Source organism: Micromonospora sp. NPDC005172 (assembly GCF_040608555.1).
GTDB lineage: Bacteria > Actinomycetota > Actinomycetes > Mycobacteriales > Micromonosporaceae > Micromonospora.
The window spans coordinates 1-227,480 of sequence record NZ_JBEXIL010000002.1; the positions used below are offsets into that span (position 1 = coordinate 1).

Below are 227,480 nucleotides of genomic sequence, written 5' to 3' on the forward strand. Positions count from 1 at the left end.
ATGAAGTTGTTGCCTCGACACGCCGATACGGCTGGCAACAACTTCATGATCGACGCGCCTCGGGCACCCGGCGCGGTCAGGTCATGAGCGCGGCCAGCCAGGTGCCGGCCAGCAGGGCCGGGCCTAGCGGGAGCAGGGTGTTGGGGCGGACCCGTCGCGTGGCGAGCAGGCCGACGACCAGGGCCCCGTGCAGCAGGTGTGCCAGGAGAAGCCCGGTGAGCAGGGCGTCGCGGCCCAGCCAGCCGAGCGGCAGCCCGAGGACGGTGGCAAGCTTGACGTCCCCGAAGCCCAGTCGGGACCTCGGCAACAGGGCGAGCAGCACGTGCGCCGCGCCGGCGAGCACCGCGCCGACCAGCGCGCCGACCAGACGCCCGGGAGTGCCGGCCAGCAGCGCCACCCCGGTCAGCCCGCCGAGGGCCAGCGTGCCGGCGGCGGCGACCAGCGGGTCGGGCAGCCGCAGGCAGGCCAGGTCGACAACGGCCAGCACCAGACCCACCACCGCCACCGCGAGGAGGACCGGCAGCGCCGGGTCATCACGCAGCACGACAGCGAGCCCCACGAACACCACGGCCGCCAGCGGCGGGCAGAGCCAGACCGACCCACCCCGCCGCACCGGCGGGGTGACGAAATGCCGAGCCAGCGGGGGTACGACGAGACCGACCAACCCGCCGAGCAACGCCACCCCGAGCAGCGCGGCGGCCGACATGGGCCGGACGTTACCGCCGGGCTTCCGTCCGCGCCGCCCCCGATCGTGGTCCCGCTGCCTTGCGGCGTGGGCGTTCGGTGCTCACCACCAGCGCGACGCCGGCGACGATGACCGCACCGCCGAGCAGCACCTGCGGCGTGATCGGCTCGGCCACGAGCAGCGCGCCGAGCGCCACCGCGACCGCCGGGTTCACGTACGCGTACGTCGACACCAGCGAGATCGGCGCGTTCTGCAGCAACCAGACGTACGCGGTGAAGGCAACCAGCGATCCGGCCACCATGAGGTAACCCAACGCCAACCAGGACCGGGTGCTCACCGAGGTCGGGTGGAAGTCACGCAGTTCACCCCGGGCGGCGGCGACCACGGCCAGCGCCAGCGCGCCGGCCACCATCTCGTACACGGTCGCGACGAACGGGTCGGCGGGCATCTCGATCCGTCCCGACAGGAACGACCCCACCGACCAGGCGGCGGCTCCCACCACCACTGTCAACGCTCCGACCAGCGGCACCGCGTCCGCCGTACCGGCGGGCAGCACCAGCAGCACGAGTCCGACGAAGCCCACGGTGACCCCGGCGAACGTCCAGAGCGGCGGCCGGTCGCCGGTGGCCGACCGCAGCAGCACCACGAGCAGCGGCACGGTCGCCACCAGCAGGGCGGCGACGCCGGACGGCAGCGCCTCCCCGGGCGGCCCGGACTCGGCGAGCACCACCAGGCCGTTGCCACCGGCGAGCAGGAGCACACCCACCAGGGCGGCGGAGCCGAGCTGCCGACGCCGCACGCGGAGAGCACCCGGCCCGCGGCGCAGGCGCAGCACCACCGCCAGCACCAGGCCCGCCACGGCGAAGCGCAGGGCGGCGGACAGCAGCGACGGCAGCGTCTCCACCGTAATCCGGATGGCCAGATAGGTGGAGCCCCACAGCACGTAGACCACGATCAGCGCGGTCCACACCAGGGTTGGCGCGGCGACGGCGCGGCGGCCGGATGCGGCGGCGGCGCTCGGTGGAGATGAGCTCATCGGTGGACCACGCTACGGTGACCTCGGAGTCGGCGTCGCGCATTGGTGGCCGGCCTCTCACCACTTGTGCAGGAGGGCGGCATGACGAATTACGGACCACCGGGTGAGGGCTACGCAGGCCCGTGGCGTGGGCAGCGACCCGACGAGACGCCCAACCGGCCGCCTCAGCAGCCCTACCCGCCGGCCGCAGAGCCCTATCCGCCGACGGTTCAGCCCTACCCGGCCGCGTCGCAGAGGCCGGGCCCTCACGGCGACAGCCAGTACGGCGGCGCACCGGCGACGCCCTACGGCGGCGGGCAGTACGGCGGCGGGCAGTACGGGGGTGGACAGTACGGCGGCGGGCAGTACGGCGGCGGGCAGTACGGCGGCGGCCAGTACGGGGGTGGGACGGGCACGCCGTACGGCGCGGAGCCCTCCGGGCCCTACGGTGGCGGGTACCCCCCCGCCGACAGGGAGCCGAACTACGGCGTGGGGACCTACCGGCCCGACGGTGACTCGTACGGCGACGACCCTTCGCCCACACCGCCACCGAGGCGCGGGCGGGGGCCGATGATCGCGGTGCTGGCCGTCGTGCTGCTGGTGCTGGCCGGCGGCGGCGCGTACTGGTTCCTCCGGGGTTCGGACGACCCGGGGCCGACGACAGCCGCGCCGACCGGCTCGGCCGCTGCGGCGGAGCCCACCGGCGGTGTGACCGATCCGGCCGAGCCGGTGCCGAGCGCCGCGGCGCCCGAGTCGTCGGCCGACCCGCGCTTCGTGAAGGTCGGGCAGTGTGTGCGCAACGACGGCGTGTCGGGCGGCAAGCCCAAGCTGCTGATCAGCGGCTGCGCCCCGAAGTCGTACGAGGTGCTGCGCCGGGTCGACGGCGCGACAAGCGGTGAACGCGACGCCGAGGCCAAGTGCGCCAAGGTCGAGGGCTACACGAACTGGTACTTCTTCGACAGCGAGCTGGACACCCTCGACTTCGTGCTCTGCCTCAAGCAGCGCTGACCACCCACCCTGGGGATGACATGACGACCTACGGACCAGCGGGTTCCGGGCAGCCGGACGACCCGTACCAGCGTCCGCCGACCGGCCCCGGCGGCCCGCCACCGGTCGATCCGACGCTTCCGCAGTGGGGGCCGCCGCCACAGCCCGCGCAGTGGGGACCACCACCCGAGCAACCGCCGCAGTGGAACGCTCCGCAGCAGCAACCGCCGCAGTGGGGGCCGACGCCGGAGCAACCGCCGCAGTGGGATGCCCCGCCGGGGCCGTTCCCGCCCGCCCCGGGCCAGCCGGCGGCACCGTGGGGTCCGCCGGCACCCGGTGGATACCCGATGCCGCCCCCCGCCCCCGCCAACAGGAACGGCCGGAAGGTCGCCCTGATCGTCGGGCTGGTCGTGCTGCTCCTGCTCTGCCCCTGTCTCGGCCTTGCCGGCTGGGCGGCCTGGCGGATCGCCGACTCCGACAGCGATGTCACGCCCCTGCCGTCGGCGAGCGCGCCGGTCGCCCCTCCCGGTCTGCCCAGTGATGCCCCGAGCCCGGTCGTGCCGTCGCCGGACGAGGAGGAGGAGTTCGCCGAGGGCGACTGCGTGGTCAACGACGGCAGCGAGGACGACGCGGAGTTGCGCAAGGTGCCCTGCGGCCCGAACACCTACCAGGTGCTCCTGCGGATTCCGGCGACCACCGACGGGGACCGGTGCCAGACGCTCGCGCCGCAGGCGACCGCCAACTACGTGCACGACAACTCGATCGACCTGTTCGACTACGTGCTCTGCCTGAAGAAGCGGTAGACGATTCCCAAAACTAGGGCTGTCTAGCATGGACGCTAGACAGCCCTAGTTTTCGGTCGACGGCCTCAACACGCCGGTAGCCTCATCTATCCATATCTAGCTTCGCAGCTAGAGGGCCCGATATTCTGCGATGCGTGGATCCGGTCCGCAACCCGTACGCCCCGGGCGCCGGCCAGCGCCCTCCCGAACTCGCCGGGCGAGGGCGCGAGCTGGACGTCTTCGACATCGTGCTGGAACGCATCGCCCGTGGGCGGCCAGAGCGCAGCCTGATGCTCACCGGGCTGCGCGGCGTCGGCAAGACCGTCCTGCTCAACACGCTGCGGTCACAGGCGATCAACCGCCTCTGGGGCAGCGGCAAGATCGAGGCCCGTCCGGACCAGTCACTGCGCCGCCCGGTCGCCGCCGCCCTGCACATGGCGGTCCGCGAACTCGCTCCACGCCACCGCGCCCCCGACCGGATCGACGCCTTCCTCGGGGTACTCAAGGCGTTCGCCCAGCGGTCCGTTCCGACCGGGCGCGCCGGGTCCGCGCCCAAGCTGCGCGACCGGTGGCAACCCGGCATCGACGTTCCCGCCGCGAGCGGACGCGCCGACTCCGGTGACATCGAGATCGACCTGGTCGAGCTGTTCAGCGACGCCGCCGCCGTGGCCAGTGACGTGGGCACCGGCATCGCCGTCTTCATCGACGAGATGCAGGACCTCGGGCCGGAGGACGTCTCAGCGCTCTGCGCCGCCTGCCACGAACTGTCCCAGATCGGTGCCCCACTGATCGTCGTCGGCGCGGGGCTGCCGCACCTGCCCGCCGTGCTCAGCGCCGCCAAGTCGTACTCGGAACGGCTCTTCCGCTACCAGCGCATCGACCGGCTCGACCGGCTCGCCGCCGACCAGGCGCTCTGTGCGCCGGCCGAGCGCGAGGAGGTGGAGTACGAGCAGAAGGCGCTCGACCTGCTCTACGAGAAGTCGGGCGGCTATCCGTACTTCGTCCAGGCGTACGGCAAGGCGACCTGGGATCACGCGCCGCGGTCGCCGATCATCGCGGCGGACGTCCGGGTCGCCGCGCCCGAGGCCGAGGCCGAACTCGCGGTCGGTTTCTTCGGCTCCCGGTTCGAGCGGGCCACCCCGGCCGAACGCGAGTACATGCGGGCGATGGCCACGCTGTCCCTGGTGGAGAGCGAAGCCGGCGGCGTGGTCCGCGACGACATGGACGCCGCCGTACCCACCGCCGAGATCGCCCGCGCCCTCGGCCGTAAGCCGGCCAGCCTCTCCCCGGCTCGCGACGCGCTGATCAAGAAGGGGCTCATCTACTCGGGCGAACGGGGCACGGTGGCCTTCACCGTCCCGCACTTCGGCCGCTACCTGCGCACCCAGCCCGCCTGACCGGCGCGGTCAGGCCGGCGCGGTCAGGCCGGCGCGGTCAGACTCTCGACCAGGGCGCGGGGAAGACGACCTCGCCGCGCGGCGGAGCACCCTCCTCGCTGGTGGACGGCGGCAGCACCAGCGCCTGCCACGGCTCACCGAGACCGGCCCACGGGCTGCTGAGACCCAACTCGGCGGCCGGCCCGAAGCCGAAGCGACGGTAGAACGCCGGGGCACCGAGCACCACGACCAGCCGCTCGCCCAGCTCGGTGGCGGCGTCCAGGGCGGCCTGCACCACCGCGCTGCCGTGCCCGACCCGCTGGCGGTGCGGCGCGACCGCCACCGGCCCGAGCGCGAGGCCCGGCGCGACGGCACCCCGATCGGGCCGAACCCCCACTCGGGTGAGCAGCGCGTAACCGACGACCTCGCCGCCGTACTCGGCGACCATGGCGAGCTCGGGAAGCCAGGCGTCGGTGCTCCGGAGGTCCTCGACCAGCCCGACCTCCGGCGGCGTCTGCACGTCCGGGCGGGCGAACGCCGAGGCCAGCACCCGACGCACCGGGCCGGTGTCGGCCGGGTCTTCGGGACGGAGCCGCAGCGTCGTCACCCGCGCGACGATACCCGTCACACCCCGTCCATCAGCGATGGTCGCTCGAATCGGCGTGGCGCACGAGCATGCCGACCGATCCCGATCCGGCGGTTGCCCGGGTAGCAAACGCCGCGACGGGGTATGACTGTTCCATGACGCCCGTACGCTCCCTCGCCCGCGCCATGTTGAGCGGCATCTTCGTGGTCCAGGGGTACCGCAACCTCCGCGACCCGCACCGACTGGCGCAGGCCGCCAAGCCGGTGACCGACAAGGTCGCGCCGCTGTTGCAGAAGGCGCACCCGAGCTTCCCCACCGAGACGGAATCGTTGATCCGGCTGAACGCTGCGGTGCAGGTCGGGGCGGGGCTGATGCTGGCCACCGGTCGGTTCAGCCGTCCCGCCGCGCTGGTCCTCGCCGGCACCCTCGTGCCGGTGACCATCGCCGGGCATCCGTTCTGGAAAAACGACGACCCGATCGCCAAGAACAACAACCAGATCCACACCCTGAAGAACCTGGGGCTGTTCGGCGGTCTCCTGCTCGCCGCCGCCGACACCGGTGGCAAGCCCGGCATCCGCTGGCGTACGGGTCACCGCATCGGCCACTCTCGACGTTCCATGCAACGCGCGGTGCGCACCGCCCGCCGCGAGGCGCGGATCGCCGTCCGGTCGGCCGCCACCGCGCGTCGACTACCAGGCTGACCTGCCTCGATGCCTCTCAGTGTCACCCCCACCCCCCGCTAAGGCCGCGAATTACCTGAACCACCCGGTAGGCGTTAACGCGGTGGAAATGTCAAAAACATGTGTGGGATCGGACACGGTCGCATAACGCGGGAGGCACTGACGTGAGGCGCCGTTCTAGGCTCCGTGCAGGACCTGGACGGGTAGGACGACCTTGGTACGGGGGTGGCCACGCCATGCCGACGGCTGTCGGTAGACGGGCGGACCTCCTCGCCCCAGTTCAGCGCATGACGCGCGGGATCGATCGCAGGAACGTCGTGCGGGTCGTCATCGTGGCTGCCGTCGCCTACGCCGCCTGGCTCGCCATCGGCGAGTTCGGGCGACCGTACAACTTCTTCGACATGAAGATCTACCACGGCGCGGTGGCGTGGTGGGCGAGCGGTCACGAGCTCTACGAGTTCATCGCGCCCGGCACCACACTCGGGTTCACCTACCCGCCGTTCGCCGGGCTGGTCATGTTGCCCATGGCACAGCTGCCGATCGGCGCGGCCGGGATGGTCAACGCCCTGGCCAGCATCGCCGCGCTGGCGCTGGTGCTGGCCGGACTGCTGCGTCCCATCGTGGACCGGTTGGGCTGGCCGCTGTGGTTCACCGTGGCCCTGGCGGTCCCGCTCGCCGTCGCCATCGAGCCCAGCCGCGAGACCCTCGGCTACGGCCAGGTCAACCTCCTGCTGTTCGCCCTGATCATGGCGGACCTCATCGGACTGCGGTGGCGCTCGCGCCGGGGTACCCACTACGCCGCCACCGACGGTCCGCTGCTGCGCTTCGTCTACGGTGGCGCCTGGGCGGGCGCCGGCATCGGCCTGGCCACCGCCGTCAAGCTCACCCCGGCGCTGTTCATCGCCTACCTGCTGATCACCCGTCAGTGGCGGGTGGCCGCCACTGCGATCGGCACCACGATCGGCGTCACGATCGGGACGTTCGCGGTCGTCGGCGACGAGTCACGGACGTACTTCGGTAGCGTGCTCTGGCAGACCGAGCGGGTCGGCGCGGCCGACATGACGCCCAACCAGTCGCTCGCCGGCCTGCTGGCCCGGCTGTACGACTCGATCGAGACTCCCGGCCTGCTCTGGCTCGCCTTCTCGGTGCTGATCCTGGCGGTGGGCCTGTCCCGAGCGGCCAGTTCGCGCGCCGACGGTGACGAGCTGACCGCGTTCACGCTTGTCGGTCTGACCGCCAACGTGATCAGCCCGATCTCCTGGACGCACCATCTGGTCTGGGTGATCCCGGCGATCATCGTGCTGGCCGACGCGGCCGTACGTCGACGCGAGGCGAGCAGGGGCCTCACGCAGCGCACCGGCCAGGGTCTGGCGTTCGGTGGCCTGAGCGGCCTCAACGCTCTGCGCCCGCCGATCTGGTATCCCACACTGACGGGGTTCCGGCACGGCGTCGCCGCTGTCGGGCTCTATCTGCTGTTCCTGGTCTCCCCCATCTGGCCGTACGAGCACCAGTTGCCGGAGGTGTCCCACTACCAGGACGGCCTGTTCGGGGCGCTGATGGAGAACTCGCTGGCCCTCGCCCTGATCGTGCTGGTGGCGGCACTGCCCTGGCGACCCGGCGCCGAGCCGGCCTTCTACGGCGAACGACTCGCCCGGGCAGTGGCGGTGAACGGGCGCCGCTGAACGGTCAGGGACAGTTGACCCACTCTTCGGTGCCGTCGGCGAAGACCTGCCGCTTCCAGATCGGCAACCGGGCCTTGGCCTCGTCGACGAGGCGGGCGCACGCAGCGAACGCCGCAGCGCGGTGTGCCGTGCTCACCGCGGCGACCAGCGCCACGTCACCGATGGCCAACGATCCGACCCGGTGCGAGACCGCCACCGCGTACACGTCGGGGTCGGCGGCGACCTCGGCGGCGACCTCACGCAGAATCTGCGCGGCGCTCGGGTGCCCCTCGTAGTCCAGGGTCACCACCGCACGCCCGTGGTCGTGGTCGCGCACGACGCCCTGGAAGGAGACGACCGCGCCGGCCCGGTGGTCGGCGACCGCCGCCTCGTGCGCGGCGAGGTCGAGGGGCCGGTCGGTGACCTCGACGACGGTGATCGGCGGCGCGGTCACGACGCGCGCTCCCCGGACAGCAACGGCAACGGCACGATCGGCACCCGGTCGCCCTGCGCACCGCTGGTGCCCGGCCGGATAACGGCGAACCCGTCGGCGCCCGCGAGACCGCGCAGCATCGCCGAACCGACGTGCCGCACCGGATGCGCCGTGCCGGCGGCCCGGTCCACACGAACCAGCGCCAGGTGGGTGTGGTCGCCGCGCCCGGGCACCGCCTCGGCCAACGTGGCCTGCGGCAACACCGGCATCGAGCGTCCCTGTAGCCCGGCGAGCAGCGGCGCGACAAGTGACACCAGCGCGACGATGGCGGACTGCGGGTTGCCGGGCAGGCCGGCGACGAAGCGGACCCGCCCGTCTGGATCGGCCAGCCGGGCCAGCAACATCGGGAAGCCCGGCCGGACCGCCACCGTGTTGACCACGTAGTCGGCGCCCAACGCCTCCAGGGTCGGGTGCAGGTGGTCGACCGGACCGTGCATCGTGCCGCCGGTGGTGCAGACCAGGTCGGCGTTGGCCAGCGCCGCGCGCAACGCCGCCACGTGCGCGGGCAGCGTGTCGGCCACCGGACCGACCACGTCCGAGGGGCGGACCTGGCAGCCGTACCGCCGGAGCCACGCCGGCACCGCCGGGCCCAGCGCGTCGCGTACACGGCCCGCCGCGGGCGGACCCGCCGTCAGCAGCTCGTCGCCGAAGACCAGCAGCGCGGCGCGCGGCGCCCGCCGGACCCGCAGCGTGTCGTGCCCGCAGGACGCGGCCAGGCCGATCACCGCCGGGTCGACCGGCGTACCGACGGGCAGCAGCTCCTCGTCGGCGTACGCCTCCTCGCCCGGCTGCCGCCACTCCGGCGTCTGCCGGGGCGTGCCGCTGACCAGGCCGCCGGTGACGGTGGACTCCTCGACGCGCAGCACAGCGCTGGCGCCCTCCGGGACCATGGCTCCGGTCGCGATCTCGACGGTCGTGCCGTCCTCGGTGAGTGGCCCGGGAGTGTTGCCGGCCAGCACCCGGCCGACGATCCGCCACGGCCCGTCGCCTCGGACGGCCCAGCCGTCCACGCTGGAGGTGGGGAACGCGGGCAGGTCGGTGCGGGTTGTCAACGGCTCGGCCAGGGTCAGACCGTCGGTGTCGACGAGCGGACGGGCGACGGCGGGCAGGGCGGCGGCCAGGCCGACCGCGTACACCCTGGACCGCGCCTCCTCCCACCCTGCCGGCGGGGGCGCGGCGACCCGGTCCGCCGTTGGTGTGGTTTCCGTTCTCACCGACCGAGCCTATCGGGACGGGCCGACAGCCGGCGCGGTCTGGACCGCTGAGTTAGTGGTCGCCGCCGCGGAGTTGGTCGATGGTGTGGCCGAGGATCGGCCCGAGCACGGCCAGTCCGTCGCGGGCACCACCTGACGAGCCGGGCAGGTTGACCACCAGCATTCGGCCGGCCACCCCGGCCAGCCCACGGGACAACACCGAGGTGGGCACCCGTTCCCGACTGTGTGCTCGGATCGCCTCGGCGATGCCCGGAATCTCGTAGTCGAGGAGAGCCCGGGTCACGTCCGGCGTCCGATCGGACGGGGTGACCCCGGTGCCACCGCTGGTCAGCACCACGTCGACCCCGTCGGCGAGGGCGTCCCGCAGGGCGACACCGACGGGCTCGCCGTCGGGCACCACCACCGGCTCGTCGACCTGACAGCCAAGCTCACGCAGGCCGGCGACGAGCAGCGGCCCACTGGTGTCGGCGTACACGCCGGCCGCCGCCCGGTTGGACGCGACGATCACCCGGGCCCGGATCACGGCCGATCCTCCGGCCGGACCCACTCGCCGGTCTTGCCGCCCTCCTTGCGCAGCACCCGGACCGCCTCCACCGAGGCTGCCGGGTCGACCGCCTTGACCATGTCGATGAGCGCGAGACCGGCGACCGCGACGGCGGTCAGCGCCTCCATCTCGACCCCCGTCCGGTCCGCCGTGCGGGCGGTGGCGGTGATCTCCACGGTGTCGGTCGTCAGACGCAGGTCGACGGTGACGCCGTGCAGGGCGATCGGGTGGCAGAGCGGGATCAGCTCCGGAGTGCGTTTGGCACCCATGATGCCGGCGAGCCGACCCACCGCCAGCGCGTCACCCTTGGGCAGCCCGTCCCGGTGCAGCAGGTCGATGACCTCGGGTGTGGTGCGCAGACGGCCGGCCGCGACCGCCAACCGCCCGGTCACCGCCTTGGCGGAGACATCGACCATCCGGGCCGCGCCGGCGAGGTCGACGTGGCTGAGCTGCGCGGGTTCGGTCACGGCCGTGAGCCTATCGGTGCGGTACGACGTGCGGGCGCTCGGAAGGGGCGACGGCACCGCGTTCCGCCGGGTGCGACGGCGAGTCCACCGGACCATCACCCCTTCCTGGCCGGACGACCCGCCACCGAAGTCTCTGGGGGGAGACCTGGCGGCGAGCGTGTCTCGACGACCCGGTTCTGCCCAGGGGCAGAACCTCCCCCGTTCGTCGATACGCGACAGAAGCTACCGAGCCCGGCGATAAGAAATCGATAAGCCACGTCTGAGCAGGTCAACGGCCTGTCTGGTGGTCGAGCTCGGCGAGACGACGCTCCACGTCGTGGCGTTCCGGCACACCCATCCGGACGAAGATCGCCAGCGCCCGCTCCCAGTGCCGCCGGGCCTCGGCCGGGTCGACGCTGGCGAAGTGCTCGCCCAGTCCGGCCAGTGCCCGCCCCTGCTCGTGCGGGTGCGCGATCCGGGTCGCCAGTCGCAGGGCCGCTCCGTGCATCTCGGCAGCCGCCTGGTCCAGCCCGCGTGCCCGTAGGGTGCGGCCCAGTTCGTTCAACGCCGCGGCTTCGACGTGCCGTTCACCCGAACCGACCGCCAGGCTGCGGGCCATCTCGTGCTCCTGTTGTGCCTGCGCCAAACGACCCAGACCGCGATAGGCGATGCCGAGGTCCAGGCGTACCTCCGCCTCCCCGTAGCGGTGACCGGTGCGATCGCGAAGCGCCAGCGAGGCCTTGAGGATCCTGATCGCCTGGGGGAGGTCTCCCCTGCGCGCGCGTACGCCCCCGATGTGGCTGAGGGCGTTGAGCACGTGGAACTCGTTCGAATTCGTCCGGGCCCACGCCAGATGACGCCGGTGCAACCACAACGCCTCGTCGTAACGACCCAGTGACGTCAGGGCCAGACCGACGTTCGGTAGCGCCATCGGCACTCCGACACTGCCGTAGCCCTTGTAGTCACGCAGACGTTCCATACCGAGTTCCACCGCTTCGGCGAGGTGGCCGCTCCAGTAGTAGACGGGAGCGAGATTGGCCTGGTAGCGCGCGGTGTTCAAGGTGTTCTGCGATTCCTTGGAGAGTTCGACCGCGCGGGTCAGGTGGTCGAGAGCCCTCCGGTTGTCACCGGTCTTGACGTATGCGGAAGCCAGGTAGTTGTGCATCAGCGCGGTCGGATCGATGTCGCCCGTCGCCTCGGCTGCGGCGAGCCCGTGCCGGTGGGTCGTGACGATGTCCTCGAAGTACCCCCGGATGTAGCAGAATCGCCACAGCGCGCGAGCCAGCCGCCAGGTGTGTTGGTGAAAGCCCGACTCGTGGGCTGAGACCACCATCGTCACCAGGTCCGCCCGCTCGGCTTCCAACCACTCGGCGCTCGGCTCCCCGAGAGCGTCGAGCAACTCGGGTCGGTCGAAGGGAAGATGACTCACCTGAGTTCGGATGCCGAGGGGCTCGATGGTCTCCGCGATCCGCAGTGCCGCTTCCAACGTGAGATCGAACAGTTGGGCCAGGGCCGACCGGCGTTCCTGCGGGGAATCGATGTGGGTGCACAGCTCGACGGAGTACTGACGCATGAGGTCGTGGAGGCCGTACTGCCGCGAGTTCAGGTTCTCCACCAGGTGCCGGTCGGTGAGGTCGTCGAGAGCCGCGTGCGCTTCCGCGACGGTGAGTCCGGTCAGTGCCGCGACCGAGATCGGGCCGAACCGACTGCCGGGATACAGGCCCAGGAACCGGAAGGCCCGCTTCGTCGACTCGGACAGCGGCTCGTAGGAGGCGGTGAACGCGCCGGTGATCGTGCTGTTCTCCCCACCCAGTTGCAGGAGAGCCGACGTACCGCCGGCCATCTGTGCCGCAAGATCCGCCAACCGCCACCCGCGCCGGTGTGCCAGCCGGGCGCCCGCGAGCCGAATCGCCAGCGGAAGGTGGCCGCACCGCCGGACCACCTCGACAGCCGCCTCCGGCTCGGCGTCCACCCGCTCCCGCCCGACGCTCAGGGTCAGCAGGTCGACGCCCTCCCGGGACGACATGACGGGCAGGGACTGGGACGCCCCGAGATCCGGGTGGGTGAGTCGGCGTCGCGATGTCACCAGTACGACGGCGGTCGGCTCGATCGGCAGGAGGGGAAGGATCTGGTCGCTACCGGCGGCGTTGTCCAGGATGATCACCGACCGTCGGTGGGCCAGCTCGCGTCGCCAGCGTTCCGTCCTGGCGTCCACGTCGATCGGTATCTGCTCGGCCGGAACCCCGAGCTGACGAAGCAGGACGACCAGGGCCGACGCCGGGGCCATCACATCCTTCTCACCGTGCCCGCGCAGGTCGACGTACAGCCGGGCGTCCGGGTACCGTTCACCGAGTCGACGGGCCAGGTGCACGGCGAGCGTCGTCTTGCCGCTGCCGGCCATGCCGTCGATGACGTGCACGGCCGGGACCCGACTCTCGACACGTCGTGTCTCCGCCAACAGCCGCGCCACCATGCCTTGTCGGCCGACGAAGTCGGTAACCGAACGGGGCAGGTGGTCCACAGGCGTGACCGCGCGGGTCGATCTGGGTGTCGAGTCTCCCGTCGGCGACGGACCGGACGCAGCCCTCGTGTCGCGCCGGCTGTCGTCGAGAGGCACCCGGTTGGGCATCTCGGCGACGATCCTGCGGCGCAACTCCTCGAGATTGGCCCCTGGGCCCACGCCCAACTCGCTGATCAGGTGCTTGCGAATCTCGTCGTACGCGAGGAGCGCCTCCGCGCTGTCACCGCGCTCGTGCAGGGAACGCATGAGCAGGCGGTACGTCGGCTCTCGGAGCGGATGGCGCGCGGCCACCTCCCGCAGTGACGGAATCGCGAGGTCGTCCCGTCCCGAACGGAGGTGCACCTCGGCGAGTAGTTCCACCGCCAGAAGGCGCTCCTCTTCCGCGGCGACGGTTCGAGCCGTCAGGACGGGTCCGAGCGGAATGCCGGCGAGCATGGGACCCTGCCACCGCGCCAAGGCGCGGCCCAGCAGTTCCGACGCTCGCTCCAGGTCGCCAGCACCCAGCGCGTCCCGGCCCGCGTACAGCTCCTCCTGGAAGCGGAAGACATCGACCACCTCCGGCCGCAGGGTGAGCCGATAGCCGTTGCCCTGCCGCACGAGAGTGGCTTCGGCGAGCCCCGACGTCTCGAACTCTCGACGGAGATTGGCCGCATAGGTCCGCACATTCGCCACGGCGGATCGCGGAGGGTGATCGACCCACAGCTCGTCTATGAGATCGACCAACGTCACCAACCGGCCTGGTTGGACCGCGAGCATTGCGAAGATTACCCGTTGTTTCGGCGTACCCAGGTGCAACTTGTGCTCGGCAAGCAGCACCTCCACGTCACCGAGCAGGTTGATCTTCACCGTTCCCCCGAATTCACACCCATCGGTGTTTAGCTGATCACAGTGGGAAAGGCTATCGGTGTCCACAATTCACACCAACCCCTCGACCAGGTCACCCGAACCGACACCGACCAGGCAAGGAAGACCAGATTCTGCCCGACCGGATTGAGCCCGGACCCGAACTGACGGATGGGGCCGACCGAACACCGTCGCCACACTAGGGAGGATGCGGCATCGCCGATAGCCTCGCAGCAGCGCGCAAGCTGCGGATCGCCAGTGCAGTACGACCGCGCTCCGCGCAGGCGGCATGGACAGACCGTCACAAAGCTCGCTAGCTTGGCTAATGTTGCGCATACCGACATTTATTGCTACTAAAACTGTGTAACTGCGCTTAGGCTCCCCGTCACGAGAACGGTTCCGGAATACGGAAACGGCCGGACGAGTGGAGGGAGCATGCAATGCGCGGCAGCGAGTGGTACTGACATCCGGGTGGCACTGAGCGGTAAGCTCCCGTCGTCAACAGGTAACTGTCGGCGACGACGGGAGCTTCATGAGCCAGGGGTCACCGCAGAATCCCAGGACAGATCGACGGCTCCTGCTGCTCGTCGGTCTCATCGTCGTCATGGCAATCGTCCCCACAGTCGTCGCCGGGGCGAACGTGTTGACCCGTCCGCCGGTCTCCGTTGGCGACGGAGCGACGTTCGTGGCGCTGATCTTCATGACTGCGCTGGGCACGATCGTCATGGCCCCGATCCGCATCCGCTCCACCACACACGCCATCGCCTGGGTCGAAACGGCGATCGTGATAGGACTCGCCGTCGCACCACCCTCCTGGGTGGTGCTGGCAACGGGGGTCGGCGTCGGTGTGGGGTCGGCCATCATGAAGCTGCCGACGATCAAGGCGGCCTTCGCAGTCAGCAAGAACATCCTGGTAGCCGGTGGGGCGGGCGTCGCCTCGCTGGCCGTCCACTGGCAATGGCCCTCGGCCGGCGTGGTCGAACTGGCCTCTCTCCTCGGTGTGATCTACCTGGTGGCGGCGCTGCTCGACGATCTGCTGGCGATCCCGGTGATCGCGCTGGCCACCGGCACACCTGTCGCCCGTCAGTTCCTGAACAACCTTGACCTGCGGCTTGCCGGCTTCGGCGTGCGCTTCATCGTGGCCTTCTGCACGCTTCTCATCCTCCGGGAAGATCCCCGACTGCTGCTCGCCGTCCCGCCACTGATGTTGAGCCTGCACCTCGCCTACTCGGCACGCATCCGTGGCCGCACCGAGCAGCAGGCATGGCAGCGACTCGCCCGCACCACCGACGCGCTCAACGTCGTGGACCTGGACAACGTGCTCACCACCGCCGTCACCCAGGCCGCCGAGTTGTTCTCCGCGGACGAGGTCGAGATCGAGCTGCGCGACGGTGGGCGCACCGTCCGCGGCGCCACCGGTGGCATCACCTTCGACGGGCCGACCGACACGGTCACCGAGGTGGACGGCACCATCGTGCCCACCCCGCTCGAGGGCCACGACCGCTCCGTCGACGTCGGCGTCCTGCGCCTGCGCTTCCGTGGGCCGGTCGAGCTGTCCGAGCGGGAGCAGTACACGCTGCGTACCTTCGCCTCGGCTCTCTGCACGGCGGTCCGCAACGCACAGGCGTACGCGGAGCTGGCCCGGGTGGCCAACGATCACGCGTACGCCGCCGCGCACGACGCGCTCACCGACCTCGCGAACCGCCGGCACCTGCTCGACCAGGGCACCGCGCAGCTCAGCGCCCGGCACGCCGACGGGGTGACGGCCCTGGTGCTGATCGACCTCAACCACTTCAAGGAGGTCAACGACACCCTCGGCCACGCTGCCGGCGACCAGGTGCTGGTCCAGGTCGCCGACCGGCTACGTGACGCCGCCCAGTCGAGCGATCTGGTGGCCCGTCTCGGCGGCGACGAGTTCGCCGTACTCCTGCGCGGGCTGCCCGCCCCGGCGGTGGCCGCGCACCGGGCCGAGACGCTGCTCGCCGCCCTGCACGAGCCGTTCGAGCTGGACGGGATGCGGATCAGCGTCGAGGCCAGCGGCGGGATCTCCGTGGCCCCCGCCAGCGGCGGGATGGCCGAGCTGCTGCGCCGCGCGGACGTGGCGATGTACCAGGCGAAGCGAGCCGGCCAGCGGATCTCCACGTACGCCCCGACGCGGGACACCGCCGACCTGAACCGTCTCACCCTCGGCGGTGATCTGCCCCGCGCGGTCGCCGATCACGAGTTCATCGTCAACTTCCAACCGATCGTCGACCTGGGCACCGGCGAGGTGACCAGCGCCGAGGCGTTGGCCCGCTGGCATCACCCCACCCACGGGCTGATCGATCCGCTGCGTTTCCTGGAGGCGGTGGAGCGCTCCGGAATGCTGCCGGCCTTCGCCGAGGCGATCCTCGACCAGGCACTGATCGCCGCGGCCGACTGGCGCGACGCCGGCTTCGACGTACCGGTCGCGGTCAACGTCTCGCCGCGCAGCCTGCTCGACGCGCGCTTCCCCGGCTCGGTCCTGGCCCGACTGCGCGCCCACGACCTCCCGCCGGAGCGGCTGGTGCTGGAGCTGACCGAGACGCTGACGCTCAGCCAGCTCGACGTGGTCGACCGGGTGCTCAGCCGGCTACGCGACGAGGGCGTCCGGCTGGCGCTCGACGACTTCGGCACCGGCTACTCCTCACTCTCGCTGCTCTCGCGGATACCCGTGCACGAGCTGAAGATCGACCGCAGCTTCGTGACGACGATGGAGAGTTCGGCCGAGGCGGCGGCCGTCATCCGTTCCACCCTCGACCTGGGCCGCAGCCTCAACCTGGCGGTGGTGGCCGAGGGCGTGGAGAGCGAACCGCAGCGGCGCGCCCTCTGGGAGTTGGGCTGCGCGGCCGGCCAGGGCCACCTGTTCGCCCGGCCGATGCCAGCCGGCACCCTGCTCGCCGCGTTGCAGCGCGGGTCGGGGGGTCAACCCGGATTCCTGGCACCGCCGCTGCACGACAGCGGCGCCGTGATCCGGCTCAACCAGACCCGCCGCCAGTCCGGCCGCTCCCGCCCCGACCGGCACCTCCCGGCCTGAGCGAGCACGCGCGCCAGCGCTCCCAGGCCCGAGGCCCGGCCATGCGGACAGCGAGGTCAACGACGAGGTCTGCCAGACTGGCGCCCGTGATCGCCGACGCCCCGACCGCCGTCCGCCAGCGCTGGCGGACGATCGACACCGCCGCCGGCGGACTCGCCCTCGACCTGGGCCTCTACTCCGTCTCGGCCCTCTTCGCGGCGATCACCGCGAGCACGTCGACACTTCTGCCGCACCGCGCCTGGGGTGCCGTCGCCGCCGCCGGCTACCTGGTCGCGACGCTCGCGGTGGTCGTCCAACTCGTCGTGCGCCAGCGCAGCCCCCGGCTGGTCGGCCTCGCCTCCCGCTGGGTGGTGACCGGTTTCGCCTGGGTGACCACCGCACTGTCACCCGTGCTCTGGCAGAGCGTCGAACGGGCCAACGGACGTACCGACCGGGCACAGGAGGAGGTACTGGTGGTCGAGCAGGCGGGCATCCGCCTGCTGGAACACGGCACGCCGTACCTCGGGCGGGACGCGATCGCCGCCCTGCCAACCGGTGAACAACTGCTCGGCTACACGCCCTACCAGCCGGGCATGGCCATGTTCGGCCTGCCCAGGGCACTCGCCGACACCTGGTGGACCGATGCCCGCGTGTGGTTCGCGGTGGGCACCGCGGTGGCGCTCGCCCTGGCGGTGGCCACCCTGCGCGCCGCGCCCGCCACCCTCGGCGGGGATCGCCGGCGTGACGCCGCCCTGCTGCGTGCAGTGCAGGCCGCCACCGTCCTGCCCATCTGCGCGCTCACCCTGGCGACCGGCGGCGACGACCTACCCGTACTCGCCCTCTGCCTGCTCGCCCTCGCGCTCGCCGCCGCCGGGCGGCCGGGCCGGGCCGGCCTCGCGGTCGGACTGGCCGGCGCGCTGAAGCTGTTCGCCTGGCCGATCGCCCTGGTCCTGATCGTCTGGGGTCTGACCCGGCAAGCCGGTATCCGGGTCGCAGCCGGCGCGATCGGGCTTCCCGTGGTCGCCCTCGTTCCGGCACTGCTTGTCGACCGCGACGCGCTGACCGAGAACGTGCTGCGCTTCCCGCTCGGCCACGGCCTGGTCACCAGCCCGGCGCAATCCCCGTTCCCCGGTTACCTGATCGCCACCGCGCTGCCCGGAGGCCGGCTGATCGCCGCCGCCCTCCTGGTCGCGGCCGGCGCGGCCATCGCCGTCCGGCTCGCGCGCCGCCCGCCCGGGACCGCCGCGACCAGCGCGCTGATCTGCGGGTACGGGCTACTCGCCGCCATCACCCTCATGCCCTCCACCCGGTTCGGCTATCTGCTGTACCCGCTGGCCCTGCTCGTGTGGGCACCCGCCCTGCACCGCCCGGAGGCCGCACCGACCTCTCCGACGTCCGAGCACCTGCCCGGTCGGACCACATCGGCGTAACCGGCGGGCGCAACCACGCCGCACGGCGTACACCTGAAGACATGACCACGTACCGAGACCGCGCCGATGCGGGACGGGTGCTCGCCGAGCGACTCACCGCCCTGGTCGGCGAGCCGGACGCCGTCGTCCTCGGCCTGGTCCGCGGCGGCGTACCGGTGGCCCGGGTCGTCGCCGAACGGCTCGGCGCCCCCCTCGACGTGCTTGTCGTCCGCAAGCTCGGCATGCCCTGGGCGCGCGAGGTCGCCTTCGGCGCGCTCGGCCCGGGCGGGGTGCAGGTGCTCAACGACGCCATCGCCAGCCGCCTCAGCAGCGACGACATCGCCGAGGTCAGCCACCGCGAACAGACCGAACTGGAGCGCCGCGAGCGGCTCTACCGGGGTGGCCGCCCGCCACTGGACCTCACCGGACGTGTCGCCGTGATCGTCGACGACGGTCTCGCCACCGGCGCGACCGCCCGTGCCGCCGTCGAGGTCGCCCGCCGGCTCGGCGCCCGCCGGGTCGTGGTGGCCGTGCCGGTCGGCGCCCAGGAGGCGTACGAACTGCTGGCCGCCGAGGCCGACCAGGTCGTCTGCGCCCAGCGCCCGCCTGACTTCGGCTCGGTCAGCGTCTACTACGACGATTTCCACGAGGTCTCCGACGACGAAGTCATCGAGGCGCTCACAGCAATCGCCTAGGTCGACCGGGTACCGTCGGGTGATGAGTGACCTCATCTGTCCCAAGTGTCGCGGCGAGATGCGTCAATACGAGCGCAGCGGCGTCGTCATCGACCAGTGCGGCGAGTGCCGGGGGATCTTCCTCGACCGCGGCGAACTCGAGAAGCTGTTCGAGGCAGAGGCCAACTGGAGTCGCCAGCAGGCCGGGCCGACCGCGCCGGCACAGCAGCAGGGTGGTTACCCGCCGCCTCCGCCCCCGCCCGTCCAGCACCAGCCCGGTTACGGCGCCGTCCCGCCGCCCCCGCCCCCACCGCCCGCGCACGGCTACCCGCCGGCGCCCGCCTACGGCCACCAGCAGCAGCACCACGGCTACCACGGCCACTACCGGCACAAGAAGCGCAAGAGCTTCCTCGACGAGATGTTCGGCTGAGTCCGGCCGAAGCTCCCGCCCGGGTCGGTACACGCGGTCGACCCGGGCAACGCCGGCCCCGAGCGATTGGCTGACGCGGCGGTCCGTGCGAGGCTGCATCGCATGACCGTCACCCGGCCGGACGAGGCCCTCGCCGAGGCGTACGACGGCATCACCGCGGTGGTCGACGGCCGCGACGACGCTGACCTGCAACGAGCCACCCGGTGCCGAGGCTGGCTCGTCGCCGATCTGCTCCTGCACGTGCTCGGCGACGCCCAGCGGGCACTGGTGGCCCTGGCCAGCCCGGTCGACGGTCCCGCCGACGTGGACGACGTCTCCTACTGGCGCGACTTCCCCGCCGGCGACGACCAGGCCACCGGACACGCCTGGTGGATCCGGCGGTCGGCGTCCGCCTTCGACCGGCCGAGCGGCATCGTCCGCCTCTGGCAGGAGACCGCACCGGCGGCGGTCCGCGCGGCCGCATGCGCAGACCCCGAGGGGTACGTGACCACGCAGGGGCACGTGCTACGCGTACCCGACTTCCTGGCCACCCTCACCACCGAGGCCGTGGTGCACCACCTGGACCTCATGCCGGAGCTGCCGACCTCGCCCCCACCCGGACCACTGGCGGTGCGCATCGCGGTGTCCACGATGGACGGCCTGTTGAGCGACGAGGCGGTCCGCCCCGCCGGGTGGGATGATCGGGATTTCCTGTTGAAGGCGACCGGCCGCATCGCCCTCACCGATCGGGACCGGCTGGAGTTGGGCGAGGCGGCAGGCTGGTTCCCCCTGTTGGGGTGACGTGATGAACGAGGAAGACGTGAAACCTTCAACCGACACGCTGCCGAAGATCGGTGCGCCGGCCACGCGCGCTCTGCACAATGCGGGCTACACGACTCTGCGCGAGCTGGCCGGGGTGCCCCGTACGAAACTGGCCGCACTACACGGCATGGGCCCCAAGGCGCTCGACATCATCCAGGCCGCTCTCGAGGAGCACGACCTCAGCCTGGGGTGACGCCTACCTCGATCGGTCGGCCCGGACGAATGTGTTCTCGGGCGCCGATCAGCCGATGGCCATGTCGACGAATCGCGACAGATGCAGCTGGGCCGCGACCGTCACCGTGTCGGTCGGACCATTTCGGTGCTTGGCAACGATGAAGTCCGCTTCCCCGGCCCGCGGTGACTCCTTGTCATAATAGTCGTCGCGGTGCAGCAGGATGACAACGTCCGCATCCTGCTCGATCGAGTTGTGGGTGGCGATGCCGTTCGCCACGAAGTTGTGTGTACCGAGAACTGTCGCATCGAACACCTCCTGCTCACCGATCGGCTCGATAGACACGATCGAGTCCCAGAAGATGTCGTTGGTCGCGTGCAGGTCGAGGTCGGCAGAGTCGAGCACCGCAGCAACCGCCGCGAGCCGAGAGCGGCTGGGCGCGTGCTTCCAGAGCGTGCTGCCGCAGAACTGGGTGCCGATGGCCTTCGCGAACTCACGGTGGGACATCCCCTGCTCGACCAGGATTTCCTTGACCTTGGACCAGACCTCGCGGGGGACCGTGTCGACGTTGGTATTGCTCTCCGTCGATTCCAGGGCGGCGAGCAGAGCAGCACAACCCTCCGACCGCTGGCCGTGGACTCCGACCTCACGCAGGAACCTCAACTGGTCGTCCCGGCCGGAGATGTCGAGCGTGTACTGGGGACGGTGGCCAACCACCGGCACGGCCCGGAGACGGGCGGTGATGCCGTACCTCAGAAGCAGCCTGGAGATGTCTTCCAACATTCGCCGACTCGTGGACGAGAAGTAGACCCGTCCGCCGCGGCCTGAACTGTTGACGGTGACCGAGCCGTCAGTGGCCCAGAGATGCCGCAGGAAGACGGTCACCTGCTCCTTGGGAAGTCCGAAGACCGAGGACGGGATGAACTTCTCGTGCGAGCGCAGACCGAAGAGGCCCAAGCCGTCCAGCCACTCCGCTATCGGGTTACGTCGGCCTCGGGCCAGCCGGAAGGGGGCAGGCAGCCGCAGGGTGGTCACCCTCGCGGCCGCATAGTCGTCGCGCAGGGCGGTGATGCCGAAATGTTTCGCTGCCTCTGCCACCGCGTGCAGGTTCAACTCGTCCCGGCTTGCATAGCGAATCGGCTGACGTCGCACGAAGGAGCCGTCGCCCAGCAGGTGCGCCAGCATGACGACCTCTGCCTCAGCCCACGGGCGAATCGTCATCGGGGGCGGCAGGTGTCGTGGCGTGGCGACGCGGTCCCCCGGTGCCAGTTCACCCAGCGGCACCCATCCCGTGAAGGCAAGGAAGGGGTGGTTCGCCGTTGCGTCGATCTGCTTGCCTGAGGCCAGCGTCAACCGGAACACCTCACGGGTGCCGCTCGGAAAGACGTGGGTCATGGTGCGGGGGGTATAGCGAAGACCCTCGTCGAGGGCCCAGACTGGAATGTCTTTCGTCCGGTTCGACAGCAGTTCGCCGAGCGTGATCTCCGCGTTGTTGTCTGCACGAACGACCCGGGTATCCGCAGTGAGACATCCCGATTCGCGCAAGTCAGACAGTTGCGGGCGCTTGTCGGTGCGCTGTTCGGGGCCACGGTTGAGCTGACTCACCGCGATGACCGGGCACTCGACCTCCTTGGCCAGCAGCTTGAGGCCGCGGGAAAGGTCGGCGACCTCCTGCTGCCGGCTCTCGGTGCGCTTGGGCGAGGTCATCAGCTGGAGGTAGTCGACCACGATCATCTTGAGGTCGTGTCGCTGCTTGAGCCGGCGCGCCTTGGCCCGGATCTCCATCAGGTTCATGCTCGGGGTGTCGTCGACGAACAGCGGCGCCTCGCTGATCTCGCCCATGCACCGGGCCAGCTTGGTCCAGTCGTCGTCGGAGAGCTGGCCGCTACGCAGCACGTGCAGCGGCACCCGCGCCTCGGCCGAGAGCAGTCGCATGACGATCTCGACCTTGCTCATTTCCAGCGAGAAGATCGCGGCCGCCTGGTTGGCGCGAATAGCAGCATTTCGGGCAAAGTCCATACTGGCGGTGCTGTTGTGGGTGGGAATCATCGCCCGGCTGGCCAGGTAGAGATGTTCCGGGTTGTCCACTGTGACGCAGCGGACCGGCACGCTGGGCACCTGGCGGACGTCGACGATGAAGCGGGATGTCGTGCGCACGTCCGAGGCGGTACGGCGGCGTTCGGCGTGCGCGTCCCGCTTCCGCTTGAGTCGGAAGACCGCATCGGGCGTGGAGAAGTTCAACGTGTAGGCGATCGACGACTCGGGGGTACGCCCGCGTACCGGCGTGGCGTTGACGGTGCAACGGTAGCCGAGGCTGACGATGAGTTCGCGAACATCATCAGCCAGCCGCTTCGAGGTCGACGTGTACTGCAAGTTCCCGGCTGGGGCGACGGTGCCGTCCGTATCCATCAGGCCCGCGAGGAGCGCCCGGCGCTGGACCTCGGAGGCGCGCAGGTAAGCGGCCGGGATGTGCTTTGTCTGCGCTACCCCGGTCTGACGCAGCAGTCCGAGGAAAGAGCCGTGGAGCATTTCAGCGTCAGCCGTGGTGAGCCGGCTGGCGTGACTGTGCCCGTCGCCGAGCCAGGCCCCGAGGGTGTAGGGCGGAATCGGTAGCTGCCGCTCCGGGAGGCAGAGCGGGGCGGTGTTCCGTACCGCATGGTTGAGCCGTCGCTCGGTAGTGTCGGTACGCAACGTGGCAACGATTTCAGCAGTGGTGACCACGGCGTCGTGCTCGACTTGAGTGCTAGCCGACGCCGTGCGGTCAGCCCGGCGGAGGAGAGCATCCAGCAGCGTCCCGGACGGGTAACCGGGCGCGGTCCAGTTGCGCGGCTTCCCATTACGAACAGTGGGACGGGCTAGCCGACCAATCGAACCGACCTCGGAAGCAACAGTCTGCAGGACGTGGCGGAACTCCGGCCCGATCTGCTCCACAGCTTCGAACAACGGGATGGGCTGGTTCCCCGCCCCGCTGTACCTCTCGTCCGCAGCGCGCACCCTGACCAGCGACTCCTCCGGCCAGTACCGCCTCTGCTGGCTCGGCTTCTGCCGTCGGCTGGCCCGGCTGGTCGTCTTCCAGAGATGCTCTGCGTCCGCCACGATCACGGTGCCGTCCGAGAACTCGACCTCATAGCAGGGACGCCCGTGCATGACGTCGAAGGCGTGCGTCACCGTGGTGGGGCGGCCGTCCGCCGCCAGCAGTTGATCACCCACCCCGACCTCACCCATCGTGGTCCAGCCAGTGGGAGTCGGCAACGGGGTGTCGAGCGCGAGCGCCTTGCCAAGACCGGGCCGGCCGGCCACAATGATCAACTGGCCGGCGTGCAGGCCGTTGAGCAGCCGGTCCAGGTCGCTGAAACCGGTTGGCACACCGGTCATGACGCCGCCCTGCGCGCCAACCGCCTCGATCTCGTCCAGCGTCGGCTGAAGCATGTCGGCCAGGATCGCGAAGTCCTCGCTGACCCGGCGTTCGGTGACGTCGTAGACGGCCTGCTGGGCAAGGTCCACGACGTCGTCGACGTCGCGGCTGCCGCCGCTGGCGGTGCCGTAACCCAGCTGCACGATCTTGGTGCCGGCCTCGACGAGCCGGCGCAGCACCGCGCGCTCGCTGACGATCCGGGCGTAGTACGCCGCGTTCGCGGCGGTGGGCACGCTGGCGATGAGAGTGTGCAGGTACGGCGCGCCACCGATGCGTACCAGATCCCCGGAGTCGGCGAGCGCCGCCGCGACGGTGATCGAGTCGGCCGGCTCACCCCGACCGTAGATGTCGAGGATGATGTCGAAGATGGTGGCGTGCACCGGTCGGTAGAAGTCGTTGGTCTTGAGGATCTCGACGACGTCGGCGATGGCGTCCTTGGAGAGCAACATGCCGCCGAGGACGCACTGCTCGGCGGCGACGTCCTGGGGTGGGGTCTTGTCGAACTGGCCGTCCCGCTGCCCGGGTGGCTGACCGTTGCCGGACCGTGCCTCCGCCCGCATGTCGTCGGTGACCGACACCGGTCCCCCCTCCACTGCGTCGGATCTGGTCCCAGCTCTACCGCCGAGGTACGACAGTTCTCTCGACCGAGCCGGTCGATCGGGGGCCATCGCGCCGGCGGTCGAGGGCCAACCATACGGACCCCGAGGTCAGCGACTCAACAGGCTCGGTGGATGAGCCTCGGGACAACCTGTGGAAACCGGTGGACGAGCATGTGCGCAGGGTGTGCACAGGCTGTGGACAACCGTTGGGGAATTCTCGGCTGCAAGCCTTTGAACAGGCAAAACGCGGTCCCCAGCCTGTGGAGGAGAATATTTCGGTCGGTTCTGTGACACGATCTTCCCGTACTATCTCCAGCGAACGGCTACACCTGGACAGCGGATTACGCTTTGGGTTCAGAAGGGTCACACTCCGGCCGTGAGTTACCGGGACTGGGGACGCGGGGAGGGCAGCCCGCGCGAGCGTCCGCCAACCGCCTCGTGGGGTCAGCCTGCGCTGCCCGCTCCGGTCGACCCCTACGACGAGGACGCGGGCTACCGCACCTCCAGCCGGCAGCGTGCGCGGGATCGTGGGCAGGACGAACCGGTCGACGCCTACCTGCCGCGATGGGCGCTGGAGTCGGGGGTTCGACGGGCTGACGGTGGTGGCCGGCATGCCGCGCCCGATGAGGACGATGTCGAGGCCGAGCCTGAGCGCCCGAGTTCCGGTGCCGGCTGGCGTGGTGCCGAGGCGACCGGCAGGCGACGGGCCGACGCGAGCGGTCGGCGTGAACAGCGGGCGATCGGCGCGGGCCCCGATTCGGACCACACCCGGGAGTGGACGCTCGACCGTCTCCAGGATCAGGGGTACGCGGGCCGTCGGCGCGCCGACTCAGCGGAGGAGCCGGTTTCCGGCGTGGCCTCCGACCGTCGTCCCCGTCGTGCGCCGGCCGGTCGTCCCCAGGTGATCTGGTCCGGTGGAGATCTGGAGGCAGGCTCGGCCGAGACGGCGTCCCGTCCGGAGGTGAGCCGGCCGACGCGGCGCAGCCGACGCGCGGCAGAGGAGTCGTGGACCCGTCCGGCGGTCGATCCCTGGGAACGTCGGTCGGAGCGGCCGGCGGAGCCCGATCCGTCGTACGCGCCCGCCGTGGACCCGTGGGACGCGTCGGGTGTGCACGCGTGGCCGCCACCCGGCCCGGACGCCACGGACCTGAGCGGGCAGTGGTCCCAGGGGGAGAGTGTCGGTGGTTGGGAGCGGTCGGACCGCACCGGCCAGTGGGAGCGGTCCGCGGTCGAGGACGACCAGTGGGACCGGACGCTGCCACCCCGCTCGGATCGTCTGACGGAGGGATGGCCGAGCCGGGACAGCAGTTTCTGGTCCGGTACGCGGCTGTCCGGTGACGATCCGCGCTGGATGGATTCGACCACGTCCGCGCCTCGTTCTCCGGTGGTGGGTTACACCGCTCCGCGGCCGCGCAGTGTTCCCGTACCCCCTGTCGGTGCCGTGCGTCGGGCGGACCGGTCACCTGTCGGTACGGCGTCGGTGCGGCGGCGGGTCGAGTCGGTGGCGACGGGCGGCTGGGCGCGGCGTCTGGAGGACGACCTCCTCGACCCTGATCCCGGTGGGTCCGTCCGGCCGCTGCTGTACACCACCGCCTGCTACGTGGTGCCGGCGGTGCTGATCTTCCTGTGGTTGCTGACGCTGGACGGGCAGGCGCCCGCCGGTTGTGTCACCGACATCAGTGGGGGCGGCTGCGACTCCGCGCGGTCCCGTGCGTTGGAGTCGTTGCTCGCCGGCTCGCCGCGGTTCGGGTTGGCGCTGGCGAGCAGTCTGGTGGTGGCGGCGCTGCTGCGCCGGGTCGGCACGACGTGGCGGTCGGCGACGATCGCGCTCGCCGCGGCGGTGGTCGGCGGTGGTCTCTCCACGGTGCTGATCAGCGCGGTGACCGGTCAACCGATCGGCTGAGGCTGGCGAGCGGGCCTGATGGCGCATGCGCGAGGGCCCGCACCGATCGCTCGGTGCGGGCCCTCGTCGTGGTCCGGCGTTTCGTCAGCCCTGAACGACGTTCAGGTTGAACGATGCGGTGACCTCGGGGTGCAGCTTGATCTTCACCGGGTAGGTGCCGGTCGACTTGATGTGACCGGGCACCTCCAGCCGGCGACGGTCGAGGACCGGACCACCGGCGCCCTTGACGGCGTCGACGATCTCGGCCGAGGTGACCGAGCCGAAGAGCCGACCGCCGTCGCCGGCGCGGGCCTTCAAGTTGACCTTGAGACCCTCAAGCTGGCCCTTGACCTCGTTCGCGTGGTCGAGGTCGCGGATCTCGCGGGCCGAGCGGGCCCGCTGGATGACCGTGACCTGCTTTTCCGCGCCCTTGGTCCAGGCGATCGCGAAGCCCTGCGGCAGCAGGTAGTTACGGCCGAAGCCGTCCTTGACCTCCACGATGTCGCCCGGGGCACCGAGGCCGGACACTTCCTGAGTCAGGATGATCTTCATATCGGTGCCTCCTCTCAGCGGGCCGTTGCGGTGTACGGCAGAAGCGCCATCTCGCGGGCGTTCTTGACCGCGCGGGCAATCTGCCGCTGCTGCTGCGAGGTCACACCGGTGACCCGCCGAGCGCGGATCTTGCCGCGGTCGGAGATGAACTTGCGCAGCAGCGCCGTGTCCTTGTAGTCGATGTAGGCGATCCCGTCCTTGTCGAGCGGGTTCACCTTCTTCTTGGGCTTGCGAAGGGCCGCAGCCTTGGCCGTGGACCTTGCTCCTGGTTTGCGATCGCGGGCGCTCGGCGCCATTAGAACGGAGGCTCCTCGTCGAAGTTGCCGCCCGAACCGGCACGCGCGGGAGAGGGTGCGGCCGAAGCCCAGGGGTCGTCGAAGTTGCCTCCGCCGCCACCCTGGCCACCACCACCGCCACCACCGAAGCCGCCGCCACCGCCACCGCCACCGCCACCGGAGCGGGACATTTTCTGCACCTTCGCCGTGGCGTAGCGCAGCGACGGGCCGATCTCGTCGACCTCAAGCTCGATGACGGTGCGCTTCTCGCCCTCGCGGGTCTCGTAGGACCGCTGACGCAGCCGGCCCGAGACGATCACGCGGGCGCCCCGCTGCAGCGACTCGGCGACGTGCTCCGCCGCCTGACGCCACACGGTGCAAGCCAGGAAGAGCGGCTCGCCGTCCTTCCACTCATTGGTGGTCTTGTCCATGAAACGGGGCGTCGAAGCGACCCGGAACTTGGCGACCGCCGCACCGGACGGGGTGAACCGCAACTCGGGGTCATCGGTCAAGTTACCGATGACCGTGATGGTGGTGTCTCCTGCCATGACCATCTCCTCGCGCACTCAGCGTCTCGTCGTACAGGCTCTCAGAGCCGTACGACAGAGTCGCGGAGGCTGATCCGGGCGAACCGGGTTGAATGACCGGACTGAATGCTTAGCGCATCTCCGGCCGGATGACCTTGGTGCGCAGCACGGACTCGTTCAGCCGGAGCTGACGGTCCAGCTCGGCCACGGCAGCAGGCGTGGCCTGCAGGTCGACGACGGCGTAGATGCCCTCGGCCTTTTTGTTGATCTCGAACGAGAGGCGCCTGCGGCCCCACACGTCCGTCTTCTCAACCGAGCCACCCGCGGTCCGAATCACGTTCAGGTACGTGTCGAGCGACGGGGCGACGGTGCGCTCCTCGAGGCTGGGGTCGAGGATCACCATGATCTCGTAATGACGCAAGACGTGCTCACCTCCTGTGGGCTAAGCGGCCACGGTCCTTCCGTGGCAGGAGGTCGTGCGTCGCTGCCCGCACGTGCCGGGGGAACCCGGCCGGACGCGGACAACCTGACCAGGATACCCGGTCCGGTCGATCATGCCCGGGGCGGTCGGGTCGACATCGCGGGCATGCCGACGGGGGCTCGCCGTCCGACCGTCACTGGTCGGTGGCGAGCCCCCGTCAACGAGGCCGCGGAGCGTCCCGTCCGCATTCCTTGGGTGGGACCTGGGGAGGAACGACCACACCGATGAGGTTGGACCGGAGACGCCCCGCGGAGCTTTATCGTGTTGTTATCTGACGATACAACGGCTGTCGTCCCCTGTCGGGGCAAAAGGCAGAAATTTCCGAGATTATGCAAAGGTGCCGATCGTCCCCGCAGCGCCGGGCCGCGCCACGGGGATGATCTCGCTCTCGGGCTGACGAACACCGGTCACCATGCGCGGCGAACCCGCCGCGATCAGCCCCGGGCCCCGTTCGCCGGGTCCCGTTCCATCAACGATCGTCCGTCAGCCGGGGTGACGACATCGCGCCGGCCGTCACCGCACCCGTCGGGGTTGCGACGTAGGCTCGCTGCCATGCGTATCGGAGCCCACGTCGATTCGACCGACCCGCTGGCGGAGGCAGCCGCCCGGTCCGCCGACACCGTGCAGTTCTTCCTCTCCGACCCGCAGGGATGGAAGGCCCCCAAGCCGCGGGAGGACGCCGAGCGGCTGCGCGCCGCCGAGGTCGACCTCTACGTGCACGCCCCGTACGTCATCAACGTGGCGACCCTCAACAACCGCATCCGCATCCCCAGCCGCAAGCTGCTGCTCGGGCACGCGACCGCCGCGGCCGAGATCGGCGCGAAGGGCCTGATCGTCCACGGTGGGCACGTCAACGCCGGTGACGACCTGGCCGTCGGCTTCGACAACTGGCGCAAGACCTTTGCGTACGCGGCCGACTCGGGCGGATTCGGCGTTCCGGTCCTGATCGAGAACACGGCCGGCGGCGACAACGCGTGCGCCCGCCGGCTGGACGCGCTCGCCCGGCTCTGGGACACGATCGGCGATTACGAGGTCGGCTTCTGCCTGGACACGTGTCACGCGTACGCCGGGGGTGAGGAACTGCTCGGTCTCGTCGACCGGGTGAAGGCGATCACGGGGCGGATCGATCTGGTACACGCCAACAACTCCAAGGGCGCGTTCAACTCCGGGCAGGACCGGCACGACAACCTCGACGGCGGGACGATCGATCCGGAGCTGGTGGTGGCCGTGATCCGGGCCGCCGGAGCGCCGGTGGTCGTCGAGACCCCGGGCGGCGTCGCGGGCCAGGGCGCCGACATCGACTTCCTGCGCCAGCAGCTCCCGACGGAGCGCCCGGCAGCATGAAGACCGGAAAGTCCAAGCCGGGAAAGGCGCGGTCCACGTCCACCGGCAATGACCCGATCCGACCGGCCACGCCGCCCACCGGCGACGTCCCCATCGCCTCGGCCGGGACCACGACGAGTGACACGCCCCGGGACGACCCGGCGCCGGACAGCGGCCCGAAGATCGCCAGGACGACCACGAAGGGCGACGCCGCCGAGAACGGCGGCGCGAAGAGCGCCGGTGACGACGAGACCGCCACGGCCAAGGGCGACGGTACGACGAGCGCCGGCAACGAGAAGGCCGACGCCACGAAGCCCGGTGCCGCCAAGGGTGCGGTGGTGAAGGACGGCGAAAAGCCCGAGGGCGGCAAGGTCGGTGACGACGCCGACAGCGAGGCCGAGCCGGTCGAGCCCGACCGCTGGGAGGCCTTCGCCTCGGCCCCGGAACCTCGGCCCACCGTGCTCACCCGGGCCGCCCGGCCGGTCGGTCGGTTCCTGGTCCACGAGTGGACCCTGGCGGCCCTCGCCTCGGTGGCACTGGCCGTACTGATGACCTGGCCGACGCTGCGCTACCCGCGTTACACCCTGCCGCAGGACACCTGGGACCCGAGCCTCCAGGCGTGGCAGATGGCCTGGTCCGGACACATCCTCCTGGCCGATCCGGCGCGCCTGTGGCAGTCGAACACGTTCTTCCCGGAACTGTGGAGCTTCGCGTTCTCCGACACGCTGCTCGGCTACGCCCCGGCCGGGATGCTCGGCAGCGGCCCCGAGGACGCGGTGCTGCGCTACAACATCATGTTCGTGCTGGCGCACGCGCTCGCCACCTTCGGGGCGTACGCCCTGGCCCGCCAACTGGGTGCCGGTCGGATCGGCGCCGCCGTCGCCGGGGTCGGCTACGCGTACGCGCCGTGGCTGCTCGCCCAGGCCGGGCACCTGCACGTGCTCTCCAACGGTGGCATTCCGCTGGCCCTCGCGATGCTGGCGCGAGGGCACGGCTGGTCGCTGCGGCGCGGCTACCGGCCCGAGCTGCGACACGACGGCTGGGTGTACGCCGGATGGCTGGTGGCGGCCTGGCAGATCAGCCTCGGCTTCGGCATCGGCCTGCCGTTCGCGTACTTCCTGGCCTGCGCGGTGCTGGTCGCCGCCGTGTTGTACGTCGTGAAGCGGCTGCGCTCCGGTCGGGCCGTGCCGTTCGGTCGCCGGCTCCTCGTGGCCGACCTGGTCGGCGGGGTGTTCTTCGCCGGGGTGGGCCTGCTGATGGCTCTCCCGTACTTCCAGGTGACCGAGCTGCACCCGTACGCCGAGCGGACCGTCCGCGACATCAGTGTCTTCTCGCCGCCGGCGTCCGGCTTCGTGACCGCGCCCGCCGAATCACGGATCTGGGGCGGTTTGCACGAGGGTGCCCGCGCGGCGCTGCCGTGGCACGCGGAGATGACCCTGCTGCCGGGGTTCGTGCTCTACGCGCTGGCGTTCGGCGGGTTGTTCTTCTCGGTCTGGCGGCTGCGGCACCGGCTGTTCCTGCTCGCCGGTGTGCTGGTCACGATGGTCTTCGCGATGGGTACCCGCTTCTTCCACGGCACCTTCACCTACGTGCCGCTGTTCGAGCACGCGCCGGGCTGGAACGCGTTGCGTACCCCCGGGCGGTTGATGCTCTGGACCACGTTGCTGCTCGCGCTGCTCGCGGCCGGCGCGGTCACCGCCCTCACCGACCGGGTCCGTGAGCTGGCCGCGCAGCGGATTCCGTCCTGGCCTGGTCCGTGGCTGCGGATCGCCACGCTGCTGCCGCTGCTGCTGGTCACCGTCGAAGGGCTGAACACCACCCCGCATCCGGTGGTGCCGACGCAACCCGCCGCGATGCGCTCGGCCCAGGGTCCACTGCTCGTGCTGCCCAGCGACCAGGGCATCGACCAGCACGTGATGCTCTGGTCGACGAGCGGATTCCCGGACGTGGCGAACGGCGGCAGTGGCTTCACGCCCCGGCAGCTCGACGACGTCCGCCGGGTCAGCCAGTCGTTCCCCGACCGGACGAGCGTCGACTACCTGCGGACGCTCGGTGTGCGGACGGTGGTGCTGCTGCGCGACGACGTACCCGGCACACCGTGGGAGATCACCATCGACGCACCTGTCGAGTCGCTCGGCATCACGCGTCAGGAGGTCGGCGACGCGGTGGTGTACCGGCTCTGACGCCCCCTCACGCAGGGACGCTCGCGGGTTCGGGTTCGTCGGTCGTCGGCTGGCGACGCCACCGGTCCAGCCAGGGTGCGTCCGGTGCGCCGTCGAGGACACCCCCGTCCGGGTCGTCGGGGTAGTTGGCGCGTACCGCGTCCTGCTCGGGGTGCAGGATCTCCCGGACGACCAGCACGCACAGGGTCACCACGGTCGCCAGCCGGAGCGTCGACGCCAGCACGAACACGCCTTCCGGGAAGACGGGACGGCTGGTCGCCGCGCCGAGCAGTTCGCCGTAGAAGGCCACGAAGTAGCAGACCTCGGCGAGCTGCCAGGCCAGGAAGGCCCCCCATTTCGGCCGGGCCAGCACCACCAGCGGCAGCATCCAGAGCACGAACTGCTGGGACCAGACCTTGCTGAAGATGAGGAAGGCGGCCACCACCAGGAAGGCGAGCTGGGCGAGCCGCGGCCGGCGCGGCGCGCGCAGCGCCAGCACGGCCACACCGAGGCAGGCAAGCGCGAACAGGGCGTACGAGATGGTGTTCAGGGTCGGGGTGTTGGTGTTCAACCATTCGAACGGGCCCTGCTGGCCGGGGTCGTTGCCGACCTTGCCGTCGAGGTAGCGCCCGATGTACCAGAGCGTGCCCCAGTCGATGGGCCGCGTGGTGTTCAGCTCGAAGAACCGGCCCCAGTTATCCGGGTTGGCCCGGTACGCGGGCAGGTTCACCAGCACCACGGCCACCACCGCTGCGCCGAGGGCGGTCAGCGCGGCGCGGAGTCGGTTGGCCCGTAGGGCCAGGACGAGGATCGGACCCAGCAGGAACAGTGGCCAGAGTTTCGCCGCGCCGGCCAACCCGAGCAGCACGCCGGCCGCCACCGGTTGTCGCCGGGCCCAGGCCAACAGACCGAACGCCGCCAACCCGATGGCGAGCAGATCCCAGTTGACGGTGGCGGTGAGCACCAGCGCCGGGGCGAGCGCGAACAACGCCGCGTCCCAGGGTCGTCGGCGGCGCAACGCGAGGATCACCGCGACGGTGGCCACGGCGAGTGCACCCAGCACGAGGGCGTTGAGGTTGTAGAACCACTGGCCCTGGTTGATGCTCGGGTCACCCTTGCCGATCGCGTGCACCGGCAGACCGAGGGCACCCATGAAGTAGCCGGTCAGCACCGGATATTCCACCGGGTGGTCCCGGTAGGGCACCTTGCCCTCGTTGAGGCCCTCGGCGTAGTAGAGGGCGAGCACGTCGGTGTAGCAGAACCGGTTGTACTGCACGTTGTTCTGCCAGGCGCCGTCCTGGCACGGCGATTTCTGCACCCAGTGCAGCGCCAGTGTGAGGCAGGCCAGCGCCAGGACGATCCGGACGGCGGTCCAGAACCGGCGTTCCGGGCCAGCCGGCCGGTCCAGCGCCGTCGCGTGGTCGCCGAGCGGCCCGCCGATGGCACCGGAGAGGCCCCGGACGAACCCGTCGGAGCGGGACGGGTGGTCGGTGGTTCCGGCGTCGTCGATGCCGGGCGTCGACTGGGTGCTCATAAAGAGGCATCCTGCCGTACTCGCAGCGATGAGTCATGTACTCGTCGGCCCGCCCAGGTCAGAACCCGTACGGCCGCCGTCGACGAGTGACCGGTGCCGCTACGCCGACCGCCGGCCGGACAGGTCGTCCGGCCGGCGGCGGTGTGTGCGCTGCGGCTCTCAATCCATGGTGGTCAGTGGCAGGTCGGGCGGCGGCTAGCCGCCGTTCGGACCACCGGGCCCACCAGGACCGCCCGGGTTGTTCCCCCCGGGGTTGCCGTTGTTGCGGGGGCAGAACGGATTGGTCAGCGGGTCACAGGTCTGGCCCGGTTGGCCCGGCTGACCCGGCTGGCCTGGCTGACCCGGCTGCCCGGGCGGTGGTGCCGCCGGCGCCTTGCCGTTGCCCTTGGTGACGTCGCCCTCGCCGGTGACGGTGGGCAGGGGGATCTCCTCCTGCCCCTTGAGGGCGGTGTTCATGTACTTCTCCCAGATCGGACCGGGAAGGGTCGAACCGCCGATCGGCTTACCACCCGCGAGGCGGATCTGCGGCTTCTTCGGGTCCCGGCTGCCCACCCAGACGGCCGTGGCGACCTGCGGGGTGTAGCCGACCGTCCAGGCCTGCGAGTTGTCCTTGCTGTCGTACTCCCAGGTGCCCGTCTTGGCGGCGGCCTGGCGGCCGTCCTCCAGCGAAAGGCTGTTGGGGGCGGGGATCTGCTTCAGGACCGCGGTGACCTCGTCGGTGATCTTCTTGTCGATCCGCTGCTCCGGCTTGATGCGCTCGCTGCCGACGACCTTCCACTTGCCGGTGTTCTTGTCCTGCTGCTCGACCTTGATGACGAAGTGCGCCTTGATGTACTTGCCGTCGTTGGCGAACGTCGCCATCGCGTTCGCGTGGTCGAACACGGTGAGCGGGTACTTGCCGAAACCGGTGTAGTTGTCGAACGGGTTCGGCCCCTTCTTCGCCAGGTCGAACGCCTGCGGCGGGTCGACGCCCCACATGGTGGTCACGCCCGCCTTGCGGGCCATGTCGACCACCTTCTCGGCGCCGATCGTCTTGGTGACCCAGTAGAACGGCACGTTGTACGACTGGATCGTCGACTCTTCGAGGGTGCAGTTCTTGCCGCACTTGAGGTTGGTGCGGCCGGCGTTACCGATCGCGACCGCGGAGCCCTCGGGCTTGTACGGCGTCGGGTCCCAGTGCGACTTCACCGAGATGCCCGCCTCGATAGCGGCGGCCAGGGTGTAGACCTTCATCGACGAGCCCGGCGAGTGACCACCGGTCAGGTCACCGTTCTTGTCGGTGTTCTTGCCGGCGTAGTCGAAGTCGGCGCCGCTGTCACCGCCGTAGTAGGCGAGCACGCGGCCCTTCTTCGGGTCGATCGAGACCACCGCCGCCATCAGGTTCTTGGGCTGGTCGTTGAGCTCCGAGCCCTTCTTCGACTGCATCGCGACGTTCTCGGCGGCCGTCTGGAGCTTCGGGTCGATGGTCGTGGTGATCCGGTAGCCGCCGTCCCGCAGCGCGTCGACACAGCTCGTCTTGCCCTCCGCGCCGCTGTCGGAGCAGAGACCCATCGCGTCCATCTCCTGACGGACGTAGTTGATGACGTTGCCCCGGGGGCTGTCGACGCCGAAGCCGTTGCCGCCCTTCTTCGGTGGCAGCACCTTCGGGTACGCGGTGGGCGCCGGCGGGTGGTTGGGGGAGTCCAACCAGCCCTCCTTCTTCATCCCGTCGATCACGTAGTCCCACCGGGTCTTGGCGTCGGTCGGGTTGACCGCCGGGTCGTAGCCCTTGTGGGTGTCGGTCGCCACCGGCTGCTTGATCAGCGCGGCCAGGACGGCGCCCTCGGCGGGGGTGAGCTTGATCGCCGACTTGCCGAAGTACGTCTGCGCCGCAGCCTCGATGCCGTACGCGCCGCGACCGAAGTAGATCACGTTGAGGTAGTGCTGCATGATCTCCGGCTTGCTGTACGCGTCGTTCAGCTTGGAGGCGAGGATCGCCTCCTTGACCTTGCGCCCGTACGTGTCGTCCTGGAGATTCTCGAACGCGTTGCGGGCGTACTGCTGGGTGATCGTCGACGCGCCCTGCTTGTCACCGTTGGAGACGTTGTTCCACGCTGCCCGGACGATGCCCTTGTAGTCGACGCCCGAGTGCCGGTAGAAGTTCCGGTCCTCGGCGGCGGCGACGGCGTCCTGCACGTGCTGCGGGATCTGGCTGATGGTGACGAAGGTGCGGTTCTCGCTGCCGAGCTTGGCGAGCGTGGTCTTGCCGTCCTTGGCGTACACCGTGGTGGACAGCGGCAGCGGCAGCTCGTTGGGCATGACGACGTTTGTCGAGTAGTAGGTGAAGCCGACCACGCCGACACCGGCCAGCATGATGAAGACGGCGAACCCGGCGATCAGCAGGTTCATCCGCTTGCGCTTCTTGGCACGGGCCGCCGCTGCCGGATCACCCGCGCCGCGACCGCCGCGACCTGGCCCGTTCGGACCACCCGGGCCGCCGGGACCACCTGGGCCGCCGGGACCACCCGGACCGCCCGAGACCGGCGAGACACTCGCCCGGGCGACCGCGGCACGGCCACCCACCGACGCGGAGCCGACACTGGCCCGGCCCGCCGAGGCGGCGCCGACGGCGGCGGTGCCCACCCGGGCCCGACCGGCGGGCGCTCCCGGCGCAGGTGACACCGGAACGGAGGCCCGTCCGGTGCCGGCGCGACCCGCGGCCGCACCGGGTGCAGGGGACACGGGCACCGAGGCGCGACCGGGCCGGCCGGGCGTGGCCGAGCCCACCGACGCGGACCCGGCGGCACCGCCGGGCGGTGGCACGGAGGCCGAGCCACCGACCGACGCGCGACCGCCGGCCGCTCTCGGTGTCACCGGGGCCCGACCGGGGGGCGCCGCAGGCTCCGCGGAGGACCAACCACCCGCGCGGGAGTCACCGCCGGGTCTGCGGTACGCGTCGTCCGCGCCCGGTCCGGGGTCACCGTCGGGACCCGGGTACTCGGCCCGACCGCGCGCGGAACTGGGATCGCCGTACGAGTTCATTCTTCACACCCTGCCGGTCGCGGTGGGGCGCGACAGCGCCGCCACCGGGTTGCCGTGAGTTGCTTCACCCGTAACGCCGGCACGAGGGTGCCGGTTCGCCAGGGTCATTGCTGAATCAATGGGGCTAATCGGACCAACGAGTGGTCGACCGTCCCGGGTCATGTCCACGGCCCCGGAGCCGGTCGAACCAACTGAGATCACCGTTGCGCCTCTCGCCTCCGCCGACCCACGCCCTCGGCGGCCGTCGCGTCCTGCGCGCCGGTGCCGGCACTGTCGCCGTCACCGGTGAGACCATCCCGGCCGAGCAGGTACTGCTCGACGAGATGGTTCCAGTCACAGCCGAGGCACACCTCCACCACGAAGACCTGGAACTCACGTAGCGTCATCGCCAGCGCGGGCAACTCGGCCAGCGTGCGGGCCTGGCCGGCGGACTGCTTGAGTTCGTCGCCGTAAATGTAGTGGACCAGGGTCAGATTCTCGCTGCGACAGATCGGGCAACGCTGGTCGGTCGGTTCGCCGTGGAACCGCGCAGCGTTCTTCAGGTACGGCGAGGCGTCGCACACGTCGTACGTGCCGACCCGGCCAGCCAGGAGCTCACGCAGGACCGCTCGCTTCTGAAGCGAGTAGTCGACCACCTGGCGAGACGTGCGCATGCCGAGAAGGGTACGCGGTCCGGCCCGACGAGGCGACCACGCTCACGATGCGTGACGACAGCACCCCGGAACGGGGGTTTGTGCTGGCCGGCGCCAGCCGCTAACGTGCGATGTATCGGTCCGATACATCGCGGCGGTTACCGCTCCGCGCCGGAGGGTAAAGGGAGGATGGCCCGTGCTCGAATTCGCCATCCTCGGCCTCCTGCAGGAGTCTCCGATGCACGGCTACGAGCTGCGCAAGGAGCTGACCGCCAAACTCGGCGCGATCCGGGCGGCGATCAGCTACGGCTCGCTCTACCCGACCCTGCGCAGGTTGCAGGCGGCGGGTTGGATCACCGAAGCCGCCGAGACACCCGCCACCGCCGAGGAGGTTCCCGCGCTGACCAGCCGACGAGGTCGGGTGGTCTACAAAATCACCGCGGAGGGCAAGGAACGCTTCGCCCAGCTCATCGCACAGGCCGGGCCCGAGACGTACGACGACACGGGCTTCGGGGTGCACTTCGCGTTCTTCGCCCGGACCGACCAGGCGACCCGCCTGCGCATTCTGGAGGGTCGCCGCCGCAAGATCGAGGAGCGTCGCGAAGGCCTTCGCGACGTGCTGGGCCGGGCGGCCGAGCGCCTCGACGCTTACACGCTGGAACTGCAGCGCCACGGCCTTGATGCCTGTGAGCGCGAGGTCCGCTGGCTGGAGGAGCTCATCGCCAACGAGCGCTCCGGCCGAGCCCCGACGGTCCCGAACATCGGGACAGCCGGTGGCCGACGAGAAGACAACAGCCCGCCTCCGCCTGGAGAGACCAGGAATGAGCGGCCGTGACAGAAAAGAAGGAGGCAGACGCTATGGGCTCCGTCCGCGTCGCCATCGTCGGTGTGGGTAACTGCGCCTCGTCCCTGGTTCAGGGCGTCGAGTACTACCGGAACGCCAACCCGAACGACCGCGTCCCGGGTCTCATGCACGTCGCCTTCGGCGACTACCACGTCAACTCCGTGGAGTTCGTCGCGGCATTCGACGTGGACGCCAAGAAGGTGGGCATGGACCTCTCGGAGGCGATCGTCGCCAGCGAGAACAACACCATCAAGCTCTGCGACGTGCCGCCGACCGGCGTCACCGTGCAGCGCGGCCCGACCTTCGACGGTCTGGGCGAGTACTACCGCGAGATCGTCGAGGAGTCCGACGCCACCCCCGTCGACGTGGCGCAGACGCTGCGCGACGCGCAGGTGGACGTCGTCGTCTGCTACCTGCCGGTCGGCTCCGAGCAGGCCGCCAAGTTCTACGCCCAGGCCGCGATCGACGCCGGCTGCGCGTTCGTCAACGCCCTGCCGGTCTTCATCGCCTCCAACCCGGAGTGGGCCCAGAAGTTCACCGACGCGGGCCTGCCGATCGTCGGTGACGACATCAAGAGCCAGGTCGGCGCCACCATCGTGCACCGCGCCCTCGCGAAGCTCTTCGAGGACCGGGGCGTCGAGCTGCTGCGCACGTACCAGCTCAACTTCGGCGGCAACATGGACTTCATGAACATGCTGGAGCGCAAGCGGCTGGTCTCGAAGAAGATCTCGAAGACCCAGTCGGTCACCTCGCAGATCCCGCACGAGATGAGCAAGAGCGACGTGCACATCGGCCCGTCGGACCACGTGCCGTGGTTGGACGACCGCAAGTGGGCGTACATCCGCCTCGAGGGTCGCTCCTTCGGCGACACCCCGCTCAACGCCGAGCTCAAGCTCGAGGTGTGGGACTCGCCGAACTCGGCCGGTGTCATCATCGACGCCGTCCGGGCCGCGAAGATCGCGCTGGACCGCAAGATCGGCGGCCCGATCCTGTCGGCCTCGTCGTACTTCATGAAGTCCCCGCCGGTGCAGTACGCCGACCACGACGCCCACCAGGCCGTCGAGGAGTTCATCGCCGGCGAGGTCGAGCGCTGACCCGCTGAACCACCAGCAGCATCGGCGAGGGCCGGGTCCTGTCGGACCCGGCCCTCGCCGCGTCCGGGCACCGCCAGTGCGGCGATCGGTGGCAGTTCGGCAGCACGCTGCTCGGCGTGTCGAATCGCTCGGCAACCAACGATCAACGGGTCAGGACCAGGCGTGTCGCAGCGCGACGCCGGCCTCCAGCTCCAACAGCGTGACCTTGCGCGGCAGACCCCCGCCGAAGCCGACCAGCTTGCCGCCCGCGCCGACGATCCGGTGGCACGGCACGATCACCGGCACCGGATTGCGGTTGCAGGCCACCCCCACCGCCCGTGCCGCGCCCGGGTCGCCAACCAGCCGCGCCACCTCGCCGTACGTCAGCGTCCCGCCGTACGGGATGCGGGTCATCTCACGCCACACCGCCCGCTCGAACTCGGAGCCGCGCGGGGCGGCGACGGGCACGGTGAACGCCGTCAGCTCACCACCGAAGTACGCCCGCAGCTCCGCCACGGCCTGCCGGGACAGCGGGTCGCCGGGCTCGTCGACCGCCCCCTCGATCCGGCCGAAGTGCGCTCCGCAGACACTCGTGCCGTCGGTAGCCACGGAGAACTCGCCGATCGGCGAGTCGAGCACGGTCCAGCGCATGTCGCCATTGTCCCGCGCGGCGAGGCAAACTTCCGCCGCCGCCCGGCGTCTGAACTTCGGAGGTGGGCGGTGGCGGATGTCGACGGGGAGTTCACCACGTTCGTTCAGGAGCGGGGTGCCGCTCTGCTGCGCGTCGCGTACGCGCTGGCCGGCAATCAACACGCGGCGGAGGACCTGCTCCAGAACGCGCTGGCCAAGGCGTACGCACGGTGGCCGCGGATCAGGGGTGACGCCGAGCCGTACGTGAAACGCATCCTGTACCACGACCAGGTATCCGGCTGGCGACGACGAGGGCGGCGCACGGAGGTGCCCGTGGCGGAGTTACCGGAACGGGCGGCGACCGGCGACGGCGGCCACGAGACGGATCTGCGGTTGCTTCTGCTGGAGGCTCTGCGGGCGCTGCCGCCACGCCAACGGGCCGTGCTGACCCTGCGCTACCTGGAGGACCTCAGCGTCGAGCAGACCGCGACGCTGCTCGGCTGCCGAGCCGGCACGGTCGCCAGCCAGAGCGCCAAGGCACTGGCACGGCTCCGGCGTCTCGTACCGCGGCTGGACGAGCTGACCAGCCGCCCGGAGGTGACGCGATGACCACTTATCTGGACGAGGTGCTCCGCGGGGCCGTACGCGATCTCGCCGACGGCGCCGCGCCCGCTCCGGGGCTCGCCGCCCGGGCGCTCGGCCGGGGTCGTCGGCTGCGCCGTCGGCGACGGCTGACCGTGAGCGCGGCGGCGGTCGTCGCGGTCGTGGTGGCGGCTGTGCCGTTCGTGCTGCTCCGACCCCGGCCGGCCCCGACCCCGGCGACGCCGCCCCCGACCGTGACTCCGTCACCCTCGATCACCTCGTTACCGTCGGTCCGGCCCGTCCCGGCAGCGAACTGGACCGCCACACCGCTCGTGCTGCCGGGGAACTGGGAGGTGACACGGGCACAGTTCACCGGCGGTTCGGGCAACGGATTCCTGCTGGACCGGAGCCGTGGCCGCTACGTCCCCACCGATCGGTACGACGGCATCTTCCCCGCACCGACCGGGTCGCTGGTGGCGGTCGTCGAGGAGGACCGTCCACGTGAGGTCGGCCTCGTGGACATGGCGACCGGTAAGACCCGCTGGCACGAGGTCGGCCCTGCGCTGAATCGCCCGACCTGGTCACCGGACGGTCGCCACCTTCTGTTCACCACCGATCAGCTGGACCACTTCGGCTTCGTCGTGGTCGATCGGGACGGCAGGAGGCGCACGCATCAGGTGTCCCGGCAGCGCTACTTCTGCACCGACCAGTGCTCCTTCGTCTGGACTCGCGACGGTCGGGAGGTGGCACTGCCACAGACCGCCAAGGGCAAGCCACGGTCCGAGTCGATCCGGCACCCGCGAAGTGGCGTGCAGATGTTCTCCGCCGACGACGGACAACCGACCCGGTCGGAGCCGCTACCTGGCGATCCCGCCGGTCCGTGGGCCTGGTCGCCGGACGGTCGCCTGGTCGTCGTGCAGGGCCAGCAGGAGCCGTTGCTGGTGGAGACCGCCACCGGGCGGGTCGTCAACGCGCTGCCGGTCGCCGACGCCGTCTGGGCCGGCGACGACCGACTGCTCTACCGGCAGCCGTACGAAGGTGACTTCGTGCTCGCCGACACGGCGGGGCGCGAACTCGTCCGCCAGCCGCTACCCGAACAGCTCTCGGAGTTGGAGGTGAGCGTGGCACCACACTGAGCCGTCGGACAGGACGACGCCGTTGCGCGGGATCGATATCGTGCAGGTCGTGGCCACGGGGACGCTCATCTTTCTGATCATCGGCGGAGCCGGTGTCGCGGTGCTGGCGCTCGCCCTGCTCGGCAGCGAGTTGCTCCACTTCGGGCATCCCGGCGTGGACGGGCCGATCTCCACCGAGACGATCGCGGGTTTCGCCGGAGCATTCGGGTTCGGCGGGGCGATCGTCAACGAACTGCTCGGTGCGCGTACCCCTGGAATGATCGCGGGCGCGGCGGCCGGCGGCCTGCTCGCGGCCGTGCCCACGGCGTGGCTGGCGTCGCGGTTCAGCCGGGCGGCGCGCAACATGCGCACCGACCCCACCCCCACCCGGGACGACCTGGTCGGTGCGCTCGGCCTGGTCGTCACGCCGGTGCCTGTCGACGGGTACGGCGAGGTGCGGGTACGCGTCGCCGGCCACCCGGTCAAGCTCAACGCCCGCGCCGACCAGCCAATTCCGATGGGCGCGCAGATCTTCGTCGTGCAGGCGCTCAGCGAGACCAGCGTGCACGTCGAAACCTACTGATTCCTCCTCGCAGACAGGACCCCCCTCCATGCCCCTGTTGATAACTGTCGGCGGCGCGGTCGTCCTCGCGCTCGTCCTGGTGTTGTTCGTGCTCTCCCGGATCAAGGTGGCCGGCCCGAACGAGGCGTTCATCGTCACGGGCCGCAAGGGGCGCACCACGCACACCGCCGACGGCGGCCGGTCGACCGACACCTCCGGGCAGAAGGTGGTGCTCGGGGCCTCGGTCTTCGTGCTCCCGGTGGTACAGAAGCTCCAGTCGCTCGACCTGTCCAGCCGGCGGATCGACGTCGGCATCCGGGGCGCGGTCAGCAAGCAGGGCATCCGTGCCGACCTGCACGGTGTGGCGATCGTCAAGGTCGGAGGCACCGAGGACGCGATCCGGGCGGCGGCGCAGCGGTTCCTGCACCAGCAGGACGAGATCGACAACTTCACCCGGGAGGTGCTGGCCGGCGCGCTGCGCTCGATCGTCGGCCGGCTCACCGTCGAGGAGGTCATCCGGGACCGCGCGGCGTTCGCCAGCGCCGTGGCCGAGGAGGCCGAGCACTCGATGACCAACCAGGGGCTGGTGCTCGACACGTTCCAACTCCAGGACATCCTCGCCGAGGGCTCCTACCTCCAGGACCTGGGCCGGCCCGAGGCCGCCCGGGTGCTCAAGGACGCGGCCATCGCCGAGGCGCGGGCCCGGCAGCAGGCCGAGCAGGAGCGGCTGCTCGCCGAGGAGGCCATCGCCGAGGCGAACCGCAACCTGGCCCTCAAGCAGGCCGGCATCCAGGCGGAGATCGACGCGGCGAAGGCCAGGTCGGCCGCTGCCGGACCGCTGGCCCAGGCGGAACGGGACCAGGCGATCCTCTCCGAGCAGCAGAAGGTGGCCGAGCGCAACGCCGAGCTGAAGCAGCGCCAACTGGACACCGAGGTACGCAAGCCGGCCGACGCCGCCCGGTACAAGGTGGAGCAGGAGGCCGAGGCGTCCCGCAACGCGGCGGTGCTCAGTGCGGACGCGCAGCGCCAGGCGGTCATCGCCGCCGCGCAGGCCTCCGCCGAACAGGCGCGACTCACCGGTGAGGGCGAGCGCGCACGGCGTGCGGCCCTCGCCGAGGCCAACGCGATCGAGGGTGCCAAGGAGGGTGAGGCCGAGCAGCGGCGGCGTTCCGCGATCGCCGAGGCGGTCGAGCGCGAGGGTCAGGCCGAGGCGGCGGCCATCCTGGCCAAGGGCCAGGCCGAGGCCGAGGCGATGGCCCGCAAGGCCGAGTCGTTCGCCGCGTACGGCGAGGCTGCGGTACTGGACCTGCTGGTCAAGGTCCTGCCGCAGGTCGTCGAGGCGGCCAGCGCTCCGATCGGGGCGATCGACAAGATGACGGTGATCTCCACCGACGGGGCGTCGTCGCTGACGAAGTCGGTGGCCGGCAACGTGGCACAGGGGTTGCAGCTCGGCAGCGACCTCACCGGCATCGACCTGGCCGGCCTGCTCGCACGCCTCGGCTCGGCATCCACCCCGAACGACGCAGCGGTCGACGGCAAGGTCGTCGAGACGCGCTGACCCCTGCCTCCGCCGACCGCCTCGCCGATCTTGCACTTACTGTCGCGACATAAGAGGGCATAACCCTCACATCGACAAGCCAAAGTGCAAGATCGGCGAGGTGTGGGGGCGGGGGTCGGGGTGGGGATGGGGGTGGGGGTGGGGTGGGGTTAGGGGATTAGGCCTTCGGCGCGGGCCCAGCGGAGCAGCTCGGCCTCGGCGGCGTCGCGGTCCAGGGGTCCGTGCTCCAGGCGCTGTTCCTTGAGGTGCTTCCAGGCCCGTCCGACGATCGGACCGGGGGGTACGCCGAGCAACTCCATGATCGCGTTGCCGTCCAGGTCGGGGCGTACCCGGGCCAGGTCCTCCTCGGCGGCTATGCGGGCGATCCGCCCCTCCAGCGCGTCGTAGTCGGCGGCGAGCTGGGCCGCCTTGCGACGGTTGCGGGTGGTGCAGTCCGAGCGGGTCAGTTTGTGCAGCCGGGGCAGCAGGTCACCGGCGTCGGCGACGTAGCGACGCACCGCCGAGTCGGTCCACTCGCCCCGGCCGTACCCGTAGAAGCGCAGGTGCAGCGCGACCAGCGCGGTCACCTTCGCGGTGACCTCCTTCGGGTACCGCATCGCCTTCATCCGGGCCTTGGTCAACCGGGCGCCGACCACCTCGTGGTGGTGAAAGCTGACCCGGCCGTCGGACCCGACGGCCTTCGTCGCCGGCTTGCCCGCGTCGTGCAGGAGAGCGGCCATCCGTAGAACGAAGTCGCAGCCCTCCTCCTCGTACGAGACCGCGTTCTCGACCACCGTCAGCGTGTGCTCGTAGACGTCCTTGTGCTGGGCGTGCTCGTCGATCTCCAGCTTCAGCCCGGTCAGCTCGGGAAGGAACCGCTCCGCCAGGCCGGTGTCGACAAGCAGGCGCAGCCCGGTGATCGGGTCGGTGCCGCAGAGCAGCTTGGTGAACTCGTCCCTGATCCGTTCGGCGGTGATCCGGTCCAGGTCCGCGGCCATCTCGGTCATCGCGAGGTGCACGTCCGGGTGGACGGCGAAGCGCAGTTGGGCGGCGAACCGGGCGGCCCGGAGCATGCGCAGCGGGTCGTCACCGAAGGACTCGCGCGGGGTGCTGGGCGTACGGATGACCTGCGCGGAGAGGTCGGCCACCCCACCGTGTGGATCGGTGAAGCGGTGGTCCGGCAGGCTGACGGCCATCGCGTTGATGGTGAAGTCGCGCCGCTTCAGGTCCTCGTCGAGGCTGGTGCCGTACACCACCACCGGGTTACGGCTGACCTGGTCGTACGACTCGGCGCGGAAGGTGGTGATCTCCAGCCGGAGCCCGTCGCGCTGCGCGCCGATGGTGCCGAACTCACGGCCGGTCTCCCAGATCGACTCGGCCCAGCCCTTGATGATCCGCAACGTCTCGTCGGGGTGGGCGTCGGTGCAGAAGTCCAGGTCGTCGCCGAGTCGGCCGAGCAACGCGTCCCGCACCGAACCGCCCACCAGGTGCAGCTCGTGACCGGCGCGGACGAAACGGCGGCCCAACTCGTCGGCGACCGGGGAGACCCGGAGCAGTTCGGCGACGGCGTTGCGCTGCGCGGCGGTGAGTTCGCGGCGGTCGGCGGCGTGGGGAGCGGAGGCTTCGGACATGGGATCGCCAGCCTATCGGGCCGGGGTGTGATCCGATCCGCCGGGCGCGGGTAACGGGTGTGGGTTGACTAAGGTCTGTGACGTGCGGGTCGGTGCCCGGCTCGACGTACCCCTGGGAGGCTGGAGATGAGCGGCGGGCTCTACCGCAGCGCGAACGCCGCGCAGGACGGCGGTGCGGGAGCCAACCTCCGCCCCTCCGACGGCGCCACCTTCATCTCCGCCGAGCCGCTGAACCAGCCGGCCATGGAGTCCACCGCTCCGCCCCAGGAGCAGGTGGGCGAGACCAGCGCCGCCGCCAACAGCGCGGTGATGGCGATCGGCAGCCTGGTCAGCCGGGGTACGGGCTTCCTGCGCACCTTGGCGTTGACCGCCGCGCTCGGTGGCGCACTGGTCGGTGACGCGTACACGACCGCGCAGATCCTGCCCGGAATGGTGTACGAGTTCCTCCTCGGCGGCATCCTGACCAGTGTCCTGATCCCGGTGCTGGTCCGCCGCCGAAAGGTCGACACCGACGGCGGTCAGGCGTACGCCCAGCGGTTGTTGACCCTCGCGGTGCTGGCCCTGGCCGTGGCGGCGCTGGTGGCGGTGGCCTTCGCCTCGGTACTGACCTCGCTCTACGCCAGCAAGAAGACCGGAGCTGACTTCCGGGACCTGGTCACGGCACTGTCCTACCTGATGTTGCCGATGATCTTCTTCACCGGCCTCAGCGCGCTGATCAGCGCGGTGCTCAACACCCGGGGGCACTTCGCGGCCCCGATGTGGGCGCCGATCCTGAACAACATCGTGGTTATCGCCACGGCGGGCCTGTACATCGCGATCTTCGGCGCGAGGATCGTCAAGCCGGACGAGATGACCACCGGCCGGATCCTGCTGATCGGCGGCGGCACCCTGCTCGGTGTCGCCATCCAGGCCGCCGGGTTGCTGCCGGCGTTGCGCAAGGTCGGTTTCCGCTGGAAGCTCCGATTCGACTTCCGCACCCTCGGGCTGCGGGAGCTGGGCCGCCTCGGCGGCTGGATGTTCTGCTACGTCGCGGTCAGCCAGGTCGGCCTGATCGTGCTGTTCAACCTGCTGAACCGGGCCGGCAAGGAGAACGCCGCCGGCCCGCTGATCTACAACAACGTGTTCCTGCTGCTGATGATGGCGCACGGCATCATCGCCGTCTCGATCATCACGGCGCTGATGCCCCGGATGAGCGCGGCGGCCGCCGACGGTCGGTACGCCGACGTCGCCGCCGACCTGTCCCGGGGCACCCGCACCGTCTCGGCGGTGCTCGCCCCGATCGCGGTCTGTTACGCGGTGCTGGCCACCCCGCTGGCCGTGACGCTGTTCCGCTACGGCGCGTTCACCGACGAGAACGCCGCCGACACCTCACTGGTGCTCCTGCTCGCGGCGCTGGCACTGGTGCCGTTCGCGATCAGCCAGCTCTTCACCTTCGCCTTCTACGCCCTGCCGGACACCCGCACCCCGGCGCTGATCAACATTCCGGTGGTGGCACTGCGGATCGGTGTGCAGGTGGTGCTGTACGTCGCCTTCGCCGCGCACTTCGCGGCGGCCGGGATGATGATCGGTAACGCCGTCTCCTACATGGCAGCGGCGTTCGCCTCCGCCTGGCTGCTGCGGCCCCGGGTCGGCCGGATCGGGATGGGGGCCATCCTGCGCACCCTTGGTCGGGTCGCGGTCGCCGCGCTGGGCTCGGCCCTGGTCGGCCTGCTCGTGGTGAGCGTGCTTCCGGGGGGCGACACGCCGAGCTGGATGCAGGCCGTCCTTCAGCTCGTGATCGGCGGCGCGGTGATCGGTGGGTCCTATCTCGGGCTGGCCAAGGTGCTGCGGATCGGGGAAATCACCGAGGTCGTCGGCATGGTTCGCCGTCGCCTCGGTCGCTGACGGCGAGACTTCGAGAACCTTCCGTAATCGCCACACGGAACGTGACCATGGATCACCAGGCTGGGGATGCACCTGTGGATAACTCCGCGATTCACCGGTCAGCCACCGGATCAGCCTGTGGATAACCAACCGTACGGCTGAGCGTGGCCGCCTGATCGGCGGGAACTGGCTGTGGAGCGAGGGTGCCACGCCCGACCCGGCCCCGACGTCGGTCACTTGCGGTGAAGCCGTAGATTAGCTAGTACATGTGCCAGCAACGTGTGTGACAACGGTCGTAACCGGACGACTTCTCCGATCCCCGGCACCCCGCCGGGTACGGCCAGAAGATGACATGTCGGGGAGACGGGCAACCCGGGTAAGGTCGCTCTCGACGGGTACGGCAGGCGCCGGCGCTGGGCGTCGACACCGGTTGGCCGGTTCCTTCGACGGCAGAGCGGGAAGCCACATGCCCAGCAGTTCGGGTCCATCGATCGACACGATCACCGAGGGAGGACGGGTGACCCAGGTCGGCGAGGGTCAGGAGGCGGACGAGAGCGCTCCGCCGGTCATGACCTTCGGTGCTCCCACGGCCGGTGAAATCCTCGCCGAGCGTTACGAGCTGGTCGAGCACATCAACAACGACAGCGCGGGTCGGCTGGTGTGGCGCGGGGTCGACGTCATCCTGCGCCGCCCTGTCGCGGTGGTGCTGCGCTATCCGGGTGGCGACTCCGCCACCGAGATGCTTCAGGCAGCCGTCGCGGCCAGCCGGGTCATCCACCCCAACCTGGTCGGCGTCTACGACGCCATCGACGAGGCCGAGCGGGCGTACGTCGTCCGTGAGTGGGTGGACGGGCAGTCGCTGCGCGACCTTGCCGCCGAGGGTCCACTGGACCCGGCCCGGGCCACCGCGATCGGCAACGCCGTCGCGAGCGCTCTGGCCGCGGTGCACGCCACCGGCATGGTGCACGGCAACGTCCACCCCGGCACCGTCATGATCAGCGATGACGGTCGCGTGGTCCTGGCCGACGCCCGCACCGACGGCGACGACAGCCAGGAGAACGACATCCGGGCGGTCGGCGGCGTCCTCTACTTCGCGCTGACCGGTCACTGGCCGCACACCGAGGCACCGCTACGCGGCGCCACCGCAGGCCACGGGCGGGCCGCCATCCCGGACGCGGTCCGGGACGCCAGCGGCGTCCTCGCGGCACCCCGTCAGGTCCGGGCCGGTGTGCCCGCGTACCTGGACGACCTGACCATGGACCTGCTCGACGCCGACATCGCGCCGCCGTCGTCCGACGTGCTGGCAGCCGAGTTGGCCCGGTTGGACGTGCCGGCCGAGGACGAGCACTACCTCGACAACGGTGGGCCGCTGCGGTTCACCGCCGACACCGAGGAAGAGCCGTCGCCGCTGGCCGCAGCCGGCGGTCGCAAGGTCGCCATCGGCATCGCGGGTCTGCTGGCGGTGGCCCTGGTCGGCCTGCTCATCGGGATCAGCGCCCTCGGCGACGACGACAAGAAGCCGCAGGACACCGCCGGGGCCACGCCCAGCGCCAGCGCTCCGGCCGGGGAGGCCACTCCGGCCGCCGCCACGGTTCGCAATCTCAAGGTGCAGGACATCAAGGTCGTCGACCCGGACAGCGTCCCGCGGGACGAGCTCGACGGTGCCAAGAAGATGATCGACGGTGACAACGACAAGGGTTGGGAGACCGACCGCTACCCGAACGCCACGTACGGGAACCTCAAGTCCGGCATGGGTGTCTGGCTCGACCTGGGTGCCCCGCACACGGTGAAGTCGGTGCAGGCTGTGCTCTCCGGTCGAGGCGCCACGGCGAAGCTGCTCGCGGGCACGAACACCTACCCGTCGACCTCCAACGGCGACAAGTCGATGGTGTCGAACTACAAGACGGAGATCGGTGTCCTCAAGGAGCACGACGGCACCACGATGACCTTCAACGGGTTCGACGCCGACCAGAAGTACCGCTACCTGCTGCTCTGGTTCACCGAGTTGCCGCCCAACGGCGACGACGACGGCTTCAAGCTCGGAGTGCAGGAGATCACGGTCCAGGGTTCGTGAGTCGGGCAGCACGCCCCGGGCACCGCATCAGCCGGACGTGGTGATGGACGGGCGCGACGCGGCAACTGACCTTGAGCTGCTGCGCGCCCACGTCGCCGGCGATCGGGACGCCTTCGCCGCGCTGTTCCACCGGCACCGCGACCGACTCTGGGCGGTGGCCCTGCGGACGCTCGGCGACCGCGAGGAGGCCGCCGACGCGCTCCAGGACGCCCTGCTGTCGGCACACCGGGCGGCGGCCCGCTTCCGTGGTGACTCCGCCGTCACCACGTGGATGCACCGCATCGTGGTGAACGCCTGCCTGGACCGCATCCGACGTCGGCAGGCGCACCCCACCGTGCCACTGCCGGACGGCAACCGGTCCGGCGACGGGTCGGGCACCGGCGGTGTCGAGCCGGCCGCGCCCGCGCAGGACCACGACACGGCGCTCGTCGTCCGCGCGGCACTCGCCGCGCTGCCGGTCGAGCAGCGGGCCGCCCTGGTACTTGTGGACGTGCAGGGCTATCCGGTGGCCGAGGTGGCCCGCATCCTCGGTGTCGCCGAAGGAACCGTGAAGAGTCGGTGTGCCCGGGGCCGGGCCCGGCTGGCGGTGCTGCTCGGGCATCTCCGTCCGGCGGTGTCGGCGGGTCCCGGAGGGGTCGGCGCCGGACCGGACGTGCCAGGCGTCACGCCGGGGAACCCACGCCCGGCCGAGGGCGTCGGATCGGGGTCGGTTCGCTTCCGGCAGGACGCCAATCAGGAGGACACGTGACGGCCGAGGAGTTCAGGGAGGTCGACGTCGACCTGCTCGCTGACTACCTCGGCGGCGCGTTGGACGGCACGCCCCAGCAGGCCCAGGTCGCCCGGCTGGTGGCTGCCGACCCAGCCTGGGCCGAGGCGTACGCGCTGCTGGCGCCCGCGGTGACGCAGGTCCGCAGCGACCTGGCCCGCTGGGCCGAGCCTCCACCGGAGCTGCCGTCCGACGTCGCCGAACGAATCGCCGCCGCGCTGGCCGCGGACAGCCCGACGGACGACGCCACCGTGTCGTCCGAGGCGCCTGCCGCCGCGACGCCGGTGACCGTGCCGGCACAGGGCGGGCGTCGACCCACCAGCCCGTCCCCTGCCGAGTCGGGGCGCGGCGTCGCCACCGGCCCGGGTCGCCGGCAGCGCCGCTGGGTCCGCGGCGCCGCCCCGGTGGCCGTCGCGGCCGCGGCCGTCGTCGTACTCGGCTTGGGACTCAACCACCTGTCCACCGACACCGCCGATTCCGGTGCCCTGGACCGTCCGGCCAACGCGCCGGCAGGTATCGCTGCCGGCGGGACGGTCCGCACGTCCGGCCCAGCGCTGCACAGCGGTACCGACTACACCCCGCAGGACCTCGGCGGTACGTCGAGCCCGCAGTCTCCGATGCGGGAGGAGAACAGCAGCGGTCCCGGTGGGCAGCCCGGGGTGGACGCCGAAGGGGACCGGCGGCCCGCCCCCGACGGGTCGGACCAGCTCGCCCGACTCACCGACGAGGCCGCGTTGACCGCCTGCCTGACGTCCGTGGCGGCGGAGCACGGCTCGGGCCCACTGGTCGTCGAAGTCATCGACTACGCGCGGTTCCAGGGCGAGCAGGCGCTCGTCATCCGGTTCACCGACACGACCGGGGCGCGCTGGGCCTGGGTGAGCGGCGCCGAGTGTGGCGTACCCGGGTCCGGCTCGGACAGCCGGTATTCGGCGCGGGTAGGGTGATTCCGCAGCACGATGAGCGTCCACGTGACCTGACCCACGCCGATGCCCGGCTCGGGAATCTCCGCTTCGTACGATGACGTTCTGGAAGTCAGCTGCCGGCGTCCCCCAGGCGTCGGCACTCGGATCAGCATCGGTGCGCGCGCCGACGCCGAACACACAACTCGGGAGACGGCAGTGGACGAGGTCCGCAACCTGATCATCATCGGCTCCGGCCCGGCCGGTTACACGGCGGCGGTCTACGCGGCCCGCGCCAACCTGAAGCCGCTGATCATCGAGGGCGCGCAGTCCGGCGGTGCGCTGATGACCACGACCGAGGTGGAGAACTTCCCCGGCTTCGCCGACGGCATCCTCGGCCCCGAGCTGATGGACAACATGCGCAAGCAGGCCGAGCGGTTCGGCGCCGAGTTCCTGACCGACGACGTGACGCGGGTCGAGCTGGTCGACACCGGCGATTCCGGCTCCGGCGCGGTGAGCACCGTGTGGGTCGGCGAGACCGCCTACCGGGCCCGTGCCGTGATCCTCTCCACCGGTTCGGCCTGGCGTCCGCTGGGTGTGCCGGGCGAGCAGGAGTACCTGGGCCACGGTGTCTCCTCGTGCGCCACCTGTGACGGCTTCTTCTTCCGCAACCAGCACATCGTCGTCGTCGGCGGTGGTGACTCGGCGATGGAGGAGGCCAGCTTCCTCACCCGCTTCGCCGACTCGGTGACCATCATCCACCGGCGCGACTCGTTCCGGGCCAGCAAGATCATGGCCGACCGGGCGCTGAGCAACGAGAAGATCAAGGTCGAGTGGAACAGCACCGTCGAAGAGGTCCTCGGCGCTGACGGCAAGGTCACCGGTGTACGGGTCCGCAACGTGCACACCGGCGATTCCAAGGTGCTGGACGTGACCGGTGTGTTCGTGGCGATTGGTCACGACCCCCGCAGTGAGCTGTTCCAGGGCCAGGTCGAACTGGACGACGAGGGCTACGTGAAGGTCCAGGCGCCCAGCACCCGGACGAGCGTGCCCGGCGTCTTCGCCGCCGGTGACGTGGTCGACCACACCTACCGCCAGGCGATCACCGCGGCCGGCACCGGCTGTGCCGCCGCGCTCGACGCCGAGCGGTTCATCGCGACGCTCAGCTGAAACAGGAAACACATCCCGGAGGAGGGCAATAGTGGGAAATACCAAGGCGGTCACCGACGCAAGCTTCGTCGCTGACGTGCTGCAGGCCGACAAGCCGGTACTGGTGGACTTCTGGGCCGAGTGGTGCGGGCCGTGCCGCAAGGTGTCGCCGCTGCTCGAGGAGATCGCGGGCGAGATGGGCGACCAGGTCACCATCGTCAAGCTCAACATCGACGAGAACCCGGAGACCGCCCGGGCCTACCGGGTCATGTCGGTGCCGACCCTCACCGTCTTCAAGAACGGCCAGCCCGTGCGGTCGATCGCTGGCGCCAAGCCGAAGGGCGAGCTGGTCCGGCTCATCGAGTCGGCCCTCTGATCAGCGCGGACACCCCCGAACCCCGTACCCGCTCGTCGGGTGCGGGGTTCGCTGTTTTTTCCGGGGCCCGAGCCCGTCACCGCCCTGGAACGCATAGCCTCAACCCAGGGCCGCCGCCCGGCCAGCCAGACTCGTGCAGAGGGGGTCGTGCGTGCGTCCGATCCGACCGGGAGACCGGGGACCAGCGGTCACGGAGATCCGTACCATCCTCACCGGCCTCGACCTGCTCACCGCCGACGGCTCGCACGGCGACGAGTTCGACCGGGACACCGAACGCGCGGTCCGCGCGTTCCAGCAGTCCCGCGGGCTCAGCGTGGACGGCCGGGTCGGCTCGGAGACCTGGGGCGCGCTGGACGCCGCACGCTGGCGGCTCGGCGCCCGCACGCTCTACCACGCGATCCCCGAGCCGCTCACCGGCGAGGATGTCCGGTCGCTCCAGGAACGGCTGTTGGAGATGGGGTACGACGTCGGCCGCGCCGACGCCATCTACGGCATCCGGACCTCCCGTGCCGTGGCGCAGTTCCAGCGCGAGGTCGGGCTCACCCCCGACGGCTCCTGCGGCCCGCACACCATGGACGCGCTGCGCCGGATCGGTCGCAAGGTCGTCGGCGGCCGCCCCCAGTGGCTGCGCGAGTCCGACGCGATCCGCCAGTCCGGGCCCGCCCTGGTCGGTAAGACGGTGGTCATCGACCCCGGCCACGGTGGCACCGATCCGGGCATGGTGGTGCCGGACGGACCACTGCGCTGGACGGAGGCGGACCTCGTCCACGACCTGGCGAGCCGGTTGGAGGGGCGGCTCGCCGCGTCCGGGGTGCGGGTCCAGCTCACCCGCGGTCCCGCGCCCGACAAGTGCCTGCCGGACACCGACCGGGCGCTGCTGGCGAACTCGCTCGGTGCCGACGTCTTCATCTCGCTGCACCTGGACGGGCACGCCAACCCGGCCGCGGAAGGGGTGGCGACCTACCACTACGGCACCGACAACGGGGTGACCTCGGCGACCGGTGAGCGGCTGGCCGGGTTGGTGCAGCGGGAGATCGTGTCGCGGACCGGGCTGCGGGACTGCCGTACGCACGCGAAGGCGTGGGACCTGCTGCGGCTGACGAGGATGCCGGCGGTCCGGGTCGAGGTCGGCTACCTCACCTCGCCCGTGGACCGCGCCCGGCTCGTCGACCCCCGGTTCCGTGATCGGGTGGTGGAGGCGATCGTGGCGGCTGTGCAGCGAATGTACTACCCGATCGAGCGGGACGTGCCGACCGGCTCGCTCGACGTCAGCGAGCTGCGTGCGGTCGTGGCCGCCGGCACCGTCGTCGACTGACCCCGCTCAGCCGCCCGTCGAGCGGGTGGCCGGCGCGGGCCGCACCGGCCGGAGCAGCGTCTCCGGGCTCATCGAGCCGAGCAGCTTCTCCAGCGCGTACTCGACGTCGGACTTCCAACTCAGCGCCGTACGCAGTTCGAGGCGCAGACGGGGGAAACGGGGATGCGGACGTACGGTCTTGAAGCCGACGGAGAGGAAGAAGTCGGCCGGTGCCACGCACCCTCCGGCCGGGTCGTCCGCGTCACCGAACTTGGCGTCGCCGAACGCCTCGATCGCCTTGATCCCTCGCTTCGTCAGGTCCCGGGCGACACCCTGCACCAACATCCGGCCCAACCCGCCGCCAGCGAACGCGGCGACCACGTTGGCGGTCATCAACAGCGCGGCATCGGCAGAGACCGGCGATGTCGGGAAGGCCATCGAGCGGGGCACGTAGGCGGGCGGCGCGTACATCACGAAGCCCGCCGGCATGCCGTCGACGTACGCGAGCTTGCCGCAGGAACCCCACTCCAGCAGGGTCTGGGAGACCCACGCCTCCTTTTCCAGGCCCGGGTCACCGGCGGCGCAGGCCCGATCGGCGGAGACCGGATCCAGCTCCCAGTAGACGCACTGACGGCAGGGGCGCGGAAGATCCTCCAGCGTGTCGAGGGTCAGGCTGACCAGACGTCGCGACATATGGCGCATCCCCACAGTTAGGCTCGGTGGTGAGACCGGCACGGCACGACAGCGCGGCCTTCCTGCCCCCGACGAGCGATCGTACGCCGCCGATCGACCGTACGGGAGGGGACGTGCAAATCCCCGCCCCCGCAGGACGGTCCGCCATGTGGTCGATCCGTTCCGGCAGGGCGGCAACCAGGCTTTCGCCGACTAGGATCGACAATCGGTGTCCCGCCGCCATGGTCACGAGCGGGCGGGGTACCCGGAGCGGGAGCCACCCGAGCAGCGATCGAGGTGAGGTCATGACCGGCACGACACTCGACGACTACACCGACCGGTACGCCCGGCGCGTGCGCGGGATGACCGCCTCCGAGATCCGAGCACTCTTCGCGGTGGCCAGTCGCCCCGAGGTCGTGTCCCTCGCAGGTGGCGCCCCGTACATCGCGGCGCTGCCACTCGACGCGGTCGGCGAGATGCTCGGTCGCCTCGGCTCCGAGCACGGGGTCACCACCCTGCAGTACGGCATCGGCCAGGGCACCCTGGAGCTGCGCGAGCGGATCTGCGAAGTCATGGCGCTCTCCGGCATCGACGCCGCGTGCGGCGCCTCACCCGAGGACGTCGTGGTCACCGTCGGCGGGCAGCAGGCGCTCGACCTGGTCGCCCGGCTCTTCCTCGACCCCGGTGACGTGGTGCTCGCCGAGGGCCCGACGTACGTGGGCGCGCTCGGGGTGTTCCAGGCCGCCCAGGCGCAGGTGGTGCATGTGCCAATGGACGACGACGGGCTGATCCCGGAGGCGTTGGAGACGGCCATCGCCGACCTCGCCCGGGCCGGCCGCCGGGTCAAGTTCCTCTACACCATCCCCACCTACCAGAATCCGGCCGGCGTGACGCTCAGCGAGGAGCGCCGGGAGCGCGTCCTCGACATCTGCGAGCGCGCCGGCCTGCTCGTGATCGAGGACGACCCGTACGGCCAGCTGGGTTTCGAGGGCGAGGCCCCGGCGCCGCTGCGGGCCCGGCGGCGCGACGGCGTCTTCTACCTGAGCACCTTCTCCAAGACCTTCGCTCCCGGCCTGCGGGTCGGTTGGATCCTGGCGCCGCACGCCGTCCGCGACAAGCTGGTGATCGCGAGCGAGGCGCAGATCCTCTGCCCCAGCGGCTACGCGCAGGCCGCCGTGGCCACCTACCTCGGCACGATGCCGTGGCGGCAGCAGCTCAAGGTCTACCGCGAGGTCTACCGCGAACGCCGCGACGCCCTGCTCGACGCGCTGGCCGACCTGATGCCCGAGGGCACCAGCTGGACCACCCCGGCCGGCGGGCTCTTCGTCTGGGCCACCCTGCCGGACGGACTGGACTCCAAGGCCATGATGCCGCGCGCCATCGCCGCCCGGGTCGCCTACGTGCCCGGCACCGGCTTCTACGCCGACGGGACGGGCACCGGCGCGATGCGGCTGAACTTCAGCTTCCCGCCCCCCGAGCGCATCCGTGAGGGCGTACGCCGGCTCGCGGGTGTCATGGAGCAGGAGATCGCGACGCGCCGCGTCTTCGGTGCCGTGGGCGGTGCCGCGGGCCGTCGTGGCCGGCCCGGCTCCGACGTGCCGGGCCCCGACTTGGCATGATGCCGGCATGGGTACGACCGCTGCCGAGCGCTTCTCCGTGACCGATTCCCCCGTCGCGGCCGACCTGCGGGTGCTGGTCCTCGCCGGCGGGCTCTCCTACGAACGGGACGTGTCGCTGCGCTCCGGCCGACGGGTGCTCGACGCGCTGCGTGCCGTCGGCGTCGAGGCCGAGCTGCGGGATGCCGACGTGGCTCTCCTGCCGTCCCTCACGGTCGACCCGCCGGACGCCGTCGTGATCGCCCTGCACGGCGCGACCGGCGAGGACGGCTCGCTGCGGGGGGTGCTCGACCTGTGCGGCGTGCCGTACGTCGGCTGCGACGCCCGCTCCTCCCGGCTCGCCTGGGACAAGCCGTCCGCCAAGGCGGTCCTCCGCGAGGCCGGCATCCCCACCCCCGACTGGGTGGCCCTGCCGCACGACCGCTTCTCCGAACTCGGCGCGGTGGCCGTGCTGGACCGGATCGCCGACCGGCTCGGCCTCCCGCTGATGGTCAAGCCGGCGCAGGGCGGGTCGGGTCTGGGCGCCGCGGTGGTCCGGGACGCCGCATCGCTGCCCGCCGCGATGGTCGGGTGCTTCGCGTACGACTCGACGGCTCTCGTGGAGCGGTACGTGCCCGGCATGGACGTGGCGGTCTCCGTGATCGACCTGGGGGACGGGCCGCAGGCACTGCCGCCGGTGGAGATCGTGCCGCGCAACGGCGTGTACGACTACGCCGCCCGCTACACGGCGGGCCGGACCACGTGGCACGCTCCGGCCCGGTTGGAGCCGGAGGTGGCGGCCTCGGTGGCCGACGTGGCGCTCGCCGCGCACACCGCCCTCGGACTGCGGGACCTGTCGCGGGTCGACGTGATCGTGGACGCCGACGGCCGGCCGCACGTGCTGGAGGTCAACGTCTCGCCCGGCATGACGGAGACGTCCCTGCTGCCGTTGGCCGTCCAGGCGGCCGGCCTGGACTTCGGCCGCCTGGTCGGCTCGCTCGTCACCCGGGCCGCCGCCCGACAGGCGTCCTGACCTGGCGGTGAGCTTCTATCCCGGGCGGAGGGGGACGGGTTCGGCCGGCATGCCGAGACGCCGCCAGCCCGGGAGACGTTGCGCACCACGCCGCAACCGGTGAGGCGTCAGAGATTGTCGGGTTCGTGTCGGCTGAGCCGCGTCGCCTGATCCTCCTGCACGTGGCGGGCAGTCTGCAGGAAGTGCAGGATCGTGGCGAGCTGGTCGAGGCTGTAGTCGGCGAGGGCTTGGGCTCCGGCGACACCAACCGGTGCGTATATGTCTCGCTCAGCGGCGCGAGCCGCGTCGGTCGCGGCAACGAGGACACGCCTCCTGTTGTGCGGGTCGGAGATCCGGCCCGCGAATCCGGTGCGCTCAAGTCGGTCGATGACGGTGGTTGTGGCGGCCGGGCTGAGTTTCAAGGCATGGCTGAGTTCGCCAGCCGACAGGCAGCCCTCACCGGCCAGGAGCAGGTCCAACGCCCGCAGGTCCGTTCGGTTGAGCTTGAGGGTGGCGGCGGCGGCCTCGTCGAAGGCATCGAAGCTCTGCTGCAGCAGCCGGAGTTCGGCGGCCACCGAGCCGATCAGATCATGTTTCGACACTCGAAGACTCCTGCTATAGTAATGTTCGACCATCGAATAGTACTAGGGGAGTGTAGGCATGGCTACCGACGACCACGAGATCACAGCTCTCTTCCACCGCCTCAAGCAGGCCTGGACGGACAACGATGCCGTCGCCTACGCAGCCTGCTTCACCGAGGACTCCGACTACGTCTCGTACGACGGCACCCGCGCCATCGGGCGAAAGCCGATGCAGCGCGCCCACGACCAGCTCTTCCGGGGCGTGCTCGCCGGCTCGGCGCTGGTCGGTGACATCGAATCCATCCGCTACCTCAGCCCCGACATCGCCCTCGTCCATGGCACCGCCTCGGTCCAGATGCCGTGGCGCTCCCAACTACCGAAGAGGCGTCTGTCCCGCCAGACTCTCGTTGCGGTCCGCACGCCCGAGGGATGGCGGTTCACCGCGCTGCACAACGGCCGCGTACGACCGATCGCCATCCCAGCCCCGGACTCCATGCCTTCCCGCATCGCCCGAGCCATGGTGCGGCTCTCCCGTGCACTCGGCATCGGCAGCAAGGCTGTAGTCCACGCAGATTAGGCAGGCAGCCACCGCGACGGAGTCCCGACATGGGGGTCGCGAGTCACGTCCGGTGCCCCTGAGGCCCCTCGGATCCCCGCGACCCGCGCGTCTGACGCTGCGGTCGAGCGTCGCCGTCCGGCCACGACGGTCAGCGGGGCGCGGTGTCGAGCACGATGCCGTCAAGGGTGCGGCCTTGTCGGGGTCGATCCAGGCGCAGCCGGCGGCCTTGAGTGCGTTGATCAGGCGCGCGGGCCTCACCCGGCACCCTCCGCCGTTAGCGGCGTGGGGATGGCGTGACATCCGGACGGCCATCCGCCAACCCCACGCGCAACCGGCAATCAGCGAGGGGCGCTCACGTCGGGCGGGGTGACTTCGCCGTCACTGGCGTCGTCGGTGGGGGCCCTCCGCTGAGCGGGGACGACCGGAGTCGCTGGTCCCGAATCCTCGGCGTCGCGTTCCGGCTCCGAGGACGTCGTGCCGTCGGCGACCGATTCGACCACCGGGGCGTCGAGTACGGGGCTGACGGGCGACTTCGGCTCGGACGCTATCGCGGCTGTCGACCCGTGGGCGTCGCCAGCGAAGGCCGTTACCGGGTCGTCGCTGTCCACAGACTGGTTCTCCGCCGCAGCCTGCGACTCTGAACCGAGGTCGCCATCGACGTTGCCGTCGGCGTCCTCGACCGGCTCGGGGATCTCCTCGGCGGCCTCGATGACCGACACGGCTTCCTCCTGAGCGGCTGCGGCGTGTGCCGCCGCGGCGGACTGAGCCAACAGGCTCGACGGGGCCTGCCACTGGATGCGGGGCGGCTCGGCCAACGGGCGGCCACCGAACTCGGCCAGCCAGGCGGCGACGAGGGCCAGATTCTCCCGCCACTGCTCCTCGGAGATCGGCGGCAGGATGGAGTCCCACAGGGACAGGAAGGTCCCCCGAAGCTGGAGCCGACCGTACGGCCGGGCGAGGAACCACATGTGCAGGTGGGCGGAGCCGTCGCCCCACCGGTTCACATGCACCCGCGCCACGCCGTCCAACGACCGGATGGCTCGCTCCAGACGTACCGTCATCACCCCCAGTTCGGCGGCGAGCAGGTTCGGCAGGTCACCCAGATCGAGGTGGGTCCTCGATTCGAGGATGAGGACCATCGGCAGGCCGGTCGGCCGGTCCATGGCGCGGACCCGCCACCGCTCTCCCACCCAGATGTAGGCGTCGTCGGGTGCGTTGCAGGCGGTGCATTCCCGGAGACCCTCACCCTTGCGGGGCGGTTCGACCGGGACCGGGTCGTCGAGCTGCTTCACCCGCAGGTCGCCCTCGAAGGGAAACGAGGGCCACTGGGTGAAGTCCGGGACTGAGGGAGGGGTGTCGTGCACGACGCTGACCCTAACCGAGTCCGGCACCGCTGTCCCTACCTGTTCGACCCGTTCCGACCGCCCCGATCAGTGCTGGTCGTCGATCACTGCGACCGCCACCGCCGGCCGGCCGAGCGATATCCACAGGCTGCCGAGGACGCGAATACACCCCGTCATCCACAGGCCAGCACCCGCTTTCACGCGGCGTTTCACGTGAAACGAGGGGTGCCTGTGGACAACCGGTGTGGATAACTTTTCGGCCCGTCAGTCGTTGCGCGAACCCTCCGCCGTCTCGGCGATCGGCCGGCCTCCCCACCGGCACAACCGCACCCGGATGTGGCGTCCGGCCGGGGTGTGTTTCACGTGAAACGGGCCGACTCCCAGAACCGTCCTGCCGCAGTGGCTGTGCGGGCCCGATGAGCAGTGGCCTCGCCCGCCGGCTGAGGGCGTCGCTGCCGCCTTCGCGGCGGTCGAGGGTGCCTCGGGTCGATCAAACCGTCTACGGCGACGTCAGAGGCTGTGAAGGTCGAACGACGGCACCTAGGTCGTCGAAGGCGCGGCGTGACGCCCACGTCCCCCTCGAAGCTCGCGAACAACACGGCCTCGGGCCGCCGGTACCGCCATCTGTCCCCGGCAAGCGACTCCCAGCGATGAGCACGAGTCAGATGCGCCCCGGGGACACCTGGCCGGCAGCCGCCTCCGGCGTCCCGTTTCACGTGAAACGGGATGTACACAGAGAGGCCGCGTCCCCCGAGGGGAGACGCGGCCTTTGGCGGAGCCAGGACCGTCAGTCCTGCGCCCCCTCCTCCTGCACACCGATGATGCCGACGATGCGTTCCAGATCATCCACGGTGGCGAACTCGATCGTGATCTTGCCCTTGCTCCGGCCGATGTCGACCTTCACCCGAGTGTCGAAGCGATCCGACAGGCGGTCGGCGAGATCGGTCAGGGCGGGTGCGTGCGGCTTCGGCCGTCGCTTGGCGGCCTGGCTCTTCGCCGAGCCGTCGTTGAGCGCCAGGGCCACGATCTCCTCGGTCGCCCGCACCGACAGCCCTTCGGCGACGATCCGCAGCGCCAGCTGCTCCTGCGCCTCCGACTCGTCGAGGCTCAGCAACGCGCGGGCGTGCCCGGCGGACAGGATGCCCGCGGCGACCCGGCGCTGCACCTGGGCCGGCAGATTGAGCAGCCTGATCGTGTTGGAGATCTGGGGCCGGCTGCGGCCGATGCGGCGGGCCAACTCCTCGTGAGTGGCGCCGAACTCCTCCAGCAACTGCTGGTACGCGGCGGCCTCCTCCAGCGGGTTCAGATTGGCCCGGTGGATGTTCTCGAGCAGCGCATCGCGGAGCATGGCGTCGTCGCGGGTGTCCCGGACGATCGCCGGGATGTTGTCCCGTCCCACCGCCTGGGCGGCACGCCAACGGCGCTCGCCCATCACCAGCTCGTACTTCTCGTCGTCGAGCTGCCGCACGACGATCGGCTGCAGGAAGCCGACCTCCCGGATCGAGGTCTTCAGCTCCTCCAGCGCCTCCTCGTCGAAGACCTGGCGGGGTTGCTTGGGGTTCGGCACGATCGCGTCGACCGGGATCTCCGCGAACCGGGCACCCGGCACGGGACTGAGCACGGGCTCCGGCTGGTGGACGCTGGCGCTCACCGGTGCCGTCAGGACGGCGGCGTCCGGCATGCCCTCGTCGACATCACCGTGCCCGTTCTCCGGCTCGACCGTCGCGGTGCCGGCGGCACCCGGCACCGGCCCGGTCGGGATGAGAGCGCCCAGGCCCCGTCCCAGACCGCCCCGAGGACGGTTCTTCATGCAACGCCTCCCAGCGACTTGTTCCCACTACGCATTCCGGCCCACCGGCTCCTTGACGCCCCGCTCGGCGATCTCCTGGGCGGCCTCGAAGTAACTCGTGGCCCCCCGCGAACCGGGATCGTAGGTCATCACCGACTGGCCGTAGCTGGGTGCCTCGGACACCCGCACGTTGCGGGGGATGACCGCCTGAAGGACCTTGTCGCCGAAGTGGTTCCGAACGTCCTGCTCGACCGCGTCCGCGAGGCGGGTACGGCGGTCGTACATCGTGAGCAGGATGGTGGAGACGTCGAGCTTCGGGTTGAGGTGTTGCCGCACCAGGTTGATGTTGTTGATGAGCTGATTGAGCCCCTCCAGCGCGTAGTACTCGCACTGGATCGGGATCAGCACCTCCTGCGCGGCGACCAGGGCGTTGACCGTGAGCAGGCCGAGCGAGGGCGGGCAGTCGATGAAGACGTAGTCGAACTGGCCCGGGTACGCGGCGATCGCACGGTCGAGGCGCGACTCACGGGCGACCACCGACACCAGCTCGATCTCCGCGCCGGCGAGGTCGATCGTGGCCGGTACGCACCACAGGTTGGGGATGCCCTCGACCGCCTGCGCCACCTCGGACAGCGGGACGCTGTTGATCAGGCAGTCGTAGACGTCGGGGATACCGGTGTGGTGCGGCACGTTGAGGCCGGTCGACGCGTTGCCCTGCGGGTCCAGATCGACCACGAGCACCCGGTTGCCGTGCAGGGCGAGTGCCACCGCGAGGTTGACCGTGGTCGTGGTCTTACCCACGCCGCCCTTCTGGTTGGCGACGCACATGACCCGGGTCCGGTCCGGTCGAGGCATGGTCACCTCGCCACTGGGATTCAGGATCTGCACGGCGCGCATCGCCTCCATAGCCAACGGTGGGTCATCCTCTTCGCGCGTCGGGGTTTCACGTGAAACGTACGTGGGGTCGGTCGCGACCGCCGCCAGCGACTCGGCCGACGCGACCGGTACGTCTGGAACCACCGGCGTGGCGTCGCGTGTCGCCGCGGCGGTGGGCTGGTGCGGTACCGCGGGCTCGAAGCGAACCGCTGCGGCGGTGTTCCGTCGACCGGGCGTCTGCCGTACGTCGGCGGCGTTGACCGGTCGACTCGGCCCGTCGGCCGACCGGCGACCGGCAGTCGGCTCCGGCCCGGCGATCGGAACCGCAGCCTCGTCCCGCGAGACGAGCGGATCGTCGGCCGCCGGCATGGGCGCTCCGGCGGCACCGGGCGACCAGTTCGGGTAGTCGGTTTCACGTGAAACAGGGTCGCCGGTTGACCCGGTCACGCGTGGATCGTCGTACCTGCCGTCGTCATGCACCTGTCATCCCTGCCCGCTTCGGATGGTCGGTCCGCGCCCCGGTCAACTTGGCCACACCGCGCTCGCACCCCGGAGCGTACGGCCCCTCGGGAGCGGTCGGAGTCCGCGACGTCCGTCGGCCGCTCCACATTATCGACGCGCGGTCAGCCTACGGCGGACGGGCGCGGCTGGTCCACGTCGGGTTCTCATTCCCTCGTCCATCCGTACCGATACAACGAGGCAACCCGTCGGCCGGGACGCCCGATGGCGCGGCCGTCAGCGGCGGCGGGCGTGCCCACCGCGGGAGCGCTTGGCCGCCGCCGACCGAGCCGTGCCGACCATCCGCTCCCGGACGATCTCCACCACGGTCGTGGGCGGGTCGATCACACCGACACCGCAGAGGTGCACGGCGGCATCCCCGCCGCCGAGCCGCGCCACGGTGTCGGCGTGCTCCTCGATCTCGGCGGCGGCGGACGATCCCTTGAGAGCCAGCAGGCGCCCACCGCGTACCGCGAGGGGCAGGCACCAGGTCGCCAGCCGGTCCAGCGGTGCGACCGCGCGGGCGGTCACCACGTCACCGCTGATCGGTTCCCAGCCACTCGATCCGCTGGCGGCCTCGTCGGCCCGACCCCGGAACACCCGGACCGATCGGGTCAGGCCGAGCCGCTCCACGACCTCGACGAGGAACGACGTCCGTCGCGCGAGCGGCTCGATCAGCGTGACCGTCAGGTCGGGGCGCGCAATGGCCAGCACGAGACCGGGTAGGCCGGCGCCGGAGCCCACGTCGAGCACGCTCGCGCCGCTCGGAATCCGCTCGACCACCGCAGCGCAGTTCAGGAGGTGACGGTCCCAGATCCGGGGTGCCTCGCGCGGGCCGATCAGACCCCGGAGCACCCCGTCGGTAGCCAGCAGTTCGGCGTACGCGGCGGCCAGGTCGAGCCGATCAGCGAAGAGGGTCAGTGCGGCCGGGGCCAGCTCGGGCGGCAGTGCGACATCGACTGCCCCCTCGTGCCCCGTCGGATCGTCACGCCGGACAGGGGACGGCCCGGACGGCGTACCGCCCGGGCCGGTCACGGCGTCAGCCGTGGTGTCGTCGTGGGTCAACGGAGTCAGTCCGCCGGCCGTACGACGATGCGACGGTTCGGCTCGACGCCCTCCGACTCGCTCGCCACGCCTGCCATGGCGTTGACCACGTCGTGGACGCACTTGCGCTCGAACGCGTTCATCGCGTCCAGGCGCACGGGCTCGCCGTACTCCTTGACCTTCTCGACGGCGTTCTTGGCGACGGCGGCGAGTTCCTTGCGGCGGTTCGTCCGGTAGCCACCGACGTCGAGCAGCAGCCGACTCGGCGTACCGGTCTGCCGGAAGACGGCGAGCCGGGTCAGCTCCTGGAGCGCATCCAGGGTGGCACCGCGCTGACCCACGAGGTTCTGGAGGCCGGCGCCGACCACCTCGACGACGGGACGGCCACCGGCGACGAGCTCGTCGATGTCCCCGTCGTAGTCGAGGATGTCGAGCAGTCCTTCGACGTAGTCGGCCGCGATCTCGCTCTGCCGGAACAGGTCGCTCTCGCCCGCGCTCTTCTTCTCACGACCGCCGGCCGGGGCCTCGGTGTCGTCGTCGTCGGTGTCGGTGTCGTCGTCGTCCACCGCGAGCGTCGCGGTCTCCTCCTCGTCCAGGGACTGCTCGGCGCGGGGGATGCTGGTCTCGGTCACGGTCTCATCTCCGTACTCGCTCGGCTGGACCGTCGGGTCCGCTGGTTTCCCGGAGGCCGGCGGGAGGTCGCCGGTGCCCACGGGCACGTCTGTACGGGCAGTGTCGCCCGTGACCGCGCCGCACGCGGTCGGTTCCGCCCGGCGCCGGCCGTACGGCGGCTGCTCGGTGCGGGGTTGCGCCGTCGCCGGTTGCCCGACGACGGCCACACGGGGGTCAGCCCTGCCGCTTGGCCGGGGGGCTCTTCTTCGGGTTGGCGGGCTTGGCACCCGGCTTCGGGCCGGCCACCTTCGGCGCGGCCGCCTTGACCGGGGCCGCCGGGGCAGCCTTGCCGCGACCGAACAGGCCGCCGGACTTGGCGGGCTGCACCGGGCTGCGAGTGGCAGCGGGGGCGGTGGCCTTCTTGGCGGTCACCGGCGGCGGGAACTTCCGCAGCACCCACTGCTGCTGTCCGAGGGTGAAGAGGTTGTTCGTGACCCAGTAGATGATCACACCGATCGGGAAGATCGCGCCGGAGATCAGCAGCGACGCGGGGATGCCGTAGAGCATCAGTCGCTGGATCATCCGCTGCTGCGGGTCCTCCGCCCAGCCGGTCTTGAGGATCATCTGACGGCTGGTCAGATACGTGGTGGCGATCATCACCAGGACCAGGACACCAGCAATGATCTTCGTGGTGTTGCCGTTGGCGTTGAGCCGCGCCAGCTCGTCGGCGGTGGAGCCGAACTTGCCGGCGAGCGGGGCCGTGAAGAGCTTCGCGTGAGAGGCGCTGTTGAACTGGTCGACGGTCCAGCCGTAGATCGTCTTCTTGTCCTCGGGCTTGAACGGGTCGAGCCGGCGCAGCACGTGGAAGAGGCCCAGGAAGACGGGGATCTGGAGGAACATCGGAAGGCAGCCCATGAGCGGGTTGGCCTTTTCCTTCCGGTAGAGCTCCATCATTTCCTTCTGGAGCGTCTCCCGGTCACCCTTGTGCTTCTCCTGCAGCTCCTTGACCTTGGGCTGGAGCGCCTGCATGGCCCGCTGCGACTTGATCTGCTTGACGAAGACCGGGAACAGGATCACCCGGACGGTGACCACCAGGAAGATGATGGACAGGATCCAGGCGAAGTTCGTGCCGACCACCGCGCCGACCGGCACCCCGATGGCGTCCCACGCCGAGTGCCAGGTCAGCAGGATCCACGAAATCGCGTAGTAGATCCAGTCGAGACTCAGACTCAATTCGGGGCTCCAGTCACATCAGCACGACGGCGGCTGCCCGGCTCCGGCACCGGGTCATGTCCACCAGGGTGAAAGGGGTGGCAGCGCAGCAACCGGCGGACCGCCAGCGCGGCTCCCCGGAGCGCGCCGTGCCGCACGAGGGCTTCCTGGGCGTACGCACTGCACGACGGGTAGAACCGACAGCGGGCCGGCAGTGCCGGACTTATCCACCGACGGTACGCGATGATGGGCGCGATCAGCACCCTGGCACCGGTTGACGTCGGGCGTGTGGCGGTCGGGTCGGTGCTCACCGGGCCCGCCTCTCCCGCGGCGACCGGGCCACCGCGATGGCGGCCTCCAGGTCGGTGGTGAGCCGGGTGTAGGAAGCCTCGGCCGCGGCGGGCAGCGCCCGGACGACGAGGGTGCTGCCGTCGGGCAGCGCGCCCAGCCGCTCCCGGACCAGCGCCCGCAGTCGACGGCGGACCTTGTTGCGAACCACCGCGTTGCCGACGGCCTTGGACACGACGAAGCCGGCGCGGGCCGGGGCGGAGGGTTGCTCCGCCCCGGACTCCCACGCCGGCTTCGGCGAGATCGTCGTGCTGGGGTCGGTGGTCGCCGGCACGGTCAGATGGACCACGACGGCACCTCGGCCGACGCGGCGGCCACCGCGAACCGCTGCGGCGAAGTCAGTGCTGCGCCGCAGTCGCTGTGCGGCGGCCAGCACGACTGCCCACGTCCCCCGGACCGACCCGGTCGGCTCAGGCCGACAGGGTGGCGCGCCCCTTGGCGCGGCGGCTCGAGAGGATGGCACGGCCGGCACGGGTGCGCATGCGCAGCCGGAAGCCGTGGGTCTTCGCGCGCCGGCGGTTGTTCGGCTGGTAGGTGCGCTTGCTCACGTCAGGCTCTCCGTTTTCGTACGCGCCCCGGGCGACGGGATCGCCGGGGTCGTGGGGTGGTCCAGGCCACCTCGACGATGGCCACCGTTCGGTGCTGCCCTGCGGATCGGGACCGGCGGTGCGGGGAAACGACCACGGGCAGCAAGCACCCATCACCCTAGCAGAGGGCGAGAGAGCAGCCGCTCCAGCCTACGCAGGGGTGCAATGACCGTCAAACACCCACAGCGGGGGGAGATCGGGACGCGCCCGAGACCGAAGGGGCGGTTTTCGCTGATGCCGACAAGGTCGCTGCCGCGTCGCCGGTTGATGGGGCAGGGACAACGCTGTTACCGTGCCCGATTGCGGTGAGCGTCGGATGCTCCGGTCGTCGCGCGCAGGCAAGACCGGACACGCTGGTGAATCGTTCGGCACGGTGAACCCGCTTCAGCGGCCGTCCAGGCAGGGGCTGGTCCCGCGCCCGGCGGGCGGCCACAATCGGTCGGTGCACAGGCTGTGGATAACCTGTGGACGAGCGCTGGTCAGTTGTCCGGGTGGGTGATGTTCCACCCGTGTACGCGGCGGGCCCGGAACGGCCGGCTGGCAGACAGCGGCGGCCGGGAGCAGAGGCGAGGGGGTGGCACGACGGTGGCCGGTACGACCGACCTTGCCGCGGTGTGGTTGGCGGCGACCGACGAGCTCGCCGACGAGATCATCTCCGCCCAGCAACGCGCCTACCTCCGGTTGACCCGGCTACGGGCGATCGTCGAGGACACCGCCCTGCTATCGGTACCGGACGCCTTCACCCGAGACGTGATCGAGTCGCGGCTCCGCCCGGCGATCACCGAGGCGCTGACCCGCCGGCTCGGCCGGCCGATCCAGGTCGCCGTGACCGTGCGGGTGGCCGAGGACGCCGCCGGACGCCCGGCCGGCACCGTCTACCGCAGCACGCCCGAGCCCGGGCCGCTGGACGTCGCGGACCCATCGTCGGGTCCGCTCGGGGACGAGTACCCCGGACGGGGCGTGGCCGACGACGCCATCCCCGAGCAACACCTCACGTCGCGCATGCCCGATACCGCCGTACCGCCGGCGCCGGCGGGTCCACCGCCCGCGTCGGCCGTCGACACGCACCGGTCCGGCTTGATTCCGGCCAGCCGGGACGGGCAGGAGGCACTGTTCAGCACTGCCTTCGTCGAGCCGACGCGGGCGCCTCGACCGGCGCACGAGCGGCGCGGGTACGACGAGCAGGCGGCCCGACTCGATGCGCCCGGCCCCGACACCCGGCCCTACGAGCCCCGCTACCGCGAGGACGCCACGTCGCCCCGGGACCAGCACGTGATCCGTTCACTGCCCCGGGACGGGGGGACGGACAGCGGCCCGGGTCGCAGCGGGATGGATCACCGCCCCGGCGGGCGTGACGAGCGCCGACTGCCCGGCGCCGACACCGGCGGCAACCGGTTGAACCCGAAGTACATGTTCGAGACGTTCGTCATCGGCTCGTCCAACCGGTTCGCCCACGCGGCGAGCGTGGCGGTGGCCGAGTCGCCGGCGAAGGCGTACAACCCGCTGTTCATCTACGGGCACTCCGGGTTGGGCAAGACGCACCTGCTGCACGCCATCGGGCACTACGCCACGACGCTCGGCAACGCCCGCTCGGTCCGGTACGTCTCGACCGAGGAGTTCACCAACGACTTCATCAACTCGCTCCGGGACGACAAGACCAGCGCGTTCCAGCGGCGCTACCGCGACGTCGACATCCTGTTGATCGACGACATCCAGTTCCTGGAGAACCGCGAGCGTACGCAGGAGGAGTTCTTCCACACCTTCAACACCCTGCACAACGCCAACAAGCAGATCGTCATCACCTCCGACCGGTCGCCGCGTCAGCTCGCCACCCTCGAGGACCGGATGCGAACCCGGTTCGAGTGGGGACTGCTGGCCGACATCCAGCCACCGGATTTGGAGACCCGGATCGCGATCCTGCAGAAGAAGGCGGCGCAGGAGCGGATGTACGCCCCGCCGGACGTGCTGGAGTTCATCGCCTCCCGGGTGTCGAACTCGATCCGGGAACTGGAGGGCGCGCTGATCCGGGTGACGGCGTTCGCCAGCCTGACCCGGTCGACTGTCGAGCTGTCCCTGGCCGAGGAGGTGCTCCGGGACTTCATGCCCGACGGCGCCGGGCCGGAGATCAACGCCGACCAGATCATGGCCTCGACCGCCGACTACTTCGGGGTGAGCCTGGAGGACCTGCGCGGCCAGTCCCGCTCGCGCGTGCTGGTCAACGCCCGCCAGGTGGCCATGTACCTGTGCCGGGAGCTGACCGAGCTGTCGTTGCCGAGGATCGGGCAGGCCTTCGGCGGCCGGGACCACACCACCGTGATGCACGCGGACCGCAAGATCCGCCAGCAGATGGCCGAACGGCGTTCGCTCTACAACCAGATCGCCGAGCTGACGAACCGGATCAAGCAGAACACCTGAGGGGTACGCCGCGACGCGACCCCGGGACACGCCCGGCCGGATCTCCGGCCGGGCGTCTTTTTCTGCTCTCCGGCGGGCTGACTCCACTCTGCGGGCACCCGAATTCGTCGCCGGGTGAGGGCTTCGGCTTGACCCTCGACATGGTGTAGGCCACAGGATCGGTGCCGTGTCCACCTCGATGCTCACTCGTTGTCCACAACTCGTTATCCACCGTCGGTGGATAACTACGGTCCGTCGGCCGCCGGTTACCCACAGGCTGTGGAGAAACCCTGTGTACGACGCTGTGGACGGCTGGGGACAACGAGAGAGTTATCCACCGATGATCGTCGGCCTGTGTACGAGCTGTTGAAGGTTCTGGGGACAACAGCAATGGTGATCTTCTCGGCCGTCCACAGGCTTGGGGAGAAAGTCGGTGGATTACCGGTGGACAACCGGTGGACAACGGTGGACAACCGGCGCACGTCGGCGGGCTGTGGATACACAAGGCGGTTTCACACCCGGTTCTCCACAGGCAACCCACCGGGGGATAACCGCTCTGAGCTGCGGGGATTCGAGTTCTCCACAGTTTGCACAGGTGCGATGAAGACTATGGGTTATCTCTTCTAAGAGAACAAAAACCAATCATCACCGTTGGGCTTTCTGTGGATCGTGCCGAACGCTGCCGGACAGGCCGGTCAGCATCGACACGATCCATGGGGTCGGGCGCACAGCCGATGTCCCCGCGCCCTAAGGTGCGATGGACACCCGCACGGTTGGGCGGGACGGTAGGCAGCGGTCGGCATGAGAGAGTTGTCGCTGACGTCGACGCGGAGGCATTGATGAAGTTCCGAGTGGAGCGCGACGCGCTCGCCGAGGCCGTGGCGTGGACCGCGAAGAGCCTGCCGAACCGGCCGTCCGTACCGGTGCTCGCCGGGGTGATGCTCCGCGTCACCGACGGCAACCTGCGGGTTTCCGGTTTCGACTACGAGGTCTCCAGCCAGGTGACCGTCGAGGTGCAGGGTGACGCCGACGGCGCCGCGCTGGTCTCCGGCCGCCTGCTCGCCGAGATCACCAAGGCGTTGCCGGCCAAGCCGGTCGACATCGCCGCGGTCGGCGCCCACCTCGAGCTGGTCTGCGGCAGTGCCCGGTTCACCCTGCCCACCATGCCGGTGGAGGACTACCCCGCCCTGCCCGAGATGCCGCAGAGCGCCGGCACCGTCGACGCCGCGGCCTTCGCCACCGCCGTCGCCCAGGTGGCCATCGCCGCCGGCCGGGACGAGACGCTGCCGATGATGACCGGCGTCCGGGTCGAGCTCTCCGGCAACACGCTGTCGATGCTCGCCACCGACCGGTACCGGTTGGCGCTGCGCGAGATCCAGTGGCGGCCCGACGACCCCGACGTGAGCATCAACGCCCTGGTTCCGGCCCGCACCCTGAACGACACCGCCAAGGCCCTCGGCCCGCTGGGCGGCGAGGTCACCCTCGCCCTCGCCCAGGGCGCGGCGGGCGAGGGCATGGTCGGCCTCGCGGGCGGCACCCGTCGTACCACCAGCCGGCTGCTCGACGGCGCCAACTACCCGCCGGTGCGTTCGCTCTTCCCGGCCACCCACAACGCCGAGGCCCGGGTTCCGGTCAGCACGCTGATCGAGGTGGTCAAGCGGGTCGCCCTGGTGGCCGAGCGCACCACCCCGGTGCTGCTCAGCTTCAGCGCTGACGGGCTGGTGGTCGAGGCTGGCGGCTCCGAGGAGGCGCGGGCGAGCGAGGCGATGGAGGCCACCTTCACCGGTGACCCACTCACCATCGGCTTCAACCCGCAGTACCTCATCGACGGCCTGGCAAACCTGGGTTCGCAGACCGCCGTACTCTCGTTCGTCGACGCTTTCAAGCCGGCGGTGATCTCACCCGCCGGCGAGGATGGTGAGGTCATTCCGGGGTATCGGTACCTCATCATGCCGATCCGCGTTTCTCGCTGATCGGCCCAGCAACACCAGATCCACGGAGGTAGGAACAAATGCAGCTCGGCCTGGTAGGACTCGGCCGGATGGGCGGCAACATGCGCGAGCGGTTGCGGGCTGCCGGCCACGAAGTGGTCGGATTCGATCACAACCCGCAGCTGAGCGACGCGGCGGACCTCGCCGAGCTGGCGCAAAAGCTCGAATCACCGCGCGCAGTGTGGATCATGGTGCCGGCCGGCGTCACCGACGCCACGATCGACGAACTCGCCGACGTGCTCGGCGAGGGCGACATCATCATCGACGGCGGGAACTCCCGCTTCAGCGACGACGCTCCCCGCGCCGAGCGGCTCAATGCGCGCGGCATCGGCTACGTGGACGTCGGCGTCTCCGGGGGCGTCTGGGGCCGGCAGAACGGCTACGGGCTGATGGTCGGCGGCGCCCAGGAGCACGTCGACCGGCTCATGCCGCTCTTCCAGGCTCTCAAGCCGGAGGGCGAGTTCGGGTTCGTCCACGCGGGCCCCGTCGGCGCCGGGCACTACTCGAAGATGGTGCACAACGGCATCGAGTACGGCCTCATGCACGCCTACGCCGAGGGCTACGAGCTGATGTCGGCCTCCGAGTTGGTGACCAACGTGCCGGGCGTCATCAAGTCCTGGCGCGAGGGCACAGTCGTCCGCTCCTGGCTGCTCGACCTGCTGGACCGGGCTCTCGACGAGGACCCGGAGCTGGCCGACCTGAGCGGCTACACCGAGGACACCGGCGAGGGGCGCTGGACGGTCGACGAAGCGGTCCGGCTCGCCGTACCGCTGAACGTCATCACCGCCTCGCTGTTCGCCCGGTTCGCCTCCCGACAGGACGACTCACCCGCCATGAAGGCCGTCTCCGCGCTGCGTCAGCAGTTCGGCGGCCACGCTGTCCACAAGCGCTGAGCGGCATCCACACCCTGTGTACGTTCACCGGCTGGAACTGGTCGACTTCCGCTCGTACGAGCGGGTCGCCGTCGACCTCCAGCCGGGGGCGAACGTTCTGATCGGCGCCAACGGCGTCGGCAAGACCAACCTCGTCGAGGCGCTGGGTTACGTGGCGACCCTGGACTCGCACCGGGTCGCCACGGACGCGCCGCTGGTTCGGATGGGCGCCTCGTCGGCGGTGATCCGTTGCGCGGTCGTGCACGACGGGCGGGAACTCCTCGTCGAGTTGGAGATCGTGCCGGGTCGGGCCAACCGCGCCCGCCTGGGCCGGTCACCCGCCCGGCGGGCCCGCGACGTGCTCGGCGCGCTGCGGTTGGTGCTGTTCGCTCCGGAGGACCTGGAACTGGTACGCGGTGACCCGGCCGAACGTCGCCGCTACCTCGACGACCTCCTGGTCAACCGCCAACCCCGCTACGCGGGCGTACGCGCCGACTACGAACGGGTGGTCAAGCAGCGCAACGCCCTGCTGCGCACCGCGTACCTCGCCCGCAAGACCGGCGGCTCCCGTGGTGGTGATCTCGGCACCCTCGCCGTCTGGGACACCCACCTGGCCCAGCACGGCGCGGAACTGCTCGCCGGACGGCTGGAGCTGGTCGCCGCGCTCACCCCGCACGTCGCGAAGGCGTACGACGCGGTGGCCGCGGGCCGGGGCGCGGCCGGCATCGCCTACCGGCCGTCGGTCGAACTGGCCGAGCCGACCACCGACCGGGCCACGCTTGTCGAGGCACTGACGACCGCGCTCGCCGCTTCCCGTTCCGCCGAGATCGAGCGGGGCACGACCCTCGTCGGCCCGCACCGCGACGAGCTGGCCCTGTCGCTCGGGCCGCTGCCCGCCAAGGGGTACGCGAGCCACGGCGAATCCTGGTCCTTCGCGCTCGCGCTGCGCCTCGCCGGGTACGACCTGCTGCGCGCTGACGGCATCGAGCCCGTTCTGGTGCTCGACGACGTCTTCGCCGAGCTGGACACCGGGCGTCGGGAACGGCTGGCGGAACTCGTCGGCGGAGCGAGTCAACTGCTCGTCACGTGTGCCGTGGACGACGACGTCCCGGCCGCCCTGCGGGGCACCCGCTACCAGGTCGGCGAGGGGACGGTACGCCGTGTCGGATGAGCCAGGCGGGCGGCGCTCAGGTGCCAACACGACCGGTAGCGGCCGGCAGGCCGGTGACGCCGCGGGCGCGCGTACTCCACAGGCCGGGGCGACCGGCGACCAGCCGGAGGCTCCCAGCGGCCCGGAGCTGGCCCGGGCCGTGCTCGATGCCGCGCTGTCCCGCCGGCAGGCGGCGGCGCGCACCCGGCGTGCCCCCGGCGCGGGCACGGACGGCGCCGGCGGCTCCGGACGGCGGCTGCGTGGCTACTCCGGCCCCGGCCCCGACCCGCGCGACCCGCAGCCCCTGGGCGCGGTACTGAACCGGCTGGTGAAGGCGCGGGGCTGGCAGCAGCCCGCGGCGGAGGCGACCGTGTTCGGCGCGTGGGAGCGGGTGGTCGGCGCGGAGGTCGCCCAGCACAGCCGGCCGGTCAAGCTGGAGGATGGCGAGCTGACCGTGGAGGCGCGCTCGACGGCCTGGGCGACCCAGCTACGGCTGCTCGCCGGCTCGCTGCTCAAGCAGATCGCCCAGGAGGTCGGCCACAACGTGGTGCGCAAGCTGCACATCCACGGCCCGGCCGCGCCGTCGTGGCAGAAGGGCCCACGCCGGGTACGCGGCCGCGGGCCGCGCGACACGTACGGCTGAGCCGGCCCCTCAGCGCCGCCGGTCGGCCTCCCGGGCCGCCCGCCTGCGCTCGCGCTGCTCCTGCGAGTAGCGCTTGCGCTCGGCCAGGTCGCGTTTCCAGGCCTCACGGGCGGCGGTCGAACCGCCCTGCACCGCGCCCTGGACGCCGTCGGCCGGCCCGGCGAGATGCCGGAAGGCCCAGCGCAGGAGTCGGCCGCCCTCGCCCGGTGCTCTCGTGGTCGCGCCGTCCTCGCTCATCTGCCGTCCCTCCGCGTGCCGTGACGCCTACCGTTGCCGCACCAACTATTGGTGTACCAACGATCGGTACGATAGTTGCCGTGCACGAGGAGAGCAACCGATGAGCGGCCAACCGGAGGGCGCCGACCCGCTGGCGCTGGAGCAGCAGGTCTGCTTCGCCCTGTCGGTCGCGGCGCGCAGCGTGGTGGCCGTCTACCGACCGCTGCTGGAACCGATGGGGCTGACCCACCCGCAGTACCTGGTGATGTTGGCGCTCTGGCAGCACGCCCCGCTGTCCGGCCGCGACCTTAGCCGCCTGTTGCAGCTCGACCCGGGCACCCTGTCACCCCTGCTGAAGCGACTCGAAGCGGCCGGCTACCTGCGCCGGGAACGCGACGCGGCCGACGAGCGCAGCCTCGCCGTCACACTCACCGCCAGCGGCGCCGCTCTGCGCGCCCGGGCCGAGCAGATCCCGGCCGCGATCGTGCAACGCCTCGGACTGCCCGTCGAGGACCTGCAACACCTGCACGCCGTGCTCACACAGGTGATCGCGGCCGCCAACCGCCCCGCCCCGAGCGGCCCGCAGGCTCAGGCGGACGACCCGGGGGCTCAGGCGGACGGCCCGAGGGCTCAGGCGTCGGCGTAGACGGCGAACCCGCGCTCGGCACAGCGTCGATAGAACGCCGCCAGCACGCCCAGCTCGGCACAGGTGAAATTCCACTGCGGCGGATCACCACTCTCGTCGCGCAAGGCGTCGAGGCGGGTGTCCAGCCAGCGCAACTGCTGCTCCGCCAGCCGGCCGTCGCCCAGCAGCGTCCGCAGCACCGTGCTCACCGAGTCGAACGTGACCGTCTCGCCGTACTCCCGGTGGCCGGCCACGAACCGCTCGACGCCGCCGGCGATCCAGGCGCAGCCGTCCGGGTCGATCACCGGGTCCTCGTCCTCGGCCGCGGCGTCTGTGGCATACAACACACCTTCGAGGCCGAGCAGGAGATCCACCAGCTCGGTGTACGCGGTCGCGCGGACGGTGCCGGTCTTCGCGATCAGCTCGGCCAGCGCCGCCGTCGGCGCCGAGATCCGCGGCAGATCGACGATCTCGCCGAAGTCGACGAACTCGGCCGGCGCCACCGGATCGTAGAAGCGGCCGGTCCGCGGCCAGTGCACCGCGACGTTGTCCAGCCCCATCTGTCACCTCTTAGAGAGCACGTGTCGGGTCGATCGGGTCGATCGTCCCGGTTCCGACCGGTAAAGATCAAGGCCGCTTCCGGGGCGCCGCAAACGTACGGCACGGACGATCCGACCGCGACCCCCGACCCGCCCGAGCGCGGGTCAACCCGTCCGGGGGCGGCGCGTCCGAACAGGGCCTGGCGTGTGGGGGGAGTCGCGGGTAACGGGGTTCTGCCGGCTACGGACATCTCAGCCGCCTCGTTGAGGGTGCCGAGTGGTGGTTCTGTCCCCCGCGCACAGTAGGATTGACAGCGAGACGAAGACCCGGTGCGGGGCGAGGGACGGGGCCGGTGGCCCCAGGTCATTCTCCACTCCGGGTCGAGCCGATCGCGATCCGCGGGCGACCGCGGCGACCGGCGCGTTCGACCCGCTGTCCGGAGGTCTCCGGCGCCGGTCCGCGCGCCGACGTCGCGTCCTGTCCCGCCGAACCCGCGCCCGACGCGCCCCACCGGCGCCGACGACGCGAGAAAGTGGCCGAGGGTGGCAGCGCAGGACAAGCAGGAGTACGGCGCAGAGTCGATCACCGTTCTCGAGGGGCTGGAGGCGGTTCGCAAGCGGCCCGGTATGTACATCGGGTCCACCGGCGAGCGCGGTCTGCACCACCTCGTCTGGGAGGTCGTCGACAACGCGGTCGACGAGGCGATGGCCGGCTACTGCGACACCATCGACGTGGTGCTGCTCGCCGACGGTGGGGTCCAGGTCACCGACAACGGCCGTGGTTTCCCGGTCGACCTCCACCCGAAGCTCAAGAAGCCGGGCGTCGAGGTCGCACTGACCGTGCTGCACGCGGGTGGCAAGTTCGACGGCAAGGCGTACGCGGTCTCCGGTGGCCTGCACGGCGTCGGCGTCTCCGTGGTGAACGCGCTGTCGACCAAGATGGCAGTGGTGATCCACAAGTCCGGCTTCGTCTGGCGGCAGCAGTACACCCACTCCAAGCCATCCACGCTGGAGAAGGGCGAGACCACCGACCGCACCGGCTCTGCGGTCTCCTTCTGGCCCGACCCGGACGTCTTCGAGACGATCGACTTCGACTTCCAGACCATCTACCGACGCCTGCAGGAGATGGCCTTCCTCAACCGGGGCATCACCATCCACCTGCTCGACGAGCGGGTCCCGGAGGACGAGGACGGCAAGACCCGCGAGGTCACCTTCCGCTACGACGGCGGTATCGCCGACTTCGTCCGACACCTCAACGCCTCCAAGAACCCGATGCACAAGACGGTGGTCGAGTTCGAGGCCGAGGAAGAGGGCATGTCCCTCGAGATCGCCATGCAGTGGAACGAGTCGTACGGCGAGTCGGTCTACACCTTCGCCAACAACATCAACACGCACGAGGGCGGCACCCACGAGGAGGGCTTCCGGTCCGCGCTGACCAGCGTGGTCAACCGGTACGGCACCGACAAGAAGCTGCTCAAGGGCGACGAGAAGCTCTCCGGCGAGGACATCCGAGAGGGCTTGGCCGCGATCATCTCGGTCAAGCTGACCAACCCGCAGTTCGAGGGCCAGACCAAGACCAAGCTGGGCAACACCCCGGTGAAGAGCTTCGTGCAGCGGGTCTGCAACGACCGGCTCGTCGACTGGTTCGACCGCAACCCGGCCGAGGCCAAGACGATCATCCAGAAGGCGTCCCAGGCGGCCCGCGCCCGCATCGCCGCGCAGCAGGCACGCAAGCTGGCCCGACGCAAGTCGCTGCTGGAGTCCGGCTCGATGCCCGGCAAGCTGGCCGACTGCCAGTCCACCGACCCGCGCGAGTCCGAGGTCTTCATCGTCGAGGGTGACTCGGCCGGTGGCTCGGCCAAGCAGGGTCGCGACCCGCGCACGCAGGCGATCCTGCCGATCCGCGGCAAGATCCTCAACGTGGAGAAGGCCCGGATCGACCGGGTCCTCAAGAACAACGAGGTCCAGGCGCTGATCACCGCGCTGGGCACCGGCATCCACGACGACTTCGACATGGAGAAGCTGCGGTACCACAAGGTGGTGCTGATGGCCGACGCCGACGTCGACGGCCAGCACATCCAGACCCTGCTGCTCACCCTGCTGTTCCGCTTCATGCGTCCGCTGGTCGAGTTGGGGCACGTCTACCTGGCCGCCCCGCCGCTCTACAAGATCAAGTGGAACAAGAAGGGCGACGACGCGCAGTACGCCTACTCCGACCGTGAGCGGGACGGGCTGATCGCGCTGCGCCAGCAGAAGAAGCCGAACGCCAAGCCGGACGACATCCAGCGGTTCAAGGGCCTCGGCGAGATGAACTATCCCGAGCTGTGGGAGACCACGATGAACCCGGCGACCCGCACCCTGCGTCAGGTCACGCTCGACGACGCTGCAACCGCAGACGAGTTGTTCAGCGTCCTGATGGGTGAGGACGTCGAAGCCCGCCGGTCGTTCATCCAGCGCAACGCCAAGGATGTGCGGTTCCTGGACATCTGACGGACGTCGGCGGGCCAGCCGGGCAGGACCCGGTCGGCCCGCCGGTCCACAGAGTTATCCACAGCTTGGCCGCTATCCACAGACGTTATCCACAGCACGAAAACGACTCTGAGTCTGATAAGGGTATACAGTGACCGATTCTCCCGAGTCCACACCGAACGAGCCCGAGGTCCCCGCCGAGGCCACCGCCGCGGTGGTCGCGCACGATCGGATCGAGCCGGTCGGGCTCGAGGTGGAGATGCAGCGCTCCTACCTCGACTACGCGATGAGCGTCATCGTCGGGCGCGCGCTGCCGGACGTCCGGGACGGCCTCAAGCCGGTCCACCGCAAGATCCTCTACGCCATGTTCGACTCCGGCTACCGGCCGGACCGCGGCTACGTGAAGTGCTCCCGCGTCGTCGGCGACGTGATGGGCCAGTTCCACCCGCACGGCGACTCGGCGATCTACGACGCGCTGGTCCGGATGGCGCAGCCCTGGTCGCTGCGCTACCCGCTGGTCGACGGCAACGGCAACTTCGGCTCGCCGGGTAACGATCCGGCTGCGGCGATGCGATACTGCGTATCCGGAAATGTCAGGATTCGTACCGCCGAGGGCAGCGTGCGGATCGCAGACGTGGTCGCGGACGCCGCGCCGTCCAGCGAGACCGACATCGACCTCAAGGTCCGCGACCGCAACGGCGACCTGGTCCGCGCCTCGAAGTTCTTCCACTCCGGCGAGCACCCGACGCTGCGGCTGCGCACCCGCGAGGGGTACGAGCTGACCGGCACCCACAACCACCCGGTGCTCTGCCTGGTGGACGTGGCCGGCGTGCCGACCCTGCTGTGGAAGCTGCTCGCCGAGATCTCCCCCGGCGACCGGGTGGTCCTCCAGCGTTCGGTGCCGGACGAGATCGGCTACTCGATGCTGGAGCACGTCGAGGCCGCCGTCCTCGCCGGCGCTTTCGTCAGCGAGGGCTGGGTCTCCCCGAACCGGGCCGGGTTCAACAACGTCGACCGGGAGTTCTTCGTCCGCGTCCTCGCGGCCTACGACCTCGCCGTTGGCGGCCCTCGCTACGTCAGCGAGCGGGTCATCGCCTCCGGAAGCACCCTCCACGAACTCGACGTGCAGGACCTCGCCGCGTTGCGGACGAGCCTCCTCGGCGACATGGTGGGCGCGCGCAGCGCCGCGAAGTTCGTTCCCGAGTTCGTCTGGCAGGGCCCCGCCGCGATCAAGCGGGCGTTCCTCCAGGCGCTGTTCGAGGGCGACGGTTCGTCGTCGCTGCTGCCGCGCAACACCATGCAGATCTCGTACTCGACCCGCAGCGAGCGCCTGGCGGCCGAGGTCCAGCAGTTGCTGCTGGAGTTCGGCGTGATCAGCCGGCAGACCCGCTACGACGACGGCGAGATCAAGGTCGTGGTGACCAACCGCCGCGACGCACGGATCTTCGCCGCGCACGTCGGCTTCCTCGGCCGCAAGCAGGCCAAGCTGGAGGCCGAGCTGGCCCAGGTGCCGGCGAGCAGCACGGCGCTCTCCAGCGACCACGTGCCGCTGGTCGCCGACTTCATCCGCTCGCACGGCGCGACGCGCTGGACCGAGCAGGACTGGCTGCGTCGGCACAACGTGGACCGGGTCGAGCGGTGGGAGCGGGACCGCGACGAGATCGCGGCCCGGATCACCAACTCCGAGGTGCTCGACGTGGTCGAGCCGTTGGTCGACGGACGGTTCTACTACGCCGAGGTGGCGCAGATCACGGACGCCGGCGTGCAGCCGGTCTACAGCGTCCGGGTCGACACCGACGACCACTCGTTCGTCTCCGACGGGTTCGTCAGCCACAACACCGAGTGCAAGCTCGACCCGCTGGCCATGGAGATGCTGCGGGACATCGACGAGGACACCGTCGACCTGCAGGACAACTACGACGGCCGGGCCAAGGAGCCCACGATCCTGCCGTCGCGGATTCCCAACCTGCTGGTGAACGGCTCCGAGGGCATCGCGGTCGGCATGGCCACCAAGATCCCGCCGCACAACCTGCGGGAGATCGGCGCGGCGGTGCAGTGGTGCCTGGAGCACCCGGAGGAGGACGAGGAGACCACCCTCGAAGCCCTGATCGGCATCGTCAAGGGCCCGGACTTCCCCACCTACGGCCTGATCGTCGGCACCACCGCGATCCAGGACGCGTACCGCACCGGTCGCGGCTCGATCCGGATGCGGGCCGTGGTGGAGGTCGAGGAGGACAAGCGGGGCCGTCCCTGCCTGGTCGTCAGCGAGCTGCCCTACCAGGTCAACCCGGACAACCTCGCCGAGCGGATCGCCGAGCTGATCAAGGAGGGCAAGCTCGCCGGTATCGCCGACATCCGCGACGAGTCCTCCGGGCGTACCGGTATGCGGATCGTGTTGGTGCTCAAGCGCGACGCGGTCGCCAAGGTCGTGCTGAACAACCTCTACAAGCACACCCAGCTCCAGGAGACCTTCGGCGCCAACATGCTGGCCCTGGTCGACGGGGTGCCGCGCACGCTCAACCTGGCCCAGTTCATCCGCTACTACGTCGAGCACCAGATCGACGTGATCCGTCGGCGGACCGCGTACCGGCTGCGCAAGGCCGAGGAGCGGGCACACATCCTGCGCGGCCTGGGCAAGGCGCTGGACGCGCTGGACGAGGTGATCGCCCTGATCCGGCGCTCTCCGACGGTGGACGACGCCCGGCAGGGCCTGATCCGGTTGCTGGAGATCGACGAGATCCAGGCGACCGCGATCCTGGACATGCAGCTGCGCCGGCTCGCGGCCCTGGAGCGGCAGCGGATCATCGACGACCTGGCGAAGCTCGAGATCGAGATTGCCGACCTCAAGGACATCCTCGCCAAGCCCGAGCGGCAGCGGAAGATCGTCTCAGAGGAGCTGGGCGAGATCGTCGCCAAGTGGGGCGACGACCGCCGGACGCAGATCATCCCGTTCGACGGCGAGGTCTCGATGGAGGACCTCATCGCCCGCGAGGACGTGGTCGTCACGATCACCCGCACCGGGTACGCCAAGCGGACCAAGGTCGACCTGTACCGGTCGCAGCGGCGCGGCGGTAAGGGCGTCAGCGGCGCCACGCTGCGGCAGGACGACATTGTCAGCCACTTCTTCGTATGCTCGACCCACGACTGGATCTTGTTCTTCACGAACAAGGGCCGGGTGTACCGGGCCAAGGCGTACGAGTTGCCGGAAGCCAGTAGGGTAGCCAAGGGCCAACACGTGGCCAATCTGCTCGCCTTCCAACCGGACGAGCAGATCGCGCAGATCATCGAAATCCCGGACTACCAGGTAGCCCCCTATCTGGTACTGGCCACGAAGAACGGCCTGGTGAAGAAGACGCGGCTCGAGGAGTTCGACTCCAACCGTTCCGGCGGCATCATCGCGATCAACCTGCGCGATGAGGACGAGCTGGTCGGTGCTGCTCTGGTGGCACCGGAGAACGACCTGCTGCTGGTCTCGAAGAAGGCGCAGGCGATCCGGTTCAACGCCTCGGACGAGGCGCTGCGCCCGATGGGCCGTGCCACCTCGGGCGTGATCGGCATGCGCTTCACGGACGACGATGTCCTGCTCGCCATGGAGGTCGTTCGGGAGGGTCTGGACGTCCTGGTGGCCACGAACGGCGGATACGCGAAACGTACCCCGATCGAGGAATACCCGGTGCAGGGCCGGGGAGGTAAGGGCGTGCTGACTGCGAAGATCACCGAACGGCGCGGTGGTCTGGTCGGTGCGGTGGTGATCGACCCGGACGACGAGTTGTTCGCGATCACCAGCAACGGTGGTGTCATCCGGACTCCGGTGAAGCCTGTACGCCGTACGCGTGACCGGAACACAATGGGGGTCAAGCTGATGGACCTCCCGGACGGCGTAACTATCGTGGCGATTGCTCGCAATGCCGACGAGCCTGACGAACAGGACTAGTTGAATGACGGAGACACAGGCGAAGTCGGGGAACACGGGGACCTCGGCCAACCCGGTCGACGAGGAGGCCGCCAAGGGCGGCACACCAGCGACCGGCCGCGCAGCCGTGGGCCGGGCCACGGTTCCCGCCGACGCGCCTGCCCCGAAATTCACCCGGGCTCCCGGCATGACACCCCCGCCGGAGCAGCCCGGCGAGGACTCGGGATCGGGTGAGGCCAAGACCGAGAAGTCCGCCGGCGAGGCACCGACGTCGACCGGGGCGGTCCCCACGGCGGCCGCCCCGAACCCGGCGCGTCCGACGACAACGCAGCCGATCAGTACCCGACCCGGTCAGGCGACATCGACCGGGGCCACGGGCACGCAGCCCCGGATCACGCCCGGCATGACCCCGCCCCCGCCGGATCCCGGGCGTACGGGTGCCGGTGGTCGCCCCGCGAGCGGCGGGGGTCTGCCGCCGGGGATCGGCAACTCGTCCGCCGTCGGGGCCGCGCGCGTCGGCGAGGCGGTACGCGCCGCGCGTACCTCGGTCAGCTCGGCGGCGTCCCGTGGGCCGCGCCGGGCCCGGCTGAACCTCAAGCGGATCGACCCCTGGTCCGTGATGAAGTTCGCGTTCGCGGTCTCGGTGGTGCTGTTCATCGTCGTGGTGGTCGCCACGTCGGTGCTCTACCTGGCGCTGGACGCGATGGGCGTGTTCCAGAGCGTGAACGACAGCCTCAGCGACCTGGTCAACGCGGGCGGTGGGCAGAGCACCAGCGGGTTCCAGATCACCGCCAAGGGCGTGATTCTCAGCTCGGCGCTGATCGGCCTGGTCAACGTGGTGTTGTTCACCGCGCTGGCCACGCTGGGAGCGTTCGTCTACAACGTCTGCGCCGACCTGGTCGGCGGGATCGAGTTGACGCTCGCCGAGCGGGACTGAGTGTGACCGGGGCGCCGGAGCACCGCGTAATGCGGTCGCTCCGGCGCCCCGTACTCGGGTAGTTTTTGCAGGCGGCGACGGCCTGGCTCGCGCGATCGGACCCCGATTTGGGGCCGGCGCAGCGGATGGGTTAATCTTGCTCGTCGCTACGCGGGGCTATAGCTCAGTCGGTTAGAGCGCAGAGCTGATAACTCTGAGGTCGATGGTTCGATTCCATCTAGCCCCACCGCACATCGTCCGACGGTAGTCGAGCGCAAGGGGTTGCCCCATGTTCAAGAAGCTGCTGATCCTGGCCGGCGTCGTCGGCGTGGCTGCCGTCGTCTTCAACAAGGTCAAGGCTGCCAACGACGAGCGTGCCCTGTGGCACGAGGCGACCACGGCGCCCGACCTGCGCTGACGTCGGGCCGGCGGTGAGCCGGTCGCCGTCGCCTTTCACGGGGCCCTAGCTCAACTGGCAGAGCACTGCCTTTGCAAGGCAGGGGTTAGGGGTTCGAGTCCCCTGGGCTCCACCACCACCTTCCCGGTTCGATCTCGGTCCGAGTGCTGCCATCCGTACAAGGTGAGCTGATCGCGGCTTCTATGCGCAGCCCGATCCCGGTGGCGACGAGGAAGCCCGCCAGGACGTGCGGCTCGGCCGACCCGATGACGCTCGACAGCGTCATGACGAAGACCAGCAGTCCGGCGAGCGAAGCCGGGTTGCCGATGACGCGAACGGTAGAGGCGTGCCTCGCAGCGGGGTTCACCGGCGGACCGTACCGGTAGCTCGCCGCCAGCGCTGTCCTGATCTGTACTCGCCAGCGCGGGGGAACGATCGCGGGGTGGTCGGGGCGATCGACTGCCGCGCCGCTTCGCGGCTTGCCACCTGTAGTACGGGTTCGGCGAGTCGATGACCGCCGGGACCAGGAGCGGTCGATCGGTCGCGCTGGGCGCGGCCGTGGTGCTACGAGACGTCGAAGAGGCGTAGGCCGTCGTACTCGGCGAAGTCGGCGTAGTCCTTGCCGTTGAAGGTCGCTAGTGGCAGTCGGTCGACCAGGCAGCAGGCCGCGATCCAGGAGTCATTCGTCGGCCGAGGCCGCCCCCGGTGCTGTGCCCGCGCCTGGAGCTGGCCCCAGGTCGTCGCCACCGCCTCGTCGAAGGGCAGCACCACCACGCCGGATCGCCACTGCGCGAGGTCAGCCAGCTTGCGCGGCCCCCAACTCCGCAGCACGGTCCATTTGGTCAACTCACCAAGCGTGACGAACGTGACGCACAACGTCTTACCGGCCAGCCGGGCACGAAGTCGATCGTGCAGACGACCACGCAGGATCGCCGACGCGACGTCGGTGTCCAGAACGACCAGGCTCACGCGGCGCTGGCCCGCCGAGAGGCGTACAGGTCGGCGAGAAAGTCGTCCAATTCTTCGTCGGACTCGAACAGGCCCGGCCGGGCCAGGTCGTCGACAGAGGCGACCGGCTGCACACCCTGCCGGCGGGCCAACTCCTGCACCGGCACATGCTCAGCGGTCGGCCACTCGGGCATCCGCTCGGCGCTGCTCGACATCACGACCCACCTCCTGCACCACATACCGCCGTCCATTGTCGCACGGTCAGCACCGGCACCACCGTCAATCAGCCGCACGGAGAGCCGACGACACGGCAAGCCGCCCCCGGCCAGAGTGGCCGGGGGCGGTAAGCCGTACGCCGCCGGACAACCGCGCGGCCGTGTCAGCCGCGTGTCGGTAACCCGTGACCGAAGAGGTCGACGGCGGTCATGATCGGGCAACCCGACACCGCCGCCGACCAGGCGATCCGGGCAGATCACGCCAGCCGGAAACGATCTTCCAAACTGGTGGTGCCGTGGGGTAAGCGCAACTAGAGAGCCTGCAGGTCATCGATGGTCAGCTTGGTTGCGCCAGCCTCTACCCAGACCGTTACCTGCAAGGTCATGTCGCTTCTGCCCTCCTCGCGAGACCAGAGGTCGACGTCGACCTTCCAGGCATCGTGGTCAGCAAGGGAGTAGGCGTCGACGTGGTGCCATGCCTCGGGCGGCAGTGGAATGAACGTTGCCGGATACTCGCGCGCCCAGACGCCCAGGTCGTGGTCCGATCGCGAGTAGTCCCGCGCTAGGCCGTCGAAATCACCGGCGGCAATCCGTTCGACCACCTGCTCGATGATCGGTCGGAACCGGGCTGGAAGATCCGCAGCAGTCACCGGTCGAGTATGAGAAGCGGGAACGACGGCTGTACAGCCATCCGTACAGCCAAGCCGGCGGACGGACACAGGTGGCCGGCGGCGCTAGCCGGCACGACGAGCAGGTCAGCGGCAGTAGCCGACGCCAGCCGACAAGAGTTTTGATCCTTGCAAGGCAGGGGTTAGGGGTTCGAGTCCCCTGGGCTCCACCAGCACCCTTCCACGGCTCGATCTCGCGCCCCGAGTACGGCGCAACAGCCACGGCGTCCGTCGTCCGGGTCGTAAGTCCACCGGAGGGTGGGACCCCGGCCTGCCGCGTCGCTCAGCCGGCGAGACTGTGGGCGAGGAAGCAATTCCTCCGTCCGATCAGCCGCCGAAGGTATGGACGCAGAATCACCACCCCGATCAGGGACCCGGCCAGGCCGGCAGGGGCGGTGAAGTCGACGACATCACGCATCACCGTCGTAGCCGGATCGTCCGGATCAGAGGTGAGGACGTGTTCGTGACGCCAGCGACGAAACGGTCCGCTGACCTGCTCGTCGACGAATCGGTGCGGTGACTCGTACTCGGTGATCTGCACGGTCATCCGCCACCGGACGCCGAAGTGTCGCGCCTGCCAGGTGACCGTCTGCCCGGGGCCGAGGCGTCCATTGGTGATTCCGGCAACGGCCCGCTCGCCGCTGGCACCCATGGAGCGGGTGTGCGCGTCGACGTCGAGGCATGCCGCGAACACGGAGGCCGGACTGGCGGGGACCACCGTGACCAGATCGAAGCGGGGCACGGCAGGAGCCTAATCCGCGCCAGGTGACCCGGTGGGCCGGCGGCAAGGTGAACGAGCCGGTCCCGTCGGTCAAACGCCGACGCGCCCGGCCCGACGAATGTCGAGCCGGGCGCGTCAGTTCGGGTTACGCCACGAAGCGGGCGCGGCGTCGCCGCGCGATCACGAAGCTCGCGCCACCGACGAGCAGGAGCGCACCGCCGATGCCGGCCACGGTCGCGGTGTCGGCACCGGTCACGGGCAGTCCGCCGCCATCACCGCCGGCGGCGACCGGGCTCGTGGAGGTGGCCGCGGTCGGCGCGACGGTCGACGTGGCGCTGGGCGTCGGGGTGGGCGACGTCGTCGGCGTCGGGGTGGGCTGCGACTTGCAGTCCAGCGCCCGCGCGTCGTACAGGCCCTCGTTCAGGTAGGCCAGGTAAGGCTCGACGCCTTCGGAGTCGAGCGTCTTCTGTGCGGCCTCCTTCACGTTCGGGCCAGCGCCGGTCATCGTCTGCCCCACCTTGATCCGCAGATCGATCGCCCAGACGGTCTGCGCGTCCTTCTTGAGCCAGGCGCGCAGGTCATCCGAGGTGCCGCCCAGCCGCTCCTGAATGACGTCGGGCAGGGTGGGCAGGGCTTCCGTGTCTGCGGCAGACAGGATCCGGTTGGTCAGCAGCCGTAGCTGGCTGACACTGGCGGTGTCCAGGTCGAAGGTGAACAGCTCGCGGATGTCCTTGAACGTCTTGCGCTCGACCGTCTGGCAGTTCTGGTCCAGCCCGGGCGCCGCCGCGGTCTGTGCCATCGCCGGTGCCGCCGGAACCATGAAGGCCAGCGCTATCGCGATGCCGGCCGGAATCTTCCACTGCATGTAGATGTACCTCCCCGTTGTAGATCAAAGCTTGGGCATGTTATCGAAGACGGGCGTGTCGCAATGCCCCGCGTTTACCGTGATCGGAGGCGGGGAACCGCGATCGTGCGTATCGACGTGAACGAACCAGATTCGGCCGAGAAGTTCTGGGATGGGATGCGGCAGGTAGCCGCCGCCGCCACCCGGCACCAGGATCACGAACTGTTCGAGGCCATCGTCCAAATAGGCACGTCAGCCCTTGCCCAAGGTGTCGAACTCGTGCCGTCGAGCGGGTTCTTCCTCCACTGTCCGGTGTGTAGCGCCCGGTCCGGGCAACGCTGTATCAATGCGCCGGGTCACCCATTGGGCGACGATCGACTCCATCCGGAGCGCGTCGAGTTGGCCGAAAAGGCGATACGAGGAGAGCTGCCGCTCCCCGAGCTGCTTCGATGATGTGCCGGGCGGTGCAGCGGACTCCCCTCGGGGCGAACGGCGGTGACGGACGCCGTCAGGAGCGGGAGTGCCGTCGACGGGCGAGCCGCTGGAAGTGCGGACCTGCCCACAGCCACAGAAGTGACACTGCCAATCCGACTGCTCCCATCGCGACGATCACGCCCCGGGGCAGCTCGGTGTTGACCGGCTCCGGCATGCACCTGGCCGGTGTGTAGTCGACGGTCAGTCGCTGGTGCAGCGCCGGCAGCCGCCGATCGGGGAACGACTTGTCGTAGATGCCGCAGATGGTCGGCCCGTCGACGGTGTCGACGCGTACCAGCACGTAGGGATCGTGGGCGGTCTGGGCCGGTTCCACCGCGATCACCGTCGCCGGCAGCAGCACGCCGACCGGCGGGGGCGGTTCACGGTCGTCGGTGATGCCCATCAGTATCAGCAGGCCGCACGGCAGCAGCAGCGCCAGCGGAAGACTTGGCCAGGCCTTCGGACGAGTTCCATTGGCCAAGAACGACGGCATGGTGTCAGGTTAGCCAGCACGATCAATCGTGAGCGGTGCCGTCTCGCCGCGCTCGACGGTGCGTACCTGCTTGACCCAGCCGCGCCGGCGGGCCTCGTCGACGAAGTGCGCCAGCGGGGAGCGGAACACCGGGTAGTCGTCGTAGTGGATCGGCACCGTCAGCTTGGGGCGTATCAGCTCCACCAGGTCCGCGCCCTGCTGGGCGTCCATGGTGAGCAGGATTCCGGCGACCTTCGTGCCGCCGAGGTGGATCAGCATCGCGTCGATGTCCGGATAACGCTCTGCGATGGGGGTGAGCAGCGGTCGGTTGAGCGTGTCGCCGGTGACGTACAGGCGGAACTCGCGCCGTCCGTCGCGTTCAACGTCGATCATCGTGCCCATCACGTCGGGCAGCAGCCGGTCCACGACGCCCGGACCGTGCTTGCCGGGCATCGAGGTCAGCCGCACCGTCGTACCGTCGCGGTGCAGCTCCCGTGACGACCAGGTCGGCAGGCCGTCGGCGGCCCGGAAGCCCCAGCGGCGCAGCCGGCGTTCGGCGGCGGGCGTGGTCACGATGGGCAGCTCGCGGTCGAGTTCCCGGCGGGCCACCCGGTCGAAGTGGTCGCCGTGCAGGTGGGACAGGACCACGGCGTCCAGGTGGGGAAGCTGGGCGATCCGCAGCGCCGGGTCCGTGCGTCGGCGCGACCACAGCCCCTTGCCGAGGTACGCCCGCTGGCCGCGGTGCAGGAAGTTCGGGTCGGTCAGCAGGGTGAACCCACCGATCCGTAGCAGCGTCGTCGCGGTGCCGATGAACGTGACCTGCGGATGTTCGACCATCATGCCCACCTCCTCGAACTCCGGTACCCCGGCCGGTGGTGTCCAAGCGGGCGAGCTGGTGGTCAGTCGCCGTTGACGGGCTGGGCGAGGTCGGGTCGGGCCGACGGGAAATGCGCGACGAGCCTGGTGAGCGCGCCGTTGGCGACGGTGGCGCCGAGCGCCGATCCGGCACCGATGGTCCAGCCGACCGGGCCGAGCGGTGTGCAGCCGAAGAACTGGCTCACCCCCGGAGTCTGCACCACCACGACAAGCACTCCGAGCGATGCCGCCGTGGACGCCAGCACCGCCGGGCTGGTGCCTCCGGCCAGGATGGTCTGTCCGAGCTGGGTGCCGACCAGCGAGACGAGGGCGACGGTCCCGGCCCGCCGCTGCCGGCCGGTGTACCGGGCCAACGTCCAGCCGACGGTCGCGCCCAGCGTGGTGGACGCCGCGCGCAGCGCGATCTCCCTGCTGAGGGTCTCGCCGAGCGATGTGTCGGGCCCCTCCCGGAGCAGGCCGTCGGTACGGTCCGACGCGGGTGGCCGGACCGCGATGGCGAGCGCCGGCGCCAGGTCGGTGAGCAGGTTGACCAGCAGTAGTTGCCGGCCGGTGAGGGCGGAGCGGCCGGTGGCCGCCGCGCTGAGCACGCTGAACGCGATCTCGCCCAGGTTGCCGCCGACGAGGATGCTCAGCGCGTGCCGCACCGAGGACCACATGGCGCGGCCCTCGACCAGGGTGGCGATGATGGTCTCCAACCGGTCGTCGGTGACGACGAGGTCGGCGGCTGCCCGGGCGGCCGGTGTGCCCCGTTGGCCGAGGGCGATGCCGACGTCGGCCAGCCGGATCGCCGGGGCGTCGTTGGCACCGTCGCCGGTCATCGCCACGGTCCGCCCGCACTTCTGCAACGCCTGGATGATCCGCACCTTGTGTGTCGGGGTGCAGCGGGCCACCACGTCGGTGGTGGACAGCCGATCGGCGAGCGCCTCGTCGTCCAGTTGGTCGAGTTCGCTGGCGGTGACCACCCGCTGCTCGTCGTGTTCGCTGATGGTGGCCGCGATCGCCTCGGCGGTGGCCGGATGGTCACCGGTGATCATGATGGTGTGCACGCCCGCCTGCCGGATGCGCCGGACCGCCGGTGCGGCGCTCTCCCGGACCCCGTCCGCGAGTGCCAGGAACCCCACGAAGGTCAGCCCCCGGACGTCGGAGTCGGTGATCTGCGCGGAGTCCACGTGGCACTCGGCGACCGCGAGGATGCGGTGCCCCGCTCCCGCCCGATCGGCCAGCAGGCGGTGCAGCTCCGCGCGGCCGGCATCGTCCAGCGGCTCCTGCCGGCCGTCGGTACGCCGGTTCGCGCACCGCGGCAGCACTGTCTCCGGGGCGCCCTTGACGCTCAACAGCAGGTGGCCGTCCGTCTCGCCGATGCTGGCGTGGTAGCCGCGGGACGGCTCGAAGGGCAGTCCGCCGGCCGCACGCCAGCCCGCCGCTCCGGTCTGCTCCACCACCTGGGCCGTGGCGGCGCCCCGCCGGACCGCCCGGTCGGTCTGCAACGCCAACTCCTCCGGATCGTCCGCCGCCGGGGTGGCCCGCAGCGCCGTGGCGAGAGTGAGTCGGAGCCGGTCGTCGAGCCGGTCCACCGGCGCGTACCGGTCGCCGACACCGTCGCCGACCCCGGCGAGCAGCAGCTTGCCCTCGGTGAGGGTGCCGGTCTTGTCGAAGCAGAGCACGTCCACCCGGCCCAACGCCTCGATCGTGCGCGGGTTGCGGACCAGAGCGCCGTGCTCGGCGAGGCGCCGGGCGGCGGCCAGCTGCGCCGCGCTGACCAGGAACGGCAGCCCCTCCGGCACCGACGCGACGGCCAGGTTCGCGGCGGTCGCCGCCGTTTCGGCCAGGGGTACGCCCCGGAGCAGGCCCGCCCCGGCCACGGCGATCGCCGAACCGGCGGCCAACGGGATGGCTGCGCTGGTCAACGAGCCGAGTCGCGCCTCCACCCCACTTGTCGGGGGTGCCTGACGGACCAGCGCCAGGCTGCGGCCGGACTCGGTGTCGGCGCCGGTCGCCACCACCACCGCGGTGCCGTGGCCGGCGGCGACGGTGGTGCCCTCGTACAGCATCGAGTGCCGGTCGGCGATGGCCGCGGCGACGACCGCCTGACTGCTCTTGGCGACCGGCAGCGACTCGCCGGTCAGCGACGACTCGTCCGCCTCCAAGCCCACCGATTCGAGCACCCGGCAGTCCGCCGGCACCGAGTCACCCGGTTCGAGGGCGATGACGTCTCCGAGGACGAGGTCCTCGGCCGCGACGACCTGCTCGGCCCCGTCCCGGCGCACCCGGGCGGTGACCGCCGAACGCGACAGCAGCTCGGCCAGCGAACGTTCGGTGTTGCGCTCGTGCACCGCCCCGATCAGGGCCGACCCGCCGACGACGCTGCCGACCAGCGCCGCGTCGACGAGTGAGCCGAACGACGCGGACAGCACCGCCCCGGCCGCCAGGACGGGAGTGAGCGGGTTCGACAGCTCGTCCAGGAACGCCCGCAGCAGGCCACCGCCGGCGGGATGTCCGCCACCGCCGGTGTCGTGGCCGTCGTGTCGGCGCTGCGCTTCCGCGTTGGTCAACCCGTCCGGCGTGGTGTCCAGGCGGTCGAGCACGGTCCGGACCGGCATCAGGTGCCACGCCGTCGCCACCGGTGCCGGCGTGTCCGACCGGTCGGGTAGCCGGCTGGCCCGCCAGACTCCGTTGGCGAACGCCAGTCCCGCCGCGCCGTTGACCGCCACGAGCGACCGGTGTGGCAGCTGGGTCGGCGGGGCGGTGAACGCGCCGAGCGCCCCCAGCCCGGTCCCCGCCATGGCGAGCCGGATGTTCTGCTGGGTCATCCGCCGGGCCGCCCCGGTGGCCTCGATCACCAGGGCCACCACCCGCAGGTCGGTGCCGACGAGCAGGTGCGCCCCCCACGGGGGCAGTTCCTCGGGAGCGGACATTCCCAGACCGCAGTCGGACGCGCCGAGCGCCACCCGGTCACCGGAGACCAGCATGACCACCGCGCCGTCGCGCTGGAGCCCGCGTACGGAGTCGGCCAGCCGGTCGCCGCCCGGCAGCAGCGCGTCGGCGAAGTCGTACCGCTGCTCGTCACCACCGGCCACGACCAGTCTCAGTCCGGCCTGCCGCGCGACGGCGGGTAGACCGTCGACCCCGGGCGCAGGCTCCGGTTCGACCCGCAGCAGCGCCGCCAGTCGTCCCCCGTTCGTCAGCCCCAGCAGCTGTCCACCGGCCGTACGCAGCCGCTCGCCGTCGGGCACGTCGCCGTGATCGCCACCGGGCAGCCGGGAAAGGGGTGCGAGCCGCCAGCCGTCGGACTCCCGCGAACCGGTCGGGTCGGCGGGGTCGAAGAGCGTGAACGCCCGCTCCGCGACCTCGTCGACGTCCACCCCGGCCGCCGGAGCCAGATCGGCGAGTACGCCCCGCTCCGATCCGAGCACCGCGGCGTCCAGCACCAGCGTGTCGATCCGGTCCAGGTCCCGCAGCACGCTGCGGTCCATCGCGATGACCCCGCGCCGGGCGAGCACCCGACCGAGTTGTGCCGCGTACCCCTCTCGTCCGCTGCCCGGGGCCTTCGGTAACGCGGACAGGCCCAGCGCGGCGGCCCGCTTGGGCCCGGCGAACGGCGTCGCCGCCGCTGCCGCCGCCGCACCGGCGGCCAGCATCCGGTTGATGTAGCGCTCGACCGGGCCGTCCGGCTTCGGGCAGGGCCGGTCGACCGACGGCCACCGGGCGGTGGCGCGTTCCGGATCGCCGGTCAGCCGCGGCTCGGCCTTCTCCCACGCGGCGAGTTGGGCCCGCGCCTCACCCCACTGCACCATCCGCTGGGCGCCGTCGAGCACTATTCCCGTCCACCTGCCGGTCAGGCCCTGCACGACCGCCTCGGCCAGCGGAAAGATGACGTCGGCGCGGGGGTCCGAGCGCAGCCTCCTGCCCACGAAGGCGTGCAGCTTCGGTTGCAGGTCCGCGGCGGCGAGCAGGCCGGCGACCTCACCGGGCAACGGTGTGAACGGCAGAATGCGGGTGGCCGCCGAGATGGTCAGGCCCAGCGCGTCCGAGGCGAGCGCGCCGAGGGTGCGCGGCGTACGCGGCCCCTCCTCCGGCGGGTGCGGGGGCGGGATCTCCGGGTCCGGTTCGTGGTCACAGGTCCGTTCGATCCGACTGATCGCGGCGACGAGGTCCCGCAGCCTCGGCTCGGGAGCCTGCACGGCCACCACGACCCGGCCGGACGGCGCGTTTACCCGGGCCCAGGCCACGCCGGGCAGCCGTTCGAGCGCGGCCTCCACCTGCCGGGCCAACCGGTCGCCGCCGTCCTGGCAGACGCCGTGCACCTCGATGTGGTGGCGGCCGGGACGCGACCACACCCGACGTCGGGACAGGCCGGCCGTCCGCGCCAGCCGGGTCGCGGCCGACCCGACGGTCCGGGACGCCTCACCGACCAGGTTCGGCACGCCGATGGACGGCAGGAGACGGCCGGCGGCGCGACCCGCCGCCGTCATCGAGGCGTACGGCCGAACGGACGCCGACCCGACCCCCCGTTGCCGCGTGCTGTGCCGTCGGTCATCTCGTCCTCCCACCGCCCTCGCGTCCGGCGGCCTGGCTTCCCGACCTGCCGTCCGTTATGCCCCTGAGACGGCCGGAACTTTGCGCCGCCGACGGTGCATGGACGGGGTGGGCGGTGGAATCCGACGACCAGCACCGGACACGGGGAGGCCGGAATGAGCACCTTGACGCGACACCTCAATGGTTCACGCGAGAACGTTCGGATGTACAGCCGGCGGGTCGCGCTGCCGATGCTGGGCGAGGTGGCCGTACCGCCGCCGGACAAGGTCGCCTACTACGCCGGGCTCGGGGTCCTGGCCGCGTTGCAGGTGATCGAGTGGCCGCTCGCCCTGGTGATCACCGCCGGGCATGTCCTGGCGGACCAGCACTTCTCGGGACTGGTACGCGGCGTCGGGGAGGCGCTCCAGGAGACCTGACGAGAGCCGGATCACCCCTGGTTGACATGAATCCGGGTTGAGGTCGCAGGCTCGGTGCATGTCGAGCCCAACCACCACCCTCGCCCCAGCGCCCGTAGGGCTGTTCGCACCTCGGCTCCGGGCGATGACGGTGGGCAGTGTCGCGCTGGTGTCGCTGCTCGCGTTCGAGGCGTTGGCGGTGGGCACGGCCATGCCGACCGTGGCGCGCAGTCTCGACGGCCTGGCGCAGTACGGCATCGCGTTCGGTGGTGCGTTCGCCGCCGGTGTGCTGGCCATGGTCGTCTCCGGCATCTGGTGCGATGCGCGGGGACCGCGGGGGCCGATGTGGCACGGCGTCGCCTGGTTCGTGGTCGGGCTGCTGATCGCCGGGACGGCACAGGTGATGACCATGTTGGTGATCGGACGGGTGGTGCAGGGGTTCGGCTCCGGACTGCTCTCGGTGGCGCTCTACGTCATCGTCGGACAGGCGTACCCGGAGGAGCTGCACCGGCGGATCTTCGCCGCGTTCGCGGCGGCGTGGGTCGTACCGTCGCTGGTCGGGCCGGCCCTGGCCGGGCTGCTCGTCGAGTACCTGGGCTGGCGATGGGTCTTCCTCGTGGTGCCGGCGGTGGCCGTCCCGGCGGTGTTGCTGATCCAACCCGGGCTCCGGTCGCTCGACACGACCGTGCCGACCCGGCCGCCGGGCGGCGCGGTCGCCCGCATCGGTTGGGCCTGCGGGGCGGGCGCGAGCGCCGCGCTGCTGCACATCGGGGGACAGCAGCGCGGCGCGGCGGCCCTGGCGGTGGTCGTGCTCGCGCTGGTCGGTCTGGTGATCTGCGCTCCGCGCCTGCTGCCGCCCGGGTTCCTGCGGGCGGCCCGTGGGCTGCCCACCGTCGTCGGTCTGCGGGGTTTGGCGTCGGCGGTGTTCGTCGGCGCCGAGGTGGTCATCCCGTTGATGCTCTCCCGGGAGCGGGGACTGTCACCGACCGCCGCCGGGCTGGTCCTCACGGTGGGTGCGTTGGCCTGGTCGGTGGGCTCCTGGATACAGGGCCGGATTCCGGTGCCGGCCTCCCGGGCCAGCCTGCCGCGCGCCGGCCTGTGCGCCATCACCGTCGGTACGGCGACGGTGGCGCTGGCCGTCCGACCCGAGGTGCCGGTTGCCGTCGCCGTGCTCGGCTGGGCGGTCGCCGGGCTCGGCATGGGACTGCTCTACCCGTCGTTGTCGGTGCTCACGCTGGAGCTGTCGGCTCCCGGCGAGCAGGGCCGCAACAGCTCGTCGTTGCAACTGGGGGACTCCCTCTTCGCGGCGACAGTGCTGGCGCTCACCGGTGCCGTACTGGCCGCCGGGAGCGCGCCCGGCCCGTCGAGTTACCTGGTGACGCTTGTGGTGGCGGCCGGTCTGGCGCTGCTCGGCGCGTTGCTGGCCGGCCGGGTCGTGGTGCCGGAAGGTACGCGGACGGGCGGGTGATCGGCCGACGATTCGGCGCATCGGTTCCGGTCAGGCGTCAGGCTGGCAGGCGATGAGCTTCCTGACCGTCCTGCCGCTGGCCGTGGTGATGGTCGCCGGGACCCAACTGGTCGTGGCGGTCTTCCTCGCCTCGTCCGACCGGCCCCGGGCAGCGTCGTCGGGCTTCGTCGCCGGTGCAGGGCTGGTGGTCGCCGCCGGTGTGACGGCGAGCTGGCTGCTGACCCGGGTGCTGGGTGGGCTGGCGACCGATGCCAGCACCGCCGCCCGGAAGGTCGACAGCGGTCCGGCCATCGACCTGGTGGTGCTCGCGCTGCTGGTGGTCCTGGCCGTGGTGATCTGGCTGCGCCGCGACCGGTCCGGGCCGCCGCGCTGGCTGGGCAGTGTCAGCCACGCCGATCCGCGTTGGGCGGCGCGGACGGGCGCGCTGCTCTTCGTGGTGACGCCCACCGACGACCTCACCATGGCGACGGTGGGCGCGACCGTGGCCCGACACGATCTCCCGTGGTGGCACCTGGTGCCGTTCGTGCTGCTCACCGTGCTCCTGCTCGCCGTGCCACTGCTGGCGTTGGTGCTGCTCGGGCAGAAGGCCGCGCGGACGCTCGCGCGGATGCGGGAGTGGGCGGAAGGGCACGCCTGGATCGTCAACGAGATCGTGATCGCGTTCTTCGCTCTGCTGACCGTGCTGGACCTGATCCGCTCGGGTTGACGCAGCCGTCACGTGTGCCGCCGGCACGCCGTCATCAGCACGACGGGCCGCGCAGGAGGAGGGGGACGATGAGGGTTCTGGTCACCGGGGCGGGTGGTCGCCTGGGAAGCGCCGTGCTGTCGCGACTGCGCGACGACGGGCTGGCTGTCCGGGCCACGAGTCGCCGGCCCCGTACCGGCTCGGGCGTCGACTGGGTGGTGGTCGACCTGGCCTCCGGGGACGGGCTGGTCGAGGCGGTGACCGGCGTGGACGCGGTGCTGCACCTGGCGTCCTCGCCCCGGGGGCGTACGCACCAGGTGGATGTACTGGGCACACGGCGGCTGGTGGTGGCCGCCGGCGCGGCAGGTGTGCGGCACCTGGTCTACGTCTCCATCGTCGGGGTGGACCGGGTGCCGTTCGCGTACTACCGGCACAAGCTCGCCGCCGAGCAGGTGGTCGCCGCCGGTCCGGTGCCGTGGTCGGTGCTGCGCGCCACCCAGTTCCCCGAGTTCCTCGACGACCTGCTGGCTTCCAGCGCGCGGCTGGGCCCGGTGCTCGGTGACCGCGCGGTGCTCGCCCAACCGGTCGATCCGGACGAGGTGGCGGCCCGGCTCGCGGCGCGGCTGGCCGCCGGTCCGCTCGGGGGCATCGAGGAGTTCGGCGGGCCGCAGGTGCTCCGCTTCGACGAGGCGGTCCGCACGTGGCGAGAGGCGCGGGGGTCGCGTCGGCCACTGCTGCCGATCCGGATTCCCGGTCGGCTCGGCCGAGAGTTGCGCGCCGGTGGACTGCTCACCGAGGCGCTGCCTCGCGGCGTTCGCACCTGGGGAGACTACCTTCGGGACACGTACGGGGGAACCGCGCGGAGATGAGAGGGACGCCGGTTCACGTTCGTCTTACGGTGACGTCATGTTCGTTGTCGTCACCACGGTGATCCTCTACGTCTTCGGTTTCGTCTTCCTCTACGGCGTGATCCGGCTGGGCGTCCGGCACGCGCTGGAGGACCTGGAGCTTCAGCGAGCCCGGGCCCGCCGCGAGGAGGAGCTGGCGGCCGCCCGCGACCGTTCGTTCATGCACGACAACGCGTTCCTCGCGGGCAGTTGAACCGCGACGCGGAGGTGGTGTCGCGGGACGCCACGGGAGTCGGCGGGCGGGCCGGCGGCACGGATGCGAGGATCGCAACCGTGATGGGAACGCTGAAGACCGAACCGGCCCGTGCCCGCCTCGATCTGCTCGCCGCGCCGGTGGCGGAGGCCATCGCCCAGTGGCCGGCCGACGCGCCGGTGGACGTCGACGACGTGCTGGTCGCACCGATCGACGCCGACCTCGCCGACACGGCGGCCTTCTGTGAGGCGTACGAGGTGGGGCTGGACGTGTCGGCCAACTGTGTCGTGGTGGCCGGCAAGCGCGACGGTGTGGTCCGTTACGCGGCCTGCATCGTGCTGGCGACCACCCGGGCCGACGTGAACGGGGTGGCCCGCAGGGCGCTGGACGTCCGCAAGGCGAGCTTCGCCCCGATGGCCGACGCCGTCGAGTTGACCGGCATGGAGTACGGCGGGATCACCCCGATCGGACTGCCGGCCCAGTGGCCGATCCTGGTGGACTCCCGGGTGATCGCCACCCCGCACGTGATCATCGGGTCCGGCGTACGACACAGCAAGATCGCCCTGCCGGGGCCGGCGTTGGGCGCACTGCCCGGCGCTCAGGTCGTGGAGGGCCTGGCCAGGCCGGCCTGACCAGGCACCGGCATCGATACCGTTGCACGTGAAACATCACGCACGTCGATATGGCTAGCGAGCGGTAGCCTCCCGCTGCTCGACCTCGGCCAGCGCGGCGAGGAGCGTGGATGTCTCCTGGGCGCCACTGACCGCATACTTGCCGGCCAGCACGAACATCGGCACGCTCGTGATGCCCAGGTCGTGGGCGGCGGCCAACTCGGCGGCGAGTTCGGCGGTCCGCTCGTCGGAGTCGAGGAACCGGCGGGCGTCGGTGGCGTCGAGGCCGATCGAGCCGGCGATCGTGGCCAGCGCCTCTCGGGAGCCGACGTCGAGGCCCTTCGTGAAGTGCGCCTGGTACAGGGCCTCCACCATCTCGGCCGCCCGGTCGCGCTCGGCGGCGTAGGCGATCAGCCGGTGCGCGTCGAAGGTGTTTGCGGCCACCGCGTGGTCGTAGTCCAGCCGGAGCCCGTCACCCGCCGCCACCTGGACCACCCGTGCGACCATCTGTCGCGCCCGCTCGGGACCACCGAACTTGTCGGCCAGCGCGTCGACGACCGGAAGCGGCTCGGGCACCGGCGACGGGTCGAGCTGGAACGGCCGGTAGCGGACGGTCACCTCGCCGTCGTAACGGGCGATTGCCTCGTCCAGGCGACGCTTGCCCAGGTAGCACCACGGGCAGACGACGTCCGCGTAGATGTCGATCTCCATGATCGGTGGCAACTGCCCGGTCAGGCGAGTTGTTCCCGGATCTGCCGCTTGAGCCGTCCCAGGATGGCGGTGCCGCCCCGCACCCGCAGTGGGCTGATCGCCTGCGCCAGGCCCATCCGCTGGTAGAGATCGTCCGGGACGGCCAGCACCTCCTCGGCGCTCGCGCCGGCCAGCCCCTCGGCGAGGATCCCGGCGAACGCCCGGGTGGTGGGCGCCTCCGGCGGGCAGTCGAAGAGCGTCTCGACCACCCCGTCCGGCGTCACCGTGGCGCGCAGGAAGAACGCCGTCTGGCACTCGGGCACCTGCTCCATGCCCTCGTGCCCGGCGGCGTCGGCGGGCAGCGGCGGGATCACGTCCGCGTACTCCAGCAGCATCTCCAGCACCAGGTCGCGCGGCGCGGCGGCGAACTCGTCGACGATCTCGGCCAGTCGGGCCGGCATGTCAGCCATGGGTTCGAGGTTACCGCCGGCGCCGACGGCTCACGTGGTCGGCGACTGTTCGCTGATCTCGCTCAACGCGCTTGTCGGGTCGAGCTGCATGGCCAGGTCACCGAGGGAGACGATCCCCACCAGCTTGCGGTCGGTGTCGCAGACCAGCACCCGTCGGATGCCGCGCTCCCGCATCAGCGCCGCGGCCTCGCCGGCCGTGCAGTGCTGCTCGATCATGACCACCTCGCGGGTGACGATCGAGCCGATGGTGGTGGCCGCCGGTGAGGCGTTCTCGGCGACGGCCCGCACCACGATGTCCCGGTCGGTGAGCATGCCGGCGAGGGTGGCGCCATCGGTGACCACCACGTCGCCGATGTCCGCCTCCTTCATCACCCTGGCCGCCTCGTCCAGGGTGGTCTCCGCCGACAGGTACACGACCTGCTTGGTCATCACGTCGCTGACCCGGTAACCGGTCATGAGATCCTCCGAAGACGTATCACCCGATCCGACTGCACTACCCCGTGACGCGGTGGCTACACCAGGTTCGCACGCTCTCGGCCGACCTCGTCGACGATCCGTTCCACCACACCGTCCACCGGAAGTTCCACCCGCCCGTCGCCGGCCCGCTCGCGCAGCTCGACGTACCCGTCGGCAAGTCGGCGGCCGACCACGACGGCGCGCGGGATGCCGATCAGCTCGGCGTCGGTGAACTTCACACCGGCCGAGACGTGCGTCCGGTCGTCGACCAGCACGCGCAGGCCGGCGGCGGCCAGCCGCCCGCCGAGGTCCAGCGCCGCGTCTAGCTGCGGGCCCTTGCCCGCCACCACCAGGTGTACGTCACACGGCGCGACCGCCGCCGGCCAGCGGAGTCCCCGCTCGTCGTGGTGCTGTTCGGCGATGGCCGCGACGGCCCGGGAGATCCCGATGCCGTAGCAACCCATGGTGGGTCGGACCGGCTTGCCGGCCGGCCCGAGCACGTCGACGGCGAACGCGTCGGTGTACCGGCGGCCGAGCTGGAAGATGTGCCCGATCTCGATGCCCCGCCGGATGGTCAGCTCGCCGTCGGCGCAGTCGGGACAGGGGTCACCGGCGCGCACCTCGGCGGCCTCGATCGTGCCGTCGGGCGTGAAGTCCCGCCCGCAGACCACGTCGGTGGCGTGCCGACCCGGCTCGTTCGCCCCGGTCAGCCATGCGGAGCCGGTCACCACCCGGGGATCGACCAGGTAGCGGATGCCCAGCTTGGCGAGTACCTGCGGGCCGATGTAGCCGCGTACCAGCTCCGGATGCTCGGCCCACTCGTCGAAGACCGCCACCTGGGCGGGCTCCAGCGCGGCCGCGAGCCGCTTCAGGTCGACCTCCCGGTCGCCGGGCAGCCCGACCACCAGAGGTTCGGCGCGGTCCGCCCCGGGCTGACGGACGGTCAGGACGACGTTCTTCAGGGTGTCGGCGGCGGTCCAGCCGTCGCGGTTACCGAGTCGGCGGCTGTTCGCCAGCTCGACCAGGCTGGCGATCGTCGGGGTCTCGGGGGTGTCGTACACCTGCGCCGCGGGCTGGGCGGCGGGGTCGCCTGCGGCGGGCGCTCGGGTGAGGACGGCCTCGGTGTTCGCCGCGTAGGCACAGGCGGTGCAGCCGACGAACGTGTCCTCGCCGACCGGCGTCGTGGCCAGGAACTCCTCCGACGCCGAGCCGCCCATCGCGCCGGACATCGCGTGCACCACCGTGTGCTCCAGGCCCAGCCGGTCGAAGATCCGCTGGTACGCCGCCCGGTGCCGGGCGTACGCGTCCCGCAGGCCCGCCTCGTCCAGGTCGAAGGAGTACGCGTCCTTCATCAGGAACTCCCGGCCCCGCAGCACACCGGCCCGGGGCCGCGCCTCGTCGCGGAACTTCGTCTGCACCTGGTAGAGCGTCACCGGGAAATCCCGGTACGAGGTGAACACGTCCTTGACCAGCAGCGCCGCCATCTCCTCGTGGGTGGGCGCCAACAGGTGCTCGGCGCCGCGCCGGTCGGCGAGGGTGAAGAGGAGGTCGCCGTACTCCGTCCACCGGCCGCTGGTGCGGTAAGGCTCGGCGGGCAGCAGCGCCGGGAAGTGCACCTCCTGGTCGCCGATCCCGTTCAGTTCGGCGCGCACCACCTCGGTGATCCGGTCCAGCACCAGCTTGCCCAGCGGCAGCCACGTGTAGCCGCCCGGCGCGGCGCGACGGATGTAACCGGCGCGCAGCAGCAGCCGATGGCTCGGCACCTCCGCGTCGGCCGGATCCTCGCGCAGGGTCCGCAGCAACAGGGTCGACATGCGTAGCAGCATCCGCGCAGCCTAGGACCGCGATCCGGGTTGTGGCGATCCAATTCGGGCGGGCGTCACGGAGTGCCGGGGAGCCGGCCCTCGCAGCGGACGTCCGGGTCGGCGACTGGCCGGCGGGGCATCATCCAGTCCAGGGCGGTCTCCTCCACCGGCCAGCCGCGCACCGACACCAGGCTGTACGGCACCGCCGCCGGCTGTGGGCAGAGGACCTGCGACTCGACCCAGTCGTTGGGCAGGAACCGCACGGTGGCGGTCCGGTCCAGCACGATCGTCGACGTGTCGGTGACCGTGATGAGCGCGCCGAGCACCACCTGCCGGCCGTCGGCGGCGGACGGGGGGCCGTCCGGGGTTGCCGTGCCGCCGTTCCCGGGGGCGCCCGGGGCCGCTGAGGTCGTGCTTTTCGATGGCCGCGAGGCCGAGCCGCCCGGGGCTGTCGACGCCGGGACTTCCGGGGCCGTCGCGGCCGATTTCTTCGGGAGCACCTCGACCGCGGCGAGGGGTAGCAGGGGCACCCGGAGGAAGACCGCGCCCATCACCACCGGGAGTACGACGGCGACCGTGAACGCCAGGCCGTGGGTCAGCGTCGGAGCGATCCAGTCGGGGACCGGGCCGGTGAGCAGCAGGGTGGCGGCGGGCGGCACCGCCAGCAGGGCTGCGGTGGCCAGCTCGCCGTCCCGGTACGCCGTCCAGATCGCGGGTCCGAGCACGCTGTACGCCAGGACCGCCGCCGCCAGCGGCAGGGCCACGCTGACCAGCAGGACGCGGGTCGGCTGATCCGGGTGCAGGTAGCGGGTGCGCAGCGCCAGCAGCCAGAGGCCGAGCATCAGCAGCGACGGCAGGAAGCGGAGCTGCCAGGTGAGCGCCCCCAGCGCGACCGCCGCGGTGATCACCCACCCGGGGGTACGCGCCGTCCCGGAGGCGAGCAGTGAGCGTTCCGGGTCGAAGCGGTCAGGAGCGCTGAGCCGGAGCAGCCGACCGAGGACGCCGAAGGTGAGCACGACGACGGGGAACGCCCACACCAGTGCGATCAACAGGGCACTGAGCAGGCCGAGCGGGCTGACGTACTGGACGAGCAGCAGCATCGTGGACATGTCCTGCCGGCTGAGCTGCCACAGCCGCAGCACCAGCAGGAGGACGGGGAAGGCGGGTAGGAGGGTCAGCAGCCACTGTTGCGCCTGCCGCGCCCCCGCCATCCGGCGCGGGCGAACGGCCCCGAACGCACCGGTGACGATCCGGGGTGCGCCGGCGGTGGTAGCGCGATCCTCTCCCACGGCCACTGTCGCACCTCTACCTTTCTCGGCTCGGGCTGCTGCTGCTCCGCGACCGGCTGCGGGAGGTTGTAGCCCTGCTGCCAACGGAGGTTGGCGTTGAACGCGTTCTCCCAGGCCGAGTTCTCCTCGTCCTTGGCCGACTCGTAGAGCGCGAGGTCGACCAGGTCGAGCAGGGCCTGGTTGGGACCGGTGTTGACACCCCACCGCTCCTGCGGAGACGAGCCGATGTCCCAGTGCTGCAACGGTTTGACGTTCTTGAGGAACACCGGGAAGTGCTGACCGTCGGCGCCCGGCTGGTCACCGGTGACGAACCCGGCGAGGATCGCCGCGTCCGTGGTGACGGCCTGCACCTTGCCGTCGTACAGCTCCTGGACGCACTCGCTGATCCTGTTCCGGCCGACCGGCGTGGCGCCGGCCTCGGCGAGGCGCTGGATGGACGTCGAGGTGGTCAGCGAGCAGACCGTCAGTCCCCGCAGATCCTCCAGGCTGCTCACCTGCCCCTTGAAGTCCTTCAACGTCAGCACCGACTGCTCGGTGTTCAGGTACGCGGCCGAGAAGACAGCGCCCTCCTCCCGGCGCTTGTCGTTGATGCTGTACGAGGCGATGACCAGGTCGACGATGACGAACCCGTCGTTGTCCTGGGCCTGTCGACGGGCCCGGTCCTCGCTCTCGATCGGCACGAAACGCACCTGGGAGTGGTCGAACCCGAGATCGCTCGCGATCATGTACGCGATGTCGACGTCGAAGCCCTTCCAGACGTTGTTCGGAAGGCGCTGCGAGATGCCCGGCTGGTCGTCCTTCACCCCGATGACGAGCTGCTGCTTGCCCTTGAGGCCGGCGTCCTCCAGCAACTCGTCCCGCGTCGGCGGACCCGCGGCGAGGATGATCGGGACCAGTGCCGCCGCCAGGACGGCCAGTGCGACGACGAGCCCCACGAGCCGGATCTGACGGGTCCGTGTGCTGCGCGACGGTGTGCCCAACTCCGGGGCCGGCCCGGCGGGGCTCGGCTCGCTTGCCTGACTCAACTAGGCCCTCCCCGCTGCACGGCCCGGTGACCGGCTCTCCATTGTGGGGCCTGGTGGCGAACCATGGCACTCCGCCATCAGCCGGATTCGCGACTGGTCCGTGAGGGCTAAGTCGGTCGTCCGATTGCCGGTGTGGCGGTACGCCGTCATGCGCTCCCGGGCCCATGTCAGCGCTCCGCACGTTCCAACCCGGCCCTGACACCGCTCGCAGGACCCCAGGATCCAGTGCCGCCGGATGATCTGCTTGGCCAGCATCGGCACGACGTTGCGGGTGATCGACACGAGTTCACCGAAGTTGCGGTGTCAACCCGACTCGGACACCGCGATATCGGCGAACTCGTGTTGATCAAGGCCCTCGATCAAGGCCCTCGATCGAGGCGCGCGCATGACCTCCGCCACGTCGACCGATCGGGGCACCGGCCGATGCGCCTCCGGTGAAAGACTGGTCGCCGCAGGCAACGGTGGCGTGAGGGGGGCGCGGGTGCGCTGGCGCAGTTTTGTCGCGGTCGGGGACAGCTTCACCGAGGGTATGGACGATGCGTACCCGGATGGCACCTTCCGAGGTTGGGCTGACCTGGTGGCGACCCGACTCGCCGTCGAGGCGGGCCCTGACTTCCGGTACGCGAACCTGGCCATCCGGGGCCGGCTCTTCCCCAGTGTGGTCGCCGAGCAGGTGCCCTCAGCGGTGGCGATGAAGCCGGACCTGATCAGCTTCGCGGCCGGTGGTAACGACGTCCTTCGTCGGAGCTTCGACCCGCAGGCGCTGGTCTCCCGCTTCGACGATGTCGTCCGGCAGCTCCGTTCGGGTGGCGCGGACGTGCTGCTCTTCCGATTCGCGGACGTGATGGCGCGGCTGCCCGGTCAGCGTCTCGTCGCGCCCCGGGTGGAACTGCTCAACCACGCGGTCGGGGAGACCGCCGCGCGGCACGGCGCGATCCTGGTCGACCTGTACGCCGACGACACGTTCCTCCACCCGATGCTGTGGAGCACCGACCGGCTGCACCTCTCCCCGGCCGGGCACCGGCGCGTCGCCGCGCAGGTGCTGAACGCGCTCGGCGTGGGCTGCGACGAGGAGTGGCTGATGGTCCCGCCGCACCCGGCGCCGTCGCCGTGGCTCGCCGCCCGCGCGGCCGATTTGCGCTGGGCCGGGCAGTACCTGGCTCCGTGGATCAAGCGGCGGCTCACCGGCCGATCGTCCGGCGACACGGTGACCGCGAAGCGCCCGCTGCTCGGGCCGATCGTCGACTGAACCGTGCGCACCCTGCACACCGCGCCTCTGCTGCGCCGCGAACAGGACGGCGAGCCGGTTCCGGACCACGGCGTGCTGGTGGACGGCGACCGCGTCGAGGAGGTCGGTCCGTTCGCCGAGCTGACCGAGGCGTACGCGGAGGTGCGGGTCCGTCGTTGGCCCGGCACGCTCGGGCCCGGCCTGCTGCACGACGGCCCGCTGCCGGCGGCGCCCACCCCGCGTGAGCGGGTGCACGCGCTGCTGCGACGCGGGGTCACGGCGGTGCTCGTCGAGCATCTGGCCGAGCCGGCGCTGCGGGCCGCCGTCGGGCGGAGCGACCTTCAGGTGCTGGCCCAAGCTGTGACGCCGACCCTTCTTGCCGGTGGCCGGGCGGATCTGTCGGTGCACGACGCCGACGGCACCTGCCTCGCGACAGTGGTCGCCGGCAGGATCGCGCACCGACGCGCCTGAGCGCGTCCCTCACCGGATCGTGCCGACTGCCATCCACCCCCGGCCCTCTGGCGGGTCACCCGACAGCGCTCCGGCTGGATACGATCCGCTACCCCCATCAATCACGCATGGGGACCATCGGGGAAGGGTGGATGAGGGATGACCCTCATGCCTGTCAGGACGTCGTCCAGATCAACCAGGCGACCCGTGCTCGCCGCCGCACTGTCCACACTGGCCGCCGTCGGAATGGTCGTCGTCTCGACCGCCACGCCGGCTGCCGCCTACGACGTGCGCTACGAGAAGAACAACTCCTGGGCCTGGACGGACTCCGTACAGCCGAAGACGATCAACATCGATCAGGCAGGCGACGTGCCGATCGGCACCTGGGTCGACAAGAAGGGGCGTGCGCACACCTCGCGGGCGTACTTCACCTTCGACATCACCCGCTATCGGGGTGCGGACATCCAACTCGCCACGTTCGATGCCAAGGAGACCAGAGCGGGCGACTGCACCAAGCGTCCTGAGGTGGAGTTGTGGCGCACCGCGCCGTACACCGCCCAGTCCAGTTGGACGAAGCCACCGGTCGACCTCGCGCGGATCGACACCACCACGTTGCCTGCCGAGCTGGGCTGCCCGTGGTCCTACGTCGGTTTCGACGCGACGGACGGTCTTCGCCAGGCGCTTGCCGAGGGCAAGAGCACGCTGACCCTGTCGCTCCGGCTCCCGGCGGCGGTTGAGAAGGACCCGACGCTGGCCCGGAAGTACGCCAGCCAGGTCGGTCTCTCCATCGACCACAACTTCCCGCCCGGGGTGCCGACCGATCTACAGACCCTGAGTGGCACGAGTTGCACCGTCGCCGAGCCGTACCAGGTGGTACCACGGCGCGACCTGATTCTTTCGGCGGTCGTGCACGACAAGGATCTCAACGTCACCGGTGGCACGGACCAGCTCACCGCGACGTTCGCACTCTGGCCGGTCGACGAGCCGGAGGCGCGGATCGTACGGGCCGACTACGTCCGCGACGGTCAGCGGGCGCTGGGCCGGTTCTGGGCTCACGACACCCCGCTCGAGCACGACCGCGTCTACGCCTGGCAGGTGCAGGCGGCGGACGACCGGGCCACCAGTGACTGGAGTCCGGTCTGCTACTTCCGCACCGACCACGAGGGCCCGGCCACGGCTCCGACGGTCGCCTCCACCGACTTCCCGGTCGACGGGCCGCAGCCACCGGCGCTGCCAGGCGAATTCACCTTCGACGCCGCAGGCGCGGTGGACGTCGTCGGGTTCCGCTACCAGCTCAACAGTGGTGCTTCAGGCGTGGTTACCGCCAACCATCCCGGGGGTTCGGCCACGGTGACCCTCACCCCCCGTAGAGGCCCGAACTCCCTCGACGTGTGGAGCGTCGACGCCGTCGGTAACGAGTCGCCGGTCACCAACTACAGCTTCTTCGCCACCGGCACCGCGCCGAGGATCTCCGCGACCGTCTACGAGGAGTGGGGCGAAGGCGGTGGGCCGGGTGTGCCCGGCGTGTTCACCTTCACGCCGGTCATACCCGGCACCGTCAGCTACCGCTACTCGTTCTTCAACGAGGAGCCCCGCACGGTGCAGGCTGACGCCGACGGGAGCGCATCGGTGACCTGGACGCCGACGGAGGCCGGCTTCTCGATGCTCGAGGTCGTCGGCATCAGAGCGGACGGCACCGAGTTGGACCCGGCCACCTGGTACTTCACGGTGGCCGAGGGGCCCGCAAGCAGCTAGACCGACGTCTGCCGGCCCGTCATCCGTCCCCGGGTGACGGGCCGGCAGCGTTCCGCGCCACATCCGTGACCCCCCGATCCCCGATGGCGGGCCGTCCGGCGGTGCCGCGGCGTACCTTGGGGATCATGTCTGTGCCGAACGATCCTGATCCCCGCCTCCAGGCGTACGCCGACCCGCAGCGACTGGTCACCACCGACTGGTTGGCCGAGCACCTGGGCGACGAGGGCCTCGTCGTGGTCGAGTCCGACGAGGACGTCCTGCTCTACGAATCCGGTCACATCCCCGGCGCCGTGAAGGTCGACTGGCACCTCGACCTGAACGACCAGGTGACCCGGGACTACCTCGACGCGACGGCCTTCGCCGAGATGTGCGCCGCGAAGGGCATCGGCCGGGGCGACACGGTGGTCTTCTACGGCGACAACTTCAACTGGTGGGCCGCGTACGCCCTCTGGGTCTTCTCGCTCTTCGGCCACGCCGACGTGCGGCTGCTCGACGGCGGCCGGCAGAAGTGGATCGCCGAGGGGCGCGAGCTGACCCGCGACAAGCCCGCCCGACCACGCGCGGACTACCCGGTGCCGCTGCGGGACGACGCGCCGCTGCGGGCGTTCCGCGAGCAGGTGATGGCGCACATCGCCGTGGGCCGGCCGCTGGTCGACGTGCGGTCCCCGGGCGAGTACACCGGCGAGATGCTGCACATGCCGGACTACCCGCAGGAGGGCGCGCTGCGCGGCGGGCACATCCCGGGCGCGGTCAGCAAGCCGTGGAAGTCCGCCGCGAACGAGGACGGGACGTTCAAGTCCGCCGACGAGCTGAAGGCGATCTACGCCGACCAGCTCGGGCTCAGCCCGGACGACGACGTGATCGCGTACTGCCGGATCGGTGAGCGGTCCAGCCACACCTGGTTCGTGCTGCGGCACCTGCTGGGCTACCCGCAGGTGCGCAACTACGACGGCTCGTGGACGGAGTGGGGCAACCTGGTCCGGGCACCCGTCGTCAAGGGCGACCAGCCCGGCGGTATCGCCGCCTGAGGGGTGCGCCCGGCCGGCTGAGCACTCGACGAGTCTCAGCCGGCCAGCGCCAGCACGCCGCCCCTCAGCCGGCCAGCGCCAGCACGCCGCGCAGGTCGGCGATGATTCCGGTGATCGCGCCGGTCTCTGGGTCCCAGCGGGCCAGGGCGGCCGGTTCCAGGCGGAGCAGCACCGCGCCCTTGTTGTCCCAGCCCAGCACCGGACAGCAGCCCTTGGCGCGGTCCCGCCCGAGATCGAGCAGGTGGGTTACCGCGCCGGTGCGGGAGTCCAGCACGGCCACCCCCTCCGCGCCGCTGATCTGGTCGTTGACGATCCATCCGGCGCTGGCCAACCTGCCCCCGTGCAGCCAACCTCGGCCGTAGAACTCGTTCACCTGGAACGGCCGGGGCAGTGCGTCCCCGGTGATCCGCTGTTCGGAGCGGACCGGGCCGTCGAAGCCGGTCCGGCTCTGCAGTTTCAGGCCACCGCGCTCGCCGACCATCTCGAGCAGAGCCGCCCCACGACCGGCCTCCGGATCGGGTGTGACCAGATTCCAGGCCGACACGTCGGTGGTGCTGGCCGCCTCGGTGTCCCGCTCCACGACGTACGCCCGGTTGTCGCCGCCGACCAGCACCCGGTCGTGCGCCCACACCACCAGCTCCAGGTAACCGTCGAGCGGGACGCGACGTACGCCCGCCGTGGTGAGGTCGACCATGATCAGCTCGTTGGTCTGCGCGAACGCCGCCCACCGGCCGTCCGGCGACAGGACTCCCGGCTTGACCGCTGTCGCCTCGTTGCCGCTCTCGTCCCAGGTGGGTGCCGGCGTCACCACGTCGAGACTGCGGACCACACCGTCGTCGCCGAGGATTCGGATCGGACCGTCCGGTTGACCCTCCTCGTTCAGCGGCTGGAACAGCGCCAGCGCCCGCTGGACCGGTCGCGCGGACAGCGCCACGGTCGGCGGGCCGCTGATCCGACTCAGCGGGTCGGGGGGGAACGTCAGCTCGGCGGGTGGGCGCTGCACGGAAGTCGCGTGGGTGGGCACGACGGTGGGTGCCACGGGATGGGTCAGGCGTGGATCGGGGGACGGTCGTAGGGCGACCGCCGCACCGCCGGCCAACGCCACGGCCACGACGACCGCGCCGACGACCCGTCGGGTACGCCGGGTACGCCGCGCCCGGTCCCAGCCGGCCGTCGCCGGTGCGCTGGGCAGCACGTCCTGCACGGTGACGGCGAACAGGTCGCGCAGATCCTGCTCGTTCACTGGTTCACCTCCACACCGTTGGCGCCCCGACCCGGTCGGTCGTCGCCGGTGAGATCGGGAGCCACCTCCCGGAGGCGACGCAGCGCCAGGTGGCACTGGCTCTTCACGGTGCCGACGGTCACCCCGAGCGCCTCGGCCGTGGCGACCTCGGTGAGGTCCTCGTAGTACCGCAGCACCAGCACGGCCCGTTGCCGCGGCGGCAGCGTCCCCAACGCGTCGTGCAGGGTCAGCCGCAGCGCGCCGTCCCGGTCCGGCGCGGCCCGCTCCGGCGGCGCGGCACTGAGCCACTCCCGGCGACGACGCCGCCACCAGGACACCGCGTCCCGGTAGAGGATGGCCCGCACGTACGCGGCGGGATCGCCGTCACGGACCGAAGCCCAGCGCAGCGCCAGCTTCAGCAGGGCGTCCTGGAGAAGGTCCTCGGCCTGGTGCCGGTTGCCGCAGATCAGGAACGCCGCGCGCAGGAGCCGGTGCTGGTTGCTCTCCACGAAGGCGAGGTAGCCGTCGCGGCCGTCGTCCGCCGTCGATCCCATCCGCACCCCTTCCGGCCGCCCGCGGTGCGCGTCACCCGACAGACGCACGAGAGGGCGGAAAAGGTTGGGCTGATTTCCCGGCCGGTCGCAGTATCTGCCACGCCACCACCGTCACCAGCGCGAACACGCCGGCTGCGGCGCCCACCACCGGCACCGTCCCGTAGGTGGCGGCGACCAGCCCGGCGAGCGCCGCGCCGATCGGGGCGGTGAGCAGACCGACCATCCGCTGGGCCGCGCCGACCCGGCCGAGCAGCCCCGCCGGCACCTGCCGCTGACCGTACGACGCCCACAGGCTGTTCCACACCACGGTCCCGGCGGCGAAGACGGCCAGGGCGATTCCGCCCGGCACCGGGTGTCGAGCCAGCGCGAACCCGGTCAGCGCCACGGTCTGCGCGGCGAGAACCGCGCCCAGCGCGGGCACCGTGCCGAGCCGGGCAGCGAGCCGGCCCGCGCCGAGCGCCCCGGCGACCCCGCCGAGTATCACCACCGCGGCGAACAGCCCGTACCCGGCCTGCGGCACCCGCAGCACGTCCAGCGCGTACAGCACCAGCACCGCCATGATTCCGGAGATCGCCAGGTTGCTCGCTGCGGCGAGCAGCGTGACCCGCCACATGGTCTGGTGCGCGCGCAGCCAGCGAACTCCCTCCACGATGTCGCCCCACACCGATGCGGGCACGGTGGCCGGCGCTTTGTGGACGGCGGACGGCGGGGTGAGGGCCAGTACGAGCAGTGCCGCCACCGCGAAGGTGACGGCGTCGAGGGCGAACGGCAGAGCCGGGGCGGTGGCGAACAGGATGCCGGCTGCGGGAGCGCCGAGGAAACCGCCTGCCACCGCCGAACCTGCCTGGAGGCGGCCGTTCGCCCGGGGCAGCGCGGCCGCCGGCACCAGCGCCGGGAGCAGCGCGAACGAGGCGGAGTCGAAGAAGGTGCCCAGCGTAGCGAGGAGGAATGCCGCCACCAGCAGCAGCGCGACGCCGGCCCGGTCGACGGCCACCGCCACGGCCAGCGCCGCCACCACCGCGGCGCGTAGCCCGTCGATGCGGGCCATCGTCCGACGGCGGTCCCAGCGGTCCGCGTACACGCCGCCGAGCAGGCCGAAGAGCAGCGGCGGCACCTGCGCGACAACGGTGACCCCGGCGATGACCCGGGGGTCACGGGTCATCGTCGCCGCCAGCAGCGCCAGCGCCGGCGTCCGCAGCGTATCCCCGAAGCGGGACGCGACGACGGCGGACCAGAGCAGTCGGAAGTTCCGGCCCAGAGCGGAGGAGGTCATGCCGCCGACCGTGCCGGTTCGACCGGGTCGAGGGTCAAGCCGCCGGGCGAAAGGGGGACGCGGACCGTCAGTGATCTTGGGTACGGTGAGCGCCGGCATCGGGACCGGGGAGAGCACAGGCGTGGACCACACTTTCCAGGTCGACCTGCGTGGCGTGGTCGACCTGCTCAGCCATCACCTATACGGCAGCCCTCGGGTCTACGTCCGGGAGCTGCTCCAGAACGCCGTGGACGCGATCACCGCCCGACGTACGAGCGAGCCGGACGCGCCGGCGCTGGTCCGTATCGAGACCCCGGAGGTCACCGGGGACGGCACCCTGCGGGTGCACGACACGGGCGTGGGCCTGACCGAGGCGCAGGTGCACGAGCTGCTGGCGACCATCGGCCGCAGCTCCAAGCGCGACGAGCTCGGCTTCTCCCGGCACGAGTTCCTCGGCCAGTTCGGCATCGGCCTGCTCTCCTGCTTCCTGGTGGCCGACGAGATCCAGGTGCTGACCCGCCACGGCGACAACCCCACGGTCCGGTGGACCGGGTACGCCGACGGCCGGTACGCGGTGACCGTGGCGCCGCCGGAGGCCGCCCGCGCCGAGGTGGGCACGACGGTGACGCTGGTGCCCCGACGCGACGCCGACCAGTGGTTCAGCACCCCGACCGTCGTCGACCTGGCGCGGCTCTTCGGCTCGCTGCTGCCGGTCACCGTCCGGGTCGGCGACGTGGTCACCACCGTCGGCGAGCCACCCTGGCCGACGACGCCCGGAGCGCCCGTCGACCGGGCGGCGTTGATCGCGTACGCCCGCGAGACGCTCGGTGTGGAGCCGTTCGACGTGCTGCCGCTGAGCGTTCCCGAGGCCGGGCTGACCGGTGTCGCCGTCATCCTGCCCACCCCGGTGAACCCGGCGGCGCGCGCCGGGCACCGCGTCTACCTCAAGCGGATGCTGCTCACCGAGAACGCCGACGGCCTGCTGCCGGACTGGGCGTTCTTCGCGCACTGCGTGGTCGACGCGACCGAGTTGCGCCCGACGGCCAGCCGCGAGGCCCTCTACGAGGACACCCTGCTGACCGCGACCCGGGACGCGCTCGGCGACCAGGTACGCGGCTGGCTGGTCCGGCTGGCGCGGCACGACCCGCACCGGCTGGCCGAGTTCCTCCAGGTGCACCACCTCGGCGTGAAGGCGCTGGCGCTGCACGACGACGACATGCTCCGGCTGGTCGACAGGTGGTGGCCGATGGACACCAACGTCGGCACGCTCACCCTCGCCGAGTTCCGGGAGCGCTACGGGGTGCTCCGCTACGCGGCCAGCCTCGACGAGTTCCGCCAGCTCGCCGCGGTGGCCGCCGCGCAGGATCTGGCGGTGGTCAACGCCGGTTACACGTACGACACCGAGCTGATCGAGCGGCTGCCGGCGGTGGACCGCTCGGTGCTGATCGAACGACTCGAGCCGAGTGACCTCACCACCCGTTTCGAGGCCCTCGATCCGTCCGTGGAACTGGCCCTGCGTCCGTTCCTCAGCGCCGCGCAGCGGGCCGTCGAGCGTTCCGGCTGCGAGGTGGTCATCCGGGCGTACGACCCGGTCTCGCTGCCCGCGCTCTACCTGGTGAGCCGGTCGGCGGCGTTCAACGACCAGCTCGCCGCGAGCCGCGACCGGGCCGACGAGCTGTGGGGCGGGGTGCTCGACGCGCTCGCCGCCACCGCTCCGCCGGACCGCCCGCAACTGGTGCTCAACCACCGCAACCCGCTGGTACGGCGGGTCACGATGCTGGGCGACCCGGAGCTGGTCGGGCTCGCCGTCGAGGCGCTGTACGGGCAGGCGCTGCTGCTCGGGCACCATCCGATCCGCGCGGCCGACGCGGCGCTACTGAACAATTCCTTCCTCGGCCTGCTCGGCCGGGCCGTGCCGGGACGGGAGCAGGCATGAGCGACGAGGACCTGTGGCGGGTGCTGCGTGGCATCGCCGACATGCCTTACGGGGCGGGGCAGATCGCCGCGCTGGAGCAGCTGCTGCGCCGGGTGGACGCCGCCGACGACCGGCACCTCGCATTCGTCACCCGCATGCAGGCGACGACGGGGTACGTCTACGGGGGCGAGCCGGCGAAGTCGTTCGTGACGTTCTCCTGGTGCCTGTCCGAGTTCGACCGCGATCCGCAGCCCTACCACCAGCGTCACCTGCACCAGTTGCTGTGGCACTTCAAGTACATGATCTCGGGTCTGCTGAAGTTCCCCGAGGTGCCGCTGGACCGCACGTACGCCGTGCTCGACGACATGGAGCGGCGCTACCGGGCCGGTGGGCACAGCCTGCAGACCGTCCACAAGCACCGGTTCCGGGTCGCCGACCACGTGGGCGACGCCGAGGCCGCCGCGCACTGGTACCGGCTGTGGCAGACGACGCCCCGCGACGACCTGTCCGACTGCGCCGGGTGCGACCCGACGAGCCAGGTGGGCTACCTCGCCGACACCGGGCGGGACGCCGAGGCGGTGGCCCTGGCCGAGCCGGTGCTCGCCGGCCGGTTGACCTGCACCGAGCAACCGCAGGCGATCCTCACGGCGCTCCTCCTGCCCTACCTGCGTACCGGCCGGGGTTCCTCGGCGCGCGACGCGCACCGGGAGGCGTACCGCAAGCTGCGCGGCAGCCTTGCCGACCTGTGGGACATCGGCGACCACATCGAGTTCTGCACGCTCACCGGTAACGAGGCGCGGGCGGTCGAGCTGGTCGAGCGGCACCTGGATTGGCTGGACCGACCGCCGTCGCCGGCCGCGGCCATGCATTTCGCGGCCACGGCCGCCGCCGCGCTGCGCCAAGCCGGCGCGGCGACGGTCTACCGCCGGGCCGCCGAGGGCCGGCCGGCTGCCGAGGTGCCCGCGCCGACGCTGGCCGACGAGTTGGCGGGTACGGCGACCGAGCTGGCCGCCCGCTTCGACGTCCGCAACGGGACCACCCACCAGTCGGAGTGGATCGCGCGCCGGCTCGCCGTACGGCCCGGCGAGCACCTGCCGCTCTCCGCGAGCGTCCGTCGTCGTCCGGTACGTCCGAGCGGGGACGCACCGACCGGCGCGGCGGTGCCCGTGTCCGAGCGAGCTGGCCGAGCGCCGGTCGAGGCGTCCACGGTGCCCCTGCCCGCCGACGCCGACGAGCTGCTGATCGTCGCCGAGGAGAGCTGGGGCCGACACGACCGGGCGACGTTCCAGGCGGCGCTGGCGGCGTACGACGAGGGGTTCGGTACCGCCGACCTGCCGTCGCGTACGGTCGCGCACCGGCTTGCGCTGCGAGCCGCCGAGCGGGGCGACGAGGACGACATCGAGGGCGCGGTCGAGCTGAACCGGGCGGCGTTGGACCGGTACCGCTCGGCGGGTGAGGAGCTGCATGCCCAGGTTGTCGCGGGGCGACTCGGTGTGCTGCTGACCCGCGTCGACGAGTACGCCGAGGAGGGGCTCGCGCTGGTCCGGGAGGCGGCCGAGGCGCTGGATCGGCTCGGCGATCCCCGGCAGCGTGCCGCCGGGCACGACCGGCTGGCGCTGGCGCTGCTGCACCGGCAACGGTGGGCGGACGCCCTGACGGCCCTGGATCGGATACCTGCCGACGCGGGCGGCGATGAGCACCTGAGGGCTCGCGTCGCGCTGCACCGGGCGCATCTGCTGGAGCAGTCCGACCGCGTCGACGAGGCCCGCGCCGCCGCCGAGGAGGCACGCCGGATCGGCCGCGAGCTGGGCGTCGGCGAGCTGGTCGTGGCAGCCTGCCTGACCTGCGCGAGGACGGTCGACGATCCGGCCGAGGCGGTGGCCGCCTGCGACGAGGCGCTGCGGATGGCGCCGGCGGACGCGGAGCTGCCCGTACGGGTCGCCCGCGCGCGGGCGCTGCTCTCCGCCGGCCGGGCCGCCGACGCGGTGGACGACTTCGTCGAGGCGGTGACGATCTGCGTGGAGCATGGCGCCGAGGGGGATGCGTTCCTGCGCTGGGAGCTGGCCAACGCGTACCGGGTGGTGGGTCGGCTCGCGGAGGCGGCCGAGGTCGCCGAGGAGGCCGTGCTCGGCCTGGACCGACTGGGCGCCCAGGCGGAGGCCGACCGCTGCCGGCACCTGCTGGCCGGGGTCTACGCGGGGCTCGGCGAAATCGACCCCGCGCTGGCCCTGCTGGAGCAGTTGTCCGTCAACCTCGACGGCCCGGACAACCTGCCCAACCGCGCCCAGGTGCTGGAGGAGGCCGGCGGCATCCTGTACGACGCCGACCGGGACGCCGTGGCCGCCGAGCGGTTCGCCGCCGCCGCCACCGCGTACCGGCTCGCCGAGCTTCCGCTGGACGAGCTGCGCGCCCGCCGTCGGGAGGCGTACGCCTGGTTCTGGTCCGACAACCTGCCGGAGGCGGTGCACGCCGTCGAACTGGCGGACGGGCTGGCGGCGGCGTTGGCCGGGCAGCCGGAGCCGCCGGTGACGTACGAGTTGGCGATGACGGCCGAGACCGGCGCGCGGGTGCTGACCGGTGAGGGGCGGCTCGACGAGGCGCTGGAACGGCTCTCCGGGGTGCCCGACCGGTTGCGGTCGATCGAGGCGTTCGGTGAGGCGGCCCAGGTGGAGACACTCGTCGGTGAGCTGTTGCTCCGACTGGACCGGCCGGCCGAGGCGGAGCCGCTGCTGCGTCGCGTACTCGGTGGTCTGCCGGCCGGCTCGCGTCCGGTCCGCCAGACGGCGTGGTTGCTGGCCCGTGCCCTGGACCTGCTCGACCGGCCCGCCGAGGCGGCTGCTCTACGACAGGAGCACGACCTCGACCCGGACGACTGACCGCTGCACCGACTGGACCGTCCGGTAACCATCGCCCCACCGTTCCCAGCTCGCGGTCTACGCTTGCCCGGTGACGGTGGAGCAGCAGGCGCGGGGTGCGACGGGTACGGGCCGACGTCGGTCCCGCAAGGACGAGATCCTGGAGATCGCGGTCGGTCTGTTCGCCGCCCGTGGTTACCACGGCGTGTCGATGGACGACATCGGCGCGGCAGCAGGGGTGACCGGTCCGGCGCTCTATCACCACTTCGCCGGCAAGGAGGCGATGCTGGCCGCCGCGCTGATCCCGGTCAGTGAGGGGCTGCTGGCCGGCGGCCGGGAGCGCGCCGCCGGGCATTCGGACGACCCGCGCGCCGTGCTGGAGTCGCTGATCGACTTCCACGTCGAGTTCGCGCTGGCCAACCCGGCGGTGATCGCGCTGCACCTGCACGAGCTGGACCGCCTGCCGGAGGAGCCGCGCCGTCGGATCCGCCGCCTGCAGCGGATGTACGTCGAGGAGTGGGTGACCGTGCTGACCGCGCTGCACCCGGGCATGCCCGACGGTGAGGCGCGGGTGTTGGCGCACGCCGCGTTCGGCCTGATGAACTCGACCCCGTTCCTCGGCGGCGAGGTGGACCGGCGTCGACGTGCCGAGCTGCTGCGCGGAGCGACCCTGGCCGCACTGCTCGCCTGATCCGACTCGTCAGAAGTGCGCCGGTCATGATTCCCTGACATCGTCCCAACATCCGGACGCCGGGAGGAAACATGATCGAGTCACTGCTGGTCGCCAATCGGGGCGAGATCGCCCGCCGGGTCATCCGGACCGCGAAGCGGCTCGGCATCCGCGCGATCGCGGTGTACTCGGAGGCGGACGCCGAGCTGCCGTTCGTCGTCGAGGCGGACGAGGCCGTTCTCATCGGCCCGCCCAACCCGGCGCAGAGTTACCGCAACGTCGAGGCGATCCTCGCCGCCGCGAAGTCGACCGGCGCGCAGGCCATCCACCCCGGTTACGGCTTCCTGTCGGAGAACGCCGAGTTCGCCCGTACCGTCGAGGAGAGCGGCCTGATCTGGGTCGGGCCCGGCGCGGACGCGATCACCGCCATGGGCGACAAGATCAATGCTCGTAACCTGATGGCGGCGGCCGGCGTGCCGGTCGCGCCCGGCACCACCGACCCGGCCGCCGACCTGGACGCGGCCGTGACGGCCGCCGCCGAGATCGGCTACCCGGTGATGGTCAAGGCCGCAGCCGGTGGCGGCGGCATGGGCATGGGCGTGGCCGCCGACGAGGCCGCGCTCCGCACCGAGTACGACAAGGTGCGTGCCTTCGCCGAGCGGATGTTCGGCGACGGTTCGGTGTTGATCGAGCGGTACTTTCCTCGGGTGCGGCACGTCGAGGTGCAGATCCTCGGCCTGGCCGACGGTCGGGTGGTGGCGCTCGGCGAGCGGGAGTGCTCGGTGCAGCGGCGCAACCAGAAGCTGGTCGAGGAGTCCCCGTCGCCGGCCGTCTCGCCGGAACTGCGCGCACGCCTGCTGGCGGCGGCGGTCCGAGCCGGCGAGGCCGTGGGTTACCGCAACGCGGGCACGGTGGAATGCCTGCTCGACCCCACTTCCGGTGAGTTCTTCTTCTTGGAGATGAACACGCGGCTGCAGGTGGAGCACCCGGTGACCGAGTACGTCTACGGCGTCGACCTGGTGGAGGAGCAGCTGCGGGTGGCGGCCGGGCTGGCGCCCAGTTTCGACCCGGACGCGCTCGTGCCGAGCGGGCACGCCATCGAGATGCGGATCAACGCGGAGGACCCGAAGCGCTTCCTGCCGGGGCCGGGTGTGATCAGGACGTGGGTGGAGCCGACGGGCGAGGGTGTCCGGGTCGACTCCGGATACACCGGGGGCAACACGGTCACCCCGTTCTACGACAGCCTGCTGGCCAAGTTGATCGTCAGTGGCGCGACCCGCGACGAGGTGCTCGAACGCGCTCGCGACGCGGTCGCGGCGTTCCAGATCGAGGGCCCGAAGAACAACGTCCCGTTCTTCGCCGAGCTGCTGGAGAACGAGGAGTTCCGCTCCGGCGCCTACGACACCGGCATCGTCTCCCGCATGCGCTGACCCGGCCGGCCGTCGTCGGCTCGCGGGGCTGGTGCCCTGCGGTCCGGCGGGCCGACACTGGCACCCAACAGCACCGACCGCCGCCCCCCATCCGACGTCACAGCGAGGTGACCATGAGCCAGTTGCCGGATTCCGTCTCCATCCGCGAGGTCGGGCCGCGAGACGGGTTGCAGAACGAGGAGCCGATTCCCGCCGACGCCAAGGTGCGGCTCCTCGACGCGCTCTCCGCCACCGGGGTACGCCGGATCGAGGCGGTGTCGTTCGTGCACCCGAAGGCGATCCCGCAGATGGCTGACGCCGACGAGGTGTGGCGGCGGGCGGCGAAGACCGACGGCGTGCGGTACTCGGCGCTGGTGCCGAACACCCGGGGCGCGCAGCGGGCCCTGGCCGCCGGGTTCACCGAGATCGAGGTCGTGGTGTCGGCCAGCGACACCCACAACCGCCGGAACGTCAACCGCTCGACCGACGAGTCGTTGGACGACATCGCCGAGCTGATCGACCTCCTGCACGGGGCCTGGGCGCGGGTCGAGGTGATCGTGGCGACCAGCTTCGGGTGCCCGTACGAGGGGGACATCGACCCGGGGCGGGTCGCCGGCATCGTCGACCGCGTGGTCCGCGACGGCGCGGACCGGGTGGCGTTCGGCGACACGACCGGCATGGCCACTCCGCGTCGGGTCCGTGAGCTGCTGACCGCGGTACGCGACCGCAACGCCCACGTGCCGGTGCTGCTGCACTTCCACAACACCCGGGGTACGGCGCTGGCCAACCTGCTGACCGCACTGGAGCTGGGGGTGACCGAGTTCGACGCGAGCGTCGGTGGCCTGGGCGGCTGCCCGTACGCGCCGGGCGCCAGCGGCAACCTGGCCACCGAGGAGGCGGTGCACATGCTGCACGACATGGGCATCGACACCGGCATCGACCTGGACGCCCTGATCGAGGTGGCCGAGCTGGCCGAGGAGCTGCTCGGCAAGAAGCTGCCCTCGGGCGTGCTGCGGGCGGGCCCGCGTACCCGGCTGACGCCGATGCCGAGCTGAGGACGCGACGAAGGGGCCGGCGGAACACGCCGGCCCCTTCGTGGTGCGCGGGTTCGGTCAGCCCACCGTGGTGAGCGCCGCCGGCCAGCTGTCACGGAAGATGTCCGCGCTGCGGTCGGTCGCGCTGAACGTGCCGGCGAAGAGGCTGCTCACCCGGTTCGCCTCGGCGGTGCTCGGGTACGGGTTGGTGCAGCTGGTGCCGGCGCTGCCGCCGGACATCAGGATCGCGCAGTTGCCGTTGTAGTTGTCCGGCAGACCGAGGATGTGCCCGATCTCGTGGGTCATGATCCGAAGCGGGCTGTACTGCGCCGCCTGCTGCGTGTCGATGTAGACCCGGCCGTTGCCGAGGCTGGTCCGCACGGCGTACGAGCCGCCGCCGGTGATCTGGTAGATCCGCAGGTTCGAGCCGCAGTTCGCGGAGAGCGTCAGGTTGCTGGTGGCGTTGTTCCAGATCGAGGCGGACTGGTTGGCGGTGCCGGCGTAGGCGCCTGCCTGGCTGGTGTTGTAGCAGATGGTCATCGCGGCGGACGCGGGCGCGGGGTTGGCGACCGTGACGCCGAGCGTGGCACCTGCCGTCGCGACCAACGCGACGGCGAGCCGACTGAGTCGTGAGGTCATCGCTGACTCCTATCCAAGAGGGGGTGTCAGGAGCCTATCCACAGAGATTAATAGATTTCAATGTTTCGCTCAAAGGAGCGTCCGTCGATCGTGGGTCGCCGGAGGGTGCGCGAATGCGATAGCCTAACGATCGTTCAGGTCAACACGGGCGAGGGAGTCGGCGTGACGCTCGACGGTGAGGCGCTGGAGCAACTGCGCAAGCGGGCCCGGTCCGGCGGCGCGGACAAGTACCACGCGGCCAACGAGGCCAAGGGCAAGCTCTTCGCGCGCGAACGTGTCGCGCTGCTGGTCGACGAGGGTTCCTTCGTCGAGGACGGCCTCTACGCCAACGCGCTCGCCGAAGGCCTGCCCGCCGACGGCGTGGTCACCGGCACCGCCACGATCGACGGCCGGCAGGTCTGCCTGATGGCCAACGACTCCACCGTCAAGGCCGGCAGTTGGGGCGCCCGTACCGTCGAGAAGATCATCCGGATCATCGAGCGGGCCTACGGTGCCGGCGTGCCGATGGTCTACCTGGTCGACTCGGCCGGCGCGCGGATCACCGACCAGGTCGACCTCTTCCCCGGTCGCCGTGGCGCCGGCAAGATCTTCTGGAACCAGGTCCGCGCCTCGGGCTCGATCCCGCAGGTCTGCGCGCTGTTCGGCCCGAGCGCCGCCGGAGGGGCGTACATCCCGGCGTTCTGCGACGTGGTCGCGCTGGTCGACGGCAACGCCAGCATGTATCTCGGCTCCGACCGGATGGTCGAGATGGTCACCGGGGAGAAGACCACCCTGGAGGCGATGGGCGGGGCCAAGGTGCACACCGCCGAATCCGGTGTCGGTCACTTCCTCTGCAAGACCGAGGCCGACGCGCTCGACGTGGTGAAGACCTACCTGTCGTACCTGCCGGCGAACTGGACCCAGGCGCCGCCGACCGCGCCGGCGGTCGCCGCGTCCGCGAAGGTCGACCTGGCCGCGCTGGTGCCGGCCAGCGAGCGGCAGGCGTTCGACATGCGACGGTACGTCAAGGGCCTGCTCGACGAGGGTTCCTTCTTTGAGATCCAGGCGCTGTGGGCCAAGGAGTTGACGATCGGCTTCGGTCGCCTCGACGGCCAGGTCGTCGGCGTTATCGGCAACAACTCGATGTTCAAGGGCGGCGTGCTCTTCGTCGACTCGGCCGACAAGGCCACCCGGTTCGTGCAGCTCTGCGACGCGTTCAACGTGCCACTGCTCTTCCTCAGCGACGTCCCCGGCTTCATGGTGGGCAGCGCCGTCGAGAAGCAGGGCATCATCCGGCACGGCGCCAAGATGATCACCGCGATCTCCGAGGCGACCGTGCCGAAGATCTGCGTGGTCGTCCGCAAGGCGTACGGCGCGGGCCTGTACGCGATGGCCGGCCCCGGCTTCGAACCCGACGCGACGATCGCGCTGCCCACCGCGAAGATCGCGGTCATGGGGGCCGAGGCCGCCGTGAACGCCGTCTACGCCAACAAGATCGCGGCGATCGAGGACGCGGACGAGCGGGCCGCCTTCGTGGCCGCCAAGCGGGCCGAGTACGAGCAGGACATCGACGTCGTCCGGCTCGCCAGCGAGATGGTGGTGGACGCCATCGTCGAGCCCCACGACCTGCGTACGGAGCTGGTCCGCCGGTTCGCGGCGGCGCGTACGAAGGACCGGCACTTCTCCCGACGCCGGCACGGCGTCACCCCGGTCTGACCCGCACAGCCACCCGTCCCGGCGTCACGAGCGCCCCGGCGGACCGTCCCCACCAGGAGGATGAGATGGACTTCCGGCTCACCGACGAACAAGCGGCGCTGCGGGAGAGCGTGCGGGACTTCGCCCGCGAGGTGGTCGCCCCGGTCATCGCCGAGCACTACGAGCGACACACCTTCCCGTACGAGGTGATCCGGCAGATGGGCAAGATGGGCCTGTTCGGCCTGCCCTTCGGCGAGGAGCACGGCGGGATGGGCGGCGACTACTTCGCCCTGTGTCTGGCTTTGGAGGAGTTGGCCCGGGTCGACTCCAGCGTGGCCATCACGCTGGAGGCGGCCGTGTCGTTGGGCGCGATGCCGATCTACCGCTTCGGCACCGAGGAGCAGAAGGCGACCTGGCTGCCCCGGCTGCTCAGCGGCGAGGCGCTTGCCGGGTTCGGGCTCACCGAGCCGGGCACCGGCTCCGACGCCGGCGGCACCCAGACGCGTGCCGTGCTGGACGGCGACGAGTGGGTGATCAACGGTTCGAAGGCGTTCATCACCAACTCGGGCACCGACATCACGGCCATGGTGACCGTCACCGCGGTGACCGGCACCAACCCGGACGGCTCCAAGGAGCTGTCGACGATCATCGTGCCGACCGGTACGCCCGGCTTCACGGTGGCCCCCGGCTACTCCAAGGTCGGGTGGACAGCCTCGGACACCCACGAGCTGACCTTCGACGACTGTCGGGTGCCGGCGGCCAACCTGCTCGGTACGCGCGGCCGAGGGTTCGCCCAGTTCCTACGGATCCTCGACGAGGGCCGGATCGCCATCGCCGCGCTGGCCGTCGGCCTCGCCCAGGGCTGTGTCGACGAGTCCATCAGGTACGCCAAGGAGCGGCACGCCTTCGGTCGACCGATCGGCGACAACCAGGCCGTCCAGTTCAAGATCGCGGACATGGAGCTGAAGGCGCACACCGCCCGGCTGGCCTACTACGACGCCGCCGCCCGGATGCTGGCCGGCGAGCCGTTCAAGCGGCAGGCCGCCATCGCGAAGCTGCACGCGAGCACGATCGCGGTGGACAACGCCCGCGAGGCCACCCAGATCCACGGCGGCTACGGCTTCATGAACGAGTACCCGGTCGCCCGGTTCTGGCGGGACTCCAAGATCCTTGAAATCGGTGAGGGCACCAGCGAGGTGCAGCGCATGATCATCGCCCGCGATCTGGGTCTCTGACCCCACCGGAGCACACGGGTCCGCGGCAGTACTGGAGCGGCCACTGTCGATCAACCGTTCGGCTGTCGGATATCGGCGAGCGGACGTCGGCAGGACGACGTTCGACTGCCGATGGTCGGAGGCGAACCGTACTCTTCGTGCCCATGACTCCGGATCATGGACGGTCGCGGAGCCCGGACGGTCGTACCGGGCTGCCGGAGCTGCTCCGTGCGCACCGGCGCTCCGCCGGCCTGACGCAGGCGGAGCTGGCGTCCCGTGCCGGAGTCGGCGTGCGGACCGTGCGGGACCTGGAGCGTGGCCGCTCGGTTCGACCGCAGCGCACCACCGTCGATCTGCTCGCCTCGGCGTTGGGGCTCGCCGGCGCCGCCCGGGTGGCGTTCCTGGCCACGGCTCGCGGCGCGATCGGCGGTGAGCTGTCCGGGTCGGATGTCATCTCGGGAACGCCCGGCGGCGCATCGACGGCCGACGCGACACGGGCCGACGCGCCGGTCGCGCTTCCGCCCCCGGTCGCCCTGATCGGACGCGACCGTGACGTCACCGAGCTGGCCGCGATGCTGACCGCGGAGCACGGCCCCCGGCTGGTCAGCCTCGTCGGATTGGCCGGTGTCGGCAAGACCGCGCTCGCACTCGCCGTGGCCCACGCGGCGGCACGCGCCCATCCGGGCGGTGTGGCCGGCGTGCTGGTCGGCCAGGGCTCGGACGCGCCGGACGTGCTCGCTGCCTCGATGACGGTCCTCGGCACCGCCCGGCTGCCGGAACTCGTCGCCCGTCTCGCCGGCCGGCCGGCGCTGCTGGTCATGGACGCCGTCGAACGCGCTCCCGGCCCGGTGGCCGAGACAGTGCACCGGCTGGGCGCGGCACTGCCGTCACTGCGGGTGCTGGTCACCGGACGGCACCCGGTCGGGCTGCCCGGCGAACGGGTCTGGCCGGTCGCCCCGCTCGAGGTGCCGCCGCCGGACGCCGAGCACTCCGGCCCGGCCACGCTCGTCTCGTGGCCTGCGGTCGCCCTGTTCATCGCACGGCTCGCCCAGGTCCGTCGGGAGCCGCCCAGCCCCGACGAGCTACCGGCGCTGGCCGCGCTGGTCCGCCGGCTGGGCGGCCTGCCACTGGCGATCGAGCTGATGGCCGCTCGGGGACGGCTGCTCGATCTCACCGAACTGCTCGACAGGTACGGCGACCGCGTGCTGGACCTGACCACCTCGACCGACCCGACCCGGGGTCGGTGGGACGGGCCGGAGGTGGCCGCCCGCCGTCCGTACGCCACCGATGCCACGCGAGCGGCGGTGGCGGTGACCCTGCGGGACGCGGTGGCGACCAGCTACCGCCTGCTCGCCGCGGACGAGCGCGACGCGCTGCGGCGACTCGCCATGTTCGGCAACCGGTGGTCGGTGGAGATGGCCGAGGAGATGCTCACCGACGAGGCCGACCGGGACGGCACGGTTGCCATCGACCCGGTCCCACTGCTGGACCGCCTGGTCGAGCTGGGCCTGCTGAGCGTCCGCGGCACCGGGCCGTTCCGGTTCCGTCTGCTCGACACGGTCCGTGACTTCGCCGTCGAGCAGGCCGTCGGTGGTGGTGAGCTGACCTGCGTACGACGTCGACACGCGGAGGTGATCGCCCGGCTCGTGGCGCGGACCGCCACCGAACTGGCCGGCCCCCGGATGCTCGACGCGGTACACCGGCTCGACGAGGTGAGCAGCGACATCAGCACCGCGCTAACCCATGCGGCCTCCGACGACCCGTTGACCGCGCTGCGGCTCGCCGCCTGCCTACCCCGCTGGTGGCGCTTTCGTGGGCGCGACGTCGCCGGGCGGCAGTGGCTGCGACGGTTGCTGGCCGACCCGCGAACCGCCGACGCGGACCCGATCCTGCGTGGTTGGGCCAGCCTCGGCGTGGCGCGGCTCGCCGCCGAACACGGCGCCGAGGCCGACGAGGTCCCGACGGCGCGTGTCGCGTTGGAGGTCTTCCGACAGTCCGGCGACGTGACCGGCGAGCTGGAGGCACGAAGCGTGCTCGGCGCGCTGCTGACCAGCGTCGGCGAGCACGACGAGGCGCGGGAACAGGCCGAGGCGGTGCTCCGGCTCGCCGCCCGCAACGGGCGTACCCGTGATCTGGCGGTGGCGCAGAACAGCCTTGCCTGGCACGAGATCCGCGTCGGCGACCTGGCTGCGGCGCGCCGCCGGCTGGCTGCCGTGGACCGGCTCGCCGCGGAGGGCGGTGAGCAGCGGCTGCGGGTGCTGGCCTGGGCCAACCGTGCCGAAGTGTCCCGCCTCGAGGGCCGGTACGCCGACGCCGTCGACCAGGGGCGGCGGGCGGTCGCGGCGCTGTTCGAGCTGGGCGACCCGGGTCATCGCCGGCGCGTGCTGGGCACTGTCGGCCTGGCGCTCGCCCAGGACGGACGTGTCACGGAGGCGACCGAGGTGCTCACCGAACTGCGCGTGGGCACCGCCGAGGCGACGCTCGCCGCGCCGGGGCAGCAGTGGACCGGGCGGGTCGGGCTGCCGCGACCACGCTCGGACGACACGGTGTTGTCGTGGAGCGGGCCGGAGGTGGGAATCTGCGCGCTGATCGAGGGGAACCTGGCGCTGCACGCGGGTGATCGGGAGTTGGCGGCCGAGTGGTTCGCCGCCGCCGTCGAGGCCGGTCACGACCGGCGGGACGTGGTGGAGGCGCTGGTGGGCCTCGCCGCGAGCACCGGCGACCCGGCCGTCCTCGATCGTCTCGACCGGGTCTGCGAGGACACCGGCATCCGGCTGCTGCCGCAGGAGTCCGGTCTGCTCTACGCACTGATCGCCGCGCGGGGCGGATCCACCGAACGGTGAGTGGACGCCTGTCGCCCTCAGTGGACTTCCGGGTCGAGAGTGGCGCGGGCGAAGAGCCCCCTTGGTGCTACCCCTCGCTGTTCGCCCGCGCCGTCACCCCCCGGTGATTCCCCGGTGGGCGAAAGCCTGCCACCGTTGCCGGGTAGAAAGGTGTTCTTCAAGAGGTTTGTCCGGTCCACAAGGTCAGTTCTGCCGGTCTTTCTGCCGGTGTCGCCCGGACGCCCTTCGTGCGGGCCAGCGCTCAGGTCGGGTCGCAGTCGTCGGCCATCTCCTGCTCGGTGCTGCCGGCGGTGGCGCCAGGATGGACGGCGTCCCGCACCCGTCGCAGGCCGTCGAGCAGCGCCGCCAGCGCCTCGGGTTCGAGTTGGCCGGTGAACCACTGCTCGATGATCCGTAGATGCCCGGGCAGCGTCTCGTCGAGCCGCTGCATCCCGGACGTGGTGACCACCGCGTACGAGCTGCGACGGTCGTTCGGGCATGCTCGGCGGGTGAGTAGCCCGTCGCGTTCCATCCGGTCCACCACGCGGGTCACCCCGCTCGTGGACAGGGAGGTCTGTGCGGCGAGGTCGGTCATCCGCAGTTGGTTGCCCGGCGAGCGGGCCAGGCGGGTAATCACCTCGAACTCGACCTGAGAGAGGCCGTGCTCCTCGAGTTGGGCGGCGAACCGGGCCGAGAGCCCGGCGTGGGCCTCGTACAGGAGGCCAACCGCAGTGATCCGGGGGTCGTCGAACACGTTGGTCACTCGTTCATCCTACCAGTACTTGACACGGGGAATGTTGTTGCGGTTATATTTGCTCAAGCAGTCGTTGGGCTACTAAACAATCCTCTGGAGGACACCAGTCATGACCAGCAGCATCGACGCGGTTACCCGCGACTGGGACGGTCTCACCATCCCGGCGGCCGGCACCTACGTGCTGGACGCGGCGCACAAGCGGGTCGGATTCGTCGCCCGGCACATGATGGTGAGCAAGGTCCGCGGTGAGTTCAACGAGGCGACCGCCACCATCACGATCGCCGAGGACCCGCTCCAGTCCTCGGTCGTCGCGACCATCCAGGCTGCCAGCATCGACACCACCCAGGGTGACCGGGACGCGCACCTGCGCAGCCCCGAGTTCCTGGACGCGGAGAAGTACCCGACCCTGGAGTTCCGCAGCACCGGCGTGAAGTCCCGCAACGGCAACGAGTTCGTGCTCAACGGTGAGCTGACCATCAAGGACGTCACCCGTCCGGTCGAGCTGAAGGTCGAGTTCGAGGGCGTGGGCCGCAGCCCGTTCGGTGCCCAGGACGTCTTCGGCTTCTCCGCGAGCACCGAGATCGACCGCGAGGAGTTCGGCCTGACCTGGAACGTCGCCCTGGAGACCGGCGGCGTCCTGGTCGGCCGCAAGATCAAGATCGAGATCGAGGGCGAAGGCATCCGCCAGGCCTGATCTCACGGATCACCGGTACGCCGGGCCCGCGCCGTACGTCGGCGCGGGCCCGGCGTCGTCCGTACCAGGCGCGTGTGAATTGTCACGACTTGTTCTTGCCAACGCGGGGTCCCGCACGATGCCGACGGGGTAGAGATGGCGCCACGAGCGCATCCGCTTCCCGCCGGCGTCGGACACCGTCGTCGGCCTCTGGCCCTGGCCAGGCGAGCGCTCTTACCGTTGATGGTTCACAATGCGCTTTCCGGGACGGCATGATCCCGACCGCGCCGGTTGTCGGGAGGACACATGGGCAGGGACGTCTCGCAGGGCGCCTTCACCCGGGAGGACCGCGTCCGCTACCGGCAGAAGGTCCGGCGGTGCCTCGACGTCTTCGCCCTGATGCTCGACGACTTCGGGTTCGACGCCGACCGGCCGATGACCGGCCTCGAGATCGAGCTCAACCTGGTCGACTCGGCGGCCGAGCCGGCGATGCGCAACGAGGAGATCCTCGCCGAGATCGCCGATCCGCTGTTCCAGACCGAGTTGGGGCAGTTCAACCTGGAGTTGAACGCGGAGCCCCGGCTGATCGAGGGTGCCGGGTTCGCCGACTACGAACACGACCTGCGCAGCAGCCTCTCCCGGGCCGACGAACGTGCTGCCAGGTCCGACGCCAAGATCGTCCTGGTCGGCATCCTGCCCACCCTCACCGAGGGGCACCTCGTCGAGGACAACCTCTCCACCAACGAGCGCTACCGGGTGCTCAACGACCAGATCGTCGGCGCCCGGGGCGAGGCCATCGAGCTCGACATCCGGGGTGTCGAGCAGTTGCGCACGCACACCGACTCGATCGCCCCCGAGGCGGCCTGCACGAGTCTCCAGTTCCACCTCCAGGTCGCGCCGGACAGCTTCGCCGACTACTGGAACGCGTCCCAGGCCGTTGCCGGAGTGCAGGTGGCGGTCGGGGCCAACTCGCCCTTCCTCTACGGTCGCCAACTGTGGGCCGAGACCCGCATCGCCCTGTTCAAGCAGGCCACCGACACCCGACCGGAAGAACTCAAGGCCCAGGGCGTACGTCCCCGGGTCTGGTTCGGCGAACGCTGGATCACCTCGATCTTCGATCTGTTCGAGGAGAACGTCCGGTACTTCCCACCGCTGCTGCCGATCTGCGAGGACGAGGATCCGGTGGAGGTGCTGCACGCCGGCGGGGTGCCCCAGCTGAGCGAGCTGCGGCTGCACAACGGCACGGTCTACCGCTGGAACCGCCCGGTCTACGACATCATGAACGGCCGCCCGCACCTCCGGGTGGAGAACCGCGTGCTGCCCGCGGGTCCGACAGTGGTGGACATGCTGGCCAACGCGGCCCTCTACTTCGGGCTGGTCCGTGGTCTCGCGGAGGCCGACCGACCGATCTGGAGCCAGCTCACCTTCTCCTCGGCCGAGGAGAACTTCCACTCGGCGGCCCGTCGTGGTCTGGACGCCGTGCTGCACTGGCCCCGGGTCGGTGACGTTCCGGTCACCAAGCTCGTGCTGGACCAGCTACTGCCCGTCGCCGCGACCGGGCTGGACGGCTTCGGTGTCGCCCCGGAGCAGCGGGACCGGCTCCTCGGCATCATCGAGCAGCGCTGCCGCACCGGCCGCAACGGCTCCGTCTGGCAGACCGAGGCGGTCTGGTCGGCCGAGCGGCAGCGGGGCTTGGACCGCCCGGCAGCCCTGCACCACATGGTCAAGCGCTACGCGGAACTCCAACGCACCAACGAGCCAGTCCACACCTGGCCCGTCGACTAACCCCCACCCCCACCCCCACCCCACCCCCACCCCCGGCCCACCGACCCACCACCCCGCGCTGTTGATCATGAAGTTGTTGCCACCCGCCGCGGCGTGTCCCAGCAATAACTTCATGATCAACGGAGGGGGACGGTGGGGGTGGGGTGGGTGGGTGCGGGGAGGGGACGGTGGGGTGGGTCAGGTGGTGGTGCGGCGGGGTGGGCGGGCCCGGTGGGGGGTCGGGGTGTCGGCCGGGACTGCGGCGTCCGGGGCGGGGCGTGGGGCGGGGACGCGGGGTTCGGCGGTGGTCGCGTCGTCCGGCTGGGTGTCCGGCGTGGTCGGCGCCGCGGCGGTCCTGCCTCGTCGGGCTGCCGTACCGGCTGCGGCGTCGCTCACCGAACGGGCGCGGCGTCCCGGTCGGGTGCCGTCCGAGTCGCCCTCCCGGGTAGGCGTCGGGCGCGAGGTCGGGCCGAGCCCCGTGGCTCGGGTGGAATCCGCCCGAGTGGCCGACTCCGGTTCGGGGGAGCCGGCCGCAGTGGTCGACACCGGTTCGGATGAGCGGGCCGCGGGCGTCGACCCCGCTTTGCGTGGTGCCACCGGTCCGGTCGGCGTCGGTTCTGTGTGGTCGGTCGCCGTCGCCCGGCCGGGATCGTCGGCCGGGGCGGTCGGGCCTCGATCGGCGGCACGTCGGCGGTTGCCGCGTTCGGCGAGGCGGGCGACCAGTATCGAACCGCCGACGCCGGCGATCACCGCGTACGGGGCGATGAGCTGGGTCGAGAACTGTGCCGGCCCCGGGGTCGCCCAACGCGGCACGGTGGTCAGGTAGGCGAGTGCGACGAGCAGCGGGCCGGCCGCGCCGGAGGCCGCAGCGCCCACCCGGTGCCCGCCCGACCGCACGGCGCCCCGGGCGGTGAGGGCACCGATCAGGAGCGCGGGTACGAGCGCCAGCAGCGCGCCGGGCCAGTAGATCTGGCCCCCGATCCAGTACCGCGCGTGGTCCGGGTCGAGCTGCCACGTGCCGAGTTGGGCGCCGGTCAGCCCGCGTCCGACGCGTACACCGTCGATGACCGAGACCACCGCGAGCAGCCACAGCCAGGCGGCCGTCGCGGTGATGTTCAGCGCGACGGTACGGGACCGCAGCGCCCAGAGCGCGACGACAACGCCGATCAGGATTCCCAGCGCCGCGTGCAGGGCCGCGACCCGCTGCGGCACACCGGTGTCGGCACCCACGGCGACCCGGGCCGGTACGGCGACCAGCAGGACGGTGACGAGCCCGCCGAGGCCGGCGCCGAGTGCCAGGGACAGCCGCCGGAACAGGCCGCCGCGCTCGTCCGTCAGCGGTGCCGACCGATCGACGGCCACGGCCGGCCGGTCGTGCGCCGCGTCGGCATCCCCGGTCCGGGTCGGCCGTTCGGGCGCGATCATCGCCGGCTGCGGCAGGTCAGCCTCGACCGTGGGGATGGTGGTCGGTGCGGCGTCGGTCGTCGGCGGGTCGGCCGGTGCGGCACGCTGGTGCAGTCGCTGCGCGCAGACCGCACCCAGCACCGTCGAGCTGGCGGCGAGCCAGGTGGCCCAGGCGAGACCGTCGGCCCAGGCCGTGCCGTTGGCCCCGGCCTCGGTCGGCGTCCAGGTGATGACGCCGAGCCCGTAGCCGAAGCCCAGTTGCGCGGCGCCCGCGCCGGCAGCGACCCCGACCGCCGTCGCGATCGATACTCCCCAGCCCCGTCTGGCCATGCCGGGCAGCGTAACGTCCCGTCGTCGGTGCGGCGAGTCGCAGTGACCCGCCGGTATGGACCGTCGGCACAACGTGATGGGCGGCGAACGGTACGGTCGCCGGTGATGAGGCGGTGGGCGGTATGACGGACGCGAACACGGGTCGACAGGATTCCGGCGGCGGCCGGGACGGCGGCGGTGGCAGCCGAGCCAGTGTGCTGCTCGGTGGCGGGCTGGTCGCGGTGCTCCTGGCCGTGGTGGGCGCCACCGGTGGCTGGCTGCTGGCCGGCGACGACGACGAATCTCCGACGAACCCGCAGGCCGTCGCCACGGCGACCGGTACGCCGACCGACGAGGCCACCTCGGCTCGGCCGACCACCGGTCGGACCACTCCGTCCGCTCCCCGGACGACCGCCTCGGCGACGAAGGGGACCGGGCTGACCGTACCTCCGGTGGTCGGGGCCGACTTCGTGCAGGCGCGCGAGATGCTGCGCAAGCAACGGTTGGGGTGGCGTCTGGTCTTCGGCGGCGGCATCGGGCGCACGGTGGAGAGAGCCTCGCCGGCCGTGGGCACCACGGTGACCCGGGGTACCACCGTCGAGCTGCAGATCCCCGGTCCGGCGCCCGCCGCCGAGGTGCCCGACGTGGTCGGCGACGACTGCGCCAAGGCAGCGGACGAGCTGGTTGAGGCGGGGCTCTACCCGAGTTACCGCAGTGGGCGCAGCGGAAAGGTCAGTCAGCAGGTACCGGCCGAGGACGGTCCGGCCCGCTGGAACGACGAGGTCAGCATCTGGTGTGGGGCGGCGGCTCCGCCGAGCCAGCCGACGGCCAAGCCCACCACCTGACCGACCCCGACCTTCCCCGACCCGCCGGCGGCACGCGGTTCGCGTCACCGATGCCGGCCGATGTCGACGTGGCCGGTTAGGTTGACGGTCGAGGGCCAGGGCGCCCGCCCGGTTCGGGAAAGGACGTGCCATGAGCGACGACCGCCAGGAGCCGCCCGCCGGGCCCGACGACGACCGGACCCGCCCTCTGCCGCCAGCCGGCGGCCGTCCGCAGCAGCCGGAACCCACCGCGTCGCCGGACGAGACGATGCCGATCGATCGGGCGGCGTCGGGTGGCAGCGCGTCGCCGGACGAGACGATGCCTATCGACCGGGCCGCGTCGGCGAATGACCGGACCGCACGGATGCCGGTGGAGCGGTCGATGCCGCCGGCGTGGTCCGGGCGGGCCGAGGTACGAGCGCCTCGCCCGGCCGAACCGTCGGCGGACTGGTACGTGGAGGAGCAGGGCGGCCGGCGTTGGTGGCTGCCGATCCTCTGGGGCGTACTCGCGTTGTTGCTCGCCGCCCTGCTCGGTACGGCCCTGTGGGTGGTGCTGAGCGCGCGGGAGGACGACCCCGACGGCCCGGCCACGCCGTCTGTCCCGCCGGCCAGCGTCACGGCGCCGCCGAGCAGCAGCGCCCCGACGTCGGCGGCGCCCAGCAGCGCGTCGCCGAGCAGCCCGGCGGCCACCACCGAGGAGGCGCAGATACCGGTGCCGCCGCTCACCGGGCTTGGACAGTCGACCGCCGAGGGGCTGCTGGAACGGCTGGGCCTGAGCTACCGGGTGGTGTACCGCCCGTCCGAACTGCCGCCCGGGACCGTGGTGCGGACCGATCCGGCTGCCGGCACCCTGGTGGGGACCGACGAGGAGGTGCAGGTGGTGGTCTCCCAGGCCCGGCCCTCGACGGAGGTCAGCCAGACCAGCCTGAGCCCAACGGCGACGACCACGCCGTGACCGACGCTCACCACATCCGCCGGCGGGTGCCGACGAGGCCGAGGCCGGCGAGCGAGATGGTGAGGCCGAAGATCCCGGACCAGAAGAGCGAGCGGCGTACGTCGGTGGTGGCGTGCCCGGTCGGCGTCGGCGCGGCGAGATCCTGGCGGCCATCGGCCTGACCGCCAGCGCCGGTACCGGCGGCCGGGCTGGTCGTCTCGACGTACCCGTCGGTGGTGTCGGCGCCGATCCAACCGTAGTCGTCGGCCGGTGGGTCGGACCTGACCACGGTGATCTCTGGTGCCGGCACCGGTACGGCCAGCCGGGTGGAGGACGACGCCGGATCGCGAACCAGGACCACGGCGGTGGTCACGGCTCCGAGGAGGGCGAGCAGTCCGAGAGCGTAGGTGATACTCCAGCGGTGGTGCCGCCGCACGGCGGGCTGATTGACCATGACCATCCCAGGCTCAGGGTCCTGGACGTGCGGGTGGAACGGTGCCGGGGTGGGCGTACCGATTCTATGGCGACGGCACGCCTACCCGCGGCGGATCGCGCTGGTCAGCCGACTCGGACCGGCGTACGGGCAACGGGTCGACGGGTCCGTACGGTGTGCGGGCGGGGCACGGGTGCGGCCTGCACCTGTTGCAGCCCTTCCCGCTGTACGAAGATCGACCGTCGGTTGACGGCGTCGCCTGCGGCGTTGAGTTCGTAGCCGTCGAGCCAGAGCCAACCGTCGTACGTCGGCCAGTCGAGCACCCGGATCACCCGGAACATGATCGGCCTGAGGAACTGGACACTCGCCGCGCGAGTCACGTGCAGAACGTCACCGGAGCGGGGAAGCACATGGGCTCCTGGGGAGGGTAAGCCGGCGGGGTGCCGGCGGGTGACTGGTCTGGGATGATCTCGGCCCGGTGACGGGATCGCGCCTCGTGGACCGGATGGTGCTGGTGGTGGTCGGGCCGTACACGCTGGTGGCGTGCCGCCACCCGACCATCACCTGACTGCTGCCGGGAACCGCGCCCACCGCCGCAGTCAACTGGCTTGCAGCGGTGGGGTCATTACCCCGGCGCAGGTCCGGGTGTCGCTGGCCGGGCCCGCGTCCCATCCGGCTGTCCGGGGTCGGTGGGGTCACCACGCCCAGAGAGCGGACCGAAACGCTGAGTGATCCGAGCCATACGGACAGAGTGCATCAGCGACGTGCTTCATGCAAGTTGCACGTCGACTTTTGCCGATACGTGAGTTCGCCACGCAAAGCGGCGCTTGAAGCCATCCGCGTACGGACGGCACACTGAGGGCCGGTTTCGCCCGTCGCGGCCGGCCGATGACCGGCACCACCCCTCGTCGCGAACGCTCGCCGGTCGACGGTCGCGCCCCCGGCAGGCGGCAACCAGTGGCGCGGCGACCGGAGGTAGCCCGAGAGTGGGGTCGAGCAACCAGCGGCGAGGACCAAAAGTGCCGAGGCCGCGCGATGAGTGAACGGCGCAGCCCGACGATTCGACGGCGACGGCTCGGCGCGGAGTTGCGCCGGCAACGGGAGTCGGCCGGGATCACCATAGAAGTGGTGGCCGAGCAGTTGGAGTGCTCGGCGTCCAAGGTCTCCCGGATCGAGACGGGACACACCACGGCCACCCCGCGCGACGTGCGGGACATGCTGCGGATCTACGGCGTGGTCGGTGCCGAGAGCGACGAGCTCGTGCAGATCGCCCGCGAGGCACGGCAGAAGGGTTGGTGGCACCCGTACAGCACGGTGCTGGTCGGGGCGTACGTCGGGCTGGAGGCTGCGGCCAGCTCCATCCGGGCGTACGAACAGCAGGTCGTCCCCGGTCTGTTGGAGACCGAGGAGTACGCCGGTGCGATGATCCGCGCCGCCCGTCCGGACTTCACCGCCGATCAGGTACATCAAAGAGTGCGTGTCCGTCTCGGCCGTCAGTCGTTATTGACCCAGGACGATCCGGTCGATCTGTGGGTGGTGCTCGATGAGGCGGTGGTAAGTCGGCCGGTGGGCGGGGACGAGGTGATGCGCGGCCAACTCAGGCGGTTGGTCGAGGTGGCCGAGTTGCCGAACGTGACGCTCCAGATCCTCCCCTTCGAGGTGGGTGCGCACGCCGGCATGGACGGCACCTTCACGATCCTCAGCTTCCCCGAGCCCGGTGATCCGGATGTTGTGTACGCGGAGAACGCCACGGGTGGGCTTTTCCTCGAGAAGAGCGACGAACTGCAGAAGTACAGCTTCATCTTCGATCACATCCGCGCTGCGGCCATTCGTCCGGAGGAGTCCGTCGCACACATCGCAAAACTGGCAGAGGAGCCGAAATGGCGACCAAGAGGTTCCCCGTGGACCTGACGCAGGCGACGTGGTTCAAGAGCTCGAAGAGCGGGCCGAACTGCGACAACTGCGTAGAGGTGGCGTACGTGACCGGGGCAGTCGGCGTACGGGATTCGAAGGACAAGGCCGGCCCGGCCCTGGTCTTCGCTCCCGGTGACTGGCGGGCCTTCGTCGCCGGAGCCAGGGGTGGTGTGTTGGGCTCGGCCTGACCGAGTGGTCGATGAAGGTCCCCGTCCGGTCCGTGACCGGGCGGGGACCTTCCGTGTCCGCGCTTCGGCGAGCCGGGAGCGGCAACCGGGACGGCCGGGCGTGACGAGGTTCCGCCGGGATTCCCGTCGCCACAACGGGCCCGCCTCGTTGAACCCGTCGGTACGGCGTTGGTCGATGACGCGCCGCACCGATTCGCACCCGAGCGAGGTAGGCGAGACGGATGACGACGATCGGATCAGAGAACCTCACCAACGGTCCGGCCAAGCCGGAGCGGTTCGGTGGCAAGTACCGCGGGGCGCGCCGGGACACCGTACTGACCGAGGTGATCTCGGCCGACCAGGAGTTGGACGGGCGGGAGGTGTCGGGTGCGGAGCCGATGGATCCGCCGCTCTCGCTGCCGTCGCTGGACCCCAACCCGCTGGTCGAGCCGTCGTTCCCGCCGGACGGCTGGCCGATCGAGCCCACCAGCTCGCTGGCCGACCACCCACTGCTGCGTGGCCTGCTGATGGAGTTGCCGCCGAAGGGCAGCGTGCCGCCGCCCGGCTGGCTGGATCGCTGGTTCGAGGCGACCCGGGCGATCCTGGAACTCCTATACGTGCAGGGGGCCGGCCGCTCGCGCTGACCGCGCGGCCGTGGGCTGCGCCCGCTCGATGAGCCGACTGTGTCGCAGCGCGTGCCGGACACCGATGACGGCTACCGCGAGTGCTCCGACGGTGATCGCCGGGCCGGTCACCCCGGGCTCGGCGCCGAGGTCCGCGCCGGCTGCCGCGATCACGGCCGGCAGCGTCGCCAGGGCGGTGACCTGCAACGGCAACCCGACGAGCGGGTGTGCCGCAGCGGCACGCAGCCCGTGCGGGGCGGGCGTACCGGGTGCGGTGTCGAACGCGCCGGCCCCGGCCCGCAGCCGGCGGATCCGCCGTACGGAGCAGAGGACCACCACGAGCGCCGGGCCGGTGGTGAGGGTGAGCCCCGCGGCGGCCCGGTCGATCGGCGCGGTGCCGGCGCTCGACATGCCGCCGATGGACGCCGCCGCGAGCAGCGCCACGCCGGCCAGCGCGAGCGCCAGCAACCATCCGGTACGCCGACGGAGCGCACGCGCGTCCCGCAGCCGTGGCAGTCGGTCGGCCAGGACCCCGGCGGCCAGCCAGACGGCGGCAACCGGCAACAGGATGGTGAGCTGACTCTCCATGTCGGAGAGTCTTTCCCGTTGGGGAACGCAGCGAATCCGGGGCGGACCCCCGCTGCCCCCGGAAGCCCGGCCCGTAGGGGGCATCCCATCCGGGTGATGGACGTTTCGGCATGTTTATCTACCCGACCCCATCGACCTACCCTCACCTAGATCGGCGATTGTCGATCAGTGGTACCGGTGGTCGCGTCTCGACGCCGGTCGGAGGGAGGTAGGGAGATGGGTCTTCCACGCAGGTCCGCACTGGTCGGGGTGGCCACCGCGACCGTGCTGGCCGTCGGTGCCCCGGCTCTGGCCGCCGAGCCCGTCGGCGTCGTACGGGAGGCTGGTGGGGCAACCGCCGTACCGGACAGCTACATCGTCGTCCTCAAGGACGCAGCCGTGGCACCGAACCGGGTCGGCGACACCGCGCAACGGTTGACCGGCCGACACGGCGGAAAGATCGCCCGCACCTACGGCACGGCGCTGCGGGGCTTCGAAGTCACCGTCAGCGCGGCCGCGGCGGCACGGATCGCCGCCGACCCGGCCGTCGCGTACGTCGAGCAGAACCACACCGTGTCGATCTCCGGTACGCAGGCCAACCCGCCGTCCTGGGGCCTGGACCGCATCGACCAGCGCAACCTTCCGATGGACAGCTCCTACACCTACCCGAACACGGCGAGCAACGTGCACGCCTACATCATCGACACGGGCATCCGCTTCTCCCACAACGACTTCGGGGGCCGGGCCACCTCCGGCTACGACGCCGTGGACGGCGGGTCGGCGGACGACTGCAACGGGCACGGGACGCACGTCGCCGGCACCGTGGGCGGCTCGACGTACGGCGTGGCCAAGGGCGTCCAGTTGGTCGGCGTACGCGTGCTGAACTGCTCCGGCAGCGGGACCAACGCCGGTGTGATCGCCGGCGTCGACTGGGTCACCCAGAACGCGATCAAGCCGGCCGTGGCGAACATGAGCCTCGGCGGCGGGGCGAACAGCTCGCTGGACACCGCCGTCCGCAACTCGATCGCCTCCGGCGTGACCTACGGCCTCGCGGCCGGCAACGACAACGGCGCGAACGCCTGCAACGTCTCGCCGGCGCGCACCACGGAGGCGATCACGGTCGGCTCGACGACCAACTCCGACGCCCGCTCGTCGTTCTCCAACATCGGCACCTGCCTGGACATCTTCGCGCCCGGATCGTCGATCACCTCGTCCTGGTACACGAGCAACACCGCGACCAACACGATCAGCGGCACCTCGATGGCCACGCCGCACGTGGTCGGGGCGGCCGCCCTGGTGGCGAGCGCCAACCCGAGCTGGACCCCGGCCCAGGTGCGCAACCAACTGGTGTCCAACGCCACGCCGAACGTGATCACCAATGCCGGCTCGGGCTCACCGAACCTGCTGCTCTACGTGGGTAGTGGCGGCACCACTCCGCCGCCCACCGGCTGCACCGGCACCAACGGCGCCGCCCTGACGATCCCGGACGCCGGCGCTGCGATCACCAGCCAGATCACCATCTCCGGCTGCGGCCGGAACGCCTCGTCGGCCTCCACCGTGGCGGTCAACATCGTCCACACGTTCCGGGGCGACCTGGTGATCGACCTGCTCGCTCCAGACGGCAGTTCGTACCGGCTGAAGAACAGCAGCACCTCGGACAGCGCCGACAACGTGAACACCACGTACTCGGTCAACCTGTCCGGCGAAGCCGCGGACGGCACCTGGCGACTCCAGGTGCGCGACGTCTACTCGGCGGACACCGGCTACCTGAGCAGCTGGACCCTGACCGTCTGACCTGTTCCCCATCCAGGGACGAGGCCCCACCCGGAAGATCCCGGTGGGGCCTCGTGTCGTACCAGATCGGTTGTCAGACCGCGAAGGTCGCCGGCCGCTCGGTGGCCGGGGCCGGCGGGCGGGCCTTCCACAGACCGGTCTTCTGGCCGGCGAGCCGGGTCAGGTAGGCCGGGTTGAGGATCACGTAGCGGCGCCAGAGCCGCTTCGGCTCCAGACCGAGCCGCCAGAACCACTCCAGGCCGGCGCGCTGCATCCACGACGGAGGCTGGCGCAACAGCCCGGCGTGATAGTCGAACGCCGCGCCGACCGCCATCATCGGCATGTCCAGCAGCGGGCGCATCGCGTACGTGAAGACCTCCTGGCGCGGGCAGCCGAGCCCCACCAGGACGAGCCGGGCACCACTGGACCGGATCCGGTCGGCGATCTCGGCGTCCTCGCCCGGTTGGACCGCGCGGAACTTCGACGGCTCCACACCGGCGATCTTCAGAGCCGGGAACATCCGCTCCAGCGCCGGGATCAGCTTGGCCAACGTCTCCTCGGTCGAGCCGTACAGGTAGACGGGCAGCCCCTCGTCCGCGAAGCGGGCGAGCACGTGCAGGGTCAGCGTCGGCCCGTAGACCCGGTCGGTGAGCCCGGCGTGGTGCAGCAGGTTGAGCGCCCAGCGCACCGGCTGTCCGTCCGGGGTGACCACGTCGAAGGAGTTCAGCCGGGCGTTGTGCGCCGGATCGAGCACCCCGGTCATCACACCGTGCACGGCCAGCGCGGTCAACGCGAGAGGCCGGCGCTCGTGCGCCGCGGCCACCACGGCGTCCGTCGCCGAGGCGTAGTCGGTGGCGTCGACGAGGACACCGAGGACGTTGCGTTTGGTCTGGCGAGTCATGCCTGCGGCACCCACTTGTCCACGTTGGCCTCGTAGATCTCCCGCAGGATCATCGGCACGTCGTACGTGATCTTCCAGTCCGGGTACTGCGCCTCGAACCGGGCCATGCTGCTCACGTACCACTGGTGGTCGCCGGTGCGGTTCTGCTCGACGTAGTTGATCTGCGCCTCGCGGCCGGTGATCTCCTCCGCGATCCGGAAGGCCTCGATGTGCGAGGTGTTGGAGTGCCGACCGCCGCCCAGGTTGTAGACCTCGGCCGAACGGGGCGCCCGGAAGAACGCCTCGAACGCGGTCAGCACGTCGTGCGAGTGGATCGCGTCGCGGACCATCTTGCCCTTGTAGCCGAACAGGTTGTAAGTCCGACCCTCCATCACGCAGCGCATCAGGTACGCCAGGAACCCGTGCAGCTCCGCGGCCGAGTGGGCCGGGCCGGTCAGGGTGCCGCCCCGGAAACAGGCGGTCTTCATGTCGAAGTAGCGGCCGTACTCCTGCACCATCACGTCCGCGGCCACCTTCGAGGCGCCGAAGACCGAGTGCAGCGAGTGGTCGATCGACATCTCCTCGGTGATGCCCTGGTACCAGCGGTGGTCCTCGGGCAGCTCGTACCGGGTCTCCAGCTCCAGCAGCGGCAGGCTGTTGGGCCGGTCGCCGTACACCTTGTTGGTGGAGCAGTGGATGAACGGTGCGTCGATCGCGTGCCGGCGGGTGTTCTCCAGGATGTTGAGGGTGCCACCGGCGTTCACGTCGAAGTCCGTGTACGGCTCCTTGGCCGCCCAGTCGTGGCTCGGCTGGGCCGCGCTGTGGATCACCACGGCGATGTCCGAGCCGTACTTCTTGAACACCTGCTTCAGGCCGTCCCGGTCCCGGATGTCCACCGCGAAGTGGGTGTACGAGTTACCGAGATCACGGCCGAGCCGTTCCAGGCTCCACGAGGTGGAGCCGTCCTCGCCGAAGAAGTACCGGCGCATGTCGTTGTCGATGCCGACGACGTCCAGACCGAGGCCGGCGAAGTGCCGGACCGCCTCGGAGCCGATCAGACCGCCCGACCCGGTCACCAACGCGACACTCACACGCCACTCCTGGTCCATCGGAGGCAGAAACCATCGGAGCATAGCGTGACGCCCGGCACGCCCCGATATGACGGAAGGGCCCCGCATCAAGCGGAGCCCTCGTCTTTTGGTGGGGATGGGGGGAGTTGAACCCCCACGCCCTTTCGGGCACACGGACCTGAACCGTGCGCGTCTGCCATTCCGCCACATCCCCGTGGCACGACCCGGGACACTGTAGCCGCCCCGGACCCGCTGTCTCCAACAGGCCCCGGGAATACTACGCTGTCCCAGACGCTCGCCACGAGCGGTTACCGTTCGTGGCGGACGAAAGATTAGCACGGTGGTCCCGGTCCTTCCGAACGGGCCGGGAGCAGGCGGCCGAGCGGCGTGTGAGCTGCGCGCGCGCCGGCCGGATACCATCATGTCCTCGGGACCCGAGGAGGAGCCGGTGAGCGTGCTGCAACGCTTCGAGAAGCGTCTGGAAGGCCTGGTCGAAGGGGCTTTCGCCAAGGTCTTCAAAGGGGTGGTCCACCCCGTGGAGATCCTCAACGCCATGCAGCGGGAGGCCGAGGCGCACAAGGCGATCCTGGCCGGTGGGCGCACGTTGGTGCCCAACCGCTACGTGATCGATCTCTCGCCGTTCGACCACAGTCGTCTGGCGCCGTACGCCGCCGCGCTGGCCCAGGAGTTGGCCCAGTCGCAGGCGGAGTTCATCGGCGAGCAGGCCTGGACGGTCTACGGCGACGTGATCGTGGAGATCGAGCGGGGCGAGGGCCTCGACACGGGAATGTTCCGGGTCACCGCCGAGGTCTACACCGGTGGCGAGGTCGCCCCGGTGTCGGCGCCCGGCTACGACGCCGGTCCGCCCGCGTACCCCGCGTACGACCAGGGTGGCGGCTACGGTCCGCCGCCCGGGCACGGTGGCGGTCGCAACGTGCGGCTGGTCTCCGGTGACGGACGCACCTACCCCCTCCAGATGGGGTCGACGGTGATCGGTCGCGGTGACCAGGCGAACCTGCGCCTGCCCGACGTCGGTATCTCCCGGCGACACGCCCGACTGGATTTCGACGGCGGCCAGGTTGTGCTGACCGATCTGGGTTCCACCAACGGCACCATGGTCAACGGGCAGCGGGTCTCCGCGGTCGCCCTGAACCCCGGTGACATGGTCCAGCTCGGCACCACGACGCTGACCTTCCGCGTGGACGGCTGAGCCGCCTTGCCGGCACTTGTCATCACCGTCGCCCGGTTCGGGTTCCTGATCCTGCTGTGGATCTTCGTATTCACGGTGGTCGGCGTGATCCGTCGGGATCTCTTCGCGGGAGCCCGGTCCGGTCGCCTGGTGGCGGCACCACGCGCGGTTGGCGCCTCGACGGGGCAGGCGGCCAAACCGGCGAAGGTGAAGCGGGGCAGGGCGGCCCACCAGCTGGTGGTCACCGCCGGTCAACTGGCCGGCACCCGCATCACCCTGGGCGAAGCGCAGATCACCATTGGTCGGGCCGAGGACTCCACCCTGGTCATCACCGACGACTACGCCTCCGCACGGCACGCGCGACTCGTGCCACGCGAGGGCCAGTGGTTCGTCGAGGATCTCGGCTCGACTAACGGCACGTACCTAGATCGCGCTAAGGTCACCGGACCAACCCCCGTACCCCTCGGCGTGCCGATCCGGATCGGCCGCACTTCCCTCGAATTACGGCCATGACTCTGACCCTGCGCTATGCGGCCCACAGCGACCGCGGTCTGATCCGTGACGGCAATCAAGACTCCGTCTACGCCGGGCCGCGGCTACTCGCCGTTGCCGACGGCATGGGCGGCATGGCCGCCGGTGACGTCGCCAGCAACATCGTCATCGGTGCCATGGCGCCGCTCGACGAGGATGTCCCAGGGGACGCCCTCGTCGACGCGTTGCGTTCGGCCGTCGGCACCGCCAACCAACAACTCCGCGACACGGTGGACGCCAACCCGCAGTTGGAGGGGATGGGCACCACGCTGACGGCGACCCTCTTCTCCGGCAGCAAGCTGGGGATGGTCCACATCGGCGACTCGCGGGCCTATCTCCTGCGCAACGGTGAGTTCGCCCAGATCACCAAGGACGACACATACGTCCAGATGCTGGTCGACGAGGGCCGGATCAGCGCCGAGGAGGCCAGCAGCCACCCGCAGCGGTCGCTGCTGACCCGCGCGCTGGACGGCCGGGACATCGACCCGGAGTACTCGGTGCGTCAGGTGCTCCCCGGTGACCGGTACCTGATCTGTAGCGACGGCCTCTCCGGCGTGGTGAGCGCCGAGACCATCGGCGAGACCCTGCGGGAGTACACCGATCCGCAGCAGTGCGTCGAGCGGCTGGTGCAGCTCGCGCTGCGCGGCGGCGGCCCGGACAACATCACGGTGATCATCGCCGACGCCACCGACCACGACATCGTCGAGGCCACCCCGATCGTCGGCGGCGCCGCCGCCCGGGATCGCGGCATGGCCACCTCGGCGGACGAATCGACCCCGGCCGCCCGGGCCTCGGCGCTCTCCGCGCCGCGTCCCGCCGTGCCCGAGGAGCCGGCGGCCGCCGACGACGAGCCGGAGCGGCGCAAGCGTCGTCCGGTACGCACCACCGCCATGGCGCTTGCGCTCCTGGTGATCATCGGCGGTGGGCTCTTCGCCGGCTGGACGTACACCCAGCGCCAGTACTACGTGGGTGCCACCGAGGAGGGCCAGGTCGCCGTCTTCCGCGGCATCCAGGGGCAGATCGCCGGGATGGATCTGTCCACGGTGCACCGCACCAGTGGCACCCGCCTGGACGACCTCACCGTCGCCGCCCAGGACACGGTCAAGGTGGGCATCCGGGCCAAGAGTGAACCGGACGCCGAGCGTCAGCTCGCGGAGTTGACCAGCGACACCCCGAGCAACCCCAACCTGAAGCCGCTCTGCACGCCCGACACGGCGGTGCCGACCGGCACGCCCTCGCCCACTCCCCCCGCGAGCCCGACCGTGACGTCCCCGACGCCGGCCACCAGCCCGAGCGCGTCGGTAAACGGGGTCCTCAGCGCGAGCCCGACCATGGCGGCCACCGTAGGCGGGACCGATCCGACCACCGCACCCGACGCCACGCCCTCCGACTCGGCACCGCCGGCGCTCGACCCGGCCGGCTGCCGGTCTCCCGAGTGAGTGTCGACTGAGATCCCAAGGACTCCACCCGTGACCGTAGCGGCCACACCGGCATCCTCGCCCGCCACCACGGGCGGGGAGTCCGGCGTACGCCTGGCCCGGTCCCGACGCAACGCCGAGCTGTCCCTGCTGCTGCTGGCCATGGTGCTGGTGGCCGCGTACATGGCGACCGTCGAGGCGAACCTTCTGGACACGGTCACGCCGGATTTCTGGATGCCCGCCGCCGCGCTCGGCGCGGTCTTCCTCGGCCTGCACCTGGTCATCCGGTTCCTCGCCCCGTTCGCCGACCCGGCTCTGCTGCCGGCGGTGGCCCTGCTGAACGGCCTCGGCGTCGGTTTCCTGCGGCGGATCGACCTGGGCGACGCCGCCCCGGTCGACCGGGAGGATCTGGCCACCTTCGCCGGCATCGGCGGGCGGCAGCTCGCCTGGACGCTCGCCTCGGTGATTCTCGCCGCCGGCCTGCTCGCCATCATGCGCGACCACCGTTCGGTCTCCCGGTACGCGTACACCCTGGGGCTCGCCGGCATCGTGCTGGTGATGCTCCCGGCGGTGCTGCCGCGCAGCATGTCCGAGATCAACGGCGCCAAGCTGTGGATCCGGGTCGGCGGGTTCTCGCTCCAGCCGGGTGAGTTCGCCAAGCTGGCGCTGCTGGTCTTCTTCGCGTACTACCTCGTGCGCAAGCGTGAGGTGCTCTCGCTGGCCAGCCGGCGGTTCCTCGGTATCGACTTTCCGCGTGGGCGGGACCTCGGCCCGGTGGTCGTGGTCTGGCTGATCAGTCTCCTGGTGCTGGTCTTCGAGAAGGACCTCGGCACCTCGCTGCTGTACTTCGGCATGTTCGTGGTGACCCTCTACATCGCCACCGAACGGGTCAGTTGGCTGCTGATCGGTCTTCTCCTATTCTTCGGTGGCGCCTATCTCGCGTACGTCCTCGGTTCGACGGTCGGCGGCCCGTTCGCCAACTTCTACCTGCGTGCCGAGATCTGGCTGGACCCGTTCGCCGACCCGACCGACAAGGGCTACCAGCTCGTCCAGGGTCTGCTCGCGCTCGGCACGGGTGGGCTCTTCGGCGCCGGGCCGGGCGGTGGTCAGCCGGACATCCTGCCCGAGGTGCAGAACGACTTCATCTTCGCCGGCATCGGTGAGGAGATCGGCCTCTTCGGTCTCTCCGCGCTGCTGGTGGTCTACCTGCTGATCGTGGAGCGGGGCCTGCGCGCCGCGCTGGCGGTCCGTGACTCGTTCGGCAAGCTGCTCGCCGGCGGTCTCGCCTTCACTCTGGGCCTCCAGGTCTTCGTGATCGTCGGCGGCATCAGCAAGCTGATTCCGCTGACCGGCCAGACCACTCCGTTCCTGTCCGCCGGTGGTTCGTCGCTGATGGCGAACTGGCTGCTCATCGCGGTCCTGTTGCGGGTCTCCGACGGGGCCCGGCGGCCGGTGACCGGCGGCGCCGGCAAGGCGGCCCGGCCCTCGGGCGGTCCGCCCGAGCAGTTGCACGGTGCTCCCACGGAGGTGATCAAGCCGTGAACGCACCCCTGCGCCGTGTCGGCGTCGTCGTCATGGTTCTGTTCGGTCTGCTCTTCGCGAACCTGAACTGGATCCAGGCGTACAAGGCCGACGAGTACCGCACCAGTGACTACAACGGTCGGGTCCAGGTCGCCGACTACAAGCGCAAGCGCGGCAACATCGAGGCTGGCGGCACCGCGTTGGCCACCAGCAAGGAGACCACCGGCAAGCTGAAGTTCCAGCGCACCTACCCGGGCGGCGCCAAGTACGCCCACGTGCTCGGCTACAAGCCGGTCAACCTGGCCGACACCGGCATCGAGCAGTTGGAGAACGACTTCCTGGCCGGCACCAGCGACCAGTTGATCGGCGACCGGTTCAAGGACATGTTCACCGGCGACGAGACCGCCGGCGGCAACGTGCTGCTCACGCTCTCGAAGCGGGCGCAGGACGTGGCGTACGACCAGATGCGCAACAACCAGGTGGATGCGAAGCGGGGCGCGGCGATCGCCATCGACCCGCGTACCGGTGCGGTGCAGGCCCTGGTGTCGATGCCCAGCTTCGACCCGAACCCGCTCGTCAGCCACGACACGGCCGCGGCGGCTGCGGAGATCAACAAGCTGGAGCAGAACCCGGACGGCCCGCTGAAGAACCGCGCCCTCTCCGAGACGCTGCCCCCGGGCTCCACCTTCAAGATCGTCGTTGCCGCGGCGGCGTTGGAGAACGGCGTCACCAAGTCGACCCCGATCCCGGCCGGGTCCAGCTACACGCCGCCCACCTCGGGCACCCCGATCCGTAACGCCGTACCGTCGATCTGCCCGGAGCCGCAGGTCACCCTGCAGGAGGCGGTCATCGAGTCCTGCAACACGGGCTTCGCGCAGCTCGGCGTGCGACTCGGCGCGGACAAGGTCAAGGAGAAGGCCCGCCAGTTCGGCTTCGAGCAGGCCGACCTGACCGTCGGCCAGCTCGGCGAGGAGGGCGGTTTCCGGACGGCGGCCAGCCGGACCGGCGACATGCTGAACCCGGACGGCGGCACCGACCCGGCCGCGCTGGCCCAGTCCTCGATCGGTCAGAACAACGTCCGGATGACCCCGTTGCAGGGCGCGATGATCGCCGGGGCGGTCGCCAACGGCGGCAGCCAGATGCGGCCGTACCTGGTCCGGCAGCTCCTCGCACCGGACCGGACCACCAGCTACTACACCGCGAAGGCACGGGAGCTGCGCCAGCCCGTCGAGCCGCAGGTCGCCTCCGACCTGCGCGACATGATGGTCGGCGTCGTCCAGAAGGGCACCGGCCAGAAGGCGGCGATCAGCGGCTACACGGTCGGCGGCAAGACGGGCACGGCGCAGTCCGCGCCGGACCGCCCCGACCACGGCTGGTTCATCGGCTTCGCCCTGGACAAGAACGGCAACCCGGTCTCGGCCGTGTGCGTCGTACTGGAACAGGCCGGCAGCGGTGGCAGCTCCGAAGCGGCCCGGATCGGTGGCCAGATCATGCGGGCCGCCATCGCCGACCCCGGGGGCCGCTGACATGCTCAGCCCTGGCGTCCAGCTCGGCAACCGCTACCGTCTCGACGAGCGGATCGCCAGCGGCGGCATGGGCGACGTCTGGCGCGGCACCGACCAGGTGCTCGGCCGGACGGTCGCGGTGAAGAGCCTGCTCCCCGCGCTGCTCGACGACCCGGACTTCGCCGAGCGGTTCCGCGGCGAGGCCCGGACGATGGCCACCATCAACCATCCCGGTGTCGTCGACGTCTACGACTTCGGCAACGACCAGCAGATCGCGTTCCTGGTCATGGAGTACGTCGAGGGCGACGCCCTGTCGTCCACGCTGAGCCGGGTCGGCCGGCTCACGCCGGCCCGGACGATGGCCCTCGTCGCGCAGGCTGCGGACGCGCTGCACGCCGCGCACGAGAAGGGCATCGTGCACCGCGACGTGAAGCCGGGCAATCTGCTGGTCCGGCCGAACGGCACGCTCGTGCTGACCGACTTCGGCATCGCCCGCTCCGACATCGTCGGGCAGCTCACCGCCGCCGGCTCGGTGCTCGGCACCGCCTCGTACATCTCGCCGGAGCAGGCCACCGGACAGGTGGCCACCCCGGCGTCCGACGTGTACGCGCTCGGCGTGGTCGCCTACCAGTGCCTCGCCGGACGGCGGCCGTTCGAGGGCGACAACCCGCTCGACATCGCCATGCGACACGTCCGGGAGACGCCCCGGCCGCTGCCCAACGACATCCCGCCGCAGGTCCGGGCGGTCGTCGAGCGGGCGTTGGCCAAGGACCCGGCCGCCCGGTGGCCGAGCGCCGCCGCCCTCGCCGCGGTCGCCCGGCAGCTCAAGGCCGCGTTGTCCCAGCAGGCCCGGGCCGGCGGTCACTCCGCGCCGATCTCCGGGGCACCGTCCTCGCCCGCCGCGCCCGGCCGGGCCCAGGTCCCGCAGGCACAGCAGTTCCGCCCGCCGGGCGCGCCGCATCGACAGTCGCCCGTCGGGCAGCGGCCCACCACGATCGCGCCGGCCGCGCAGCCCCGCCCCACGGCGGTCGCGCCGGCCGTACCGCACGCCCGACCGCCGGTCGCCCAGGGTGGCTATCCGCGCGGTGCCGCAGCGGTGCCGCCGGCACAGACCCGGCAGGAACAACCACCGGCGTACGCCCGGCAGGCCGGACCGGCACCCGAGCCCAGCCGGTCCCGGCCCGGGATGGTGCTCCTCGCCATCCTGGTGGCCTTACTGGTCCTGCTCTGCTCCGGCGTGATTTCCTACAACCTGCGCAAGCAGTCGCAGAACGGTGCGTCCGAGGCGCCGGCTTCACAGACCGTGACGTCCGGCGCGCTGCGGCTCGACGGACGCGACGATGCGACCCGGACGTCGTACCGTCGTGAGGGACGATTCCGGCCGGGTGACGGCGGGACGACGACGAGCGAAGGACGACAGACGCGATGACAGCGCAGGCCCGCCTGCTCGGTGGCAGGTACCAGGTCGGCGAGCTGCTCGGCTACGGCGGCATGGCCGAGGTGCACCGCGGTCGCGACCTCCGGCTCGGTCGGGACGTCGCGATCAAGATGCTCCGCACCGACCTCGCCCGGGACGCGACGTTCCAGATGCGCTTCCGCCGGGAGGCACAGAACGCCGCCTCGCTCAACCACCCGGCGATCGTGGCGGTCTACGACACCGGCGAGGAGACCGCCCCGACCGGCGAGACGTTGCCCTTCATCGTCATGGAGTTCGTCAACGGACGGACGTTGAAGGAGGTCCTCGGCGCCGAGGGCCGGTTGCAGCCCCGCCGTGCGTTGGAGATCTGCGCCGACATGTGCGCGGCGTTGGAGTTCAGCCACCGGCACGGCATCATCCACCGGGACATCAAGCCGGGCAACGTCATGCTCACCCAGACCGGCCAGGTCAAGGTGATGGACTTCGGCATCGCCCGGGCGCTGGCCAGTGGCGCGACCACCATGACGCAGACCAGCGCGGTCATCGGCACGGCCCAGTACCTGTCACCCGAGCAGGCGCGCGGTGAGGCCGTGGACGCGCGCTCCGACGTGTACGCGGCCGGCTGTGTCCTCTTCGAGCTGGTCTGTGGGCACCCGCCGTTCGTCGGCGACAGCCCGGTCAGCGTCGCGTACCAGCATGTACGGGAGACGCCGCCGACCCCGAGCGACATCAACCCGGACGTGACGCCGGCGGTCGACGCGATCGTGCTGAAGGCGCTCTCCAAGAACCCGCTCAACCGCTACCAGAGCGCCGGCGAGATGCGGGCCGACCTGCTCCGCGCCGCCGCCGGCCGACCGGTGCTGGCCACTCCGGTGCTGCGCGAGGCGGAGACGGTGGCGATGGCACCGGCCGGGGGCGCTGGCGGCTACCCGCCCGCCACCGGACCGCAGACCCGGCAGATCCCGGCACGGGTGGGCGATCCGCGCCAGCGTAAGGCGTCCTCCTGGTTGATCGCCCTGTTCAGCGCGGTCGGCGTGCTGGCGGTGATCGCTCTGGTCGCCGCGCTGCTCTGGAGTCAGCAGGACGACAAGGATCTGAAGTCGGTGCCCACCCTCGCGGGCAAGACGCGTGACGCGGCGGTCACCGAGATCCGTAACGCGGGCTTCAACCCGGTGGTGGGCGACCCTGTCCTGGCCAACGACTGCACGAAGGGCACTGTCGCCAAGCAGGACCCCGCGGCGGGCGCCCGGCTGAAGCAGGCGAGCAACGTGACCGTCCAGATCTGTGACGGCAAGCCCGACGCCAAGATCCCCCCGGGTCTGGTCAACTCGCAGTTCGACAACGTCAAGCCCCAGCTCGAAGCACTGGGGCTGGTCGTCAAGGAGAAGCCGGTCGACAACCCCGCGCAGAAGGGCATCGTCGTCAAGGTCAGCCCGCCCTCGGGGACCACCGTCCCCCAGGACAGCGAGGTGACCGTCGAGGTCTCGCGCGGCAACGTCGACAAGGTGCCCAACGTCGTCAACTCCACCAAGGACGACGCCGCCGCCGAACTCCGCGCGGCTGGCTACGTGGTCGCATTCCGCGACGGCGACGAGGTCCCGGCCGCCGAGGCTGGCCGGGTACAGAAGCAGAACCCGAAGGGCGGCACTGACCTGGCGCAGGGCAAGACGGTGACCATCGACATCGGTGTCCCGGAAGAGGTCGAGGAGACGCCGACTCCGTCGGGGACGCCGACGCCGACGCCGAGTGGCACGCCGACGCCTGGCGGCGGTGGCGGCTCCGGCCAGCCGATCTTCCCGCCGCCGGTCCGCCTCTCCGGGGAGTAGCGGTCCGCATCGGGGTGCGGGGCCTCCGGGCCTCCACCGGCGACCGCCCACCAGCGGCGGGCCACTGGCGACGACGGCTGCGGCGCGCGGCGATCCTGGGCGTGGTCGTGGTGGTGCTGAGCAGTGTCCCGTGGTCGTGGACGACGATCGGCGCACGGGGGCACCGCTACGACGCGGCGGAAGCGCCGGCCGCCGACGTCGTGATCGTCCTGGGCACCGCGGCGGCAGCGGACGGGAAGCAACCGAGCGACAGGCTCGTCGGCCGTCTGGACACCGCCGCCGAGCTGGTACGTACCGGACGGGCGCGGGTGGTGCTCGTCTCCGGCGATGGCGCGGGCACCTCCGGCGATGAGCCGACGGTGATGACGGCGTACCTGACCGAGCGACTCGGTGTCGACCCGCGACGGGTGGTGGCGGACCCGTTCGGCCTGGACACGTACGACAGCTGCGTCCGCGCCCGGGACGTGTACGGCGTCCAACGCGCGCTGATCGTGACGCAGTCCTACCACCTGTCCCGGGCGGTGACGCTCTGCCGGCACCTCGGCCTCGACGTCGACGGGGTCTCCGCTCGATGCGACGGATGCGGCTCCGTCATGCTCGCCGGCAAGGCGGTCCGGGACTACCTGGCCAGCGGCAAGGCAGCCTGGGACGCGTTCCGGGACCGGCCACCTGCGGTCCGATCATCGGTGAACCCCGCCGTGCGGGATGCCCTGGGAAGCTGACCGGCCGATGCTGACCTCTACGCGTTGGCGAAGGCGGCGAGTCGCCGGGCGTCCACCTCGGCGGCCAGCGCGGGGGCGCGCTCCAGCGCCTCGGTGTGACCGCAACTCGCCAGCCAGTTGGCGAGCATCAGGTGACCGCCCTCGGTGAGCACCGACTCCGGGTGGAACTGCACACCCTCGATGGGCAGCGTCCGGTGCCGCATCGCCATCACCACCCCGGAGCCGGTCCAGCCGGTCACCTCCAGCTCGTCGGGCAGCGTCTCGGGGAGTACGGCCAGCGAGTGGTAGCGGGTGGCGGTGAACGGGTCGGGCAGGCCGGCGAGGACACCGACGGAGTGGTGCCGTACCTCGGACGTCTTGCCGTGCAGCAACTCGGGAGCCCGCGTCACGGTTGCCCCGAACGCCTCCCCGATGGCCTGGTGGCCGAGGCAGACACCGAAGATCGGCAGCTTGCCGGCGTACTCCCGGATGACGTCCAGGCAGATACCGGCCCGATCCGGGCTGCCCGGCCCGGGTGAGAGCAGGACACCCGCAACGTCGAGCCGGCCGACCTCGGCGACGTCGATCTCGTCGTTGCGGCGCACGTCGCAGTCCACACCGAGCTGGCCCAGGTACTGCACCAGGTTGAAGACGAACGAGTCGTAGTTGTCGATCACCAGGACGCGCATCGTCACCTGCTCGTGGAGGACGGCTCGGGGTTGTTCCGTTCCGTGTCGTACGGCAGGTCGTGCTCGTCGCCGCCCGGGGTCTCCCCGGTCACCGCGTCTCCACCGCCCGGCTCGCCGGGTTCTCCGGGAACGCCGGAGTCCTGGGTGACCTGCACGTCGTCGAAGGGCAGCAGGGGCTCGGCCCACGGGAAGGCCACGTACCAGAGCAGGGCCACCGTAGCGACGGCGAGCAGCACCGAACCGGTGAGCTTGCCGGCCAGTCCGAACGGGAGCTTGCGCCAGATGAACGCGTACATCGCGTCAGCCTCCCAGCTCCGTCGGGCGGCCGGCCGACTTCGGCTGGGTCCGGTCCAACTCGGCGTGGACGATCAGGCGCTGGTAGTTGTCCCACTTCGGGTTGCAGGTGGTCAACGTGAGCATCCGCTTGGTCGGCTTCTGGTCTGGCTCGCCGGGCACCGGCGCCACCACCTCGACCTGCGTGGGCTTGACGATCCGGGTCTGTGCCACCCGGTAGACGAACCAGTCGGTCTTGCTCTCGACCACGATCGCATCGCCGTCGTGCAGCTCGTCCAGCCTCCAGAACGTGGCCCGGTTGCGGTGGCCGGCCACGGAGAAGTTGCCGACCTTGCCGGGCAGCGCGCTGGTCGGGTAGTGGCCCGGGGCGTACCGGATGTCGTCCTGGGTGACGCCCTCGACCACCACCCAGTTCTTCTCGAGCTTGGGTATGTAGAGGCCGGCGATCGGCTTGCCGCGCACGGGTGGGGCAGGCTTGGCGCTCGGGCCCGTGGACGGAACGACCGTCGGGTCGTCGGTCGGCCCCCACTCCTCGGCGAGTTGGCTGCTGAGGTCGTTCTGGTGGGCGTCGACGACGGCGGACTTGCCCCACACCTCGTAGCCGGCGAAGAGCAGCACCACCAGGCCGAAGGTGATCAGAACCTCGCCGGTGGCCCGGATGCCGGTCCGCAACCGGGAGGCGAGGGACGGGCGGGTCAGCTCGGAGTAGACGCTCTTGTAACCCTCGCCGGTCTGGTGTGGCCGGAGTTGGACGACCCGTTCCCCCCGACGCGGTCGGGGCGGCTCGGCGGCGCCGTCGTCCGCGCCGGCCGGGTCGTCGGGGGTGGGCGTACGGGGAACCGCGCCCATCAGCGCCGTCGAGTCCATGGCCGGCGGCCGGGGCGTCGGTCCCTTGGTCACGGCGGGGATGACCGCAGTGGCGTTCGGGTCATCGGTGCGACTGGACCCGGCCGGGGAGATGGGAGTGCTCGACGTGCTGGTCGGACGAGTGGACCCGGCGGCGACCTTCGGGAGGAACGCGGTCGGCGCGTCCCCGACCGGAGGCGTGGAGGGCGCTGCGGGTGTCGAAAGACCGGGCCGACCGAAGTCGCCGGAAGTCGGGGTGCCGGGAGCGTCGACCGGCGTGGTCGGTGCGCCGGCGGTCGAGGGACGGCTCGCCGCCGTCCCTCCCGCCGCTGGTGACCGCGTGGGGTCGGTGCCTGGGGCGGCAGGTCGGACCGGTCCCTGCGGGGAAGGTGCCGGTCCCTGCGGGGAAGGTGCGGCCGGCCCGCCGGGAGCGGGGGAGTCGCCGCGCGGTGCGACGTCGGCCGCCAGGATGCCCGGCCAGCGCGGCGGCGCCGTGGGGGCCGGGTGGCCGGGGGTGCGCTGCGGGTCGGGTCGTCCGGCGCTCGGCGGCGCGGCGTTGTCGGCGCGCGCGGCAGGGGCGTGGTGGCCCGCCTGCGGCGGGGCGGAACGGTCGACCGGGGACGGACCGGTCGGGTTCGGCGGCTCGAAGGTGGCCGGCGGGCGGGTCGTCCGTGGGCGAGTGGGCAGCACAGGCTCGGGCCAGTTGCCGGTCGGCGCCCGGCCCGGAGTGGGCTCGACGCGGCCCGGGGACGACTCCGTATGGCCCGGGACCGGTTCGGCGCGTCCCGGCTCGGGACGGTTGACCTTGGGCAGGAAGGCCGTCGGTTCGTCGCCCTGGTCCCGGTGTCGCCCGTCGCGCCGGTCCTCGGGGTCGCTCACCTGGGCACCGTCGCCGAGCGCAGGGCGGTCGAGTCCTCGAAGGCCGGCACGGTCACGGTGGAGACGGACTCCTTGTAGCCGAGTTGGTAGTCGTCGACAGCGTCCTTGAACAACCGGACTCCCTCAGAGCTGGCGAGGGCCTGCTGAAGTGCAGCGGGATCGCCGATTGCTACGATCTTGAATGGTGGGGAGTACACCCGGCCGTGCAGCAGCAGGGTGTTACCGACGCAGCGTACCGCGCTGGTTGCGAGCACGCGGACGTTCATGATTGACATGGCCTCGGCACCACCTGCCCAGAGCGCGTTGACCACCGCCTGTACGTCGCCCTGGTGCACGACCAGGTCGTCGTTGGTGGCGTCGGAGTGTGCCTCGTCGTTGTGCTGGGGTGCGTCGTTCAGCTCGACCGTCACGGCCGTGCCGCTGACGGGAGTGAATCCGGCGGCCTGGAGGCTGCGTTGGGCGCGGTTCTGCTGGGCCTTGATCGGTGCGTCCGAGTCGGCGAGCGTGTTGGTGCGTTGCTCGACCTCGTTCCGCAGGGTGGCAGCGCGGCGCTCGCTCGCTGTGACCTGCTGCTGCCGCTCCTCGATGAGCTGGTTGAGCTGGGGCCGCCGGTCCTCCCTCAGGGCGGTACCGCCCGCCGTGGTCGCGGTGGTGGTGAACAGCAGCCCCGCCGCGGCGGCGATCAGGGGAACCCCGATCGACCAGCCTGGTCGCCGTTGGCGTGGCCGCCGGGGCAGCAGCCCGGCGACGGCCCGTCGGAGGACCTTCTGCCAGGAGGCGGCGCCGGATGTGTACTCCACCGAGCGTTCCTTCCGCGTGTCGGGGATAAGTTCGTGACGGCTGGGCCGTGATGCGAACAGTCCCGCCCTTTTCGGTCACTCCATGTACCTGCCTGACCCCATTCGTGGTCCAGGCGGCCGTTCGGGACTACGCTAGCTGTCGAACATTATTGGCCATGAACCGTCGCCTCCGCGTCCGGTTGTCAGGCCGGACGAGGTCGTCACCCCCTCTGGAGAGCGCCGTGCCCAAGTCTCAGGTCCGCAAGAAGAAGGTGTACACGCCGCCGACGGACGTGCGTCCGACGACGACGGCGACGTCGCGCAAGCCTAGCCCGGTGTGGCTTCCGATCACCGCGGTCGCCCTGATCGTCGCGGGCATCGGCTGGCTTGTCGTCTACTACCTCTCCGAGCAGGAGTACCCGGTCGCCTCATGGCAGTACTGGAACCTGGCGGTCGGCTTCGGCGCGATGGTCGCGTCGCTGGTGCTGCTCTCCCGCTGGCGCTGAGCCCGGTCGGGGCGCCACCGCACCGCAGGATCCACCACCGGACCGCAGGATCCCCATCACCCGCCGAGCCCCTGCCCGGCAGGACCGGGCCGGGCACCCTATGGTGTCCGCAGGCAGCGCGGCCTACTGCGAGATGACTCACGTTACTGCTGGGTAACCTTGCGCGTAGGCTGCACTGCATGACCGAGCGGAGCGAGGTCATCGACCGGTCCGGTCGCGGGTGTGGCGGCGGCGCGATGTTGGCCGCTTCCTGCCCCGGCCCCGGTTGCTGAACCGCTCGACGAGCAGCAGACCGGGGAGGCCAACTCGATGGGCAGCGTCCAGATCGTCACCACGATCCTCGCGGCTGGCATCACTGCCGTGGCGGTGTGGCTGGCGGTGCGCGCGGTCATGAAGATGACGGCCGTCATCCGGTTGGGGCAACCCGCTCCGGAGCGGTTCGCCGACAAGGGCGCCCGCACCAGGAAGATGCTGGTGGAGACCGCCGGCCACACCCGGATGCTCAAGTGGGGTGTGGTGGGTGCCGCCCACTGGTTCGTGATGGTCGGCTTCATCGTGCTGTCCCTGCTGGTGCTCGAGGCGTACTTCGAGGTGGTCACGCCGACCGGCGGACTGCCGCTCATCGGGCACTGGACCGTCTTCGGGCTGGCCACCGAGATCATCACGGTGCTGGGGCTGGCCGGCATCCTGGTGTTGATGGCGATCCGGCTGCGTAACCGGCCGAGCCGGCCCGGCGGTCGCTCCCGCTTCACCGGCTCGACCATGTGGCAGGGCTACTTCGTCGAGTGGATCGTGCTGCTGGTCCTGATCTTCGGCCTGGTGATCCGGGGCTTCAAGGTCGCCACCGACCACTTCGAGTACCCGGTCTGGGCGACCCCGGTCAGCCACGCGGTCGGCGCGATCCTCCCGGACTGGTCGGACGGCGCGAGCGTCGCCGCGCTCATCAAGATCGTCATCTCGATGACCTGGCTGATCGTCATCTCGCTGAACGTCACCATGGGCGTCGCCTGGCACCGCTTCCTGGCGTTCCCCAACATCTTCTTCAAGCGCGACCCGGAGAAGCCGGCCGGTTCCGGGCTGGGCCCCCTGCGTCCGATGACCAGCCAGGGCAAGCTGCTCGACTTCGAGGAGGCCGACCCGGAGAAGGACCAGTTCGGCGTGGCCCAGGTCGAGCAGTTCACCTGGAAGGGCCTGCTGGACTTCAGCACCTGCACCGAGTGTGGGCGCTGCCAGTCGCAGTGCCCCGCCTGGAACACCGGCAAGCCGCTGTCGCCGAAGCTGCTCGTGCTCAGCCTGCGCGACCACGCGTACGCCAAGGCCCCCTACCTGCTGGCCGGTGGCGGCAAGGACCTCACCGGCGAGGAGAAGGCCACCCAGGCGCAGCTCGCGCACCTGGACGTCCTGTCGCTCGCCGAGGGTGACAAGCCGCTGATCGGCACCGCCGAAGAGGGCGGTGTCATCGACCCCGACGTCCTCTGGTCCTGCACCACCTGCGGCGCCTGCGTCGAGCAGTGCCCGGTGGATATCGAGCACGTGGACCACATCGTCGACATGCGGCGCTACCAGGTGCTGATCGAGTCGAGCTTCCCCTCCGAGGCGGGCGTGATGCTGCGCAACCTGGAGAACAAGGGCAACCCGTGGGGCGCGCCGCAGAACACCCGCGAGGACTGGACCAAGGGCCTCGACTTCGAGGTGCCGCGGGTCGGCGAGGTGGACGACTTCGAGTACCTGTTCTGGGTCGGCTGCGCCGGCGCGTTCGAGGATCGGGCCAAGAAGACCACCCGCGCGGTCGCCACGCTGCTCAACGAGGCCGGCGTGAGCTTCGCGATCCTCGGCGAGGGCGAGACGTGCTCCGGTGACCCGGCCCGCCGGATCGGTAACGAGTTCGTCTTCCAGATGCTCGCCCAGCAGAACGTCGAGACGCTGAACGAGGCGTTCGAGGGCCGCGAGAAGGTCAAGCGCAAGATCGTCGCCACCTGCCCGCACTGCTTCAACACGCTGGGCAACGAGTACGGCCAGCTCGGCGGCGAGTTCGAGGTGGTGCACCACACCCAGTTGCTGGCCCACCTGGTGTCCACCGGCAAGCTGACCCCGGTGCAGCCGGTCGACGGCGGTGTCACCTACCACGACCCCTGCTACCTGGGCCGGCACAACCGGGTCTTCGCCGCCCCCCGCGAGGTGCTGGGCACCGCCATCGGAGGCGGAGCCGGAGATGGCCAGGGTGACGCAGCGATCCGGTCCGGTACGGGCCGCGACAGCGGCCTGATCGAGATGCCGCGCAACAGCGAGCGCTCCTTCTGCTGCGGCGCCGGCGGCGCCCGGATGTGGATGGAGGAGAAGATCGGCAAGCGGATCAACGTGGACCGGGTCGAGGAGGCCATGGCCACCGGGGCGAAGACGGTCGCCGTGGGCTGCCCGTTCTGCTCGACCATGCTCAACGACGGTGTCAACGGCAAGGGCGCCGGCGAGCAGGTCGAGGTCATCGACGTGGCGAGCGTCCTGCTGCGCTCGGTCAAGCCCGAACAGCCGCGCGGCGACAAGGAGTCGACGGCGGTCGCCGGCTGACGCGTACACCTGGGTTCTGCACATCGGTGGCGGCGGCCCGCAGGGGTCGTCGCCGCCGTGCAAGAATCTCGCCGAGGTGAGGGGACATCGACGGCCTGCTCTTGATGACGCTGCTGCCGCTGGTCGGCTTCGTTGCGCTGACCGCCGGCAACGCGTTCTTCGTCGCGGCCGAGTTCGCCCTGGTCACGGTCGACCGCGCGGAGATCGACAGGCGGGCCGCCGCCGGCGACGAGGCTGCCCGGACGGTACGCACCGCGCTGCGCGAGCTGTCCTTCCAGCTCTCCGGGGCGCAGCTCGGGATCACCATCACCGCCCTGCTCACCGGCTACCTGGCCGAGCCGGCGCTTGCCCGGATCTTCACCCCGCTGCTGCGTCCGGTGGCCGGGGGAAACACCGAGCGCTTCACCCCGTTCCTGGCGCTGGCCCTGGCGACGCTCCTCTCCATGCTCTTCGGTGAGCTGGTGCCCAAGAACGCGGCGCTGGCCCGGCCGATGCCCGCCGCGCTGGCCACCGCCGGGCCGATGCACACCTTCTCCCGGACGTTCGGCTGGTTGATCCGGGGCTTGAACGGTTCGGCGAACCGGCTGGTCCGGGCGCTCGGCGTGGAGCCGCAGGAGGAGTTGGCGAGCGCCCGCTCGCCGGAGGAACTGGGCCTGCTGGCCGCCATCTCGGCCCGCGCGGGCGCGCTGCCACCGGACACGGCGATGCTGCTGCGTCGCACCATCCGGTTCGGCGACAAGCGGGCGGCCGAGGCGATGACCCCGCGGGTCGACGTGGTCGCGCTGCGGGCCACCGCGACCGTGGCCGAGCTGCTGGAGGAGTCCCGGCGGACGGGGCGGACCCGCTTCCCGGTGTACGAGGAGACCCTCGACCTCGTCACCGGCGTGGCGGGTGTGCCGGACGCGCTGGGCGTGCCGCTGGCCGCGCGGGGGTCGACCATGGTCGCCGCGGTGGCCCGGGAACCGGTGTACGTGCCGGAGAGCCTGGACCTGGACGGCGTGCTGGCGGCGTTGAAGGCGGCCGGCGCCGACCTGGCCATCGTCGTCGACGAGTACGGCGGCACGGATGGCGTGGTGACGATCGAGGATCTGGTCGAGGAGCTGGTGGGCGAGATCGCCGACGAGTTCGATCCGGCCACCGTGGACGACGTCGAGCCGTTCGAGCTGACCGTGCCGGGCGGTGAGCGCACCGTGCTCGTCGACGGTGTGCTGCGCTCCGACGAGCTGGTCGAGCAGACGGGTTTCCGGCTGCCCGAGGGGCCGTACGAGACGCTGGCCGGTTTCCTGCTGGCGCGGCTCGGGCACATTCCGCTGCCCGGCGAGACGGTCGACGCCGACGGCTGGGAGTTCACCGTGGTGGAGGTGGAGCGGCACCGGATCGAGCAGGTCCGGGTGTTGCGTCCGGCGGATCCGGACGCCGATGACTGAGCTGTTGGTGGCCGTGCTGCTGCTGCTCGGCAACGGCTTCTTCGTGGGCAGTGAGTTCGCCCTGATCGCGTCCCGTCGGACGGTGATCGAGCCGTTGGCGGCCGGCTCGAAGCGGGCCCGCTGGGCGTTGTCGGCGATGAACCAGATCCCGCTGATGATCGCCGGCGCGCAGCTCGGTATCACGGTCTGCTCGCTGGGCCTCGGCGCGATCGCGGAGCCGGCGCTGGCCCATCTGCTCGAGTCGCCGTTCCACGCCATCGGTCTGCCCGAGCGCGCGGTGCACCCGGTGGCGTTCGTGCTTGCGCTCGGTGTCGTCGTCTTCCTGCACACGGTGGTGGGCGAGATGGTGCCGAAGAACATCACGTTGGCCGGCCCGGAGGTCTCCGCGCTCTGGCTGGGCCCGGCCATGCTGGCGTTCTGCGTGGCCACCAAGCCTCTGCTGCTGGCGATGAAGTGGGCCGCCCGCCGGGTGCTGGCCCTGTGGCGCATCGAGGCGACGGAGGCCGTCAAGACGGTGTTCACCGCCGAGGAGTTGGCGGGGCTGGTGTCGCAGGCGCGTACGGAGGGACTGCTCGACGCCGAGGAGCACGCCCGCATCACCGGCGCGCTGGCCCTGCACACCCGGACCGCGGCCGACGCTCTGCAGCCGTGGTCGACGGTGATGACGGTGGCCGAGGACGTCTCGCCCGCGTCGTTGGAGGTGCTGGCCACCCGTACCGGTCGGTCCCGCTTTCCGGTGGTGCAGCGGTCCACCCGTCGCGTGTTGGGCTTCGTGCACGTCAAGGACGTCCTCGGGTACGCCGGACAGGGTCGCCGAGCACCGGTGCCGGCCGAGGTGTACCGGCCGTTGGCGGTGGTGCCACCGGACCGTACGCTGGCCGATCTGCTGCTCGCGATGCGCAGGGAACGGCGGCACATGGTGCTGGTCAGTGACGGCCGTCGTCCACTCGGTGTGGTGACACTCGATGATGTATTGACCGCAATCGTTGGTTAAATGACCAACACACATGGTGTGCAAGTGGTTGCGCGACAGTGACGGTGACTCGGCTCGCCTTGATTCCGGTCCGGCGCTTCCCTAATGTTGTGCTCCGACCGCTGTGGGTCGTCTGCCTCGGCCCTTCCCTCAAGCGAGGCGCCCGGCGGTCGGTTGCAAAGGAGTCGGTGCCGGTGGCAACCATGCCCCCTCATCGTCACGCACCAGGGCTGTCCGTTCGACCGGGCGGTCTGCGCAGGGTCGCCCACCGTCTGCTCGTGCTGGTCGCGGCCGCCGCGGTCGGTGCCGGGATGCTCGCCGTGCCGGCGCAGGCCGAGCCGACGGTCGACGAGATCGAGGCGCAGATCGACAAGAAGTGGGAGCAGTTGGAGCCCACGATCGAGCAGTACAACAAGGTGCGGGCGCAACTGAAGGTCAACAAGAGCAAGTCGGCAGCGCTGCAGAAGAAGATCGAGCCGCTGGCCCTGCAGAGCGAGTTGGCGCTCAACCGGGTCGGTGACCTCGCTTCCCGTTACTACATGTCGGGCCCGTCGCAGGAGATCGGCGCGCTGCTGGTCAGCGCCAAGCCGGACACGCTCACCGAGCAGCTCACCCTCCTCGACCGGCTCGCCGCCCAGGAGCGCAAGCAGGTCGCGGGTGTGCTGGCCGTCCGGGCCAAGTACGACGGCGAGAAGCAGAAGCTGGACGCGCTGATCGCCACCCAGACCAAGCAGCAGAACGACCTGGCGGCCAAGAAGAAGCAGATCGACGCCGAGATCAAGAAGCTCGAAGCGTCGATGCCGAAGACCACTGTCAAGACCGCGGGTTGCCCGACCATCAACGGCGTGGTCTCCGCGGCGGCGCAGAAGGCGATCAGGACCGCCTGCCAGCAGGTCGGCGACCCGTACGTCTGGGGTGCGGTCGGTCCTAACTCGTTCGACTGCTCGGGCCTGACCCAGTACGCCTACAAGTCGGCCGGGATCTACCTCACCCACCACACGGGTGACCAGTGGAACGAGGGCAAGGCCGTCTCGCGCGCCGACGCCCGCGCCGGTGACCTGGTCTTCTTCTACTCCGGCCTGAGTCACGTCGGGCTGTATCTGGGTAACAACCAGATGGTGCACGCACCACGCGCCGGCAAACCGGTGATGGTGTCGAGCATCAACACCATGCCCGTCGCGGGGTTCCGTAGACCCGGCTGATCCGCACCAGGCACGACGAACGGCCCCCGGTCACACCGACCGGGGGCCGTCGTGGCTTCTCAGCGGGGTGCGCCCACCGGTGACGGCAGGAGCTGTACGTCGGCGAGGTCGACGTACATGATGCGATGACCGAACTGGATCTGCACGTACCGCTTCTCGCCCCGGATCACCGTCCAGTCGCCGGGGGACGAACCGTCGAACGTGCTGGCCCGGTAGTACTCGCTCTGCAGCACGGTGCCGACGGCGTACCGCTGACCGGCGGCGAGGGTGTACTGCAGTGGCGAGATCGTCTGGTAGGGCACGCCGGCCGGGTAGGCCGCCTGCTCCGGGTACGCCCGCCCGTACACTCCGATCGTCGCCCGGCCGGGCTTCGGGGTGACCACCATCCCGACGGTCCAGGCGGCGGTCGGCGCGGATGTCGGGTTGTGAAACCAGGCCCGCTGTCCGAGGTACCAGATGGCCGTCCAGTCGCCCTGCCGACCGGCCAGCGCGTACGTCTGGCCGGCGGAGGCGCGGGCACCGTGGTCCGACACGTCCATCGTGTCCGGGGTGCCGTCGGGACGCAGCGCGATGTCGTTGACCAGCGGCGCGTCCGCGGACGGCGCGGTGTGCAGGATCACCGACGAGGAGCCGCGCGGCGCGCACGGCGTCCCCGGGGTGACGCAGCCGGTGAACGCCGGCTGGTTGGTCGCGTAGTCGGGGTCGATCCGGACCAGCCCGGTGGCCGGGGTGCCGGTGTCCAGCCGTGGCGCGTGCAGCAGGTCGAGGTAGTGCGTCCAGTCCCAGTAGGGCCCCGGGTCCCAGTGCATCCCCCGCACGGTCGCCGCGGTGGTGCCGGGCACGTTGTCGTGGCCGATGATGTGCTGGCGGTCCAGCGGGATGCCCAGCCGCAGCGCGAGGTGCCGGACGAGCTTCGCCGAGGTCCGGTACATCGCCTCGGTGTACCAGGTGCCCTGCGCGGCGAAGCCCTCGTGTTCCAGCCCGATCGACTTGGCGTTGACGTACCAGTTGCCGGCGTGCCAGGCGACGTCCTTGGTCCGGACGTGCTGGGCGATGTGCCCGTCCACCGAGCGAAGCGAGTAGTGCCAGCTCACGTAGGTCGGGTCCTGGACGAGTTGGAGCGTGGTCGCCCAACTCGCCTCGGTGTCGTGGATGACGATGTACTCGATCTTCTGCCGGGCGGGCCGGTCGGAGAGATCGTGGTTGCCGTAGTCGCCGTCGCCGAACGCCGCGTAGGGGGCGGGGATCCACTCACAGGACACCGTGGGGGGGCATTCCAGTCCGTCCGGGCGAGCGAGTCGCCGCAGGCCCAGCCGGTCCAGCCAGGATCGCTCGGGTCGTACGGCGCGGGCCGGCAGCGTGACCCGCTGGCCGTCGTCGGTCACTCGGGTCTGGCCGGTGCCGATCGTGGTGAAGACCTCGTCGGCGAAGGCCGCCGCGGCATCGGCGCTGTCCGCGCCGGCGTAGTGGGCCACCGCGCCGTACCAGGTGGCCGGGTCGGTGCCGGCGCCGACGGGCGCGCCCACCTCCCGTTGGTACGCGGCCAGCAGCGCCGCCCCGCCCCGGATGTTCGTCGTCGCGTCGGTGCGCAGCGCCTCGGTCGTGGCCCCGGTCAGCGTGGCGGCGGCGTCCACGGTCTGCAGGGCGGCGGTGGGCGGCGCGGGGTCGGCGGCCGGGGCGGGCGTGAGAGCGTTGCGGGAGTCGTCGCCACGCGGGTCCTCCCCCGGGGCGTCATGGTGGCCGCGTCGGGGCAGAGCGGTCACGTGCCGGGCATCGGTCAGGTGCATCGGGCCGTAGCCGCCGCTGGTGCTCGGCGTACCGGCGTTGCTGTCCCAGCGGGACTCCAGGTAGGAGACGCCGAGCAGCACGTCGATCGGGACGCCGTACTCGGTCGCCGCGGCAGCGTACTGCTGCTGGCGGTCGGCGGCGGGCGCGGCGGAGGCGGGGCCGGTGTGCAGTGGTACGGCCGCTGTGGCGGTGAGGACCGCGACGGCGAGCAGGGTCGGACGCTTCATCGAACCCCCTACATGTGAACTGGTGTCAGTGCGGTCACCTTCGCGCCGTACGGGAGTCCGCGTCAATACCTTTCCATGTTTCAAAACATGCAGAAAGAAACCTTCACCAACGCTCGGCGGCTCGCTCCAATCGGTACGGAGTGTCACGGACGCGTGGGTTGCGGATCGGTAACGGCCGTCTCTACTCTGGTCATTTGTCGGCCCGGTAGCAGGTCTGCCCATCCCGGGCGGTGACGGACCGACACCGCCGAGTCGCTTCCGAGCGAGCCGGGGACCCACGTTTCCCTGGGGTGAATCCGCAGCCACTGCGGTAGGGCGCCCACTTCCCGCCCGAACCCGTCAGCTAACCCGGTAGGCGGTCAGGAAGAAGGAGTACGGAACCCGGTGGCCCTTGATGCCCCGCGGCCGTCGTCCGAGCGGTCGGCTCCGGCCGACCCGACGTCGATCGCGCCGCGCCCACGCTGGTCCCGCTTCACCACCGCACTCGCCGCCCTGGTCGGCGTCGCCGTCGTCCTGACGGGCAGCGCCACGGTGGCCCAGGCCGACCCGTCCGTCGCCGAGATCGAACGGCAGATCGACGCCGACTGGAACAAGCTCGAACCGATCATCGAGCGGCACAACGCCACCCGAGCCGACCTGGCCCTCAAGCGCAAGCAGGCCGACACGCTCGCCGCTCGCATCGCGCCCCTGGAGCGCCAGGTCGACGCCGCGATGAACAAGGTGAGCGCGCTGGCCGTACGGGCGTACATGGGCCAGAACCTGTCGACCGTCAACACGATGCTCGGCAGCCGCTCGCCGAGTGAGGTGGTCGGGCAACTCGAGATGCTCGACCGGTTCGCCCACAACCAGCAGCAGGACGTCCGGCAGGTCGCCGATCTCCGCGACGAGCTGGCCCGGCAGAAGGCGCCGCTGGACGAGATGGTCGCCCAGCTGACCCGGACCGAGGCGCAGTTGGCGGCGAAGAAGAAGCAGATCAACGAGGAGATCGACCGGCTGCAGAAGCAGCGCCTCAAGGTGTACGGCAACGGCGGCGGCGGTCCGCTGCGTCCGGCGCCCTGCCCGGCCAGCTATCCGGGTGGCGCTGCCGGCATCGCGGTGAAGTTCGCCTGCGCCCAGATCGGCAAGCCGTACGTGTGGGGCGCCGAGGGGCCGGAGTCGTACGACTGCTCCGGGCTGATGCTGGCCGCCTGGGCGAAGGCCGGTGTGTCGCTGCCGCACAACGCCGCCGCGCAGAGCCGGGTGACCAGGAACGTCAGCAAGGGCGACCTGCGCCCCGGTGACCTCGTCTTCTACTACAGCGACATCCACCACGTCGGCATGTACGTCGGCAACGGCTGGGTGGTGCACGCCTCGCAGGCCGGGGTGCCCGTCAAGATGAAGAAGGCCGACGACGGGCCCATCCACAGCTACGGCCGTCCCGGCTGAGAAACGCGGGACGCGGTCGGGGCCCGTCGCGATCCGCTCGCGGCGGGCCCTCGTCGTCTCCTACCTCGTCGGCCAGGCGCGCCAGTTCTGCCAGGAACGACTCGGCGTCGGCCCCCGCTGACCCTGGTAACGCGACCCGTAGACCACCGAGCCGTACGGGTGCTCGGCCGGCGAGGACAGCCGGAAGATGCAGAGCTGGCCGATCTTCATGCCCGGCCAGAGGGTGATCGGCAGGTTCGCCACGTTGGACAGCTCCAGCGTCACGTGCCCGGAGAAGCCCGGGTCGATGAACCCGGCGGTGGAGTGGGTGAGCAGGCCGAGGCGGCCCAAGCTGGACTTACCCTCCAGCCGGCCGGCGAGCTGGTCGCCGAGCGAGATCACCTCCAGTGTCGAGGCGAGCACGAACTCTCCCGGGTGCAGCACGAACGGCTCGCCGTCGGGCACCTCGACCACCGAGGTCAGGTCGTCCTGCTGCATGGCCGGGTCGATGTGGGTGTAGAGATGGTTGTTGAAGACCCGGAACAGCCGATCGAGTCGTACGTCGATGCTGGAGGGTTGGACCAGGGTGGGCTCGAACGGCTCCAGGCCCAGCGTGCCGGCCTTGATCTCGGAGACCAGGTCGCGGTCGGAGAGCAGCATCGGACCACCTTAGCGAGGTGGGCGGTGACCAGCGTGTCGAGGTCGCTCCTCGTACATTTGTTCGATAGAATGCCCGCATGGCTTCCTGGTCCGATTTCGCCGCCGACGAGCCCCGCCTCGCCGATGGGATTCGCGTTCTCCTGCAGCAGTACGGGCCGGGCTTCGGCTACCTGGCCACGGTCCGCGCCGACGGTGGGCCCCGGGTCCACCCGGTCTCCCCGGTCATCACCGACGAGGGTCTGTTCTGCTTCATCATCGACTCGCCGAAGCGCCGCGACCTCGAACGGGACGGGCGCTACGCGCTGCACTCGTTCCCGCCGGAGGAGAGCGACGACGAGGCGTACGTGGCGGGCCGCGCCCGACCGGTCACCGATCCGGTCCGGGTGGCCCGGCTGGCGCAGAGCGCCCGGGCGGAGCCACGGGTCGACTGGCGGCTGTTCGAGTTCACCGTCGACGTGGCGATGCTGACCCGCCGTGAGCAGCACGGCCTGGGCATCGCGGTCGGTCATCCGGCCGTCCAGGTCTGGCTCGATCCGCAGAGCCCGCCGGCGGCGGTCGCGGCTCCGGCCGTACCGCAGACGCGCCCGACCCGCCGCAGCCGTGACGTCCAGTACACGGCCGCCTGACCACGGCCTGTTCCTCGGAAAGACGCCGGTGCCGGCTCCGTCACGAGGGAGCCGGCACCGGATGTACGTGCGGGGTGCTACGCCGCGCGGTACGCGTTCCACGCGGTCAGCATGCGGCTCGCCTGCCCCGTCGTGAACTGGTACATGCACGAGTCGTAGGTGTAGTCCATGAAGTTGGTGATCGGGTCCAGGCCGGTCGCCGAGCAGGTGTTCCGCCCGGTCGGGCACTGGTACGCCGGCGACGCCTCGGCCGGGGTGTCGCTGACGCCGTCGCCGGAGCCGCCGCAGCCACCCTGGAAGGTGTGGTAGAGGTTCAGCCAGTGGCCGATCTCGTGGGTGCCGGTGTCGCCCTGGTTGTAGTTGGTGGCGGTGCCGCCCGGCAGTGACTCGTTCAGCACGACCACGCCGTCCATGCTGCTCAGGTTGCGCTGCGGGAAGGTCGCCCAGCCCAGAAGGTCGTCGCTCAGCTCACCGAGGTAGATGTTGAGCGTGTTCTTGCCGCCGACCCGCAGCGACGACTTCATCGACCGCTCGGCGGACGAGCCGTCGACGATCGGGTACCAGGACGTGTTCGTCACCCGATTGATCTTGTCGAGCCGGAACGCGAAAGCGGTGGTCGCGCCGCCGGTCCCGCCCGCGTAGGCCTGGTTGAGCACGCTGATCTGCGAGGTGATCAGCGAGTCCGGGATGTTGCCGCCGGCCCGGGTGCTGTTCTCCTGGATCACGTGCACCACCACCGGGATGGTGACGGTGGCCAGCGTCGTCGCGCCGGCGCCGGCCCGGTAGTTGGCCCGTTCACGCAATGCCGCCGCAAGGTCGGCGTCCCGCTCGCGGACCTGCTTGGCGGTCAGCTCGTTCGGCTCGTGCAGGGCTGCGGCGCCGGGCTTCGCCCGGGCATTGGCCTGGCTGCCGGCCGGCCCCGAACAGGCGCCGCCCGGCGCTGCGGAGGAGGCCGAAGCAGCCGGAACGACGCCCACCGCAGCGGTGCTGAGCAGCAGCGCGAGGGTCGTCAACGCGACACCGGCGACACGCCGGGTCAGCAGGTTGGGACGGAGTCCCATGGGCCCACCTCTCTCTGGCGGCGCGGCAGGGGGTGTGTCACGCCATGGCTGGCAATGTGTGGCAGACGTTACAACCCATCGATGCATTTGAGAACGGCCATATGTTGCCGTCTGGAAACTTCTTCGCGGTGGGCGTGGTCAGCTGGCGCGCGGGGGTGGCTAGGTGCACGGGCGCGACGACTCGGGTACAGTGGTGCCGCTCGCGGGTGTAGTTCAATGGCAGAACATCAGCTTCCCAAGCTGACAGTGCGGGTTCGATTCCCGTCACCCGCTCCACGCACGGAAGCCCTGATCAGGACACATGTCCCGCCAGGGCTTCCGTCGTTCTGGACCGTGCTGAGATCGTCCGGTCAGTTGAAGGGCTCGACACGCGGCTCGGCGGGGCACACGGGGATGTTGCCGTTGTGCCCCTCGGGCTCCAGCGTCGAGCCCTTCACCCATCCGGAGTACTGGTCGTGAGCGGTGGGGGCGAACACCTGGGTCGCCTTCAGCTTGTTGTTGGGCCAGGCAATCTTGAACCAGACCGTGTCCTGAACCTCGCCCGGCACCCCGGTGAAGTCGGAGTGAGCCAGGCATCGGGCGTACACGGTGGTATTGCCCTTCGCCACGCCCAGCCGGCACTTGACCGTAGGGTCGCAACCGCAGTCCTGTTCCTTGCAGGGGCGCACGACCGCTCCCATGTCGACGCCGCTCTCACCCCAGGTGTTGACGGTCCGAAACGGCCACGGCCCGGTTCCGGTGGGAGCCTGATTCGTCGTGGGTAGCGGCTCACCCTGCGGATTGTTGCAGTTGATCTGACTGCCCTTGATCACGCCGCACGGGCTGTTGTTGACCGTGTCCCCGCTGCCCTTGTCCGACTCGAACAGGGCGAAGACTCCGGCGATCAGTGCCCCGATGGCAGCAGCAGCGACCACGCCGACAAGCCCGATCATCGCGGCCTTGTTGTCCCTGATGGTCTTGGGCCTGGTGGTCCTGTCCTGGGTGGTCTTGTCCCGCGTCATCGTTCCTCCCCTGCAGGGGTGAGTTTCTTTCTACTGCCGAGTTACCCAGACGCAGGGGTGCACAACTCCATGTGATGGAATTGTGACTCAAGGTGATCGATTTACCCGGGCTTCACGTGCAGCCTGCTAGAAGCCCGGCGTCTGCGTCACCGCCTCCAGAACAGCAGGTGGGTGACTCCGCTGGGGCTGGGCACCGACTCCAGGTGGAAGCGGTCGAGCAGCTCGTCAGGGCTCTCCCACAACCGTTCGCCCCGGTGCAGGTCGACTGGCGCGACTGCGATGTGCATGGTGTCGACCAGGTCGGCGTCGAGGAACGCACGGATGGTCGCCACCCCTCCACCCAGGCGTACGTCCCGGCCGTCGGCTGCCTCCTTCGCCCGGGCCAGCGCCTCGGCCGGGCTGGCGTCGAGGAAGTGGAACGTGGTGTCGGACAGGGCGAACGACGGCCGTACGTGGTGGGTGAGCACGAAGACCGGCGTGTGGAACGGCGGGTTGTCTCCCCACCACCCCTGCCATTCGTGGTTTTCCCACGGCCCGCGCTGGGGGCCGAACTTGTTGCGGCCCATGATCTCCGCGCCGATGTTGTGCTCGGCGTCGCGGGTCAGGTAGTCGTCCAGGCCGCGGGTGCCGCCGGGCTCGGTGCGGTAGACGAAGCTGGCGGTGGCGGCACGCCAGGAGAACAGCGGGGCGGGGTCGGCGTGGCCGAAGGGCCGTTCCAGGCTCTGTCCCTCCCCGGTTCCGAACCCGTCGCGCGAGACGTTGAAGCACTGCACCCGTAGTAGCTGTGGCATGCGAACTCCTCGTGGGATCGATGGAAGCGCAGGTCAGTTGGTGGTCGCCGTGGCTCCGCCGCCCCGACCCCGGTCGTCGAGCACGAGCGGGGCGCGACCGTTGACCGTGTACCGGATGTGGGTGACCTGCGGTGTGTGGATGACCCGGGTCGGCGTCAGCTCGATCGCCTCCTTGTCGCCGAGGTCGAGGTCGGCGTCGAGCAGGCGCAGGCCCGTGCCGAGCACGACCGGTACGACGTGCAGCTCCAACTCGTCGAGCAGGCCGGCCTTGAGCACCTGGCGTGCCAGGCTGCCGCCGCCGGCCACGGCGACGTTCTTGCCACCGGCTGCGGCGCGCGCCTGCTCGACCGCGCTGGCCACCCCGTCGGTGACGTAGGTGAAGCTGGTTCCGCCGCCGCGCAGCAGGGTTTCGCGGGGTCGGTGGGTGACGACGAAGACCGGTGCGCGGAACGGTGGCTCCGCACCCCAGGGCACCTCGCCGCCGTCGGCCATCCGACGACCCATGACGTACGCGCCGGCCGCCTCGAACGTCTCGGCCATCACGTCGGAGTTGGCGTCCCGCTCGCCGCCGGCGAAGCCCTGCCGTTCGCGCCAGGCCGCCGCCTCGGTGGCCCAGCGGGTGATCCGGAAGAAGCCCGCGGCCTCGGCCGAGTCGATCCAGTCGCCGCGGCCGTCGAACTGCGGTCCGGCGTAGAAGCCGTCCATCGAGACGGACAACTGTGCGGTCACCTTCGTCATGTCGCTTCTTCCCTCTCTCGGGCGGCACCCCACCGGGTGCCTGCTCGCAACGAGGTCGGAGTCGATCAGGACGCCCCTACCGTGTCCAGTTGTGACCTGAGTCACACAGCGATGCCGACTAGGCTGGCGATCATGCGGATTGGCATCGTGATCCTGCCGGACCAGCGCTGGGCGGAGTCGCAGCACCGCTGGCGGCAGGTCGACGAGTGGGGCTTCGACCACGCGTGGACGTACGACCACCTGGGCTGGCGGGACCTGGTCGACGGCCCCTGGTTCGACTCCATGTCCACACTCACCGCCGCCGCCACGGTGACCAGCCGGATTCGGCTGGGCACGCTCGTGGCGTCGCCCAACTTCCGGCATCCGGCGGCGTTCGTCCGCCAGGTCACCACGGTGGACGACGTCTCGGGTGGTCGGTTGCTGCTCGGCCTGGGCGCGGGGGGCATCGGCTTCGACTCGGCGGTGCTGGGCGGCGAGACGCTGCCGCCGCGTCAGCGGGTCGACCGGTTCGCCGAGTTCACCGAACTACTCGACCTGATCCTGCGCGAGGACGGCACCACCTGGCGTGGTGACTGGTTCGCCGCGGTGGACGCCCGCAACAACCCCGGCTGTGTGCAGCAGCCCCGGGTGCCGTTCGTGGTGGCCGCCAACGGGCCGCGCTCGATGCGGCTGGTGGCCCGCTTCGGGCAGGGCTGGGTGACCACCGGCACCGGCGACGACAACGACCTGGCGAGCTGGTGGGCCAGCGTGTCGACGCTGTCGGCGCGGATGGACCGGACGCTGGCCGAGGCTGGCCGTGACCCGGCGACGCTGGACCGCTACCTCTCGCTGGACTCCGCGCCGGTGTTCTCGCTGAGCAGCGCGCAGTTCTTCGCCGACCAGGTCGGCCGGGCCGCAGAGCTGGGCTTCACCGACGTGGTGACGCACTGGCCGCGCGCGAGCAGTTGGTACGCCGGCGACGAGGCCGTCCTGGCCGACGTGGCGACCCGACTGCTGCCCGAGCTGCGCCGATGACGCCGGCTCAGGTGCTCAGGTCGCCGGTGGCCACGCCGCCCGCGCCGCCGGACACCAGTCGCAGGCGCAGGCAGACGATCGGGGTGTCGTCGTCGACGGGTGTGCCCAGCCGCGCCCAGTAGGCCGAGTGTCCGGCCCGCCACTCCTCGATCGAACGGTCGCCCTCGCCCTCGGCCCGGGCGAAATCCCAGGGCACGTCGCCGAAGCGGACCACCTCCACGCCGGTGATCTCCACGACACCGGCCAGCGCGTCGTCGTCGTCGACGAGCGCCAACCGTTCGCCGACCCGCTCCAACTCCTCGCCCCCCTGCGCGTACTCGGCAAGCCGACCGGCGGTCGCGGTCTTCACGCCGGCCAACACCAGCGTGTTCAGGGTCGTCCGCAGTTCGCCCGGTGTGCCGAGGGCGAGCGTGCGCAGGTCACCGATCCGAGGCCACATCCTGCCGAGGCTAGGCCAGCGCGGCTGGGCGCGCCGCGGTAATTCGTCCGCGTGGCTCAGATCAGCTGCACGGCGTAGCCAGCGACGTCGAGCAGCCGTCGGTCACCGGTCGCCGCGTGGGCGTCGAGGACCGCGTCGGCCAGCTTGACCACGTGCGCGTCGCCGTGCCGTGCCGCCCGGGCGAAGACCTCCTCCGGTGTCGCGTCGGTCACCGACGGCGGCGCCACCGCGTCGCTCGGGGCGTACACCGAGGTCACGGCCGCCGTCGCGGCCCAGGCCGCGGCGAGGCTCGGCGCCCAGAGCGCCCGGTCAAGTGCCGGCAGGGTACGCAGCACGGCCGTCGGCGCCGTCACCGCGTGCACCAGCATGACCGGCTCGGCGTGCCCGAAGCGCAGGTAGTCGAGGCCGGCGTGGTGCACGAGCGTGTGGAGCCCACGCTCCGCCTCGGTCGGCGTCCGCGCGGGGCGCAGCGCCGCGAGCGCCGGTTCCCATCGGGGTACGCCCACCAGCCGCCCCAGCCGCTCCCGGATGCCCCCGGTCCGGTCGTCGATCCGGGGCAGCCCGGCCAGCGCGGCGACAACATCCGGGGCGTCGTGGTCAGCGTCGGTGACCGACGGGGCCGGGGCGAGCAGTCGGTCCGCGCCGGGTACCTGCTGCCAACGGGCCGCCCAGTACCCGAGGGCCTGGCCCAGTTCGGTGAGCCGGGGCGGGTTCGCACCGTGCAGGTGCAGGGCGCGTACGGCGTGCCCGACCCGGATCACCCCGTGGGTGGCCCCGGCGGCGATGCCGGGCAGCAGTCGTGGCCACCAGGTGCCGAGCACGTCCCGCCACGGCTGCTCGCGCAGGTGCTGGTCGAAGTACGTCAGCCAGTCTCCGGTCCGCTTCGCATCGCCCAGCGCCGCCCGCCAGTCGTCGATCGGGCGCAGCCCACGGGGAAGCTCGTCGAGCCGGCCGAGGTAGTCGTCCAGCCAGCGGTGGACCTGTCGCTCGTGCCCGTGCCGGGCCAGCGCCTCGACCGCCATCGGGCCGTGGTTGGAGAGCCAGCCCTCGTATTCGGGGCCGGTGCGGTGGAGCCGTTCGTACGCCTCGTCGAGGATCCCGTCGCTCATCCGTCGATCGTCGAAGATGAAGTGGACTTCAGGTCAACCCGGCAGATCCGTCCCCGCGATCAGGCCGGTGATCCGCAGCGCGGTGGTGGTTTCGGGCGGGCAGTCGACGGCCACCACCGCGGCACCGAGAACCTGTGCGCCGCGCCGGGCGCAGATGTCGTAGAGGGCGTGGATCTGGGCGCCGGTGCGTACCCAGTCGTCCACCACGAGGACCCGGTCCTCGGGGCCGAGGTGCCGGTCCCGTACGGCCAGGTCGACCTGTCGGCCCCGGTAGTCCGGCGGGCTCTGTGCCCAGGTCAGCGGGCCGGCCGGCAACCTACCGTCGCCGGGCTTGTGTGCGGCCACGAAGCCGACCCCGAGGGCGGTCGCGGCCAGTGGTCCGAGCAGCAGGCCGGTGACCGCCGGGGCGAGTACCACCGTCGGCTCGGCTTCCCGGTACGGAGCTACCAGGGCCGGTCCCAGTTCGGCCAGCACGCCCGGGTCGCGCCACCAACCGGAGATGTCGCTGACGAGGTGGCTGGCGCCCGGTCCGGGGTCGATCCAGCGGAACAGGGCGGCCAGGCGGCCGGTCAGCTCAGCGGGCATTCGTCCATCGTGCGGCACGGGCGCTCGGCGCGTTCGCACCTGGGCCGCTCGACCCACCCCACCTCGGATGATCGGCTATAGCTACCGGGGCAAATACTGGCATAACACCATGATCACGTTGACTTCGGAAGTGCTTCTCTCGTTACGGTCCGACCGGTTTGTTCAGTCGACGAAAGGAACCGGACCGGTGACAGGTAGGCACTCCCGTACCCGCTTCTTCTCCTCCCCGGCGGGCATCGCGGCCACCGCGGCGGTCGGCGTCGCCCTGGCCGTCGGTGGCACGGTCGGTGCCGTCCAGCTCACGTCCGGCTCCGGGCAGTCGGGGCAGGCGGCCCTGGACTTCACCCCGACCACTGCCGGCAGCCCCACCCCCAGCTCCCCGACCGCCTCCCCGAGCGCCAGTGCCACCGCGACGCCGAGCGTGACGGCCAGCCCGTCCGCCAGCCGCTCGCCGCAGGCCGCCTCCCGGGGCAAGGCCCGTACCGCGTCGCCCAAGCCGAGCCCCACCCGGGCGAAGAAGACCACGCCCGCGGTGAAGGTGCTCGACAGCGGCTCGTGCGGCGCGTCCTTCTACTCCGACGGGCAGCTCACCGCCAACGGCGAGTCGTTCAACCCGAACGAGCTGACCGCGGCGCACAAGACCCTGCCGTTCAACACCAAGGTCCGGGTGACCAACCCGAGCAACGGCAAGTCGGTCGTCGTGCGGATCAACGACCGTGGCCCGTTCATCGACGGCCGCTGCCTAGACCTCTCCCGTGCCGCGTTCGCGACGATCGCCTCGGTGGACGTCGGCGCGCTCACCGTGCGCTACGAGGTGCTTGGCTGAGTACATTCGGGAACGCCGATCCGGCCGGAAGCGTGGGCCGGCCGGACAGAACATCCTCGGACGACGGGCCAGGTTCATTCACCCGTTCACGTCGATCAGGCATGCTGTCCCTCGTACCCACGCGACTCCTCCAGTCGGGCCGTAGCCCGCTGAGCCCCGGATCCCGCGCCGGCCTCGGCGCGGCCGTCGTCCTGCTCGCGATCGTCTCGATGCTGGAGCTGGCCGACGGCCGCCGTGCCCACTACGTCGCGCTCCTGGTGGCCGCCCCGCTCCTCGCCGCTGCCCTGGCCGCCTGGCGGGTGGTGCTGGGTGTGGGTGCCGCAGCGACCCTCATCGGGATCGGCTTCGCCCTGACCGACCCGAGGATGGTGCTGGTGACCTCGGTCAACGTGGTCGCCGTCGGGCTGGCGAGCGGGCTGGCCGTGGCGGTGGCCTCGGTACGACAGCGGCAGGCGGAGCAGATCGCCGAGCTGACCAAGCTCGCGTCGGTTGCCCAGCAGGCGGTGCTGCGTCCGCTCGGGCCGCAGGTCGGCATGCTCTCGGTGGCCGGTCGCTACATCTCCTCCACCGCCACGGCCGAGATCGGCGGCGACCTGTACGAGGCGATCGACACGCCGTACGGCGTCCGCATGATCATCGGCGACGTTCGCGGCAAGGGGCTGGACGCGGTCCGCCTGGCCAGCATCGTCCTGGGCTCGTACCGGCACGTGGCCTACGAGCGGGCCGACCTGCGTGCCATCGTCGCCGACCTGGACCGCGCGGTGGCCCGCAACGTCGGCGACGAGGACTTCGTGACCGCCGCGCTGGTCGAGGAACGGGGCGGGACGCTCACGATCGTCAACTGCGGCCACCCGTCGCCGCTGCTGCTGCGCCGGGGCGCGGTGATCCCGCTGGAACCGCCCGCGCCGGCCCCGCCGCTCGGGTTCATGCCGGTGGTCCGTCCCCGGGTCGAGCGCCTGGAGCCCGGCGACCGGCTGTTGCTGTTCACCGACGGTCTCGGTGAGGCCCGGCGGGACGGCGAGTTCTTCCCGACCGCCGACCGGGCGTGGCGGCTGCTCGGGCACGGCACGGTCGCCGACGGGCTCGCCTCGCTAGAAACGGCCCTCGTCGAGTGGGTGCACGGACGCCTGGACGACGACATCGCGCTGGTCCTCATGGAGTACGTCGGTTCGCGCACGGGAGTGACGCCGGCCGTGCCGAGCTGGGAAGTCGGCGCCGCCGAGAGCTGAGCGGGGCCAACGCGCGGAAACTGTGTAATCGCCGTCACTCGGGTGATCGGCTTGTCGCTGCCTACCCGCGAGTAATACAGTCGGGGTTACTGATCGGTAACACCTGTCCGGAAGCGGGGCCAGCGAGCATGACCCACTACAAGAGCAACGTTCGGGACCTCGAGTTCAACCTGTTCGAGGTCTTCGGGGCGGACCGGGCGTTCGGCCAGGAGCCGTACTCGGAACTCGACACCGACACGGCCCGGAGTTTCCTCGCCGAGGTGGACCGCCTCGCCCGCGAAGATCTGGCCGCCAGCTACACGGACAGTGACCGCAATCCTCCGGTCTTCGACCCGGCCACGCACACCGCGCCGCTGCCGGAGTCGTTCAAGAAGTCCTACCAGGCATTCATGGACTCCGAGTTCTGGCGGCTGGACCTGCCGCCGGCCCTGGGTGGCACCAACGCCCCGCGCGCCCTCTGGTGGGCCCTCGCCGAGTTGGTGCTCGGCGCGAACGCGCCGGTCTGGATGTACTCCTCCGGCCCCTCCTTCGCGCACGTGCTGCACGTCGAGGGCAACGAGCGGCAGAAGGGCTGGGCCAAGCTCTTCATCGACAAGCAGTGGGGCTCCACGATGGTGCTCACCGAGCCGGACGCCGGCTCGGACGTGGGCGCCGGCCGCGCCCGCGCCGTGCAGCAGCCGGACGGTACCTGGCACATCGAGGGCGTCAAGCGTTTCATCACCTCGGCCGAGCACGACCTCAGCGACAACATCGTGCACTACGTGCTGGCCCGCCCGGTGGGTGTGGAGGGCGTGGGCGGTCCCGGCACCAAGGGCCTGTCCCTCTTCGTGGTGCCGAAGTTCCACTTCGACGAGACCACCGGCGAGCTGGGCGAGCGCAACGGCGTCTACGCGACCAACGTCGAGCACAAGATGGGCCTGAAGGTCTCCAACACCTGCGAGGTGACCTTCGGCGAGCACGGCGTACCGGCCAAGGGCTGGCTGCTGGGCGACAGGCACGACGGCATCCGTCAGATGTTCATGATCATCGAGTACGCCCGGATGATGGTCGGCACCAAGGCGATCGCCACGCTCTCCACCGGCTACCTCAATGCCCTGGAGTACGCGAAGAACCGGGTGCAGGGCGCCGACCTGGTCCAGCAGGCCGACAAGACCGCCCCGCGGGTCACCATCACCCACCACCCGGACGTACGGCGCTCGCTGCTGCTGCAGAAGTCGTACGCCGAGGGTCTTCGCGCGCTGGTCCTCTACACGGCCAGTTGGCAGGATCGGGTCGCCATCGCCGAGGCGGCCGGCGACGAGAAGGCCACCAAGCTGGCCAAGCGGGTCAACGACCTGTTGCTGCCGCTGGTCAAGGGCGTCGGCTCGGAGCGGGCGTACGAGCTGCTCGGGCACGAGGCTCTGCAGACCTTCGGCGGCTCCGGCTTCCTCCAGGACTACCCGCTGGAGCAGTACGTCCGGGACGCCAAGATCGACACCCTGTACGAGGGCACGACCGCCATCCAGAGCCTGGACCTGATCTTCCGCAAGATCGTGCGGGACAACGGCAAGGCGCTGATGGCGGTGTCCGGCGAGATCCAGGAGTTCATCTCCAGCGAGGCGGGCAACGGCCAGCTCAAGGAGGAGCGGCAGGCGCTCGGCAAGGCGCTGGCCGAGATCCAGAACATCCTCGGCGTGTTGACCGGCTGGCTTGGCGAGGCGCAGGCCGGTGACGCTCGTGCGCTCTACAAGGTCGGCCTGAGCAGCCGGCGGTTCCTGCTGGCGATCGGTGACCTGGTGGTCGGCTGGCTGCTGCAGAAGCAGGCCGACGTCGCACTCAAGGCCCTCGCCGGCGAGGTCTCCGCCACCGACAAGGCGTTCTACACCGGCAAGGTGGCCGCTGCCCGGTTCTTCGCCCGTGAGGTGCTGCCGCGCCTCGGCGCCGACCGGCGGATCATCGAGGGTGCCGACCTCGACATCATGGACCTCCCGGAGGAGGCCTTCTGACCGTGCCACGGCACGCCTGAGCGGTTCCGGGTCGCACCACCCGGCACCCTCTCGACGGCCGGCGAGGGTTGCGCCCGCGCCGGCCGTCGTCACGTCTGCGGGCTCTCACGGTCAGCGGTATTCACCAGCCCCGGTCGGGTATGCCGCCGCCGTGGCGGGTAACCCGCCTCGACCACGAAGGGGAACGCCCAGAGCCACCGCACGGGGGAGTGCAGCGCACATGGGTGTAGGAAGCGGCATCTTTCTCATCGCGCTCGGCGCGATCATGACCTTTGCGATCCGGGCCAACGTCTGGTGGATCGACCTGCGCGCGGTCGGCTGGGTGTTCATCCTGGCCGGGCTGGCCGTGCTGCTGACCACCCTCTGGTTCTGGCAGGACCGGCGCAAGCGGGCCCGGACCCTCATCGTCGAGGAGAACCGGCTGTCCCATCCAACGGCGATGATGCCTCCGCCGCCGGACCCTCCGCCGCCGACCGCGCCACCGTCCTGAGCACGAACGCCTGAGCCACCCGTCGCCGTCCGGCGGGTGGCTCAGCCGCGTGCCGTGTGCCGCTGGGCGATCGGTGCCCCGCCCCGGCCCCACTGGCTCCAGATGGTCGCGCCGCGGTGTACCGCCAGCTCGGCGGTCCGCAGTCCCTCCTCGTCCGTCTCCGGGTCGAGGAACGCGGACAGCAGCGAGACGCCCGGATTGTGGGCGATCAGCAGTACGACCCGAGCCGCCGGATCGGCCGTCCGGACCAGCGCCAACAACTCCTCGGGGTGGGCGTCGTACGCGCCGGGTTCGTAGCGCACGGTCGGGCGGGGACCGGTCGGCCCGCCCTCCGGCGGCGTGCCGGCCATCCCCATCGCCACGCCGTGCCAGGTCTGGCGGGTACGCCGGGCGGTCGAGCAGAGCACCACGTCGGGCAGCAGGTCGTGGTGCGCCAGCCAGGCACCTGCCGCCGCCGCGTCGGCCTCCCCGCGGGCGCTGAGCGGGCGCTGCGCGTCGTCCGTACCCTCGCTGCCCGGCTCGGCCTTCGCGTGCCGGAGCAACACCAGTGTCCGTGTCTCGGCGTGGCTGTCCGTCATGCTCCCAGCTTGCCCGATTGGCGATCTTCCTGCCGGGGTAAGTCGAGGGATGCCGCACCCGCTACCAACGGCCGCGGCGGGCCGTACGCCAGGTTGAGAGCCGAGGAGCGAGACATGGGTATTGGTGCCAGCATCTTCCTGATCGCGCTGGGCGCGATCTTCGCATTCGCCGTGGAGGCCGATCTGGGATGGCTGAACCTGGCCGTGGTCGGCTGGGTGCTGATGCTCGCCGGTGTCGCCGGCCTGCTCACCACCCTCTACTTCTGGAACAGCCGGCGTCGTCCCGTGGTCGCCCCGCCGGTCCGCGAGGACGCCGTGGTGGTCGACCGGGTGGTGCCGGTCCAGGGCGACCAGGTCGTGCAGGAGTACCGCGAGGTGCGTCGGCCGGGTCGCCCGGTCTGACCTGTACCGCGCGAGAGCCGGGGTCCGCAGCGTGGCGGTGCCCCGGCTCTCGCGTCTGCGCGGCGCGACAGAGTCGCGGCATCGGTGGCAGCAGCGGCGCGTCGGGCGGGTCGGGCACGTTGGGCGGGTCGGGCGCGTCGGGCGGGTCGGGCGGGTCGGGCGGCAGGGCGACACTGCCGCAGGCGTCCTTTGCTCTGCTTCAACAGAGGAAACAGGCGGTGTCCGATTATCGGACGCCGAGCGCTTCCTGGGTTGAAGCAGAGCAAAGGACACAACAACCATCCTGCGGCGCCCCGGTCGCCCCGGTCGCCCCGGCAGCCGGGCGCAGTTGGGTCGCTGTCCGACGGCTCGCCGGAACGGACTGGCTCAGGCGAACAGCGCGAAGTAGATCGCGACGTGGTGGCACAGCGCGGCCAGCAGCGTGCACGCGTGGAAGAACTCGTGGTGGCCGAACACCGTCGGCCACGGGTTGGGTCGGCGCAGGGCGTAGAACACCGCGCCGACGCTGTAGATGGCACCACCGACGATCAGCAGGACCAACGCCGCGACGCCGCCGCCGTGCAGGATGTCCGGCAGCATGGCCACCGCGACCCACCCGAGCGCCAGGTAGAGCGGCGCGGACACCCAGCGCGGCGCGTGGGGCCAGACGAGCTTCAGCGCCACACCGCCCAGGGCCCCACCCCAGACCAGGGCCAGCATGACGGTGGCCTGCCGGGTCGAGAGCAGCATGGCGCACAGCGGGGTGTACGTGCCGGCGATGAACACGAAGATCATGCAGTGGTCCATGCGACGCATCACCTGGTAGCCGCGCTCCGACCACACCCGACGGTGGTAGAGGGCGCTGGTGCCGAACAGCCCGCAGACCGTCAGGCTGTAGATGCCGCAGCTCACGAGGGGTGCCCAGCCCGGTCGGCTGGCAGCGATCGAGCAGAGCACGATGCCGGCAACCAGGGCGACGAAGAAGGCGTACGTGTGCAGCCAGCCGCGCATCCGGGGCTTGCCGATGTCGACCGGCTTCAGGCGAAGCGGGGCGGAAGTCGTCACGACCTCAGGTTACGGCACCGTAGGTTACTTTCAAGTAGTCCCGTCGGTGACGCATGGCACGCGCCGATCTTGCAGTTTCGGTGGTTGAGATGAGTGGATAGCTCCTTTTGCCGCCACAGAAAGTGCAAGATCGCGAGGGGTGGAAACGACGTCTGTCGGTGAAGATGAGGCGATGCGGATTCGGCCCGTTGGGGCGCACGCCCTTCTGATCGAGTGCGACGCCTCCACCGGACTGCCCGCGGCTCACCTGGTCGAGGCCTGGCGGGCCGAGTTGTGGCAGCGCCGCGAACGCGGAGACCTGACCGCGGTCGAGATCGTCCCGGCGGCCAACACCGTCCTGCTCGACGGGCTACCAAACCCCGCCGCCACCGCCACCCTGCTGTCCCGCTGGGCACCCACGGTCACCGCCGCCGCGCGCGAAACCACCCGCGCCCACTCCGCCGATCTTGCACTTTCTGTCCCGACAGAACGGCCTGATCGGGTCATGTCGACGGCAGAAACTGCAAGATCGACGCACGGGGCAGGCGCGGAGATCTTCGTGGAGGTTGCGTTCGACGGGCCGGACCTGCCGGTCGTCGCCGAGCACTGGGGCGTCGACGTGCCGGCGGTGCTGCGCCGCCTGACCGGCACCCCGTTCCGGGTCGCGTTCTGCGGCTTCGCCCCCGGCTTCCCCTACCTGACCGGGCTCCCCGCCGAGCTGGCGCTGCCCCGGCTGCCCACCCCGCGCCCCCGGGTGCCGGCCGGCTCGGTCGCCCTGGCCGGCCCGTACGCCGGCATCTATCCCAGCCCGTCCCCCGGCGGCTGGCTGCTGGTCGGCCGGACCGACCTGGCCCTCTTCGACGTCGACGAGGACCCGCCCGCCCGGCTCGGTCCCGGCACCCGCGTGCGGATGGTGGCGGCATGACAGGTGACGCCGAGATCGAGGTGCTGCGTGCCGGGGCGCTCACCACTGTGCAGGACCTCGGCCGGCCCGGCTGGGCGCACCTCGGCGTACCCCGGTCCGGCGCTCTCGACCCGGCCGCCCTGCGGCTCGCCAACCGGCTGGTCGGCAACACCGAGGAGGCCGCCGGCCTGGAGATCACACTGACCGGCTGCGCGCTGCGGCTGACCCGCGCCACCACCGTCGCCATCACCGGCGCGGAGGTGACCGTCCGGGCCGGGAAGCGGGTGGGTGACACCGGACGCCCGCTCAGCGTGCCCGCCGGCACGGTGCTGCGCGTCGGTTCGGCGCGTCGGGGCGTACGGAGTTGGCTGGCCGTGGCCGGTGGCATCGACGTGCCAGCGGTGCTCGGCAGCCGGGCCACCGACACCCTCTCCGGGCTCGGCCCGGCCCCGCTGCGCGACGGCGACCGTCTTCCGCTCGGCTCACCGACCGGAGAGCCCGCGCCGGTGGACGTGACCATCGGCGTGCCACCCGCGCCGGAACTGCGCCTGGCCGTACGCCTCGGTCCCCGCGACGACTGGTTCACTCCGACCGCGCTCGACCGGCTGTTCGGCAGCGCGTACACCGTGAGCCCGGTCAGCAACCGGGTCGGCGCGCGGCTCGCCGGCGCGGCCCTGCCCCGCGCGGTGGCCGGCGAACTGCCCAGCGAGGGCATCGTGCTCGGCGCGGTGCAGGTGCCGGCGGACGGCCAACCGCTGATCTTCCTCGCCGATCATCCGACCACCGGCGGATACCCGGTCATCGGGATGGTCACCGACGTGACCCCGCTCGCGCAGGCCCGGCCAGGTACTACCGTCAGATTTTATGGACCTCAACGCTGACCTCGGCGAAGGATTCGGCATCTGGCGGCTCGGCGACGACGACGCGCTGCTGGCCCTCGTGACCAGCGCCAACGTGGCCTGCGGTTTCCACGGCGGTGACCCGTCGACGATGCGGCGGGTCTGCGAGGGCGCGGTACGGCACGGCGTCGCGGTGGGCGCGCAGGTCGGCTACCGGGACCTGGCCGGCTTCGGCCGGCGGCGGATCGCGTACGACTTCGCCGAGCTACGCGACGAGATCACCTACCAGTTGGGTGCCCTGGACGCGTTCTGCCGGCTCTTTCGCACCCGGGTGCGATACCTCAAGCCGCACGGCGCGCTGTACCACGCCGCCGCCACCGACGAGTCCCAGGCGGCGGCGGTGGTCGCCGCCGTCAGCGGCCACAATCCCGACCTGCCGGTGCTGTGCCTGCCCGGCTCGACACTCGCCCAACTTGCCGTCGGCGCGGGCCTGCCGGTGGTCGCCGAAGCCTTCGCCGACCGCGGTTACCTGCCCAACGGGTCGCTGGTGCCGCGCGGCACGCCCGGGGCGCTGATCAGCGACCCGGAGGAGGTGGCCACCCGGGCGGTACGGATGGCCACCGAACGGACCGTCGTGGCAGTGGACGGCACCGTGATCCCCTGCCCGGTCGAGTCGATCTGCGTCCACGGCGACACTCCGGGCGCGGTGTCCGCCACCGAGCTGGTACGCGCCAGCCTGATCGACGCCGGCGTCACGGTGGCGCCGTTCGCCTGAGCGCCGGGCGTCGAGCCCGCTGCCCTATGCGTCGAGGCCGCGCAGCACCAGGGGCAGCCGGGTCGCGGCACCGTCGACCACGCGTACCGGAACTCCCCAGTCCTGCCGGGTCAGATGGCAGGCCGCGTGCTCGACGTCCGTGTCGCAGGTCGCCGCCTGGGCCGTGACCTGGAGTACCCCGGCGGTCACGTCGCCGTTGAGCACCAGCCGACGGGACAGCTCGGTGCCCGTGCCACCGCCGTCGAGCAGCAGCTCCGGCGGGGACGCCGACACCACCAGCCGGGTCGACGGCCCGAACGTCTCGTCGAGCTTCTGCCCCGGCGCGGGGGTGAAGACGATGTCCAGCGTGACCTCGCCCGCCGCCACGTCGGTCGGCTTGCGCTCGGTACGGTGCCGAGGGCCGTCCACCGTGCTCGCACCAGCCGCAGACAGCGCGCCGGGTGCGAGTCGGGTCAGCCGGTGCGCGGCCGACTCCACCACCAGCACCTCACCGGACGGGGTGAGCACCAGGTCGCTCGGCTCGGCCAACCCGTCCGCGACCGTGGACACCTGGTTGCTGGCCGGGTCGAAGCGGCGCACCGCGCCGTTGTACGTGTCCGCGATCAGCACCGAGCCGTCCGGCAGCGCACAGACGCCCAGCGGGTGCTGGAGCAGTGCCGACTCGGCCGGCCCGTCCACGTGCCCGAAGTCGAACAGGCCCTGCCCGACGGCGGTTCCCAGCACCCCGTTCTGGACGTACCGGATCGCGCTGGTCTCGCTGTCGGCCACCCAGAGCCGGGAGCCGTCGGCCGAGACGGAGAGCCCCGACGGCTGCGCCATCCAGGCCTCGGCCAGCGGCCCGTCACGCAGCGCCTCGACGGTGGTGCCCGCGTACATGCCGGCGGTCCGCTTGATCGGGTCGAACCACCAGAGCTGGTGGATACCCGCCATCGCGATGATCAGTTTGTCGTCGTACCAGGCCAGGTCCCACGGGGACGAGAGGTCCACCGAGAGCGCGTCGTGGGCGTGGTCGTCGACCGAGGCGCGCCACTGCCGCCCGCTGCCGGCCACGGTGACCACCTCGCCGGACTCCAGCCGTACGCCGCGCAGGAGGTGGTTGACGGTGTCGGCGACCACCAGGTCGTAACCGGCCACCTCGGCGACGTGCGTGGGCAGCAGGCACAGGCCCTGCGGCTCGGAGAAGGTCGCCGAGCCGACCGGCCCGTCGGCCCGACCCCGCTCGCCCGAGCCGATCCGACGCACCAGCGTCTCGCCGTCCGGGGACACCTCGACCAGTGAGTGCCGCGCCGAGTCGGACACCAGCAGGTTGCCGTCCGGCAGCAGCGCCGCCTTGCCCGGGAAGCGCAGTGCCGTCTCCGGCGCCGGCGGCGGGACGTACGGCCCGTCACCGCGGTGCAGGGTGCCCTTGGCCTCGTGGGTCGCGATCAGCTCGTCGATCAGCCGGGCCAGACCCTCGGCGTGACCCTCGCCGGCCATCGTGGCCACCACGTACCCCTCGGGGTCGATCACCGAGAGGGTCGGCCAGGCCCGGGCCGCGTACTGCTGCCACATGTCCAGGTCGGGATCGTCGAGTACGGGGTGGTGCACGCCGTACCGCTCGACGGCGGCGACCAGCGCGTCGGCGTCCTTCTCGTGCTCGAACTTCGGCGAGTGCACGCCGATCACGACGAGCACGTCGCCGTACTTCTCCTCCAGCGGGCGGAGCTCATCGAGTACGTGCAGGCAGTTGATGCAGCAGAAGGTCCAGAAATCGGCAAGGACGATCTTGCCGCGCAGGTCCTGCAGGGTCAGGTCCTTGCCGCCGGTGTTGAGCCACTGCCGGCCCCGAAGCTCAGGTGCCCGTACGCGCGCTGTCGTTCCCATGCCTGCCAGCCTGCCACGCCCCGCAGCCCTGGCCACGGGCACCGCCCCAAACCGCTCAGCGTCAGCGGATCATGCGTTGGGCCCCGGACACGGAGCGGCGGGGCCACGGTTGCCCGTGACCCCGCCGTCGGAGGTCCTACTTGGTGGCCGGCTTGAGGCAGAGGACCCGGTTGGTGCCCTCGCCGGGCAGCACCACGTGGGGCTGAGCCGGGTCGGCGCACTTGTCCTTCGCATCCACCTTGGAGACGATCGTGAACGCCCCCGCCTCGGTGCAGTTCACCGCCGAGGCGCCCTGGCCGACCTGCTTGACGCAGGTGCCGACCGCAGGGTCGAAGGCCGGCGTTTTGTCCGCCCCACCGAACTTGCCGAGCAGCATCAGCAGGCCGAGCGGCACCGCCAGGATGAGCACGGCGGCGATCAGCACCGCGGCCAGAACCCGTCCGTTGCGCACCTTCGGCACGGGCGGCTCGGCCTTGGGCTCCTCCTCCGCGTCCGGCTTGAACGCGTCGAACCGTCCCTGGTCCGATCCGGTGGCCTCCTGGCCCCAGGCCGGCGCGGACTGCGGCGGCGGGAAGGCCGGGAACTGCGCGCCCGGTGCCTGCTCGCCGGGCGGCCCGCCGAAGCCCGCAGCGCCGCTCACCGCAGCGGCCCCGGAGGCCGGTGCACCCGGGCCGAACGGGTCGGCCGGACGTTCACCGCCGGACTGCGGCCGAACCCCGTTCACCGGCCGGTTGTTGCCCGGTGCGTCGACGAAGGAGGGCACACCGGGCGGGAACGCCGGCGGCGCGGCGGCGGCCGCGGAGGGCTCACCGAAGGCGTTGGGCGCGGACGACCGGTCGGACTGCGAGTCGTCGCCCCAACCGGGGAAGCCTTGCCGCTCCGACCCGTTCTGCCAGTCCGGCGGACCCTGACGCTCCGGCGCCTGCTGCCAGTCCGGTGCGCTCGGGCGACCGGCGTCCTGCTGCCAGTCAGGCATGCTCGGGCGCTCCGGCGCCTGCTGCCAGTCCGGTGCGGCCGGGCGGCGGGCATCCTGCTGCCAGTCGGGGGTGCTCGGGCGGCCGGCGTCCTGCTGCCAGTCCGGTGCGCTCGAACGGCCGGCGTCCTGCTGCCAGTCGGGCATGCCCGGGTGCTCGGGGCTCGGGTCGGCCTGGAACGCCTCCGGGCCCGCCTGCTCCGGCTCGTCGTCCTCGGGCCGGGCCGGACGGCCGTACACCCGGGGTTGGGGCGTGGCGGCGCTGGCCGGCCGCATGGCCTGGTCGGTCGGGGGCATCACCCGGCTGGCGAGCGGCACCGAGGCGCTCGCGGAGGCACGGCCCGCCGCTCCGGCGGCCGATTCGGCGTCCGACACCGGTACGACCGCGCGGCCCGCGCCGGCCTCCGGGGACGTACGCGGAGAAGGCACCACGGCGGCACCCGCCGACGCCTCCTCGGCGCGGCCCCAGGCGGCGGGCTCGGCGGCGTCCGGGGTGTCCCGCTCGGGGTATGCCGGCTGCTCAGGGATCGGGGCGTACGGCGTCGAGGGCACGAAGTCGGCCGGCGGGGCGGCGGCGAGGCTGGCACCCGGTACGCGCTGCTCCTGCGGGGGCAGCGGCACGGCGTTGGCGGGTGAGATGCCGGGTGCGGGTGCGGGCTGGTAGACCGGTGGCTCGTCGCCCCGGTCGGCGTCCCAGCCGCCGCGTGCCTGTGCGGAGGCCTCCGCCTCGGCGCGGCCCCACACCTCGCCCGGTGACCACGGCTCGATTGCCGCGACGCCAGGGCTGGCCTGCGGCGGGTTGTCCGGGCCGGCGGCGGCCCACCCGGGCGTCGGGTCGCTGCTGGGCACGCTGACGCTGGCCCGGGCGGACGCGGGGCCGGACTGCTCGGCCTGGGGCCATGCGGTCGGTTCCGGACGCTCGGCGGGCTGGTCCTGGGGCGGGAGCACCCAGTCCGGCTGCTGCGGACGGCTCTCCGCGCCGCCCCACGTCGTGGGCTGCGGGGCATCGTCCTGCGCCGGCCAGTTGGCGGCCGGGACCTGGGCCGCGCCGCGCGCCCCGGCCGACTCGGCCTGCGCCCAGCCAGGAGACGCCTGCTCGGCGGGCTGGCCCCAGGTCTGGGGTGCCTGCTCGGCCGGCGTCCACACGGGCTGGTCCTCCCGTGCCGCGGCCGCTCCGACGGCCCAGCCGCCCGACCCCGACGGGTCGTCCTGCTGGGCGGGTACGCCAGCGCGGCCGGCGGGCTGCGCCGGCTCGGGGTGCCACTCCGGGGCCGGCGGGCTGGCCTGGCCTGCGCCGGCTGCCCATCCGCCGGAGCGGGACGGGTCGTCCTGGGCGGGCCACGCGGTGGTGGCCGGGGGCACCTGGGCTGCGCCTCGCGCGGCCGGCTGGGCCTGCGCCCAGTCGGGCTGCTGCTCGGCAGAGGCGGCGGGCCAGGCGGGGGCGGCCTGCTCGGGCGGCGTCCAGCCCTGCTGCGGCGGAGTCCACTGGGCGGGTTGGGCCGGCTCGGATGGACCACCGGCGGCCCACGCGGGCTGCGCGGGATCGCTGAGCTGAGGTGCGGCGGCCGCATCCCAGGCGGGATTCGGCTGCTGCTCGGCCTGGGTTGCCCAGGACGGGTTCGGCCGGGCGGGTGGCGGGGGTGGTGCCCAGCCCAGGTCGGGGCCGGTGGCGTTGTAGCCGTTGTCCGGCTGCGCCGGGCGGTCGCCGTACGGCGCCGGTCCGCCGGCGCCCGGCGACACCTCGTCCGGCTCCTGGCCGGGACGGTGCGGGCCCTCGGACGTCATGGGTGCGCCTCCTCCATCACATGTCGGCCGCCGGTGCCGATCGTCTCCTCGGCATGGCTGCCGGCGTCACCGGCGTACCGCCGTGCCGGCTCCCCGCACCGTATCCGGTGGCCCCTTGGGGCGTCCAAGGAGCACCGGTCGTCACTGCCCGTCGCCGGCTGGCGTCGAGCAGCTTCTATCGGCTCGGCGTCGGCCGGGCCGGCGGGCGGCGACCGAAGCCCACCGTACCGGGCGCTGCGGCAGGGCGGAATCCCGGTGTCACGTGCTGGCGTCCCGGTGTGAACTGCGGGCGGAATGCCGATGGCCCACCCGGTGAGCCGGGTGGGCCATCGATCTGGAGGAGGTGAGGAAAGTCGTGGAGCGTCAGCTCATGTGACGCTGGGCGATGACGAGAAGCTCCTCGCGAACGGCCGGCGAAGTCGCCGAGCGCAGCGCGTGCTCGATGGCACGCGCGCGGCGGTTGGCGTCGCGGTGGTTGCGGATTCGCTCGATCATGCTGCTCATTGCTGGGTCCCCCTGGCTATTCGGTTGTCGGCCCCTGATGTGTCTATTCAACAGCAGAAGCCGGCCAACTTCCATCGATTATGAGGTGAGCTGAGACACCTGCCTAACAATCAAAGGTCAACAGGGCTCGCCGCCGACGGTTCCGTCGCCCAACGGACACGGCCGGTGTGCCGGGCGTTAACCCGTGGCACACCGGCCGTGGCTGGCGTTGCGGACCGGTCAGGTCCAGGCGAGCAGCGCCGCCTCGGGGTCGGCGAGGAAGTCCCCGATGTCGCGCAGGAACTTCGAGCCCAGCTCACCGTCGATGATCCGGTGGTCGAAGCTCAGCCCCAGCGTGGTGACCTGACGGGGCTTGACCTTGCCCTTGTGCACCCAGGGCATCTCCCGCACCGCGCCGAAGGCGAGGATCGCCGACTCACCCGGCGGCAGGATCGGCGTCCCGGTGTCCACCCCGAACACCCCGACGTTGGTGATGGTCAGGGTGCCGCCCGACATGTCCGCGGGCGAGGTGCGGCCGGACTTCGCCGTCTGCACCAGGTTGTTCAGCGCGTCCGCCAACTCCCGCAGGGGGAGCCGGCCGGCGTCCTTGACGTTCGGCACGATCAGACCGCGCTCGGTGGCCGCCGCGATGCCGAGGTTCACGTACTCCTTGACCACGATCTCGTCGCCGGCCCAGGTCGAGTTGACCATCGGGTGACGCTTGACGGCCAGCAGCACGGCCTTCGCCACCAGGAGCAACGGCGAGACCCGTACGTCGCGCCACTCCCGCCGGCCCCGCAGGCGCTCCAGGGCCTTCATCCCCCGGGTCACGTCGACGGTCAGGAACTCCGTCACGTGTGGGGCGGTGAACGCCGAGCGGGACATGTTCTCGGCGGTGAGCTTGCGGACCCCCTTGACCGGGATGCGCTGCTCACGGTCCGCGCCGAAGCTCGCGGCGCTCGTCGCGGTCGAGGTGGCGATGATCGGCTCGGCCGCCGCCGTGGCCCCGCTCAGCGCCTGCTGTACGTCCTCCCGGGTGATCGAGCCCAACGGCCCCGACCCGGTCAGCGTCCGCAGGTCGACCCCGAGATCCTTGGCAAGCTTGCGCACCGGTGGCTTGGCCAACACCCCCGCCGCGACTGCCCCGACCGCCCCGCCGCGTCGATCATGGACGTGTGGTGCCGGGATCGTGGGGGTACCAGCCGGCTTGTCACCCACCACAACTCCATGATCGACCCCAGCGGGGGCCACGGTGGTCGCGGTCTGCGCCGGAACGGCGCCCTTGCGGGGGCGGCGCTTCGCGCTGGTCGTACGCGGGCCGTAGCCGACCAGCACCGCTGTCCGCCCGCCCGGGGCCGCACCGCCGATCAGGCCGGGCTCGATCATGCCCTCGGCCGGTGCCACCTCCACCGCCGCCAGCGACGCCGCCGACGGAGTGGGCAGGTCACCGTCGGGCGTGGCCGTGGTGGACGGGGTGTCCAGCGGGCCCGCGCCCGGGTCGGTGTCGATCGCGATGATCGGCGTACCGACCTCGACCGTGGTGCCCTCCGGGTGGTGGATGGCCTGCACCTGCCCGGCCCACTTCGCCGGGATCTCCACCGCCGCCTTGGCCGTCTCGACCTCGACGATCGGCTGGTTCAGCTCGATCGTGTCGCCGACCTTGACCAGCCAGGCCAGGATCTCGCCCTCGGTCAGCCCCTCGCCAAGGTCGGGCAGGTTGAACGTCTTGATCCGGGACATGTCACTCACCAGCCGAAGGTGCGGTCGACAGCGTCGAGCACCCGGTCGAGGTCGGGCAGGTATTCCTCTTCCACCCGAGCGGCCGGGTAGGGAGTGTCGAACCCGGTCACCCGCAGCACCGGCGACTCCAGCGAGTAGAAGCACTCCTCGGTGATCCGCGCGGCCAGCTCGGCGCCCAGACCGATGTTCGACGGCGCTTCGTGCACCACCACCGCGCGTCCGGTGCGCTTCACCGACTCGTACACCGCGCCCAGGTCCAGCGGCGACAGCGTGCGCAGGTCGATGACCTCCAACTCCCGGCCGTCCTCGGCGGCGGCCGTCGCCGCCTCCAGGCACGTGCGGACCATCGGGCCGTACGCCAGCACCGTCGCGTCCGTGCCGGGCCGCACCACCCGGGCCGAATGCAGGGGGTACGCGTCGGACAGCGGCGCGTCCAGGTCGACCTGGCCCTTCTCCCAGTAGCGCCGCTTGGGCTCCAGGAAGACGATCGGGTCGTCCGAGGCGATGGCCTGCTGGATCATCACGTACGCGTCCTGCGGGTTGGCGCAGGACACCACCTTCAGGCCGGCGGTGTGCGCGAAGTACGCCTCCGGCGACTCGGAGTGGTGCTCCACCGCGCCGATGCCGCCACCGAACGGAATTCGGATGACCATCGGGATGCTGAGCTTGCCGCCCGACCGGTAGTGCATCTTCGCCACCTGCGACACGATCTGGTCGTACGCGGGGTAGACGAAGCCGTCGAACTGGATCTCGCAGACCGGCCGGTAGCCGCGGATGGCCAGGCCGACGGCGGTGCCGATGATGCCGGACTCGGCCAACGGGGTGTCGATCACCCGCTGGTCACCGAAGTCCTTCTGGAGCCCGTCGGTGATCCGGAAGACGCCGCCGAGCTTGCCGACGTCCTCGCCCATGATGATGATCTTGGGGTCGGTCTCCAGGGCGCGGCGCAGGCCGGTGTTGAGGGCCTTGCCGAGGGTGAGCGTCTCCGTGGCCATCAGTGGGCGCTCCCCTCGAACGACTCCATGTAGCGGTTGAACTGCGCACGCTGCTCGTCGAGCAGCGGCGACCCGTTGGGGTAGACGTGGTCGAACATCGTCACCGGCTCCGGGTCGGGCATGGTGAGTACGCGCTCGCGCAGGTGTACCGCCTCGCGGCGGGCCTGCTCGTCGACCTCGGCGAAGAAGGCCGCGTCGGCGATCTGCTGCCTCTCCAGGAAGGTCCGGACCCGGAGGATCGGGTCCTTCGCCTGCCACGACTCCACCTCGCTGGCGATCCGGTAGCGGGTCGGATCGTCGGAGGTGGTGTGCGCGCCCATCCGGTAGGTGTACGCCTCGATCAGGCTCGGGCCCTGCCCGTGCCGGGCGTTGTCCAGCGCCGTGCGGGTGACCGCGTACGACGCCAGCACGTCGTTGCCGTCCACCCGTACGCCGGGGAAGCCGAAGCCGGCGGCCCGCTGGTAGAGCGGGACGCGGGTCTGCCGCTCCAGCGGCTCGGAGATCGCGTACTGGTTGTTCTGGCAGAAGAAGACCAGCGGCGCGTTGAACACGCTGGCCCAGACGAACGCCTCGTTGACGTCGCCCTGGCTGGTCGCCCCGTCACCGAAGTAGGCGATCGCGGCCTCGCCGTCGTCGGTGCCGACCTTGCCGTCCATGGTGATGCCCATGGCGTACCCGGTCGCGTGCAGGGTCTGCGCGCCGATGACGATCGTGTACATGTTGAACTTGAACTCGTTCGGGTCCCAGCCGCCCTGGTCGACGCCGCGGAACAGGCCGAGCGGCATGATCGGATCGATGCCCCGGCAGTAGAGGACCCCGTGCTCCCGGTACGTCGGGAAGGCCATGTCCTGGGTCCGCAGCGCGCGTCCGGAGCCGACCTGCGCGGCCTCCTGGCCGAGCAGGCTGGCCCAGAGGCCCAGCTCGCCCTGCCGCTGGAGCGCGGTCGCCTCGGCGTCCAACTTGCGGACCAGCACCAGGTCGCGGTAGAGCCCGCGGTACTCCTCGTCGGAGAAGTCGACGCGGTACTCGGTGCCGTCCGGCCCGGTGGCGCTGTCGATCCGCTCGCCTTCGGGGGTGAGCAGCTGCACCAGCTCGGGATCGCCGGTCGCGCCCTTCTTGGAGCGGGAAGCTGCCCGCCTGCTGCGGGTGGTGCCCCCGGGGTCGCCCTTTGCCATCGGTCTCTCCCTGTCGTGTCTGCGTCGGCACCGGGGGGTCACCCGGCCACGCAACTCGTGCGCCTGTCCGGCTGCTGCCGGACCGGTTCCTGGCGGCCGCGCCTAGCCCGGGTGGGGGTTGCCGCGCGGCGTGAGCCGGGTTCTGGCCGAACCCGGATCGGGAGCGCCGGCGCCGGGCCGCGTCTGCCGCAGGGGTGCGCGGAGGTCGCGGCTGCGTTGCCGTCGTGTTCCATATTCGCAGAGCAGGTGAGCGCGCCCACAGTACGCCCGGCCCGCATTCCGACCGTCCACGATTTGCTGGCGTTTGTCGTCATCGTGCCGTAGCGCGTCCACCGGGAGTTCCGGTACTGATTCGTCACCGTTCGGTCAGTGTCGCGTGTCGACACGCGGTGGGTGTTGGCTGACGGACGGTAACTGGACGAGGCTGATTACCGCAGGATCGTGCCGATCGGGTGATTGGCCGGGATTGACCCCCGGCCGTCACCCCGTGCGACCTCCGACAGTGACCGCAGGGGCCGACGACAAGGGGTGTGTGGTGGACGAGTCAGGTGACGGCCCCGGCACACCCGCGCTCGGCCGCCACCGCTCGCCGGGCGGCTACCGCCGGGTGATCGGTGCGCACCGGGCACCGGGTGCGGGCGGCCCCTCCCGGGGCTACCTGCTCACCGTCGCGCTACTGGCCGGCACCGCGTCGATGCCCGTCCTGGCGGCGATCAGCGCCGGCTCGGCCACCCCGGGTACCTCCGCGTTGCCGGACACCAGCACCCCGTTCATCCCGACCCCGTCGGTCGGGCCGGTGGTCATCCCGATGCCGGTGACCAGTCAGCCGCCGCCTGTGCTCCCGACACCCGACACACCCAGTGCCGGCCCGACAGCGACCGCCGACTGGCTGCCCGCCGCGCCCCGGCGTGTCCCGGACGACTCGTGGTACGGCCCGAGGGTGGACGACCGGGTGCCCACCCGCCGGGTCGTTTCCGCGCCGCCAGCCCCCCGACCCACGCGGAGCACGCCGCCCGCCGCGCCACCGCCCAGCCCGTCGCCGGTGCCGTCGCCGACCGGCCCACCGGACCCGACCGAGACGTCGTCCACACCGAGCCCGTCGCCAACCGATCCGGCGACACCCACCACGACCGATCCGGCACCCACCACGACCGACCCCTCGACACCCACCACGACTGACCCGTCGACACCCACCACGACCGACCCCTCGACCGCCACCGCAGTCCCCACCAGCACCCTCTCCGCGCCGGCAAGCACACCTCCCCCGTCGCCCACCCCACGCCCGTTGCCCACCCCACGCCCGTCGCCCACCCCACGCCCGTCGCCCACCCCACCCGAGCCGACAACGGCGCCGCCATCAACGCTCGCGCCCAGCCCCACCGCCGCGCCCGAGCCCGCCGCGCCCGAGCCCGCCGCGCCCGCGCCCGAGCCCGCCGAGCCCCGAGTCCGCCGCGATCTTGCACTTTCTGTCGAGATATAAGGTTCGATCCGCCCATAACGACAACAGAAACCGCAAGATCGGCGCGATCGTGTAGGCCGCCGCCCGGAACCGACGACGCCAGGGTTCCCTCGGGCAGGCGCCAACCCCGCGCAGCCACGGGCCTTCGGTGATCAAGAGGTTTGCGTCAAGAATCGTGGTCGCGGTGACGCAAACTTCTTGATCACCGCGAGCGACCGTAGGGGGGTGGGTGCGCGGGGGGCGTGGGGGGCGACCGTTGGGATGGCGTGACGGTCCGTCGGTCGGCGGCCGGACCCGTGCATTCGAGGGCCTTCCCGGCGGTACGGTGACGGGCAGGTGTCACCGAGGCGGCGCTGGTTGGTGGTGGGCGCGTACCAGAGGGGGTGGCGTGGGCGGCGGTGCGGAACCCCGCCCGGTCGCTGCCCGCCCCGGACCGGGGCTGCGGGTGGCCCGACTCGTCACCGAGCTGACCGCCCCGGCCGTGCTGGTGTCGCTGCTGATCGTCACGGTGAGCTGGCACAGCACCCGGGGCAGTGCCCGGGGCCTGGTGTGGGGCCTGCTCGCGACGGTCTTCGTCACCGGCATCCCGTTCGCCTACATCGTCGGAGGGGTTCGTCGAGGACGGCTCACCGACCACCACATCGGTCGTCGGGAGCAGCGGCGGGTACCCCTGCTGGTCGGTCTCGGCTCGGTCGCCGCCGGCCTCGCGCTGCTCCTCGTCCTCGGCGCGCCGCGGCCGTTGCTGGCGCTGGCGGTGGCGGGGCTGGTCGGACTGGTGGTCGCCGTATCGGTGAGCCACTGGTGGAAGATGTCGATCCACTCGGCGGTGTCCGCCGGCACCCTGGTCATCCTGGCGCTGACCTTCGGGCGTGGGTTCCTGGTCGCCGCGCCGCTGTTGGGCGTGGTCGGCTGGTCCCGCGTACGTCTGCGGGACCACACCATCCCTCAGGTGCTCGCCGGCGGAGTGCTCGGCGCGTTGATCGCCGCGATCGTCTTCGGCCTCCTGCGCTGAGCGACCGCGCCGACTGCGCTGGGCGACCGCGCCGACTGCGCTGGGCGACCGCGCCGACTGCGCTGGGCGACCGCGCCGACTGCGCTGGGCGACCGCGCCGACCGTGCCGAGTGAAGGACCGCGCCGACTGCGACTCCACCTCGCCCCGCTGCGCCCGGCTTACAGGGCCGCGCCGCACCGGACCGCGCCGCACCGGACCGGACCGCTCACAGCACCGGACCGCTCACAGCACCGGATCGCTCACAGCACCGGACCGGACCGGGCGGGCGGCTCTGCGCCACCCGCCCGGTTGCCGTCAGGCGCCGTCGTCGGCGAGGCGGTGCCGGTTCGCCTCGATCCAGGCGTCCAGCGCGGCCGGGTCGTCCGGGTCCACGCCGTCGGCCATCAGTTGAGCGACCGCCGCGGTGGCCGGGCTGCGCCGCTCGCCGGTCGAGTAGAGCCGGGCGAATTCCGCGACCATCTCCTCGATGGCCTCGTCGGTCCGCTCGGCGGCGGCCTCGGGAAGCCCTCGCTGGCGCGACGCGTACCGGGCCCAGGCGCGCAGGACCCGGGGCAGCATCGCCGCGTCGTCCATGTCGAGCACGGCACGACGGTGCACCCAGTCGAGCAGGAAGAGGCCGGACACCGCCGGGCTCCACCGCATCGGGTCCGAGTCGGGGAAGGACGCGGCGTGGTCCAGCAACAGGCTCAGGCAGAAGTGCAGCGACGCGAGCTCGGGACCGTCGACGCTGTCGAGCCCGAACCGGGCGGCCTCCGGCGACGCCAGGAAACGCCGGACCAGGTCGGTGCGCTCGGCGGCGGAGAGCGGTTCGACCTCGGCCGGGCCGGTCGGCACGGCGGCCATGGGCAGCACCGCGAGCCGGGCGCCCACCAGCGCGCGGTCGGTGGCGAGTGAGCCCTCGCCGGGCAGCTCGCTCAGGTCGTCGGTGACGGAGAGGTGACGGGCCACCTCGCCCCGCAGCCGGGCCGGGTCCTCGGTACGGAACCAGGTCAGCTCGTCGTCGGCGCACATCTGCCGGACCTGGTCCAGGATCCGCTCGGCGGGCCCGCCGACGAAGATGTCCTTGGTGATCCCGATGTTGTGGTCGATGAGGGCCACCAGTGCGTGCTCCGAGCCCCCGGCCGCGTCGTCGTACGCGAAGGTGGCGAGGTAGGAGGTCTGGTCGCCGTACACGTCCCCGTACGCCCAACTGCCGGTGAGGTGCACCCGGCCGAGCTGACCGGACCAGGCGGGCGCCTGGCTGCCGGGGCGTACCCGATCGGCGCCCTCGGCGCTCGGGACGAGCGTGGCGAAGACCTGCCGGATGGTGGTCGCCGCCGCGATCCGACGGCGGGCGGTGGCGGCGAGGAATCCGGTGACGAACTCCCGCACGGCGGTGTCGCGGTCGGTTTCCGCGATGGCGTAGACACTGCCCAGCAGCGCGCTGCCGAGCATCTCGGCGTCGAGGGCGGACTCCAGCTTGGTCACGTCGCGTGCGGCGTGCAGCACCGCGTCGTAGGGGGTCTGAGGCGTGGCCATGCTTCGACCCTACGCCGCTCGGGGCGTACGCAGAGGCGTCAGCGGCGGGCAGCCTCGCGGAGCGCGTCGCGCGCCTGCGCGTACGAGGCGAGCACGACCCGTACCGGAGCGAGCACGTATTCCTCGCCGACCTCGGCGACGCGGACCGTCAGCCGCTGCCGGGCGCGGGCCCGCGCCCGGCGGGCCGCCCAGCGCACCACCGGCCGGGTCAGCGCCGCCACCAGCAGCCCGGCCAGCAGACCACCGAGCAGCAGCACGGTCGGCATCGGCACCTGCCCGACCATCGGGTTGTCCAGCGCCGGCAGGCCGAGCGCCCGCAGGGCGTAGCCGAGCGCCAGCCAGCCCAGGCCGACCACGGCAGCCAGGGTGACCAGCCACTGCACACCGCCGACGACGCGCCACCACGCTGGCTGGCGGTCCAGGCCGAGGTCGGTGCCGGCGATCGCCCGGTCCAACGCGTCCGGCAGGTCGTCGAGGCGGGACCGGGCCGCCGAGGTCACGGCCGTCGGCCAGGCGGCGGGCAGGCCGCCGGCGGCCCGGTCGGCCACCGCACGGATCGCCAGGCCGAGCGCGGATCGCTGGGCGGCCGTCGGGTCGGGCACCGAGGTCGCCGCGACCAGGCTCTCCGCCGGGTCGGCGTCCGCGCCGGCCGGACCGGGCAGGTGCAGTCGGCGCAGCGGGTCGGGCCGGAAACGCCGCCAGCCCCGGACCACCGGCCAGCCGGTGGCCGCTACGGCCCGATGCCGGTACGCCCGCTCGACCGCCTCGCTCACCGTCGGCACACCGGCGGTGTCGGCCAACGCCCGTTTCAGCGCGGCGACGGTCGCGTCGTCCGGACCACCCGCCGGCCGGGCCGAGCCGATCATCCCGTCCAGCCCGGCGACCACCGTGTCGACGTCGCCGGCCAGTCGACGCAGGGCAGCCTGCCGTTCGGCGACCGTACGTTCCAGCGCGGTGCGCAGCCCGACCATCCCGGCCGGGTCGATGGCGGTGGTGGCGAGCAGCGGCACGCCGGTCAGCCCGTCGGAGTCGAGCAGTCGGCGCAGGTCGTCCAGGACGCGGGGCAGCTCGGCCGCCGGCAGTCGGTCGGCCTGGTTGAGCACGACCAGGGTGACGTCCCGGTGCCGGTGGAACTCGCGCAGGTAGCTGTCGTGGATGACCCGGTCGGCGTACTTCTGCGGGTCGACCACCCAGACCACCTGGTCGACCAGGCCGAGCAGCCGGTCGACCTCGAGGCGGTGGGACCGCTGTACCGAGTCGAAGTCCGGCAGGTCGAGCAGGATCAGCCCGTGCAGGGGCGTCTCGTCGTCGCCGTCGAGCGCGCTCTCGCGTACGAAGCGGTGCCGGGGCAGCACCCCGATCCAGTCGAGCAGGCGGTTGGCGTCCTCCAGCGGGCCCCACACGCACGCGTGCGTCACGCCGGTGGTCGGTCGGCGGACACCGACGGGCGAGAGTTCCAGTTGGGCCAGCGCGTTGAACAGGCTGGACTTGCCGCTGCCGGTCGCGCCGGCGAGGGCGACGACGGTGTGGTCGCGGGACAGCGCGAGCCGGGTGCCGGCCCGCTCGACCAGGGTGTGCGCGGGCACCAGCTCGGCGTCGGGCAGCAGGCCGTCGACGGCGGTCAGGAGCCGGCGTACGGCGTCCAGGCGGGTGATCAGCGCGTCGGGGTCGATCCGCTGGTCGCCGCGGAAGACCTCGCGTACCCGGCCGGCGATGTTGCTCACCGTGAACCCTCCTCGTCGCCGGCCGGCAGGGTGTCGGTGGCCAGGCCGCTGCGGTGCCGGGCCAGCTCGACCCGTCCGGCCGCCCGGCGTAGCGCCTCGCCGGCCGCCTCGGCGGGCCGGGCGTCGGCGGTGCGGGCCAGGAAGCGGTCGGCCTCCGCGTCCAGCAGCGTCCGCACCCGCGCCAGGAGGTCGACCCGGGCCTTGGCAGCGAGGGTACGCACCGCCTGGTCGCCGAAGATCGCCTGGAGTACGGCTTGCGCGGCGACGGTCGTGCCGGCCCCCGTGGCCACCTCCAGCCCGGTGGGGATGAACGCGGTCGAGGCGAATACGGCGATCATGACGGCCAGCCCGGTGGCGTTCACCGCGTACGCGGCGGTACGGGCGACGAACCTCTTGTCGGCGCCCTCGACCCGAACCAGCTCCAGCACGGCGCGTTGCCAGTCCCGGACCATCCGTTCGGCGCGCTCGGGCAGGTCGTCGCTCGGATAGGCGAGCCCCGGTTCGAGCAGATCCGCGCCCGCCGGGTGCGCCTTCCACCCGGTGTACGCGGATTCGGCGGCCTCGGACGCCACACCCCGCAGCAGGGTGACGAGCTGCGACTCGATGGCATTGCGCAGTTCGGAGGAGGGCGCGGGACGGCCGGTGACGGCTGCCACCATCCGGTCCCGGAGACGCCCGATGCGGGCCTCCAGCGTGCGGAAGAACTCGCCGGTGCCGACGAACTCCTGCCAGCGGGCCAGCACCTCGCCGCGCAGCAGCCGCCCGTCCCGCAGACCCTGCTCGACGGTCCGCTCGGCTCCGCGGTACGCGGCCCGGACCCGTTCGTCCAACCCGTCGGCGGCGGTCACCTGCTCGTCGGCGGCGTCGGCCAGTTCCTCGACGGCGGGGTGCAGGGCGGCCAGCGCACCGTCGAGCGTCTGGCGGACCACGGCGGCGCGGGCGTCGGCGTCGGCGGCCAGCCGGGCGAACCATTCGGCCAGCGGAGCCGTAACCCCCTCGGGGAGCAGTCCCTGACCGTCGACCCAGGTCTCGGGCAGGACGAACAGCGGCGCGCGGCCCAGATCCTGGGCGGCGAGCATCTCGGCGAGGTGCGCGGCGATCTCGTCGCTGGCCTCTGCGGGGACCCGGTCGAGCACCATGGCGATCACGGCCCCCCGGCTCCGCGCGCTGCGCAGCAGCTCCCACGGCACCGCGTCGGCGTACCGGGCGGCGGTGGTGACGAAGAGCCACAGGTCGGCGGCGGCGAGCAGTTGGCTCGCGAGTGCGCGGTTGGCGTCGACCACCGAGTCGATGTCCGGTGCGTCGAGGAAGGCCAGCCCCGGGGGCAGCGCCGGCGCGGTCACCAGGTGCAGGGAGCGCGGGTCGTCGCTCGGCTCGGTGGTACGCGTCAACCCGGGCAGCAGGTCGCCCTGCCGGAACCAGGCCGCGTCGGCCGGGTTGCACACCAGCACCGGGGACCGGGTGGTGGGCCGCAACACACCGGCGGCGCTGACGCGGGCCTTGACCAGGCTGTTGACCAGGGTCGACTTGCCCGCGCCGGTGGAGCCGCCGACCACCACCAGCAGCGGGGCGTCCAGCCGGGCCAGCCGGGGCAGCAGGTAGTCGTCGAGCTGGTCGGTCAGGGCGCCGGCGGCGTGCCGGGCGGAGCTGGCCGAGGGCAGCGCGAGCGGATAGCGGGTGGCACCGATCGCGGCCCTCAGGCCCGACAGCGCGCCGGGGAGGCTGTCGTCCCCGGTCGTGACGGACGGCTCCTCCGCGGCGTCCGGAGGGACGGTGCGGGCGGCGACGGCGGGCGCGCCGGAACGGGTGGCGGAATCGCCGTGCGTCGTCACCGCTAAAGCGTGCCCGACCGATGCAAGGGAAGACAACCGGACGGTAATAACGTCTGGGTTGCGTCGGGTCGGCTCAACTCGACTTGACGATTGGCGAGTGCGTGGCACTATTGAGTCAAGTTCACTCAACTTGTGGTGGGGCCCGCTGCGGGCGGTGCCCGCCGAGCAGCCGCGGGCGGTGCCCGTCACCTGCACAACCTTACGAAGCGAGGAAGCGAAGATGGCACGTGCGGTCGGTATCGACCTCGGCACGACGAACTCCTGCGTCAGCGTTCTCGAGGGCGGTGAGCCCACCGTCATCGCCAACGCTGAGGGCTCGCGGACGACCCCGTCGATCGTCGCGTTCGCCCGCAACGGCGAGGTGCTCGTCGGTGAGGTCGCGAAGCGCCAGGCGGTGACCAACCCGGACCGGACGATCCGTTCGGTCAAGCGTGAGGTCGGCACGAACTGGTCCGTCGACATCGACGGCAAGAAGTACACCCCGCAGGAGATCTCGGCCCGGACCCTGATGAAGCTCAAGCGGGACGCCGAGGCGTACCTGGGTGAGCAGATCACCGACGCGGTGATCACCGTCCCGGCCTACTTCAACGACAGCCAGCGTCAGGCCACCAAGGAGGCCGGTGAGATCGCCGGCTTCAACGTGCTGCGGATCGTCAACGAGCCGACCGCGGCCGCCCTGGCGTACGGGCTGGACAAGGGCTCCAAGGAGCAGACCGTCCTGGTCTTCGACCTCGGTGGCGGCACCTTCGACGTGTCGCTGCTGGAGCTGGCCGAGGGCGTCATCGAGGTCAAGTCGACGAGCGGTGACAACCACCTCGGCGGCGACGACTGGGACCAGCGGATCATCGACCACCTGGTCAAGACGTTCCGCGGTGAGCACGGCATCGACCTCGGTCAGGACAAGATGGCTCTCCAGCGCCTCCGTGAAGCCGCCGAGAAGGCCAAGATCGAGCTGTCCGCCGCCACCACCACCAACATCAACCTGCCGTACATCACCGCCGGCTCCGCCGGCCCGCTGCACCTCGACGTGACGCTCAGCCGCGCCGAGTTCCAGCGGATGACGCAGGACCTGCTGGACCGTTGCAAGGGCCCGTTCGAGCAGGCCGTGAAGGACGCCGGCATCAAGATCTCCGACGTCGAGCACGTGATCCTGGTCGGTGGTTCGACCCGGATGCCCGCCGTGACCGACCTGGTCAAGCAGCTCACCGGCCGCGACCCCAACAAGGGCGTCAACCCGGACGAGGTCGTCGCCGTCGGCGCGGCCCTGCAGGCCGGCGTGCTCAAGGGCGAGGTCAAGGACGTCCTGCTGCTCGACGTGACGCCGCTGAGCCTGGGCATCGAGACCAAGGGCGGCATCTTCACCAAGCTCATCGAGCGCAACACCACCATCCCGACCAAGCGCTCCGAGGTGTTCACCACCGCGGACGACAACCAGCCGTCGGTGCTGATCCAGGTGTTCCAGGGTGAGCGGGAGATCGCGGCCTACAACAAGAAGCTCGGCACCTTCGAGCTGACCGGCCTCCCGCCGGCGCCGCGCGGCGTGCCGCAGATCGAGGTCGCCTTCGACATCGACGCCAACGGCATCGTCAACGTGCACGCCAAGGACCTGGGCACCGGCAAGGAACAGAAGATGACGATCACCGGCGGCTCCTCGCTGCCGAAGGACGACATCGAGCGCATGCGCCGCGACGCCGAGGAGCACGCGGAGGAGGACAAGCGCCGCCGCGACGACGCCGAGACCCGCAACGTGGCCGAGGCGCTCCAGTGGCAGACCGAGAAGTTCCTCGCCGAGAGCGGTGACAAGCTGCCCAGCGAGAACCGCGAGCAGCTCAACGAGGCGCTCGGCGAGCTGCGGGGTGCCCTGGGCGGCCAGGACATCGAGAAGATCAAGTCGGCGCACGAGAAGCTGGCGCAGGTGTCCCAGCAGGCCGGCTCGCTGCTCTACGCGCAGCAGGCCGAGCAGGATCAGCCCGGCGGCGAGGCCGGCCCGGGTGCGACCGGTGCGACCGGTGCGCCGGGTGGCGCGCAGGCCGGCGGGGCCGACGACGTGGTCGACGCGGAGATCGTGGACGAGGACGGCAAGAAGTGACTGCCCACCTCCGACACGTGTCCACGGCAGGGATGAGGTAGCCCCATGACGCAGAAGCCACGAGCCGCCGACCCGGGCGACACCGGGTCGACGCCGGGTGGCTCCGCGCCCACGGAGTCGACCACCGGCGCCGAGGAGCGGGTCGTCATCCGCAACAACCGCAAGCTCAGTGACGCGACGGAGCCGGAGGGCACCGCCGCCGACGCGGAGACCGGCGTACCGGCCGAGGGTCTGGTCGAGGACGCCGAGATCGTGGTCGACGAGATCGAGGCCGAGGTCAACGCCACCGATGGTCCGGAGCCCTCCGGTCCGCCGGTGGTGGACGCCCCGGCGCAGCCGGTGGACGGCGGTGGCCCGGGCACCTCGCTCGGCGCCGAGCTGACGGCCCTCCGGTCGGAGCTCGACGAGCGGACCAGGGATCTGCAGCGGGTGTCGGCGGAGTACGCCAACTACCGCAAGCGGGTCGACCGCGACCGTGCCCTGGTGCAGGAGCAGGCGACCGGCTCGGTGCTGGCCGCGCTGCTGCCGATCCTCGACGACCTGGACCGGGCACGGGAACACGGCGACCTGGTCGGACCGTTCGGAACGGTGGCGGACCAGCTCACCGCCGCGCTGGGCAAGTTCGGTCTGACCGCCTTCGGCGAGCAGGGCGACCCGTTCGACCCGACCCGGCACGAGGCGGTCGCGCACCAGACCTCGGCCGAGGTCAGCGAGCCGACCTGCGTGCAGGTCATGCGGCGCGGCTACCAGCTCGGTGAGCGGCTGCTGCGCCCCGCGCTGGTCGCGGTCGCGGATCCGGAATAGTGCGAGACGGTGACCGGGCCGTCCCGTCCCCCCTCAAGGGGTGGACGGGGCGGCCGGGCCACGACGGTCGGAAGGAGGTGGACCGGTGAGTTCGAAGGACTGGCTCGAGAAGGACTTCTACGCCGTGCTCGGCGTGGACAAGGCCGCCTCCGCGGATGACATCAAGAAGACCTACCGCAAGCTGGCGCGGGAATCGCACCCGGATCACAATCCGGGCGACCCGAAGGCCGAGGAGCGGTTCAAGGCCGTGTCCGAGGCGTACAACGTGCTGTCGGACGCCGGCCGTCGCCGGGAGTACGACGAGATGCGTTCGCTGTTCGGTTCGGGTGCGTTCCGGCGCAACGCCCGGGCCGGCGGTCAGCCGGGCGGGATGCCGTTCGACGTCTCCGACCTGTTCGGCGGTGGCGCCGGTGGCGGTGACCGTCGTTTCGGCGGTGGGGCCGGCTTCCAGGACCTGTTCAGCTCGATCTTCTCGGGCGGGCAGGCAGGTGGTCAGGCCGCGGCGCGCGGTCCGGCCCGTGGCCGGGACGTCGAGACCGAGGTGGCACTGGACTTCGGCGACGCGGTGCGCGGGGTGACCCTGCCACTGACGTTGCGCGCTCCCGGTGTCTGCGACACCTGTCACGGCAACGGCGCCAAACCCGGCACCCAGCCACGTACCTGCCCGGTCTGCCACGGGGCCGGTGTGACGAACCGCAACCAGGGGTCGTTCAGCTTCTCCGAGCCGTGCGGTAACTGCCAGGGCGTCGGAACCGTGGTGGAGGAGAAGTGCCCGGAGTGCCACGGCAGCGGCGGAGTCACCAAGACCCGCACGATGAACGTGCGCTTCCCGGCCGGGGTGGCCGACGGCCAACGCATCCGGTTGGCCGGGCGCGGTGAGCCGGGTGAGCGCGGTGGCCCGACCGGCGATCTGTTCGTGCACGTCAAGGTCCGGCCGGACGAGTTGTTCGGGCGTACCGGAGACGACCTGACGTTGACCGTGCCGGTGACCTTCGCGGAGGCCGTGCTCGGCACAGACCTGCGGGTGCCCACGCTCGACGGCGCGGTGACGCTGCGGGTGCCGCCGGGTACGCCCAGCGGCCGGGTGCTGCGGGCCCGGGGCAAGGGCGTGGTCCGTCGCGACGGGCAGGCCGGCGATCTGCTGGTCACCCTGGACGTGGTGGTGCCCGCCCGGCTGACGGACGAGGCGCGGGCCGCTCTTGAGGCGTTCGCCGAGCAAAGTCCTCCGGCGGCGCGGGAACATCTCGACGCACGGGTGCGTCGGGTCGGTTAGTCCGGTGGGATGGACGCGGAGGTGAGCGGGATGTCGGGCGAGTTCCTCGGTTCGGGTGACCCTGCCTACGAGGCCAAGGTGCTCATGATCTCGGTGGCGGCGCGGATGGCGGGGATGCACCCGCAGACCCTGCGCCAGTACGACCGGCTGGGGCTGGTGCAGCCCGGCCGGGCGGCCGGCGGTGGTCGTCGCTACAGCGTCCGGGACGTGGTGCTGCTGCGCGAGGTGCAGCGGCTCAGCCAGGACGACGGGATCAACCTGGCCGGTGTCAAGCGGATCATCGGGCTGGAACGGCTGCTGGAGCAGGCGCAGCAGCGGGTCGCGCGGTTGGAGGCGGAGTTGGACGCCGCGTACCGCCGGGTGGCCGAGTTGGAGTCGCTGGCCCGCTTCCCGGGTCGGGATCTGGTGCCGACCAACCGCACGTCCACCGCGCTGGTGGTCTGGCGTCCCCGCCGTACGACCGACCGCTGACCCACGTACCGCCCTCGGCCCGGCCCGCGCTCCGATTTTCCGGCGCGGACCGGGCCGCTTCCGTTAACCTGTCGATACGGGGTCCAAACGGCTTAATTCGGGCCTACCGGCATGGCATGGCGAGGGGGAGCGATGGCGGAGCCGGCGAAGAAAGTCGCTCAGCAGACGGAGGAACGGCTGGAAGGCTTGGCCGACACCGTCCGCGAGAAGTTCGACAAGGTCACCGAGGGAACCTTCCGCGACCGGATCAAGGAAGGGCGGTTCGCCGACCAGAGCGACCAGGCCCGACCAGAGACGGACCGCGAGCACTGAACCGGTGACCGACGTGCGGGCCGGGACCCACGGGGGGTCCCGGCCCGTTCGCCCTGCTGTGTGGCCCCGCGCCGAGCGTCTACCTCCGCGCCGATCTTGCACTTTCGCACGGTGAAATGTTCCGGTTCATGCAGTAAGTCGGCGCAGAAAGTGCAAGATCGGCGCAACGGGAGGGCGGGGTGACGCGCGGCGTGGTTCAGCCGAGGCGGCGGTTCTCGCGGACCAGGCCGCCTTCGCACCAGTCCCGGTAGACGAAGAGATCCGGCCGGGCCAGCAGCACGCGGCCGTTGTGCGCCCAGATCTTCATCAGCTCGTCGCCGTCGCGCTCCGCCTGCTCGACGAGCTTGCGGAAGCGGCGCTTGGGGTGAGCCCGGAAGTTCGTCCGGATGCCGTCGGCGGCGTAGATGTAGAGGCAGTGCAACGCGAAGCGTCGGGCCGGGCAGGTCGGGTCCATCGCCAACTCGAAGAGCGTCAGCACCAGCCGGTCACCGGAGACCAGCAGGTCCCAGTCGGGTGGCATGGACGCCAACGGCACCGAATCCGGTTGGTACGCCCAAGCTCGCAACTCCGCCGGCGTCGGATCGACGGGGTTCGCGAAGCCGTGAAACGTCGACTCCTGCACGCTCACCGGCCAACCTTCCGCTCTCGCCCGCGGGTGGCAACGCTGCCTGCGGACCGTGGCTGCTGGGGCGAAACGGTAACCCGCCGTCGGTTACGGCGGTAGTACCCGCAGGGCGCAATTCGGCATCCGTCGGCCGGCCAGCCCGAACGGCCGTTCGGGTGTCCTGGCCACCGCCGTTGCCCTGCCTCCCATCAGCAGGACAACGGCGGTGAGCGTCAGTCGTGGACCGGGACAGCTTCCCGCCGCTGGGCCAGCGCGCGGGTGCGCAACCACCGCTTGAACCACGGGAAGTCGGGCAGCCGGGCCAGGATCGGGCCGGTCACCACGGTGATCAGGACGTACGTCGCGGCGAGCGCGGCCAACCGCGGCTCGACGCTGCCGGCGGCGACGGCGAGCCCGGCGATGACGATGGAGAACTCACCCCGGGGTACGAGCGCCAGACCGGCCCGCCAGCGACCGGGTTCGGCGATGCCGACCCGACGGGCCGCCAGGTAGCCGGTGAGCGTCTTCGTGCCCATGGTGACCACGGCCAGCGCGAGCGCCGGCAGCAGCACCGGCGGGATGTCCTGCGGGCTGGTGGTCAGGCCGAAGAACACGAAGAACACGGCCGCGAACAGATCCCGCAGTGGGGACAGCAACTCGGTGGCGTGGTGGGCCACCGGACCGGAGAGCGCGATGCCGACCAGGAACGCGCCGACCGCCGCCGACACCTGGAGCGACGCCGCGATGCCCGCGATCAGCAAGGTCAGGCCGAGTACGCCGAGCAGCAGCGCCTCCGGGTCCTTCGCCGACAGGGCGGACGAGATCAGGTGGCCGTACCGGATGGCGACCACCAGCACGATCAGCACCGTGCCCACCGCGACGGTGAGCGCGATCCCGCCGCCGAGCAGGCCGGTGCCGGCCAGTACGGCGGTGACCAGGGGCAGGTAGAGCGCCATCGCCAGGTCTTCGATGACGAGCACCGAGAGGATCACCGGCGTTTCCCGGTTACCGAGCCGACCCAGGTCGGCGAGGACCTTGGCGATCACCCCGGACGAGGAGACCCAGGTGATGCCGCCGAGCACCAGGGCGGCCACCCAGTCCCAGCCGAGCAGCAGGGCGAACCCCGCGCCGGGCAGCGCGTTGAGCACCCCGTCGATCAGGCCGGCCGGCGCCGCCGAGCGCAGGTTGCCGACGAGTTCGTTGGCCGAGTACTCCAGGCCGAGCATCACCAGCAGGAGGATCACGCCGATCTCGGCGCCGACCGCGAAGAACTCCTCGCTGGCGTCCAGCGGCAGCAGCCCACCGTGCCCGAACGCGAGCCCGGCGAGCAGGTAGAGGGGGATGGGAGAGAGGCCGAAGCGTCGACTGAGCCGGCTCAGGAGCCCGAGCAGCAGCAGCAGCGCACCGACTTCGATGAGCAGAGTGGTGAAATCGTGCATCCGCCTCAGCCGTCCGGGTCACTGTCGGCGAGGATGGCGGACACACCGTCGAGACCTCTGCGGGTCCCGACGACGACCACCACGTCACCGGCGGCGAAGCGGAACGAGGGGAGCGGCGAGACGATGACCTCGCCGTCGCGCAGCACCGCCACGATGGAGGCACTGGTGCGGGTACGCGCCTTGGTGTCGGCGAGCGGCCGGTTGACGTACCGCGACCCCGCCGAAATGGCGATCTGCTCGGTGAGCAGCCCAGCGGCCTGCTCGCGCAGCCCGGAGAGCTGACCGAGCATCAGCGACGCGCCGAGGATGTCGGCCAGCGCCTCCGCCTCGTCGTCCGTCAGCGGTATGTCCGCCTGGCAGGCATCGGGATCGTCGGGGTCGTAGAGGACAAGATCACGGCGGCCATTGCGGTGGGAGACGACACCTAGGCGGCGTCCGGACTCCGTCACCAGATCGTGGCGTACCCCGATCCCGGGTAGGGCGGTCTGCTCGACACGTACTCGCACCCGACCAAGGCTACCGCCACGTGAACAGCGCGCAGATCTTGGACGCAGAGACAGCGGTTGCGGCCTTTGATCGACACGACATCGCCGAAGTGGGGGCATCCAGCGAGCGGGACACCCCCACGTCGGCGATCCGGTGTGGATCAAAGTCGGCGGCCCGCCAGTCGAGCCCGTCCCGCCAGCGGTCGACGGGCGCGCGGACCCGGGCGGTGCCCAGTAGCAGACCGGAACGATCCGTTCCAGTGCTAGTCTCAGGTCGTGTCGACGAAACCCCTGGCTGGTCGCCGGGCACAGGCCGCCCGCAACGACGAGGTGATCCTCGAAGCCGCCCGCGCGGTCTTCCTCGACGATCCGAAGGCGCCGATCGCCGCCGTCGCGGACCGCGCCGGCGTCGGCATCAGCGCGCTCTACCGGCGGTACGCGGGCAAGGAGGCCCTGCTGCGCCAGCTCTGCCACGACGGGCTGCGCCGCTACGTCGCCGTCGCCGAGGAGGCGCTCGCGGAGCCGGACGACTGGGCCGCCTTCGCCGGGTTCCTGGCCCGGGTTGTCGACGCCGACGTGCACTCGCTCACCGTGCACCTGGCCGGCACCTTCACGCCGACCGAGGAGATGGGCCGGGACGCGGTACGCGCCGGCGAGCTGGCCGCCACGCTCGTCGAGCGGGCGCACGCCAGCGGACGGCTGCGCCCCGACGTGGTCGTACAGGATCTGGGGTTGGTGTTGGAGGCGTGCGCGGCGGTGCGCGTACCCGATGGGGAGCGGACGCGTGAGCTGCGCCGCCGGCAGCTTGCGGTGCTGTTGGGTGGTCTGTCGACGGTGTCGGAGGCCGACCCGCTGCCCGGCCCGGCCCCGGCGGCCGGGGAGTTCGACTGGCGGTGGCGACGCAGGGAGTGACGGGCGTCACAGGCTAAGGTTGAGTGGAATACGCTCAACTCTGGTGGTGTCCAACCCAATGGACATCGCCGATCCGGGGGAGCCCATGAACACTGAGAAACTCACCACCAAGAGCCGCGAGACCATCACCGGCGCTGTCACCCTGGCCAACCAGCGTGGCCACGCGACAGTCGAGCCCTGGCACCTGCTGCTCTCCCTGCTCGACACCGACGGCTCGACCGCCGCCGGCCTGCTGCGCGCCGTCGGGGCCGACCCCGCCGAGCTGCGCCGGGTCGCCGAGCGCGCGGTCGACGCTCTGCCGGCCGCGCGGGGCTCCAGCATCGCCGAGCCCACGCTGGCCCGCGAATTCGTCAACGCCATCGGGGCCGCCGAGCAGATCGCCCGGCCGCTGGGCGACGAGTACACCTCCACCGAACACCTGCTCGCCGGGCTGGCCCGCGTGGGCGGTGCCGTGTCGGCCGCCCTGAAGTCGGCCGGGGCCACCGAGGAGGCTCTGATCGCCGCCTTCCCGACCGTCCGGGGCGGAGACCGGCGGGTCACCACCGCCGACCCGGAGCAGACCTACCAGGCGCTCAGCAAGTACGGCGTCGACCTGACCGCCAGCGCCCGGGACGGCAAGATCGACCCGGTCATCGGCCGGGACTCCGAGATCCGCCGCGTCATCCAGGTGCTCTCCCGGCGTACGAAGAACAACCCCGTGCTGATCGGTGAGCCCGGCGTCGGCAAGACCGCCATCGTGGAGGGCCTGGCCCAGCGGATCGTGGCCGGTGACGTGCCCGAGTCACTGCGCGACAAGAAGCTGGTCTCGCTGGACCTCGGCGCGATGGTCGCCGGCGCGCAGTACCGGGGCCAGTTCGAGGAGCGGCTGAAGTCCGTCCTGGAGGAGATCAAGAACTCCAACGGCCAGGTCATCACGTTCCTCGACGAGCTGCACACCGTCGTCGGCGCCGGCAAGGGCGAGGGCTCGATGGACGCCGGCAACATGCTCAAGCCGATGCTCGCCCGCGGCGAGCTGCGGATGGTCGGCGCGACCACGCTGGACGAGTACCGCGAGCACATCGAGAAGGACCCGGCGTTGGAGCGGCGCTTCCAGCCGGTGCTGGTCGGCGAGCCGACCATCGAGGACACGATCGGCATCCTGCGCGGGCTCAAGGAGCGCTACGAGGTGCACCACGGCGTACGGATCACCGACGCCGCGCTGGTCGCCGCCGCCACGCTCTCCGACCGGTACATCACCGACCGGTTCCTGCCGGACAAGGCGATCGACCTGGTCGACGAGTCCGCGTCCCGACTCCGGATGGAGATCGACTCCCGGCCGGTCGAGGTGGACGAGATCGAGCGGGCGGTCCGCCGGCTGGAGATCGAGGAGATGGCGCTGGCCAAGGAGCCGGACGCGGCCTCCGCCGAGCGGCTGGCGCGGTTGCGCCAGGAGCTGGCCGACAAGCGCGAGCAGCTCACCGTGCTCTCCGAGCGCTGGCAGACCGAGAAGAGCCACATCACCAAGCTCTCCACCGCCAAGGAGGAGTTGGAGCGCCTGGGCGGCGAGGCCGAGCGGGCCGAGCGCGACGGCGAGCTGGAGCGTGCCGCCGAGCTGCGGTACGGCCGCATCCCCGCCCTCAAGGTCGAGCTGACGCAGGCCGAGGAAGAGTTGGCGCAGCTCCAGGCCGACGGCGCGATGCTCAAGGAGGAGGTCGGCTCGGACGACATCGCCGCGGTCGTCGCCTCCTGGACCGGCATCCCGGCGGGCCGCCTGCTGGAGGGCGAGACGGCGAAGCTGCTGCGGATGGAGGAGTCGCTCGGCGGCCGGGTGGTCGGCCAGGCCGAGGCCGTGAGCGCGGTCTCCGACGCGGTACGCCGGGCTCGGGCCGGTGTCGCCGACCCGGACCGCCCGACGGGCAGCTTCCTCTTCCTCGGCCCGACCGGTGTCGGCAAGACGGAGCTGGCCAAGGCGCTCGCCGAGTTCCTCTTCGACGACGAGCGGGCGATGGTCCGCATCGACATGAGCGAGTACGGGGAGAAGCACTCCATCGCCCGTCTCGTCGGTGCCCCGCCCGGCTACGTCGGTTACGAGGAGGGCGGCCAGCTCACCGAGGCCGTACGCCGCCGGCCGTACTCGGTGATCCTGCTGGACGAGGTGGAGAAGGCGCACCCGGACGTCTTCGACGTGCTGCTCCAGGTGCTCGACGACGGTCGGCTCACCGATGGTCAGGGCCGCACGGTGGATTTCCGCAACGCCATCCTGATCCTCACCTCCAACCTCGGATCGTCGGTGATCAGTGACCTGACGTTCTCCGAGGAGCAGCGCCGGGAGGGTGTCCTCGCCGTCGTCCGGTCGCACTTCAAGCCCGAGTTCCTCAACCGGCTCGACGACATCGTGGTGTTCGCCGCGCTGCGCGGGGACGATCTGCGGTCCATCGCGGACATCCAGCTCGACCGGATGCGACGCCGTCTCGCGGATCGTCGGCTCGGCCTGGACATCACCGAGTCCGCCCGTGGGTGGCTGGCCGAGCACGGCTACGACCCGATCTACGGTGCCCGTCCGCTGCGCCGCCTGGTCCAGACGGCCATCGGCGACCAACTGGCGAAGGCGCTGCTGTCCGGAACGATCCGGGACGGCAACACGGTCAAGGTCGACCTCGACCCCGCCGGTAACGCCCTGACGGTGACAGCCGCCTGACGTTGACGATCAAGAGGTTCGCGTCATCGGGACGTCTTCTGATGACGCAAACCTCTTGATCAACAGGGTGAGAGGCGTGCCGACGGGGAAAGGATGAGGACATGTTTGGGATGTCCAGGTGGGAGCGGGACCTTCGTGCCGCGGCGGACGAGTTGATGGCCGCCGACACGTTGGCCCTCGGTGGTGTGGGATTCGCCGGTGAGGTGCTGCCGGTGACCGAGGCGTACCGCCGCGTCGAGACCGCACTCGACGACCACCCCGAGGAGGTACGCCGGCAACTCGACCGCGTGCTCGCCGAGGGCTCGCCGGCCGGCCGGGCGTACGCGGCGACGCTGCTGGAACGGGCCGACCCGACGGCCGCCCAGGCGGCCTGGGCGTCGCTGCGCGACGATCCCACCGAGTTCACCACCTTCGTCGGCTGCGTCATGGGCCGCTCCACCCTCGGCGACTACGCCACCCAGCGACTCGCGGCGGCCTGACGATCCCGCCTCCTGGACACTGGCAACTGTCGATGGCCGTACCCGGCCATCCGCCGGCTGCCGTCGGTAGCTGAGCTTTCGGTCACGACGCGACTCATTTCGGTGCGCCAGGTTGTTACCGTCTGCGCCGACGTACCTGGGGAGGTGGTCGGGTGGACGGGTCGCTGGCGTTCCTGGTGGGGGCCGTCGTCGTACTCATGGCGGTCGTGCTCGTGGTCGTCGTGCGCGCCCGGCGGCGGGCCGCGGCCCGGCCCACCGACCTGCCGCCGACCCGCCAGCTGGCACCGGGTCATCGCGTCCGGATCCACCAACGGGAGTACGTCGTGAGCGGCACCATCCGTCTGGTCGAGGGGGACTGGACCTGGGTGCAGCATCTCCTCGACGACGCCTCCGGCACGCCGCACCGGCTCTCCGTGGAGGGCGACGGTGGTTCCGAGTTGGAGGTGGTGCTCTGGACCGCCGAGTCCGGAGCGACCGTCACCCCCGGCGCGCCGACAATCGACCTCGGCGGCCTGCGGTACACCTGGGCCGAGACCGGCCAGGCGCGTTACACCGCCATCGGCGAGACCGGCCTGCCGGCCGAGGGCACGATGCGCTACCACGACTACCAGTCGGGTGGGAACGCCCGGCTCTCCTTCGAGGCGTACGGCGAGGAGGGTTGGCGGGTCGCGCGCGGTGCCCTGGTCGACCCGGCCGACCTGGCGATCCGACCCGCCGACGACGCTCGCTGAACGACCCGACGGGCGTGCCGCTTTCGTCACGGCATGCCGGAGTGGCCGGTTGCCGATACGGTGTGGGCCCGCTCTAGGAAAGGAGAATCGTGGTCGACTCCCCGAGCACGCCGGCCCGCCAACGGCCCTCCACCGTGACGATTTCCAGCTACCTGCTCTACCTGTTCCTGGCGTGCCAGGTGATCAGTCTCATCATCACCCTCTCCACCATCGGCAAGACGCGAGACGTGCTGCGCGACGCGTACGCGAGCAGCACCGCCGAGGGGGCCGATCAGGTCGCCGACTTCTTCTTCGCCTTCGGCCTCGGCAGCGCGATCCTCGTCCTCCTGCTGGCGGTCGTGCTGGGCGTGCTGGCCATGTTCAACAACCAGGGCCGTAACGGCGCCCGGATCACCACCTGGATCGTCGGCGGCATCATGGTCTGCTGCACGGGTGGCACCCTGCTCAGCGGTGCGGCCGGCGGCTTCACCACCGGTGGTAACAGCGGCAGCGACATGCCGAGCGCCGACGAGGTCCAGCGACGCCTCGACGAGGCGCTGCCCGGCTGGATCACCCCGGTCAGCCTCCTGCTCGGCGTGATCAGCCTGCTGGCGCTGCTGGCGGCACTGATCCTGCTGGCCCTGCCCAAGTCGAACGAGTTCTTCCGCAAGCCCGCCGCAGCCTGGGAGCCGCCGACCCCGGGCGCCAGCTACCCGGCGTACCCGCAGGCCTCCGGCCAGCCCGGCTACCCGCCGGCTCCCGGCCAGCCCGCCTACCCGTCGACCCTCGGCCAGCCGTCGGGCGGGGAGCCGGCCTACCCGTCGACCCCCGGCCAGGGGTCCGCGCCGGAGCAGCCGACCACGCCGCCGGCGAACCCGTCCAACCCGGACCGGCCGGACGACACGCCGCCGGCGGACCGCCCCGGCACGACGCCGCCGTCGACGAGTTGACCCACCGATAAGCACGACGCCGACGATCCCTCCGAGTAGGTTGCAACCCGACGCCTACCGGAGGGATTCGTCGTGTCGTACCCCGAATCGGCACCGCCCCGCCGGCCCGCCGTGGTCCTGCTGGCCACGGCCGTGTTGCTGCTGATGGCGGTCGGCGCGCTCGCGTACACCGTCGTCGACCTGACGGTGCTGGGTCGGACGGTGGACGCGTTCCGCGCCGCCGCCCGGGACACCTCGGCCAGCCCGCAGCAGATCGACGACATCGTGACCCTGCTGCGCGCGTCGGCGGCGCTGACCGCGGTGGTGGCCGCGCTGTCCGCACCCGTGCTCGCCGGGCTGGCCCTCGGACTGTCGACGGGTAGACGCGGAGCGCGAATGGCCACCTGGGTGATCTGCGGGCTCGGCCTGCTCGCGGGCTGTTGCAGTGTGGCGGTGCTCGTCGGCGAACGTGCCGCGCCGCTGCGGCTGGGGGCGGACGAGCGGGCCACCGCCGAGCTGCTGGGCCTGATCTCGGACGCGTACCCGTCCTGGTGGATACCGCTGAATGCCGGACTTTCGGTCGGGCAGGCCCTCGGTTACCTTGTGGTAGCCACGCTGCTGGCCCTGCCGGCGGCGAACGCCTGGTTCGGTCGACACCGTCGCACGACACCCACCACGCCGTCCGTCCCACCCGCGTTTCCGCAGGCGCCGGCCGCGCCCCCGTACCCACCCAGGTGAGGACCGCCCGTGACGCTCGAATCCACGACCCCCGAGCGGCGGGCCCTGGTCACCGGTGCGACCTCCGGTATCGGCGCGGCGTTCGTCCGGCGTCTGGCGGCCGACGGATGGCACCTGGTGCTCGCCGCGCGGGACGCGGATCGACTGGCCGGGATGGCCGAGGAGCTGCGCACCCGACACAGCCACGACGTCGAGACGCTGTCGGCGGATCTGTCGACCGATGACGGCTGCGCCATCGTCGAGCAGCGGCTGGCGTCCGACAGTCCCATTCACCTTGTGGTCAACAACGCCGGCATCAGCCTGAACAAGCCGTTCCTGCGCTCCACTGCGGAGGACGAGGCGCGGCTGCTGCGACTCAACGTGCACGCAGTCATGCGATTGACCCTGGCCGCGCTGCGCCCGATGACCGAACGGCGCGATGGGGCAGTGATAAATGTCTCTTCGGTTGCCGGGTTCGGCGCGGTGATGCCTGGCTCGACCTACTCGGCCAGCAAGGCGTGGGTCACCAATTTCAGTGAGTCCGTGGGGCAGTCGGCACGCCCTTTCGGCGTCCGGGTGATGGCTCTGTGCCCCGGTTACACGCGCACCGAATTCCACGAACGGGCTGGCATCAACATGTCCAAGACGCCCGAGTGGATGTGGCTGCAAGCCGAGGACGTCGTCGACGAAGCCCTGCGTGACCTGCGTAAAGGCAAGTTGGTAAGCGTTCCGGCGTGGAAGTACAAGGTGGCCGTCGCCGGTCTGCGGCACGCGCCCCGCCGGCTCCTCGAAGTGGTCTCCCGCGACACCCGTGGCCGGATCGGTCGCGAGGAGCGCTGAGCCGACGGCGCCTCGTCGCGCCGTGGAGGCTGCCGTCGGACGCTGGCGCACCGCTCTCGTGCCGGTAGCGGAGCGTAGTCGAACATCGCCAGCCATCGGTGTCTCGCCGGGCCGATGGGGTAGGGCCGTCCACACGACGTTCAGAGTTGCGCAGTAACCTCTATCGCCATGGGGGACCACGACGACCTGCGTAAATTCATTACCGACCTGGCTGTGGTCCACGGCCGGGTGGTGCTCTCATCGGGGCGCGAGGCAGACTGGTACGTCGATTTGCGACGTGTCACGCTCCATCACCGTGCCGCTCCGTTGGTCGGTCGGGCGCTGCTCGACCTCACCGCCGACTGGGAGTACGAGGCCGTCGGTGGCCTCACCCTGGGCGCGGACCCTGTCGCGCTCTCGATGCTGCACGCCGCCGCTCCGACCGGCCGCGCCCTGGACGCCTTTGTGGTGCGCAAGGCGGGCAAGGCCCACGGTCTACAGCGACGGATCGAGGGACCGGAGGTGGCCGGCCGCCGGGTGTTGGCGGTCGAAGATACGTCCACAACGGGCGGAAGTGTGTTGACCGCTGTCGAGGCACTGCGCGAGGCCGGAGCCGAAGTCGTGGGCGTGGCGGTTATTGTTGATCGAGGCGCCGGCGACGCGGTGCGAGCCGCCGGATTGCCGTACAGGGCGGCCTATACGTTGGCTGACCTCGGCCTTGTGGCGTAAAAGTTTACCGATTCGGATCTGCTGATATGCAGGCGGATCGATGCTGCTGGTGGAAGGATGGAATACGTGGGAACTGCGTTGGCCGAAATGACTATGCCTCAGATCTCGCCGCTTGCCGGTGAGCCGATCGAACGTGCCGATGCCGAGCGTCTCGCGGGGGTCCTCAAGGCCCTCGCCGATCCCGCTCGGTTGCGGCTGCTCAGCCTGATCCAGTCGGCCCCCGAGGGCGAGGCGTGCGTCTGTGACCTGACCGCGCCGCTCGGCCTCTCTCAGCCGACGGTCAGTCACCACCTGCGTATCCTCACCGAGGCCGGCTTGCTGGAGCGGGAGAAGCGCGGTGTCTGGGCGTACTACCGGCTGGTCCCGAGTGCGATCGCGACGATCGCCGACCTGCTGACCCCGCCGCGCAAGCGAGCCACCAAGAAGGCTCGCTGACGCAGGCTGCGCACCGTCTCGTTCCGAGGCGGTGTCCGGTGGCGAACCAGGGGTGGCGCCACCGGTAGCTGATACCTGCTCGTCCTCGGCCGCACCGCCGGAGGTCGGGTCCGACATGCCGACGGCCGACCCCCTCACCAGGGGGCCGGCCGTCGTCGTACCTCGGATCAGTGCTCTTGGCCGTGGCCCCGACGGTCGTGCGGGTGCTCGTCGTGGTCGAACTTCTCGCGTACCGCGTCGACCGCACCCGCCGCGCTGGCCGCCGCGACGACAGCGACCGCCTCGCCGCGCTTGCGGGCCCGCCGGTCGCGGAGGAACTCGAAGAAGATCGGCAGCACCGAGATCGCGATGATCAGGGCGACCACCGGCAGGATGTAGCGGTCGATCTTGTCGCCGATGGCCTGGTAGATCCGATCGGCCAGCAGGTAGCCGATCAGCAGGATGCCGTCCACCCAGAGCACGCCGCCGACGATGTTCCACAGCAGGAACTGTCGGGCCGGCATGCCCAGCGCCCCGGCGACCGGGTTGAGGAACGTCCGCACGATCGGGATGAAGCGCGCCAGCACGACGGCCTTGGCCGGGCCGAACTTCTGGAAGTAGTACTCGGCCTTCTCCACGTACTCCTTCTTGAAGAGCCGCGAATTGGGCCGCTCGAACATCCGCCGGCCGTACCGTGCGCCGAGCCAGTGCCCCAGCTGCGCACCGATGATCGCGCAGATCGGCCCGCCGATCAGCAGGCCGGCCAGTGAGAGCCGGGTGCCGTCGCCGAAGATGGCGTCCGCCACCGGCGAGGCTGCCACACCGGCGAGGAACAGCAGGGAGTCACCGGGGAAGAAGAAGCCCACCAGCAGGCCGGTCTCGGCGAAGAGGATCACCCACACGCCGACCAGCCCGAAGGTCTGCAACAGATCCTTGGGATCGAGCGGGTTCAGGGCGACGCTCTCCGTGAGAGCGCGGGTCTTCTCAGCTGTGTCCACGGCCACAAAGGGTACCGAAGCCCGGTGCCATCGCCGCGCCGGACCGGTGCCTACCACCCGCTGGCCGTATACGACGGTGCCCCGCCGACCTGCGTGGTCGGCGGGGCACCCGTACTGCTGGGATGGATCAGGCGACGAAGCGGGTCCGGCGGCGCTTGGCCACCAGGTAGCCGCCGACGCCCGCGGCGAGCAGCAGCGCGCCGAGGCCGGCGACCAGGCCGGTCGACTGACCGGTGATCGGCAGGGTGCCGCCGTCACCGCCGCCCTGACCGTCGGTCGCACCCTTTATGGTGAACGCGGCGGTGTCGTTCTTCGGGTCGAGGTCGGCGATGGTCGACCCCTCGCCGTCCAGGTTGAAGTGCAGCAGGTGCACGGAGCCCGGCGCGCCGGCCAGACTGTCGATCCGCAGCCCGAACTCGAACACGGCGGTGTCGCCCTTGTGCAGGGTCTCGTACCAGAGGCAGAGGTAGGCGCGAGCGCCCGGATCGCCGTACCAGCCGACCACCTCACCGTCCTTGAACGGCGAGCACTCGTCCGGCGCGGTCACGACGGTCGCGCCGGCCGGAATGGTGATCTCGGCGACGGTGGTCAACTGGTTCGGCGAGTACGTGTTGATCGCGGCTGGCCCGTCGTTGACGAAGCCGACCTTGGTGTTGACGGTCTTGCCGACGGCACCGGCAACTTCGGCCCCGTTGGCAGCCACGTCGGCCCGCTGGTTGCCGGTCACGGTCGCCGCGATCATCGTGATGTTGTTGCTCGGGTCCTTGTCGGTCTGCTTGAGCTGACGTGCCTGCGCGGTCGGCGCCGGAACCAGGGTCAGCGCTGGTCCGGTGCCCTTGCGCCACTCGCCGTCCGGGAACGGGGACTCCGCGAGGTAGGCGGCCCAGTCGCCATCGGCGAACCACTCGGCCGAGCCGTACTGCTCGCTCGGCGCCCAGGCGTCCGAGGCGATCGTGAGCGCGGAGGACGGGTCCAACTGGACGACGGCACCCGGCTCGATCTTCTGGTCCATCGTGCACTGCGCGAAGTTCGTGCCGAACGCGTAGAGGTAGGAGCAGTTCGAGTGCTGGGCCGCGGTGAGACCGGTGCCGGTCAGCAGGAGGACGGCGCCGTTGGTGGTCTTGTCACCCACGTTCGCGACCCGCAGGGGCGCCTTCACCGTCGCTCCTGGCGCGCCCGAGACCTCAAGGACGTCGTCCGCCTTGAGGTCCACACCCTCGCCCACCTCGATCGTGGAGGTGGCGGTGACGTTCGCCTTGCCCTTGGTGGCCATCGTCAGGGTGAGGTCACCCCTCTTGCCGACCGCCGCGGTGTCCTTGGCCTTGACCGTGAGGTCGAGGACGTAGTCGATGGTGTTGGCACCCCGGAGATTGCAGGTGATGAGCGCCCCCTTCTCCGAGCAGCCGGGCACGGCGTCGGTCAGGGTGACGGTGGCGAAGTCGGACACCGCAGTGCGGTCGACCGTGACGGTGAAGTAGTCAGGCAGGGCCTCGGCGAACGCCTGGAGCATGACGGACTTGGCCTCGCCGCCGGCGGCGAGGAGAGCGTTGTTCGCGTACAGGAAGACCTCGTTCGAGGGCTCCTCGGCGGCGGCCGGGCTGGCGGAGGCGGCGACGAACGCGCCTGCGACGCCGAGTCCGGCGAGCCAGCGCCGGGTGGAGTGCGTGAGCATGAGGGGGATTCCTCCAGTAGGGGGATTCAGGTGCAGCCTGCGGATCTTAAGGAATCGCTAAGGTTCACCGCCGTCCCTGATCACCGCTCAGTCGGCAGGTCGAACCGAAAGGCTGATCACCGCCGCAACGTTCCGCCCGCCCGCTCCCGTCATCTGAGGCAGGACCCCGGGAGGTGCAGTGACGTACGAGGAGTTCGCGGACGCGCGACTTGCCCCGCTGCTGCGGTACGCGGTGATGCTCACCGGTGATCCACACCAGGCGCAGGATCTGGTGCAGGAGACGATGGTCCGGGTCCAGCTGAACTGGCGGCGGGTCGCCTGCGCGGACTCGCCCGAGCGGTACGTGCGCCGGATGCTCACCAACCAGTACGTCGACTGGAAGCGCGGCTCGTGGATGCGTCGGGTGCTGCTGCGCGGGGAACCCGACGAGTCCCTTCCGGCATCCGTCGACCACGCCCAGTCCGCCGTGGACCGGGACCAGATCTGGACCTGGCTGTCCCGGCTGCCGCGCCGACAGCGCGCCACCCTCGTGCTGCGCTACTACGAGGACCTGCCCGACGCCGAGATCGCCGACATTCTCGGCTGTGCCGTCGGGACCGTCCGTTCGTCCATCTCCCGGGCCCTCGCCACGCTCCGGGCCGAGTACGTGGAGGTTCGCTCATGATCGAGGATGACCTGCGTGCCGCCTTCGCCCGGCACGAGCCGCTGACCCCGCCGACCGGTCCGCTGCGCGCCGCGATCGACCGACTGACCATCCGACATCGCCGCCGCCGTCGACGCTGGCAGGCCGGCGGCACCGCGCTGGCCCTGCTCGGGGTGCTGGGGCTCGGGGTGCCGCTGCTGACCCCGGAGCGCGGGGGGCCGCCGCCGGCCGCCGAACTGCTCGGTGAGTCCGCCCGGCCGGTACCGCCCGGCGCCCTGAACATCCTGCTGCTCGGCCTCGACGGCGACGGTCCGGCGGCGACGCGGGCCGACGCGGTGCTGTTGGTACACATCCCGGCCGACCGCAGTCGCCCCTACCTGGTGTCGCTGCCCCGCGACCTGGGGGTGTCGGTCCCGGGCCACGGCACCGACAAACTCAACTCCGCGTTCCCGTCCGGCGTCGGGTCGTCCCGGCCGGAGATGACCAAGGGGTACGACCTGACCCGGCGTACGGTGGCCGAACTGACCGGGGTCCAGGTGGATGCCGGCGTGGTGCTGACGTACCGCGTCCTGAGCACGCTTACCGATGCCGTGGGAGGTGTGCCGGTCTGCCTGCCCGACCAGGTGCGTTCCGTCCACACCAGGCGGGTCTTCCCGGCCGGCTGTCACCGTCTCGACGGTGCCGCGTCGGTCGACCTGCTCCGCCAACGCTACGGTCTGCCCGAGGGCAGTCAGGACCGCGACCGGAACGCTCGGCTCTTTGCCGCCGGTCTCGTCCGCCAGGCCACCGACCGGGGCATACTCACCGATCCGGTACGCCTCGCGAAACTGCTGACCGTCGTCGGCCCGGACCTCGTGGTGTCACCCGATCGGGCGGCCGTGCTGAACCTGCTGCGGCTCGTTCCCACGCTGCGAACGGTCGAGCCGGTCGGGCTCGGTCTGCCGGTCGTCGGGCCGACGGCGAGGGACCGTCACCTGCGCGTCGACCCGGCGTTCGCCCCGGAGTTCCTGCGAGCGCTGCGGGAGGATCGACTCGGCGAGTGGGCGGACCGTCACCCGGCGTTGGTCGACGTCGCTCGGTGAGCTGTCAGCGGTAGTCGTCCTCGTCCCCGGTGACCACCCGGGCCTGCTCCATGGCGTCCCAGTCGTCGACCTCCATGCCGCGCTGCGGCTCGACGTCGGCGTGGACCGGGTCGACCGTGGTGGCCTGTTCGACCGCGTCGGCCGGCTCCGCCTCCGGATCGCGTTCGTCCGCGGCGAGGTGGTCGCCGGGGGTGAAGTCCTCATCGGGCTGACCCATGGTCCCTCCCGGGGTCTCGGGGCACGGCTCCCACCACCGTACGGGCTGCGTCGGCTTCCCGCCGGCAAGCCGACTCGGCCGAATCACCCCGGGACGGTGCGCGCCGGTGCCAGGATGGTGCCGTGGGCTTCCTCATCCGACTGGCGATCACCGCTGTCGCGTTGTGGGTGACCACGCTGATCGTGCCCGGCGTCGACGTGCACGGCCGTTCGGGTGGCAACACCGTGCTCACGCTGATCGTGGTGGCGCTCATCTTCGGCGTGATCAACGCGGTGCTCAAGCCGATCATCCGGGTGGTCGGCTGTGTGTTCTACCTGCTGACGCTCGGCCTGTTCGCCCTGGTGGTCAACGCGCTGCTCTTCCTGCTCACCGACCGGATCGCCCGCGGGCTCGACCTGCCGTTCCAGGTGGACGGTTTCTGGGCGGCGTTCTGGGGAGCGATCGTGATGACCGTGGTCACCTGGCTGATCAGCGTCATCGTGCCGGACCGTCTGGACACCCGGTGAGCGGCTGACACCCCCTCGGTTGGTCCTGCGCACCTCACCTGCGGGATACTGCCGGGCGGAGGACAGCGCGGTCCGGCGCACAGACGAACAACAGCGGCCAGCACGGCCGAGAGTGGTAAGTAAGGAGCACATCACATGCCCATCGCTTCCCCCGAGGCCTACGCGGAGATGCTGGACCGCGCCAAGGCTGGCCGGTACGCGTACCCCGCGATCAACGTGACCTCCTCCCAGACGCTGAACGCGGCGCTCAAGGGCTTCGCCGACGCGGAGAGCGACGGCATCATCCAGGTCTCCACCGGTGGTGCCGAGTACCTGTCCGGTCCGTCGATCAAGGACATGGTCACCGGCGCGGTGGCGTTCGCCGCGTACGCGCACGAGGTGGCCAAGAAGTACTCGGTCAACATCGCCCTGCACACGGACCACTGCCCGAAGGACAAGCTGGACAAGTTCGTGCGTCCGCTCATGGCCATCTCGCAGGAGCGCGTGAAGCGCGGCGAGGAGCCGCTGTACCAGTCGCACATGTGGGACGGCTCGGCCGTGCCGGTCGCCGAGAACCTGCAGATCGCCTCCCAGCTCCTCGACGAGGCCGCCAAGGCCAAGATCGTCCTGGAGATCGAGGTCGGCGTCGTCGGTGGCGAGGAGGACGGCGTCGAGAACGCCATCAACGACAAGCTCTACACCACCACCGATGACGGTCTGGCCATGGTCGAGGCGCTCGGCCTCGGCGAGAAGGGCCGCTACATGGCGGCGCTGACCTTCGGCAACGTGCACGGCGTCTACAAGCCGGGCAACGTCAAGCTCCGCCCGGAGATCCTCAACCAGATCCAGGAGGCGGTCGGCGCCAAGTACGGCAAGGACAAGCCGCTGAGCCTGGTCTTCCACGGTGGCTCGGGCTCCCTGCTCAGCGAGATCCGTGAGGCTCTCGACTACGGCGTGGTGAAGATGAACATCGACACCGACACCCAGTACGCCTTCACCCGGCCCGTCGCCGACCACATGCTCCGCAACTACGACGGCGTGCTGAAGATCGACGGCGAGGTCGGCAACAAGAAGCAGTACGACCCGCGCGCCTGGGGCAAGGCCGCCGAGGCCGGCCTGGCAGCCCGTGTCGTGCAGGCCTGCGAGGACCTGCGCTCCACCGGCACCACAATGACCAAGTAACGACGTACGCAGCGACGGCCGGCCTCCCGCGGGGGCCGGCCGTCGTCGTTCAGGTCGTCAACAGGTGGACGGCCTCGCGGACGTCGTCGGTGAGGTGGATCGTCGACGACAGGTCACCGAACGGCGAGGCGGCCAGCAGCGGGCGCAACAGCGCCTCCACCGGAAGCTCCCGCGTCCAGTAGTCACGGTCCAGGAAGATGTACGCGCCGCTGGCCCCGTCGGTGCCGTAGTAGGTCTTGGTGGCCGCCTGGAACACCTCCTGCACCGTGCCCGCCCGCCCCGGCGCGAACACGATGCCGCCCCGGGCGAGGCGCAGGATGGTGTCCTCCCGGATCGCGTTCGAGAAGTACTTCGCGATCCGTCCCGCGAACAGGTTCGCCGGCTCGTGCCCGTACAACCAGGTCGGGATGGCCAGTCCGCCGCTGCGCGCCCAGCCGAGATCGTCGCCCCGCTGGCGGGGCACGCCCGCGTACCGCTGTCGGACCGTCAACGCGACCCCCGTGTACCGGTGGTGGTCGGTGAAGTCGGGCGCGGTGGCCAGCAGGTCGATCGCCGCCGTCAGGTCCGCCGCCGGGCGGTCCGCCAGGTACGCGCCGAGGTTCGCGGCCTCCATCACCCCCGGACCACCGCCGGTGACCACCAGCCGGTCGGCCCGCGCCAGCTCCCGACCCAGCACTGCCGCCATCCGGTACGCGGGACTGCCGCGCCGCACCGCGTGCCCGCCCATGATGCCCACCACCGACTGCGACCCGTGCGCCGCCAGCCAGGCCCGGGTGGCATCGCCCAGCGCGTTGTCCACGCCATGGTCGTGCAGCCGCTGGCCGAGCGCCTCCTTCACGTCCGGCAGCGCGCCGCCGTGCGCCCGGTAGTGCTCGTACACCCGGGTGTCGTACATCCCGGCGAACCCGCCCTCGACGAACCCGGCGGCGAGGTCGTCCGGGGTGTAGAGGTGCGCCGGCTGGGTCGGGTACGGCAGCCCGGAGAACGGCGGCACCACGTTCGCGCCGCGCCGGACCAGGTCGGCGCCGACGTCCCGGGAGGCGAACCGGCAGCCGACGAAGAGGGTGCCGGTGACCTCGATACCGGTCAGGTCGGGCACCGGAGCGAGGTCGAGGCGCAGCCCCTGCACGGTCAGCCCGGTCAGGCGACCGGTCGTCAACTGCCGGTCGAACTCGTCCCGGGTCTGGATCTCGTTTGCGTGCAGCTGGGGTTCGATGACGTCCGTGGGTGGTGGGGTCGGCACCCGGCCATCCTGCCCCTTCGGCGGGGTCGGCCAAACCCCGGGCGGTCCAGGACGCGACAGGAGCCCGGCGGTCGTGGCCACCGGGCTCCTGCGTAACCGGTTCCTGGGGAGGCTCCGGACCATTAGTTGTAGTGGAAAACACCTGGCGGCGGCATAGGCCGCAGGCGTGATGAACTCCTCAGCCGTTCAGCGGAACGCGTCGGCCGACCCGCTCGCGTGTCGCCCTGTCCAGCGGGTTGAATGGGGCGATGCAGAACCTTTTGCCGGAGCCACCGGCCACCCTCCTGCCCGCGAACGACGAGGCCGACGCCGCTCTGGCCGCCGCCCAGGAGGCCGGCACCGACGAGGCGTACGCCGAGGTCGCGGCCCGCTTCCCGACCTACAGCGCGGCCTGGGGCGCGCTCGCGGCCCGGGCGTTCGCGGCCGGCGCGGTGGTGACGGCGTACGCGTACGCGCGCACCGGCTACCACCGTGGCCTGGACCAGCTCCGCCGCAACGGCTGGAAGGGCCACGGGCCCGTGCCGTGGTCGAACGAGCCCAACCGGGGCTTCCTGCGCTGCCTGTACGTGCTCTCCCGGGCCGCCGACGAGATCGGCGAGGCCGACGAGGCGGCCCGCTGCGCCCAGTTCCTGCGCGACTGCGACCCGGCAGCGGCGGACGCGCTCGCCAGCAACTGACCCGCTTCGACGGCCGGCCCGACACCGGGCCGGCCGTCGGCTGGTCAGAGCCCTTCGGCGACCGCTGCGGCGATCTTCAGCCAGGCGTCCCGGGTGGCCGAGGACAGGCCGCCGTACCGGATCGGCTCGCCGCTGTCGATGAGCCGCTCGTACGGCGCCAGCAGCACCGCCCTGGTCCGGGCCGCGAAGTGCTCCTGGATGGCCGGCAGGTCGATCTCCTTGCGGGACGGCGGCATCGACACCACGGTGACCGCCTGCCGGACCAGCCGCTGCCGGCCGCTCTGCTCCAGGTGGTCGAGCATCCGGGCAGCGGTCTCCGCGGAGTCGTTACGCGCGGACATGGTGACCACGAGTTGGTCGGTGGCATCCATCGACGCCTGCCAGTTCTGCGCCCGGACGTTGTTCCCGGTGTCCACGAAAATCAACTTGTAGAACCGGCTGACCACCTCGCGGATCTCGGCGAACGCGGCAGCGGTCAGCATCTCGCCACCGGTGGCCGACTCGTCCGAGGCGAGCACGTCGAACATGCCCTCGCCCTGCGAGCGAACGTACTGCGACAGGTCGCCGACCCGCCCGTGCGCGCCCTGGAACTGCCCGAGGTCACGCAGCATGTCCCGCACCGTGCGGGAGTGGAAGTCCTGCTGGGCGCGCATCCCGAGGGTGCCCTGGGTCTCGTTGTTGTCCCACGCCAGCACGTAGCCGCCGCGCTTCTGCCCGAACGTCATCGCGAGCAGCAGGATGGCCACCGTCTTACCGGCACCGCCCTTCGGGTTGACGACTGTCACCTGCCGCAGCCCACCGAAGTTGCGGCGCACCATCTCGATGTCCCGCTTGAGCTCCTGCTCGTGCCGTCCCGGCGAGAGCCGGAGCAGACCCATCTTGTTGACCACCGCGCGTACGCCCATGGTGGCCACCGGGTCGGCGGGCCGTACCTGCCGGCGGCGGGCGAAGTCCTCGGCGGTCGGTGCGGCAGTGGTCTCCGGCGTCCACGTGGCGTCCGGGTAGCCCGTGGCCGGCACGCGCGCCACCGGGTCGGTCTCCTGGTACTGCTGCGGCGGGGCCGGCGACACCGCGGCCGTGCCCTGCTGCCACGGTGGCGGATACCAGCCCGGCGACGGTGGGAACGGCCCGGGCGGCGGGGCCGGCACCGCGTCCTGCTGCGGCGGGTCGACCGGTGCCGGGCCGGCCTGACCAGGGATCGCCGTCGAGTACGTCTGCCCGGTGTAGGCCTGCCCGGCGTACGTCTGCCCCACCGCACCACCATTGTCGACGGCGGGCGTCGGCGGTGGCGGAACAGGCGGGGCGGGAATCGGCGGCGGCGGGATGCTGGCCCGGTCCTCTGCCGACGGGTGCGGGCTGGCCGGCCGCTGCGGTGGATACGCCCAGGGCGATTCGGCCGCCGGCCGCGCAGCCCCGACGGCAGGCACGCTCTCCCCGCCACTCGGAGACGCCGGTTCCGCTCCCGGCCCGGCGGCGGTCGGGTTCGCCGTTCCTGGGCCTGGGCCTGCGGTGCCTGAACCTGCGGGGGCCGGGCCTGCCGTGCCTGGGGTTGCCGTGCCTGGGTCTGGGGTGGCCGCTCGGTCGGCGGCTGCGACTGCTGCCGGCGGGTGGTCCAGGGAGAAGGGCAGGTCCAGGTCGACGCCGCCCGACACGGCCGACGGCCCGGGGACCGCGCCCGGGCCGGGCTCGTCCGCAGGCACCGCCCCGGTCGCGGCTCCGGCTGGTCCGGGCGCGGCACCTGTGGCCCCGGTGCCTGCTGCTCCGCCCGCACCACCCGACGACGCGGAGGTGCTCGCCGAGGCCGCGGGGGCGGGGTTCGGCGTGGCGCTGTCGGTGGTTGGCGTACCGGTGGTCGACGGCGACGAGTCGTTGCCGGGACCGACGAGTCCGCCAACGGCAGGCGGAAGCGGTGCCGTCGACGGAGCGGGGGCGGTGGGCGACGCCGTCGAAGCGGGTGGAGTGGCCGGCGGGTCGGCCGGCGGCCAGCTCGGCTGCGCCGGTGCCCAGCCCGTGCCCGGCGCGCCCGGCCCGCCTGGGCCGTTGGCTCCCCAGCCGCTCGGTGGCGGCACCGCCCCGGTCAGCGACGGGTAATCCGACGGAGACGGCGGGGGCAGGGCCGCAGCGCCCGGCTGCCCGGGGACCGCTGGACGCCCGACCGGCGGCGCGGCGATCGGCGGTGCGGTGACCGGCGGCGAGATGGCCGATGGCGCGGACGGCGACGGGTTGCTCCGCTGTTTGGCGACCGCCGCCCACGGCGGCACCACCTCACCCGCGCCCTGCTCGGTCGGATCGGGTGGCCAGAGTGGTTCGATGTCCCGCTCCGGCACCGGCTGCTGGCCGGGCACCTGCGCCCGGTCGGCGTTCTTGTCCATTACGGTTCCTCCCCAGTCCTCCTGCGAGGATAGGCCCACCGGCCGACCAGTGACGGTCGGCGCAACCGGGGTCAGACCACCCAGACCGCCCAGGCACCCGGCTCGACCCACCACGAGCGCTTGCGGGTCAGCTCACCCTCGACACCATCGTCGAGGTAAGGCACCTTTCCCTCACGGGGCAGCACCGACACCGCCCGTCCACGGGCCCGCCGCACTTCGAGGCGTACCCGCTTGCGACCCAGGGCCGAGCGGACGACCACCGGCACGGCCACCGCGACCTCGACCTGACCGTCCGTCGGGTCCGGCGCGGCCAGCAACGTCACGTCGTCGAGCGACGCGTACCCGCCGGCGTTGCCGACCGCGCAGGCCAGCAGCGGTTCGTCACCGTCGGTGAGGATGGTGTCGTCGACCTCCACCCGGGCCCGCCAGTACAGCGGGCGGCCCGCCTCGTCGGCGGCCCCGAGCAGTGCGCCGTCCAGGGTCACCGAGCCGCCGTCGTTACGCAGCAGGTCCAGCCGCCGGGGCGTGCCGTCCAGCACCGCGGCGGCCACGGCAGCCGGATCACGGGGCAACCCGAGCTGCGCGGCCAGGTCCCGCTGCGTGCCGCCGCGCGCCGGGTCGAGAGGGAGTACGGCGACCGGGGGCAGGTCGGGCAGGGTGCGGTCGTCACGGAGGTCCGCCGGGCGGCGACTCGGCGCTGGCGCGTACCGGCGGACCAGCCGGCGCAGCACGGCGCGCAACTGACCGTCGCTGGCCGTGGCGACGACCAGCCGGGTCTTGCCGTCCGTGTCCGGCCAGGTGAGGCCGTCCGGACGGGGTGGTCCGTCGAGCTGAGCGAGCACGGCGTCGATCTCCGCGTCCGAGCGGGCGGTGACCGTCTGCACGCGCGCGCCCCGGGCGGTCAGCGCATCGGCGCAGGCCAGCACCGGCACCCGGGGCCGATCGTTGGCACAACTGTCGGCGTCGCCCGGCGTGCCGCCGGTGTCGGTGCCGGTCGCCGCGTCGACGCTTGTCGCCGTGCCGGCCACGTCGGCGCCGGTGTCGGATGCGGTCGCGCCGCCGCAGCAGGCCCCGCCGCTGCCGCAACCGCCGGAAGCGTCCCGCTCCGACGCGAGGGTGAGCAGCACCACGTCGTACACCGAAGGAGCCTCCTGCCTCTCGACGCGACCCCTGCCGGTCGCGCCGTCACTACTTGTTAACCTGACACCCCGGGCTCGCCAACCGGTCGCCACCTGGCACCCGAGCCTTCTGGAGGCGGAAAAGATGCCAGCGATCGTGCTCATCGGCGCTCAGTGGGGCGACGAGGGCAAGGGCAAGGTTACCGACCTGCTGGGTGAGCGGGTCGACTACGTCGTGCGCTACTCCGGCGGCAACAACGCCGGCCACACGGTGATCACCCCGGACGGCCAGAAGTACGCACTGCACCTGATGCCGTCCGGAGCGCTCTCGCCGAACGCGATGATCGTCATCGGCAACGGTGTGGTGGTCGATCCGAAGGTGCTGCTCGCCGAGATCGACGGCCTGGCGGCGCGCGGCGTCGACGTGTCCCGGCTGCGGATCTCCGGTGACGCGCACCTCATCATGCCGCACCACCGGGCGTTGGACCGGGTGATCGAGCGCTACCTCGGTTCGTCCCGGATCGGCACCACCGGCCGGGGCATCGGCCCCGCGTACGGCGACAAGGTCGCCCGGATCGGCATCCGACTCCAGGACCTGCTCGACCCGGGCATCCTGCGCAAGAAGCTGGAACTCGCGCTGCGCGAGAAGAACCAGATCCTGTTCAAGGTCTACAACCGCAAGGCGATCGACCTCGAGGCGACCGTCGAGGAGTACCTGGAGTACGCGGAGCGGCTCAAGCCGTACATCGCGGAGACCCGGGCGATGCTCTGGGACGCGCTGGACCAGGGCGAGACGGTGCTGCTGGAGGGCGCGCAGGCCACCATGCTCGACATGGACCACGGCACGTACCCCTTCGTGACCTCGTCCAACCCGACCGCCGGTGGTGCCTGCGTGGGCGCCGGCATCCCGCCGACCGCGATCAACCAGGTGATCGCGGTGAGCAAGGCGTACACCACCCGGGTGGGTGCCGGGCCGTTCCCCACCGAGCTGTTCGACGCCAACGGCGCGCACCTGCGCAAGATCGGCGCCGAGTACGGCACGACCACCGGCCGGGAGCGCCGCTGCGGGTGGTTCGACGCGGTCGTGGCCCGGTACGCCTGCCGCCTCAACGGCGTCACCGACCTGGTCATCACCAAGCTTGACGTGCTCACCGGGCTGCCGAAGGTGCCGATCTGCGTCGGCTACGAGATCAACGGCAAGCGGGTCGACGACATGCCGATGAGCCAGACGGACTTCCACCACGCCACGCCGGTCTACGAGGAGCTGGACGGGTGGTGGGAGGACATCACCAAGGCCCGCACCCCCGAGGACCTGCCGGAGAACGCCCGCCGCTACATCGCCCGCGTAGAGGAACTCTGCAACACGAGGGTGAGCGTCATCGGCGTAGGCCCAGGCCGAGAAGAAAACGTAGTCCAACACCCCCTCCTCCCCTAACCCCCACCCCGCCCCGCCCGGCCCCGCCGGCCGGCCGCCCCGGACCTCGTTGATCATGAAGTTATTGCCCGCCGCGTCGGCGTGTCGTGGCAATAACTTCATGATCAACCCACTTGGCCAGTCGACTTATCCACAGGGGTGTCGTCGGTTGTCCACAGGGGGTTCCGGGCGGTTCTCTGGTCGGCCAGGGTGGCCGGATGGATGCCCTGGCTGCCGTGCGGCGCCTCGCTCGCTCGCGCGACGGGATTGTGACGCTCCGGCAGGCGCGTGCCGCCGGCTTCACCACCCACGAGGTGCAGCGGCTCTGCCGTGCCGGCCACTGGCGGGTCGTAACGCGTGGCAGCTATCTCGTGGACGCCGACCTGTATGGCGGGGTGCCGCGCCGTGCGCGGATCAGGGCAGCGCTGGAATCGTTTGGGCCGTCGGCGGCGGCCGTGCTCGCGACAGCCGCTGAACTGCACGGGCTGGCTGGTTTGCGGGCCACCGAGTCGATTCACCTGTCGGTGCCTGGGCCGACTGCCAGGCCGGCTCGAATCGCCCATCCCGAGGTGGTGGTCCACCAGTTGGTCATCCCGTCCGAGCAACTTGTTCGGGTGGACGGACTTATCGCGACCGAACCGCTCAGGACTCTTGCTGACGTGAGTCTTCGGGTCGATCGCTTCTCAGCGGTGAGTGTGCTGGATTCGGCATTGAACCGTCGGCTGGTGACAGCCGAAGACTTGCTCGCCCTGCCGCGCCTGATCCGTGGGCGGAGGGGTGCGATCGCGGCGCGTGCCTTCCTCGCTGAGGTGGACGGGCGGGCTCAGTCACCACTTGAGACGCGCGCCCGGCTCCGATGTGTCGATGGCAGGGTGCCGCCCGATGCGCTGCAACTCGAGGTACGGGACGACGACGGCTACCTGTTGGGCATCGGCGACCTCGGATGGCGTGGTTACCAACTCATCGCCGAGGCCGACGGTCGTGACCCGCATGGCCTGCCAGATGCCGTGTTCGCCGACCGGCACCGTCAGAACCGCCTGGTGAACGCAGGCTGGACCTTGCTCCGTTTCACCTGGCAGGACACCCTGCGCCCGGACTACATCCCGTGGAGCGTCCGACAGGCGATGGCCGCAGCCCGACACCGCTGATCATGAAGTTATTGCCCCGACACGCCGAGGTAATGGGCAATAACTTCATGATCACCGGCGAGGGCCGGGCCGGGCGGGGGCGGCGGGCGGCGGGCCGGGCGGGCGGCGGCGGGGGGATGGGGTTGGGGTGGGGGGCGGTAGGGTGGCGGGTTGTGCGGGTTCTCTTGGTGGGTGGTGGGGGGCGTGAGCATGCGCTCGCCCTCGGGCTGGTGCGTGATCCGGCTGTCGACGCGTTGATCGCCGCTCCCGGTAATCCGGGGATCGCCGAGGTGGCCGAGCTGCGGTCCGTCACCGCGACCGATCCGGCCGCCGTGGCGGCGTTGGCGGTGGAGATCGCTGCTGACCTGGTGGTTATCGGTCCGGAGGCGCCGCTGGTCGCCGGTGTCGCCGACGCCGTACGCGCCAAGGGCATCGCCGTGTTCGGGCCGTCTGCCGAGGCCGCCCAGTTGGAGGGTTCGAAGGCGTTCGCCAAGGACGTGATGACCGCCGCCGGTGTGCCGACCGCCCGGGCGTACGTCTGCACGGACGAGGAGAGCACCGCGCGGGCGCTCGACGAGTTCGGCGCGCCGTACGTGGTGAAGGACGACGGTCTCGCCGCCGGCAAGGGCGTGGTGGTGACCGACGACCGGTCCGCCGCGCTGGCGCACGCCGCCGAGTGTGGCCGGGTCGTGGTCGAGGAGTTCCTCGACGGGCCGGAGGTCAGCCTGTTCGTGGTCACCGACGGTGAGGCCGCTCTGCCGCTGCTGCCCGCGCAGGACTTCAAGCGGATCGGCGACGGCGACACCGGCCCGAACACGGGTGGCATGGGAGCGTACGCGCCGCTGCCCTGGGCGCCGCCGGGTCTCGTCGACGATGTCATGCGCGACGTGGTCCACCCGACGCTGGCCGAGTTGCGCCGCCGGGGCACGCCGTTCGCGGGTCTGCTCTATGTCGGCCTCGCGATGACCGCCGCCGGCCCCCGGGTGATCGAGTTCAATGCGCGCTTCGGTGACCCGGAGACCCAGGTGGTGCTCGCGCTGCTGGAGACGCCGCTGGGTGGGTTGTTGCACGCGGCGGCCACCGGCACGCTCGCCGAGCACCCGCCGCTGCGCTGGCGGGACGGTGCCGCGGTCACCGTGGTGCTCGCCGCGCAGGGCTATCCCGCCGCGCCGCGTACCGGCGATGTGATCACCGGTGCGGACCGGCCGGGCATCATCCACGCGGGCACCGTCCGCCGGGCCGGCGACGGCGCGTTGCTGTCCGCCGGCGGCCGGGTTCTCTGCGGTACGGCCACCGGCCCCGATCTGGCGTCCGCTCGAGACGCGGCGTACGCGCTGGTGGACGGGGTGGAGCTGGCGGGCTCGCAGCACCGCACCGACATCGCCGCCGCCGCGATCGACGACCGGATCACGATTCCCGCCTGAAGCCGTCGGTCGGCGTGGGTCAGGCCGGGGTCGTCGACTCCGCGCCTCGACGTCGGATCGGCGCGCGTCGCCACCACGTCAGGCAGCGCCACGCCCACTCGACCGGGCCGTAGCGGAACGTTCGCAGCCAGAGCACGCTCCACACCGCCTGGACGATGATGATGGCGACGGTGAGTCCCACGATGCGGGGCAGGTCGCGGGTGCTGTCGATGCCCAGCGGTGGACCGGCGAGCAGGAACAGTGCGGTGGCGCTCAGGTAGTTCGTCAGGGCCATCCGGCCCATTGGCGACAACACCGCGGAGAGCGCCGGCCCGGCCGGCGTGTGTAGCAGCAGTAGCAGACCGCAGCAGTACGCGAGGCCGGTGGCGATGCCGGCGAGCGGGGGTAGCAGGCTCACGCCGCCGCCTGGTCCGCCGAGGACGTTGACGGTTGGCAGGTCCACGTCGCGGATGGTCAGCACGATCCAGGTCACCGCGAGCGCGGCGAAGACGACGAATGCGATCGCCACCCGTCCGGTGCGACGCTCAAGGGCGGCCGGCACGCCCAGCGCCGCCAGCGCGTAGCCGAGGGCGAGCAGGCCCGGGATGGGCCCGTAACCGACGACGAGTTGCGCGCCGGCGAGCAGCAGCAGTACCGCGACGACGAGGGCCGTGCGCCCGCCGAGGTAACTCAGCGGCAGCAGCACGAGAAGGCCGGCCAACGCGTACGCGGTCAGCGCCTCCCCGGGGTGGACGACGAAGTGCGCGACACCGATCAGCAGGAGGACGACCAGTCGGCGGGCCAGCACCACCCGGGGCCGGCTGGTCCGGGTCGCGGCGCGTCGGAGGAAGATGCCGAAGCCGACACCGAACAGGATCGAGAAGATCGGGTAGAACCGCTCGTAGAAGAGCAGTTGCACCGCCTCCGGCAGCCGCGTCGAGGTGCCGGCCGCCTCGCCGCGGAAGACGACCTGCTGGTAGATGTTGATGATCAGGATGCCGCAGAGCGCGAAGCCGCGCAGCGCGTCCAGCGCGCCGATACGCGGCCCGACGGTGGAGACGTCGGTCGGTGCCGGTGGTCGGTCAGTCGTCCGTACCGA

At 71.2% G+C, this 227,480-nt stretch carries 207 protein-coding genes, 4 tRNA genes and 1 riboswitch (1 of these 212 running past the window's edge); of the genes, 117 read left to right on the forward strand and 94 right to left on the reverse strand.

The genetic code is table 11. The features are described 5' to 3' along the window. Positions 1–76: 76 nt before the first annotated feature. Positions 77–706, reverse strand: coding sequence for a prepilin peptidase (locus tag ABZV06_RS01310; RefSeq protein ID WP_355617667.1), 630 nt, complete (start codon positions 704–706; stop codon positions 77–79). 10 nt (positions 707–716) lie between these two features. Beyond that, positions 717–1,721 carry an EamA family transporter gene (locus ABZV06_RS01315; protein WP_355247990.1) on the reverse strand — a complete coding sequence of 335 codons (1,005 nt, stop codon included), beginning with the start codon at positions 1,719–1,721 and terminating at the stop codon, positions 717–719. A gap of 468 nt (positions 1,722–2,189) precedes the next feature. Here ABZV06_RS01315 and ABZV06_RS01320 point away from each other — a divergent pair, with 468 nt between their 5' ends. The 3 genes from ABZV06_RS01320 (at position 2,190) to ABZV06_RS01330 (ending at position 4,866) form a co-directional block, all read left to right on the forward strand. Further along, positions 2,190–2,708: a hypothetical protein gene (locus ABZV06_RS01320; protein WP_355248075.1), complete on the forward strand. Its 519-nt coding sequence runs from the start codon at positions 2,190–2,192 to the stop codon at positions 2,706–2,708. 371 nt (positions 2,709–3,079) lie between these two features. Next, positions 3,080–3,490: a hypothetical protein gene (locus tag ABZV06_RS01325; protein ID WP_355617986.1), complete on the forward strand. Its 411-nt coding sequence runs from the start codon at positions 3,080–3,082 to the stop codon at positions 3,488–3,490. A gap of 134 nt (positions 3,491–3,624) precedes the next feature. After that, positions 3,625–4,866: an ATP-binding protein gene (locus ABZV06_RS01330; RefSeq protein WP_355247993.1), complete on the forward strand. Its 1,242-nt coding sequence runs from the start codon at positions 3,625–3,627 to the stop codon at positions 4,864–4,866. A 37-nt stretch (positions 4,867–4,903) separates the two neighbouring features. Here ABZV06_RS01330 and ABZV06_RS01335 read toward each other — a convergent pair whose 3' ends face one another. Then, entirely contained in the window at positions 4,904–5,452 is a 549-nt protein-coding gene (locus ABZV06_RS01335) for an N-acetyltransferase (protein ID WP_355248081.1), read from the reverse strand. A 134-nt stretch (positions 5,453–5,586) separates the two neighbouring features. Between ABZV06_RS01335 and ABZV06_RS01340 the strand changes: the two genes are divergently transcribed. Both ABZV06_RS01340 and ABZV06_RS01345 read left to right on the forward strand, forming a co-directional pair. After that, positions 5,587–6,132, forward strand: a complete 546-nt coding sequence (locus ABZV06_RS01340; RefSeq protein WP_355247996.1) for a DoxX family protein — start codon at positions 5,587–5,589, stop codon at positions 6,130–6,132. Between the two features lie 215 nt (positions 6,133–6,347). Continuing rightward, positions 6,348–7,793: a glycosyltransferase 87 family protein gene (locus ABZV06_RS01345; RefSeq protein ID WP_355247999.1), complete on the forward strand. Its 1,446-nt coding sequence runs from the start codon at positions 6,348–6,350 to the stop codon at positions 7,791–7,793. A 4-nt stretch (positions 7,794–7,797) separates the two neighbouring features. Here ABZV06_RS01345 and ABZV06_RS01350 read toward each other — a convergent pair whose 3' ends face one another. The 5 genes from ABZV06_RS01350 to ABZV06_RS01370 form a co-directional block, all read right to left on the reverse strand. Then, a complete protein-coding gene (locus tag ABZV06_RS01350) occupies positions 7,798–8,226 on the reverse strand; it encodes a molybdenum cofactor biosynthesis protein MoaE (RefSeq protein ID WP_355248002.1) in 429 nt (142 codons plus the stop codon). Continuing rightward, the gene (locus tag ABZV06_RS01355) at positions 8,223–9,479 is read right to left on the reverse strand and encodes a molybdopterin molybdotransferase MoeA (RefSeq protein ID WP_355248005.1); all 1,257 of its coding nucleotides are present in this window, start codon (positions 9,477–9,479) and stop codon (positions 8,223–8,225) included. The genes ABZV06_RS01350 and ABZV06_RS01355 overlap by 4 nt, the downstream gene beginning before the upstream one ends. 52 nt (positions 9,480–9,531) lie before the next feature. Next, positions 9,532–10,002: a MogA/MoaB family molybdenum cofactor biosynthesis protein gene (locus ABZV06_RS01360; RefSeq protein ID WP_355248008.1), complete on the reverse strand. Its 471-nt coding sequence runs from the start codon at positions 10,000–10,002 to the stop codon at positions 9,532–9,534. Beyond that, positions 9,999–10,490: a cyclic pyranopterin monophosphate synthase MoaC gene (moaC, locus tag ABZV06_RS01365; protein ID WP_355248010.1), complete on the reverse strand. Its 492-nt coding sequence runs from the start codon at positions 10,488–10,490 to the stop codon at positions 9,999–10,001. Before moaC ends, ABZV06_RS01360 begins: the two co-directional genes overlap by 4 nt. 268 nt (positions 10,491–10,758) lie before the next feature. Next, entirely contained in the window at positions 10,759–13,836 is a 3,078-nt protein-coding gene (locus tag ABZV06_RS01370) for a BTAD domain-containing putative transcriptional regulator (protein WP_355248013.1), read from the reverse strand. A 529-nt stretch (positions 13,837–14,365) separates the two neighbouring features. Here ABZV06_RS01370 and ABZV06_RS01375 point away from each other — a divergent pair. The 6 genes from ABZV06_RS01375 to ABZV06_RS01400 all read left to right on the forward strand — a co-directional run bounded on the left by ABZV06_RS01375 (position 14,366) and on the right by ABZV06_RS01400 (position 20,374). Then, positions 14,366–16,888: a bifunctional diguanylate cyclase/phosphodiesterase gene (locus tag ABZV06_RS01375; protein ID WP_355248015.1), complete on the forward strand. Its 2,523-nt coding sequence runs from the start codon at positions 14,366–14,368 to the stop codon at positions 16,886–16,888. An 89-nt stretch (positions 16,889–16,977) separates the two neighbouring features. Continuing rightward, positions 16,978–18,297, forward strand: coding sequence for a glycosyltransferase 87 family protein (locus tag ABZV06_RS01380; protein ID WP_355248084.1), 1,320 nt, complete (start codon positions 16,978–16,980; stop codon positions 18,295–18,297). A gap of 41 nt (positions 18,298–18,338) precedes the next feature. Then, complete coding sequence (locus ABZV06_RS01385; RefSeq protein WP_355248018.1) at positions 18,339–18,971, forward strand: phosphoribosyltransferase family protein; 633 nt, start codon at positions 18,339–18,341, stop codon at positions 18,969–18,971. A gap of 22 nt (positions 18,972–18,993) precedes the next feature. Further along, positions 18,994–19,380: a zf-TFIIB domain-containing protein gene (locus ABZV06_RS01390; RefSeq protein WP_355248021.1), complete on the forward strand. Its 387-nt coding sequence runs from the start codon at positions 18,994–18,996 to the stop codon at positions 19,378–19,380. 102 nt (positions 19,381–19,482) lie between these two features. Then, positions 19,483–20,160: a maleylpyruvate isomerase N-terminal domain-containing protein gene (locus ABZV06_RS01395; protein ID WP_355248024.1), complete on the forward strand. Its 678-nt coding sequence runs from the start codon at positions 19,483–19,485 to the stop codon at positions 20,158–20,160. 4 nt (positions 20,161–20,164) lie between these two features. Further along, entirely contained in the window at positions 20,165–20,374 is a 210-nt protein-coding gene (locus ABZV06_RS01400; protein WP_355248027.1) for a helix-hairpin-helix domain-containing protein, read from the forward strand. A 48-nt stretch (positions 20,375–20,422) separates the two neighbouring features. Here ABZV06_RS01400 and ABZV06_RS01405 read toward each other — a convergent pair whose 3' ends face one another. Continuing rightward, the gene (locus tag ABZV06_RS01405; RefSeq protein ID WP_355248030.1) at positions 20,423–24,436 is read right to left on the reverse strand and encodes a replicative DNA helicase; all 4,014 of its coding nucleotides are present in this window, start codon (positions 24,434–24,436) and stop codon (positions 20,423–20,425) included. A 307-nt stretch (positions 24,437–24,743) separates the two neighbouring features. Here ABZV06_RS01405 and ABZV06_RS01410 point away from each other — a divergent pair, with 307 nt between their 5' ends. Continuing rightward, positions 24,744–26,270, forward strand: coding sequence for a hypothetical protein (locus ABZV06_RS01410; protein WP_355617670.1), 1,527 nt, complete (start codon positions 24,744–24,746; stop codon positions 26,268–26,270). An 84-nt stretch (positions 26,271–26,354) separates the two neighbouring features. Here the strand turns inward: ABZV06_RS01410 and rplI are convergent, their stop codons facing one another. The 4 genes from rplI to rpsF form a co-directional block, all read right to left on the reverse strand. After that, positions 26,355–26,801 (reverse strand): 50S ribosomal protein L9, encoded by a 447-nt coding sequence (gene rplI / locus ABZV06_RS01415; RefSeq protein ID WP_355248035.1) that lies wholly within the window; start codon positions 26,799–26,801, stop codon positions 26,355–26,357. A gap of 14 nt (positions 26,802–26,815) precedes the next feature. Continuing rightward, positions 26,816–27,097, reverse strand: coding sequence for a 30S ribosomal protein S18 (gene rpsR / locus ABZV06_RS01420; RefSeq protein ID WP_355248038.1), 282 nt, complete (start codon positions 27,095–27,097; stop codon positions 26,816–26,818). Further along, positions 27,097–27,642, reverse strand: coding sequence for a single-stranded DNA-binding protein (locus ABZV06_RS01425; protein WP_355617673.1), 546 nt, complete (start codon positions 27,640–27,642; stop codon positions 27,097–27,099). Before ABZV06_RS01425 ends, rpsR begins: the two co-directional genes overlap by 1 nt. A 91-nt stretch (positions 27,643–27,733) precedes the next feature. After that, the gene (rpsF, locus tag ABZV06_RS01430; protein ID WP_355248044.1) at positions 27,734–28,024 is read right to left on the reverse strand and encodes a 30S ribosomal protein S6; all 291 of its coding nucleotides are present in this window, start codon (positions 28,022–28,024) and stop codon (positions 27,734–27,736) included. A gap of 612 nt (positions 28,025–28,636) precedes the next feature. Between rpsF and ABZV06_RS01435 the strand changes: the two genes are divergently transcribed. Both ABZV06_RS01435 and ABZV06_RS01440 read left to right on the forward strand, forming a co-directional pair. Beyond that, positions 28,637–29,428 (forward strand): deoxyribonuclease IV, encoded by a 792-nt coding sequence (locus tag ABZV06_RS01435; RefSeq protein WP_355248047.1) that lies wholly within the window; start codon positions 28,637–28,639, stop codon positions 29,426–29,428. Continuing rightward, complete coding sequence (locus tag ABZV06_RS01440) at positions 29,425–31,590, forward strand: hypothetical protein (protein WP_355248050.1); 2,166 nt, start codon at positions 29,425–29,427, stop codon at positions 31,588–31,590. Before ABZV06_RS01435 ends, ABZV06_RS01440 begins: the two co-directional genes overlap by 4 nt. Positions 31,591–31,597: 7 nt before the next feature. Here ABZV06_RS01440 and ABZV06_RS01445 read toward each other — a convergent pair whose 3' ends face one another. The 3 genes from ABZV06_RS01445 to ABZV06_RS01455 all read right to left on the reverse strand — a co-directional run bounded on the left by ABZV06_RS01445 (position 31,598) and on the right by ABZV06_RS01455 (position 36,777). Continuing rightward, a complete protein-coding gene (locus tag ABZV06_RS01445) occupies positions 31,598–33,103 on the reverse strand; it encodes a glycosyltransferase 87 family protein (protein WP_355248052.1) in 1,506 nt (501 codons plus the stop codon). Positions 33,104–33,298: 195 nt separating this feature from the next. Further along, positions 33,299–36,124 (reverse strand): transglycosylase domain-containing protein, encoded by a 2,826-nt coding sequence (locus tag ABZV06_RS01450; RefSeq protein WP_355617676.1) that lies wholly within the window; start codon positions 36,122–36,124, stop codon positions 33,299–33,301. Between the two features lie 197 nt (positions 36,125–36,321). After that, positions 36,322–36,777, reverse strand: a complete 456-nt coding sequence (locus ABZV06_RS01455) for a DUF5318 domain-containing protein (protein WP_355617679.1) — start codon at positions 36,775–36,777, stop codon at positions 36,322–36,324. A 175-nt stretch (positions 36,778–36,952) separates the two neighbouring features. Between ABZV06_RS01455 and ABZV06_RS01460 the strand changes: the two genes are divergently transcribed. Continuing rightward, on the forward strand, positions 36,953–37,591 hold the full coding sequence (locus tag ABZV06_RS01460; protein WP_030331823.1) for a PadR family transcriptional regulator: 639 nt from the start codon (positions 36,953–36,955) through the stop codon (positions 37,589–37,591). Between the two features lie 23 nt (positions 37,592–37,614). Beyond that, complete coding sequence (locus ABZV06_RS01465; protein WP_355248060.1) at positions 37,615–38,694, forward strand: inositol-3-phosphate synthase; 1,080 nt, start codon at positions 37,615–37,617, stop codon at positions 38,692–38,694. Positions 38,695–38,844: 150 nt separating this feature from the next. On the opposite strand, the gene ABZV06_RS01470 is transcribed toward ABZV06_RS01465, so the two are convergent. After that, positions 38,845–39,324, reverse strand: coding sequence for a methylated-DNA--[protein]-cysteine S-methyltransferase (locus tag ABZV06_RS01470; protein ID WP_355248063.1), 480 nt, complete (start codon positions 39,322–39,324; stop codon positions 38,845–38,847). A gap of 69 nt (positions 39,325–39,393) precedes the next feature. Between ABZV06_RS01470 and ABZV06_RS01475 the strand changes: the two genes are divergently transcribed. The 4 genes from ABZV06_RS01475 to ABZV06_RS01490 are packed head-to-tail and all read left to right on the forward strand — an operon-like array spanning position 39,394 to position 43,120. Continuing rightward, positions 39,394–39,912 carry a SigE family RNA polymerase sigma factor gene (locus ABZV06_RS01475; protein WP_355248066.1) on the forward strand — a complete coding sequence of 173 codons (519 nt, stop codon included), beginning with the start codon at positions 39,394–39,396 and terminating at the stop codon, positions 39,910–39,912. Then, positions 39,909–41,021: a hypothetical protein gene (locus ABZV06_RS01480; protein WP_355617682.1), complete on the forward strand. Its 1,113-nt coding sequence runs from the start codon at positions 39,909–39,911 to the stop codon at positions 41,019–41,021. Before ABZV06_RS01475 ends, ABZV06_RS01480 begins: the two co-directional genes overlap by 4 nt. 40 nt (positions 41,022–41,061) lie before the next feature. Then, positions 41,062–41,583 carry a hypothetical protein gene (locus tag ABZV06_RS01485; RefSeq protein ID WP_355248087.1) on the forward strand — a complete coding sequence of 174 codons (522 nt, stop codon included), beginning with the start codon at positions 41,062–41,064 and terminating at the stop codon, positions 41,581–41,583. A 28-nt stretch (positions 41,584–41,611) separates the two neighbouring features. Then, the gene (locus ABZV06_RS01490) at positions 41,612–43,120 is read left to right on the forward strand and encodes an SPFH domain-containing protein (protein ID WP_355617685.1); all 1,509 of its coding nucleotides are present in this window, start codon (positions 41,612–41,614) and stop codon (positions 43,118–43,120) included. Between the two features lie 149 nt (positions 43,121–43,269). On the opposite strand, the gene ABZV06_RS01495 is transcribed toward ABZV06_RS01490, so the two are convergent. Next, positions 43,270–44,730, reverse strand: coding sequence for a CCA tRNA nucleotidyltransferase (locus ABZV06_RS01495; protein ID WP_355617688.1), 1,461 nt, complete (start codon positions 44,728–44,730; stop codon positions 43,270–43,272). A 126-nt stretch (positions 44,731–44,856) separates the two neighbouring features. Between ABZV06_RS01495 and murJ the strand changes: the two genes are divergently transcribed. The 7 genes from murJ (at position 44,857) to ABZV06_RS01530 (ending at position 53,172) form a co-directional block, all read left to right on the forward strand. Next, positions 44,857–46,614, forward strand: a complete 1,758-nt coding sequence (gene murJ / locus ABZV06_RS01500) for a murein biosynthesis integral membrane protein MurJ (RefSeq protein WP_355617691.1) — start codon at positions 44,857–44,859, stop codon at positions 46,612–46,614. Positions 46,615–47,059: 445 nt separating this feature from the next. Next, a complete protein-coding gene (locus ABZV06_RS01505; protein ID WP_355243014.1) occupies positions 47,060–48,667 on the forward strand; it encodes a protein kinase family protein in 1,608 nt (535 codons plus the stop codon). Between the two features lie 43 nt (positions 48,668–48,710). Continuing rightward, positions 48,711–49,415: an RNA polymerase sigma factor SigM gene (gene sigM / locus ABZV06_RS01510; RefSeq protein ID WP_355243011.1), complete on the forward strand. Its 705-nt coding sequence runs from the start codon at positions 48,711–48,713 to the stop codon at positions 49,413–49,415. Then, complete coding sequence (locus ABZV06_RS01515) at positions 49,412–50,377, forward strand: hypothetical protein (RefSeq protein WP_355617694.1); 966 nt, start codon at positions 49,412–49,414, stop codon at positions 50,375–50,377. The genes sigM and ABZV06_RS01515 overlap by 4 nt, the downstream gene beginning before the upstream one ends. 174 nt (positions 50,378–50,551) lie before the next feature. Next, positions 50,552–51,502: a thioredoxin-disulfide reductase gene (gene trxB, locus ABZV06_RS01520; RefSeq protein ID WP_355243005.1), complete on the forward strand. Its 951-nt coding sequence runs from the start codon at positions 50,552–50,554 to the stop codon at positions 51,500–51,502. Positions 51,503–51,533: 31 nt separating this feature from the next. Beyond that, a complete protein-coding gene (trxA, locus tag ABZV06_RS01525) occupies positions 51,534–51,857 on the forward strand; it encodes a thioredoxin (protein ID WP_355243002.1) in 324 nt (107 codons plus the stop codon). A gap of 151 nt (positions 51,858–52,008) precedes the next feature. Then, complete coding sequence (locus ABZV06_RS01530) at positions 52,009–53,172, forward strand: N-acetylmuramoyl-L-alanine amidase (RefSeq protein ID WP_355242998.1); 1,164 nt, start codon at positions 52,009–52,011, stop codon at positions 53,170–53,172. Positions 53,173–53,178: 6 nt separating this feature from the next. Here ABZV06_RS01530 and ABZV06_RS01535 read toward each other — a convergent pair whose 3' ends face one another. After that, positions 53,179–53,844 carry a GNAT family N-acetyltransferase gene (locus ABZV06_RS01535; RefSeq protein ID WP_074315552.1) on the reverse strand — a complete coding sequence of 222 codons (666 nt, stop codon included), beginning with the start codon at positions 53,842–53,844 and terminating at the stop codon, positions 53,179–53,181. A 284-nt stretch (positions 53,845–54,128) separates the two neighbouring features. Here ABZV06_RS01535 and ABZV06_RS01540 point away from each other — a divergent pair, with 284 nt between their 5' ends. Beyond that, on the forward strand, positions 54,129–55,442 hold the full coding sequence (locus tag ABZV06_RS01540) for a PLP-dependent aminotransferase family protein (RefSeq protein ID WP_355617697.1): 1,314 nt from the start codon (positions 54,129–54,131) through the stop codon (positions 55,440–55,442). Positions 55,443–55,449: 7 nt separating this feature from the next. Further along, positions 55,450–56,451: a D-alanine--D-alanine ligase gene (locus ABZV06_RS01545; protein ID WP_355617700.1), complete on the forward strand. Its 1,002-nt coding sequence runs from the start codon at positions 55,450–55,452 to the stop codon at positions 56,449–56,451. 107 nt (positions 56,452–56,558) lie between these two features. On the opposite strand, the gene ABZV06_RS01550 is transcribed toward ABZV06_RS01545, so the two are convergent. Further along, positions 56,559–57,005 carry a MarR family transcriptional regulator gene (locus ABZV06_RS01550; RefSeq protein ID WP_355617703.1) on the reverse strand — a complete coding sequence of 149 codons (447 nt, stop codon included), beginning with the start codon at positions 57,003–57,005 and terminating at the stop codon, positions 56,559–56,561. Between the two features lie 85 nt (positions 57,006–57,090). Between ABZV06_RS01550 and ABZV06_RS01555 the strand changes: the two genes are divergently transcribed. Continuing rightward, positions 57,091–57,588 (forward strand): SgcJ/EcaC family oxidoreductase, encoded by a 498-nt coding sequence (locus ABZV06_RS01555; RefSeq protein WP_355242986.1) that lies wholly within the window; start codon positions 57,091–57,093, stop codon positions 57,586–57,588. A 320-nt stretch (positions 57,589–57,908) separates the two neighbouring features. Here ABZV06_RS01555 and ABZV06_RS01560 read toward each other — a convergent pair whose 3' ends face one another. The 9 genes from ABZV06_RS01560 to rpmH all read right to left on the reverse strand — a co-directional run bounded on the left by ABZV06_RS01560 (position 57,909) and on the right by rpmH (position 65,840). After that, complete coding sequence (locus tag ABZV06_RS01560; protein ID WP_355242983.1) at positions 57,909–58,934, reverse strand: hypothetical protein; 1,026 nt, start codon at positions 58,932–58,934, stop codon at positions 57,909–57,911. 766 nt (positions 58,935–59,700) lie between these two features. Beyond that, positions 59,701–60,723 carry a ParB/RepB/Spo0J family partition protein gene (locus ABZV06_RS01565; RefSeq protein WP_355617706.1) on the reverse strand — a complete coding sequence of 341 codons (1,023 nt, stop codon included), beginning with the start codon at positions 60,721–60,723 and terminating at the stop codon, positions 59,701–59,703. Positions 60,724–60,750: 27 nt separating this feature from the next. After that, positions 60,751–62,058, reverse strand: a complete 1,308-nt coding sequence (locus ABZV06_RS01570; protein ID WP_355617707.1) for a ParA family protein — start codon at positions 62,056–62,058, stop codon at positions 60,751–60,753. 255 nt (positions 62,059–62,313) lie between these two features. After that, positions 62,314–63,024 carry a 16S rRNA (guanine(527)-N(7))-methyltransferase RsmG gene (gene rsmG, locus ABZV06_RS01575; protein ID WP_355617989.1) on the reverse strand — a complete coding sequence of 237 codons (711 nt, stop codon included), beginning with the start codon at positions 63,022–63,024 and terminating at the stop codon, positions 62,314–62,316. Positions 63,025–63,146: 122 nt separating this feature from the next. Beyond that, complete coding sequence (locus ABZV06_RS01580) at positions 63,147–63,752, reverse strand: R3H domain-containing nucleic acid-binding protein (RefSeq protein WP_355617710.1); 606 nt, start codon at positions 63,750–63,752, stop codon at positions 63,147–63,149. A gap of 214 nt (positions 63,753–63,966) precedes the next feature. Beyond that, positions 63,967–64,959 (reverse strand): membrane protein insertase YidC, encoded by a 993-nt coding sequence (gene yidC, locus ABZV06_RS01585; protein ID WP_355617992.1) that lies wholly within the window; start codon positions 64,957–64,959, stop codon positions 63,967–63,969. Positions 64,960–64,961: 2 nt separating this feature from the next. Then, positions 64,962–65,255 (reverse strand): membrane protein insertion efficiency factor YidD, encoded by a 294-nt coding sequence (yidD, locus tag ABZV06_RS01590; RefSeq protein ID WP_355242972.1) that lies wholly within the window; start codon positions 65,253–65,255, stop codon positions 64,962–64,964. Next, positions 65,252–65,668 (reverse strand): ribonuclease P protein component, encoded by a 417-nt coding sequence (gene rnpA, locus ABZV06_RS01595; protein ID WP_355242969.1) that lies wholly within the window; start codon positions 65,666–65,668, stop codon positions 65,252–65,254. Before rnpA ends, yidD begins: the two co-directional genes overlap by 4 nt. Before the next feature lie 34 nt (positions 65,669–65,702). Beyond that, the gene (rpmH, locus tag ABZV06_RS01600; protein WP_355242966.1) at positions 65,703–65,840 is read right to left on the reverse strand and encodes a 50S ribosomal protein L34; all 138 of its coding nucleotides are present in this window, start codon (positions 65,838–65,840) and stop codon (positions 65,703–65,705) included. A 624-nt stretch (positions 65,841–66,464) separates the two neighbouring features. Here rpmH and dnaA point away from each other — a divergent pair. From dnaA to ABZV06_RS01625, 5 genes are all read left to right on the forward strand, one after another. Continuing rightward, positions 66,465–68,294, forward strand: coding sequence for a chromosomal replication initiator protein DnaA (dnaA, locus tag ABZV06_RS01605; protein ID WP_355617712.1), 1,830 nt, complete (start codon positions 66,465–66,467; stop codon positions 68,292–68,294). An 818-nt stretch (positions 68,295–69,112) separates the two neighbouring features. After that, entirely contained in the window at positions 69,113–70,246 is a 1,134-nt protein-coding gene (dnaN, locus tag ABZV06_RS01610) for a DNA polymerase III subunit beta (protein ID WP_355617714.1), read from the forward strand. 38 nt (positions 70,247–70,284) lie between these two features. Further along, on the forward strand, positions 70,285–71,157 hold the full coding sequence (gnd, locus tag ABZV06_RS01615; RefSeq protein WP_355242956.1) for a phosphogluconate dehydrogenase (NAD(+)-dependent, decarboxylating): 873 nt from the start codon (positions 70,285–70,287) through the stop codon (positions 71,155–71,157). Positions 71,158–71,173: 16 nt separating this feature from the next. Beyond that, entirely contained in the window at positions 71,174–72,307 is a 1,134-nt protein-coding gene (recF, locus tag ABZV06_RS01620) for a DNA replication/repair protein RecF (RefSeq protein ID WP_355242953.1), read from the forward strand. Beyond that, on the forward strand, positions 72,297–72,929 hold the full coding sequence (locus ABZV06_RS01625; protein WP_355242950.1) for a DciA family protein: 633 nt from the start codon (positions 72,297–72,299) through the stop codon (positions 72,927–72,929). Before recF ends, ABZV06_RS01625 begins: the two co-directional genes overlap by 11 nt. 9 nt (positions 72,930–72,938) lie before the next feature. Here the strand turns inward: ABZV06_RS01625 and ABZV06_RS01630 are convergent, their stop codons facing one another. After that, positions 72,939–73,166, reverse strand: coding sequence for a hypothetical protein (locus ABZV06_RS01630; RefSeq protein ID WP_355617716.1), 228 nt, complete (start codon positions 73,164–73,166; stop codon positions 72,939–72,941). A gap of 100 nt (positions 73,167–73,266) precedes the next feature. Between ABZV06_RS01630 and ABZV06_RS01635 the strand changes: the two genes are divergently transcribed. Continuing rightward, a complete protein-coding gene (locus tag ABZV06_RS01635; RefSeq protein ID WP_355617718.1) occupies positions 73,267–73,791 on the forward strand; it encodes a MarR family transcriptional regulator in 525 nt (174 codons plus the stop codon). Here the strand turns inward: ABZV06_RS01635 and ABZV06_RS01640 are convergent. Then, a complete protein-coding gene (locus ABZV06_RS01640) occupies positions 73,776–74,330 on the reverse strand; it encodes a hypothetical protein (protein ID WP_355242942.1) in 555 nt (184 codons plus the stop codon). The genes ABZV06_RS01635 and ABZV06_RS01640 overlap by 16 nt on opposite strands. A 522-nt stretch (positions 74,331–74,852) precedes the next feature. Between ABZV06_RS01640 and gyrB the strand changes: the two genes are divergently transcribed. The 6 genes from gyrB to ABZV06_RS01670 all read left to right on the forward strand — a co-directional run bounded on the left by gyrB (position 74,853) and on the right by ABZV06_RS01670 (position 82,140). Then, positions 74,853–76,799, forward strand: a complete 1,947-nt coding sequence (gyrB, locus tag ABZV06_RS01645) for a DNA topoisomerase (ATP-hydrolyzing) subunit B (RefSeq protein ID WP_355242939.1) — start codon at positions 74,853–74,855, stop codon at positions 76,797–76,799. A 193-nt stretch (positions 76,800–76,992) separates the two neighbouring features. Further along, positions 76,993–80,712: an intein-containing DNA gyrase subunit A gene (gene gyrA / locus ABZV06_RS01650; protein ID WP_355617994.1), complete on the forward strand. Its 3,720-nt coding sequence runs from the start codon at positions 76,993–76,995 to the stop codon at positions 80,710–80,712. A gap of 4 nt (positions 80,713–80,716) precedes the next feature. Beyond that, entirely contained in the window at positions 80,717–81,628 is a 912-nt protein-coding gene (locus ABZV06_RS01655) for a DUF3566 domain-containing protein (protein ID WP_355242933.1), read from the forward strand. A 152-nt stretch (positions 81,629–81,780) separates the two neighbouring features. Then, a tRNA-Ile gene (locus ABZV06_RS01660) sits at positions 81,781–81,854 on the forward strand. Between the two features lie 42 nt (positions 81,855–81,896). Beyond that, on the forward strand, positions 81,897–82,025 hold the full coding sequence (locus tag ABZV06_RS01665) for a DLW-39 family protein (protein WP_007453934.1): 129 nt from the start codon (positions 81,897–81,899) through the stop codon (positions 82,023–82,025). A gap of 39 nt (positions 82,026–82,064) precedes the next feature. Further along, a tRNA-Ala gene (locus tag ABZV06_RS01670) sits at positions 82,065–82,140 on the forward strand. On the opposite strand, the gene ABZV06_RS01675 is transcribed toward ABZV06_RS01670, so the two are convergent. The 6 genes from ABZV06_RS01675 to ABZV06_RS01700 form a co-directional block, all read right to left on the reverse strand. Beyond that, entirely contained in the window at positions 82,111–82,371 is a 261-nt protein-coding gene (locus ABZV06_RS01675) for a hypothetical protein (protein ID WP_355242930.1), read from the reverse strand. The genes ABZV06_RS01670 and ABZV06_RS01675 overlap by 30 nt on opposite strands. A gap of 197 nt (positions 82,372–82,568) precedes the next feature. After that, on the reverse strand, positions 82,569–82,973 hold the full coding sequence (locus ABZV06_RS01680) for a type II toxin-antitoxin system VapC family toxin (protein ID WP_355242927.1): 405 nt from the start codon (positions 82,971–82,973) through the stop codon (positions 82,569–82,571). Then, positions 82,970–83,167, reverse strand: coding sequence for a hypothetical protein (locus ABZV06_RS01685; RefSeq protein ID WP_355242925.1), 198 nt, complete (start codon positions 83,165–83,167; stop codon positions 82,970–82,972). Before ABZV06_RS01685 ends, ABZV06_RS01680 begins: the two co-directional genes overlap by 4 nt. Before the next feature lie 311 nt (positions 83,168–83,478). Beyond that, positions 83,479–83,817 (reverse strand): hypothetical protein, encoded by a 339-nt coding sequence (locus ABZV06_RS01690; RefSeq protein ID WP_355242922.1) that lies wholly within the window; start codon positions 83,815–83,817, stop codon positions 83,479–83,481. A gap of 301 nt (positions 83,818–84,118) precedes the next feature. Beyond that, positions 84,119–84,577 carry an SRPBCC family protein gene (locus ABZV06_RS01695; protein ID WP_355617720.1) on the reverse strand — a complete coding sequence of 153 codons (459 nt, stop codon included), beginning with the start codon at positions 84,575–84,577 and terminating at the stop codon, positions 84,119–84,121. 124 nt (positions 84,578–84,701) lie between these two features. Beyond that, positions 84,702–85,421 carry an LPXTG cell wall anchor domain-containing protein gene (locus ABZV06_RS01700; protein WP_355617723.1) on the reverse strand — a complete coding sequence of 240 codons (720 nt, stop codon included), beginning with the start codon at positions 85,419–85,421 and terminating at the stop codon, positions 84,702–84,704. A gap of 105 nt (positions 85,422–85,526) precedes the next feature. Here ABZV06_RS01700 and ABZV06_RS01705 point away from each other — a divergent pair, with 105 nt between their 5' ends. Next, entirely contained in the window at positions 85,527–85,853 is a 327-nt protein-coding gene (locus tag ABZV06_RS01705; RefSeq protein WP_355617726.1) for a hypothetical protein, read from the forward strand. Positions 85,854–85,908: 55 nt separating this feature from the next. Here ABZV06_RS01705 and ABZV06_RS01710 read toward each other — a convergent pair whose 3' ends face one another. Genes ABZV06_RS01710 through ABZV06_RS01720 form a run of 3 tightly spaced genes read right to left on the reverse strand, consistent with a single transcriptional unit; the run spans position 85,909 to position 91,694 of the window. Further along, complete coding sequence (locus ABZV06_RS01710; RefSeq protein ID WP_355242910.1) at positions 85,909–86,367, reverse strand: hypothetical protein; 459 nt, start codon at positions 86,365–86,367, stop codon at positions 85,909–85,911. A 9-nt stretch (positions 86,368–86,376) separates the two neighbouring features. Further along, the gene (locus tag ABZV06_RS01715) at positions 86,377–87,186 is read right to left on the reverse strand and encodes an MBL fold metallo-hydrolase (protein WP_355617729.1); all 810 of its coding nucleotides are present in this window, start codon (positions 87,184–87,186) and stop codon (positions 86,377–86,379) included. A gap of 59 nt (positions 87,187–87,245) precedes the next feature. Beyond that, complete coding sequence (locus tag ABZV06_RS01720) at positions 87,246–91,694, reverse strand: HAD-IC family P-type ATPase (protein ID WP_355617732.1); 4,449 nt, start codon at positions 91,692–91,694, stop codon at positions 87,246–87,248. Positions 91,695–91,913: 219 nt separating this feature from the next. Between ABZV06_RS01720 and ABZV06_RS01725 the strand changes: the two genes are divergently transcribed. The 6 genes from ABZV06_RS01725 (at position 91,914) to ABZV06_RS01750 (ending at position 96,039) form a co-directional block, all read left to right on the forward strand. Next, positions 91,914–92,174 (forward strand): hypothetical protein, encoded by a 261-nt coding sequence (locus ABZV06_RS01725; RefSeq protein WP_355242901.1) that lies wholly within the window; start codon positions 91,914–91,916, stop codon positions 92,172–92,174. A gap of 58 nt (positions 92,175–92,232) precedes the next feature. Then, positions 92,233–93,621: an MFS transporter gene (locus ABZV06_RS01730; RefSeq protein ID WP_355617735.1), complete on the forward strand. Its 1,389-nt coding sequence runs from the start codon at positions 92,233–92,235 to the stop codon at positions 93,619–93,621. 52 nt (positions 93,622–93,673) lie between these two features. Beyond that, entirely contained in the window at positions 93,674–94,327 is a 654-nt protein-coding gene (locus ABZV06_RS01735; protein WP_355617738.1) for a GAP family protein, read from the forward strand. Between the two features lie 68 nt (positions 94,328–94,395). Continuing rightward, entirely contained in the window at positions 94,396–95,175 is a 780-nt protein-coding gene (locus tag ABZV06_RS01740; protein WP_355617741.1) for an NAD(P)H-binding protein, read from the forward strand. 37 nt (positions 95,176–95,212) lie between these two features. Beyond that, the gene (locus ABZV06_RS01745; RefSeq protein WP_355242886.1) at positions 95,213–95,407 is read left to right on the forward strand and encodes a hypothetical protein; all 195 of its coding nucleotides are present in this window, start codon (positions 95,213–95,215) and stop codon (positions 95,405–95,407) included. 83 nt (positions 95,408–95,490) lie between these two features. Then, positions 95,491–96,039, forward strand: coding sequence for a YbaK/EbsC family protein (locus ABZV06_RS01750; RefSeq protein ID WP_355243023.1), 549 nt, complete (start codon positions 95,491–95,493; stop codon positions 96,037–96,039). Between the two features lie 54 nt (positions 96,040–96,093). Here the strand turns inward: ABZV06_RS01750 and ABZV06_RS01755 are convergent, their stop codons facing one another. Genes ABZV06_RS01755 through ABZV06_RS01780 form a run of 6 tightly spaced genes read right to left on the reverse strand, consistent with a single transcriptional unit; the run spans position 96,094 to position 101,753 of the window. Then, on the reverse strand, positions 96,094–96,729 hold the full coding sequence (locus ABZV06_RS01755) for a DsbA family oxidoreductase (RefSeq protein WP_355617744.1): 636 nt from the start codon (positions 96,727–96,729) through the stop codon (positions 96,094–96,096). Between the two features lie 20 nt (positions 96,730–96,749). After that, complete coding sequence (locus tag ABZV06_RS01760; RefSeq protein ID WP_355242880.1) at positions 96,750–97,178, reverse strand: SufE family protein; 429 nt, start codon at positions 97,176–97,178, stop codon at positions 96,750–96,752. Between the two features lie 30 nt (positions 97,179–97,208). Then, positions 97,209–97,634, reverse strand: coding sequence for a CBS domain-containing protein (locus tag ABZV06_RS01765; protein ID WP_355242877.1), 426 nt, complete (start codon positions 97,632–97,634; stop codon positions 97,209–97,211). A gap of 56 nt (positions 97,635–97,690) precedes the next feature. Continuing rightward, positions 97,691–99,460 (reverse strand): proline--tRNA ligase, encoded by a 1,770-nt coding sequence (locus ABZV06_RS01770; protein WP_355617746.1) that lies wholly within the window; start codon positions 99,458–99,460, stop codon positions 97,691–97,693. 53 nt (positions 99,461–99,513) lie between these two features. Then, entirely contained in the window at positions 99,514–100,650 is a 1,137-nt protein-coding gene (locus tag ABZV06_RS01775; protein WP_355617749.1) for a hypothetical protein, read from the reverse strand. Beyond that, a complete protein-coding gene (locus tag ABZV06_RS01780; RefSeq protein ID WP_355242868.1) occupies positions 100,614–101,753 on the reverse strand; it encodes a transporter substrate-binding domain-containing protein in 1,140 nt (379 codons plus the stop codon). The genes ABZV06_RS01775 and ABZV06_RS01780 overlap by 37 nt, the downstream gene beginning before the upstream one ends. Positions 101,754–102,234: 481 nt before the next feature. On the opposite strand from ABZV06_RS01780, the gene ABZV06_RS01785 reads away from it, so the two are divergent. The 4 genes from ABZV06_RS01785 to ABZV06_RS01800 all read left to right on the forward strand — a co-directional run bounded on the left by ABZV06_RS01785 (position 102,235) and on the right by ABZV06_RS01800 (position 106,214). Further along, complete coding sequence (locus tag ABZV06_RS01785) at positions 102,235–103,002, forward strand: SGNH/GDSL hydrolase family protein (protein ID WP_355242865.1); 768 nt, start codon at positions 102,235–102,237, stop codon at positions 103,000–103,002. A 3-nt stretch (positions 103,003–103,005) separates the two neighbouring features. Further along, complete coding sequence (locus ABZV06_RS01790) at positions 103,006–103,452, forward strand: hypothetical protein (protein ID WP_355617752.1); 447 nt, start codon at positions 103,006–103,008, stop codon at positions 103,450–103,452. A gap of 186 nt (positions 103,453–103,638) precedes the next feature. Beyond that, positions 103,639–105,186, forward strand: coding sequence for a hypothetical protein (locus ABZV06_RS01795; protein ID WP_355617755.1), 1,548 nt, complete (start codon positions 103,639–103,641; stop codon positions 105,184–105,186). A 125-nt stretch (positions 105,187–105,311) separates the two neighbouring features. Then, positions 105,312–106,214, forward strand: a complete 903-nt coding sequence (locus ABZV06_RS01800) for a sulfurtransferase (protein WP_355242856.1) — start codon at positions 105,312–105,314, stop codon at positions 106,212–106,214. Positions 106,215–106,278: 64 nt separating this feature from the next. On the opposite strand, the gene ABZV06_RS01805 is transcribed toward ABZV06_RS01800, so the two are convergent. From ABZV06_RS01805 to ABZV06_RS01815, 3 genes are read right to left on the reverse strand one after another with little or no spacing between them, the layout of a single operon-like run. Further along, a complete protein-coding gene (locus ABZV06_RS01805; protein WP_355242853.1) occupies positions 106,279–107,457 on the reverse strand; it encodes a hypothetical protein in 1,179 nt (392 codons plus the stop codon). Next, positions 107,454–107,990: a SigE family RNA polymerase sigma factor gene (locus ABZV06_RS01810; RefSeq protein WP_355242850.1), complete on the reverse strand. Its 537-nt coding sequence runs from the start codon at positions 107,988–107,990 to the stop codon at positions 107,454–107,456. The genes ABZV06_RS01805 and ABZV06_RS01810 overlap by 4 nt, the downstream gene beginning before the upstream one ends. Before the next feature lie 31 nt (positions 107,991–108,021). Then, entirely contained in the window at positions 108,022–109,263 is a 1,242-nt protein-coding gene (locus ABZV06_RS01815; protein ID WP_355242847.1) for an MFS transporter, read from the reverse strand. Positions 109,264–109,384: 121 nt separating this feature from the next. Between ABZV06_RS01815 and ABZV06_RS01820 the strand changes: the two genes are divergently transcribed. From ABZV06_RS01820 to ABZV06_RS01840, 5 genes are all read left to right on the forward strand, one after another. Continuing rightward, positions 109,385–111,178 (forward strand): HSP90 family protein, encoded by a 1,794-nt coding sequence (locus ABZV06_RS01820; RefSeq protein WP_355617758.1) that lies wholly within the window; start codon positions 109,385–109,387, stop codon positions 111,176–111,178. Then, positions 111,175–114,033, forward strand: a complete 2,859-nt coding sequence (locus ABZV06_RS01825) for a hypothetical protein (protein WP_355617761.1) — start codon at positions 111,175–111,177, stop codon at positions 114,031–114,033. The genes ABZV06_RS01820 and ABZV06_RS01825 overlap by 4 nt, the downstream gene beginning before the upstream one ends. A 70-nt stretch (positions 114,034–114,103) precedes the next feature. Then, a complete protein-coding gene (locus tag ABZV06_RS01830) occupies positions 114,104–114,703 on the forward strand; it encodes a TetR/AcrR family transcriptional regulator (protein ID WP_355242838.1) in 600 nt (199 codons plus the stop codon). Between the two features lie 71 nt (positions 114,704–114,774). Beyond that, entirely contained in the window at positions 114,775–116,112 is a 1,338-nt protein-coding gene (locus ABZV06_RS01835) for a biotin carboxylase N-terminal domain-containing protein (protein ID WP_355242835.1), read from the forward strand. A gap of 113 nt (positions 116,113–116,225) precedes the next feature. Then, entirely contained in the window at positions 116,226–117,146 is a 921-nt protein-coding gene (locus ABZV06_RS01840; protein WP_355242832.1) for a hydroxymethylglutaryl-CoA lyase, read from the forward strand. 57 nt (positions 117,147–117,203) lie between these two features. Here the strand turns inward: ABZV06_RS01840 and ABZV06_RS01845 are convergent, their stop codons facing one another. Continuing rightward, the gene (locus ABZV06_RS01845) at positions 117,204–117,764 is read right to left on the reverse strand and encodes a snapalysin family zinc-dependent metalloprotease (protein WP_355242829.1); all 561 of its coding nucleotides are present in this window, start codon (positions 117,762–117,764) and stop codon (positions 117,204–117,206) included. A gap of 162 nt (positions 117,765–117,926) precedes the next feature. Between ABZV06_RS01845 and ABZV06_RS01850 the strand changes: the two genes are divergently transcribed. From ABZV06_RS01850 to ABZV06_RS01860, 3 genes are all read left to right on the forward strand, one after another. Next, complete coding sequence (locus tag ABZV06_RS01850; protein WP_355617763.1) at positions 117,927–119,459, forward strand: acyl-CoA carboxylase subunit beta; 1,533 nt, start codon at positions 117,927–117,929, stop codon at positions 119,457–119,459. A 65-nt stretch (positions 119,460–119,524) separates the two neighbouring features. Beyond that, positions 119,525–120,673, forward strand: coding sequence for an acyl-CoA dehydrogenase family protein (locus ABZV06_RS01855; protein WP_355242823.1), 1,149 nt, complete (start codon positions 119,525–119,527; stop codon positions 120,671–120,673). Between the two features lie 143 nt (positions 120,674–120,816). Beyond that, positions 120,817–123,495 (forward strand): helix-turn-helix domain-containing protein, encoded by a 2,679-nt coding sequence (locus ABZV06_RS01860; RefSeq protein WP_355617766.1) that lies wholly within the window; start codon positions 120,817–120,819, stop codon positions 123,493–123,495. 241 nt (positions 123,496–123,736) lie between these two features. On the opposite strand, the gene ABZV06_RS01865 is transcribed toward ABZV06_RS01860, so the two are convergent. Beyond that, positions 123,737–124,237, reverse strand: a complete 501-nt coding sequence (locus ABZV06_RS01865) for a MarR family transcriptional regulator (RefSeq protein ID WP_355242817.1) — start codon at positions 124,235–124,237, stop codon at positions 123,737–123,739. Between the two features lie 100 nt (positions 124,238–124,337). Here ABZV06_RS01865 and ABZV06_RS01870 point away from each other — a divergent pair, with 100 nt between their 5' ends. Continuing rightward, positions 124,338–124,922: a YceI family protein gene (locus ABZV06_RS01870; protein WP_355617769.1), complete on the forward strand. Its 585-nt coding sequence runs from the start codon at positions 124,338–124,340 to the stop codon at positions 124,920–124,922. Positions 124,923–125,207: 285 nt separating this feature from the next. Then, positions 125,208–126,686, forward strand: a complete 1,479-nt coding sequence (locus ABZV06_RS01875; RefSeq protein ID WP_355242812.1) for a glutamate--cysteine ligase — start codon at positions 125,208–125,210, stop codon at positions 126,684–126,686. A 177-nt stretch (positions 126,687–126,863) separates the two neighbouring features. Here ABZV06_RS01875 and ABZV06_RS01880 read toward each other — a convergent pair whose 3' ends face one another. Beyond that, on the reverse strand, positions 126,864–128,399 hold the full coding sequence (locus ABZV06_RS01880) for a hypothetical protein (protein WP_355617771.1): 1,536 nt from the start codon (positions 128,397–128,399) through the stop codon (positions 126,864–126,866). A 122-nt stretch (positions 128,400–128,521) separates the two neighbouring features. On the opposite strand from ABZV06_RS01880, the gene ABZV06_RS01885 reads away from it, so the two are divergent. After that, positions 128,522–129,223 (forward strand): PASTA domain-containing protein, encoded by a 702-nt coding sequence (locus ABZV06_RS01885; RefSeq protein ID WP_355242806.1) that lies wholly within the window; start codon positions 128,522–128,524, stop codon positions 129,221–129,223. Positions 129,224–129,353: 130 nt separating this feature from the next. Beyond that, entirely contained in the window at positions 129,354–130,157 is an 804-nt protein-coding gene (locus ABZV06_RS01890) for a PASTA domain-containing protein (protein ID WP_355242803.1), read from the forward strand. Between the two features lie 7 nt (positions 130,158–130,164). Here ABZV06_RS01890 and ABZV06_RS01895 read toward each other — a convergent pair whose 3' ends face one another. Together ABZV06_RS01895 and ABZV06_RS01900 are read right to left on the reverse strand one after the other, a co-directional pair. Next, entirely contained in the window at positions 130,165–130,596 is a 432-nt protein-coding gene (locus ABZV06_RS01895) for a hypothetical protein (protein ID WP_355242800.1), read from the reverse strand. 98 nt (positions 130,597–130,694) lie between these two features. Next, positions 130,695–130,979, reverse strand: a complete 285-nt coding sequence (locus ABZV06_RS01900) for a hypothetical protein (RefSeq protein ID WP_355242798.1) — start codon at positions 130,977–130,979, stop codon at positions 130,695–130,697. A 625-nt stretch (positions 130,980–131,604) separates the two neighbouring features. On the opposite strand from ABZV06_RS01900, the gene ABZV06_RS01905 reads away from it, so the two are divergent. The 3 genes from ABZV06_RS01905 (at position 131,605) to ABZV06_RS01915 (ending at position 133,294) form a co-directional block, all read left to right on the forward strand. Continuing rightward, positions 131,605–132,480, forward strand: a complete 876-nt coding sequence (locus ABZV06_RS01905; RefSeq protein WP_234584497.1) for a helix-turn-helix transcriptional regulator — start codon at positions 131,605–131,607, stop codon at positions 132,478–132,480. Next, positions 132,450–132,671 carry a DUF397 domain-containing protein gene (locus tag ABZV06_RS01910; RefSeq protein WP_355048523.1) on the forward strand — a complete coding sequence of 74 codons (222 nt, stop codon included), beginning with the start codon at positions 132,450–132,452 and terminating at the stop codon, positions 132,669–132,671. Before ABZV06_RS01905 ends, ABZV06_RS01910 begins: the two co-directional genes overlap by 31 nt. 221 nt (positions 132,672–132,892) lie before the next feature. Then, on the forward strand, positions 132,893–133,294 hold the full coding sequence (locus ABZV06_RS01915) for a hypothetical protein (protein WP_355242794.1): 402 nt from the start codon (positions 132,893–132,895) through the stop codon (positions 133,292–133,294). On the opposite strand, the gene ABZV06_RS01920 is transcribed toward ABZV06_RS01915, so the two are convergent. After that, positions 133,262–133,861, reverse strand: a complete 600-nt coding sequence (locus ABZV06_RS01920) for a hypothetical protein (RefSeq protein ID WP_355242791.1) — start codon at positions 133,859–133,861, stop codon at positions 133,262–133,264. The two genes, ABZV06_RS01915 and ABZV06_RS01920, sit on opposite strands and share 33 nt — an antisense overlap. Before the next feature lie 216 nt (positions 133,862–134,077). Between ABZV06_RS01920 and ABZV06_RS01925 the strand changes: the two genes are divergently transcribed. Continuing rightward, positions 134,078–135,634, forward strand: coding sequence for a S8 family serine peptidase (locus tag ABZV06_RS01925; RefSeq protein ID WP_355617774.1), 1,557 nt, complete (start codon positions 134,078–134,080; stop codon positions 135,632–135,634). Positions 135,635–135,707: 73 nt separating this feature from the next. On the opposite strand, the gene ABZV06_RS01930 is transcribed toward ABZV06_RS01925, so the two are convergent. The 3 genes from ABZV06_RS01930 to ABZV06_RS01940 all read right to left on the reverse strand — a co-directional run bounded on the left by ABZV06_RS01930 (position 135,708) and on the right by ABZV06_RS01940 (position 137,777). Further along, positions 135,708–136,514 (reverse strand): WecB/TagA/CpsF family glycosyltransferase, encoded by an 807-nt coding sequence (locus tag ABZV06_RS01930; RefSeq protein WP_355242785.1) that lies wholly within the window; start codon positions 136,512–136,514, stop codon positions 135,708–135,710. Further along, on the reverse strand, positions 136,511–137,626 hold the full coding sequence (locus tag ABZV06_RS01935; RefSeq protein WP_355617777.1) for an NAD-dependent epimerase/dehydratase family protein: 1,116 nt from the start codon (positions 137,624–137,626) through the stop codon (positions 136,511–136,513). Before ABZV06_RS01935 ends, ABZV06_RS01930 begins: the two co-directional genes overlap by 4 nt. A gap of 65 nt (positions 137,627–137,691) precedes the next feature. Further along, positions 137,692–137,777, reverse strand: a tRNA-Leu gene (locus ABZV06_RS01940). A gap of 207 nt (positions 137,778–137,984) precedes the next feature. Between ABZV06_RS01940 and ABZV06_RS01945 the strand changes: the two genes are divergently transcribed. The 8 genes from ABZV06_RS01945 to ABZV06_RS01980 are packed head-to-tail and all read left to right on the forward strand — an operon-like array spanning position 137,985 to position 147,692. Then, on the forward strand, positions 137,985–138,773 hold the full coding sequence (locus tag ABZV06_RS01945; RefSeq protein ID WP_007454122.1) for a DUF3662 and FHA domain-containing protein: 789 nt from the start codon (positions 137,985–137,987) through the stop codon (positions 138,771–138,773). Between the two features lie 6 nt (positions 138,774–138,779). Then, complete coding sequence (locus tag ABZV06_RS01950) at positions 138,780–139,265, forward strand: FHA domain-containing protein (protein WP_007454124.1); 486 nt, start codon at positions 138,780–138,782, stop codon at positions 139,263–139,265. Further along, complete coding sequence (locus ABZV06_RS01955; protein ID WP_355242778.1) at positions 139,262–140,722, forward strand: protein phosphatase 2C domain-containing protein; 1,461 nt, start codon at positions 139,262–139,264, stop codon at positions 140,720–140,722. The genes ABZV06_RS01950 and ABZV06_RS01955 overlap by 4 nt, the downstream gene beginning before the upstream one ends. A gap of 30 nt (positions 140,723–140,752) precedes the next feature. Continuing rightward, positions 140,753–142,243 (forward strand): FtsW/RodA/SpoVE family cell cycle protein, encoded by a 1,491-nt coding sequence (locus ABZV06_RS01960; RefSeq protein ID WP_355242775.1) that lies wholly within the window; start codon positions 140,753–140,755, stop codon positions 142,241–142,243. Further along, positions 142,240–143,748 (forward strand): penicillin-binding protein 2, encoded by a 1,509-nt coding sequence (locus ABZV06_RS01965; RefSeq protein WP_355617780.1) that lies wholly within the window; start codon positions 142,240–142,242, stop codon positions 143,746–143,748. Before ABZV06_RS01960 ends, ABZV06_RS01965 begins: the two co-directional genes overlap by 4 nt. Before the next feature lies 1 nt (position 143,749). After that, positions 143,750–145,156: a protein kinase gene (locus ABZV06_RS01970; RefSeq protein WP_355242769.1), complete on the forward strand. Its 1,407-nt coding sequence runs from the start codon at positions 143,750–143,752 to the stop codon at positions 145,154–145,156. Further along, positions 145,153–146,970, forward strand: coding sequence for a Stk1 family PASTA domain-containing Ser/Thr kinase (gene pknB / locus ABZV06_RS01975; protein WP_355242766.1), 1,818 nt, complete (start codon positions 145,153–145,155; stop codon positions 146,968–146,970). The genes ABZV06_RS01970 and pknB overlap by 4 nt, the downstream gene beginning before the upstream one ends. 14 nt (positions 146,971–146,984) lie before the next feature. Next, positions 146,985–147,692 (forward strand): ElyC/SanA/YdcF family protein, encoded by a 708-nt coding sequence (locus ABZV06_RS01980; RefSeq protein WP_355617783.1) that lies wholly within the window; start codon positions 146,985–146,987, stop codon positions 147,690–147,692. 17 nt (positions 147,693–147,709) lie between these two features. On the opposite strand, the gene ABZV06_RS01985 is transcribed toward ABZV06_RS01980, so the two are convergent. The 4 genes from ABZV06_RS01985 to ABZV06_RS02000 are packed head-to-tail and all read right to left on the reverse strand — an operon-like array spanning position 147,710 to position 151,179. Further along, positions 147,710–148,360, reverse strand: a complete 651-nt coding sequence (locus ABZV06_RS01985) for an aminodeoxychorismate/anthranilate synthase component II (RefSeq protein WP_355617786.1) — start codon at positions 148,358–148,360, stop codon at positions 147,710–147,712. 2 nt (positions 148,361–148,362) lie between these two features. Further along, entirely contained in the window at positions 148,363–148,656 is a 294-nt protein-coding gene (locus ABZV06_RS01990) for a hypothetical protein (protein ID WP_355242757.1), read from the reverse strand. 4 nt (positions 148,657–148,660) lie between these two features. Then, entirely contained in the window at positions 148,661–150,379 is a 1,719-nt protein-coding gene (locus tag ABZV06_RS01995) for a class E sortase (RefSeq protein WP_355617789.1), read from the reverse strand. Beyond that, positions 150,376–151,179, reverse strand: coding sequence for a DUF881 domain-containing protein (locus ABZV06_RS02000; protein WP_355242751.1), 804 nt, complete (start codon positions 151,177–151,179; stop codon positions 150,376–150,378). The genes ABZV06_RS01995 and ABZV06_RS02000 overlap by 4 nt, the downstream gene beginning before the upstream one ends. A 221-nt stretch (positions 151,180–151,400) precedes the next feature. Between ABZV06_RS02000 and ABZV06_RS02005 the strand changes: the two genes are divergently transcribed. The 5 genes from ABZV06_RS02005 to ABZV06_RS02025 all read left to right on the forward strand — a co-directional run bounded on the left by ABZV06_RS02005 (position 151,401) and on the right by ABZV06_RS02025 (position 157,831). Then, positions 151,401–151,664 (forward strand): cell division protein CrgA, encoded by a 264-nt coding sequence (locus ABZV06_RS02005; RefSeq protein WP_355242748.1) that lies wholly within the window; start codon positions 151,401–151,403, stop codon positions 151,662–151,664. Positions 151,665–151,973: 309 nt separating this feature from the next. Further along, positions 151,974–154,229 carry a (Fe-S)-binding protein gene (locus ABZV06_RS02010; protein ID WP_355617792.1) on the forward strand — a complete coding sequence of 752 codons (2,256 nt, stop codon included), beginning with the start codon at positions 151,974–151,976 and terminating at the stop codon, positions 154,227–154,229. 104 nt (positions 154,230–154,333) lie between these two features. Beyond that, positions 154,334–155,656: a hemolysin family protein gene (locus ABZV06_RS02015; protein WP_355617794.1), complete on the forward strand. Its 1,323-nt coding sequence runs from the start codon at positions 154,334–154,336 to the stop codon at positions 155,654–155,656. Continuing rightward, the gene (locus ABZV06_RS02020; RefSeq protein ID WP_355242739.1) at positions 155,649–156,650 is read left to right on the forward strand and encodes a hemolysin family protein; all 1,002 of its coding nucleotides are present in this window, start codon (positions 155,649–155,651) and stop codon (positions 156,648–156,650) included. The genes ABZV06_RS02015 and ABZV06_RS02020 overlap by 8 nt, the downstream gene beginning before the upstream one ends. Before the next feature lie 167 nt (positions 156,651–156,817). After that, on the forward strand, positions 156,818–157,831 hold the full coding sequence (locus ABZV06_RS02025) for an NlpC/P60 family protein (protein ID WP_355242736.1): 1,014 nt from the start codon (positions 156,818–156,820) through the stop codon (positions 157,829–157,831). A gap of 59 nt (positions 157,832–157,890) precedes the next feature. Here the strand turns inward: ABZV06_RS02025 and ABZV06_RS02030 are convergent, their stop codons facing one another. After that, complete coding sequence (locus ABZV06_RS02030) at positions 157,891–159,846, reverse strand: N-acetylmuramoyl-L-alanine amidase (RefSeq protein ID WP_355617797.1); 1,956 nt, start codon at positions 159,844–159,846, stop codon at positions 157,891–157,893. A 235-nt stretch (positions 159,847–160,081) separates the two neighbouring features. Next, positions 160,082–160,218: riboswitch (cyclic di-AMP (ydaO/yuaA leader) on the forward strand. Positions 160,219–160,230: 12 nt separating this feature from the next. On the opposite strand from ABZV06_RS02030, the gene ABZV06_RS02035 reads away from it, so the two are divergent. Continuing rightward, entirely contained in the window at positions 160,231–161,271 is a 1,041-nt protein-coding gene (locus ABZV06_RS02035; protein ID WP_355242730.1) for an NlpC/P60 family protein, read from the forward strand. A 60-nt stretch (positions 161,272–161,331) separates the two neighbouring features. Here ABZV06_RS02035 and dcd read toward each other — a convergent pair whose 3' ends face one another. Beyond that, positions 161,332–161,910: a dCTP deaminase gene (gene dcd, locus ABZV06_RS02040; RefSeq protein WP_266247661.1), complete on the reverse strand. Its 579-nt coding sequence runs from the start codon at positions 161,908–161,910 to the stop codon at positions 161,332–161,334. A gap of 77 nt (positions 161,911–161,987) precedes the next feature. Here dcd and ABZV06_RS02045 point away from each other — a divergent pair, with 77 nt between their 5' ends. Continuing rightward, complete coding sequence (locus tag ABZV06_RS02045) at positions 161,988–162,536, forward strand: pyridoxamine 5'-phosphate oxidase family protein (RefSeq protein ID WP_355242727.1); 549 nt, start codon at positions 161,988–161,990, stop codon at positions 162,534–162,536. 77 nt (positions 162,537–162,613) lie between these two features. On the opposite strand, the gene ABZV06_RS02050 is transcribed toward ABZV06_RS02045, so the two are convergent. After that, positions 162,614–163,597, reverse strand: coding sequence for a zinc metalloprotease (locus tag ABZV06_RS02050; RefSeq protein ID WP_355617800.1), 984 nt, complete (start codon positions 163,595–163,597; stop codon positions 162,614–162,616). 202 nt (positions 163,598–163,799) lie between these two features. On the opposite strand from ABZV06_RS02050, the gene ABZV06_RS02055 reads away from it, so the two are divergent. After that, positions 163,800–163,873 (forward strand) — tRNA-Gly (locus ABZV06_RS02055). A gap of 74 nt (positions 163,874–163,947) precedes the next feature. On the opposite strand, the gene ABZV06_RS02060 is transcribed toward ABZV06_RS02055, so the two are convergent. From ABZV06_RS02060 to ABZV06_RS02070, 3 genes are all read right to left on the reverse strand, one after another. Continuing rightward, on the reverse strand, positions 163,948–164,598 hold the full coding sequence (locus ABZV06_RS02060; protein WP_355617802.1) for a hypothetical protein: 651 nt from the start codon (positions 164,596–164,598) through the stop codon (positions 163,948–163,950). A 146-nt stretch (positions 164,599–164,744) separates the two neighbouring features. Then, complete coding sequence (locus ABZV06_RS02065) at positions 164,745–165,389, reverse strand: dihydrofolate reductase family protein (RefSeq protein WP_355242718.1); 645 nt, start codon at positions 165,387–165,389, stop codon at positions 164,745–164,747. 33 nt (positions 165,390–165,422) lie between these two features. After that, positions 165,423–166,127, reverse strand: coding sequence for a dihydrofolate reductase family protein (locus ABZV06_RS02070; protein WP_355242715.1), 705 nt, complete (start codon positions 166,125–166,127; stop codon positions 165,423–165,425). Positions 166,128–166,238: 111 nt separating this feature from the next. On the opposite strand from ABZV06_RS02070, the gene ABZV06_RS02075 reads away from it, so the two are divergent. After that, the gene (locus tag ABZV06_RS02075) at positions 166,239–167,141 is read left to right on the forward strand and encodes an LLM class flavin-dependent oxidoreductase (protein WP_355617804.1); all 903 of its coding nucleotides are present in this window, start codon (positions 166,239–166,241) and stop codon (positions 167,139–167,141) included. Positions 167,142–167,148: 7 nt separating this feature from the next. Here ABZV06_RS02075 and ABZV06_RS02080 read toward each other — a convergent pair whose 3' ends face one another. The 3 genes from ABZV06_RS02080 to ABZV06_RS02090 are packed head-to-tail and all read right to left on the reverse strand — an operon-like array spanning position 167,149 to position 169,274. Further along, the gene (locus ABZV06_RS02080; protein ID WP_355617807.1) at positions 167,149–167,580 is read right to left on the reverse strand and encodes an ASCH domain-containing protein; all 432 of its coding nucleotides are present in this window, start codon (positions 167,578–167,580) and stop codon (positions 167,149–167,151) included. Between the two features lie 56 nt (positions 167,581–167,636). Then, positions 167,637–168,689: a hypothetical protein gene (locus ABZV06_RS02085; protein WP_355617809.1), complete on the reverse strand. Its 1,053-nt coding sequence runs from the start codon at positions 168,687–168,689 to the stop codon at positions 167,637–167,639. Positions 168,690–168,722: 33 nt separating this feature from the next. Continuing rightward, the gene (locus ABZV06_RS02090; protein WP_355245402.1) at positions 168,723–169,274 is read right to left on the reverse strand and encodes a phosphoribosyltransferase family protein; all 552 of its coding nucleotides are present in this window, start codon (positions 169,272–169,274) and stop codon (positions 168,723–168,725) included. Between the two features lie 187 nt (positions 169,275–169,461). Here ABZV06_RS02090 and ABZV06_RS02095 point away from each other — a divergent pair, with 187 nt between their 5' ends. The 4 genes from ABZV06_RS02095 to ABZV06_RS02110 all read left to right on the forward strand — a co-directional run bounded on the left by ABZV06_RS02095 (position 169,462) and on the right by ABZV06_RS02110 (position 173,804). Continuing rightward, positions 169,462–170,100 carry a septal ring lytic transglycosylase RlpA family protein gene (locus ABZV06_RS02095; RefSeq protein WP_355245405.1) on the forward strand — a complete coding sequence of 213 codons (639 nt, stop codon included), beginning with the start codon at positions 169,462–169,464 and terminating at the stop codon, positions 170,098–170,100. A gap of 101 nt (positions 170,101–170,201) precedes the next feature. After that, the gene (locus ABZV06_RS02100) at positions 170,202–171,329 is read left to right on the forward strand and encodes a PP2C family protein-serine/threonine phosphatase (RefSeq protein WP_355245408.1); all 1,128 of its coding nucleotides are present in this window, start codon (positions 170,202–170,204) and stop codon (positions 171,327–171,329) included. A 128-nt stretch (positions 171,330–171,457) separates the two neighbouring features. Further along, on the forward strand, positions 171,458–173,314 hold the full coding sequence (locus ABZV06_RS02105; protein WP_355617812.1) for an acyl-CoA dehydrogenase: 1,857 nt from the start codon (positions 171,458–171,460) through the stop codon (positions 173,312–173,314). A 220-nt stretch (positions 173,315–173,534) separates the two neighbouring features. Beyond that, on the forward strand, positions 173,535–173,804 hold the full coding sequence (locus ABZV06_RS02110; protein WP_007454197.1) for a DUF6458 family protein: 270 nt from the start codon (positions 173,535–173,537) through the stop codon (positions 173,802–173,804). A 41-nt stretch (positions 173,805–173,845) separates the two neighbouring features. Here the strand turns inward: ABZV06_RS02110 and ABZV06_RS02115 are convergent, their stop codons facing one another. After that, complete coding sequence (locus ABZV06_RS02115; protein WP_355617815.1) at positions 173,846–174,382, reverse strand: histidine phosphatase family protein; 537 nt, start codon at positions 174,380–174,382, stop codon at positions 173,846–173,848. 114 nt (positions 174,383–174,496) lie between these two features. On the opposite strand from ABZV06_RS02115, the gene ABZV06_RS02120 reads away from it, so the two are divergent. Next, entirely contained in the window at positions 174,497–174,784 is a 288-nt protein-coding gene (locus ABZV06_RS02120) for a DUF6458 family protein (RefSeq protein ID WP_355245417.1), read from the forward strand. A gap of 366 nt (positions 174,785–175,150) precedes the next feature. Here ABZV06_RS02120 and ABZV06_RS02125 read toward each other — a convergent pair whose 3' ends face one another. Beyond that, positions 175,151–175,828 (reverse strand): hemolysin III family protein, encoded by a 678-nt coding sequence (locus tag ABZV06_RS02125; RefSeq protein WP_355245420.1) that lies wholly within the window; start codon positions 175,826–175,828, stop codon positions 175,151–175,153. 172 nt (positions 175,829–176,000) lie between these two features. On the opposite strand from ABZV06_RS02125, the gene ABZV06_RS02130 reads away from it, so the two are divergent. From ABZV06_RS02130 to ABZV06_RS02140, 3 genes are read left to right on the forward strand one after another with little or no spacing between them, the layout of a single operon-like run. After that, positions 176,001–176,732: an allophanate hydrolase subunit 1 gene (locus ABZV06_RS02130; RefSeq protein ID WP_355617818.1), complete on the forward strand. Its 732-nt coding sequence runs from the start codon at positions 176,001–176,003 to the stop codon at positions 176,730–176,732. After that, on the forward strand, positions 176,729–177,592 hold the full coding sequence (locus ABZV06_RS02135) for a biotin-dependent carboxyltransferase family protein (RefSeq protein ID WP_355617821.1): 864 nt from the start codon (positions 176,729–176,731) through the stop codon (positions 177,590–177,592). Before ABZV06_RS02130 ends, ABZV06_RS02135 begins: the two co-directional genes overlap by 4 nt. Continuing rightward, positions 177,576–178,325: a 5-oxoprolinase subunit PxpA gene (locus tag ABZV06_RS02140; protein ID WP_355245429.1), complete on the forward strand. Its 750-nt coding sequence runs from the start codon at positions 177,576–177,578 to the stop codon at positions 178,323–178,325. The genes ABZV06_RS02135 and ABZV06_RS02140 overlap by 17 nt, the downstream gene beginning before the upstream one ends. A gap of 24 nt (positions 178,326–178,349) precedes the next feature. Here the strand turns inward: ABZV06_RS02140 and ABZV06_RS02145 are convergent, their stop codons facing one another. The 8 genes from ABZV06_RS02145 to ABZV06_RS02180 form a co-directional block, all read right to left on the reverse strand. Then, a complete protein-coding gene (locus ABZV06_RS02145; RefSeq protein ID WP_355617824.1) occupies positions 178,350–180,188 on the reverse strand; it encodes an NHL domain-containing thioredoxin family protein in 1,839 nt (612 codons plus the stop codon). Positions 180,189–180,324: 136 nt separating this feature from the next. Then, entirely contained in the window at positions 180,325–182,946 is a 2,622-nt protein-coding gene (locus ABZV06_RS02150) for a hypothetical protein (protein WP_355617827.1), read from the reverse strand. Positions 182,947–183,309: 363 nt separating this feature from the next. Further along, positions 183,310–183,450 carry a hypothetical protein gene (locus ABZV06_RS02155; protein WP_355245438.1) on the reverse strand — a complete coding sequence of 47 codons (141 nt, stop codon included), beginning with the start codon at positions 183,448–183,450 and terminating at the stop codon, positions 183,310–183,312. Between the two features lie 219 nt (positions 183,451–183,669). Continuing rightward, positions 183,670–185,178, reverse strand: coding sequence for a dihydrolipoamide acetyltransferase family protein (locus ABZV06_RS02160; protein WP_355617829.1), 1,509 nt, complete (start codon positions 185,176–185,178; stop codon positions 183,670–183,672). Then, a complete protein-coding gene (locus tag ABZV06_RS02165; RefSeq protein ID WP_355617832.1) occupies positions 185,175–186,164 on the reverse strand; it encodes an alpha-ketoacid dehydrogenase subunit beta in 990 nt (329 codons plus the stop codon). The genes ABZV06_RS02160 and ABZV06_RS02165 overlap by 4 nt, the downstream gene beginning before the upstream one ends. Then, entirely contained in the window at positions 186,164–187,339 is a 1,176-nt protein-coding gene (pdhA, locus tag ABZV06_RS02170) for a pyruvate dehydrogenase (acetyl-transferring) E1 component subunit alpha (protein ID WP_355245447.1), read from the reverse strand. Before pdhA ends, ABZV06_RS02165 begins: the two co-directional genes overlap by 1 nt. A gap of 654 nt (positions 187,340–187,993) precedes the next feature. Next, positions 187,994–188,143: a hypothetical protein gene (locus ABZV06_RS02175; protein ID WP_355245450.1), complete on the reverse strand. Its 150-nt coding sequence runs from the start codon at positions 188,141–188,143 to the stop codon at positions 187,994–187,996. 18 nt (positions 188,144–188,161) lie between these two features. Next, on the reverse strand, positions 188,162–188,668 hold the full coding sequence (locus ABZV06_RS02180) for a hypothetical protein (protein WP_355617835.1): 507 nt from the start codon (positions 188,666–188,668) through the stop codon (positions 188,162–188,164). A gap of 518 nt (positions 188,669–189,186) precedes the next feature. On the opposite strand from ABZV06_RS02180, the gene ABZV06_RS02185 reads away from it, so the two are divergent. Then, positions 189,187–189,810 carry a phosphoesterase PA-phosphatase gene (locus tag ABZV06_RS02185; RefSeq protein WP_355617838.1) on the forward strand — a complete coding sequence of 208 codons (624 nt, stop codon included), beginning with the start codon at positions 189,187–189,189 and terminating at the stop codon, positions 189,808–189,810. A 295-nt stretch (positions 189,811–190,105) separates the two neighbouring features. Here ABZV06_RS02185 and ABZV06_RS02190 read toward each other — a convergent pair whose 3' ends face one another. From ABZV06_RS02190 to ABZV06_RS02200, 3 genes are read right to left on the reverse strand one after another with little or no spacing between them, the layout of a single operon-like run. Continuing rightward, complete coding sequence (locus ABZV06_RS02190; RefSeq protein ID WP_355617841.1) at positions 190,106–191,329, reverse strand: hypothetical protein; 1,224 nt, start codon at positions 191,327–191,329, stop codon at positions 190,106–190,108. A 38-nt stretch (positions 191,330–191,367) separates the two neighbouring features. After that, entirely contained in the window at positions 191,368–193,053 is a 1,686-nt protein-coding gene (locus ABZV06_RS02195) for a GTPase (RefSeq protein ID WP_355617844.1), read from the reverse strand. Next, positions 193,050–194,885: an ABC transporter gene (locus ABZV06_RS02200; protein WP_355617847.1), complete on the reverse strand. Its 1,836-nt coding sequence runs from the start codon at positions 194,883–194,885 to the stop codon at positions 193,050–193,052. Before ABZV06_RS02200 ends, ABZV06_RS02195 begins: the two co-directional genes overlap by 4 nt. Before the next feature lie 220 nt (positions 194,886–195,105). On the opposite strand from ABZV06_RS02200, the gene dnaK reads away from it, so the two are divergent. From dnaK to ABZV06_RS02225, 5 genes are all read left to right on the forward strand, one after another. After that, positions 195,106–196,974: a molecular chaperone DnaK gene (dnaK, locus tag ABZV06_RS02205; protein WP_355617850.1), complete on the forward strand. Its 1,869-nt coding sequence runs from the start codon at positions 195,106–195,108 to the stop codon at positions 196,972–196,974. 45 nt (positions 196,975–197,019) lie between these two features. After that, entirely contained in the window at positions 197,020–197,778 is a 759-nt protein-coding gene (gene grpE, locus ABZV06_RS02210; RefSeq protein WP_355245469.1) for a nucleotide exchange factor GrpE, read from the forward strand. An 85-nt stretch (positions 197,779–197,863) separates the two neighbouring features. Beyond that, positions 197,864–199,051 (forward strand): molecular chaperone DnaJ, encoded by a 1,188-nt coding sequence (gene dnaJ / locus ABZV06_RS02215; protein ID WP_355245472.1) that lies wholly within the window; start codon positions 197,864–197,866, stop codon positions 199,049–199,051. A 30-nt stretch (positions 199,052–199,081) separates the two neighbouring features. Next, entirely contained in the window at positions 199,082–199,522 is a 441-nt protein-coding gene (locus ABZV06_RS02220) for a helix-turn-helix transcriptional regulator (protein ID WP_007454237.1), read from the forward strand. Between the two features lie 132 nt (positions 199,523–199,654). After that, the gene (locus ABZV06_RS02225) at positions 199,655–199,834 is read left to right on the forward strand and encodes a hypothetical protein (protein WP_355245475.1); all 180 of its coding nucleotides are present in this window, start codon (positions 199,655–199,657) and stop codon (positions 199,832–199,834) included. Positions 199,835–200,030: 196 nt separating this feature from the next. On the opposite strand, the gene ABZV06_RS02230 is transcribed toward ABZV06_RS02225, so the two are convergent. From ABZV06_RS02230 to ABZV06_RS02240, 3 genes are all read right to left on the reverse strand, one after another. Next, on the reverse strand, positions 200,031–200,462 hold the full coding sequence (locus tag ABZV06_RS02230) for a hypothetical protein (protein ID WP_074315768.1): 432 nt from the start codon (positions 200,460–200,462) through the stop codon (positions 200,031–200,033). A 209-nt stretch (positions 200,463–200,671) separates the two neighbouring features. After that, entirely contained in the window at positions 200,672–201,877 is a 1,206-nt protein-coding gene (locus ABZV06_RS02235) for a cation:proton antiporter (protein ID WP_355245479.1), read from the reverse strand. 5 nt (positions 201,878–201,882) lie between these two features. Next, complete coding sequence (locus ABZV06_RS02240) at positions 201,883–202,383, reverse strand: TrkA C-terminal domain-containing protein (RefSeq protein ID WP_355617853.1); 501 nt, start codon at positions 202,381–202,383, stop codon at positions 201,883–201,885. Positions 202,384–202,638: 255 nt separating this feature from the next. Here ABZV06_RS02240 and ABZV06_RS02245 point away from each other — a divergent pair, with 255 nt between their 5' ends. From ABZV06_RS02245 to ABZV06_RS02285, 9 genes are all read left to right on the forward strand, one after another. Beyond that, a complete protein-coding gene (locus tag ABZV06_RS02245; RefSeq protein ID WP_355245482.1) occupies positions 202,639–203,274 on the forward strand; it encodes a helix-turn-helix domain-containing protein in 636 nt (211 codons plus the stop codon). An 85-nt stretch (positions 203,275–203,359) separates the two neighbouring features. Next, on the forward strand, positions 203,360–205,951 hold the full coding sequence (gene clpB, locus ABZV06_RS02250) for an ATP-dependent chaperone ClpB (RefSeq protein ID WP_355617856.1): 2,592 nt from the start codon (positions 203,360–203,362) through the stop codon (positions 205,949–205,951). 101 nt (positions 205,952–206,052) lie between these two features. Then, positions 206,053–206,430 (forward strand): hypothetical protein, encoded by a 378-nt coding sequence (locus ABZV06_RS02255; protein WP_355245488.1) that lies wholly within the window; start codon positions 206,053–206,055, stop codon positions 206,428–206,430. A gap of 152 nt (positions 206,431–206,582) precedes the next feature. Further along, positions 206,583–207,161, forward strand: coding sequence for a DUF4178 domain-containing protein (locus ABZV06_RS02260; RefSeq protein WP_355617859.1), 579 nt, complete (start codon positions 206,583–206,585; stop codon positions 207,159–207,161). A gap of 89 nt (positions 207,162–207,250) precedes the next feature. Then, positions 207,251–208,090, forward strand: coding sequence for a hypothetical protein (locus ABZV06_RS02265; protein ID WP_355617862.1), 840 nt, complete (start codon positions 207,251–207,253; stop codon positions 208,088–208,090). Between the two features lie 72 nt (positions 208,091–208,162). Next, positions 208,163–208,807: a hypothetical protein gene (locus ABZV06_RS02270; RefSeq protein WP_355617865.1), complete on the forward strand. Its 645-nt coding sequence runs from the start codon at positions 208,163–208,165 to the stop codon at positions 208,805–208,807. A gap of 9 nt (positions 208,808–208,816) precedes the next feature. Beyond that, positions 208,817–209,626 (forward strand): SDR family oxidoreductase, encoded by an 810-nt coding sequence (locus ABZV06_RS02275; RefSeq protein ID WP_355617868.1) that lies wholly within the window; start codon positions 208,817–208,819, stop codon positions 209,624–209,626. A gap of 168 nt (positions 209,627–209,794) precedes the next feature. Then, positions 209,795–210,334, forward strand: coding sequence for an orotate phosphoribosyltransferase (gene pyrE, locus ABZV06_RS02280; RefSeq protein ID WP_355245502.1), 540 nt, complete (start codon positions 209,795–209,797; stop codon positions 210,332–210,334). Positions 210,335–210,391: 57 nt separating this feature from the next. Continuing rightward, a complete protein-coding gene (locus tag ABZV06_RS02285; RefSeq protein ID WP_007454255.1) occupies positions 210,392–210,769 on the forward strand; it encodes a metalloregulator ArsR/SmtB family transcription factor in 378 nt (125 codons plus the stop codon). A gap of 167 nt (positions 210,770–210,936) precedes the next feature. Here the strand turns inward: ABZV06_RS02285 and ABZV06_RS02290 are convergent, their stop codons facing one another. Both ABZV06_RS02290 and ABZV06_RS02295 read right to left on the reverse strand, forming a co-directional pair. Then, positions 210,937–211,752: a DedA family protein gene (locus ABZV06_RS02290; protein ID WP_355245506.1), complete on the reverse strand. Its 816-nt coding sequence runs from the start codon at positions 211,750–211,752 to the stop codon at positions 210,937–210,939. Between the two features lie 121 nt (positions 211,753–211,873). Next, positions 211,874–213,418: an LPXTG cell wall anchor domain-containing protein gene (locus ABZV06_RS02295; RefSeq protein ID WP_355617871.1), complete on the reverse strand. Its 1,545-nt coding sequence runs from the start codon at positions 213,416–213,418 to the stop codon at positions 211,874–211,876. 178 nt (positions 213,419–213,596) lie between these two features. On the opposite strand from ABZV06_RS02295, the gene ABZV06_RS02300 reads away from it, so the two are divergent. Continuing rightward, the gene (locus ABZV06_RS02300) at positions 213,597–214,082 is read left to right on the forward strand and encodes a SigE family RNA polymerase sigma factor (protein WP_355617874.1); all 486 of its coding nucleotides are present in this window, start codon (positions 213,597–213,599) and stop codon (positions 214,080–214,082) included. Next, positions 214,079–215,143: an LCP family protein gene (locus ABZV06_RS02305; protein WP_355617877.1), complete on the forward strand. Its 1,065-nt coding sequence runs from the start codon at positions 214,079–214,081 to the stop codon at positions 215,141–215,143. The genes ABZV06_RS02300 and ABZV06_RS02305 overlap by 4 nt, the downstream gene beginning before the upstream one ends. A gap of 4 nt (positions 215,144–215,147) precedes the next feature. Here the strand turns inward: ABZV06_RS02305 and ABZV06_RS02310 are convergent, their stop codons facing one another. Further along, the gene (locus ABZV06_RS02310; RefSeq protein ID WP_355245518.1) at positions 215,148–215,360 is read right to left on the reverse strand and encodes a hypothetical protein; all 213 of its coding nucleotides are present in this window, start codon (positions 215,358–215,360) and stop codon (positions 215,148–215,150) included. Positions 215,361–215,482: 122 nt separating this feature from the next. Here ABZV06_RS02310 and ABZV06_RS02315 point away from each other — a divergent pair, with 122 nt between their 5' ends. Both ABZV06_RS02315 and fbaA read left to right on the forward strand, forming a co-directional pair. Then, on the forward strand, positions 215,483–215,866 hold the full coding sequence (locus tag ABZV06_RS02315) for a phage holin family protein (protein ID WP_354860252.1): 384 nt from the start codon (positions 215,483–215,485) through the stop codon (positions 215,864–215,866). A 135-nt stretch (positions 215,867–216,001) separates the two neighbouring features. Beyond that, positions 216,002–217,027 (forward strand): class II fructose-bisphosphate aldolase, encoded by a 1,026-nt coding sequence (gene fbaA / locus ABZV06_RS02320; RefSeq protein WP_355617880.1) that lies wholly within the window; start codon positions 216,002–216,004, stop codon positions 217,025–217,027. A gap of 49 nt (positions 217,028–217,076) precedes the next feature. Here the strand turns inward: fbaA and ABZV06_RS02325 are convergent, their stop codons facing one another. Continuing rightward, entirely contained in the window at positions 217,077–218,270 is a 1,194-nt protein-coding gene (locus ABZV06_RS02325) for a hypothetical protein (protein WP_355245524.1), read from the reverse strand. Positions 218,271–218,518: 248 nt separating this feature from the next. Here ABZV06_RS02325 and ABZV06_RS02330 point away from each other — a divergent pair, with 248 nt between their 5' ends. Further along, positions 218,519–218,947: a DUF3151 domain-containing protein gene (locus tag ABZV06_RS02330; RefSeq protein ID WP_355245527.1), complete on the forward strand. Its 429-nt coding sequence runs from the start codon at positions 218,519–218,521 to the stop codon at positions 218,945–218,947. A gap of 44 nt (positions 218,948–218,991) precedes the next feature. Here the strand turns inward: ABZV06_RS02330 and ABZV06_RS02335 are convergent, their stop codons facing one another. Both ABZV06_RS02335 and ABZV06_RS02340 read right to left on the reverse strand, forming a co-directional pair. After that, positions 218,992–221,319, reverse strand: coding sequence for a chromosome partitioning protein (locus ABZV06_RS02335; protein ID WP_355617883.1), 2,328 nt, complete (start codon positions 221,317–221,319; stop codon positions 218,992–218,994). Positions 221,320–221,390: 71 nt separating this feature from the next. Next, on the reverse strand, positions 221,391–222,458 hold the full coding sequence (locus ABZV06_RS02340; protein ID WP_355617886.1) for a hypothetical protein: 1,068 nt from the start codon (positions 222,456–222,458) through the stop codon (positions 221,391–221,393). A 124-nt stretch (positions 222,459–222,582) separates the two neighbouring features. On the opposite strand from ABZV06_RS02340, the gene ABZV06_RS02345 reads away from it, so the two are divergent. The 3 genes from ABZV06_RS02345 to purD all read left to right on the forward strand — a co-directional run bounded on the left by ABZV06_RS02345 (position 222,583) and on the right by purD (position 226,402). Further along, complete coding sequence (locus ABZV06_RS02345) at positions 222,583–223,872, forward strand: adenylosuccinate synthase (protein WP_355245536.1); 1,290 nt, start codon at positions 222,583–222,585, stop codon at positions 223,870–223,872. Between the two features lie 197 nt (positions 223,873–224,069). Beyond that, the gene (locus tag ABZV06_RS02350) at positions 224,070–224,999 is read left to right on the forward strand and encodes a type IV toxin-antitoxin system AbiEi family antitoxin domain-containing protein (RefSeq protein ID WP_355617889.1); all 930 of its coding nucleotides are present in this window, start codon (positions 224,070–224,072) and stop codon (positions 224,997–224,999) included. Positions 225,000–225,151: 152 nt separating this feature from the next. Next, positions 225,152–226,402, forward strand: coding sequence for a phosphoribosylamine--glycine ligase (gene purD, locus ABZV06_RS02355; RefSeq protein ID WP_355245542.1), 1,251 nt, complete (start codon positions 225,152–225,154; stop codon positions 226,400–226,402). A 19-nt stretch (positions 226,403–226,421) separates the two neighbouring features. Here the strand turns inward: purD and ABZV06_RS02360 are convergent, their stop codons facing one another. Next, positions 226,422–227,480, reverse strand: the 3' portion of a protein-coding gene (locus tag ABZV06_RS02360) for a DUF418 domain-containing protein (RefSeq protein ID WP_355617892.1). Its footprint extends 9 nt past the window's final position; only the last 1,059 of its 1,068 coding nucleotides appear in the window; its start codon lies off the right edge, out of view; it ends in the stop codon at positions 226,422–226,424.

What these genes read in the sequence shown, in the direction of transcription:
- ABZV06_RS01310 (WP_355617667.1), bottom strand. Translation starts at nt 706, where the DNA reads ATGTCGGCCGCCGCGCTGCTCGGGGTGGCGTTGCTCGGCGGGTTGGTC.
- ABZV06_RS01315 (WP_355247990.1), bottom strand. Translation starts at nt 1,721, where the DNA reads ATGAGCTCATCTCCACCGAGCGCCGCCGCCGCATCCGGCCGCCGCGCC.
- ABZV06_RS01340 (WP_355247996.1), top strand. Translation starts at nt 5,587, where the DNA reads ATGACGCCCGTACGCTCCCTCGCCCGCGCCATGTTGAGCGGCATCTTC.
- ABZV06_RS01345 (WP_355247999.1), top strand. Translation starts at nt 6,348, where the DNA reads ATGCCGACGGCTGTCGGTAGACGGGCGGACCTCCTCGCCCCAGTTCAG.
- ABZV06_RS01375 (WP_355248015.1), top strand. Translation starts at nt 14,366, where the DNA reads ATGAGCCAGGGGTCACCGCAGAATCCCAGGACAGATCGACGGCTCCTG.
- ABZV06_RS01385 (WP_355248018.1), top strand. Translation starts at nt 18,339, where the DNA reads ATGACCACGTACCGAGACCGCGCCGATGCGGGACGGGTGCTCGCCGAG.
- ABZV06_RS01390 (WP_355248021.1), top strand. Translation starts at nt 18,994, where the DNA reads ATGAGTGACCTCATCTGTCCCAAGTGTCGCGGCGAGATGCGTCAATAC.
- ABZV06_RS01395 (WP_355248024.1), top strand. Translation starts at nt 19,483, where the DNA reads ATGACCGTCACCCGGCCGGACGAGGCCCTCGCCGAGGCGTACGACGGC.
- ABZV06_RS01400 (WP_355248027.1), top strand. Translation starts at nt 20,165, where the DNA reads ATGAACGAGGAAGACGTGAAACCTTCAACCGACACGCTGCCGAAGATC.
- ABZV06_RS01405 (WP_355248030.1), bottom strand. Translation starts at nt 24,436, where the DNA reads ATGGCCCCCGATCGACCGGCTCGGTCGAGAGAACTGTCGTACCTCGGC.
- rplI (WP_355248035.1), bottom strand. Translation starts at nt 26,801, where the DNA reads ATGAAGATCATCCTGACTCAGGAAGTGTCCGGCCTCGGTGCCCCGGGC.
- rpsR (WP_355248038.1), bottom strand. Translation starts at nt 27,097, where the DNA reads ATGGCGCCGAGCGCCCGCGATCGCAAACCAGGAGCAAGGTCCACGGCC.
- ABZV06_RS01435 (WP_355248047.1), top strand. Translation starts at nt 28,637, where the DNA reads ATGCGTATCGGAGCCCACGTCGATTCGACCGACCCGCTGGCGGAGGCA.
- ABZV06_RS01440 (WP_355248050.1), top strand. Translation starts at nt 29,425, where the DNA reads ATGAAGACCGGAAAGTCCAAGCCGGGAAAGGCGCGGTCCACGTCCACC.
- ABZV06_RS01445 (WP_355248052.1), bottom strand. Translation starts at nt 33,103, where the DNA reads ATGAGCACCCAGTCGACGCCCGGCATCGACGACGCCGGAACCACCGAC.
- ABZV06_RS01450 (WP_355617676.1), bottom strand. Translation starts at nt 36,124, where the DNA reads ATGAACTCGTACGGCGATCCCAGTTCCGCGCGCGGTCGGGCCGAGTAC.
- ABZV06_RS01455 (WP_355617679.1), bottom strand. Translation starts at nt 36,777, where the DNA reads ATGCGCACGTCTCGCCAGGTGGTCGACTACTCGCTTCAGAAGCGAGCG.
- ABZV06_RS01465 (WP_355248060.1), top strand. Translation starts at nt 37,615, where the DNA reads ATGGGCTCCGTCCGCGTCGCCATCGTCGGTGTGGGTAACTGCGCCTCG.
- ABZV06_RS01470 (WP_355248063.1), bottom strand. Translation starts at nt 39,324, where the DNA reads ATGCGCTGGACCGTGCTCGACTCGCCGATCGGCGAGTTCTCCGTGGCT.
- ABZV06_RS01480 (WP_355617682.1), top strand. Translation starts at nt 39,909, where the DNA reads ATGACCACTTATCTGGACGAGGTGCTCCGCGGGGCCGTACGCGATCTC.
- ABZV06_RS01490 (WP_355617685.1), top strand. Translation starts at nt 41,612, where the DNA reads ATGCCCCTGTTGATAACTGTCGGCGGCGCGGTCGTCCTCGCGCTCGTC.
- ABZV06_RS01495 (WP_355617688.1), bottom strand. Translation starts at nt 44,730, where the DNA reads ATGTCCGAAGCCTCCGCTCCCCACGCCGCCGACCGCCGCGAACTCACC.
- murJ (WP_355617691.1), top strand. Translation starts at nt 44,857, where the DNA reads ATGAGCGGCGGGCTCTACCGCAGCGCGAACGCCGCGCAGGACGGCGGT.
- ABZV06_RS01505 (WP_355243014.1), top strand. Translation starts at nt 47,060, where the DNA reads ATGCCCAGCAGTTCGGGTCCATCGATCGACACGATCACCGAGGGAGGA.
- sigM (WP_355243011.1), top strand. Translation starts at nt 48,711, where the DNA reads ATGGACGGGCGCGACGCGGCAACTGACCTTGAGCTGCTGCGCGCCCAC.
- ABZV06_RS01535 (WP_074315552.1), bottom strand. Translation starts at nt 53,844, where the DNA reads ATGTCGCGACGTCTGGTCAGCCTGACCCTCGACACGCTGGAGGATCTT.
- ABZV06_RS01540 (WP_355617697.1), top strand. Translation starts at nt 54,129, where the DNA reads ATGACCGGCACGACACTCGACGACTACACCGACCGGTACGCCCGGCGC.
- ABZV06_RS01545 (WP_355617700.1), top strand. Translation starts at nt 55,450, where the DNA reads ATGGGTACGACCGCTGCCGAGCGCTTCTCCGTGACCGATTCCCCCGTC.
- ABZV06_RS01555 (WP_355242986.1), top strand. Translation starts at nt 57,091, where the DNA reads ATGGCTACCGACGACCACGAGATCACAGCTCTCTTCCACCGCCTCAAG.
- ABZV06_RS01565 (WP_355617706.1), bottom strand. Translation starts at nt 60,723, where the DNA reads ATGAAGAACCGTCCTCGGGGCGGTCTGGGACGGGGCCTGGGCGCTCTC.
- dnaN (WP_355617714.1), top strand. Translation starts at nt 69,113, where the DNA reads ATGAAGTTCCGAGTGGAGCGCGACGCGCTCGCCGAGGCCGTGGCGTGG.
- gnd (WP_355242956.1), top strand. Translation starts at nt 70,285, where the DNA reads ATGCAGCTCGGCCTGGTAGGACTCGGCCGGATGGGCGGCAACATGCGC.
- ABZV06_RS01630 (WP_355617716.1), bottom strand. Translation starts at nt 73,166, where the DNA reads ATGAGCGAGGACGGCGCGACCACGAGAGCACCGGGCGAGGGCGGCCGA.
- ABZV06_RS01635 (WP_355617718.1), top strand. Translation starts at nt 73,267, where the DNA reads ATGAGCGGCCAACCGGAGGGCGCCGACCCGCTGGCGCTGGAGCAGCAG.
- ABZV06_RS01640 (WP_355242942.1), bottom strand. Translation starts at nt 74,330, where the DNA reads ATGGGGCTGGACAACGTCGCGGTGCACTGGCCGCGGACCGGCCGCTTC.
- ABZV06_RS01655 (WP_355242933.1), top strand. Translation starts at nt 80,717, where the DNA reads ATGACGGAGACACAGGCGAAGTCGGGGAACACGGGGACCTCGGCCAAC.
- ABZV06_RS01665 (WP_007453934.1), top strand. Translation starts at nt 81,897, where the DNA reads ATGTTCAAGAAGCTGCTGATCCTGGCCGGCGTCGTCGGCGTGGCTGCC.
- ABZV06_RS01685 (WP_355242925.1), bottom strand. Translation starts at nt 83,167, where the DNA reads ATGTCGAGCAGCGCCGAGCGGATGCCCGAGTGGCCGACCGCTGAGCAT.
- ABZV06_RS01700 (WP_355617723.1), bottom strand. Translation starts at nt 85,421, where the DNA reads ATGCAGTGGAAGATTCCGGCCGGCATCGCGATAGCGCTGGCCTTCATG.
- ABZV06_RS01710 (WP_355242910.1), bottom strand. Translation starts at nt 86,367, where the DNA reads ATGCCGTCGTTCTTGGCCAATGGAACTCGTCCGAAGGCCTGGCCAAGT.
- ABZV06_RS01715 (WP_355617729.1), bottom strand. Translation starts at nt 87,186, where the DNA reads ATGATGGTCGAACATCCGCAGGTCACGTTCATCGGCACCGCGACGACG.
- ABZV06_RS01720 (WP_355617732.1), bottom strand. Translation starts at nt 91,694, where the DNA reads ATGACGGCGGCGGGTCGCGCCGCCGGCCGTCTCCTGCCGTCCATCGGC.
- ABZV06_RS01725 (WP_355242901.1), top strand. Translation starts at nt 91,914, where the DNA reads ATGAGCACCTTGACGCGACACCTCAATGGTTCACGCGAGAACGTTCGG.
- ABZV06_RS01730 (WP_355617735.1), top strand. Translation starts at nt 92,233, where the DNA reads ATGTCGAGCCCAACCACCACCCTCGCCCCAGCGCCCGTAGGGCTGTTC.
- ABZV06_RS01735 (WP_355617738.1), top strand. Translation starts at nt 93,674, where the DNA reads ATGAGCTTCCTGACCGTCCTGCCGCTGGCCGTGGTGATGGTCGCCGGG.
- ABZV06_RS01740 (WP_355617741.1), top strand. Translation starts at nt 94,396, where the DNA reads ATGAGGGTTCTGGTCACCGGGGCGGGTGGTCGCCTGGGAAGCGCCGTG.
- ABZV06_RS01745 (WP_355242886.1), top strand. Translation starts at nt 95,213, where the DNA reads ATGTTCGTTGTCGTCACCACGGTGATCCTCTACGTCTTCGGTTTCGTC.
- ABZV06_RS01750 (WP_355243023.1), top strand. Translation starts at nt 95,491, where the DNA reads ATGGGAACGCTGAAGACCGAACCGGCCCGTGCCCGCCTCGATCTGCTC.
- ABZV06_RS01755 (WP_355617744.1), bottom strand. Translation starts at nt 96,729, where the DNA reads ATGGAGATCGACATCTACGCGGACGTCGTCTGCCCGTGGTGCTACCTG.
- ABZV06_RS01760 (WP_355242880.1), bottom strand. Translation starts at nt 97,178, where the DNA reads ATGGCTGACATGCCGGCCCGACTGGCCGAGATCGTCGACGAGTTCGCC.
- ABZV06_RS01765 (WP_355242877.1), bottom strand. Translation starts at nt 97,634, where the DNA reads ATGACCGGTTACCGGGTCAGCGACGTGATGACCAAGCAGGTCGTGTAC.
- ABZV06_RS01770 (WP_355617746.1), bottom strand. Translation starts at nt 99,460, where the DNA reads ATGCTGCTACGCATGTCGACCCTGTTGCTGCGGACCCTGCGCGAGGAT.
- ABZV06_RS01775 (WP_355617749.1), bottom strand. Translation starts at nt 100,650, where the DNA reads ATGGCGGGGGCGCGGCAGGCGCAACAGTGGCTGCTGACCCTCCTACCC.
- ABZV06_RS01800 (WP_355242856.1), top strand. Translation starts at nt 105,312, where the DNA reads ATGTCTGTGCCGAACGATCCTGATCCCCGCCTCCAGGCGTACGCCGAC.
- ABZV06_RS01810 (WP_355242850.1), bottom strand. Translation starts at nt 107,990, where the DNA reads ATGGGATCGACGGCGGACGACGGCCGCGACGGCTACCTCGCCTTCGTG.
- ABZV06_RS01815 (WP_355242847.1), bottom strand. Translation starts at nt 109,263, where the DNA reads ATGACCTCCTCCGCTCTGGGCCGGAACTTCCGACTGCTCTGGTCCGCC.
- ABZV06_RS01825 (WP_355617761.1), top strand. Translation starts at nt 111,175, where the DNA reads ATGAGCGACGAGGACCTGTGGCGGGTGCTGCGTGGCATCGCCGACATG.
- ABZV06_RS01835 (WP_355242835.1), top strand. Translation starts at nt 114,775, where the DNA reads ATGATCGAGTCACTGCTGGTCGCCAATCGGGGCGAGATCGCCCGCCGG.
- ABZV06_RS01840 (WP_355242832.1), top strand. Translation starts at nt 116,226, where the DNA reads ATGAGCCAGTTGCCGGATTCCGTCTCCATCCGCGAGGTCGGGCCGCGA.
- ABZV06_RS01845 (WP_355242829.1), bottom strand. Translation starts at nt 117,764, where the DNA reads ATGACCTCACGACTCAGTCGGCTCGCCGTCGCGTTGGTCGCGACGGCA.
- ABZV06_RS01855 (WP_355242823.1), top strand. Translation starts at nt 119,525, where the DNA reads ATGGACTTCCGGCTCACCGACGAACAAGCGGCGCTGCGGGAGAGCGTG.
- ABZV06_RS01860 (WP_355617766.1), top strand. Translation starts at nt 120,817, where the DNA reads ATGACTCCGGATCATGGACGGTCGCGGAGCCCGGACGGTCGTACCGGG.
- ABZV06_RS01870 (WP_355617769.1), top strand. Translation starts at nt 124,338, where the DNA reads ATGACCAGCAGCATCGACGCGGTTACCCGCGACTGGGACGGTCTCACC.
- ABZV06_RS01875 (WP_355242812.1), top strand. Translation starts at nt 125,208, where the DNA reads ATGGGCAGGGACGTCTCGCAGGGCGCCTTCACCCGGGAGGACCGCGTC.
- ABZV06_RS01880 (WP_355617771.1), bottom strand. Translation starts at nt 128,399, where the DNA reads ATGGCCAGACGGGGCTGGGGAGTATCGATCGCGACGGCGGTCGGGGTC.
- ABZV06_RS01885 (WP_355242806.1), top strand. Translation starts at nt 128,522, where the DNA reads ATGACGGACGCGAACACGGGTCGACAGGATTCCGGCGGCGGCCGGGAC.
- ABZV06_RS01890 (WP_355242803.1), top strand. Translation starts at nt 129,354, where the DNA reads ATGAGCGACGACCGCCAGGAGCCGCCCGCCGGGCCCGACGACGACCGG.
- ABZV06_RS01895 (WP_355242800.1), bottom strand. Translation starts at nt 130,596, where the DNA reads ATGGTCATGGTCAATCAGCCCGCCGTGCGGCGGCACCACCGCTGGAGT.
- ABZV06_RS01905 (WP_234584497.1), top strand. Translation starts at nt 131,605, where the DNA reads ATGAGTGAACGGCGCAGCCCGACGATTCGACGGCGACGGCTCGGCGCG.
- ABZV06_RS01910 (WP_355048523.1), top strand. Translation starts at nt 132,450, where the DNA reads ATGGCGACCAAGAGGTTCCCCGTGGACCTGACGCAGGCGACGTGGTTC.
- ABZV06_RS01915 (WP_355242794.1), top strand. Translation starts at nt 132,893, where the DNA reads ATGACGACGATCGGATCAGAGAACCTCACCAACGGTCCGGCCAAGCCG.
- ABZV06_RS01920 (WP_355242791.1), bottom strand. Translation starts at nt 133,861, where the DNA reads ATGGAGAGTCAGCTCACCATCCTGTTGCCGGTTGCCGCCGTCTGGCTG.
- ABZV06_RS01925 (WP_355617774.1), top strand. Translation starts at nt 134,078, where the DNA reads ATGGGTCTTCCACGCAGGTCCGCACTGGTCGGGGTGGCCACCGCGACC.
- ABZV06_RS01930 (WP_355242785.1), bottom strand. Translation starts at nt 136,514, where the DNA reads ATGACTCGCCAGACCAAACGCAACGTCCTCGGTGTCCTCGTCGACGCC.
- ABZV06_RS01935 (WP_355617777.1), bottom strand. Translation starts at nt 137,626, where the DNA reads ATGCTCCGATGGTTTCTGCCTCCGATGGACCAGGAGTGGCGTGTGAGT.
- ABZV06_RS01945 (WP_007454122.1), top strand. Translation starts at nt 137,985, where the DNA reads ATGTCCTCGGGACCCGAGGAGGAGCCGGTGAGCGTGCTGCAACGCTTC.
- ABZV06_RS01955 (WP_355242778.1), top strand. Translation starts at nt 139,262, where the DNA reads ATGACTCTGACCCTGCGCTATGCGGCCCACAGCGACCGCGGTCTGATC.
- ABZV06_RS01970 (WP_355242769.1), top strand. Translation starts at nt 143,750, where the DNA reads ATGCTCAGCCCTGGCGTCCAGCTCGGCAACCGCTACCGTCTCGACGAG.
- pknB (WP_355242766.1), top strand. Translation starts at nt 145,153, where the DNA reads ATGACAGCGCAGGCCCGCCTGCTCGGTGGCAGGTACCAGGTCGGCGAG.
- ABZV06_RS01985 (WP_355617786.1), bottom strand. Translation starts at nt 148,360, where the DNA reads ATGCGCGTCCTGGTGATCGACAACTACGACTCGTTCGTCTTCAACCTG.
- ABZV06_RS01990 (WP_355242757.1), bottom strand. Translation starts at nt 148,656, where the DNA reads ATGTACGCGTTCATCTGGCGCAAGCTCCCGTTCGGACTGGCCGGCAAG.
- ABZV06_RS02010 (WP_355617792.1), top strand. Translation starts at nt 151,974, where the DNA reads ATGGGCAGCGTCCAGATCGTCACCACGATCCTCGCGGCTGGCATCACT.
- ABZV06_RS02015 (WP_355617794.1), top strand. Translation starts at nt 154,334, where the DNA reads ATGACGCTGCTGCCGCTGGTCGGCTTCGTTGCGCTGACCGCCGGCAAC.
- ABZV06_RS02020 (WP_355242739.1), top strand. Translation starts at nt 155,649, where the DNA reads ATGACTGAGCTGTTGGTGGCCGTGCTGCTGCTGCTCGGCAACGGCTTC.
- ABZV06_RS02030 (WP_355617797.1), bottom strand. Translation starts at nt 159,846, where the DNA reads ATGAAGCGTCCGACCCTGCTCGCCGTCGCGGTCCTCACCGCCACAGCG.
- dcd (WP_266247661.1), bottom strand. Translation starts at nt 161,910, where the DNA reads ATGCTGCTCTCCGACCGCGACCTGGTCTCCGAGATCAAGGCCGGCACG.
- ABZV06_RS02045 (WP_355242727.1), top strand. Translation starts at nt 161,988, where the DNA reads ATGGCTTCCTGGTCCGATTTCGCCGCCGACGAGCCCCGCCTCGCCGAT.
- ABZV06_RS02050 (WP_355617800.1), bottom strand. Translation starts at nt 163,597, where the DNA reads ATGGGACTCCGTCCCAACCTGCTGACCCGGCGTGTCGCCGGTGTCGCG.
- ABZV06_RS02060 (WP_355617802.1), bottom strand. Translation starts at nt 164,598, where the DNA reads ATGACGCGGGACAAGACCACCCAGGACAGGACCACCAGGCCCAAGACC.
- ABZV06_RS02065 (WP_355242718.1), bottom strand. Translation starts at nt 165,389, where the DNA reads ATGCCACAGCTACTACGGGTGCAGTGCTTCAACGTCTCGCGCGACGGG.
- ABZV06_RS02070 (WP_355242715.1), bottom strand. Translation starts at nt 166,127, where the DNA reads ATGACGAAGGTGACCGCACAGTTGTCCGTCTCGATGGACGGCTTCTAC.
- ABZV06_RS02075 (WP_355617804.1), top strand. Translation starts at nt 166,239, where the DNA reads ATGCCGACTAGGCTGGCGATCATGCGGATTGGCATCGTGATCCTGCCG.
- ABZV06_RS02080 (WP_355617807.1), bottom strand. Translation starts at nt 167,580, where the DNA reads ATGTGGCCTCGGATCGGTGACCTGCGCACGCTCGCCCTCGGCACACCG.
- ABZV06_RS02085 (WP_355617809.1), bottom strand. Translation starts at nt 168,689, where the DNA reads ATGAGCGACGGGATCCTCGACGAGGCGTACGAACGGCTCCACCGCACC.
- ABZV06_RS02090 (WP_355245402.1), bottom strand. Translation starts at nt 169,274, where the DNA reads ATGCCCGCTGAGCTGACCGGCCGCCTGGCCGCCCTGTTCCGCTGGATC.
- ABZV06_RS02100 (WP_355245408.1), top strand. Translation starts at nt 170,202, where the DNA reads ATGCTGTCCCTCGTACCCACGCGACTCCTCCAGTCGGGCCGTAGCCCG.
- ABZV06_RS02105 (WP_355617812.1), top strand. Translation starts at nt 171,458, where the DNA reads ATGACCCACTACAAGAGCAACGTTCGGGACCTCGAGTTCAACCTGTTC.
- ABZV06_RS02110 (WP_007454197.1), top strand. Translation starts at nt 173,535, where the DNA reads ATGGGTGTAGGAAGCGGCATCTTTCTCATCGCGCTCGGCGCGATCATG.
- ABZV06_RS02115 (WP_355617815.1), bottom strand. Translation starts at nt 174,382, where the DNA reads ATGACGGACAGCCACGCCGAGACACGGACACTGGTGTTGCTCCGGCAC.
- ABZV06_RS02120 (WP_355245417.1), top strand. Translation starts at nt 174,497, where the DNA reads ATGGGTATTGGTGCCAGCATCTTCCTGATCGCGCTGGGCGCGATCTTC.
- ABZV06_RS02130 (WP_355617818.1), top strand. Translation starts at nt 176,001, where the DNA reads ATGCGGATTCGGCCCGTTGGGGCGCACGCCCTTCTGATCGAGTGCGAC.
- ABZV06_RS02135 (WP_355617821.1), top strand. Translation starts at nt 176,729, where the DNA reads ATGACAGGTGACGCCGAGATCGAGGTGCTGCGTGCCGGGGCGCTCACC.
- ABZV06_RS02140 (WP_355245429.1), top strand. Translation starts at nt 177,576, where the DNA reads ATGGACCTCAACGCTGACCTCGGCGAAGGATTCGGCATCTGGCGGCTC.
- ABZV06_RS02145 (WP_355617824.1), bottom strand. Translation starts at nt 180,188, where the DNA reads ATGGGAACGACAGCGCGCGTACGGGCACCTGAGCTTCGGGGCCGGCAG.
- ABZV06_RS02150 (WP_355617827.1), bottom strand. Translation starts at nt 182,946, where the DNA reads ATGACGTCCGAGGGCCCGCACCGTCCCGGCCAGGAGCCGGACGAGGTG.
- ABZV06_RS02155 (WP_355245438.1), bottom strand. Translation starts at nt 183,450, where the DNA reads ATGAGCAGCATGATCGAGCGAATCCGCAACCACCGCGACGCCAACCGC.
- ABZV06_RS02165 (WP_355617832.1), bottom strand. Translation starts at nt 186,164, where the DNA reads ATGGCCACGGAGACGCTCACCCTCGGCAAGGCCCTCAACACCGGCCTG.
- pdhA (WP_355245447.1), bottom strand. Translation starts at nt 187,339, where the DNA reads ATGGCAAAGGGCGACCCCGGGGGCACCACCCGCAGCAGGCGGGCAGCT.
- ABZV06_RS02175 (WP_355245450.1), bottom strand. Translation starts at nt 188,143, where the DNA reads ATGACCACCGGCCCGACCGACGGGGTCGGGATGAACGGGGTGCTGGTG.
- ABZV06_RS02190 (WP_355617841.1), bottom strand. Translation starts at nt 191,329, where the DNA reads ATGGCCACGCCTCAGACCCCCTACGACGCGGTGCTGCACGCCGCACGC.
- dnaK (WP_355617850.1), top strand. Translation starts at nt 195,106, where the DNA reads ATGGCACGTGCGGTCGGTATCGACCTCGGCACGACGAACTCCTGCGTC.
- grpE (WP_355245469.1), top strand. Translation starts at nt 197,020, where the DNA reads ATGACGCAGAAGCCACGAGCCGCCGACCCGGGCGACACCGGGTCGACG.
- ABZV06_RS02220 (WP_007454237.1), top strand. Translation starts at nt 199,082, where the DNA reads ATGTCGGGCGAGTTCCTCGGTTCGGGTGACCCTGCCTACGAGGCCAAG.
- ABZV06_RS02225 (WP_355245475.1), top strand. Translation starts at nt 199,655, where the DNA reads ATGGCGGAGCCGGCGAAGAAAGTCGCTCAGCAGACGGAGGAACGGCTG.
- ABZV06_RS02235 (WP_355245479.1), bottom strand. Translation starts at nt 201,877, where the DNA reads ATGCACGATTTCACCACTCTGCTCATCGAAGTCGGTGCGCTGCTGCTG.
- clpB (WP_355617856.1), top strand. Translation starts at nt 203,360, where the DNA reads ATGAACACTGAGAAACTCACCACCAAGAGCCGCGAGACCATCACCGGC.
- ABZV06_RS02255 (WP_355245488.1), top strand. Translation starts at nt 206,053, where the DNA reads ATGTTTGGGATGTCCAGGTGGGAGCGGGACCTTCGTGCCGCGGCGGAC.
- pyrE (WP_355245502.1), top strand. Translation starts at nt 209,795, where the DNA reads ATGGGGGACCACGACGACCTGCGTAAATTCATTACCGACCTGGCTGTG.
- ABZV06_RS02285 (WP_007454255.1), top strand. Translation starts at nt 210,392, where the DNA reads ATGGAATACGTGGGAACTGCGTTGGCCGAAATGACTATGCCTCAGATC.
- ABZV06_RS02295 (WP_355617871.1), bottom strand. Translation starts at nt 213,418, where the DNA reads ATGCTCACGCACTCCACCCGGCGCTGGCTCGCCGGACTCGGCGTCGCA.
- ABZV06_RS02305 (WP_355617877.1), top strand. Translation starts at nt 214,079, where the DNA reads ATGATCGAGGATGACCTGCGTGCCGCCTTCGCCCGGCACGAGCCGCTG.
- ABZV06_RS02310 (WP_355245518.1), bottom strand. Translation starts at nt 215,360, where the DNA reads ATGGGTCAGCCCGATGAGGACTTCACCCCCGGCGACCACCTCGCCGCG.
- fbaA (WP_355617880.1), top strand. Translation starts at nt 216,002, where the DNA reads ATGCCCATCGCTTCCCCCGAGGCCTACGCGGAGATGCTGGACCGCGCC.
- ABZV06_RS02330 (WP_355245527.1), top strand. Translation starts at nt 218,519, where the DNA reads ATGCAGAACCTTTTGCCGGAGCCACCGGCCACCCTCCTGCCCGCGAAC.
- ABZV06_RS02335 (WP_355617883.1), bottom strand. Translation starts at nt 221,319, where the DNA reads ATGGACAAGAACGCCGACCGGGCGCAGGTGCCCGGCCAGCAGCCGGTG.
- ABZV06_RS02345 (WP_355245536.1), top strand. Translation starts at nt 222,583, where the DNA reads ATGCCAGCGATCGTGCTCATCGGCGCTCAGTGGGGCGACGAGGGCAAG.
- ABZV06_RS02350 (WP_355617889.1), top strand. Translation starts at nt 224,070, where the DNA reads ATGGATGCCCTGGCTGCCGTGCGGCGCCTCGCTCGCTCGCGCGACGGG.